Consider the following 223,679-nt stretch of genomic DNA (forward strand, 5'->3'; position numbering starts at 1 on the left):
TAAATGTCCCGGTGTCGTCAAACAATTTGGCAGTTGGCCACCAGCCAGCGATATGCTCGCCATTTGCGGTGAACACGCCATCAGGAGCGTCGATGAGTAAAGTCAGTGTATTGGTGGTGGATGACGCGCCGTTCATCCGCGATCTGGTCAAGAAAGGGCTGCGTAACGCGTTCCCTGGCGTCACCCTGGAAGATGCCGTCAATGGCCGTAAAGCCCAGGTGTTGCTCACCAAAGAGGCCTTCGACCTGGTCCTGTGCGATTGGGAAATGCCTGAGATGTCCGGGCTGGAGTTGCTGACCTGGTGCCGTCAGCAGGAAAGCCTGAAAAACATGCCGTTCATCATGGTCACCAGCCGTGGTGACAAGGAAAACGTGATCCAGGCGATCCACGCCGGTGTTTCCGACTTCATCGGCAAGCCGTTCACCAACGAACAGTTGCTGACCAAGGTCAAGAAAGCGCTGCACAAAGTCGGCAAGCTGGAGGCCCTGATGACCGGCGCCCCGGCGCGCGCCAACGCAGCCTTCGCCAATGACTCGCTGAGCGCCCTGACCGGTAATCGCCCTGAAACGGTCAGCGCGACGCCGACTGCTGCGGCTGCGGCTGCGCCTGCACAGCCCTTGATCAAGCCCATGGCCAAGCCCGCTGCGGCTGCAGAGCCAACGGGTCGGGGTCAGGGGCAGTTGCGTCTTTCCAGCGGCACTCAGCAGTGCGTGATCAAGGCGCTGAGCCTCAAGGAGGCGTCGCTGGTGGTGCGTCGCAGTGAAACCCTGCCGCAGATCCTCGACAGCGCCGTGCTCGACCTGGAGCAAGGCGAGAACGCCGAAGTGGCGCGTCTGAACGGTTACCTGCACGCCATTGCCGCATTCGAGCAGAAACCGGACAGCGACTGGCTGCAACTGACCTTCCGTTTCGTCGACCAGGACACCCAGAAGCTCGACTACCTGTCGCGTCTGATCGCACGTGGCACGGCGCAGAAGCACTTCGTGCCCGGAGCCTGATTCTGCTAACGCTGCAGAACCTGTAGGAGCAGTCGGAGGTTACGACGGCCGCGAATGCGATTTATCTGACACATCGCAATTCGCCACCGTCGTAACCTCCGGCAGCTCCTACAGTGGTTTGCGCGACCTGACAGCGATCCGACCCATCTTTATACTGTACGATTATCGCGAATCAACGCGCTTCCTCAGGCATTTGTTTCCAAGATATTCCTTTGTCAGCCCGACGAACTGCACTCCCTGCAAGCATAGAATTTGCAATTGTTCTCGCACCTGACCCTGACGCGATTTCCTTGACGCTTCGTCTATTACCGATTGATACGGATGAGTCCTTTTCTATCGGTTTCGCTGTTAGGCTGGCCCCCATTGTCCCCCAAGCCAGGCCTATCCAGATGTTAGAGCGCTTGCTGACGGTGTGTGTATTGCTTCTGGCTGCGCAATCGGCCGCAGCCGTCACCATCTACAGATTCACCGACGCCAACGGAGTGGTTTCGTTTACCGATCAACCCGTTCCTGGCGCGCAGGTGATGAAACTGCGAGAGCGCATGGTTGAGCGCATCGACAGTCAGGTGCGCCTGAACGTCAAGAAAGCCAAAGGCACCGACAGCCTGTACGTGCGCAACGACCTATATGCGCCGGTCGAGATCGAGCTGCGATTGTCTGGCGTGAAAAACGTGGTCGGCGTCGCTGATCAGGTCATCCGCCGCACCATTCCTGCCCGCAGCAACGAACGATTGCTCGCCCTGAGCCCGCAAATCCCCAGCAAGGCCATGTCCTACAAACCGAGCCTGCGCTCGATTGTCGGCGATCCCCAGCGCAGCGTTTCAGCCGGCGGGCTGGCCTACCGTTATCCGCTGCCGTGGGTGGGCGGTCCTTTCCGCATCAGTCAGGGGCCTAATGGTTCGTACAGCCACGTAGGCGCCAAGAGCCGTTACGCCATCGACATTGCCATGCCCGAAGGCACGCAGATCATTGCAGCCCGCAGCGGCACGGTAATCAAGACCGAGAACGGTCAATCCGGACGTGGCGCGAACCCGTCGGGCAACTTCGTGCGCATCCTTCATGACGACGGCACCATGGGTGTTTACCTGCACCTGATGCAGGGATCGGTCAGCGTGAAGGAAGGTGAGCGAGTGGCGGTGGGCACGCCGCTTGGGCGCTCAGGCAATACGGGCAACAGCACAGGCCCGCACCTGCACTTCGTGGTGCAACGCAACGTGGGGCTGGCGCTGGAGTCGATTCCGTACGAGTTCGCACGGCCGGTGCAGAACCTGCCGAATTTCGCCATCGGCGGGAACTGACCGGTTCCGTAGGCTGACTCGGTCCATTGTAGGAGCGCGCTTGCCCGCGATAGGTTGTTTCAGGCGATAAACAGGCCTGAGCTAGACCGCAATCGCGGGCAAGCGCGCTCCTACAGGGACTTAGGTCCATTCAGAAGCACATCAATCCAGCTTCAACACCTTCGCCAGCACGATCTTCGGGCCTTTCATCTTTTTGATGATGATGCGCAGGCCTTCGACTTCCATCACTTCCTCTTCCTCAGGCACACGCTTGAGGCTGTCGTAGATCAGGCCCGCGAGGGTTTCCGCCTCGACGTGATCCAGATCGATGCCCAGCAGGCGTTCGATCTTGAACAGTGGCGTATCACCGCGCACCAGCAACTTGCCCGGCTGATAGGCGAGGATGCCGCGTTCTGCCTTGCGGTGTTCGTCCTGAATGTCACCGACCAGGACTTCCAGCACGTCTTCCATGGTCAGGTAACCGATGATCTTGCCATCGGCCTCTTCAACCACGGCGAAGTGTGCGCCGCCCTGACGGAACTGCTCCAGCAGGCGCGACAACGGCATGTGCTTGGACACGCGCTCCAGTGGGCGCGTCAGCTCATCGAGGTTGAACGATTCGGGAATGTGATCCAGCGCCGCCAGCTCCAGCAGCAGGTCCTTGATGTGCAGCAGGCCGACGAACTCGTTGCGCTGTGCGTCATACACCGGATAGCGGCTGAATTTGTGACGGCGGAACAGTGCGAGGATCTCTTTGAGCGGAGCGTTGCAGTCCAGCGTGACCAGGTCTTCCCTGGAGTTCGCCCAGTCGACCACTTCCAGCTCGCCCATTTCCACGGCCGAGGCCAGCACGCGCATGCCCTGGTCGCTCGGGTCCTGACCTCGGCTGGAGTGCAGAATCAGCTTGAGTTCGTCGCGGCTGTAGTGATGTTCGTGATGCGGGCCGGGTTCGCCCTGGCCTGCAATACGCAGAATGCCGTTGGCGCTGGCGTTGAGCAGGTAGATGGCCGGGTACATGGCCCAGTAAAACAGATACAGCGGAACGGCCGTCCACAACGACAGCAGTTCAGGCTTGCGGATGGCCCAGGATTTCGGAGCCAGCTCGCCGACCACGATGTGTAAATAGGAAATCACGAAGAAGGCGGAGAAAAACGAAACGCCCTTGATCACTTCGGGCGAACCAACGCCCATGGCTTCCAGCAGTGGCGCCAACAGGTGCGCGAAAGCGGGTTCACCGACCCAGCCCAAGCCCAGCGAGGCGAGCGTGATGCCCAGCTGACAGGCTGAAAGATAAGCGTCGAGCTGGCTGTGAACAGTGCGAAGGATGCGGCCGCGCCAGCCGTTTTTCTCGGCGATGGATTCCACGCGCGTGGAGCGCAGTTTGACCATGGCGAACTCTGCTGCGACGAAAAAGCCGTTGAGCAGGACCAGAATCATTGCAAAGAGAATCATGCCGAAGTCGGCGAAAATTGACGCGAAGCTAATACCTGGGGAAGGGTCCATGATGGGGTTTTGCGGGTTCCGTTTTGAAAAGGGATGAAATAAGCCCTCACAAATGGAGGGCATAAGCGATGCAATTTAGCGGCTATCCGCCAGCAATACTAGGGCTTGGTCATCTGGATGGGGGCAAAGTTGCAGATGAATACGCTGCCCTTGCCCGGCACGCTGTTGATCTCCAACGCGCCGCGATGGCGAAGTAACACATGCTTGACGATCGCTAGCCCCAGGCCTGTGCCGCCGGTATTGGAAGCCCGGCTGGAATCCACTCGATAGAAACGCTCGGTCAGGCGCGGGATATGTTTGGGGTCGATGCCGATCCCGGAGTCCTGCACGCTCAGGTGCGCGCCTCGGCCATCGGCCCACCAGCGGATACGGATTTTGCCTTCGGCGGGCGTGTACTTTACGGCGTTGAAAATCAGGTTGGAGAATGCACTGCGCAGTTCCGCTTCACTCCCTTTCAGGCTCCACTCGCTTTCCACATCCAGGGTGATTTCCTGATTCTTGGCGCCAGACAGGGCCTGCGCATCGTTTTTGATGCTCTGCAGTAAGGCCGGTACGGCGACAGGCTGGTTGTCCGAGGGGTAATCCGTCGCCTCAAGCTTGGCGAGCAGCAGCAGGTCGTTGAGCAACGTCTGCATGCGGCCGCCTTGTTGCTGCATCTGTTGCAAAGCACGGACCCAGCGCGGGTTCACCTCCTCCACGTTATCCAGCAGCGTTTCCAGGTAACCGCAGATCACCGTTAATGGCGTGCGCAGTTCATGGGAGACGTTGGCCACGAAGTCCTTGCGCATTTGCTCCAGCAGATGAAGACGCGTCACGTCACGCACCAGCATCAGGTGTTCGTTGTTGCCGTAGCGAGTGATCAACATCTGAATGCGCAGGCGATCGTTGACCGGAGAAGGGATCTCCAGCGGTTCGGCGTAATTGGCGAGCTCGAAGTATTCCTTGAAGCGCGGATGGCGCACCAGATTGGTCACGGGCTGGCCGCTGTCCTGAGGTGTTTTCAGACCCAGCAGGGTTTCAGCAGCGCGGTTCCACCATTCCAGGTTGCCTTCGCTGTCGAGCATGATCACGGCGTCTTTCAGGGCCGCCGTGGACTCTTGAACCCGGTCGATAACGGCTTGCAGACGACCGCGCACACGCTGATCGCGGCGTTGCAGGTGATAGATGCTGTCGAAGACTTCGCCCCAGAGGCCGTAGCCATCGGGCGGCGGCTCATCGGGTTTGTGATGGCGTAGCCAGTCATGCAGCCTGAGCAGCTGTTTGAGGGTCCAGGCCAGGTACAGGCCCAAGCCGATTGCCAGGCACCCGCCATAACGGCCACTGATCAGCCCGGCCAGCAGCGAGGCCGTGACCAATAGCAGCAGATGGCGGATCAGGGTGCCATGCCAGTTTTGGTTCAATTAACGCGTCCTTGTCTTCAGCGATCGGAGTCGCTACCAAAAGCTGCTCAGCTTTTGGTGGAAAAACGGTAGCCAGTACCGCGGACGGTTTGTACCAGATTTTCGTAAGCATCGCCGAGGGCTTTACGCAGGCGGCGGATGTGAACGTCCACCGTGCGCTCTTCGACGTAAACGTTGCCGCCCCAGACCTGATCGAGCAGCTGGCCGCGGGTGTAGGCGCGCTCCTGGTGGGTCATGAAGAACTGCAGCAAGCGGTATTCAGTCGGGCCCATTTCGGCAGGCTTGCCGTCGATGGTGACGCGGTGGCTGATCGGGTCCAGCAGCAGACCGCCCACTTCGATGGGCGACTCACCGTCGTTAGGGCCTGCCCGGCGCAGCACGGCTTTGAGGCGCGCAACCAGTTCACGAGGAGAGAAGGGTTTGGTGATGTAATCGTCGGCGCCGACCTCAAGACCCTGGATCTTGTTGTCCTCTTCGCCTTTGGCGGTGAGCATGATGATCGGAATGTCGCCGGTCAGCTCATCACGCTTCAACCGACGCGCCAGCTCGATGCCGGATGTGCCGGGCAGCATCCAGTCGAGCAGGATCAAATCGGGTTTGCGATCGACGATGACCGCGTGGGCTTGCTGAGAGTTCTCTGCCTCCATGCAGTCATAGCCGGCCATTTCCAGTGCGACGGCGATCATCTCGCGAATCGGCGCTTCGTCGTCGACGATCAGAATGCTCCTGCCAACCATGCCTCGAACCTCATGTCATTTAACTGTCTTGGGGCGCATTAGATAACGGAATTATTGCAGTCGTGTGACAGGTTAGTTCGAACGAGGCGCATTGCCCGGTCTAGCGCTAAGCTTGTGGTCTTGTCCTACAACGTTTGTCCAACCAACGACTAACAAAAAGGGAAAATACCGATGGCTAAAATTTCTTCTGCTTTTATGGGCATTTTTGCTGCAGCTGCTCTGGCCTCGTCCGGGATGGCGTTTGCTCACCATCAGGCAGATACCAAAGATGGCGTCCTGGTCGATAAAAAGGGCATGACTCTTTACACGTTCGACAAAGACACCTCAGCGGGCAAATCTGTCTGCAACGATCAATGTGCAACCAACTGGCCGCCGCTGATGGCCGGTGCCAGCGATAAAGCCGAGGGCGACTGGACGATCATCAAGCGTGACGACGGTGCATCACAGTGGGTCTACAAAGGCAAGCCGTTGTATACCTTCAAGAACGACAAGGCCGCGGGTGACAAGACCGGCGACGGCAAGGGCGACGTCTGGCACGTCGCTAAACCCTGATTTGACGCCTCACGCTGCGTTGATCCGCCGGGGTCAGCGCAGCGCATAGTCCACGACGATTCCCACAAAGATCGCCAATCCCGTCCAGTGGTTATGCAAAAAAGCCTTGAAACAGGCTTGCGGCGCTTTATCGCGCGTCGACCAGAATTCCCAGGCAAAGCATCCGGCCGCGACCAGCAGGCCCAAGAAGAAATACAGCCCGAGTTCAAACCTCGAGCCAGCCAGCATCAGGCAGAACAGCGCCAGGCACTGCAGCGTCAGGATGATCACCCGATCGGCGTCACCAAACAGCACGGCCGTGGACTTCACCCCGATTTTCAGGTCGTCCTCGCGGTCGGTCATCGCGTAATACGTGTCGTAACCCACCGTCCACAACAGATTGGCGATGTACAGCAGCCACGCAGCGGCAGGCAGGTCGCCGGTCTCGGCCGTGAACGCCATCGGCATGCCCCATGAAAACGCCGCGCCCAGCACCACTTGCGGGTAATAGGTGTACCGCTTCATGAAGGGATAGGTGGCGGCCAGGGCGAGGCCGCCGAACGACAGCCAGATCGTTGTCGAGTTAGTCAGCAGTACCAGCAGAAAGCTCAATCCCACCAGCACGGCGAACAGTATCAGCGCTTCTTTGGAGCTGACCTTGCCGCTGACCAGAGGGCGTTGCTCGGTGCGTTTGACGTGGCCGTCCACCTTGCGGTCGGCGAAGTCATTGATCACGCAGCCAGCGGCGCGCATCAGGAACACGCCAACGACGAAGATCAGGACGTTGCCCAGCGACGGCGAACCCTTGCCTGCAATCCATAAGGCCCACAGCGTTGGCCACAGCAACAGGTAGATGCCGATCGGCTTGTCGATGCGGGTCAGTTGAATGAAGTCCCAGGTGCGCGGGTGCAGGCGGTTCAGGGACTTGAGCAGCGACAAGTACATCAGTGGCGCTCCTTGGCGGATTCAGAGGCGGCCTCGATGGCGCGCCAGACGGTCGGCAAAAATACCTCGGCGACGAGGATGCCCAAAGCCCCTCGCGTGAAGCAGGAACGACGACCCCAGAGTCCTGCGCGGTTGTCCGCGTCAGGCAGCCATCGCGCGGGGTATTGGCAAATCTGCAAAGGCCCGCGGGCGAACGCCCGGTCGCTGAACAGCAACTCGCCCAGCGAGCGAGTCCCCAGCTGATCCATGTGCAGGCCATCGTTTTCCAGCGCGGCACGTGCCGCCACGCTGCGGGCGAATACCCACTTCTCGCCATGCCCAAGCAGGTACACCTCACGCACCCAGCCTTCGCTGCCATCCGGCAGGTGCAGCGCCGCACATTCATCTGTGCGCAACGGTTGCCAGCCTTCGAACAACGGCGTGACGCTGAAGCCATCGTGGGACAGTCGGGTCAGGCGGCGGGTCAGAGAATCTTCGTGGAACAGCCACTCAAGGACGACGGGTGCGGGCATGTCGATCAGTTGATCGCGCAACAGCCATTCAGGCGTTGGGCATGGAGGATTTCGCTGGATCACAGTAAGCAATTATTGGCAGCAATCGAGGCGGCGAGCTTAGCATGATTGAGAAGGCTGGCCGACGACCGGCTCGGGGTCTGCGCGTCGATGAAACTTGCGTGAACGCGCGGTGATCAGTAAAACGCCCAGACCTATTCGAAAAAGCGCGCGACAATCGCCGAGCGTGTGGGCACGTATAGCCTGAGAACCGAGAGAACCAACCCATGAAAAAGTGGCAATGCATTGTCTGTGGCCTGATTTACAACGAAGCCGATGGTTGGCCGGATGACGGCATTGCACCGGGCACCCGCTGGGAAGATGTCCCGGAAGACTGGCTCTGCCCAGATTGCGGCGTCGGCAAAATGGATTTCGAGATGATTGAAATCGGCTGATCCGCCATGCCCCTTATCTGATTCAGGAGAGACGAATGAACGCACCTGTGGTGATCGTCGGTACCGGCCTTGCGGGTTACAACCTCGCTCGGGAATTTCGCAAGCTCGATGGCGAAACGCCGCTGCTGCTGATCACGGCCGACGACGGTCGTTCTTACTCCAAACCCATGCTTTCCACCGGCTTTGGCAAGAACAAGGAAGCCGACGGCCTGAGCATGGCCGAGCCCGGCGCCATGGCCGAACAGCTCAACGCCGAAGTACGCACCCACACCCGCATCAGTGGCATCGACCCTGGTCACAAGCGGCTGTGGATAGGCGAAGAGTCGGTGCACTACCGTGACCTGATCCTGGCCTGGGGCGCAGAGACCGTGCGTGTCCCGGTGGAAGGCGATGCCGGGGATGCGATTTTTCCCATCAACGATCTTGAGGACTACGCGCGCTTCCGTGCCGCAGCGGCAGGTAAACGGCGTGTGCTGATTCTTGGCGCTGGCCTGATCGGTTGTGAGTTCGCCAATGACCTCATGGTGGGCGGCTACGAGGTCGATCTGGTGGCGCCTTGCGAGCAGGTCATGCCGACCTTGTTGCACCCGGCGGCAGCGGCGGCTGTTCAGGCCGGGCTGGAGAGTCTGGGCGCGCGTTTCCACTTGGGGCCTGTGCTGACCCGGCTGTCGCGGACGGACGATGGCCTGGAAGCGCACCTGTCCGATGGCGCCGTTCTGCCGTGTGATCTGGTGGTGTCGGCCATTGGTTTGCGGCCACGGGTCGATCTGGCGGCGGCCGCCGGCCTTGAGGTTGGCCGAGGGGTGGTCGTTGACCGCTACCTCAAGACCTCTCACGCCAACATCTATGCACTGGGTGATTGCGCCGAAGTGGACGGGTTGAATCTGCTCTACGTGATGCCGTTGATGAGCTGCGCGCGTGCGCTGGCGCAAACACTGGCCGGCACACCCACGCCGGTCAAATACGGCCCCATGCCGGTGACGGTGAAAACGCCAGTTTGCCCACTCGTGGTGTCGCCGCCGCCCAAGGGCCGGGAAGGCGTCTGGACCGTTGAAGGGCAGGGCGCGGACATCAAGGCGCTCTGTCACGATGCGGACGGAAACCTGCTGGGTTACGCGCTGACAGGTGCCGCCGTCATGGACAAACTGGCCTTGAACAAGGTGTTGCCACCCTTACTGGCGTAATTAGCTGTCGTTCTGTCGGATAAGGCACGTTTTAGTTGATACAAACGTGGCTCACGTACTGGCGCGGGAATCGGCAGCATGCCATCCTCATTCCGGTCTGCCGCAACGTAGAGCCGTTGCGGCACCTGCTCGCTGCCCTGGAAGGGCGGCACGGGACATAAAAACAAAAAACCGTAAAAGAGGCTTCATATGCGTAAACCAGAACTCGCAGCCGCTATTGCCGAAAAGGCAGATCTCACCAAAGAACAAGCCAATCGCGTCCTCAATGCCGTCTTGGATGAAATCACCAACGCCTTGCACAAAAAGGACAGCGTGACCCTGGTGGGTTTCGGCACTTTCCTGCAACGCCATCGCGGCGCGCGCACAGGCAAGAATCCACAGACTGGCGAGCCGGTCAAAATCAAGGCCAGCAACACCGTTGCATTCAAGCCGGGCAAGTTCCTGAAAGACAGCGTTAACCCTGTCGCGACGCCTGCGAAGAAGAAATAAATAGCTGGACGTCTTGCGGAAGGCGAACAGCGTGGAAATGGGCATACCAAGCAGTTGGATGCCCATTTTTTATGGGCGGTTGTTTTGCCCGGCGAGCTGTCTGTGTCGCCACTTTGCGACCGTCGGGTTCTGTTCCGTCATCCGCCGTTCAAGCTCGCTACACTGCCGTTGGTTGCTTATCCGCACCTGATCGCATGAGGCGTCGCACATGAAGTTTCGTTTTCTCCTCTGGATGCTGGGTCTGCTCATGACCCGCGCCAGCCGCAACAACCCTGCATTTCAGCAACAGCTCGCCGGTAAGGACCTGACCTTTCAGCTGCAAACCTGCGACGGGAAAGTGGCCCGGCACTTCGTGGTGAAGGATCAACGCGTCAGCAGCCGCCGTGGCGCTGTCGCCACGCCTGCGTTCGCGATCTCGTTCAAGGACGCGGCGTACGGCTTCGCCACGATGCAGGCGAAGAACAAGCAACTGGCGTTCATGCAGGGGATTCAGGACAAGAGCATTCAGGTCACCGGCAACACCGGACTGGTGATGTGGTTTCAGGGCCTGACGAAGTATTTGAAGCCGAGGAAGAAAAAGGTCTGAGGCTGGAAAAAATCAACTGTGGGTCATTCACCCTTTCAGTCACTGACTACAGCTTTCGCGAGCAAGCTCGCTTGTTAGGTGTGCATTTCTGCTATTTGAGGTGACACTGATGGTTTGGTTTGTCCTAACGTCCAAACTGTTCCGCCTTCGGCGGGTTACTTGAAAAGACACCAAGTAACCAAGTGTCCTGGCTCGTGGTTTGGCCTCGACTTCGTCGAGGTTCCTTCACTCCGGCGACGCTCCGTGGGCCCGCGCCGAACGGACATCCATGTCCTGACGGCGCTCTCGCGGCATCCATGCCGCTCGGCCCACTGCGCGCCACCTGCGTTCAGCCTGCACCCAAGTCGCGCTTTGTGGTGTCTGGGCTGCTGCGGTATGAAGATCAAAAGCCAAAGCGCGCTTTGCGCTGTTTGGGTAAAGCATTCCTGTCTGGCTGAACACAAAACCTGTGGGAGTTAGCTTGCTGACGAATGCGGTGTCTCATTCACCTTTGATGCAACTGGCTGACCGTGATCGCGAGCAAGCTGATTGTTCCCACGCTCCGCGTGGCAACACAGTCCATGACGCTCTGCGTCATCCGGGATGTGGCGCATGCTGTCAGGGTTTGCAACTCTCAAGAAACGTACTGACACAACCGGTTTGAGAACCATAGAATCTCCCACAGTTCGTTCCAACCGCCGGGTAATCACGGGCGGTTGGAACACGCGGTCAATCAGTGGAACTGCGAAGCCAGTTCGCGCAGCAGCACTTCGGCTTCCAGCACCTTGTGCACGACGTCTTGCGCTTTCTCGCGTGGCAGCTCCAGGCGCGCGAACAGCTCGTCGGGGATGCTTTCCATCGGACCGGAGCCGATCCCTTCCTTGCGCAGCAGACGCACCGCCAGGCACACCAGGTTGGCGTACTCGCAGTGTTCGCCGTTGTAATGCGGGTCGTGCTGGAAACGCAGCGCGGTGGACAGTTCTTCAGGCATGTCCCAGTTACGCATCAGCCAGGCACCGATCTGTTCGCGGGAAATACCCAGCAGGTGCTGCTCCACGAAGCTGTGGTGCAGGTGCGGGTTGACCTCGATTTGTCGGCAGATCAGTGAGAAATGCGGCGGAAAGACGTGCGCCAGCAACAGATAGCCAAAGTTATGCAGCAGACCGGCAAGGTACGTCAGACCGCTTTCTGGGCGCTTGGCGCGCGGCATGGCGCGGGTCAGGCCTTCGATGACGGCAGCGGTGTAGATCGACTGCTGCCAGTACGGCGTCGCGTGTTGCGGATGATCCTTGGGCAAGGCCAGTGTTTTGCCCAGTGCCAGACCCAGTGCCAGGTTGATCACCAGATCGAAGCCCAGCACACGCACGATGGCATCTTCCACCGAGCGGATCTTGCCGGCGGAACCGTAATACGGTGATGCCGCCCAGCTGACCACCTGCGCGGCCAGCGCCGGATCGGTTTCCACGACGCCGGTAATGTCGTCGATGGTCGCATCCGGGTCGACACGCAGTTTGATGATTTTTTGAGCGGTGTCAGCCAGTGGCGGAATTTCCACCGTCGCTTCCAGGCGTTGCTGGATACGGCGGGCGGTGAAGTTCTGGACGGCCTTGGTGATCTCCTCACGGTCGTCGTCAGGACGCGTCAGGTTCGGTTGCACCAGATTCACCGGCTCGCCGAACGTGGCGGCGCTGGCTTTGCTCAACAAGGATTTGAAATCTTCGCTGCTGATCTCGAGCAGCAGGCCCGGCTCGCCCGAGTCGATCAGTACGGTGGGCTCCTGAAGGATGCGCTCTTCGTACAGGCACGGCGAACTGGTCAATGCCGGGAGGGCGGGCAGGGCACGCAGGTTGTTCTTGCCGAGCATCTGATCCAGGTGTTCTTGCGACACGGCGGTCAGCTTGCGACCGGTCAATTCGGTAATCCGATTGAGGTCCAGCAGATGGCTCTGCGGAAAAAGGATCAGCAACGCGCCGACGGAATCGTGGACCAGAACGGCCTGGACTTTCTGTGCGGTGGGCAGCGTTTCGTCGTCCATGACTTCGCGGTAGTCGATGGCAGCTTTGCCAAGCAACTGCCGGATGACAGACGGGGCGTGTTGGGTTGCGTCGATGTGGGCAACTTCTGTCATGGCCTGTATCCAAATTCCTACAATTGCTGAAGTATAACCAGCTTAGTTGTTAGATAGGTGAGACACGTTCTTATTGTTGACTGCTTCACACTTGCCCGTATTGCTGCCCGTGGCGTAACCAGCGTTCCAGCAGCGGGCTGACGTGCTGCGGCCAGCGCTCAAGCAATGCCTGCGCGGCGTCCCGAACGGCCGGCAACAGGTCTGCGTCGCGCATCAAATCGGCGACCTTAAATTGCAGCAATCCTGTCTGTCGCGTTCCCAGCATTTCGCCCGGCCCGCGAAGCTCCAGGTCCTTTTCGGCGATGACGAAACCGTCGTTGGTTTCGCGCATGATCCCCAGCCGCTGTTTACCGATCTGTGACAACGGCGGATGGTACAGCAGCACGCAATGACTCGCTGCGCTACCGCGTCCTACCCGGCCGCGCAACTGATGAAGCTGAGCGAGGCCCAGTCGTTCAGGGTTCTCGATGATCATCAGGCTGGCGTTGGGGACGTCCACGCCCACCTCGATGACCGTCGTTGCCACTAACAGCTGCAGATTGCCCTGCTTGAACTCTGCCATGACCGCCGCCTTCTCCACCGGCTTCATCCGCCCATGAATCAGCCCGACCTTGAGTTCGCCCAAGGCGCTCGTCAGCTCTTCGAAGGTGGTTTCGGCGGCCTGACAGGTCAGCTCCTCGGATTCTTCGATCAGCGTGCAGACCCAATAGGCCTGACGGCCTTCGGCGCACGCGTTGCGGACCCGCTCCACGACCTCGATGCGGCGGCTGTCGGCGACCAGCACGGTGTTGACCGGCGTTCGGCCCGGCGGCAATTCGTCGAGGATTGAGGTGTCGAGGTCGGCATACGCGCTCATCGCCAGCGTACGCGGGATGGGGGTGGCGGTCATGATCAGCTGATGTGGACACATCAGGCCGCCGACGCCCTTTTTGCGCAACGCCAGGCGCTGCTGTACGCCAAAGCGATGCTGCTCATCGATGATCACCAGCGCAAGGTTCTTGAACTGCACTTCATCCTGAAACAGTGCGTGGGTGCCGACCACCATCGGGGCACCGTTGGCGATCTGTTCAAGCGATGCAGCGCGGGCCTTGCCCTTGAGCTTGCCGGCCAGCCAGGCGGTTTCTATGCCCAGTGGCTGCAGCCAGCGCGTAAAGTTGATGAAGTGCTGCTCGGCCAGAATCTCGGTCGGCGCCATCAGCGCGACCTGGTAACCCGATTCCAGCGCCTGCAACGCTGCCAGTGCAGCGACCACGGTCTTGCCCGCGCCCACGTCCCCTTGAATCAGCCTGAGCATGGGTTCTTGCTGGCTGAGGTCGTAGGCGATTTCCTTGCCGACGCGTTGCTGTGCGCCTGTTGGTGGAAACCCCAGGTTGGCAAGAAATTGCTTGGAAAGCCGCTTGGCCACAGGCAGCGCTGGCGCACGCTGGGAACGCAGGCTTTCACGCAGGCGTTGCTGCGACAACTGGTGAGTCAGGAGCTCTTCAAAGGCCAGCCTGTGTTGCGCCCAGTGATGACCCAGCGCGAGCTCTTCGACATCGGCGTCGGCGGGCGGGTTATGCAGGTAATGGATCGCGTCAGCCAGTGGCGCCAGTTGATAGTCGCGTGCGAGCTCTTCCGGCAGCCAGTCTGGCAAGCTTCTTGGCCCCAGCATCCCCAGGCTTTGCTGACACAACTGGCGCAAGCGCTGCTGGGTCAGGCCTTCGGTGGTGGGGTAAATCGGCGTGAGGGTCTGCTCGACCGCCACGTGTTCTTCGTCGGTGATCGCACGGTATTCGGGATGGTAGATCTCCAGTCCCGAGGCGCCGGGACGGGCTTCGCCATAGCAGCGCACATGCGTGCCGCGCTTCAGGCCATCTTTTTGTGCATTGCTGAAGTGGTAGAAGCGCAGGCTCAGCACACCGGTGCCATCACCCAGACGGACCAGCAGGCTGCGACGCTTGCCCATCACCACATCGGCGCCGCTGACGACGCCTTCGATCACCGCATCCTGCCCCGGGCGTAACGCGCCAATGGGCACGACGCGGGTGCGATCCTGATAGCGCAGAGGCAGATGGAACAGGACGTCCTGAATGTTCTCGAGGCCGACCTTCGCCAGTTTTTCAGCCATGGCCTCGCCGACGCCCTTGAGCGCCGTTACCGAGACGTGTGACAGCTCAGTCATACCGCCACTTAGCTCGCTTGTGCTTGGGCTTTAGGGCGAGCGACGGAGCACAGGCGGATAGAGTCGGCGAGGATCTCAATCGCCTTTGGACGCGGGAAGCTCGCACGCCAGGCAATGGCAACCGTGCGGAACGGCACAGGAGGCGACAGCGGACGCACTTCAATCACGCCTGGTGCGTAGTGATGGCTGTCGACTGCGGACATTGGCAGGATCGAGACGCCCAGACCCGAGGCCACCATGTGCCGGATGGTTTCCAGCGAGCTGGATTCGACCGTCGTGTGCTTGGCGCTGTCGCCCCCTTTGACCAGCGTCGGGCACGCTTCGAGCACCTGGTCGCGGAAGCAGTGGCCTTCGCCCAGCAGCAACAGACTCTTGTCGTTCAGTGCCGATGCGTCGATGGTGGATTTCTGAGTCCACGGATGGTCAGCCGGCATGAGCACGTAGAACGGCTCGTCGTACAGCGACATCGTCAGTACGTCGGCTTCGTTGAACGGCAGGGCGATGATGATTGCGTCGAGCTCACCGTTGCGCAGCTTGTCGCGCAGCACATGGGTGAAGTTCTCTTCGATGTACAACGGCATTTGCGGGGCGACCCGGTGCAGTTGCGGAATCAGATGAGGAAACAGATAAGGGCCGACGGTGTAGATCGCACCGACTTTCAGCGGCGCCGTCAGTTGGTTCTTGCCCGTCTGGGCGAGTTCACGAATGCCTTGAGCTTGCTCGAGCACTTTTTGCGCCTGAGCCACGATGCCCTCGCCAACCGGCGTAAGACGTACCGCACTCTTGCTGCGCTCGAAAATCAGCACACCGAGTTCATCTTCCAGCTTCTTTACGCCCACCGACAGCGTCGGCTGGCTGACGTGGCAGCGTTCAGCCGCGTGGCCGAAATGCTGCTCTTGAGCGAGGGTAACGATATAGCGCAATTCTGTGAGGGTCATAGCGTGCGTCCATGAAGTTGCGGCCCCAGCATAGCGGGTGCAATCGATAGACGCACGTTATCAGACCCTTAGTTGTCGCAAAATCAACGTTTCAACGTTTATCCAGCGAATAAACGAAGGGCGCGACCACTTCCAGGGTGCCATTGTTGAGCAATTCCGCCGGTGGCTTGGGCAACGGCTGGGCACGACGAATCATCTCCAGCGTGGCGCGGTCGAGCGCTGCGCTACCGGAACCTCCTGCGATTTCGTACGACAGCACCCGGCCTTCGCCATCCACCACGAAGCGCAGACGGTTGATGCCTTGCATGCCGCGCCGACGGGCATCGTCCGGATAACGCTTGTACTTGCTCAGGTGACGCAGCAGATCACCCTGCCAGGTTGGCAGTGCGGTGCTCGGCGGTGTGGGCGGAGCGGGTTCAGGCGCAGCCGATTTTTCCGGTTTCGCGTTGGAAGGTGGCGTATCGACCGGTTTCTCGTCGGCAGGCTTCTCCTCCTTCGGCGGCTCGACCTTCTTCACAGGTTTGGGCGGCTGTGGTTTGGGCTTCGGCTTGACCGGTTTTGGAACCGCGATTTCCGGCTTGGGCGCTTCGGCAATGGGCGGGATCGGCAGTTCTTCTTCCGGCGCAGGCGGCTGCGGCGGTTGCACCACTTTGGGCGGTGGCGGCGGAGCAGGCTCAGGTACGGGCGCCAGCTCGACCATCATGGCTGCCGGGGGCAGTTCGATGGCCTGCGAGGCGGGCCAGCGCAGTGCGACGATGATCGCCACCGCGTGAACCGCCAGCACCAACAACAGACTACCGCTATAGCGCGTCAGTTTTTGGCGCGTATTGATCATTTCTTACCAACCGTCTCAAGACCCACCAGACCGACTTTCAGGTAACCGGCGCCGCGCAGGGCGTTCATGACGTCCATGAGGTCCCCGTAGTCCACGCCTTTGTCGGCCTGGAAGAAAATCGTGGTGTCTTTCTTGCCTTTGGTCCTGGCGTCCAGAACCGGACCGATCTGCTCGCGCGCGACCTTCTCGTCGCCCAGGTACAGACTCTGGTCAGCTTTGACGCTGAGGAAAATCGGCTTCTCCGGTCTGGGCGCGGGCTTCGCTGTCGAGGCGGGCAGGTCGACCTTGATGTCGACGGTTGCAAGGGGTGCTGCCACCATGAAAATGATCAGCAGCACCAACATGACGTCGATGAACGGCGTCACGTTGATTTCGTGGTTCTCGGCGAGATCGTCGCCACCTTCGTTAAGGTGCAGGCCCATGGTTTACCCCATTTTTACCCTGTGCGGCTGTTGAACACGCTCAGCGACTGGCTGGTGATCCAGGTCGCGGCTGACGAGCAACAGAACTTGAGCAGAGGCATCGGACACCTGCGCCTTGTAACCGGCAATGGAGCGAGCGAACACGTTATAGATGACCACCGCAGGAATCGCGGCGACGAGGCCCAGCGCGGTGGCCAGCAGCGCTTCGGCGATGCCGGGTGCGACGACTGCCAGGTTGGTGGTCTGGGTCTTGGCGATGCCGATGAAGCTGTTCATGATGCCCCATACGGTACCGAACAGGCCGACGAAGGGTGCGGTCGAGCCGATGGTGGCGAGTACGCCGGTGCCCATGCTCATGTTGCGGCCGCAGGCTGCTACCAGGCGCTCAAGGCGGAACGCAACGCGCTCCTTGATGCCTTCACGTTCGCGGCTGTTGACCGAGAGGTGCATCTCTTCCAGCGCATCGTGAACCAGCAGATGGGCCAGCGTGCCTTCCTTTTTGGCTCCGGCGCTGGCCTCATCGAGCGTACGCGCGCGCTTGAGGGCGGCGATTTCGCCACGCAGACGACGCTTGGCGCCGAGCAGTTCAAGACCTTTGGCAATCCAGATGGTCCAGGTGATGATCGAGGCGATGGCAAGACCGATCATCACCGCTTTAACGATAATGTCTGCATTCTTGTACATGCCCCAAGGCGACAGGTCGTGGGACATGCCCAGGCTGTTGTCTTCTGCGACGGGTTCGATCGAATCTGCTGGAGCGGCAGGATCCTGAACGGCAGAGGCTGCCGCGGTGTCAACCGGAGCGGCGGCTGGCGCTGCCGCCTGAACCGCAGGAGTTTGCTGGGCAGGAGCGCTGGAATCGGCAAGCGCAACAGGCGTCAGCATCAGGCTGAATAGAACGGCGGCAATGGCGCGCCCTGCACGGTGCAGACCTGAAGAGGTGATTGACGAAGCGGCGGATTGAATAGGTGTCATGCTGGCCCGACCTGATATGAAAATAGGTGTTCGTTCTGGATGCGTCGCGCTGGCCCGAGGCGAGCGGAGGAGAACAAAGGGCCGACATTATTGCAAGTAATTCTTGTTAACAAAAGTAATAGAGTCTCTTTTTTTAACGCGAACGCGTCCCGATGGTCGCTTTTCAGGCCGGTTTTATTGGTCGAAACCTACTTTTGATGTGGAGATTGGTCATGGCGGCACCGTCCGTTCTGATTGCTGGATGTGGTGACATTGGTGGACGCCTGGCGTCGCAGCTACTGCCTCAAGGTTGGACGGTGTACGGCCTGCGCAGGAACGTGGCGAAGCTGCCGCACGGCGTGCGCGGTGTGGGCGGAGACCTTTTTGACGCGCGGATCCCGGTCCAATGGCCCGAGAGCCGAATCGATTATCTGGTCTACTGTGCGACCCCGACGGCGCGGGACGAAGCAGGTTACCGCGCAGCGTACGTACAAGGGTTGCGCCATGTGCTGGGCTGGACGGAGCGCAGCGGGCAGAAGCCGAAAAGGATTCTGTTCGTGTCGAGCAGCAGTGTTTATGGGCAACAAGGGGGCGAGTGGGTCGATGAGACATCGCCCGCCGAGGCCGACGGGTTCTCGGGTCGCGTGATGCGAGAGGCTGAGCAGGTGGCCCTGAACAGCGGCATTCCGGGGAGCATCGTCAGATTGACCGGCATCTATGGGCCGGGTCGTAGCGATTTGATGAACCGGGTCCGTCAGGGTTACAGCGTGGCGGTTGATCCACCGCTGTACGGCAACCGGATACATGCGGATGACGCTGCGGGGTTGCTCGCCTTCCTGTTGCAGGCCGATGCGAATGGCGAAGCGCTTGAGGATTGCTACCTAGGCGTTGACGACGCGCCGGTGCCCTTGGCTGAAGTGGTGGACTGGATGCGTACTCGCCTCAACGTGACGCAATGGTCCGATGAGAACAACGTGAGACGCGCAGGCAGCAAGCGTTGCAGCAACGCGCGAGCCAAAGCACTGGGCTGGGTGCCGCGTTATGCGAGTTACAAGGAAGGGTATGAGGGGATGTTGGCACAGGATAATTGAGCGCGGCCGCGACCTGCTTTTGATTCTGGCCGAAGGCCGTGGGAGTTCAGCTTGCTGACGAATTCAGCGTATCAGTCGATGACATGTTGTCTGGCCTGACGCCTTCGTGAGCAAGCTCACTCCCACAGGTGATCTTGGGGCTAGTTTTTCTCCAGCACCCAATGCCGCTCGCCCGGACTCAAATCCGGCATTTCAGTGGCCTGGGCATTGTTCACGGCCTGGAAGATTTCCAGCTGCTTGCCCTGGCGCACGAACACCCACGGGTTGCCGCGCTCATTTTTCTCCAGCCACATGCTGTCGTACTCGCCGCTCATGGCGGCGCAATCGCCTGCCAGACAGAGCGCGTAGCGGTCATTTCCCGGCAAACCGGTCACGCTGCCGTCGGGTTGAAACTCAACGACACTGCCTTGCCCGTCGCCATTGACGATCGTCCATTTGCCACCCAGGTACGCGGTGTAAAGCGCACGCTCAAAGCTGCTTCCGGGCGGTGCGCCAGCAGGAGCGGCTTGCTTGGGCATGCGGAAATGCTGTTCGGGGCCTGAGTCGCTGGCGCTCTGAACCAGCTCGTCGCTTTTGAGCTTGAGGTCGTCAGAGGTGCTGCCATAGACATTCACCTTCCACGATCCGTCGGGATCTTTGGCGATCTTGCCTTCGGTGAGTTCGAATCCGTTGTAGGACGTAGCCTGCCCCGCCGCTGTATTGATATTCCATTCCAGCGTTGGCCCGTACGCCAGCAGCGACTGGCGCAAGTTGCCGCCTTCTGCCGCAGCGTCGATGGCGGCCTGGTTGATCCAGGTGCCGTCCGGGGTTTTGTTCGAATGGCTGGCGCAGCCGCTCAGCAGCGCGGCCAGCAGCGAGAGGGCGAACGCGACGCGCATATGCATGCGGAGTCCTTCCTTTGCTCTGAGGGTAGCGGAGCGTGAATACGCTCCGCGGGGGATTTACTCGACGACCAGCACGGCGTCCATTTCAACCATCGCGCCTTTTGGCAGGGCAGCCACGCCGATAGCGGCGCGTGCAGGATAAGGCTGTTCGAAATACTTGCCCATGATCTCGTTGACCTTGGCGAAGTGGCTCAAATCCGTCAGGAATATGTTCAGCTTGACGATGTCCTTGAACGAACCGCCTGCGGCTTCAGCCACGGCTTTCAGGTTTTCGAAGACCTGAACGGTCTGGGCTTCGAAGCCTTCGACCAGTTCCATGGTTTTCGGGTCCAGAGGAATCTGACCCGACATGTAGACGGTATTGCCAGCTTTGATCGCCTGAGAATACGTGCCGATGGCGGCAGGGGCTTTGTCGCTGGAGATAACGGTCTTGCTCATGAAGAACTCCTGTTGGCGGTTTGGCTACGCACGCATGCGGGTGATGCGAATCACACCGGTCAAGGCGCGCAGTTTCTTGATCACACGGGCCAGGTGCACGCGGTCGTGTACGCTGACCACCAGTTGGACCACGCTGATACGACCATCGCGTTCGTCCATGCTGATTTTCTCGATGTTGCCGTCGGCCGCATTGACGCTGCTGGCCAGCAAGGCAATAAGCCCGCGCTGGTGCTCCAGCTCGACCCGCAGCTCGACATTGAATTCGCCGGTGACGTCTTTGGCCCAGGAAAGCTGGATGCACTTTTCCGGGTTATGGCGGATTTCGCTGATATTGCGGCAGTTATCCAGGTGCACGACCATGCCTTTGCCCGCAGACAAGTGGCCGACGATTGGGTCGCCCGGAATCGGCGTACAGCATTTGGCGTAGCTGAGCACGAGGCCTTCGGTGCCACGAATCGCCAGCGGGCCTTCAGCGCTCGGCAATTGTTCACCTTCGCTGGCGAGCAGGCGTCTGGCGACGACATACGCCATGCGGTTGCCCAGGCCGATGTCTTCGAGGAGGTCTTCGACGACCTCGACCCGGTACTCGGCCAGGATCAACTGCACGCGTTCGTTTGGAATCTTGTCCAGCGTACTGTCGAAGCCGTTGAGCACTTTGTTCAGCAGGCGCTCGCCGAGGCTGATGGACTCCGAACGGCGTTGCAGCTTCAGCGCATGGCGAATGTGCGTGCGCGCCTTGCCGGTCACGACGAAGTTCAGCCATGCCGGGTTCGGGCGTGCGCCCGGTGCGCTGACGATTTCAACCGTCGAGCCGCTTTGCAGGGGTTCGGACAGCGGCGCCAGTCGGCGATTGATCCGGCAGGCAATGCAGCTATTGCCGACATCGGTGTGAACGGCGTACGCGAAGTCGACGGCCGTGGAGCCTTTGGGCAGCTCCATGATCCGGCCTTTGGGCGTGAACACGTAGACCTCGTCCGGGAACAGGTCGATTTTTACGCTTTCGATGAATTCCAGCGAGTTGCCGGCACGTTGCTGCATTTCCAGCACGCCCTTGACCCACTGGCGGGCGCGAGCATGCGTGCTTTTAGGCTGCTCGTCGCCGGAAGACTTGTACAGCCAGTGCGCGGCGATGCCGTTGTTGGCCATCTCTTCCATCTCGCGCGTGCGGATCTGGATTTCGATGGGCACGCCATGCATGCCGAACAGCGTGGTGTGCAACGACTGATAGCCGTTGGCCTTTGGAATCGCGATGTAATCCTTGAAGCGTCCAGGCAGCGGTTTGTACAAATTATGTACAGCGCCGAGAACGCGATAGCAGGTGTCCACCTTGTCGACGATGATCCGGAACGCATACACGTCCATGATCTCGTTGAAGGCGCGACGCTTGCCGCGCATCTTCTTGTAGATGCCGTACAAGTGCTTCTGACGTCCGCTGACTTCGCCTTCAATGCCGTCGACCGCCAGGCAGTGGCTCAGCGACTCTTCGATCTTGTTGACCAGTTCCTTGCGATTGCCACGGGCGCGCTTGACGGCCTGACCGATGCGCGAGGAGCGCATCGGGTACATGGCCTTGAAGCCCAGGTCTTCGAATTCGATACGCACGCTGTGCATGCCAAGGCGATTGGCGATGGGGGCGTAGATTTCGAGGGTTTCCTTGGCAATGCGTCGGCGTTTTTCGCCTGACAGCACTTCCAGTGTCCGCATGTTGTGCAAGCGGTCAGCGAGTTTGACCAGGATCACGCGGATGTCGCGTGCCATGGCCATGGCCATTTTCTGGAAGTTCTCGGCCTGGGCTTCAGCCTTGGTCTCGAAGTTCATCTGGGTCAGTTTGCTGACCCCGTCGACCAGTTCGGCCACGGTCTCGCCAAACTGCGCACAAAGCGCTTCCTTGGCGATGCCGGTGTCTTCGATCACGTCATGCAGCATCGCGGCCATCAAGCTCTGATGGTCCATGTGCATGTCAGCAAGGATATTGGCCACCGCCAGCGGATGCGTGACGTAGGCTTCGCCGCTGCGACGGCGTTGGCCGTCGTGGGCTTGTTCGGCGTAGAAATACGCTCGGCGAACCAGATTGACCTGGTCGGCGCCGAGGTAGGTCGAGAGGCGATCGGCGAGGGCGTCTATGCTCGGCATGATGCAACTCCTTGCCGAGAATGGTGACCCTGCGCCTTGCTACGTCGACCGGGCATAGGCTTAGACGGCCTCGTTGGACTCGTCCTCGAACGCTGCGAACAGTGGTTCATCTTCAACGATTTCAGCTTCTGCAATGACAGCGTAATCCATCAGGCCAGCCGCGATTTCGCGCAAGGCAACAACGGTAGGCTTGTCGTTTTCCCAGGCCAGCTTTGGCTCTTTGCCGCCGGTCGCCAGTTGACGCGAGCGTTTGGTGGCGAGCATGACCAGCTCAAAGCGGTTATCTACATGTTCCAGGCAGTCTTCAACGGTCACGCGGGCCATGGGTATTCCTCGTAGCAAATGCGGTATGCGCGGTGCCCGGATGGGCGAGCGGACTCGGTAGTTTACAAGCGGACAGCTCAAAGCTTCAAGCGGCAAGCCCCAAGCGGTCGGTTTTTGGCGTTGTTTCGATGCGCTTTGCACCGCCCGTGTAGTAGCGCTTGCCCGCGATGGCGGTGTGCCTGGCAATGAATGTGTTGAATTCATCGACGCCATCGTGGGCAAGCGCGCTCCTGCAAATACTCAAGCCAGGAGCTGGGTCAGCAACTCGGTGTGACGCTGTTGCTGGTGCTCCTGGCTCAGCAGGTTGGCGCGGAAGATAGCTTTGAGGTCTTCCAGGGCCGTCGCGAAATCGTCGTTGATGATGACGTAGTCGTACTCAATGTAGTGGCTCATTTCACTGACCGCTTCGCGCATCCGGCCCTCGATGATCTCGTCGCTGTCTTGCCCTCGGTTGGTCAGGCGTTGACGCAATGCCTGCTGGGTCGGCGGCAGAATAAAGATCGAGCGCGCGTGGGGCATCAGCTTGCGCACTTGCTCGGCGCCCTGCCAGTCGATTTCAAGAATCAGGTCGTGACCTTCGTCCAGCGTCTGCTGCAGGCGGCTTTGCGAAGTGCCGTACAGGTTGCCGAACACTTCGGCCTGCTCGAGGAAATCGCCGTGTTCGATCATGCGCACGAACTCCGTGCGATCAACGAAGTGATAGTTCACGCCGTCCACTTCGCCGGGGCGCATGGCGCGGGTGGTGTGGGAAACGGAAACGCGAATCTGTGGCTGAGCATCGATCAGGGCTTTGACCAGGCTGGTCTTGCCCGCGCCCGAAGGGGCGGAAATGATGTACAGAGTGCCGGTGCTGTGGGTCATGTCTAGATTGGCCTTACTCAATGTTCTGCACTTGTTCGCGCATCTGCTCGATCAACACCTTGAGGTTGACCGCGGCTTGAGTGCTGCGAGGGTCGAAGGCTTTGGAGCCCAGTGTATTGGCTTCGCGGTTGAGCTCCTGCATCAGGAAGTCCAGCCGGCGTCCGGCTTGTCCGCCAGTTTTGAGCACGCGGCGAACTTCGGTGACGTGAGTGCTCAGGCGGTCGAGTTCTTCCGCGACATCGCTCTTCTGCGCCAGAAGGACCATTTCCTGTTCCAGGCGCTGTGGGTCGAGCTCTGCCTTCATGTCGGCAAAGCGATCAAGCACTTTCTGGCGCTGGGTCGCGAGCATCTGCGGCACCAGGGTGCGCAGGGTAGCCACTTCGGTCTTGATCGACACAAGCCGTTCGTCGAGAAGTTTGGCCAGGTCTGCGCCTTCGCGCGCGCGACCGGCTTTCAATTCATCCAGCGCCTCGTTGAACAAGGCCAGCGCATCATTGTTCAGCGCCTGCGGATCGCTCGCATCGGCGACCAGCACGCCGGGCCACGCCAGGACTTCCAGTGGGTTGAGGGCGGCAGGCTGCTTGATCAGGCTTGCGACAACTTCAGCGGCCGCGACCAGCTGGCTGGCGCGCTCACGGTCGACCTGCAGCGGTTTGCCGGCCGTTTCCTCGGTGAAGCGCAGCGTGCATTCGACCTTCCCGCGCGACAGGCCCTGACGCAGCGCTTCGCGTACAGCACCTTCCAGGTCCCGGAAGGACTCGGGCAATCGCAGATGGGGTTCGAGATAACGGTGATTGACCGAGCGCAATTCCCAGCTCAGCGTGCCTTGAGTGCCGGCTCTTTCAGCGCGGGCGAAAGCCGTCATGCTGTGCACCATGGGAAATACCTCTATAAAGTCAGGAGTTAGCCTGGAAGCGACGATGTTCTGTCCAGATGAATGTGATGAAGAAGCGACAGGCTATAAAGGCGCAAGATTGTAGCTCAGTGCGAGGTGTGCGCCCAACGGTGAGGATGTCGCAGGACGTGTGCGATGTCGCCGTTTCGCTGCCTGGTAGCGCTTTTTCATACCTTCGTGCGTGAGCCAATGGTCATTGATGCCTCATTAGATGTCCCCAGCGCGGGTCAGCGCCTCTATAATGCTCGTCAGTTTTCCGTCTCAGTACAGGTATCCCAGATGAAACGTCCAAGTGGTCGCGCTGCCGATCAGCTTCGCTCGATCCGCATCACCCGCAGCTACACCAAGCACGCCGAAGGGTCTGTACTGGTCGAGTTCGGTGACACCAAGGTGATCTGCACCGTCAGCGTCGAAAACGGCGTGCCGCGTTTTCTCAAAGGTCAGGGCCAAGGCTGGCTGACGGCCGAATACGGCATGCTGCCGCGTGCGACCGGTGAGCGTAACCAGCGCGAAGCCAGCCGTGGCAAACAAGGCGGCCGTACCCTTGAGATTCAGCGTTTGATCGGTCGTTCCCTGCGCGCTGCGCTGGATATGTCCAAGCTGGGCGACGTGACGCTGTATGTCGACTGCGACGTGATCCAGGCCGACGGCGGTACTCGCACCGCCTCGATTACCGGCTCGATGGTTGCGCTGATCGATGCGCTGAAAACCATCAAGAAACGTGGTGGCCTCAAGGGTGGCGATCCGTTGAAGCAGATGATCGCAGCTGTTTCGGTCGGCATGTATCAGGGTGAGCCGGTGCTGGATCTGGATTATCTGGAAGACTCGGCTGCCGAGACTGACCTCAATGTGGTCATGACCAACGCAGGCGGTTTCATTGAAGTTCAGGGCACCGCCGAAGGCGCTCCCTTCCAGCCTGCCGAGCTGAACGCGATGCTGGCGTTGGCACAGAAAGGCATGAACGAGATCTTTGAACTGCAGCAGGCGGCCCTGGCCGACTGATTGCCGTTGATGTGATTCGCGTCACCACCGTCAGAACAGGGAAAGCATGATGATCGACAGTCAGCCGCCGTTGCCAGTGCCGAGCAAGGAAGTCCGCCAATGGGCCATGATGTGCCATTTTGCGGCGTTCTTCGGCCTGATCTTTCCGTTCGGTAATTTGCTGGGGCCATTGATTGTCTGGCAACTGAAGAAAGAGGCCGATCCGTTCATCGATGCTCAGGGCAAGGAAGCCCTCAACTTTCAGATCACCGTGGCCATCGCTGCGATGATCTGCTTCCTGTTGATGATCGTCGTCATTGGTTTTCCGCTGCTGATGCTCGTAGGCGTTGGCGCTTTGGTGCTGACGATCATCGCCGGGGTCAAGGTTAACGACGGGATCGCCTATCGTTATCCGTTTACCTGGCGGTTGATCAAGTAAGCGGGGCGGTGGTCTGCTGCACCTGTAGGAGCGTGGCTTGTCCCGCGATCGGCCGGGAACCGGACGTCAAAACTGAATTCGGAATATCCCTGATACGACGGCTTCGATGGATTCGCTGCCGCTTCGCGCCAGATCGCGGGACAAGCCACGCTCCTACAAGGTCAGGCTGAGCTGCCTGAATACTGGACAAACAAAAGCCGACTTCACGTCGGCTTTTTTTGAGCAACTGAACGTCAGATCGTCAACGTCCAGTCGTAGTCCACAATCAGCGGCGCGTGCTGCGAGAAGCGCGGCTGGCGTGGCAGGCGAGCGCTGCGTACGAAACGGCGCAGACCCGGGGTCAGCAATTGATAGTCGAACCGCCAGCCCAGATTCAGCATCTCGGCCTGTTCGTTATCCGGCCACCAGCTGTACTGGTCGCCTTCGCGGCTGACTTCGCGCAGGGCATCGACATAACCCATGTTGCCGACAATCTCGTCCATCCAGGCGCGCTCTGGCGCCAGGAAGCCCGGAGATTGCTGGCTGTCGCGCCAGTTTTTGATGTCCAGCTTCTGCTGCGCAACGTAGAGCGAGCCACAATAAATGTACTCGCGACGTTTGCGGCGTTGCTTGTCCAGGTACTTGCCGAAGTCGTCCATGAGCTTGAACTTCTGGTTCAAGTCCTCATCGCCGTTCATGCCGGACGGGAGCAGCAAGGTTGCAATACTGACTTTGTCGAAATCCGCCTGCAGGTATCGCCCGTAACGGTCGGCCGTTTCAAAGCCCAGACCGTTGATTACCGCCTTTGGCTGCAGCCGCGAGTAAAGCGCCACACCACCTTGGGCAGGAACTTCGGCATCGCAGGCATACAGGAAGTAGCCGTCCAGTTGGTAGGCTGGATCGTCCAGTTCAAAGGCGGAGGCGCGGGTATCCTGAAGACAGATGACGTCGGCATTCTGGGCTTGCAGCCAACTGAGCAAACCACGCTCGACTGCAGCCTGAATACCATTAACGTTCACACTGATGATCCGCATAAATGGCCCCAAAAATCACGTGCGTGTATGATACCCGAGCTCTACCTAATTAGCTAAATCCGTGGTATTCGGGGCTTTTTTCATGCAGGCGTATCAGCGCGATTTCATTCGTTTTGCCATCGATCGCGGGGTTTTGCGCTTCGGTGAGTTCACTTTGAAGTCGGGACGCACCAGTCCTTACTTCTTCAATGCCGGTCTTTTCAACAGCGGTTCGGCGCTTGCTCAACTGGGCAAGTTCTATGCGGCCGCCGTCGTGGAAAGCGGTATTTCCTTCGATGTCCTGTTCGGGCCCGCGTACAAGGGTATTCCCCTGGCGGCCGCGACAGCCGTGGCGTTGGCCGATCATCACAACCTTGACCTGCCGTGGTGTTTCAACCGCAAAGAGGCCAAGGCGCATGGTGAGGGCGGCAGTCTGGTGGGGGCTCCACTGACCGGTGACGTCCTGATCATCGACGACGTGATCACGGCCGGTACCGCGATTCGCGAAGTCATGCAGATCATCCAGGCCCAAGGCGCTAACGCGGCTGGCGTGCTGATCGCATTGAATCGTCAGGAGCGTGGAAACGGTGAGCTTTCTGCGATCCAGGAGGTCGAGCGTGACTTCGGCATCCCGGTGGTCAGCATCGTTTCGTTGAACCAGGTTCTCGAATTCCTGGCTGACGATCCTCAGCTCAAGCAGCATCTACCCGCCGTCGAAGCGTATCGGGCTCAGTACGGAATCTGAGTCATCAGAGGATCTCGTTTTTATGCTCAAGCTGGGCGCAGTAGGTTTTTGTTGGGTTCTGGGTGTGGGCTGCGTTGCAAGCGTTCAGGCCGAAGACAATCCGGGCATCCTGCTCTATCGCTATGTCGACAGCCGTGGGGTGACGGTGCTGGATCGTCAGGGCGTACCCGCTGAGTATTCCGGTAAGGGCTATGAAGTCCTGAATCAGCGCGGTCGTGTGATTCAGGTCGTGCCGCCTGCGCCTTCGGCCGATCAGGCGCGAGAGGCTCAAGCCGCCGCGCAGGCGGCCAAGGTTCAGGCTGACGCCGATGCGCAGTTGCTGCACTTGTACAGCAGCCTCAGCGACGTGGACCGTGCGCGAACGCGAAAACTCGCGGAGCTTGATGGCCTGATAGCAGCGGCACAGGGCAACATTCAGGGCCTGGCGACCCAGCAGACAGCCCTGCAAAGTCAGGCTGCCGATCAGGAGCGGGCAGGGCGGCAGGTCCCGCAAAGTCTTATCGACCAGATGACCGATGTGCGGGATCAGCAACAGAACCTCAAAGTCGACATCCTGCGGTATCAGGCTGCGCGTCAGCAGGCTGATACCGAGTTTGCACAGGATCGCGCGCGTTTGAAGCAACTGCTTGCGCAGTGAAACGCTGACACAAGAAACTCGACATAAAAAAGACCCCGCCGGTTTGCGCCGGCGGGGTCTTTTTTTGCGCGTTGCCCGTGATCAGTGACGCTTGCGGTTGCTGATCAGCGTGCCCACGCCGGTGTCGGTGAAGATTTCCAGCAGGACCGCGTTCGGTACGCGACCGTCGATGATGTGCGAGGTGGTGACACCGCCCTGGACCGCTTCCAGCGCGCAACGGATCTTCGGCAGCATGCCGCCGTAGATGGTACCGTCGGCGATCAAGCCATTGACCTGCTCGGTGGTCAGGCCGGTCAGGACCTTGCCTTCCTTGTCCATCAGGCCGGCGATGTTGGTCAGCAGCATCAGTTTCTCGGCCTTCAGCGCCTCGGCGACTTTGCCTGCAACCAGATCGGCGTTGATGTTGTACGACTCGCCGTCAGCGCCGACGCCAATCGGTGCGATGACCGGAATGAAGTCGCCTTTGACCAGCATATTCAGCAGGTCGGTGTTGATGCCCACGACTTCCCCGACATGACCGATGTCGATGATTTCCGGCTTGGTCATCTCCGGGGTCTGACGGGTCACGTTCATCTTCTTCGCGCGAATCAGCTGCGCGTCTTTACCGGTCAGGCCGATGGCGCTGCCGCCATGGCGGTTGATCAGGTTGACGATGTCCTTGTTGACCTGGCCGCCCAGCACCATTTCCACGACGTCCATGGTCTGGGCATCGGTGACGCGCATCCCGTCGATGAAGTGGCTTTCGATGGACAGGCGCTTGAGCAGATCGCCGATTTGCGGACCGCCGCCGTGAACCACGACCGGGTTGATGCCCACTGCCTTCATCAACACGATGTCGCGCGCGAAGCCGGTTTTCAGCTCTTCGCTCTCCATGGCGTTACCGCCGTACTTGATCACCAGCGTCTTGCCAACGAAGCGTCGGATATAGGGCAAGGCTTCGGAAAGGACCTTGGCGGCATTGGCTGCGGCGTCACGTTCGAGGGTCATTTGGGCTCCACTCAAAAAGTTAGATCAAAAGGGAAGTTCTAAATCCGGTGCTACGTTTTTCAGCTGAGCATGGAACACATCCTTGATCCGCTGCAGCTCGGCCTCAGTTTCGGCTTCGAAGCGCAATACCAGCACGGGCGTGGTATTGGAAGCGCGGACCAGACCCCAACCCTTCGGGTAGTCGACTCGCACGCCGTCGATGCTCGTCAGGTTGGCGTTGCCCCACTGTGCATCCCGCTCCAGCGCTTCGATGATGCTGAACTTGCTGGTCTCGGTGACCTTGATATTGATCTCCGGTGTCGACAGGTCGTTCGGGAACGTCTGAAACAGCTCTTCGGCGCTCAGCGTCTCCTGGCTGAGGATCTCCAGCAGCCGCGCAGCACTGTAAATGCCGTCGTCGAAACCGAACCAGCGTTCCTTGAAGAAGATATGGCCGCTCATCTCGCCTGCCAGCAGCGCGCCGCTCTCTTTCATCTTCTTCTTGATCAGCGAGTGACCAGTCTTCCACATGACCGGGCGACCGCCATATTCCTGGATCAACGGTATTAGGCGACGGGTGCATTTCACGTCGAAGATGATGTCAGCCCCCGGATTGCGTTTGACGACATCGCGGGCGAACAGCATCAGCAAACGATCGGGGTATATGACGCTGCCTGTGTTGGTAACGACACCTACGCGATCGCCGTCGCCGTCAAAGGCCAGACCCAGATCGGCTCCGGTTTCCCTGACCTTGGCAATCAGGTCTTGAAGGTTTTCCAGTTTGCCCGGGTCGGGGTGGTGATTCGGGAAGTTGCCGTCGACGTCGCAAAACAGAGGAATGACTTCACAGTTCAGGGCCTCCAGCAGTTGAGGGGCGATCACGCCGGCAGCGCCATTGCCGCAATCGACCACAACCTTCAGGCGGCGTGCCAGAACCACGTCATTGGTAATCTGCCCGGCATAGAGGTCGAGGATGTCGACCTTGCTTACGCTGCCTTTGCCTGCGGGCAACTGGTTGCGCTTGATGCGGTCGTGCAGCGCCTGGATCTGCTCGTTCGCCAGCGTGTCGCCGGCGATCATGATCTTGAAGCCGTTGTAGTCCTTCGGGTTGTGGCTGCCGGTCAGCATCACGCCCGTGCGGCCCTGGAGGACATTGGCGGCGTAATACAGCGCCGGAGTGGGAACCAGACCAATATCGCTGACATGACAGCCGCTGTCGTAAAGGCCTTTGATCAGCGCGGCAACCAGTTGCGGGCCGGACAGACGCCCGTCACGGCCAACGGAAACATTCGGCTCGCCCTGTGCCAGGCTCTGCGCACCGATGGCGCGGCCCAGCCAGTACGCGGTTTCGCTGGTCAGTGTCTCACCGACGATGCCACGGATGTCGTAGGCGCGGAAAATGGAGTCCGGGAATTCGGGGGCGATGGATACGGTACTGCTCATTACGTGTGATTGCTCCGACTTCAGGAAATCCTGTGATTCATCGAGCAGGTCGATGTCAAGAATGTCGGTGTCTTGAAACAGCGGATCGGTCAGCTCGGTGTCATTGACATCGGATGACGCAAATACGGCTTTGCTGCTCGTTGAACCGTGGGTGGCGGCGGGCGAGGCATTGCTGCTGGCTTCCACCGGAGAGGCCGGTTGATTGCGCAGCGAAAACTTCGCCATGCTCTGCGCGAGCCCGTTGAGGGCCGGCATGCTCAAGCCGAAGGCTTTGACGGCTTTGCCCCCGGAGAGTTCTTGCAGCAGTTGTTCCAGTTGTCGGGCGTCGGCGAGGACGCGACGCTTCAGGGCGCTTTCGTTCAGATACAGCCCCAGCAGCACGCTGCCGATGGCAACCAGCGCCGCGAGCAGCAGCATCAGCGATGGCGGCGACGCATTCAGCGCGGGGCCGGGGGTGAACGTAAGCTTCCAGTTGGAATAGCTGGTCGGGAAGTCCATGGCGCGACCGCCATCGGCCTGGCCGCGGGTCAGAAAGTTTTGTGCCGTTGCGTCGCCGAACTGCTGGCTGAGCACAATCTGCCCCACATCGCTGGGGGCCTCGGGCAGTGCATTGGTCAGACGCTGCATTTTGAACGCCAGCAACAGCGTTCCGGTGATCGGCGCGTCTGGGGCGGTACGTAGCGGAGCGACACTGTAAATCACCCAGCTGTCGCCGACTTTACGGGCTTCGGGGGCAGGTGTTTCGCCTTTGCCAGCTTTGGCGAGCATGTCCAGCGTCGCGAAGCTGATGGGCAATGCGCCCTGATTGTCCACGTTGTTGAAGCCGAGCGGTGTGAAGCGGGCGCCGATCACGCCGTCTCGGTAGCCCAACTGACGTTGAACTGCTTCGATCTGCTGCGGATTGTTGCTTTGCAGGGCTTGGGTCAGCGTGGCGTCCATGGCGGCAGCCTGCGTGTCGGCAGTGATCTGACGTAACGCTTTGCCAGCGGCTCCGGCTTGCGCAGTGCCCCAGGCTTGGGCGAGGAGATCTTTTTCCTGCGGCTGACCGAGCAAGCCCAGCCAGACCAGGATGCCCGCCGCTATCAAGCCGATGAGCGAAGGGAGAAGGCCCGGACTTGCCAGGCTCAGGTTCGAATCCTTGACCGTTGCGTCAGTCGTTTCTGTGCGAGACGTCGCCTTGGCTGTGCGCTTGATGCCTTTCAAACTTGACTCTCCCTGCTCGTACTTCCTGAGGCGATTTTTGAGTTATTGCATCGTGCCAGACCGATTCAGGCCTTGAACGACAGGGCTGCCAAGGCGACTTGCGCAGGATCAGTGGGTGCCGGAATGACCGAAACCGCCTGCGCCACGCTGGCTTTCATCGAACTCCTGAACCACTTCGAAGTGCGCCTGAACGACCGGGACCAACACCAACTGAGCAATGCGCTCACCGACCGCGATCTTGAACGCAGTCTGGCCACGGTTCCAGCAGGAAACCATCAACTCGCCCTGGTAGTCGGAGTCGATCAGGCCCACCAGGTTGCCGAGCACGATGCCATGTTTATGACCCAGGCCTGAGCGCGGCAGAATCAGCGCCGCCAGGCTTGGGTCTGCGATATATATCGACAGGCCGGTGGGAATCAAAAGGGTCTGACCGGGTTCGAGTACCGTTTCCTCTTTGAGCATGGCGCGCAGGTCCAGCCCGGCAGAGCCAGTGGTGGCGTAGGCCGGAAGCGGGAATTCGTCGCCGATGCGAGGGTCGAGGATCTTGGCTTGTAGAGCATGCATACGTGATTAAACCTGGTTCATACGGTCGGCAATAAAAGTCATCAGCTGGCGGGCGATCTTGGCCTTGCTGGTCTGGGCAAAAAGCGTCTCTTGCAACGCTCGGTCGATCACGCTGCACGCATTCTCTTCGCTGTTGAAGCCGATGCTGGGATTGGCGACGTCGTTGGCGATGATCAGGTCAAGGTTCTTGTCCTTGAGCTTGCGGGCGGCGTAGTCGAGAAGGTGCTCGGTTTCAGCGGCGAAACCGACGCTGAACGGGCGATCCTGACGCTGGGCGATGGTCGCGAGAATGTCCGGGTTGCGAACCATCTGCAGCAGCAGACCATCACCGTTCGTAGGGTCTTTCTTCAATTTTTGAGGGGCTACGACTTCTGGGCGGTAGTCGGCGACCGCAGCAGAAGCGATGAACAGGTCGCAGGGCATGGCGGCCTCGCACGCGGCGAGCATGTCGCGTGCGCTCACCACGTCGATGCGCGATACCCGGTCCGGGGTCGTCAGGTTGACGGGCCCTGTGATCAGCGTGACGCGTGCACCGGCTTCGGCCGCAGCTTCGGCCAGCGCAAAGCCCATTTTTCCGGAGCTGTGGTTGGTGATGTAGCGCACCGGGTCGATGTTTTCTTGGGTCGGTCCGGCTGTGATGAGCACATGCTTGCCGGTCAATGTGAGGCGCTGGAAGCAGTCGGCCGCCGATTGGGCCAGATCGTTGGGTTCGAGCATGCGCCCGAAACCCACGTCGCCACAGGCCTGACTGCCGCTGGCCGGCCCGAACATACGGAAGTCTCGTGCTTCGAGCGTCTGCAGATTGGCTTGCACCGACGGGTCGCGCCACATGGCCTGGTTCATGGCCGGGGCGACCGCGACGATGGCGTCGGTCGCCAGCACGACCGTGGTCAGCAGATCGTTGGCGATGCCCTGAGCCAGGCGTGCGATCAGGTCGGCGGTGCCGGGAGCGATGAGCACCATGTCAGCCCACTTGGCCAGCTCGATATGGCCCATCGCAGCTTCGGCCGCGGGGTCGAGCAGGTCCATGTGGACCGGATGCCCGGACAGCGCCTGCATGGTCAGCGGTGTAATGAACTCGGCCCCGCCCTTGGTCATGACCACGCGCACTTCGGCCCCGTGGTCGCGCAACCGGCGAACCAGTTCAGCGCTCTTGTAAGCCGCGATGCCGCCGCCGACGCCGAGAACGATGCGTTTCCGATACAGCCGCTGCATAGGCCTGCCTTTTGGTCGAGTTAACACGCGGCAATCAAACGCCTCCCCAGGCTGGACTGTCGCGCAAAAAAGATGGGCTAAGATAGCACAGCGACCGCACGGGAACAGCGGCGCCCATGTCCATGGAGGTGCTATGAGTATTCGAGATTGGCCTGCGGCCGAGCGACCGCGGGAGAAGCTGCTGGAGCGAGGGGCATCGAGTCTCTCCGATGCTGAATTACTCGCCATTTTTTTACGCACGGGCGTTTCCGGCAAAAGCGCCGTGGACCTCGCCCGACATCTTTTGGGGCAATTTGGCAGCCTGCGTGCGCTGCTCGAAGCCAATCTCACTTCGTTCAGTAACGAGCTGGGCCTCGGGCCGGCAAAGTTCGCGCAATTGCAGGCGGTCATGGAAATGGCCCGGCGGCACATGGGGGAGAATCTCAAGCGGGGTTCAGCACTGAAAAGTCCGGCCCAGGTGCGCAGCTACCTGAAAGCGATACTCCGGCACGAGCCGCATGAGGTGTTTGGTTGCCTGTTTCTGGACAGCAAGAATCGTGTTCAGGCCTTCGAGGCGCTGTTTCACGGCTCGATCAATGTCGCCCATGTGCACCCTCGGCAGGTGGTCAAGCGAGCCTTGGCGCATAACGCCGCCGGGGTGATCCTTTGCCACAATCACCCTTCCGGCATCTGCGATGCCAGCCCGCAGGACATTGAGCTCACTCGGCGGCTCAGGGAGGCGCTGGCGATGATCGACGTGGTGGTGCTCGATCACGTGATCATCGGAGATGGAGACCCGCTGTCGATGGTGGAAAGCGGGTTGATGTAGTGTTCGCCAAACTTGCAGGAGCCGCTGAATCCTGTTCGGCCCCAGCCTGTATGAGTTAGCTTGCTTGCGAATGCAGTGTGTCAGCCACCTTCAACAGTGACTGACACACCGCGTTCGCTGCCGTCGTACCTCCGACTTCTCCTACAGGGTCCGCGATCGGACTTTGGTTTTTGCGGCGGATGGGCAATTACTTCACGGTCACCTTCGAAAAGTCCTGGCGTCCGAAGGGGCTGACGTCATAACCCAGCACGTTCTTGCGGGTCAGGGCGAAAGCAGTCGGGTGTGCCAGCGGCAGCCATAGCGCCTGCCTCTGGATCTGCTCCTGCGCCTGGTGATACAGCTTGCTGCGCTGCGCCTGATCGGTCACGGCCTTGCCGCTGCTGATCAACTTGTCCAGACCCTCATCGCAGTAGCGCGCGAAGTTGGTGCCGGATTTGACCGCTGCGCAGGAGAACTGTGGCGTGAGGAAGTTATCCGGGTCGCCGTTGTCGCCGGCCCAACCCATGAACAGCAAGTCGTGCTCACCGGTTTTGGCGCGACGAATCAGTTCGCCCCATTCGATCACCTTGATTTCAGCCTTTATGCCGACAGCCGCCAGATCGTTCTGCAGCAGCTGCGCGCCTGCGCTCGGGTTCGGGTTCAACAGGCTGCCGGAAGGGCGGGTCCAGATCGTGGTTTTGAAGCCGTCTTTCAGTCCAGCCTTCGCCAGCAGTTCCTTCGCTTTGGCCACATCATATTTGTAACCGGGTAGATCGCTGGCGTAACCCCAGGTGTTAGGCGGGTACGGGCCATTGGCTGCACGCGCCGAGCCTTCGAATACGGCTTTCAGGTAGGTGTCCTTGTCGAACGCCAGGTTAATCGCCTGACGCACTTCGGGCTTGTCGAGTGGCGGATGCTGGCTGTTGATGGCCAGGAATGCCGTCATGAATGCGTCAGTCTTTTCGACTTTCAGGTTCGGATCCTTCCCTGCCTCGGTGACATCCAGCGGTTTGGGTGACAGGGCAACCTGACACTCGTTCTGCTTGATCCGCTGCAGTCGAACATTGGCGTCCGGGGTGATGGCATACACCAGCGTGTCCACCGCAGGTTTGCCTGCGAAATAGTCCGGGTTGGCTTCGTAACGCACCACGGAATCTTTCTGGAAACGCTTGAAGACGAATGGCCCGGTGCCGATCGGCTGGCTGTTGAGCTTCTCCGGCGTACCGGCTTTCATCAGCTGCGCGGTGTATTCCGCCGAATAAATAGACGCAAAACCCATGCTCAGCGTGGCGAGGAAGGTCGCATCAGGATGGTCGAGGGTAATGCGTACCGTATTCGTATCGGGCGCTTCCACTTTTTTGATCAGCGACGGCCACTGCATCGATTGCGCATGAGGGAAGCCCTGTACCGCCACTTTGTTCCATGGATTGGCCGGGTCAAGCATGCGCTGAAAGCTGAACACCACGTCTTCGGCGTTCATGTCGCGGGTCGGGGTGAAGTAATCGGTGTGATGAAACTTCACGCCGGGGCGCAATTTGAAGTCATACGTCAGACCGTCCGGCCATACGCTCCAGCTTTCTGCCAGACTGGCGACCAGCTTGCCGGTCTGGGCGTCATAATCCACCAGGCGGTTCATCAGAACATCGGCCGAGGCGTTGGTGGTGGTCAGCGAGTTGTATTGCACCACGTCAAAGCCTTCGGGGCTGGCTTCGGTGCAAACGCTCAGGCTGGTGGCGGCTTGAGCCATTACTGGCGCTGCCAGTGACGCGAACAAAAAGGGTAAAACAGCTAGGCGCATGGCGATTTTCCTTTCAGAGATAGCCCATCTGCCGGCGCAGTCTGGTGAGGGACTTACCCTAGACTATGGATTGGCGCAGAACAATCGCTGTGGCGCGACGAGTGGTATATTTCCCGTCGCGCCCTTTGCTGCTGGCGTTGCCGGGCACAATGTCCTGAGTTTCTTTCAGGTAATTCGTCGTTTCTGTTGTTGCTCCCAAGGGTTTCTGGTATAAAGCAGCGCTCTTTTCTAGGGGCCCGCTGCCTTCACCGCAGGTGTGGCCGGTAAGACCCCTGAAGAAACGCGGCGCCTGGCGCCAAATGACTGAGAGATTAAGCGGCCAACCCATGCCGGGTTGGGCATGTGGTTTTAGAGGGCTGAGGCATGTCGAGAGTCTGTCAAGTTACCGGTAAGGGTCCGGTAACCGGGAATAACATTTCCCACGCGAACAACAAAACCCGTCGTCGTTTCCTGCCAAACCTGCAGCATCACCGCTTCTGGGTTGAAGAAGAGAAACGCTTTGTACGTCTGCGCGTATCTGCCAAAGGCATGCGCATCATCGACAAGCGTGGTATCACGGTTGTTCTGGCCGAAATCCGCCGCGCTGGCGCTAAGGTTTAAGGGAGAGAATCATGCGTGAATTGATCCGTTTGGTGTCGACCGCTAACACCGGCCACTTCTACACCACCGACAAGAACAAGCGCACTACCCCGGACAAAATCGAAATTAAAAAATTCGATCCGGTTGCTCGCAAGCACGTGATCTACAAAGAAGCCAAAATCAAGTAATTGATTTTTGCCTCTTACAAAAAGCCCGCAGCGATGCGGGCTTTTTTGTGCGCGAAGGTTTTTCAGTCCCTGTAGGAGTGTGCATCAAGTGCCAGGGCTGCTTATCCTTCAAGCCTTCTGCTCGAACACCACGTAAATCTTGCGGCACGCCTCCAGTACTTCCCAGGTGCCTTTGAAACCTGCCGGTATCACGAAGCGATCCCCGGCGCGCAGTGTCTTGGCGTTGCCTTCCTCGTCTCGCAATACCGAGACGCCCTGCACAATCTCGCAGTACTCGTGTTCGGTGTAATTGACCTTCCACTGTCCGACTTCGCCTTCCCAAACGCCCGCGCTCATCTGGCCGCAGGGGCTGTTGTAGTGGTTGTAGACGGTTTGCTCCGGGTCGCCTTTGAGAATCTTCTCGGGCGCGGGCTTGAAGCGTTCTGCAGGGGTGGTGGCTTCGCTGAAGTCGACGACGGTTTCGATACTCATGTCCCTGGCTCCTGAATGGCATTGGAAGAATGATTGTTTGATGAAGGCATTCGGCGATAGTGCCGGGCGCCTGATGGCGCGCTGTTGAATAAAATGCACGATTTCGTGTCGTTTTGCCTCTTTTTGTCCAATATATTGGAAATTCCTTGAGCGCTGGTTTAGGGTGACGTTTGCCTTTGGCCGATCCGACAGCATGTCAGGCGATGTCCTACAGCACGGTTCATGAGCGCGAGGGCGCGCACAATTCATAAGAGGAGGATGTTTCATGACCACCCTGACTCATGCTGACTGGGAAAAACGCGCCCAGGATCTGAAGATCGAAGGCCGCGCCTTCATCAATGGCGAGTACACCGCCGCCGCTTTTGGCGCTACGTTTGACTGCATCAGCCCGGTCGATGGTCGATTCCTCGCCCACGTTGCCAGCTGCGATGCCGCCGACGCCCAGCGCGCCGTTGAAAACGCCCGCGCTACCTTCAACTCTGGCGCGTGGTCGCGTCTGGCCCCGGTCAAGCGCAAGGCAGCCATGATTCGCTTTGCTGCGCTGATCAAAGAAAACATCGAAGAACTGGCGCTGCTTGAAACCCTGGACATGGGCAAGCCGATCAGTGACTCCTATGGCATCGACATTCCAGGCTCCGCGCAAGCGTTGAGCTGGAGCGGTGAGGCCATCGACAAGCTGTACGACGAAGTGGCCGCGACGCCACACGACCAGTTGGGTCTGGTGACCCGTGAGCCGATCGGTGTTGTGGCGGCGATCGTGCCGTGGAACTTCCCGTTGCTGATGGCGTGCTGGAAGTTGGGTCCTGCACTGTCGAGTGGTAACTCGGTCATTCTCAAGCCGTCGGAAAAGTCGCCGCTGACCGCCATCCGTGTCGCACAGTTGGCTGTTCAGGCGGGTATCCCGGCCGGTGTGCTCAACGTTCTGCCCGGCTACGGCCACACCGTCGGCAAGGCGCTGGCGCTGCACATGGATGTCGACACGGCGGTATTTACCGGTTCGACCAAGATCGCCAAGCAGTTGCTGGTCTACTCGGGCGAATCGAACATGAAGCGCGTCTGGCTGGAAGCGGGCGGCAAGAGCCCGAATATCGTCTTCGCCGATGCGCCGGACCTGCAAGCTGCTGCTGAGTCGGCTGCCAGCGCCATTGCCTTCAACCAAGGCGAAGTGTGCACCGCGGGCTCGCGCCTGCTGGTCGAGCGTTCGATCAAGGATAAATTCCTGCCCATGGTGATCGAGGCGCTGAAAGCCTGGAAGCCGGGCAATCCGCTGGACCCTGCGACCAACGTTGGTGCGCTGGTGGACACTCAGCAGATGAACACGGTTCTGTCGTACATCGAAGCGGGCCACACCGACGGCGCCAAGCTGGTTGCCGGCGGCAAGCGCATCCTGCAAGAGACGGGCGGCACCTACGTCGAGCCGACGATTTTCGACGGTGTGACCAATGCCATGAAGATCGCTCAGGAAGAAATCTTCGGCCCGGTGCTGTCGGTGCTGACCTTCGATACAGCTGAAGAGGCAATCCAGATCGCCAATGACACGCCGTATGGTCTGGCTGCCGCCGTATGGACCGCCGACCTGTCCAAGGCGCACCTCACCGCACGTGCGTTGCGCGCGGGTAGTGTCTGGGTCAACCAGTACGACGGTGGCGACATGACCGCGCCGTTCGGTGGCTTTAAGCAATCGGGTAATGGTCGCGACAAGTCGCTGCACGCGTTCGACAAATACACCGAGCTGAAAGCGACCTGGATCAAGTTGTAAGAGCCAGCCTTTACACACTCTGTGGGAGCGAATTTATTCGCGATTGGCCGGTACATTCGATAAATCTGTATCGGACTTACACTGCCGCGTCGCGAATGAATTCGCTCCCACAGGGAATGCCGTCGCTTCAAACGTTACAGCTGAACAACTTTCCCACACAGCCGGGTTTCCCTCAAAGAACCCGGCTGTTCTGTCTCATCCCTTAGAGCCACAGGAGCGTGGTGATGCGTTGGGGTACTTATTTCGCGGTGCTGTCGTCCGTGCTGAGCGTCGGCCTGGCGTTGGGCGTGAGCATGCCGTTGGTGTCGTTGCGACTTGAAGCGTGGGGCTACGGCGCGTTTGCCATCGGCGTCATGGCCGCGATGCCGGCCATTGGTGTGTTGCTGGGCGCGAGCCTTGCCAGCCGTCTGGCTTCGATTCTGGGCACCGCGAACCTGATGCGTCTCTGCCTGTGGGGCGGTTCGATTTCCGTGGGTTTGCTGGCGTTACTGCCCAATTACTGGATCTGGCTGGCGCTGCGGCTGATGCTCGGCGTGATCCTGACCATGGTGTTCATTCTTGGCGAGAGCTGGATCAACCAACTGGTGACCGAGAATCTGCGGGGCAAGCTGGTCGCGCTGTATGGCAGCTGTTACGCGCTCAGTCAGTTGGGCGGACCGCTGTTGCTCGGCGTCATCGGCGCCGGGCACGACTACGGCTTTTGGGTCGGCGCAGCCTTGCTCGCGACATCACCGCTGCTGCTGTTGGGACGCTCCGGTGCGCCAAGCGCCGAAGCGAGCCATGTCAGCCTCGGAGATCTCGCCGAGTTCTGTCGGCAGTTGCCTGCAATCGCATGGGCAATTGCGTTGTTTGCCGGTTTCGAGGCGATGATTCTGACGCTGCTGCCGGTGTATTGCCTGCAACAGGGGTTCACCCCAGAGATCGCGCTGGCGATGGTCAGTACCGTGGTCGTCGGCGATGCGCTGCTGCAACTGCCGATCGGCGCATTGGCGGACAAGATTTCCCGGCGCCGACTGTTTTCAGGCTGCGCGGTGGCCTTGATGGCATCAAGCCTGGCGATTCCGCTGCTGGTCGATACGGTAGCCATCTGGCCGTTGTGGGTCGCGTTCGGTGCCAGCGCGGGCGGGTTGTTCACGCTGTCGCTGATTCTCATCGGCGAGCGCTATCGCGACGATGCGTTGGTGCGCGCCAACGCCCATGTCGCGCAGCTGTGGGGTATCGGTTGCTTGTTGGGGCCATTGGCTGCGGGTGCCGGCAGCCAATGGATCAGTGGGCAGGCGCTGCCGCTGTTGATGGCAGCAGGCGCGTTGGGCCTGGTAATTCTGTCCCAGCGCCCGCGAGCGTTCGGCGTGGTCCAGCCGGTGGCCGCCTAGAGCATCTTCTCTAGGCCGACGGCGCTGCTGAACCAGGCGTTCAGTCGGCGCCACCAGTCGCCGGGTTCTTTGTACAGTGTGTGGATCTTGCCGTTGTCTTCGGTTACCCAGACCACGCGATCATTTTCAAGCTTGGCTTGATAGCTGATTGCGGGCGCCATGCCCTGCAGCGCCAGTTCGCGCAGGTATTCCGTGAGTTCGGGGCTGTCGACGAGCACGCCGACTTCGGTGTTCCACAGCACCGAGCGCGGGTCGAAATTGAAGGAGCCGACGAACATCTTCTGTCGGTCAAAAATCATTGCCTTACTGTGCAGGCTTGATTCAGAGCCACCCCTCAGGGATTTCGTGCGCAGAAATCTGGGGCCACTGCCCCCGCGATTGCTGGGGTCTCCCGGTTGGCGTCGCAGCTCGAACAGCTTCACGCCGTGCGCCAGCAACGCTTTGCGGTACGGCGCATAGCCGCCATGTACGGCCGGCACGTCCGTGGCTTCCAGCGAGTTGGTCAGCAGGCTCACCGAAACGCCTTTGTCCGACAGCCCGGTGAGGTACACCAGTCCTTCCTGCCCCGGCACGAAATACGCCGAAATCATCATCAATTCCTGATGCACGTTTAGCAGATCGGGGCTCAGTTGCGTGGTCAGCAGCAAATGCGGGTCGGGCTCGCCCCGTGACAGCACTTTGGTCGGCGCGTCCCACAGGGCTTGGTTATGCGCCCAGATCAGCTCGTTGAGCCAGGTTTTCATTCGCGGGTGAGTCTTGTAAGCCATCAGCCGTTCGTACAGGGCTTTTTTCTCGACATGCGCCTGGTCCAGCGATGCCGCCAGACGCGTGCGCGCGTCGGCCAGATCTTTGGTGTCGGGAGGCCAGTAGAGGAAGTCGTCAATCGGCTTGCTCAAGGTGCTGTTCCAGTACTGGTCGAAGCTATGACTGAGCTGCTCGGCCACCGGGCCAACACTGAGCATGTCGATATCGGTGAAGTTCAGGTTCGGTTCGGCGTCGAAGTATTCGTCACCGAGGTTGCGCCCGCCGACGATGGCCACGGCGCTGTCGGCCAACCACAGCTTGTTGTGCATGCGTCGATGCTGCTGTGACAGATTGAACAGCCGCCCCATGTTGCGCGTCGCGCCGGTGCTGCGGCCCAGATTGAGCGGGTTGAATAGACGAATCTGAATGTTGGGATGCGCGGCGAGGGTGGCGATGACTTCATCCAGGCCGTCGCTGGTGGTGTCGTCCAGCAGGATCCGGACGCGTACGCCGCGATCTGCCGCCCGCAACAATTCATCGATCAAGGCTCGGGTACTGAGCCCGTCGTGGACGATGTAGTACTGCAGGTCCAGGCTGGTTTTGGCATTGCGGATCAGCTCGGCCCGCGCCATGAACGCTTCGGTGCTGTTGGGCAGCAGACGAAAGCCGGAGCGGCCTTCATACGGCGCGGCCTGAGCCATGATCGAACGTCCAAAGGCGGACGCCGACGCGGGCAGGGCCTGACTGGGACCGTCATCCGCCACCGGCGAGTGCGCGCATCCGCTTATGCCGAGGGCACAGGCCAAAAGGAGGGACAACGCCCATGTTTTCGTCAACGCAATCATCCAGAAGTCACATCATGGCGATATGACCGCGTTTTCGGCAAAAGGTTAAGTCGCCGCGTCGGTTTGGGTCATCAGTCGCGCCGCCGTTGCGCCGACCTTACGCACGGCGTCCTCGATTTTCGGCGTCGGTTTGGCCGCGAAGTTCATGCGCAGGCAATTTCTGTACTTGCCCGAGGCCGAAAAAATATTGCCGACGGCGATCTGTACGCCTTGCCCTTCCAGCGCGCGATTCAGGCGAAGTGAGTCAAAGTCCTCGGGCAGCTCGACCCACAGCATGAAGCCGCCTTGCGGGCGGCTGACCCGAGTGCCCTCCGGGAAATAACGCGTCACCCAGTCGGTCATCAAGTCTCGGCTGCGCTGATACTGGCCGCGCATCCGGCGCATGTGCGGCTCGTAATGCCCGGCCTGAAGAAATTCGGCAATCGCCAACTGAGGCTGGGTCGCGGTGGAGCCGGTGCTGATGTATTTCATGTGCAGCACACGGTCGAGGTAGCGGCCCGGTGCAACCCAGCCGACCCGCAGGCCGGGCGCCAGGGTTTTCGAGAAAGAGCTGCAAAGCAGGACGCGTCCATCCACGTCGAAGGATTTGATCGTGCGCGGGCGAGGATAGGTGTAGGCGAGGTCGCCATACACGTCATCTTCGATGATTGCCACGTCAAAGCGCTGGGCGAGGGTCAGCAAGGCGCGCTTGCGGTCCTCTGGCATGATGTAACCCAGCGGGTTATTGCAGTTGGGCGTCAACTGTATGGCCTTGATCGGCCATTGTTCGAGGGCCAGTTCGAGTGCGTCCAGGCTGATGCCGGTGATGGGATCGGTCGGTATTTCCAGCGCCTTCATGCCAAGGCCTTTCAGCGCCTGCATGGCGCCGTGAAAGCTGGGTGAATCCACGGCCACGATGTCGCCGGGTTCGCAAATTGAGCGAATGCTGACCGCCAGCGCCTCCTGAGCGCCCGTGGTGATCACCAGATCATCCGGGGCGATGCGGGTGCCCGAGTCCAGCAACAGGCGGGCGACCTGGTCACGTAGGCATTGAGTGCCATGAATATTGTCGTAATACAGCCCCGGCATGTCCTGACGGCGGCTGATCTTGCCCAGCGCCTGGGTCAGCGGGCGCAGGGTCGGGCTGCTGATGTCCGGCATGCCACGCGCCAGCTGCACGACGTCCGGGCTGGGAATGGCTCTGGCGAGTTCCAGCACTTGGTCCCATTGCGAGATATCGACCGGACGCTGTGCAGGGCGTCCTACGACTGGCAGTGCAGGTGTCTTGCGCCCTGCGGGAACGAAGTAGCCCGACTTGGGGCGAGGCGACGCCAGACCGTTATCTTCGAGCAACCGATAGGCCTGCTGCACGGTGCTGAGGCTGACGCCGTGCTCAAGGCTCAGAGCACGTACAGAGGGCAGGCGATCACCGGGGCGGTAAAAGCCGTTTTCGATGCGTGTGCCAAGCAATTCGGCAAGATTGACGTAAAGGGTCATGGCGTACTCCCACACAGTGTCGCTTCGGTTGACCGATACAGATTGGGCAAAAATACAGCATTCAGGCGATGAAGTATTGAATCTGTATGCAAAAAATTCGAATTCTTTGGATCTGTAATGGTTTTCCATACAGACGCATCATGGAATCACTTGAAACCCATGGTGAGGTGTCTGGAAATGAGCGGAATGAGCGATGTCCGGCTGACGCTGTATGCACAGGAGTTGGTGAAGGAACAGGAGGTCCAGGTGCGCGTGAATGCGCCGAAGGGCCTGGGTGTGTGGGGCTTGTTTCAACACCGGCGAGCCACGCGGCGTGCACTCTTGAACCTGACTGACGATCAACTGCGGGACATTGGCCTGAGTTACGAACAGGCACGGCGCGAAGGGCTCAAGCCGTTCTGGAGAGAGTGATGTGGGTCAACGCAAGCTTGCTTTTGGAAGGCTCAAGGCAAACCGACGTCTTCAAGCACAATGAGTTCTTTGTAGGTGACGTCGGAGGTTACGCCGGCAGCGAATGCGGTTTATCAGGTAAATGTGTATGGCCTGACAGGACCCATTCGCCAGCAATCCGGCTCCTACAGGGCCGCGCCATTTGATCCGGACCAGCTCTTGAGGCGATGCCAAAGCATCCCCAGCGCCAGCAAAGGCGAGCGCAGATGTTTGCCGCCCGGGAAGGTCATGTGTGGAACCTTGGCGAACACCTCGAAGCCGCTGCTGAGCTGACCGCTGATGGCTTCACCCAGTAACTTGCCCGCCAGATGCGTGGCATTGAGCCCATGACCCGCATACGCCTGCGCATAGAACACATTCGGATGCTCCTTCAGACGCCCGATCTGCGGCAGCCGGTTGGCGCCGATGCCGATCATCCCGCCCCACTGGAAATCAATCTTCACGTCCTTGAGCTGGGGAAAGACCTTGAGCATTTTCGGCTGCATGTACGCGCCGATGTCTTGCGGGTCGCGCCCGGAATAATGGCAGGCGCCGCCGAACAGCAGGCGCTTGTCGGCCGAGAGCCGGAAGTAGTCCACAGCCACTCGCTGGTCACACATGGCGGTATTGCGCGGGAGCAGCTGATGCGCCAGATCGTCGCCCAGAGGCTCGGTGGCGATGATGTAACTGCCTGCAGGCAGGACCTTGCCGCTCAGAGTCGGGTCCAGGTCGTTCAAATACGCGTTGCAGCCCAGCACCAGCGTGTCGGCGCGGACCAGGCCCTGCGCGGTATGCACTTTGACCTGCGCCCCGTATTCGAGCCGGATCACAGGCGAGTGTTCGAACAGCTGCACCCCCAGCGATTTTGCGACGGCGGCCTCACCCAGTGCCAGGTTCAGCGGATGCAAGTGGCCCGATCCCATGTCCAGCATGCCGCCCGCGTAATTGCCTGAGTCGATGAAGCTGCGCAGGTTCTCGGGCGGTATCAGCTGCAATTCATGGCGATAGCCCAGCCCGCGCAGTTCCTCTGCATCCTCGGCGAAACCGGCGAACTCCTTGGGCTTGTTGGCCAAATCGCAGTAGCCCCACGTAAGATCGCAGTCGATCTGATACTTCTCCACGCGCTGCCGGACGATCTCGACGGCTTCCAGCCCCATCAGCTTGAGCTGACGCACGCCGCTGTCGCCGATCACATCGCGAAAGCGCTCGACGTGATGACCTACGCCGCGAATCAATTGCCCGCCGTTGCGCCCGCTGGCGCCCCATCCGATCTTGCGCGCTTCCAGCAACGCGACACTCAGTCCACGCTCGGCCAGTTCGATCGCCGTGTTCAGGCCCGAAAATCCGCCACCGACGATGCAGACGTCCACCTTTACATCGCCGGCTAGGGCAGCGTGATCGAATGGCTGATGGCTGCTCGCCGCGTAATAGGAGGCGGCGTGTGCAGACGCCTTGGGCTGTTTGACGCGGGCGTCCATGTGGTCTTCCAGAAGGGTGTTTGGAAAATTTTACGGAGGGTAGCCCGCGGGTTGAGGCTCGGGCAAGGTGGGCGGGCGGCTGTCACCTGTCCAAGCGTTGGGGCACAATGACGACTTTCACAGGGAAAACTCACGCGATGAGCTGCAACAGCCAGAAAATCCGCGATTTGCGGCGGCAGATCCCGTCCTTCGAGTGCGTGCCTGGCTGCCACGATTGTTGTGGACCGGTGACGACGTCGTCCGAGGAGATGGCGCGCTTGCCCCGCAAGACGGCCGCTGAGCAGGAGGCCGCGCTCAGTGAGTTGAACTGTGTGCATTTAGGGCCCAACGGCTGCACGGTGTATGACGAGCGCCCGCTGATCTGCCGGTTGTTCGGCACCACCAAAACCCTGCCATGCCCCAACGGTCGCCGCCCTGCGGAGCTGATTCATCCGCGGGTTGAGAACCAGGTGCACGAGTACATTGCTTCGACGCGGCAGGTGTTGGTTTGATTGACCACCCGTCCCTGTAGGAGCGTGGCTTGTCCCGCGATCGGACGGGAACCGACCGCAAATCCGGAGAATGCGGTGCATCAGATAAGGCTCCGTCGCACGATTTTGCTGTCGCTTCGCGGCAGATCGCGGGACAAGCCACGCTCCTACAGTTTGACGATGCGTTTCATCACTCCGGAATCGGCAGGTTCAAACTCTCCTTCACCTCTTCCATCACGATATAGCTCTTGGACTCGCGCACATGTGGCAGTTTGAGCAGGATGTCGCCCAACAGCTTGCGGTAGGAAGCCATCTCCGAGATGCGCGCTTTTACCAGGTAGTCGAAGTCGCCCGAGACGAGGTGGCACTCCAGCACATGGGGCAGTTTGAGGACCGCTCGGCGGAATTCCTCAAATGTGTCGCCCGATTTGTAATCCAGACTGATCTCGACGAACACCAGCAGGCTAGCCTTCAGGTTCTGCGGATTGAGCCGGGCGTTGTAGCCCATGATGATGCCTTCGCGCTCAAGGCGACGAACCCGTTCTGTACAGGGCGTGGTAGAGAGGCCCACGCGTTCGCCCAGTTCGGTGAAGGAAATTCTGCCGTCGCCCTGCAGGATGCGCAGGATGTTGCGATCGATCTTGTCCAGTTCACGTTTTGACTGGTGTTGGGTGCGCATGGCTAAACCCCCCTCTGCTTAAGCTCAGGTTGTCGAGAATTAACGCCGAATATAGGCGCTTATATAGTGAAAAGCACTGCTCGATGCTTTTTATACTGCCAACATCCTTGCTTAAAACTTCAAAACGTCAGCGGATATCCGCGATGAGGAAATCAACATGCGCGTTCTGGTCCTTGGAAGTGGCGTAATCGGTGTCACCAGTGCTTATTACCTGGCCCGTGCGGGCTTCGAGGTGACGGTGGTAGACCGTCAGCCTGCCGCTGCCATGGAAACCAGTTTCGCTAACGCCGGGCAAGTGTCGCCGGGTTACGCATCGCCGTGGGCCGCACCGGGCGTACCGCTCAAGGCCATCAAATGGTTGTTGCAGCGTCACGCGCCGCTGGCGATCAAGGCGACCGCCGACATTGATCAGTACCTGTGGATGGCGCAAATGCTGCGCAACTGCACGCAAAACCGTTATGCGGTGAACAAGGAGCGCATGGTGCGTCTGTCCGAGTACAGCCGCGACTGCCTTGACGAACTGCGCGCAGAAACCGGCATTGCCTATGAAGGCCGCAGCCTGGGCACCACGCAACTGTTCCGTACACAAGAGCAACTGGACAACGCCGCCAAGGACATCGCCGTTCTTGAACAGGCCGGCGTGCCTTACGAAGTCTTGGACCGCGAAGGCATTGCGCGCGTCGAACCTGCGCTGGCCAGCGTCAGCAACATCCTCAGCGGCGCCCTGCGTTTGCCAAACGATCAGACGGGCGATTGCCAGCTATTTACCACGCGTCTGGCCGAGATGTGTGTGAAGTTAGGCGTTGAATTCCGATTCGGCCAGTCGATCGAGTCAATTGACTTCGCAGGCGACCGGATCAACGGCGTGCGCGTCAACGGCAAACTCGAAACGGCTGATCGCTACGTGCTGGCGTTGGGCAGCTATTCGCCGCAATTGCTCAAGCCGCTGGGTATCAAGGCGCCGGTTTACCCGCTCAAGGGTTACTCGCTGACCGTGCCGATCACCAACCCTGCCATGGCACCCACATCGACCATTCTCGACGAGACCTACAAGGTTGCGATCACCCGTTTTGACAACCGCATTCGAGTGGGCGGGATGGCGGAGATTGCTGGTTTTGACCTGTCGCTCAATCCTCGTCGGCGGGAAACGCTGGAGATGATCGTCAACGATCTCTATCCTCAGGGCGGCGATCTGGCCGAGGCCAGTTTCTGGACCGGCCTGCGTCCAACCACCCCGGATGGCACGCCAATCGTTGGTGCTACGCCGTATCGCAACCTGTTCCTCAATACCGGCCACGGAACGCTTGGCTGGACCATGGCCTGCGGGTCGGGTCGTTTGCTGGCCGATCTCATCGCCCGCAAAAAACCACAGATCAGCGCCGAAGGCCTCGATATTTCCCGCTACGGAAGCTCCAAGGAGATCGCAAAACATGTCAATCCAGCGCCAGCTCACCAATGAGCGCATGAGCCAGATCGTCGTCCACAACGGCACCGTTTACCTTGCCGGGCAAGTGGGTGACGACATGGCGGCGGGTATCGAACAGCAAACCCGCGAGACGCTCAATACCATCGAGCGCCTGCTGGACCTGGCCGGCACCGACAAGAGCCGCATTCTGTCGGTCACGATTTACCTTAAAGACATCGACGCCCATTTCGCCGGAATGAACAGCGTGTGGGACAAATGGCTGCCAAAAGGCGTCGCCCCGGCCCGCGCCACCGTTGAAGCCAAGCTGTGCGAACCGGAAATTCTGGTTGAGTTGTCGGTCACGGCTGCGTTGCCTTAAATAACGCTCCATCCCGGTCCCTGTGGGAGCAAGCTCAATCGCGAAGGCGTCGTGTCAGACGACTCATATGTTGTTTGATCCGACGCCTTCGTGAGCAAGCTCACTCCCACAGGTTTTCGATTTCATCCGATCAGAACTTTCCCGCCATGCGTCCAGCCCGCGCCCTCATCGATCTCTCCGCCCTGCGCCACAACTATCAACTGGCCCGTGAAACCACAGGCGCGAAGGCGCTTGCCGTGATCAAGGCCGATGCCTATGGGCACGGTGCCGTGCGCGTTGCGCAAGCGCTGGAAGCTCAGGCCGATGGTTTTGCCGTCGCCTGCATCGAAGAAGCCCTGGAGTTGCGCCAAGCCGGTATTAGCGCGCCGATTCTGTTGCTGGAAGGGTTTTTCGAGGCCGACGAACTGCCGCTGATCGTCGAGCACGATTTCTGGTGTGTGGTGCATTCGCTGTGGCAACTCGACGCCATCGAGCAGACCGCCGTCGGCAAGCCGCTGAACATCTGGCTGAAGATGGACTCAGGCATGCACCGCGTGGGTGTTCACCCGGCTGACTATGAGTCCGCTTACAAACGCCTGCTGGCCAGCGGAAAAGTCGCCAAGGTCGTGTTGATGACCCACTTTGCACGGGCCGACGAGCTGGGCAGTGCTCGCACTGACGAGCAAGTGGCGATCTTTCAGTCGGCTCGCGAAGGGCTGTCTGCCGAGGTCAGCTTGCGCAACTCACCCGGCGTGATGGGCTGGCCAAACGTACCGAGCGACTGGGTGCGCCCCGGCATCATGTTGTATGGCGCGACACCCTTTGATCAGCCGCAGTCGGTAGCCGATCGCCTGCAGCCCGTGATGACGCTGGAATCCAAAGTGATCTGCGTGCGTGAACTGCCCGCGGGTGAGCCGGTGGGTTACGGCGGTGCCTTCGTCACCGAGCGCAACATGCGCATCGGCGTGGTGGCGATGGGGTACGCCGACGGTTACCCGCGTCAGGCGCCGACCGGTACGCCGGTGATGATCGACGGGCATCGCAGTCAGCTATTGGGGCGCGTGTCCATGGACATGCTGTGTGTCGACCTGACCCATGTACCGGGCGCAGGTCTGGGCAGCCGCGTCGAACTCTGGGGCAAAAACGTGCTGGCCAGCGACGTCGCCACCCACGCCGGTACCATTCCTTATCAGATCTTCTGCAACCTCAAGCGCGTGCCAAGGCTCTATTCCGGGGACTGAATGCGCTCGTCGCGTTGTTCGTCCGATCTCGTTGCGGTCCGTGGCGGCCGCCGGTCCCTTTGCTAATCTGGTCAAGTGTTGTAAATACTGAACGCGGTCGCCATCATGGCGGCCACTTGACCGTATTTGATTATCAGGAGGACTCCAGCATTGGACGTCGGTGAACGACTGCAATCCATTCGTAAACTCAAAGGTCTGTCCCAGCGCGAACTCGCCAAGCGAGCGGGCGTGACCAACAGCACCATTTCCATGATCGAGAAAAACAGCGTCAGCCCCTCGATCAGTTCCCTGCGCAAGGTGCTGGGCGGCATACCGATGTCCATGGTGGAGTTCTTTTCGGAAGAGCTTGAGCCAGAAAACCCGACTCAGGTCGTCTACAAAGCCAGCGAGCTGATCGATATCTCGGACGGCGCCGTCACCATGAAACTGGTCGGCAAGTCTCATCCAGACAGGGCGATCGCGTTCCTGACCGAGGTGTATCCGCCAGGCGCCGACACCGGCGAGGAGATGCTCGTTCACGAGGGTGAAGAGACCGGCATTCTGGTCGAGGGACGACTGGAGCTGGTCGTTGGCCTCGATACTTATGTGCTTGAGGCGGGCGACAGCTACTATTTCGAAAGCACCCGACCTCATCGCTTCCGTAATCCGTTCGACGTTCCGGCGCGACTCATCAGCGCTGCCACGCCCGCGAATTTCTGATCCGCGAAAGCCCTCCCGACCTGAGCCATCAGGCGGATCACAGGACGAGCCCGAAGCAACAGGTCGACGCACGAATAACCCTGCGGTGTTCAGGGATGTAACGACCAACGGGCTACCCGCTATACTTTCGCCGTCTGCGGCTTACCGTGACCGCAGGGGCGTTATAGCCACCATGAGGGTGAAAGCGTGAACCTTACTAATAAGATCCTGGCTGCTGTTGCACTCCTCGCGTTTTGGGCTTTTGCGGCCCAGGCCTCCACCAGCGATGACCTCTCAAAACGACTCGAACCCGTCGGACAAGTCTGCATCCAGGGCAAGGAATGTCCCGGCATGGACGTGGCCGCCACGGCCGGAGGCGCGGGTGGCGCAAAATCCCCTGACGACGTAATCGGTAAACATTGCAACGCCTGCCATGGGACCGGGCTGCTGGGCTCCCCGAAAATCGGTGACAGCGCCGATTGGGGCAAGCGCGCCAAAGAGCAGGGCGGTCTTGACGGTCTGCTGGCCAAGGCGATCAGCGGCATCAATTCCATGCCGCCAAAAGGCACCTGCGCCGATTGCTCGGATGAAGAGCTCAAAGGCGCGATCAAGAAGATGTCCGGGCTGCAGTAGGCCTGAAAGGATCTTATGTTTCGCAAAACAACGCTGGTGTGGCTGCTGCCTTGTCTGATGCTTGCCGACGTTGCGCAAGCGACCATGCGCTGCGGAACGTCGTTGATCAACCTTGGCGATACAGCCACGGTTGTTCGTGAAAAGTGCGGAGCGCCTGACCGCAGCGAGGATCAGGAGCCGGCTTCGCGAATCAACAGCGTTCCTCGTCTAAACGCCGTGAAGGTCAGTTTCTGGGTGTATGGGCCTCGCAATGGCGCCTTCCAGCACCTCAAGTTCATAGAGGACAAGCTGGTGGCGATCGATACCCGACGCGATTAATGCTGTCGACGCCTGATGCAGCAAATACCGTCCATTTCCGGTCCAACCTCCATCGAATAACAACCCAGGAGAGGCCGGATGCCGCATTCCTGCTCGATCGAGCAAGCTGTCGATCATGTACTGGCCGAGCTGCCTGCCCACATTCGCATGGGCATGCCGTTGGGGCTGGGCAAGCCCAACCGGTTCGTCAACGCGCTGTATGCCCGCATCAAATCGCTTCCTGATCGGCAACTGACGATCTATACCGCGCTGTGCCTGGGTCGGCCTGCGGCGGGTGATGGCTTGCAGGGGCGCTTTCTCGAGCCCTTTCTTGAGCGTGTGTTCGGCGACTACCCCGAGCTGGATTTTCTGGCTGACCTGCACAAGGACAATCTGCCGCCGAATGTGCAGGTCGAGCAGTTCTTCATGCAGCCTGGCAGCCTGCTGAACAGTACTCAGGCTCAGCAGGACTACGTCAGCAGCAATTACAGCCACGCGGCGCGTGACATCAACGCCAGCGGCGTGAATCTGATCGCGCAACTGGTGGCGCATGATCCTCAGCAAAACGAACGCCTGAGCCTGAGCTGCAACCCCGACATCACCCTCGACCTCTTGCCCATGGTGGAAAAACGCCGGTCTCAGGGTGAAAACATCCTGGTGCTGGGGCATGTTCACGCCGACCTCCCGTACATGCCGGGCGATGCCGAGGTGAGCATCGACACCTTCGATCTGCTGATCGAACACGAAGAACGCAGCACGCTGTTTTCCACCCCGAACATGCCAGTTGGCTTTCAGGATCACTTCATTGGTTTGTATGCCAGTACGCTGGTTCGTGATGGCGGCACGTTGCAGATCGGCATCGGCTCGATGGGCGATGCGCTGACTGCCGCCTTACTGGCACGACAGGCCGATAACGAAGCCTATCGCGCCTGCCTCGCGGAACTGGAGGGCATCTCTACCTGGAAGCCGCTGATCGAAGCAGAAGGCGGCACGATGCCCTTTGCCGCTGGGCTGTATGGTTGCAGCGAAATGCTGGTTAACGGGCTGTTGGTGCTGCTGGATGCCGGCATCATCCGGCGCAAGGTGTACCCCGACGCCGCGTTGCAAAAGCTGGCCGATGCCGGATTGCTGGATGAGTCCATTCACCGCAACGGCGTTCTGATCCATGGTGGCTTCTTTCTGGGCCCGCGTAGCTTCTATGAGCGCCTGCGGGAGTTGACGCCCACGCAGAAGGCCCACATCAACATGACCGCCATCAGTTACATCAACGAGCTGTATGGCGACGAAACGCTAAAGCGGCTCCAGCGGCGGGACGCGCGGTTCATCAACAGCGCATTTACCGTCACGCTGCTCGGCGCAGCCGTTTCCGACCAATTGGCCGATGGCCGTGTGGTCAGCGGTGTCGGCGGGCAATACAACTTCGTCGCTCAAGCCCATGCGCTGGAAGGCGCGCGCTCAATTCTGATTCTGCGCAGCTGGCGGGAATCGGGTGGGGACGTCAGCTCCAATATCGTCTGGGAATACGGACACACGACGATTCCCCGGCATCTGCGGGACATTGTCATCACCGAGTACGGCATCGCCGATCTGCGCGGCAAGTCCGATGCCGCCGTGATCGAAGCCTTGCTCAATATCACTGACTCACGCTTTCAGTCGGGGTTGATCGAGCAGGCGCAAAAGGCGGGCAAGCTGCCCAAGGGCTTCCGTCTCGACCCGCTGTTCAGTCAGAACACCCCGGAACGGTTGAAAGCGATTCGCGACCGCTTCCCGTCGCTGTTTGTCGAATACCCGTTGGGCACCGATTTCACGCCGCCTGAACGCGATCTGCTGCGCGCACTGAACTGGCTCAAGAGCAAGTTCAAGCTCACCGAGCTCCTCGACCTCGGCAAGGCGACGCTGGAAGCCCCGGAACCGAGTGCCTTCCCCGAACACCTGCAGCGAATGGGGCTTGATCAGCCGCAGGGAATACGCGAGGAGCTGTATCAGCGACTGTTACTGGCGGGGTTGCAGGCAACGAATCAGGGTGTTTAGCGCTGCGGATAAAACCTGTGGGAGTGATCAAGCTCACTCCCACAGAGAATGTATGGATTCAGGAACAGGTTTTGATCACCAGCAACACCGCCGCGATCATCCCGGTGACGGCAAACAGCTGCTGCAACCTTGGCCCGGCCAGAAACCGCGCGGCTTGTCGCCCGATGATCAGGCCGACAACCGCGCCTGCCGCAAACGGCATCCCCACGGCCCAATGCATCACACCGCTGACGCTGGCGGTGATCACGCTGGCAGTCGACACCAGCGCAATGACTGCCAGCGACGTGGCGACGATGCTCTTCATGTCCAGGTCGGTGTAACGCGTCAGCGCCGGAATGATCACGAAACCGCCGCCGACCCCGAGCAGTCCCGACAGCACACCCGACATGACGCCCGTGATCGCCAGTGAACGCGCGCAAGGCAGTGTCCAGCGCAGGCGACCTTCCAGTGGATTGAGAACGCAGGGCAGGAAGGCGGCGCGTGCTGCGGGCTGACCATGGTGCAGCTCGTGAGCGGCCTTGCGATAAATCCGCCCGCAGGCATAGACCAGCACTCCGGCGAACCCCAGCGCCAACGGTGCGTTGGGCAGTTGATGAGCGAGCCATAAGCCCAGCGGCGCGAAGCAGATGCCTATCACTGCGATGAACAAGGCTGCGCGATAACGCACGATGCCCTGACGCAAGCCCAGCAACGCGCCGACGGCAGCGGCAAGCCCCACCGCCAGCAAGCCGACAGGTGCGGCTTCGACCATCGACAAACCCAGCCCGAACACCAACAGCGGCACCGCGAGAATGCCGCCGCCTGCTCCAGTGAGTGCCAATACCGCGCCAATGATTGTGCCGAGGCCGGCTCCGATCAGTTCGTGTTCAGGCATTGTGCGTGGTGTCCACCGTCGGTGCCGGTCGCGCCATCCATTCGCGTCCCTTGAGCATCGCGTGCCAGTAAATCTGCGGCAGTGCAGCGGCTTTCAACCACCAGGCCAGTCGCGTAGGGCGTCGCCCGTCGAGCAGCCAGGTCGGGAAACTCGGGGCGACCTTGCCGCCGTAGGTGAATTCGGCGAGGACGATCTTGCCCCGTTCCACGGTCAGCGGGCAGGAGCCATAACCGTGGTAATGAGCCAAATGCGCCCGCCGGTTCAGTGCCACCAACACGTTGTTGGCGACCACGGGCGCCTGTTTTCTCGCCGCCGCTGCGGTCTTGGCGTTGCTGGTGTTGGTCACGTCACCCAAGCCGTGGACATTGGCGAACTGTCGGTGGCGCAAGGTCGCCGGATCGACGTCAACCCAGCCGGCCGCATCGGCCAGCGGGCTCTGCCGAATGAAATCGGGTGCGATCTGCGGCGGCACCACGTGAAGCATGTCGAAGGCCTGTTCGGTGGTTTCGCTGGCACCATCGGCCAGCGTCCGGACGAACGTGGCGCGTTGCCGTGGGCCATCGACCGCGACCAGTCTGGAACCGAACTTCAGGTCGATGCTGTACTTTTGCACGTACTCCATCAGTGCAGGCACGTATTCGGCGACCCCGAACAGCACGCCGCCTGCGTTGTGAAACTCCGTGTTGATGTGCGGAAGGCGCGCCGACCTGGCCCAGTGATCACAGGACAGGTACATCGCCTTCTGCGGTGCCCCGGCGCATTTGATGGGCATCGGCGGCTGCGTGAACAATGCGCGGCCCTGTTTGAGCTGCTGAGCCAGTTGCCAGGTATACGGCGCCAGATCGTAACGGTAGTTGGACGTCACGCCGTTGCGGCCAAGGGTTTCGCGAAGGCCGTCGATGGCGTCCCAGTCCAGTTTCAGCCCTGGGCAGACCACCAGTTGCTCGTAGCCGACGACTCGACCGTCGTCGAGGGTGACGCAATGGTCGGTCGGGTCGAAGCGTTCAACGGCGGCCTTGATCCAGCGTGCCTTGGCAGGAATCACCGTGGCCATGCTGCGCGCCGTGGATTCGGGCTTGAAGACGCCCGCGCCGACCATGGTCCAGCCAGGCTGGTAGTAATGCGTGTCGGCGGGGTCGATCAGCGCGATGTCCAGCGACGCATCGCGGGCCAGGAGGCTGGAAGCGGTGGCTATACCCGCCGCCCCCGCGCCGATGATCAGGATTTGATGATGGGTTTTGTTGCCAGGCATGGGATTGTTTCCAAAAAATCTGAAGGCGGGCGCCGATCGCAATCAGCGCCGGCGTCGGGCGTCACAGGGCGTTGATCGGGATCTTCAGGTACCGCACACCGTTGTCTTCCGGTTCTGGAAGGTGTCCGCCGCGCATGTTGATCTGCACCGAAGGTAGGATCAGCACAGGCATGTCCAGCGTTGCATCGCGCTTTTCGCGCATCTCGACGAACGCGTCTTCGTCGATGCCTTCGCGAATGTGGATGTTGTGGGCACGCTGTTCGGCCACGGTGGTCATGTACATCAGCTCACGGCCGTTGGGCAGGTAGTCGTGGCACATGAACAGACGGGTTTGCGGCGGCAGGCTGAGAATCCGGCCAATCGAACGGTACAGCGTGCGCGCGTCGGCGCCCGGGAAGTCGCAGCGCGCCGTGCCGTAATCGGGCATGAACAGGGTGTCGCCGACGAAACCCACGGTCTGGCCATCGGCTTCGATGAGGTAGGTCATGCAAGCGGGTGTATGGCCGGGTGTGTGCATCGCGCGGGCATGCAGGGAACCGATCTGAAAGTGTGTGTCATCTTCCAGCAACCGGTCGAACTGGCTGCCATCGCGTGCGAACTCCCCTTTGGTGTTGAACAACGTGCCGAACACCTTCTGTACGCGGGTGATGTGGCTACCGATGGCAACCGTGCCGCCGAGTTGCTCTTTCAAGTACGCCGCGGCCGAGACATGGTCGGCATGCACATGGGTTTCCAGAATCCATTCGACCGAGACGCCCAGCTCGCGAATCCGGGCGACCAGCTTGTCCGCTGACTCGGTGTGCGTTCTTCCCGATTTGGGGTCGTAGTCCAGCACGCTGTCGATCAACGCGGCTTTGAGGGTCGAGCGGTCGATGACCAGATAACTGATGGTCCAGGTCTGCGGGTCGAAAAACGCCTCCACGCACAATGTTTCGCCGATGTTCATGGGTTCTCTCCAGAAGATGCCTGATGCCAGACCTGTTGGCAGTCGCTGCCTGGAGAGATCAATATCCATGCCAGCGTGTTTTTAAAGCTCGATCTGGGCCAGAGGCCGGTTTATAGAGGGTTGAGCAGCCGATGCTGCGAGAAACGCAAACCTTTTCTGCCAGAACTGGCAGTCAGATGGCAGTGAGTGGCAGTGAGTGGCAGTCGATGGCAGTGAAGAGACCAAAGGAGTAACCTCCCGCCACGCGCAGGAGATTCACATGGCAAACGCTTCGAACGCTCTTTCCAGCCCTCAGATGCAGGCGCTGGTGTCCTACCTTGAGCACGACACCCATCCCACCATCGTGTTGGACATTGACTACAACATAGTCGCCGCCAACACGGCTTACCAACGGCAATTTGGTGTGGAGGGGCGGGCGCATGTGGGTGCCAAGTGCTATCGCGTGTCCCATCAGTTCGCCGTGCCCTGCGATCAGGCCGGCGAGCACTGTCCAATGCGCAAAGCGTCGGAAACCAAGGTGCCGGAACGCGTGTTGCACATTCATCACACGCCCCGTGGTCCTGAGCATGTAGACGTGGAGCTGCGTCCGATTCTGGATGCCCAAGGCGAGGTGTTTGCGTATGTCGAGCGGCTGAACAGCGTGGCCGTGGCGTCCGTTCAGCCGCAGCAAAGCGGCTTGGTCGGGCGCTCGGCTGCCTTCAATGAAGCGCTGACAGCGTTGCAGCGTGCTGCGCCTTCGCAGATTCCCGTGCTACTGCAAGGCGAGTCCGGGACCGGCAAGGAGCTGTTCGCCCGCGCTTTGCACGCCGCAAGCCCCAGAGCCAGTGGGCCGTTAGTGGTGGTCGATTGCACCGGGCTCACCGAAACGTTGCTGGAAAGCGAACTGTTCGGCTATGAAAAAGGCGCGTTTACCGGCGCGCTGCAACGCAAGATCGGCCTGGCGGAAAGCGCCCATGGCGGGACGTTATTTCTTGATGAGATCGGGGAAGTGCCATTGGCGATGCAGGTGAAACTGCTGCGTCTGATCGAGTCGGGGAGCTTCCGTCCTGTTGGCAGCCTGCGCACGGTTCATTCGGATTTCCGTCTGGTGGCTGCCACGCATAAGCCGCTCAAGGAGATGGTCGCTGCGGGGAGTTTCCGTCAGGACCTGTTCTATCGCATCAGCGCGTTCCCGATTCGTCTGCCTTCCTTGCGCGAGCGCAGTGAAGACTTGCCGCTGCTGATCGAAAGCCTGTTACGCCGGCTGGCGCCGGGCGCTGCGCCGAGGGTCGATGACGACGCGATGAAGCTGCTGAGGCTCTATCCGTTCCCCGGCAACATTCGCGAGTTGCGCAACATCATGGAGCGGGCGCGGTTGTTCACGGACGACGGCGTGATTCGGGCGCAGGACCTGCCCGCGGAAGTGCGCGCCCAACAGTCTTCGCCAGCAGCCATTCGTACTGCGGGGCGCAATGATCTGGAGTCGCTGGCGCATGCGCTGCAAGCCTTCGACGGCTCGCGCAGTGAACTGGCGAAGCATCTGGGGTTGAGCGAGCGGACGCTTTATCGGCGGCTGAAAGCGTTGGGAATTAATGGATAGGCCTGTGTGATGCCTGCTATCTGCCTGGAACCTGTGGGAGCGAGCAAGCTCACTCCCACAGGTTCAATCCATGGCGTGGTTCAGACGAACGTCACCACGCCGCCATTCAGCGATTTGACGCGGGCCAGCGATTCAACGCGATAACCTTGAGCGTCCAGCTCTGCACGGCCGCCCTGGAACGACTTCTCGATCACGATACCCAGCCCGGCCACGGTCGCGCCGGCTTGCTTGATGATCGAAATCAGCGCCTGGGAGGCCTTACCGTTGGCCAGGAAGTCGTCAATGATCAGCACGCGATCGCTGCTGGTCAGGTGGCGGGTGCTGATGGCGATGGTGCTTTCGGTCTGCTTGGTGAAGGAATACACAGACGCCGAGAACAGGTTTTCAGTCAGGGTCAGCGACTGATGCTTGCGCGCGAAGATCACCGGGATGCCCAGCTTCAGGCCAGTCATCACCGCAGGCGCGATGCCCGAGGCCTCGATCGTGACGATCTTGGTGATCCCCGAGTTGGCGAACAACGTGGCGAATTCGTCACCGATCTGCTGCATCAGGACCGGGTCGATCTGATGGTTCAGAAACGCGTCGACCTTCAATACCTGGTCGGAAAGTACGATGCCTTCCTCGCGAATTTTCTTGTGCAGTGCTTCCACGTCGGTGTTCCTCAGGGCGCAAAACGCGCAAAATTGATGTTTATCTTTTCAGCATGGCGCGAATGTCCGCCAGTGCCGTATTGCCGCGAACGGCCTTCACTTCGGTTGGTGTGTCGTCGTTGCCTTCCCAGGCCAGATCGTCCGGTGGCAGCTCATCGAGGAAACGGCTGGGCAGGCAGTCGATGATTTCGCCGTATTGCTTACGCTTGGCCGCAAACGTGAACGCCAGCGTCTGACGGGCGCGGGTAATGCCTACGTAGGCCAGACGACGTTCTTCCTCGATGGTGTCGGCTTCGATACTCGAGCGGTGCGGGAGGATTTCCTCTTCCATGCCCATGATGAACACGTAAGGAAACTCCAGGCCCTTGGAGGCGTGCAGGGTCATCATCTGCACACCCTCGGCGCCGTCTTCCTCTTCCTGCTGGCGCTCGAGCATGTCACGCAGCACCAGCTTGCCGATGGCCTCCTCGATGGTCATGCCGCCTTCTTCGTCCTTCTCCAGCGTGTTTTTCAGCGCCTCGATCAGGAACCACACGTTGCCCATGCGGTAATCGGCGGCTTTGTCGCTGGAACTGTTCTGACGAATCCAGTTCTCGTAGTCGATGTCCATGACCATGCTGCGCAGGGCCGCGATCGGGTCCTGCGTCGCGCACTGCTGCCGCACGCCGTCCATCCAGTGCTTGAAGCGCTTGAGGCGGTCGGTGAACCGACTGTCCAGATGCTCGCCCAGGCCGATTTCGTCGGTGGCCGCGTACATCGACACCTTGCGCTCGGTGGCGTAGTTACCGAGTTTTTCCAGCGTAGTCGAGCCGATCTCCCGACGCGGCACGTTGATCACCCGCAGAAAGGCGTTGTCGTCATCCGGGTTCACCAGCAGGCGGAAGTAGGCCATCAGGTCTTTCACTTCCTGGCGGCCAAAGAAGCTGTTGCCGCCGGACAACCGATAGGGAATCTGGTGATGCTGAAGCTTCAGCTCGATGAGCTTGGCCTGGTAGTTACCGCGGTAAAGGATCGCGAAGTCGCTGTACGGGCGGTCGGTGCGCAGGTGCAGGCTCAAAATTTCCACGGCCACGCGCTCGGCCTCGGCGTCCTCGTTCTTGCAGCGAATGACCCGGATTTCATCGCCGTGGCCCATCTCGCTCCACAGCTGTTTTTCGAACGCGTGCGGGTTGTTGGCGATCAGCACGTTGGCGCAGCGCAGGATCCGGCTGGTGGAGCGATAGTTCTGCTCCAGCATCACCACTTTCAGCGAGGGATAGTCATCCTTGAGCAGCATCAGGTTTTCCGGCCGCGCACCCCGCCAGGCGTAGATCGACTGGTCGTCGTCGCCCACCACGGTGAACTGACAGCGGGTGCCGATGAGCATTTTCACCAGCAGGTACTGACTGGCGTTGGTGTCCTGGTATTCGTCCACCAGCAGGTAGCGGACTTTGTGCTGCCACTTTTCCAGAATGTCGGCGTGCTCTTCGAACAGCTTCACCGGCAGCAGGATCAGATCGTCAAAGTCCACCGCGTTGTACGCCTTGAGCGTGCGCTGGTAGTGGGTGTAGACGATGGCGGCGGTTTGCTCCTTGGGGTTTCGAGCATTTTCCAAAGCCTGAGCGGGCAGGATCAGGTCGTTCTTCCAGGCGCCGATCATGTTCTTGATCTCGTCGACGCCGTCGTCGCCCGAGTATTCCTTCTGCATGATGTCGGTCATCAGGGCCTTGACGTCGGTCTCGTCGAAAATCGAGAAACCCGGTTTGTAGCCCAGCCGTGCATGCTCCTTGCGAATGATGTTCAGCCCAAGGTTGTGAAACGTCGAGACCGTCAGGCCGCGCCCTTCGCCGCTGCGCAGCAGGGTACCGACCCGTTCCTTCATCTCCCGCGCCGCCTTGTTGGTAAAGGTCATGGCGACGATGTACTGGGCGCGAATGCCACAGTTCTGGATGAGGTGGGCAATCTTGCGTGTGATCACGCTGGTCTTGCCGGAGCCAGCACCGGCGAGCACCAAAAGAGGGCCGCCGACGTAGTTCACGGCTTCTTGTTGCCGGGGATTGAGTCGGGACATGAGGAAATAGAGGGATCGTTTGAAAAATGGGCGGGCATTTTAACAGGGTCGACGGATTGTGGAGCGACCGTCCGACACTGTGATGCGCCACGCTATCTATATTTCCCCGTTTTGTTACATTTGCGCATCGCGCGGATGAGTGTCGCGTTTGATGGCCCTCATTTGAGTGGGCATCAATGTCTTTGGATTGGTTGGGGAACTAGCTTGGCTACGCCTGTCGAACCCTTGCGTTTGCTGCTTCTGGCGGACACGCCGGAATGGTCAGCGTTATTACGCGAGTGCCTGGCGCCCCTCGGGGATACCGTGTTTCTCGACTGCGCGTCGAGCTGGGACGCTATTGGCGATGCCGCCGATCCCTCCCACGCGTTCATTCTCTTCACCACGCCCGCGCTGCAACCGACGGCGGGGCAATGCAGCTGGCCAACGGTGCTGTTGTTCGACGCCGAGCCTGACGTAGAGCCGGTGGGCGTGGCTGACTGGCTGGTGCGCGAATTCCTGACCCCTCAAAGCGTGCGCCGTTGCCTGCGTCACGTGCGCGAACGCGGTCTGCTGGAAAACACCCTGCAACGCCTCGCCGAACAGGACCCGCTGACCGGCATTGCCAACCGCCAGGGTTTTCAGACCTTGCTCGCGGCTCGCCTGGTCGAGTTCGACGGGCGCGGGCTGGCGCTGGGGCATCTGGACCTGGACAACTTTCGCCGCGCCAATGACGCACTCGGCCATCAAGCGGGTGACCGGCTGATCCTTCAGGTTGTGGCGCGGTTGAAAAGTCAGCTCGAGGCCTGCGATCAACTCGCGCGCCTGGGCAGCGATGAGTTCGCCCTGCTGATCGACACTCGCCGCGCGCCGGAACGAGCGGAGTGGATGGCCGAGCGCATCACCGAGGCCTTGTCCGAGCCGTATTGGGTCGACGGCGAAAGCCTGCTGATCGGGTGCAGCCTGGGCATCGCCCACGCCCGGGCCGACGCGGGCGCCGATCCCTTGATGTGGCATGCCCACATCGCCATGCAGCAGGCCAAAAGCACGCAGGGCTGCACCTTTCATGTGTTCAACGAGCGCATCAACCGCAACGCCCGCAGCCTCGCGGACCTGGAAAGCGAACTGCGTCGGGCCTTGCGACGCGACGAGCTGGAGCTGCATTACCAGCCGAGACTGTGCCTGAACAGCGGGAAAATTCTGGGGCTGGAGGCGCTGGTGCGTTGGCGTCACACCGAACGCGGATTGCTGCCGCCCAGCGAGTTTGTGCCGTTGGCCGAGCAAAGCGGACTGATCGTGCCGCTGGGTTACTGGGTGATTTCCCGGGCGCTGCGGGATATGCAGACGCTGCGCGAAAAAGGCCTGCCGCCGCTGCACATGGCGATCAACCTGTCGTTCCGCCAGTTTCAGGACAATCAGCTACTGACGACCCTGAGCCGTTTGATCGAAGATCGCGGCGTGGACGCGCAGTGGCTGGAATTCGAACTCACCGAAACCGCGGTCATGCGCCGCAGTGACCTGGTCAAACAGACCATGGACGCATTGGGCCGACTGGGTGTGCGGTTCTCCCTGGATGACTTCGGTACCGGGTTCTCGTCGTTCGTGCACCTGAATAGCCTGCCAATCACCTTGCTCAAGATCGACAAGAGCTTTGTCGGTGAGATGGAGCAGCGCGAAGAGAACCGCAAGCTGGTCCACGCCATGATCAACCTGGCGCACAACCTGAGCCTGGAAGTCGTCGCCGAAGGCGTCGAGACCCCGGAACAACTGGCGTTGCTGCGCAGTTTCAATTGCGATCAGGCGCAGGGCTATCTGATCAGCCACCCGCTGGCGTTGCCGGAGCTGCTGAATTATCTGATGTTCGATGAAGGCAAAGGGCGGCTGACACAGAGCGTCTGAACCGCGCGTTTTCATGTAGGAGCGCGGCTTGCCCCGCGATCTGGCGCGAAGCGGCAGTCATTTCAGGCACCTTGGTGTGTCAGGGAGAGCGCATCAGCCGGGTTTGCTGCCGGTTCCCGGCAGATCGCGGGACAAGCCTCGCTCCTACCATTGCTCTGTATCAGCCCATCACCACGACGCCCGTCGCCTCTTTACGCAACAGCTTCGTGGTCTTGCGCTCGAAGGCGTAGGTCAGGGCAACCGCCGAGCACAGCAGGCCCAGCGCCAGGCCCCACCACACGCCCACCGCACCTTGATGCGCGAGGAAACCGAAACCCCAGGCCAGCGGTGCGCCCACCACCCAATAACTCGCCAGACCGATCAGGAAGGTGGTCTTCGCGTCCTTGAACCCCCGAATCGCACCCATCGCAATAGTCTGCGTGCCGTCGAGAATTTCGAACCAGGCGGCAATCGCCAGCAGCTTCACCGCCAACTCCACCACGCCCTGGTATTTCGGATCGTTGACGTCCACGAACAGGCCGATGACGGCGTGCGGCGCGACCCAGAACAGGATGCCGAACGACAGCATCAGCAGGCCGCCGAAGCCAATGCCCATACGTCCCGCCGTACGTGCCAGCAACAAGTTGCCCGCGCCGTAATGCAAGCCAATCCGCATCGTCACCGCGTAGGAAATACCCACCGGGATCATGAAAGCCATCGAGACCGATTGCAGCGCGATCTGGTGCGCCGCCATTTCCGTGCTGCCCATCGCGCCCATGCAAAAGGCGGCGAAGGTGAACAGGCCGACTTCCACCGCATATGTCCCGCCGATGGGCAGACCCAGACGCCACAGCTCTTTGAGGCAACTGCGCGACAGGTTCATCAGGTCTTTATGAATCGGATACGCCGCGTACGCCTTGTGATAACGAATGTGCAGCCACAGGGCCAGCGCCATGCTGTTGGTCACGACGGCGGTCACCAGCCCGATCCCCATCAGGCCCCAGTGCGGCAGGCCGAACAGGCCGTGAATGAAGGCGTAGTTGAGCCCGAAATTCATCGCGACGCCAACCAGGCTGATGATCATCACCGGCGTTGCACGGCCCAATGCGCTGGTGAAGCCGCGCAGCGCCATGAAGCTCAGCAGGCCGGGCAGGGCAAGCGGCAAGGTGATCAGAAACTGGCTGGCCATGTGAACGTTGGCTTCGTCCTGGCCGAAATTCAGCAGGATCGGCTCAAGGTTCCACAGAATAAGGGCTGCGATCAGCGCCATCCCCCACGCCAGCCAAAGCCCGGCCTGGGTCAGACGGGTCGCACCTGCGTTGTCGTTCGCCCCTTTGCGAATGGCGACCAGGGTGCCAACCGCCGCCATGACGCCGACGCAGAAAAACGAAACGAAGTTGTAACTCGCAGCACCCAACCCGCCACCGGCAAGAGACTCGGGGCCAAGCTTGCCCATCATCACAGTGTCGGTGAAGACCATCAGCATGTGCGCCATCTGGGATGCGATCAGCGGCCCGGCCAGGCGCAGGATGATCCACAGTTCTTTGAAAGCGTGCTGTTGCATGGGCGGGCGCTCGGAAGGAGAGGCATTGATGAGCGGCTTATTGTGGTGATTCAGGCACCAATGCACAAAGGGATAAATACGATCATTGGCATGAGTAAAACTCATCCTGGGCTGTTTCCGGTAAAGTGCTTTGGTTCGTCTTCACGCGCTGAGGAAAGTGTCCAATGCCTCGTAGTCTCCCGCCCTTGTATGCGCTGCGTGCATTCGAAGCCGCCGCGCGGCACGCCTCTTTCACCCGCGCCGCTGAGGAGCTTTCGATCACCCAGAGCGCGGTCAGTCGGCACATCCGAACGCTGGAAGAACATTTCGCCTGTCGCCTGTTTCGCCGAAACGGTCGCAATCTGCAGCTGACCGAGGCCGCCCGTGAGTTGTTGCCCGGCGTACGTGAAGGCTTCTCGGCGCTGGAGCGGGCCTGCAGCGCATTGATGGCCGAGGAGGGAATCCTGCGCATGAAGGCGCCGTCGACGCTGACCATGCGCTGGCTGTTGGCGCGGCTCAGCCGGTTTCGTCATTTGCAGGTCGGCAACGAGGTGCAACTGACCAGCGCCTGGATGGACATCGATAACGTCGACTTCACCCAAGAACCGTTCGACTGCGCGGTGCTGCTGAGTCGCGGGCATTTTCCGCCGGACTGGGAGGCGACTTACCTGTTCCCGGAGCTGCTGATTCCCGTGGGATCGCCCAGCCTGCTCGATGATTCGCCCTGGGATGTCGAGCGACTGGCCAGCGCAGAGCTGCTGCATCCCACGCCGGACCGGCGCGACTGGCGCAACTGGCTGGAGCGCATGGGGTTGTCGGATCAAATCTCGCTCAAGGGCGGGCAAGTGTTCGACACTCTGGAGCTGGGGATGATTGCGGCGGCGCGCGGCTACGGGGTGTCCATGGGCGATCTGCTGATGGTGGCCGAAGACGTGATTCAAGGGCGCCTGAGCCTGCCCTGGCGTACGGCGGTGGTCAGCGGCGAAAACTATTACCTGGTCTGGCCGAAAACCCGGCCGGGCGGCGAGCGCTTGCGCCGGCTCAGCGACTTTCTGCAGGCCGAGGTGCAGGCGATGGCGTTGCCGGAAGTGACCATTCTGGAGTGACGGTTTCGCTGCGCTCGCTCGTTTTCGCTGCTGGGCTACCGTCTGGAACGGCAGCCCACCCGATAAAGTGAAACAGATCGTAACCAAGTCTTTCGTCCTAAGACCGGGTGTAGGACTCAAGTATTTCTCATGTCAGCCGAATGTGTAATTGCAAACCGGTTTGTTCCAATCGGTTCATCGATACCCTCTATTGGATTAAGTCCGAATGGTTTTCCTGAGATCAGGACGATCCAGTCGTTCGGCAAGGAGTTTTCATGTCTCAGCCTCGTGCCCGTATTGCCTCGCAACTCGGCATTGCCCTGGCCGTCATCCTAGCCGTTGTCATCAGCGGCAGTACCCTGTTCGCCCTGCGCTCACTGGATTCGGCGAACCTGGCCATCCGTGAGGAGCACATGGGCAGTGAAGCGCGGTTGCTGGCTGACCAGTTGAACACCTTCCACAGCACCTTGCGCGACAGCACTCAACGGTTGAGCGGACTGTTCGAGAAGCGCTTCAGTGGCCTCACGCTCCAGGCGGATCAGCAGATCGCTGTCGCAGGCCTGCAGACCCCTGCGTTGCTCCTCAATGGCAATCCCCTGAACAATGACTTCGCCGAAGTGGACGATTTCAAGAAGATGACCGCAGGCGTGGCGACCGTGTTCGTGCGCAGCGGCGACGACTTCATCCGGATCAGTACATCACTGAGCAAGCAGGACGGTTCGCGCGCCATCGGCACGTCGCTGGACCACAAGCATCCGGCCTACGAGCGACTGCTGGCCGGGCAGGAGTATGTCGGTCGCGCCTTGCTGTTCGATCGTTTGTACATGACCCAATACAGTCCGGTCCGTGACAGCAGTGGTAAGGTCATCGCGGTGCTGTTCGTAGGTTTTGATTACACCGATGCGCAAAAGGCTCAGTTTGACAACCTCAAGAGTTTCCGGATCGGTAAAACCGGTTCGCTGGCGCTTCTCGACGAGCAGAACAAATGGCTGGTCCCGCCTGCTGGCGTGAAGGATCTGGATCAGGCAAGCAAGACCTTGACCGACTTCGTTAAAACGCCCGGCAAAGGCCTGTTCTGGCAGGACGCAGGCAACGATTTCTACACCGTTGCGGAGCCGTTCTCGGGCGGCCCGTGGTCGATTCTGGCGATCATGCCCAAGGACGAAATCAGCGCTGTGACCTGGAGTGTCGGCACGCAGTTGGCGATCGGCAGCCTGCTGGCGATGTTGATTGCTGTGGGCGCCGCGATCTGGCTGCTGCGCAGCAAGCTTCAACCGCTGTCGGATCTGGTGACTCAGGCTGAGGCCTTGGGAGCTGGCGACCTGAGCGCTCGCCTGAATGTCACCCGTCACGACGAGATCGGCCAGTTGGCGGCCAGCTTCAACAAGATGGGGCAAGCGCTGGAAACCATGGTCTCGCATATTCGTACCGCAGCGCAGGAGGTCAGCGGCCGGGCGCATGCGTTGTCCGGTCTGTCCGGTGGCGCTTACGAGGGCATGGAGCTACAGTCGGGCGAAATCACCAGCATGGCCGGTGCCGTCGAAGAATTCAGCGCAACAGCACTGACCATCGCCGACAACATGGGCAGCACCGAACGGATGGCCCAAGGCAATGCCCAGCAAACGCGGATCGGTCGCGCGTCCATGGAAGAAGCGTCGGCCTCGCTGGAGCAAATTGCAGGTTCGCTGGGCAGTACGGCTGCCGTGATCGACACCCTTGGCCAGCGCTCGCAGGAGATTGGCGGCATCGTCAGCGTGATCACCTCCATCGCCGAACAAACCAATCTATTGGCCCTCAATGCCGCCATCGAGGCTGCGCGCGCGGGCGAGCAAGGTCGCGGTTTTGCCGTGGTCGCCGATGAGGTTCGCAATCTCGCCTCGCGCACCCGCCAGGCCACCGACGAAATCTCCGGCATGATCGCCAGCATCCAGCAGGAAACCAGTAACGCAATCAACACGATGGAACAGGGCAATGCGCTGATGCAGGAAGGCCTGACGCGTAACGCCAAGGTGGCGGCAGCGCTGGCGCAGATCGACGAACAAAGTCGCTCGGCGGGCGAGCAGTTCGCGTCCATCACCACCGCGACCCAAGAGCAAAGCAGCACTGCGACCATGCTCAGTGCCAACCTGCAAAGCATTGCACTGGCGAACAGCGAACAGCGTGAAGTGGTGTCGAATCTGGCAGTCACCGCGCAAGAACTGAACGCGCTGGCCGCGGATCTGCGTAAGGAAGTGGATCGGTTTCGGTGAGCTATTGACCGTTCGCTAGACCGCTGACTCGGGGTCGGCCAAGCATCTGTGGGAGCGAGCTTGCTCGCGAATGTGGTGGCCTGCAGCATCTGGGGGAATGAGACACTGCATTCGCTGCCCTCGTAACCTCGGACGTCTCCCACAGGTTTCGCGTCGAAGCACTAACGTGTGCTCAGACTTCAGAACTGTGGGAGCGAGCTTGCTCGCGAATGCTGAGTTTGGTTCGCTGAAGGTGTTGCGAATGTACCGGCGTCTTCGTGAGCAAGCTCACTCCCATAGAACAGACGCTCGCTTCGTCCTTCACGCTTCATCTGTATGAGCTGTGTGAAGGGTGTGCCACTCACCCGGTCGACGGCCGATACTGCAACGCTTCGGCGATATGGCTCTTGGCGATCGCATCGACGTTCTCCAGGTCCGCAAGCGTTCGTGCGACTTTCAGCAAACGGTGTGCGGCACGCAAAGACAAATTCAAGCGCTCACAGGCGGTTTCAAGCCAGGCCTCGTCTTCGGCGAGCAGCGCGCAGTGTTCTCGCAAAGCGGGCAAGTCGAGAAACGCATTGGCGCAAGCCTGACGCTTGTGCTGGCGTTCACGGGCTTCGGACACCCGCTGGGCGGCACTGGCGCTGCTTTCGCCGCCTTGCGCGGTCGCGGCCAGAGAAGTGGTTTCGCGGGCGACGGTCAGGTGCAGGTCGATTCGGTCCAGCAGCGGGCCGGAGAGTTTGTTGCGGTAGCGCTGAATCTGATCGGTCGAGCAGCGACAACGCCCGGTGGGTTCTCCGTGATAACCGCACGGGCACGGATTCATCGCCGCCACCAGTTGGAACCGGGCCGGGAAACGAACGCGATCCCGGGCCCGTGAAATGACGATGTGGCCCGATTCCAGCGGCTCTCGTAAAACCTCCAGCACACGTCGGTCGAATTCGGGCAGTTCGTCCAGAAACAGCACGCCGTGATGGGCGAGGGTGATTTCTCCGGGTTGCGGGCGGCTGCCCCCGCCCACCAGCGCAGGCCCCGACGCCGAGTGATGCGGTTGACGGAAGGGCCTTTGCGGCCAACTGGTCAAGGGCGCATGGCTGGCGACCGACTGAATCGCCGCGACTTCCAGCGCCTCGAACTCATCCAGCGGTGGCAGTAGACCGGGAAGACGGCTGGCGAGCAGGGTTTTGCCAGTGCCGGGCGGCCCGCTGAACAGAAGGTTGTGAGCACCGGCCGCAGCGACCAACAGCGCGCGCTTGGCGGCAGTCTGGCCTTGGACCTCGCTGAGATCGGGGTAAGGCTGCGTTTGCAGAATCAGTCCGTTGGACTTATACGGCGCGATGACGGTGTGGCCGTTCAAATGAGCCACCAGTTCGAGCAGATGACTCACTGCGATCACCTTCAGCCCGGAGGCCAGACACGCTTCCTCGGCGTTCACCGCCGGTACGATCAACGTGTGCCCAGCGGCGCGCGCGGCCAGCGCTGCGGGCAGCACGCCCTGCACAGGCCGTATCGCACCGGACAGCGCAAGTTCGCCCAGGCACTCCACGCCATCGAGCGCCAGCGTCGGGACTTGCGCGCTGGCAGCCAGCAAACCCAGCGCGATGGCCAAATCGAAACGGCCACCGTCCTTGGGCAAGTCAGCAGGCGCGAGATTCAAAGTGATACGCCGCGCAGGAAACTCCAGCCGACAGTTCAGAATCGCACTGCGCACCCGGTCCTTGCTTTCTTTCACAGCGCCTTCGGGTAATCCCACCAGCGTCAATGAGGGCAAGCCGTTGGCCAGATGGGTTTCCACGGTGACGGCAGGGGCTTCGACGCCGACTTGTGCGCGGCTGAGGACAATGGCGAGGGACATGATCTTTCCTTGATGAGGCACCGCGTCCTGCGGCGTGCTCAAGGATAGTCAGCGAAGAGGTGGAGAGGGTTTCGCAAGTTCTACCGGGTGTGTCTAGGCAGCATTTCAGTCCGAGTTCTGGCTAAACCTGCAACTGACCTACGACCTGCGCAAAACGGAAATCGAAAGTGGGTCGGCCATAAAGGCGCAAGTCCAGCGTCTCTCGCACTGCGCTTGAGCACATTCCACATGCCCGGCCTGCGCCAGGCATGTCGTCGTCTCACTCTTTTGGCTGCGCCGCCAGTCGCGCTTCCATCTCGGCCATTTTCGCTTCCAGTGCCTCAAGACGGGCACGGGTGCGGGCCAGGACGAGCATCTGGCTGTCGAACTCTTCCCGACTGACCAGATCCAGTTTGCTGAAGCCGCTTTGCAGCAGCGCTTTGAACTGGGTTTCGAATTCGTTGCGTGGCAGCGGGGTCTCGCCGTTGAACAACCGCGAGGCATGGCCACTCAGGGCGTCTAGAAAAGCTTTGGGCGCAAGCATGATCAACTTCCGGAATCAGATGGGCGGCAGTGTAGCACGCAGCGTCTATAGTCTTTTCACGGGCGCAGGGTTGCACGGTTTTCGCGCATGACGGCGTGCACTCGCGCACTGTTGTTGTGCGGCCGGGTTGGATGATGGCGATCTGGGTACTCGGAACAGGCATCAAGGTGCTGTAATTCTTGGGATTGAACGAGATGGCAAGCTTTCTGCTTAGTGGCATATGACCCATGCACTGATGCAGTCGCTGTGACGAATGCAGTGCGGCAGGCGGAGCGGGGAAGTGTTTCGTCAGAAGCGGTTTTCTGGCGTTGGTCTGGTCTGTTTCGGGCCATCGACGCGTTACAAAGCCAGACACTGCGCTTAGACTTGAGTCGGGTTTGTTTTCCTGGGGCAAGTCCACCAATTCGGGAGAAAGTTTCATGAAGCTAGTCACTGCCATCATCAAGCCGTTCAAGCTGGACGACGTACGCGAGTCGTTGTCCGAAATCGGCGTGCAGGGCATCACGGTAACTGAAGTCAAAGGCTTCGGACGTCAGAAAGGCCACACCGAGCTGTATCGCGGTGCGGAATACGTAGTCGACTTCCTTCCCAAGGTGAAGATCGATGTTGCGATCGACGACAAGGATCTGGACCGCGTTATCGAAGCGATAACCAAAGCGGCCAACACCGGCAAGATCGGTGACGGAAAGATCTTCGTGGTCAATCTGGAACAGGCTATTCGCATCCGTACCGGCGAAACCGATACCGACGCAATCTAAGCCGCCAAACCCAACGCCCCAGGAGAAAACAATATGACTCTGCGTCAATTCGCAGGGCTAGGAGCCCTGTTGTCCCTCGTAACCCCTGGCTTGGCCATGGCGGCAGACGAAGTGGCAGCCCCCGTACTGAACTCAGGCGATACCGCCTGGATGCTGACTTCGACAGCCCTGGTGCTGTTCATGACCGTTCCCGGTCTTGCGCTGTTCTACGGCGGCATGGTCCGCTCAAAAAACGTTCTTTCCGTCATGATGCAGTGCTTCGCCATCACCGGTCTGATCAGCATTCTGTGGTGCATCTACGGCTACAGCATGGCGTTCGACACCACGGGTATGGAAGCCAACGTCGTTAACTTCAACTCCTTCGTCGGCGGCCTGTCGAAGGCGTTCCTGGCAGGCATCACGCCTTCCAGCATTACAGGTGCCACAGCGCTGTTCCCGGAAGCTGTGTTCGTCACCTTCCAGATGACGTTTGCCATCATTACTCCAGCCCTGATCGTCGGTGCCTTCGCAGAACGCATGAAGTTCTCCGCGATGCTGATCTTCATGGCCATCTGGTTCACCCTGGTCTACGCGCCGATCGCGCACATGGTCTGGAGTGGTGTCGGTGGTCTGCTGTGGGACTGGGGCGTTCTCGACTTCGCAGGCGGCACCGTCGTTCACATCAACGCCGGTGTGGCTGGCCTGGTAGCGTGCCTGGTACTGGGCAAGCGTAAAGGTTTCCCGACCACCCCGATGGCTCCGCACAACCTGGGTTACACCCTGGTCGGCGCAGCGATGCTGTGGGTAGGCTGGTTCGGCTTCAACGCCGGTTCCGCTGCTGCGGCGAACGGCACTGCCGGTATGGCGATGCTGGTCACTCAGATTGCAACCGCTGCTGCTGCGCTGGGCTGGATGTTCGCCGAGTGGCTGACTCACGGTAAGCCAAGCGCGCTGGGTATCGCTTCGGGCGTGGTTGCCGGTCTGGTTGCCATCACCCCAGCGGCCGGTACTGTCGGCCCAATGGGCGGCCTGATCATCGGTCTGGCAGCGGGCGTGGTCTGCTTCTTCTGCGCCACCAGCCTGAAACGCAAACTGGGCTACGACGACTCCCTGGATGCCTTCGGCGTTCACGGTATCGGCGGTATCCTCGGCGCGATCCTGACCGGTGTCTTCGCGGCACCGTCGCTGGGCGGCTTCGGCACTGTGACCGACATCGCAGCTCAAGTCTGGATTCAGTGCAAAGGCGTAGGCTTCACGATCATCTACACCGCGATCGTGACCTTCATCATCCTCAAGGTGCTGGACGCGGTCATGGGCCTGCGTGTCACCGAGGAAGAAGAAGCGGTGGGCCTGGACCTTGCGCAACACAACGAGCGTGGCTACAACTTGTAATCACGGCTTAAAAAAATGCCCGGGTTACCGGGCATTTTTTTGTCTGGCGTTTGTCGATAGGCAAGACCGCCAGCGATTGACGTTCGAACGGCATGCAGGCCCTGTCTCAGGGCATCTCCGGGCGTTATTGCAACGGGATACCCGCTTGGGTTTTCGGCTTACAGAAAACGTCACTCATTGCGCGCTTTGTTTTTTTTTTTACCGCGTTAGAATGCGCGCCGAAGGGCGGAGAACTGTATGTGGCAACAGACCAGAATCACGCTGCGTGCAAGACCTCGCGGATTTCATCTGGTGACCGACGAGATCGTCGCAGGGCTTCCCGAACTGCGTGATTGCCGAGTCGGTCTGTTGCATTTGTGGCTGCAGCATACCTCGGCCTCGTTGACCATCAACGAGAATGCCGACCCGGCTGTGCGTCGTGACTTCGAGCGTTTTTTCAACCGATTGGTGCCGCAAGGGCGTGACGGTTATGAACATGACGACGAGGGTCCCGACGACCTGCCTGCGCACTTCAAAGCCAGTTTGCTAGGCTGCCAGCTTGTTCTTCCGGTCACTGACGGGAGGTTGGCGATGGGAATCTGGCAAGGTGTTTATTTAGGCGAGCACCGTGATGCAGGCGGTGCACGTAAAGTCCTCGCCACCCTGCAGGGTGAGGGGCACGACCGCTGATTGTCGGCGGTAGTTGAATTTTTTCCGGCTGTCTTAGAAATTAGGCGCAGCTGGGCTATAACTAATCTGCTTTCGCAAGTCATGAGGTAGAACATGAGCGACGACGACATCGATAACGAAGGTCTGGAAGACGATCTGGAAGGTGAGGACGACGGTGAGGAGCTTGCGGCTGCTCCCGATGACGAGGTTTCGGACGTCGAGGACAGCCCTGAAGCATTGGTCACCCCCACCAAAGGCAAGGCCAAGGCTGCGGTCTCGATCGATGAGCTGCCGAGCGTAGAGGCCAAGAACAAAGAGCGTGACGCTCTGGCTCGCGCGATGGAAGAGTTCCTCGCACGTGGCGGCAAAGTGCAGGAAGTGGAGGCCAATGTGGTCGCCGATCCGCCCAAGAAGCCTGACAACAAGTACGGTAGCCGCCCTATTTAAGGGTGTCTGATACCTGCTGGAAAAGCCCGCTGTCGCTGCGGGCTTTTTTTTGGGTTTGGTTTTTGGGGTTTGGCTTTTGCTTTTTTGGTGCTTGGCCTGGAATTCTTACTCTGATGCCAAGCAACCCTCAACCCCACCCCGCCAACACCCCCGGCAACTCCGTCAAACGCCTGATCTCCGCATCCGGCAGTCTATCCGCCTCCCACGGCTTGCCCGTCGGGTTGTACCAGATCGCCCGCAAGCCGGCCTGCTGAGCCCCTGCGATGTCATCGCCGGGATGATCGCCCACGTGCACGGCGTGACGTGCATCGGCGTTGCCGCGCTTGAGCGCTTCCAGGAAAGGCGCCGGGTCGGGCTTGCCGATGCCCAGGTCTTCTGCACACAGCGCAAACGAAAAATAGTCGGCCAGCCCCAGGCGGCGCACGTCGGCATTGCCGTTGGTGACCACGCCCAGGGTGTACTGCTTGGTGAGCAGTTCCAGCGTCGGTACGACCTCCGGAAAGATGTCCAGCTGGTGCCGTCCTTGCAGGAAGACCTCAAAGCTGCGGTCCGCCAGATCCTGTGCCTCAGGATGACCATAACCCGCATCCTCAAGTGCCAGAAACAGCACGCGACGGCGCAACGCGCTGATGCGGTGCTTGAAGCTCGGGTCGGCTTCGACCAGCCGCGAGCGAATCTCCCACAAATGTTCCACTGGCACGGGGCCCAGTTTCGGTGCGTGTTCTGCCAGCCATTCGCGCAACATGGCTTCTGCGCTGACGATGGCCGGTGCGGTGTCCCACAACGTATCGTCCAGATCGAAGGTGATCAGCTTGATGCTCATGATTCTGAAGAATCCTTGCGTTTGGCCCGTGGGTGGGCGCTGTCATACACCGTTGCCAGGTGTTGGAAATCCAGGTGGGTGTAGATCTGAGTTGTAGTGATGTCGGCGTGCCCCAGCAATTCCTGCACGGCGCGCAGGTCCTGGGAGGATTCGAGCAAGTGGCTGGCGAAGGAGTGCCGGAGCATGTGCGGGTGCAGGTTCTGTCCCAGCTCGCGCTCACCCGCAGCTTTGACCCGTAGCTGGATCGACCTCGGGCCCAGACGCCTACCTTGCTGGCTGATGAACACCGCGTCGTCCTGAGGGTTGGCCAGCGCGCGCTGTTTCAGCCATTCCTCCAGTGCCTCACGGGCTTTTCGGCCGACAGGAAGGACGCGGGTCTTGCTGCCTTTACCCAGCACCTGAACAAGGCCGTCCGCCAGGTCCAGCTGCTCGCAATTCAGGCCTGTCAGCTCCGACAAGCGCAGGCCGGACGAGTAAAACAGTTCGAGAATCGCGTGATCGCGGCGGGCGAGGAATTCGTCTTCCACGCCGCCTTCCAGTAATTGCAGCGTGCGGTCGGCATCCAGCGTCTTGGGCAGACGGCGTTCGCCTTTGGGCGGCGCCAGACCGTTGGCCGGGTCGTGATCGCAGATACCTTCGCGGTTCAGGTAATGATAAAAGCCTCGCACTGCCGAGAGCAGCCGGGCGATGCTGCGCGATGACTGACCTTGCTGGTGCAAGCGGGCGACGAGGCCACGCATGGACTGGATGTCCAGGGCGTTCCAGCTGCCGATGTTCTGCTTCTCGCAGAATCCCAGCACTCTGCTCAAATCTCGGCGATACGCATCCAGCGTGTGGGGCGACACCTGACGCTCACTGCGCAGGTGTGAGCAGTAAGCGTCCAGTTGCCGTTCCATGACTAGCGCACCGAACGCAGGGCGTTGGTGAAGCGCGGCAGCAGGCGGCTCAATACATCGGCGATGTAGGTGAGAAACAGCGTGCCCACCGAACTTTTGTAGTGCTGCGGGTCGCGGCTGCCGATGGCAAGGACGCCGTGCAGGCCTTGATGATTGAGCGCGACGATGGCGGTAGAGCCGACTTCTTTACTCTGGTCAGCACCGAACAGGAACTCCAGCTCGTGCTCACGCAGGGCGCCGCACACTGTCTTGCCGCCGGAAATCAATCCACCGATGGCTTTCTGCGCCTCGGCACTGGTGACCCAGCGACCCACGGTCATCGGGTTGTCGCTGAACAGGATCAGGCTCACAAACGGCACCTGAAACTCCTGACGCAGGCTGTCTTCCACCGCAATGACGATGTCTTCAAGGCTGACGGCATCCATCAGCGCGAGGATCAGGCGACGGGTTTTTTCGAAGAGACGGTCGTTGTCGCGTGCGACGTCCATCAGTTGGGAAAGCCGATGGCGCATTTCGATATTGCGTTCGCGCAGTATCTTCAGCTGGCGCTCAACCAGCGAGACGGTGTCGCCTCGCTGATGAGGAATGCGCATCGCGGTGAGCAGGTCGTCATGCTCGGCGAAGAAGTCCGGGTGTTGCTGTAGCCAGGCGGCGACTGCCTCGGCTTCAAGGGCGGGCACTGCGTTATCGGCAGGCGATTCGCTGGGCGTGTCGGTTGAAGTCTGAGGCTGGTCGGTCATTGGATACTCTCACTCATAGACGTACTTGGCCTTCGTAGACCCTGACGGCCGGGCCGGTCATCAGCACAGGATGTCCCGGGCCGGCCCACTCGATGGACAGGCGTCCACCGGGCAGATCGATCAACAGCGGCGACTCCATCCAGCCTTGGCTGATGGCGGCCACGGCCGCTGCACAGGCGCCGGTCCCACACGCCTGGGTTTCGCCCGCTCCGCGTTCCCACACCCGCAATTGTGCGCGCTGACGGTCGACGACGTGGAGGAAACCGACGTTCACACGGGCCGGAAAGCGTGGGTGATTCTCGATTTTCGGGCCCAGCGTATGAACCGGCGCGTTGTTGATGTCGTAGACGCGCAGCACCGCATGGGGATTGCCCATGGAGACGGCTGCCAGTTCGACCGTTTCAGTGTCCACTTCAAGCGTGTAGCTGATCGCCTGTTGCGGCGCATCGAAAGGAATATCAGCAGGCACCAGACGCGGCGCGCCCATGTTGACGCTGATCTGGCCGTCGTTACGGACGTCCAGTTCGATGATGCCGCCCTTGGTTTCGACGCGGATCTGCTTTTTGGCCGTCAGGCGCTTGTCCAGCACGAAGCGGGCGAAGCAGCGCGCGCCGTTGCCGCACTGTTCGACTTCAGAACCGTCAGAATTGAAAATCCGGTAACGAAAATCCACATCCGGATTGCTCGGCGCTTCAACCAGCAGCAACTGATCGAAACCGATACCGGTGTGTCGATCGCCCCATTGCTTGGCGTGCTTGGGCAGGATGTGCGCGTGCTGGCTCACGAGGTCCAGCACCATGAAATCGTTGCCCAGGCCATGCATCTTGGTAAAACGCAGCAGCATGGGATTACTCCGGCAGCAGGCTTTCGCCGGCAAACAGCTCAGTCACGGTTTCACGACGACGCACTTCGAACGCCTGATCCCCATCGACCAACACCTCGGCCGTACGGCCGCGGGTGTTGTAGTTGGAGCTCATTACGAAGCCGTAGGCGCCAGCGGAGTGAACCGCCAGCAGATCGCCTTCGGCCAGCGCCAGTTCGCGTTCCTTGGCCAAGAAGTCGCCGGTTTCGCAGATGGGACCCACGATGTCATACACGCGCGCCGCGCCGTCACGTGGCTGAACCGCCGTGACGTCCATCCAGGCCTGGTACAGCGCCGGGCGGATAAGGTCGTTCATGGCCGCGTCAACGATGGCGAAGTCTTTGTGCTCGGTGTGCTTGAGGTATTCGATACGGGTCAGCAGCACGCCGGCGTTTGCCACGATGAAACGGCCTGGTTCGAACATCAATGCCAGGTCGCGACCCTCAAGGCGTTCGCGCACGGCTTTGATGTAGTCGCCGGCCAAAGGCGGCTCTTCATCGCGATAACGCACGCCCAGACCGCCACCCAGATCCAGGTGACGCAGCTGAATGCCGCAGTCGCCAAGACGGTCGACCAGGTCCAGCAGGCGATCCAGCGCATCGACGAAAGGCGACAGCGTGGTCAGCTGCGAGCCGATATGGCAATCGACGCCGATGACTTCAAGGTTCGGCAGCTGCGCGGCGCGGATGTACACGTCTTCGGCGTCAGCGATGGCGATGCCGAACTTGTTTTCTTTTAGGCCGGTGGAAATGTACGGGTGAGTGCCCGCGTCAACGTCCGGGTTTACGCGCAGGGAAACCGGGGCGCGTACGCCCATTTCGGCGGCCACGACCTGCAGGCGTTCCAGTTCATCGGTGGATTCGACGTTGAAGCAATGAACGCCCACTTCAAGCGCACGACGCATGTCGTCACGGGTCTTGCCGACGCCGGAGAACACGATCTTGTCGGCCTGACCGCCTGCGGCCAGCACACGCTCCAGTTCGCCACGGGAAACGATGTCGAAACCGGCGCCCAGACGCGCCAGGACATTGAGGACGCCCAGGTTGGAGTTGGCTTTGACCGCGAAGCAGACCAGGTGCGGCGTGCCACTCAGAGCGTCGGCATAGGCGCGGTATTGCGCTTCGATGTGCGCGCGGGAGTAGACATACGTCGGCGTGCCGAAGCGCTCGGCGATGGCAGACAATGCAACTCCCTCCGCGAACAGCTCACCGTCGCGGTAGTTGAAGGCGTCCATGGTCAGTCCCTAGTAGGTCGAGTGCTTGTGCGAGTGCGATTGGTTCTGAGCGCCCGGTGCGTTGGACTGTTCATCATCAGGCAGGTACAGCGGACCTTTTTGACCGCAGGCAGAGACCAGGCACGCTACAGCGAGGAGCGCGGCCAGGGAGGAAATCAGGCGCTTCATGGCGAAATCCTTTGTATAAGCATTAATTGCGCCCGAGTATACCGACCAGCCTACAGATTGCCTATGCGCTGGAGTTCCCGTCCGGCGGGGCTTTGACGCATTTGCTGATAACAACGTAAACGCCGTGCGGTTTTTTGGCGCAGCGAATGGCAATTGGGCGGGTATGCTTTGCAATTGCCGAAGAGCGACCGTATCTTGCGTCGCTGCGCCATCCGTAGACACTTTCGAGGTTCCTGCAATGAGTTTGACCGAAGCCCGCTTTCACGACCTGGTGGATGCCACCCAAGAAAAGCTCGAGGACATTTTCGACGAGAGCGGTCTGGATCTGGACCTTGAGAGTTCGGCCGGTGTGCTCACGGTGAAATTTGAAAACGGCACTCAATTCATCTTCAGTCGCCAGGAGCCGCTGCGTCAGTTGTGGCTGGCGGCGGTCGACGGTGGTTTCCACTTCGACTACGACGAAGAAGAGAAACGCTGGGTGTGCGACAAAAGCGAAGAGCTGCTGGGCGAAATGCTCCAGCGTCTGGCGCTGAAGCAGGCCAATGTCGAGATCGAGTTCGACGCTATTGACGGTCACAGCGACGGCAATCGCTAATGACTGCAAGTGCCGCCCCCGTCAGACCGCCGAAGCCGCTGTTCAGTAACGTCAGCCCGGCTGTTCCATCGCCTTGCATCAGCGTATGCCGGCTGGATGAAGGCAAAGTGTGTACAGGGTGTTTCCGGCATGTCGAAGACATCCGCGAATGGCGCGCGGCGACGGATGAGCGCAGACGAGAGATTGTGCGACAGGCATCAGAGCGGCGTGCGCAGCTTTGACTAATGGATCGCTCCTGGCTTCTGTGGGAGCGAATTCATTCGCGATGCGGCGTTACAGCCGATAAAAATCTTTCGCCTGCACGCTCTTTCGCGAATGAATTCGCTCCCACAGGACTTCGTCCACTCGGCACGATTTGGGCGTTCCTCAAGCCCCATCCATCGCTTCATTCAGCGACTTCTCAAGCTCGGCCTTGTAACGCAGGAACAAGATGGTCTGTCCTCGCGTATCCCCCAGTATTCCCGAGAGATCCAGATCAGTGATGTAGCAGCGGTAGCGTTGAGGCTCGCTGCGCTGATCGAGAATCTGGCGGGCGACGACGCTGTACAGTTGTTCGCCGAATTCCAGCTCGGAAAACTCCATCCCGTCGCAGTACAGCGTCACGCTGACCTGGCCCGGAGAGGCTTCCTCGACGATGGCCTGAACGTCGTAAAACGGTTTGTTGGTGGGCATGACCGGCGCCAGTCGTTGCTCGATGCGCCGGGCCCGCCCGGCGCCGTCCGGGGTGATTCGGTAGTACAACGTCTCCAGCGACGAAGGCTCCAGCGGGTTATCCAGCGGCAAGAGCGCGCCACGTCGATACATCAATGACTGCAGGAAGCGCTGCAACGGCATCATCAGGCTGGATTCGTCGTGATACGGCAAACGCTGATGCCAGAGCGCGTTATGTTCATCGAGTACGTACAGATCGGCCTGCGGCTCGTTGATCCGGTAGAACACCTGAATGCATTCAGGCTGGCCGTGAGGAATGATCAGCGACAGGTCGTTGTCATCGAGCGCTTGCGGGTCGAGGTGGATCGGGCTGTAGGTCGGTAATTCTTCGCCCAGGTATTCGTAAAGCGCCGTCAGGGTGTCGATCGCAACGTGGCTGACTTGCCCCGGCTTCATTTCCAGCACGTGATAGTGGTGCTGGACCTGAATCAGATAACGATGATTCAGGTTTCGAGCCAGCAGCAATTGCGCCGTATTGACCAGCTCCTCGACCCTTTGCGCAATCGCAGGCGCCCGGTTGTGGCAGAAGCAGCGCACGCGGATGACCGGCTGAGGTGATCTTTCAGGCAAGTTGTTGAGCAACTCGGTGAGACAGTCGAGCAGCGCATGCGGGCCGTCAAAGCGACTGACCAGCACCTCGTTCCAGCTGTTGAGCGTGATCTGGTCGAAGGTCAGCACCAGGTTTTCCCGAACCCCGGCATAGCTCAACGAGTCAGTGCGCTCGGTGGTCATCAGGATGTTCAGGTCTTTGTGGTGCTTGAGCGGGTCAACGCCTACGTTGACCAGCAGCAGGATTTCGCTGGGCACGCTCGGCTTGAGCAGCACGTCTTCGTGAACCATGCCCAGCGGCGTCGGAATGCTGTGTTGCAAGGCACCCTGAAGATTGAACAGCTCGAACTCGGTCAGATCGCTCGCGCCTGGGTGCAGTGCGAGTCGGGTGCTGCTGTCGATCACGTTATTGCGATGGCACCAGGCCAGAAGCTCCAGCAGTTCGCGGCTGCGCTTGATCGGCGCGAAGGTTTCCCACTCATGGGCGCCAAGGTTGCCGTTGTACAAACCCCACTGGTATTTGCCTGGCTCACGCTTGTTCGGCGATTGCACCAGCGTCAGTGTGTCCTCGGCCAAGTCCGGAGAAATGCCCGGATTGACGAATTCGACTTTGCCCGCCTTGCGCTCGAACGCGGCATACAGTCGACGGCCGAGCACATTCAGGTCGCGCTTGTTGATGGAACTGATCGCGTTTTGCGTGCGAGCGAATTGCGTCAGGAAGCGATAGCTGTAATTGAGCTCGCTGACCAATGCACGGCGCTCGCTGGACACCTGCCGCACCTTCCACTGGCTGCGACTGTCGAGCAGGGCAAGCTGACGCTCGTCCCATTTCCATTCTTTAGCCAGACGCTCCAGCAACAGGCGCTGCCAGCTCGTGGTTCGCTGGCGCGGCAAGCCGGTGAGCTTCTTGTTGACCTTGAGGTAAAGGCTGCGTCTGACCAGTTCCAGTCGTTCCGGCTCGCCCCGGTCGCGTAGGTATTCCTCGATCCGGCGGTACACCATCATGTAAGGATCGAGTTCGTCCAGGTCGACGTTGTTGGCGAACACCTGCTGTTTGAAGCGCATGCTCAAGCACTGTACCTGAGGGTGTTCGCTGGCGTAGACCTCGGTCAGCAACAGCTTGAGCACGGACTTGTAGGGTGACTCTATGCCCTTGAACAGCTGCCAGAGCCCAGCCCCGATGAACTCGCCGGGCGGAATGCGCGACATGTTGCCCAGATCGAGCACTTCGTCTTCTCGAATGAAGCGCTTGGACAGAAGCGTATGGGTGTACTCGGCGTAACGCGTCTCTTCGTAGACGGGCACCAGCCACCAGATGGGGGTGCGGCCCGCCAGCCAGATCGCCGTGCGATAGAACTCGTCGAGTAGCAGGTAGTGCTGCGTCGTCCCGCAATCTTCGCCGCTCAACTGTGCATCGCGCTCGCCCAGTACAAACCGCTCAGGGTCGATCAGGAAAAAGTGCGCCTCGGCGCCCATCGTCGCCGCCCAGGTTTCCAGCGCCTGGCATTTTTTGCGCAGTTCGGTGACTTCTTCGGGCGACAGGTTGGTGTCGTGGCAGACCCAGACGTCCATGTCGCTCTGATCGGCCTGCGCCAGCGTTCCCAGGCTGCCCATCAGGAAGATGCCGTGGATGGGTTGTGGAGGATTGCCGCGACGTGGTTTGTACGAGAACGAGCGCGTCAGGCGCTGCGCTTCGGCCAGCGCCTGCGCGTCGGGCTCGTAGTGGGATACGCCAGCAGGCGTCGCCCCCGAGACATAGCCGGGCAGCAGGGGATGGTTGACGTGAAAAAACAGCGGCAACAGGGCCAGCACGGACTGTTGGCGAGTGGACAAACCTTCGTTGGCGCGCGCGAGCCGCCCTTCATTGAGGGTCAGGAAGCGGTTGCGCAACTGGCTGAGGACCTTGCGGTCGATGCCCTCATCCAGATCGGGGCGAATTTCGAAACTACGCGTCATCGCGACTCAAAGCCGGCGAGCGGCACTGCTGGGGTGGCGAACAAGACGACAGGAAAGAAAGGTCAGCATCAGATGGCTGCTTATAACGCGATAGCTCGTTTTTTCTGGCGCCAGAATTTTATCGGCGCAGCATCTTATAAATGAAGGGCTCGCGAAACCTTTATTTCATGCGTCCTGGCAAAGGTTTCGCGACGCGACGATTTCAGGCCGCTTCCTGGGCGGTGTTCAGAATGATCAGCAGCGATTGAGCATGCTCGGCGGCATCCAGTCCCAGACTGGTCAGGTAGCCTCCGTCGACCTGAGTCGTCAGGCCTTTTTCGAAGAGTCGTTTGGCAGCGGCAACAGCGGTGGGAGCAGCCACATGGTGGACTTTAAGGCCCTCCTGGGTATTGCGCAGATTGAACAGTGACAGGATTTCCAGTTCGGCAACCAATTCAGGGGTAAACGACATAGGTGCTCCAGACTTTTCTAATTGAAAACACGGCGAACGAATCGCAGACGTGACAGCCCCGTAGGTCAAGCGGCAGCGAGGCACCTGGAGTGTAGTTAGCGTCTGGAGATTTTGCAGAAAGTATCTGGCCGGTCGTCAGGTGGTGCGTGACGATCCCGCTTCTGCGACCTGGCAGGCATCCGTCGGCTTCAGGCCTGGCTCTGGACCTGTGGGAGCGAACTTGTTCGCGATTAGTGGGTACAGTCGACGTGTCTCGGTCGCCTGGACGATTTTTCGCCAATGAATTCGCTCCCACAGCGGTGCCGCATAGCTCCAGTTAAGAAGCGCTTTACTCGTCTTCCAGCTTCACTCCCGGCGGCAGTTCCGGCAGCGCGCGCAGGGCTTTCTCGTACCACTCGGTGTTGAACGGGCGGTCGTCTTCGAGAATACCGTCGATCTCCACCGCCAGTACGTGCGCCATCATTTCCAGAATGTCTTCACGCTCGTAACCGACCAGGGTCAGCTTGTTGAATGTGGCTTTGGCAGCAGGCGGGTTGTCACTTTCGATCTGGTTCTCGATGGCCTGGATCAGGGTCGATTCAGCGAACTCTTCTTCGTCGTTGTCGATGCGGTCGCTCATGGCGGACTCCTCAGGAAAGGCCCGCAGTTTAACTGCAATCGGGCCCCGTGTGATCCGGTGCCTGCATGACGCACGTCAACGCACGTGCGCAGCGTGGTTGATAGGGTGTGTCCCGCTCTGGATCGGCCCTTACAGGCCGATGTGAGTGGCAATGATCGCTTAAGGGGCCAAGGAGGCCTGTGAATGTTCAAGCTTTACGGATTCGCCGCGAGTAACTATTTCAATATGGTCAAACTGGCTTTGCTGGAGAAGCAGATCCCGTTTGAAGTCGTTTCGATGCATGGCTGCCAGAACCCGGAAACCCTCGCTGTCAGCGCGCGAGGCAAAGTCCCGGTGCTGGAGACCGCAGACGGGTTCATCAGCGAAACCGACGTGATTCTGCGTTATCTCGAAGACACCCATCCGCAGACGCCGCTTTTACCCGCCCACCCATTCGCCCGGGCGCAGGTGTGGACCATGGCCAAGGAGATCGAGCTGTATATCGAGCTGCCAGCGCGCTTGTGTTACGTCGAAGTGTTGTTTGGCGGTCGAGCGACGCCCGAGGCGCTGAAAGCCAAAGCCCGGCGGGATCTGATCAAGGGATTTGCCGCATTGGGGCGTCGCGGTCAGTTTGCGCCCTATGTGGCGGGCACCGAGTTTACGTTGGCGGACATTTACTTCATGTACAGCGTGGACCTGGCGCAGCAGGTGGCGGAGCAGTTGTTCGGCTTGAATCTGCTGGACGAAGTCGCGGGGGCGAGGGGTTTGCTGGAAAGGCTTAATGACCGGCGTTGTGCACAACGTGTCGCGGCAGATCGAGACGCTGATTTCCCGATTTTTCTGGAGCGTGTGCGCCCCGTCGCTGTGCCTTGAGGGTAAAAGGGGCGATGACCGCAGCCATCGCCCTTTCTGTCGACCTAACGGCTAGCCAGCAATTGCTTGCCGCGTGCCACCGCAGCCTTGACCTGAGCCGGCGCGGTACCGCCGATGTGATCGCGGGCGTTGACCGAGCCTTCCAGTGTCAGCACTGCAAACACGTCCTGGTCGATCTGGTCACTGAACTGGCGCAGCTCATCCAGTGTCATTTCCGCCAGATCTTTACCGGTTTGCACGCCGTATTTCACGGCATGCCCCACGATCTCGTGGCAATCACGGAACGGCAGGCCACGGCGAACCAGGTAGTCGGCCAGATCGGTCGCGGTCGAGAAGCCGCGCAGCGCAGCTTCACGCATGATCGCGTGCTTGGGCTTGATGGCCGGAATCATGTCGGCAAAGGCGCGCAACGAGTCACGCAGCGTGTCGGCGGCGTCGAACAGCGGCTCTTTGTCTTCCTGATTGTCCTTGTTGTAGGCCAGCGGCTGGCCCTTCATCAAGGTCAGCAGGCCCATCAGGGCGCCGAACACGCGGCCACTCTTGCCACGCACCAGCTCGGGCACGTCCGGGTTTTTCTTTTGCGGCATGATCGAGCTGCCGGTGCAGAAGCGGTCCGGCAGATCAATGAACTGGAATTGCGCGCTGGTCCACAGCACCAGCTCTTCGGAGAAACGCGACAAGTGCATCATCGCAACGCTCGCGGCTGCGCAGAATTCGATGGCGAAGTCGCGATCCGACACGCTGTCCAGCGAGTTGCCGCCGACGGCTTCGAAGCCCAGCAACTGGCAGGTCAGCTCGCGGTCGATCGGGTAGGTCGTGCCCGCCAGCGCCGCGCTGCCCAATGGCATGCGATTGGTGCGTTTGCGGCAGTCGACCAGACGCTCGAAATCGCGGCTGAGCATTTCGAACCAGGCCAGCATGTGATGCCCGAAGGTCACCGGTTGCGCGGTCTGCAGATGGGTGAAGCCCGGCATGATCGTGTCGGCTTCGCGCTCTGCCAGGCCCAGCAGGCCTTCTTGCAAACGGGTGATCTCGGCCAGGATCAGATCGATCTCGTCACGCAGCCACAACCGAATGTCGGTCGCGACCTGGTCGTTGCGGCTGCGACCGGTGTGCAGCTTCTTGCCGGTGATACCGATGCGGTCGGTCAGACGCGCTTCGATGTTCATGTGCACGTCTTCCAGATCCACGCGCCAGTCGAAGGTGCCGGCCTCGATTTCGCCCTGAATGGTCTTCAGGCCATCGATGATGGTGTCGCGCTCGGCATCGGTCAGCACGCCGACCTTGGCCAGCATCGTGGCGTGGGCGACGGAGCCCATGATGTCGTGGCGATAAAGGCGCTGATCGAAGGTGACGGAGGCGGTGAAGCGTGCGACGAAGGCGTCGACGGGTTCACTGAAGCGGCCGCCCCAGGACTGATTGGTCTTGTCGGTGCTCATGGATTCGCTCGCTGCTCTGCTGATGACTGTACTGATGACGGTTTGAATGAAGAAGTGGTGCGGCCCATTTTAAAATGGCGCGGGCGATGATAACAGTATTGCCGGTTTTTTATTCCCGACAGCTTGCCGGACGGGGTATGAGCGCAGAGACTGGAACCATGCAAAACGAGCGCAATAATCCGGGCCAGAGCGCTTCGCCCGGCAAAGAGTTCTTCCTTCCGGAACTGTGCCTCCCACAGGCGCTGCTGGTTCTGGTCGTGCTCGCGGAGCTGCTGGTTTTAGTGCTTGTGCTCGTAGAGCCCATGCACCCTGGTTTTGATTGGGTCAGGCTCGCGCTGATCTCGCTGTTCGTTCAGTGGATTGTGTTGCTTTCGGCCGCGCTGCTGTGCGGTTTGCGCCCCTGGCTGGCACGCCTGAATGCAGGGTTGGCAGGCACCCTGGGTTGTCTGCTGGTGGTCGCCGTGACGTTGGCGTGCACGGCGGTCACGGATTATTGCCAGTTGGTGGGCACGACATCCGACGGGGACGTTGAACGTTATCTGCGCTATTCGATGATTGCGCTGATCATGTCGGCGCTGATGTTGCGCTACTTTTATTTGCAGAGTCAGTGGCGCAAACAGCAGCAGGCAGAGCTGCGGGCCAGAATCGAATCCTTGCAGGCAAGGATCCGTCCGCACTTTCTGTTCAACACGCTCAACAGCATTGCCAGCCTGGTCACCAGCGATCCGGGCAAGGCCGAGCAGGCGGTGCTGGACCTGTCGGACCTGTTTCGCGCCAGTCTGGGCAAGCCCGGAAGCCTGACGACGTGGCGCGAAGAGCTGGCGTTGGCCAAACGTTATCTATCGATTGAGCAATATCGACTTGGCGAGCGTCTACAGTTGGACTGGGACGTCAGTGCAATTCCCGACGACTTGCCGATTCCCCAGCTAACCTTGCAGCCATTACTTGAGAACGCGTTGATCTATGGGATTGCGCCCCGCGTGGAAGGCGGGGTGGTCAGGGTCGAGGCGGACTATGAACGGGGAGTATTCATATTGCGTGTCAGTAATCCCTATGAAGAAGTCGCCCATCGGCAGGCTTCAAGCGGCACTCAACAGGCCTTGGCAAATATCGGCGCCCGCATTACGGCACTTTTTGGCCCTCTCGCGAGTCTGAGCGTGGAGCGCCGTGACGGTCGTCACTTCACCTGTCTACGCTATCCTTGTGCGAGACTCACGCAGGAAGCCAGAGCAATATGAATGTCCTGATCGTTGATGACGAACCCCTAGCCCGCGATCGCCTGAGCCGTCTGGTCGGTGATCTTGAGGGTTATCGGGTCCTTGAACCCAGCGCCACCAATGGCGAAGAAGCCTTGACGCTGATCGATAGTCTGAAACCCGATGTGGTGTTACTCGACATCCGCATGCCGGGTCTTGATGGGCTGCAGGTTGCAGCCAAATTATGCGAACGCGATACGCCACCTGCGGTGGTGTTCTGCACCGCTCACGATGAGTTTGCCCTGGAGGCTTTTCAGGTCAGTGCCGTGGGCTACCTGGTCAAACCGGTGCGTCCGGAGAACCTGCTTGAAGCCTTACGCAAGGCTGAACGGCCGAACCGCGTGCAGTTGGCGGCCATGACACGGCCCGCTGCCGAAAGTGGCAATGGTCCACGCAGCCATATCAGTGCGCGTACGCGCAAAGGTATCGAGCTGATTCCGCTGGATCATGTGATCTATTTCATCGCCGACCACAAGTACGTGACCCTGCGCCACGAGGACGGCGAAGTGCTGCTCGATGAGCCACTCAAGGCGCTGGAAGACGAGTTCGGCGATCGCTTCGTGCGTATCCACCGGAACGCGCTGGTGGCGCGTGATCGCATCGAGCGCTTGCAGCGTACGCCTTTGGGGCACTTTCAGTTGTTCCTCAAAGGGCTAAACGGCGATGCGCTGATCGTCAGCCGCAGGCACGTGGCCGGCGTGCGCAAGATGATGCAGCAGCTGTAAGCGCGGCGCGCGAATGTGCTGGCTGTAAACATGATCTGTGGGAGCGAATTCATTCGCGATGCGGCGGTACAGCCCAAATATCTCTATCGACCGCCCTATCTTTCGCGAATAAATTGGCTCTCACAGGTGTGTCAGGCAACGAGCAGTCCGGAGGCGACACGCCGTCGCATGGTATCCGTGGGTCGATTGAAGCGATGATGCGCGCAGATTGAAGACAGTCGTTCGGCCGGATTGGGCCGAGCTGTTATTATCCGCCGCATTCACTCAGTACGGATTGATCCATGTCCTCTCGCGAAATCCGCATCGCTACGCGCAAAAGCGCACTGGCCCTCTGGCAGGCCGAGTACGTCAAGGCTCGTCTGCAAGACGCTCATCCAGGCCTGCTCGTGACCCTGGTTCCAATGGTCAGTCGCGGTGACAAGCTGCTGGACTCGCCGTTGTCGAAAATCGGCGGCAAGGGCCTGTTCGTCAAAGAGCTGGAAACCGCGCTGCTGGAAGACGAGGCGGACATCGCCGTGCATTCGATGAAAGACGTGCCGATGGATTTCCCCCAGGGCCTCGGGCTCTTCTGTATCTGCGAGCGGGAAGACCCGCGCGACGCGTTCGTCTCCAACACATTCGCCAGCCTCGACGAACTGCCTGCCGGTAGCATCGTCGGCACATCGAGTCTGCGTCGTCAGACTCAGCTGCTGGCGCGCCGGCCGGATCTGAAAATCAACTTTCTCCGGGGCAACGTCAACACGCGTCTGGCCAAGCTGGACGCGGGTGAATATGACGCCATCATCCTGGCCGCTGCTGGCCTGATCCGTCTGGGATTCGAGGACCGCATCACGTCCGCCATCAGCATCGAACACAGCTTGCCTGCGGGTGGGCAAGGTGCTGTCGGCATCGAGTGCCGCAGTGTCGACACCGACCTGCATGCGCTGCTGGCCCCGCTTCATCATTCCGATACCGCCATGCGTGTGACGGCCGAACGCGCGCTCAACAAACACCTTAACGGTGGCTGCCAGGTGCCGATTGCCTGTTATGCGGTGTTGGAAAACGATGAGCTGTGGTTGCGTGGCCTGGTGGGCGATCCTGCGGGCAGTCTGCTCCTTCGTGCCGAGGCTCGGGCACCGCAGGCCGACGCACAGGCGTTGGGCGTTCAGGTTGCCGAGGCGCTGCTCGAACAGGGCGCCGCGAAGATTCTCAAGGCGGTGTACGGCGAGGCGGGCGAGGAGTGAGGGGTTGGCGTTTGCTGCTGACGCGCCCGGCTGAAGAGTCGCAAGCGCTCGCGCAGGTGCTGGCAGATGAAGGTGTGTTCAGCACCAGCCTGCCGCTGCTGGAGATCGAGCCGCTGCCGGTCTCTGAAGAAAATCGGTCGATCATTTACAACCTCGCGGCCTATTGCGCCGTTATTGTCGTCAGCAAGCCCGCTGCACGGTTGGGCCTGGAAATGGTCGACGAGGTCTGGCCGCAACCGCCGATGCAGGACTGGTTTACCGTCGGGGCAGCCACTGCGCAGATTCTCGATGACTATGGCCTGCGTGTATTTTTCCCCGAGCAGGGCGACGACAGTGAAGCATTGCTCGACCTTGCGCAGCTTCAGAAAGCCATTTCCGGTTACGACCCTAAAGTGCTGATCATGCGCGGCGAAGACGGTCGCGAATTGTTGGCTGAGCGCTTGCGCGAACGGGGTGTTACTGTCGATTATCTGCCGTTGTACCGCCGTCATCGGCCGATTTATCCCGCTTTCGCCCTGCCGCAGCGGGTCGAGGCGGAACGCTTGAACGGGCTGGTGGTCAGCAGTGGACAGGGTTTTCAACATCTGCGCGAACTGGCGGGCGATGCCTGGCCTGATCTTGCGCGGTTGCCTTTATTCGTACCGAGCCCTCGGGTCGCTGAACTGGCGCGCAACGCCGGGGCTTTGACTGTAGTGGACTGCCGTGGCGCCAGTGCTTCGGCCTTGCTGGCAGCGTTGCGGGAACACCCCGAGCCTGCTTCCCAGGCGTAATGATCGTCGGGTCGGATTACGCGATTACGCCCAAATGCAAAGGATGGATACGTGAGCGAAACAGTCTTGCCAAAAGATGACGTTGAACCGGTACTGGCGAAACCTCAGCCCCTGCCGGATCCAGCGCAAAAAGAACCTTCCAGCCGTCGCGGCGGTAATGGTCTGGCCATCCTGGCACTGTTGCTGGGCGCTGCCGGCGTAGCGGTCGGTGGCTGGAGCGTGTGGCAGTTGCGGGCGATCCAGTCTGGCCATCAGCAACAGTCCGGCCAGCTGGAAGACGTCGCTTCCCAGACCCGGAGCCTGCAACAGAGCGAGCAGCAACTGGCGGCTCGGCTGGCGCAACTGCCCCCCGCTCAAGAGCTGGAAGATCGCCGTCGACTGGTCACTCAGCTGCAAGGTGATCAGCAGCGTTTGAGTCAGCGTGTGGAAACCGTTCTGGGTGCCAGCCGTAAGGACTGGCGCCTGGCCGAGGCTGAGCACCTGCTGCGTCTGGCGAGCCTGCGATTGTCCGCGCTGCAAGACATTAACAGCGCGCAGGCGCTGGTTCAGGGCGCCGACGAGATCCTCCGCGAGCAGGACGATCCGGGTGCATTCGCCGCACGCGAGCAGTTGGCCAAGAGTCTGGCGGCGCTGCAAAGCGTTGACCAACCTGACCGGACCGGGCTGTTCCTGCAGCTGGCCGCCCTGCGCGATCAGGCCGCTCAGCTGAATGCGCTGGCGCCGGAATACAAGGACAAGGGTGAATCCCTGTTCGGCCTGACCGACGGCACTGGGGACAGTTACTGGGCGACCTGGTGGGACAAGATTTCCCAATACATCCGTATCGATTTCCATGCTGACAAGAACATTCGGCCGCTGTTGGCCGGGCAGAGTCTGACTCAGGTGCGGCTGGCGCTGAGCCTGGCGCTTGAACAGGCACAATGGGCTGCGCTCAACGGCGAGTCCGAGGTTTATGCCAAGGCGGTGACCGAGGCGCGAAGCGTGCTGGATGCCAATTTCAACAAGGACAATCCGCAGAGCAAAATGCTGGGTGAGCGTCTGGACGAACTGGCGAAGAAGCCCGTGTCGGTGGTGACCCCGGACCTGGCGCCAAGTCTGAGCGCGGTGCAGGCTTATCTCGAGCAACGACACACGCCGGTGGGCGGGGCGCTGGACAAACAGGCTGACGGGGCGCAGCCCGGGAGTCAGCCATGAAGCGCGCCTATGTGATTGTCTTCTTCGTGATCGTCGTCGCGGCGCTCGTGGGCCTCGCCATTTCACGGCATGCCGGATACGTGCTGATCGCCTATGACGGCTTCCGTTACGAATCCAGTCTCTGGGCCGCGTTAGCGCTGCTGGTCGCGCTCGTAGTGTTGGTCTGGCTCGTTCGCGGTCTGGTGAGGCTGCTGACGACGTCAGGCGGTGTGGTGAATCCGTGGTCGCGTCGCAACCGCAGTCGTCGCGTTCAGGTGGCGATCGAACAGGGTCAGATGGACCTTGCAGAAGGCCGCTGGGCGAGTGCTCAACGTCATCTGCATCGCGCTGCCGAAGCGGAGCCTCAACCGCTGCTCTATTACCTCGGCGCCGCACGTGCGGCCAATGAGCAGGGTCGTTACGAAGAAAGCGATAATTTGCTGGAGCGCGCGCTTGAACGACAGCCTCATGCAGAGCTGGCCATCGCGCTGAACCACGCGCAGTTGCAACTTGACCGTGGCGACAGCGAGGGTGCGTTGACGACCTTGCAGGCCATGCAGGAGCGTCATCCGCACAACCCTCAGGTGCTGCGTCAGTTGCAGCGCCTCTACCGTCAGCGTGGCGAATGGTCCGAGCTGATTCGCCTGATGCCCGAGCTGCGCAAGGACAAGGTCCTGCCCGCCCAGGAACTGGCGGAACTCGAAAAGCGGGCGTGGGGGGAGAACCTGTCACTCGCGGCCTATCGAGGCGTGGAGGGCGAGAGCGCCCCGGCGGGCTTGCCTGCGCTTGAAAAAGCCTGGCAGCAGCTGACATCGGCGCAGCGTCAAGAACCCGCGTTGATCCTGGCGTATGCCGAGCAGTTGCGTCGGCACGGCGCCGATGTCCAGGCGGAAGAGGTCCTTCGCACGGCAATGAAGCGTGAGTACAACGCGCATCTGGCGCGTCTGTACGGTCTGGTGCGGGGCAGCGATTCCGGTAAACAGCTGCAGACCGCTGAAGGCTGGCTGAAAAATCACCCTGACGATCCGGGCTTGCTGTTGACCCTCGGCCGTCTCTGCCTGCAGAGCAGTTTGTGGGGCAAGGCCCGTGATTATCTGGAAGCGAGTCTGCGTTTGCAGCGCAACCCGGAAGCGTGCGCCGAGCTGGCGCGTTTGCTGGGGCAGCTGGGTGAAACCGACCGCAGCAACCAGCTTTTTCAGGAAGGATTGGGCTTGCTCGATGAGCGTTTATTGGCTCGCCCGCTTCCGGCGTTGGCGCGTGCATGACCTCTGGCGTGCGCGACACACAAAAGGCCCTTACAGGGCCTTTTTGTTAACGTTTCCCCATGACCTGTGGGATCCTTCTCGCACTCTCTGAGGGTTTTATTCCTGTCCTGCGCCTATAGGTATATTTTCCTATGGCTGTGGTCGGTAAATCCCTACACAAACTAAGAAATATCCTCCCCCGGTTGCCTTGAAAGCGGGTCTCGCTTTCCTCTACCGTACCGCCTTCGTCTTTTGTTACGGATTTTCCATGCATCTGGCCCGCACGCGCTCCTTGTTTTTTCTGGCGTTTTTCGCCTGCGTATCGATTGTGGGAGCTGCCATGTATCTAGAGCGCGTGGTCGTCTTTGCGCCATGCCCGTTATGCCTGGTGCAGCGCGTTCTTTTCGGGTTGTTTGCCGCTGTCTCCCTGGTGGCTGCGACGCACTCTCCACAGCGCAGGGGCTGGCGTCTCTATTCCGCCGCGCTGGTGGTGGTCTCGCTGGCTGGCGTGGCAACAGCGGCGCGGCAGGTATGGTTACAGGCGTCGCCGCCTGAAGACATCGCCTCGTGTCTGGGGAATCTGCAGACCATGCTCGACACCATGCCCTTCCTGACCGTCATTGGTGAGATTCTGGCTGGCCACGCTGACTGCTCCGAAATCACCTGGTCACTCTTCGGCATCAGCATTCCAGAGTGGAGTCTGCTGGCGTTCACTGGCCTGAGCCTGTTCGCGTTGTACTACCTGATCATCGAATTTCGTCGATCCGGATCAATGGATATCGGGGCGCTGGATTAAACGCTTGTATGAACTTTATCTCCTGCGTACCTTGAAGGCCTGGTCGAGCGGGCATAATCTGGGCCGCACGCATCATCGGAATAATGCTGCTGTCGACGTTTTTCAGAGCCGGTTTTCATAAGCATCGGGCCGGATCGTGAAGCGTTTCAAGGCAGCATGCCCCTGAAGGGAAGAGAGAACATCATGCTGGAAAGTTGTCAGAACGCTCAGGAACGCTGGGGTGGGGTTCACAAGCTGATTGATCGTTGGCTGCTGGAGCGCAACGAGCTGATCAAGGCTTACGATGATCTGGGCGCGGCGCCGGACGCCTTGTCCGCAACCCGCAAGCCGTTGCAGGAATTCTGCGGCACCTTGGTCGACTACGTGTCGGCAGGTCATTTCGAAATCTACGAGCAGCTTACCGGCGAGGCGAAAGCCTTCAACGACCAGCGCGGTCTTGAACTTGCCGACACGATCTATCCGCGTATCGATGTCATCACTGAAAAGCTGTTGGCGTTCAACGATCTCTGCGATGAAGGAAAATGTGTCGCCGAGAAATTCAAGGAGCTGGGCGGATTGCTGCACGAGCGCTTCGAACTCGAAGACTGCCTGATCGAAGTGCTGCACAACGCGCACAAGGAACAGGATGCAGTTCAGGCCTGACCTGTTGGGCGATGCAAAAAAGGGTGCCTTGGGCACCCTTTTTTATTGCCTGTAAAACGAGTTTGCTACTGCGATACGGCAATCAGCTCGATCTCGAACACCAGTGGCGTGTACGGGTCGATCAGGTCGCCCGCGCCTTCGGCGCCATACGCCTGGGCCGACGGAATGACCAGTCTCCATTTCGCGCCGACGGGCATGTCGACCAGCGCGGTGGTCCAGCCTGCGATCACGCTGTCCAGACGAAACCACTGAGGCTGCTGGCTCTGATCGAAGATCGTGCCGTCAGGCAGACGTCCGACGTATTTCACCTGGACGCGACCGTTGATGTCTGGCTTGGGGCCGGTGCCTGGGGTCAGCTCGGTCATCAGGATGCCGTCGGCGAGTTGGCGCACACCGGGTTTGGCTTTTTCAGCGTCCATGAAGCGGCGCTCTTCCTTCAGCGCGGCTTCGGTCTGCGGTTCGGACTGACCGGAGTTTTCGGCCTGGGCCAGGGCGGCGTCATGATCACTGAGGATCTGCTCCATGCGCTCCTGCTTTATCGCCAGCGGCTTGTTTTGATAAGCCTGCTGCAAGCCTTCGATCAATGCCGGCAATTGCAGGTCCGGAGCCTCCTGGCGCAAGCGCTCGCCCAGGCTTGCCCCCAGGCTGTACGACAGGTCATGTGCGTTGTCGGAAGGTGGAGCGTCGGCCGCGTGAGCAAGGGGTACCAAGAGGAACAACGACATTAACAAGTAGCGCGACATGAATGCTCTCCGGCCTGGGAAGTGAGCGATTATGCCAGCGCCGAGTGCTTAATGTGATGATGATGTGAAGGGATTTTTCCCCCGTTGCAACAGAGCGTAATTTGCAGTGTCAAGATGCGCTAGCGGCGGTGCGGGCAGAGGTCTAGTATGAGCCGCATTCAAATCAGCCAGGAGGTAAGTCATGTCGGCCACCAAGAAGCCAGTAAACACTCCGTTGCATTTGCTCCAACAACTCTCGAGCAGCTTGCTCGAACATCTTGAAGATGCCTGCTCTCAAGCGCTGGCCGATGCCGAAAAGCTGCTCGCCAAGCTTGAAAAACAACGCGGTAGAGCTCAGGAAAAACTGCACAAGTCCCGCACCAAGCTCCAGGACGCCGCCACTGCCGGTAAAGCCAAGGCACAAGCCAAAGCCAAAAGCAGCGTGGGCGAACTCGAAACGCTGCTCGATGCGCTGAAAGATCGTCAGACCGAAACCCGCACTTACATCCTCAACCTTAAGCGCGATGCTCAGGAAAGCCTGAAGCTGGCGCAAGGTGTGGGTCGTGTGAAAGAAGCCGTGGGTAAGGCGCTGAGCGATCGCGCAGCCAAAGCCAAGGCGACGACAAAACCTGTTGCCAAAGCGGTTGCTGCCAAGACCCCTGCGAAAGCACCTGTCAAAGCCGCTGCCAAGCCAGCGGCTAAAGCACCTGCTAAAACCGCAGCAGCAAAACCTGCAGCCAAGCCAGCGGCCAAAGCACCGGTTAAAGCCACAGCTGCCAAGACCGCAGCCGCCAAACCCGCTGCCGCCAAGGCACCTGTCGCTGCTAAAACAGCCGCTAAACCTGCTGCCAAAGCTGCGAGCAAACCTGCCGCCAAGCCTGCCGCCAAGGCACCGGTTGCTGCCAAGGCTCCAGCGAAAACTGCCGCTGCAAAACCCGCAGCTGCCAAGCCTGCCGCCAAACCAGCCGCTAAAGCACCCGCGGCCAAACCCGCGGCAAGCGCTGCTGCCAAATCTGCTCCTGCCAAGGCCCCGGCGAAACCTGCTGCCGCCAAACCGGCTGCCAAAGCAGCAACCGCTGCAGCGAAACCTGCGGCCAAGCCCGCTGCAGCGAAGCCTGCGACTGCCAAGCCTGCCGCTGCAAAGCCAGCCGCCAAGCCTGCGACAAAACCTGCAGCCAAGCCGGCCACTCCGGCAGCTGCTACTGCTGCCAAGCCAGCGACGCCTGCTCCGGCAGCCTCGACTTCGACCACCACTCCCGTTGCGCCGGTTACGCCAGCCGCCGCTCCAGTGACCGGCTCGACCTCGAACAGCGCTACCTAAGCAAGGTCTTCCCCGGCGCGCCGCACGATGTGCAGCGCGTCGGGGGCTTTGTTGGCGGCATCGCCTGCGAGCGCTTCCAGCCACGCGCCAGGCGTGTGCGCAGCTTGCTCAGGCCAGTCCTGAGTCAAGCGTTGCAACCTCACCAGCAGCTCACGCTCTGCATCCAGTTCCAGCCCCTTCAGCCGGTCACGCAAGGCACCAAGTTCGACGTCGGTCGTCGTTGCAGCTTTCCATTGTGTGCGCAACGCTCTCAACGGCCCGACCACCTGATCGTGCCACGGGGTCGCCAATTGTCTGATTTCCTCCGCCCTTTGCGGGTTTAATGGAACGCCCAACTGATCCAGCCAGACCCCGCACAGCAGCGCGCAGACATTGCCGCCGTGGGCTTGCAGGGTGAGGCACGCCTGCTCAACCCCCGGGCGCGCGTAAAAATCTAGCGTGAAACTCCATAGGTCCGAAGGCATCGTCATCTACCTGTTTTGGGCGAAGCTGGTAGACTCCGCCGCCATTATGATCAGACTTCAAAGCCTTACCTTACAGCGTGGTCCGCAACGTCTGCTAGAAGACGCCGAGCTGACTCTGCACGCCGGCCAGAAAGCCGGCCTCATCGGCGCGAATGGCGCCGGCAAATCCAGCCTGTTCGCGTTGCTGCGGGGTGAACTGTCCCCCGACAACGGCGATTGCTCGCTGCCTGCCGACTGGCGTATCGCGCACATGCGTCAGGAGGTCGACACGCTCGATCGCCTGGCCGTGGATTACGTCCTTGACGGCGACCTGCGTCTGCGCCAGGTGCAGCGTGATCTGGGCGCTGCCGAAGCCGCTCACGACGGGGCCGCTCAGGCGCGTCTGCACTCGGAGCTCGACAGCGCCGATGGCTACACGGCGGATGCTCGGGCACGCAAGCTACTGGCGGGTCTGGGGTTCACCAATGAGCAAATGGACCGGCAGGTCGGCGACTTCTCCGGTGGCTGGCGTATGCGTCTGAACCTGGCGCAGGCCCTGATGTGCCCATCGGACCTGTTGCTGCTCGACGAACCGACCAACCACCTGGACCTCGACGCCATTCTTTGGCTTGAAGACCATTTGAAGAGCTATCCGGGCACGTTGCTGCTGATCTCCCACGACCGGGATTTTCTCGACGCGGTGGTCGATCATGTCGCCCACGTCGAGCAGAAAAAGATCACGCTTTATCGCGGCGGCTACAGCGCCTTCGAGCGCGCTCGTGCCGAACGCCTCGCCCAGCAACAGCAGGCGTACGAGAAGCAGCAGGCACAGCGCGCGCACATGGAGAAATTCATCACGCGCTTCAAGGCTCAGGCCACCAAGGCCAAGCAGGCGCAGAGCCGGATCAAGGCCCTTGAGCGCATGGAAGAACTGTCGGCGGCGCACGTCGATTCGCCGTTTGATTTCACCTTCCGCGAATCCAGCAAGATCTCCAGCCCTTTGCTGGATCTGTCTGAAGCCAGCCTGGGCTACGGCGACAAGACGGTTTTGCAGAAGGTCAAACTTCAGCTCACCCCCGGTGCGCGGATCGGCTTGCTCGGCCCCAACGGCGCCGGTAAGTCCACGCTGATCAAAAACCTGGCGGGCGAACTCGAGCCGTTGAGCGGGCGCATGGTGCGTGGCGAAAACACCGTCGTCGGTTACTTTGCTCAGCACCAGCTGGATTCGCTCGATGCCAAGGCCAGCCCGCTGCTGCATTTGCAGCGGATCGCCCCCACGGAGCGTGAGCAGACCCTGCGCGACTTCCTCGGCGGCTTTGACTTCCGCGGCGCTCGACTGGACGAGCCGGTGCTGAATTTCTCGGGCGGCGAGAAAGCCCGTCTGGCGCTGGCGTTGATTGCATGGGAAAGGCCAAACCTGTTGCTGCTCGACGAACCGACCAACCACCTGGACCTGGAAATGCGTCTGGCGTTGACCATGGCGCTGCAAGAGTTCAGCGGCGCGGTATTGGTGGTCTCTCACGATCGTCATCTGCTCAAGAGCACCACCGACAACTTCATGCTGGTCGCCGATGGCGTCGTGCAGGAGTTCGATGGCGACCTGGATGACTACGCGCGCTGGCTGGTGGATTACCGCCTGCGTAATGCGCCGGTCAGCAACACGCCGGTGAATGCCGACAAGACCGACAAAAAAGCCCAGCGTCAGCAGGCCGCTGCGTTGCGCCAGCAATTGGCCCCGCACAAGCGCGAAGCCGAGAAGCTGGAAAAAGAACTCGGCACCTTGCACGAGAAACTGGCGAAGATCGAATCAGCGCTGGGCGACAGCGCGATTTACGAGGCGGCCAACAAGGACAAGCTTCGTGACCTGCTGGCGGATCAGGCCAAGCTGAAAACCCGCGAGTCCGAGCTTGAAGAGGCGTGGATGGAGGCGCTCGAACTTCTGGAGTCGATGCAGGCCGAGCTGGAAGCGCTTTCCTGACCTGACGTTGGCGTTTGCTGACGATGGGCGCGCTTTCTAACCTCTGCGGGCCGGACCAGCGTTTGCTCTGGACCCGCACAGCTATCTGCCAACTCGCCACAACAGTTAGAAATCATTGGTCTTTGGGTCGCAGAAACACTAGGTTAGAACGAGTTTTTGCTCTTGCTTGAGGTGCGTGATGTCGCTCGAAACGTGGCTGGCGTTTTTCGCCGCTTGTTGGGTTATCAGTCTTTCTCCGGGCGCAGGCGCCATTGCGTCGATGTCCAGTGGTCTGCAGTATGGGTTCTGGCGCGGTTACTGGAACGCCCTCGGTCTGCAATTGGCGCTGATCGTTCAGATCGCGATCATCGCCGCAGGCCTGGGTGCCGTGCTCGCCACGTCGGCGCTGGCGTTCACGCTGATCAAATGGTTCGGCGTTGCCTACCTGGTGTATCTGGGTGTGAAGCAATGGCGGGCTTTGCCAAGCGATCTCTCTGACGACGCGAGCATTCGCCCGATCGGCAAACCAATGGCGCTGGTCGCGCGGGGTTTTCTGGTCAACATCAGCAACCCCAAGGCGCTGGTGTTCATGCTGGCGATCCTGCCGCAGTTCATCGATACCCATCTGCCACTGGTGCCGCAGTATCTGACCATTGCTGCGACCATGGTCAGCGTCGACCTGATCGTGATGGCGGGGTATACCGGACTGGCGTCCAAAGTGCTGCGTTTGCTCAAGACGCCGAAGCAGCAGCGACGCATGAATCGCACGTTTGCCGGGCTATTCGTCAGTGCGGCGGCGTTTCTGGCGACTTTGCATCGCGCGTGATCAAGGCGTGGCGCAGAAACCTGTGGGAGCGAATTGATTCGCGAGAGGCCATTAGATCCGACGCATGTGTGCCGACTGATAAATAGCTTCGCGAATGAATTCGCTCTCACAGTGGTCCTTTTACATAGGGGTTCAACGCAAAATCTTCGGCGCCTCGTCACGTGGCAGGCTGTTGCGTGGTGCAGGCTGTTCCTGCGAATACTCCACCTCACCGCGCAACTGCTCCCTCAACTGACGCGCGACGTCCATCCCGATCGATTTCGACACTTCACGCACCACGCGGCCGCGATTGGGCGAGACGCGGACATCGTTGCCGTTGACCAGCCTGGTGTCCTGACCTTCCCCTATGGCGGTGAAGGCCGAGGTGATTTCGTAGGTCCGCGTATTAATCAAACTGAAATCCCCCACCAGCGTCAGGCCCAATACGGCGGAGTGACTGTTGGTGTTGGCGATCTCGTTGACGTCCTGGCGGAAGTCGATATCTGACACCGTGCCGAACAGCACGTAATCGGCACCCTTGAAGTGGCCGTTCTTGATCCGCTTGATGACGTCGTACACGTCCTCTTTGGCGTTGGCCGTGTAAGGCGTGCCTTGCACCAGTTGAAACATCCCGGACTTGAGAATCTCGCCCTTGATGTCGCCGCTGAATTTACGCAGCTCGCTCTGCTCGATGTAGCTCGTGCGCGCTTCGTATTCGTTGTAACTGGCCGATCCGCTGGCGCTGTAGGCGTTGGCCTGAAAGCTGGTCTGCGCCGACACCGTGTGGATGTACTCCTCCACTCGCTGTTCGTACGCCATGTCCGATACCGCGACCTTGGGGGCGGCCTGGACGCCGAAAGCAGTGAGCAGGCCAAGAATGCCGATCCATGCACGCATTGGTTAGCGCTCCGTGGTCTTGCGGATTTCTTTTTCGTCCATCCATTCGGCGATGCCGCTTTCCACGTCGATCAGCTGCAGGCTGAACTTGTAGAAAACGTCCTTATAGTCGCTGCTGCGCTTGACGATCGAGCTGATCGAGCCTTCAAGGCGGTATTTGGCGGCAACCATGTTGCCGGTTTTACTGACGGTGGATGGCTTGTACAGGCCGCTCTGATTTTGCAGCTTGAGCTGGTCGACCTGGCTCTGCATGTCGGTGTTGTCGCTGGCGAAACGGGCCGTGCCGGACTTCATCAGCTGGGTCTTGATCGAGGTGGTGATCTCGCGTGTGTCGATGTACTCGCTGGTCTTGTTCTTGACGTCGTAGACCTGAACCACAGGACGGCCTTGCAGCGTGCCGGACTGGGCAAGCGAGCGGGTCATGCTTTCGGCGATCATCTGCAGGTCGGTAGAGCCGAACTCGTTGGTCACGGTTTCAACGGCCTTGGTGTCGCCGTAACTGATGTTCTTGCTGCCCAGCGTGGGCGAGTTGTTGGCGCAGCCGGTGACCAGCAGGGCGACGGCAGCGATGAGCGAAAGACGAAAGGTGGACAGCATGTCTGGGATCTCGTTGGCTGAGCGAATCTTGGGTGATTAAGGGGTTTTGACTTCGAAGCGGAAGTCAGAGGCCTTCGGCACCGGGGCGATGGCGGGCAGGAAGCTGCTCTGCGAGCCATACAGCGTCAGGCTTTTCCAGGTTTCCGGCTCGGCGACGGGGAACCCGTCGCTGCCGAGCCAGGCGAAGCGGTAATACAATGTCTTGTTGTAACTGCTGGTGTTGCGCAGCGAAACGTTGACGGTCATGAAGCCGTTTTCGCGGGCGACGCGCATCGGCCCGATATCAATGTTTTTCAGATCACCCATGGCAACCACCTTGCTGGCGGCACTGCCGGGCGCTGGAGGGGGTGGTGTTGCACAGCCGGCGAGCAACACCAGTGCGATCAAGCCAAAAATCGTGTGACGCATGAACTGTCTCCGTTCAGGGTTTGTTGACGGCCACGGCCTGGGGCAGGCTCGAAGTCATCACGTGAGCCGCGAGGCCGCTGGTGTACACCTGATTGCCGATGGCGCGCAGCGTGATCACTTGGTAAGGGCGGTCGATCTTGAGCTGCACACGCGTGCCGCCGACCGAGGACGGCAGAACCACCTGATGCTCGCCTGGCTTGAGACGCATACGGGCGACGAGGGTGTTGTCCGGCAGCGTGCGCCAGGTGCGCGTGTCTGCGCCTTCGGTGACCGCCGACGCAAGGCCGACAGCCAGGCCCGCCAGCGGGTTCGTTTCGTTGAGTTTCTTCTGCGTCACGCCCCGGGTGATCGCCCGCACCGTGGTGCGCACGATGATGCCGGGCATGTCATCACGCAGTGCGCGACGGGACATTGCGGTGGTGCTGTTAAGAGCGGTGAGATTGACCGGTTGCCCATCGACACCGATCTGATTGAAAAACGGTGTCGATGTGTCGGCTTTGACGACCGGGAACGACAGAGGGGTGATCACCAGATTGTTGCTGATCGGTAATGGCAGCGGGATGCGAACCGAGTCACGTGCCGGCGCGAAGCCGGTCTGCACGACGATCAGGACCTCACTGCCCTCGGTCGCGGTGTTCTTGCTGCCAGCGGCATCCAGGTTCAGCAGTGCCTGATCCAGAAAGGGCGTGTTCGGGCGCAGTTCGGCAGCCTGACGGTAGCCTGGAGCCGCGAGGTCTTTTTCGCCCAGCGCTTCATAGACGAAGCCGGACAGGTAGTGGCTGAATGCGCTTTGATAGCTGTTCTTCAGGCCTACCACTTCGGGTGCATCAAGGGACTCGACGGGATAACCCCTCAGGTCCTTGTACTGAGTCGTCACGCCCTGGCTTTTGGCCTCGTCTTCACTCTTGAGGTATTGCTTGTCGCGCAGCTCGGCAATGACGGCTTCGCGCTCATGGGTCTTCTTGATCTCGGTGCGAGCACCGTCGAAATCGTTCTGCGCCAGCAGGTTCAGCGCCATCTGCGTGGTCAGCATGACTTTCTCGTAGTCATAGCCTTCGTAGCGACGCACTTTGTCGTTGACGAGGAAGCTTCCAAACTGGGCGAGGTATTTGCCGCTGTCGAGTTTTACCGAGTCTTCCCAGGCCAGGACGGTCTGGTCGGCGTGGCGCCAGGCGGTCTGGCTGCCGGGAATGTCGCCCCGGGAGCGCAACAGTTCACCTTTCTCAAAGTAATAGAGCAGGTCTTTGTCGTCGCCAGAGTTGTTCTTCTCCAGGATCATCAGCGCCCCGTCCACGTTGCCGGCGCTCAGCTGCTGGTTGGTCTGCTGCAGTTCGGTGTCGTAATTACGGAAAGCGGCACAACCAGTCAGTTGCACGGTCGCGATCAGTGCGAGTGCAATCAATGCGCGGGAAGACATCCAGATCAATCCTTGAATGAACCAGGCTGGCTTGAGAGCGCCCGGTCATGCGAATCCGTGAGTGTGAGGCGCGGTGCCTCGGCGTGATGCGATCAGCAAGAACGTGAGGCTTGCGGGATGGCGGCGGGGATTATAAAGAGAGCAACGCTCAAAACAATGGCTTTTTGATATCTCACAACAGTTTCAGAAGCTTCTGACACGTGCGTCTCACTTTTGCGCGGTACCGAATGCCCCTCCAGCCCCTGATCGCCGTTCGTGAGATAAGCGACGATAAAGTTGCCTTTCAGTGAGACGAGACTTGAGTGCGCGACGTTGTACATGAACAATGACAACCCTTCGCATTTGAATCTGAGATGTACTCATGTTTTCCCCCTCCCGCTTCATGGCCCGGCTGGTTCTGACCGTGCTGAGCCTGCTCGGCACTCACGCCTGGGCAGACACTGTGGACGGTGCTGCCCAGGCATTGCACCTGCTGGACTACGTCAGTGCGGACTATCCGCCCACCGTCTCCGACGGCAAGGTCGTGGATGATGCCGAGTACAAGGAGCAGGTCGAGTTTCTCGGCGCGCTGGAAGGGCTGATCATTGCGCTGCCGGCGCGGGCCGAACGCGCAGCGCTGGAGCAGGGCGTCAAAGCGTTGCAAATCGCAGTCGAGCAAAAGCAGGACGGTGCGCAGGTTGCGCGTCAGGCCCGGCAACTGGGCGCGAAGCTGGCCGTTGCTTATGAGGTGAGTCAGGCGCCGGTGATTACGCCGGATGCCGCACGAGGCGCGCCGCTGTACGCGCAGCATTGCTCGGTCTGTCATGGCGACGCGGGGGCGGGCGACGGCCCCGCGGGAATCGGCCTGACGCCGCCTCCTGCCAACCTGCGTGATGCGGCGCGGCTGGACCGGCTGAGCCTCTATGACATCTACAACACGCTCGGATTGGGTATCGAAGGCACGGATATGCCTTCGTTCGCCGATCAGCTCGATGATCGCCAGCGTTGGGACGTGGCGACTTACATCGCAAGCTTCAGCGCCGATGCCGCCGCTGCCGTTCAGGGCCAGACATTCAATCTCGCCGATCTGGCTCGGCAAACGCCGGCTGAAATCAGTGCCGCTGAAGGCCCGCAAGCTGCAGCGGCATTCCGGGCTCAACGCGCTCAGCCGCCGCAGGTTCAGCGGGGTCCTGCGCAGTTGCTCGATTACACCAGCATGACGCTGGACAAGAGCCTGGCGGCTTATCAGTCCGGCGACCGCGAACAGGCTTACGACTTGTCCGTGGCGGCCTACCTGGAAGGCTTCGAGCTGGTGGAAAGTTCACTGGATAACGTCGACGCCAATGTGCGCAAGGACACCGAGAAGGCGTTGATGGCCTATCGGCAATCGTTGCAGGACGGCTTGCCCGTTGCCCAGGCTGCACAAAAGCTTGAGGCGGCGAAGCTCAAGCTCAAGGCCTCGGCGAGTCTCTTGGGCAACGATGGCCTGAGCACTTCGTTGAGCTTCATTTCCGGCCTGTTGATCCTGTTGCGAGAAGGTCTGGAAGCGATTCTGGTGCTGGCGGCGATCCTGGCGTTCCTGCGCAATACCGGGCAGCAATCGGCTGTGCGCAGCGTCAACGTGGGTTGGGGCCTGGCGTTGCTGGCAGGGCTGGGGACTTGGGCGTTGGCTGCGTATGTGATCGATGTCAGCGGCTCCCAGCGCGAATTGCTGGAGGGGGCGACCGCATTGTTCGCCAGCGTCATGGTGTTGTGGCTCGGCGTGTGGATGCATGACCGCCGTCACGCCGCCGCTTGGCAGGATTACATCAAGACCAGCCTGGTTGGCGGTGGCGGGCGCTTCGGCTTCGCGGTGCTGGCGTTTTTCTCGGTCTACCGCGAGCTGTTCGAAGTGATCCTGTTCTACGAAACCTTGTGGTTGCAAGCAGGTCCCGCCGGGCATAACGCTGTATTGGCTGGCGGCGCGACGGCGCTCGTGCTGCTGATCGGGTTGGCGTGGGTGATTCTTCGTGGCTCGGCCAAGTTGCCGCTGGCCATGTTCTTCGGTATCAATGCGGCGCTGTTGTGTGCCTTGTCGGTGGTGTTCGCCGGTCATGGCGTCAAGGCGCTGCAAGAGGCCGGAATTTTCGGGACCCGTCCGGTGCCGTTCTTCGAGTTCGATTGGCTGGGCATCCATGCCGATGCCTACTCATTGGCGGCACAGACTGTGGCGTTGGTCGCGATTGCGGTGCTGTATGGCAGAAGCCGATGGGCGGAGAGGCGTCGGACCGAAACCGCCTGAATAATCTGTAGGAGTGAGCGTGCTCGCGATCACGATGGGCCGTTCACATCGATGTCGCCTGATGCACCGCGATCGCGAGCACGCTCACTCCTGCAGGGTCTGTGTTCAATCTGAGATAAAACCTATGCGTGTCTGGATCGACGCCGATGCTTGCCCCAAAGCGGCAAGAGATCAGGTGGTCAAGTTCGCCCTCAAGCGTCAGTTCGAGGTCGTGCTGGTGGCGGGTCAAGCCGTACCCCGGCCTTCGTATGCGCTGGTCAAGCTGATCGTGGTGCCCAGCGGTCCCGACGCTGCCGACGACTACCTGGTGGAGCACGCCGTTCCGGGGGAGTTGGTGATCTGCAGCGACGTTCCGCTCGCGGATCGTCTGGTGAAGAAGGGCGTTGCCGCGCTGGACCCGCGAGGCAAGGAGTTCGATGCCCAGAACATGGGTGAGCGGCTGGCGGTTCGCAACCTGTTCACCGACCTGCGCGAACAAGGACAGGCGGGAGGCGGGCAGGGCACCTATGGCGATCGTGAAAAGCAGGCCTTCGCCAACTCGCTGGACCGGATCTTGACCCGGTTGGTGCGAGGCTGACTGACCGTCAGGTCGAAGCCCGTTCCTCGTTCTCCTGCACCAACTCCAGCACCCGATCCACGAGCTTGTTGATGCCCGCCGCTGCTTCGCCGATCGATTTGGCGACCATGTAACCCGGCGTGCTGACCAGTTTGCGGTCCTTGTCTTCGACGATGTCGGCGACGTCGCATTGTTCATGGTTACCGCCCATTTTGGTGATCTTGGCGGCGGTGTCAGGATCGTTGCCGATGGTACAGGTGACGCCCGGGCCGTAGATCTTCGCGGCAAGCGCCGGCGAGACGCAGATCAGGCCAATGGGTTTGCCCGCTTCGGCAAACGCTTCAGCCATGGCGAGCACCTCAGCCTGAACCTTGCAGCTGGAGCCTTCGGCGGCGAAGTTGGAGAGGTTCTTCGCGGCGCCGAAGCCGCCGGGGATGATCAGTGCGTCGAATTCGCTGATGTCGGCTTCGCGGATGTCTTCGATGTCCCCACGAGCGATGCGTGCCGATTCCACCAGCACGTTGCGGGTTTCGGGCATTTCTTCGCCGGTCAGGTGGTTGATGACGTGATGTTGCGCAATGTTCGGCGCAAAGCACTTTACCTCGGCGCCACGCTGGTTCAGGCGCAGCAGGGTGAGCACGCTCTCATGGATTTCTGCGCCGTCCTGGACGCCGCAACCTGAAAGAATGACGGCCACTTTCTTGCTCATGCATGTGCTCCCTCTCGTGGGCGATCCAGAACGTTGCGGGCCGCCGGTGCTGTCGTTTTCCATGGCGTCCGGCAACTCGCTCGCCGGGCCAGCGATGTCGTCAAATGTCTACTAATTTGTCATTCGTTGCCATAGGGTTTTCCCGTGGCCGCGCCTAATCTTCGAGGTTTCGTCGCTGGGTGGCGTTGATGAATTTCATTCTGTACGCAGTGCCGTTTTTCTTTGTGCTGATCGCTGTCGAACTTCTCGCCGATCACTGGCGCAAGGTCAATAACTACCGGGTCGCGGACGCGATCAACAGCCTGAGCACCGGCGTGTTGTCGACCACCACAGGCTTGTTGACCAAGGGCGTGGGGCTGGTGACGTATGCCTTCGCGCTGGATCATCTCACGCTGTGGCGGCTGTCTGCCGAAAGCGTCTGGGTCTGGGTGTTCGCCTTCATTCTCTACGACCTCTGCTACTACTGGCTGCACCGTCTGGGCCATGAGCGCAACATCCTCTGGGCGGCGCATTCGGTGCATCACCAGAGCGAGGACTACAACCTTTCGACCGCCTTGCGCCAGACCAGCACCGGGTTTCTTCTGAGCTGGATCTTCTACCTTCCGCTGGCCGTCATCGGCGTGCCGCTGGTGGTGTTCGTCGCGGTTGCTTCGCTCAATCTGCTGTATCAGTTCTGGGTCCACACGCGGCACATTCCCAAGCTCGGTTGGTTCGAATGGATCTTCGTCACGCCGTCCAATCACCGTGCCCATCATGCACAGAACCTTATCTACATGGATCGCAACTACGGCGGGGTGTTCATTGTTTGGGACCGACTGTTTGGCACATTTCAGGAGGAGCTGGACGAAGAGCCGCCGATTTTCGGTGTGACGACGCCGTTGAGAAGCTGGAGCCCGCTGTGGGCCAACGTGCAGTTCTATGCCCAGCTGGCGGCGGATGCACGGCGTACGACGTCCTGGCGCGACAAGCTGAGGATCTGGTTCATGCCCACCGGATGGCGACCCGCCGATGTCGCGGCCCGATACCCCATGACCAAGCCGGATTTGAGTCAGTTCCGCAAATTCGATGTGCCACTGAGCCTGGCGCAGCAGCTGTACGTCGGCATTCAGTTCGCGCTGTACACCCTGCTCGGCAGCTATCTGCTGTCCAACGGCGACGTGTTGCCGTGGCCGGCACTGATCGTGGGTTGGGCGTGGGTCGCATGGGGATTGTTCGTGTTTGGCGCGGCGCTGGAGAACAGGCCGGCGACGTTGAAGCTTGAGGGGTTGAGGCTGGCGGCGAACCTGCCGTTGATGGCGTTGGCACCCTTGGTGGGTCTGTGGCCGGTCACTTCATTGGGATGGTCAGTCTTGCTGACTTACACCGCGTTGAGCGCAATCGCAGTGTATTGCGCTCGGGGGCGTTTCACTCGTCTGGCCGGTTCTTGACGTCGACCGTGGCCGGTACGGCGGCCAGTTTGGCTTCACGGGCAATGCGCGCGCTCTTGATGCGACGGCGTATCCACAACAGACCGCCGATCAGCAGCAGAGCGCCGAGAACCCACAGCTCGTATTTCTTGACGTTACCCAGTAGGCCTTCCAGCACGGCACCAAATTTATAGGCAGCCGCGCCCAGCGCTGCCGCCCATACTGCCGCCCCGATACCGTTAAGCAACAAATAGCGACCTGGCGGATAGCCGGACAAGCCAATCGCCACCGGCATGACCGTGCGCAGGCCATACACAAAACGGAAGCTCAGCACCCAGATGTCCGGGTGTTTGCGGATATGCTCCAGCGCGCGGTCGCCAAGCATCTGCCAGCGCGGTTTCCGGGCCAGAAGTTTGCGACCGTGCTTGCGCCCCATGAAATACCAGAGCTGATCGCCTGCGTAGCTGCCGAAGAAGGCAACCACCACGACCAGATTGATGTCCATGTACCCACGAAACGCAAGAAATCCGGCAAGAACAAGAATGGTCTCGCCTTCGAAAAAGGTGCCGAGGAAAAGGGCGAAGTAGCCAAATTCTTGTAAAAAATGCTGGAGCATCATTTGGGTGCTGGCGAAATGAACGCGCAGCCTAACTCGCCGAAGGCATTCAGGAAAGTGTGCAAATGTGTCACGGCGTTAAACTTTCTTACAGGTCATGCGGATTCGTCGTCTAGAAAGCGGGTTTGCGTCCTGCGGTATTTGTCGAAATTGATACTGTCACGTAAGCGTCATAATGGAGGCTTATAAATGTCACGCTTGCCCGATTGCATGGGCTCGGGAGCATTTCGTGCGCGTTGCCCTCACTCCTCGATCTCGACCATTCCTCTTATCTGTTCGCGCTGATGCGTCCTGCCCAGCGGTCGGGAATGACCTGCCGTCGGCAGACGTTTCACACTTTCTTTCGCCGCCTTCTATGTCTGCAATCACGCGGATGCCGACTGACGTCATCACCGGACGCTGCGATTTGGGCTTGCAGGACGCCGAGAAATGCGTAGCGTGGGGAGTTAACGCGCGTCAAGCGTCGCCCTGCGGGTCTGTCAGATCATTCTCTTGCCCGGGACAGGGCCATCGTCACCGCAAACCCGTCGAGGGCGTGACTGGCTCAGGACGCTGGACGTCACCACTGTTGTGGCGCAGACGGCATGTCGACCTCACTCGCCGTTCGCGCGGCCCAACTGTTACAAGGGCGTTTGCCTTACAGGATTATTCATGAGCACCGAAGGAACTACCGAAGCCGCCGTTGAAATTGAACCCCAGGTCCTGACTCAGGAAGTCACCTCGATGGTCGAGCCGACCATCGAGGTGGTGCCAGCGCTGGAGCCCGCGCCGCCGGTCATGCCCGCCCTGGTGATTCCCAACCTGGATGACAGCAGTCTCTACATCCACCGCGAGTTGTCGCAGTTGCAGTTCAACATTCGCGTACTGGAACAGGCACTGGACGAGTCCTATCCACTGCTTGAGCGGCTCAAGTTCCTGCTGATTTTCTCCAGCAACCTGGATGAATTCTTCGAAATTCGTGTCGCAGGCCTGAAGAAGCAAATCACCTTTGCCCGCGAACAGGCGGGTGCCGACGGCCTCCAGCCGCACCAGGCGCTGGCGCGCATCAGCGAGCTGGTGCACGGCCACGTTGACCGGCAGTACGCCATCCTCAACGACATCCTGTTGCCCGAGCTTGAGAAGCATCAGGTGCGCTTCATCCGTCGTCGTAACTGGACCGCTAAGCTGAAAACCTGGGTTCGTCGCTATTTCCGCGATGAAATCGCACCGATCATCACACCGATCGGCCTGGATCCTACGCACCCGTTCCCGCTCTTGGTGAACAAGTCGCTGAACTTCATTGTCGAGCTGGAAGGTGTCGATGCCTTCGGTCGTGACTCGGGTCTGGCGATCATTCCTGCGCCGCGTCTGCTGCCGCGCATCATCAGGGTGCCGGAAGACGTCGGCGGACCGGGCGACAACTACGTGTTCCTGTCGTCGATGATTCACGCCCACGCCGATGACCTGTTCCAGGGCATGAAGGTCAAGGGCTGCTATCAGTTCCGTCTGACCCGTAACGCTGACCTGGCGCTGGATTCCGAAGACGTCGAAGACCTGGCGCGCGCGCTACGTGGCGAATTATTCTCCCGTCGCTATGGTGACGCGGTGCGCCTTGAGGTCGCCGACACGTGCCCGAAACAGCTGTCTGACTACCTGCTCAAGCAGTTCAACCTGAGCGAGACCGAGCTCTACCAGGTCAACGGTCCGGTGAACCTGACGCGCCTATTCAGCATCACTGGCCTGGACAGTCATCCAGAGCTGCAATATGCGCCGTTCACGCCGGCCATTCCGAAGCTGCTGCAGAACAGCGAAAACATCTTCAACGTGATCAGCAAGCAGGACATTCTGCTGCTGCACCCTTTCGAGTCGTTCACGCCGGTCGTGGATTTGCTGCGTCAGGCAGCGAAAGACCCTCACGTGCTGGCCGTGCGTCAGACGCTGTATCGCAGCGGTGCCAACTCGGAAATCGTCGATGCGTTGGTGGACGCCGCGCGTAATGGCAAGGAAGTGACCGCCGTCATCGAACTGCGTGCACGGTTCGATGAAGAGTCCAACCTTCAACTCGCCAGCCGGCTGCAAGCGGCGGGCGCGGTGGTGATCTACGGCGTTGTCGGCTTCAAGACGCACGCCAAGATGATGCTGATCCTGCGCCGCGAGGCGGGCGAGATCGTTCGTTATGCGCATCTGGGCACGGGCAACTACCATGCCGGTAACGCGCGCCTGTACACCGACTACAGCCTGCTGACCTCCGACGATGCCTTGTGCGAAGACGTCGGCAAACTGTTCAGTCAACTGATCGGCATGGGCAAGACGCTGCGCATGAAAAAGCTGCTGCACGCGCCATTCACCCTCAAGAAAGGCATGCTCGACATGATTGCCCGCGAAACCCAGTTCGCGGCCGAGGGCAAGCCTGCGCACATCATCGCCAAGTTCAACTCCTTGACCGATCCGAAGATCATCCGCGCGTTGTACAAGGCCAGTCAGACGGGCGTGAAGATTGACCTGGTAGTGCGCGGCATGTGCTGCCTGCGTCCGGGCGTGCCGGGTGTGTCGCACAATATTCAGGTGCGTTCGATCATCGGGCGGTTCCTGGAGCACACGCGCGTCTTCTACTTCCTCAATGGCGGCGACGAGCAGATGTTCCTGTCCAGTGCCGACTGGATGGAGCGCAACCTCGACAAGCGTGTCGAGACCTGCTTCCCGGTGGAGGGCAAGAAGCTGATTCTGCGCGTGAAGAAGGAATTGGAAGGGTATCTGACGGACAACACCCACAGCTGGCTGTTGCAGCCGGACGGGCGCTACATCCGCAGCACGCCGACCGGCAACCAGAACGCCCGCAACGTGCAGGCGTCGCTTCTGGAAAAGCTGAGCAACCCGGTCCTCAGCGTACGCTGAGGACGATGCCGACTCGGGTCAGCCACTCGGCTTCCAGGCCGAAGTCGGCCTGAGTCAGCTGGTTGTTTTCCAGCCAGCCATCCGGGAACAGGATGTCGAGGTTATTTCCGTCGGCGGTCAACACCGGCTGCGGCATCTCTTGGGTGCCGCGAATGTGGTGAAACAGGATCGCAAAGCGCAGCAGCACGCACAGACGAATCAGCTTGACGCCTTCATCGCCAAACTCGGCGAACTTGTCCTTGGGAATGTTGCGACGATGGCCGCGCACCAGCAGCGCGAGCATTTGTTGGTCTTCGCGTGAGAAACCGGCCAGATCGGAGTGCTCGATCAGATACGCACCGTGCTTGTGGTAGTGATAGTGGGCGATGTCCAGACCCACTTCATGCACCTTGGCCGCCCAGCTCAGCAACTCGCGGTACAGGTCGTCTTCCAGATCCCATGCCTTTGCCACCTGCTCCAGCGCAGACAGCGCTTTGCGCTCAACGCGCGCAGCCTGTTCCAGATCGACGTGATAACGGTCCATCAGTGAGCTCAGGGTGCGTTCACGCACGTCTTCGTGGTGATGGCGACCGAGCAGGTCATACAGCACGCCTTCACGCAACGCGCCTTCGCAGTGGTCCATCCGCTGCAGTTCAAGGGCGTCGAAGATCGCTTCGAGAATGGCAAGACCCGCTGGAAAAATCGCGCGACGGTCGGGTTTCAGGCCTTCGAAGTCGATCTTGTCCACATCGCCGAGCTTCATCAGTTTGCGTTTGAGCCAGGCAAGGCCCTCCGCGTTGACTTCACCGTTGCCGTGGCCGCCTGCTTTCAACGCCAGGCCGATAGCGCGGATCGTACCGGACGAGCCGATGGCTTCATCCCACTTCAAGCGATGCAGGGCGTGCTCGATGCTCATGATCTCCAGCCGCGCTGCCGTGTACGCCTGGGCGTAGCGGGCCGGGGTGATCTTGCCGTCTTTGAAATAGCGCTGAGTGAAGCTGACGCAGCCCATCTGCAGGCTTTCACGCAGCAGCGGCTCGAAACGCTGGCCGATGATGAACTCGGTGCTGCCGCCGCCAATGTCGGCGACCAGGCGCTTGCCCGGAGTGTCCGCCAGCGTATGGGACACACCCAGATAGATCAGACGCGCTTCTTCACGACCGGAAATCACTTCAACCGGATGGCCAAGGATTTCTTCGGCGCGGTGAATGAATTCGTTGCGGTTGCGCGCTTCGCGCAGGGCGTTGGTGCCTACGATTCGTACGGCGCCGCTGGGCATACCGTTGATCAGTTGGGCAAAACGCTTCAGACAATCGAGCCCGCGCTGCATGGATTCTTCGCTGAGCTGGCGCTCATCGTCGATTCCGGCGGCCAGCTGCACTTTCTCGCCGAGCCGCTCAAGGATGCGGATTTCGCCCTGATTAGCTTTGGCAACAACCATATGAAAGCTGTTGGAGCCCAAGTCGATCGCGGCGATCAGCGAGAGATTTTTGGCGGTGGATGGCGGCATGGTGAAAAGTCTCGGTCGATAACCCCGACATCGTGCCACGATCCATCACTGCCGCCAAACGGGGAAACTGATATCCATGCCTGGCGCAGATTTCCTGTGGGAGCTGCAGGAGGTTACGACGGTGGCGAACGCGGATTGTCATGCACCGCAGATGCCGCCATGCGACCGAGTTCGCCAGCAAGCCTGCTCCTACACGTTGTGGTGTCTTTATGCCTGTTCGACGGACCCGATGAAGTTCGCCAGCTCAGGCGTTTTCGGGTTGGCCATCAATTCCCGCGGATCGCCCACCTCGTGCACTTTGCCCTGATGCATGAACACCAGCTTGTCGCCCACTTCCCGGGCAAAGCGCATTTCGTGGGTCACCATGATCAGCGTCATGCCGTCTTTGGCCAACTCGCGCACCACGCTCAGCACTTCGTTGACCAGCTCAGGGTCTAGCGCCGAGGTGATTTCGTCGCACAGCAGCACCTTTGGCGACATCGCCAGGGCACGAGCGATGGCGACGCGTTGCTGCTGGCCGCCCGACAGGCGATCCGGAAACGCATCGAATTTCTCACCCAGCCCCACACGGTTGAGCATCTCCTTGGCCAGCTTGGTCGCTTCTGCCTTGGAGGCCTTTTTGACCACCTGCGGCGCGAGCATGACGTTCTCGCCGACCGTCAGGTGCGGAAACAGGTTGAACTGCTGGAAGACCATGCCGACCTTCTGCCGAAGGCTGCGCAGATCCGCGCGTGCGGCGTCCAGGTATTCGCCATCGACTTCGATCACACCGTCGTTTATCGACTCGAGGCCGTTAAGCGTGCGCAGCAACGTGCTTTTGCCCGAACCGCTGCGACCGATGATCGCCACGACCTGACCTTCCTCGACGGTGAGGTCGATGCCTTTGAGCACGTGGTGGTCGCCGTAATATTTGTGCAGGGCGGAAATTCTAAGCAGAGGCATGAAGTCTCCTTTCCAGGTAGCGCGCGCTGAGCGACAACGGATAGCAAAGCAGGAAGTAGCCCAGGGCGACGAAGCCGTAGACCATGAAAGGCTGGAACGTAGCGTTGGCGAGCATGCCGCCGGTTTTGGTCAGCTCGGTAAAGCCGATGATCGAGGTCACGGCGGTGCCTTTGACCACTTGCACCGAGAAACCCACCGTTGGCGCCACTGCGATGCGCAACGCTTGCGGCAGGATCACATAGCGCAGTTGCTCGAATGGCGTGAGCGCCAGGCTGGCCGATGCTTCCCATTGACCATTGGAAATCGACTCGACGCAGCCCCGCCAGATTTCGGCCAGATACGCGCTGGTGAACAGCGTCAATGCCAGTGCTGCTGCGAGCCACGGCGAAATGTCCACGCCCATCAACGCCACACCGAAGAACACCATAAACAGCTGCATCAGCAGCGGCGTGCCCTGAAACAGCTCGATGTAACAGCGGGCGAGGGTGCGAAGCGCCGGGGTGTCCGAGATGCGCATCGTCATGACCAGCAAGCCGATCACTCCGCCGCCGATGAAGGCCACCAGCGACAGGGCCAGCGTCCATTGCAGGCCCGTGAGCAGGTTGCGCACGATGTCCCAGAGTGTGAAATCCATCAGCTGTTCCTCGCGATGTAGCGACGACCGATCCATGCCAGCAACTGACGAATCAGCAGGGCCATGCACAGGTAAATCAGCGTGGTGATGATGTACGTCTCGAATGCGCGGAAGTTGCGCGACTGAATGAAGTTCGCGGCGAAGCTCAGCTCCTCGGTGGCGATCTGCGAACAGACGGCAGAACCGAGCATGACGATGATGATCTGGCTGCTCAGTGCCGGCCACACTTTGCCCAGCGCGGGCACTAGCACCACGTAGCGAAAGGTCTCGAAACGCGTCATCGCCAGTGCGGCCGATGCCTCCAGTTGTCCGCGAGGTATCGCCTGGACGCCGGCCCGGATGATCTCCGTGGAGTAAGCGCCCAGGTTGATCACCATCGCCAGCACTGCGGCCTGCCACTCGGAAATCTGCACGCCCAATGAAGGCAACCCGAAAAAGATGAAGAAAAGCTGCACGAGAAACGGCGTGTTGCGTATCAGCTCGACGTAGACCCCGAAGATCGCCGAGAAGGGCTGGATCTTCCAGGCTCTGACAATCGCGCCCACGATGCCCACGCTGATGCCGAGCAAGGTGCCGATGGCCGTCAGCTCCAGCGTGAACAAGGCTCCGCGCAGCAGCAAGTCAGCGTTTTGCAGGACCGGAATGAAGTCGAACTGATAAGCCATCTAAAAGCCTCGGGTCAGCAATCGAAGATCAGAGATCGGCCGGCAGAGGCTGCTTCAGCCAGGTCTGCGAGTTCTTTTCCAGCGCGCCGTCTTTCTTCGCCGCTTCGAGGATTTCGTTGACCTTGGCCAGCAGCTCAGGCTGACCCTTGTTGACGCCGACATACACTGGGGAGTCCTTGAGCTTCACTTTCAGCGCAGGGATGCGCTTGGGGTTCTTCTCGCTGATTGCGACCATCACCACGTTGCCGCTGGCGATCAGGTCGGTCTGGTTGGCCAGATAGGCAGCGATGGTGGAATTGTTGTCTTCGAAGCGCTTGATGGTGGCTTCTTTAGGCGCCACGGCGGTCAGCTCGATGTCTTCGATCGCGCCACGGGTGACGCTGATGGTCTTGCCTTTGAGGTCGTCCACACCGGCGATGGCAGCGTCAGGTGGGCCGAACACAGCGAGGTAAAAGGGCGCGTAGGCGCGGGAGAAGTCGATGACCTTCTCACGGTCCGGGTTCTTGCCGAGGCTGGAAATCACCAGGTCGACCTTGCCGGTAGTCAGAAACGGGATGCGGTTGGTGCTGTTGACCGGCGTCAGCTCGAGTTTGACTTTCAACTGATCGGCGATCAGCTGCGCAGTGTCGATGTCCAGGCCCCGAGGTTTCATGTCCGGACCGACCGAGCCGAAGGGCGGGAAGTCTTGCGGTACGGCGACTTTCAGGACGCCGCGGGCGGTCACATCATCCAGGCCGTTGGCATGGGCTGGGGCCTGGCCGAGCATGAGGCTGGCAAACAGGGCGGCAAGCAGAGCGCTGTAACGCTTGGTCATGTGACATCTCCGAAATCAGGGCGAGTCGTGGGTGATGACGAATCTCCAGTGCACAGCCCATGCCAGCCACGAATTCGCGACCATGGAATGCGGGCTGCAAGCCTGTTGCGGTCTAACTGGTCTGAACAGTTGACGAGTCGCTCGCCCTGCTTTGGCGCGCCTCAAAGCCACAGCGCCCCTTGCTTGGGCGTCACTTGCTGAATGTTCTCGTTGGCGATACAAGATGGTTTTTCCACGGTTATTGCGTTTGAGTCGTCATGCACCCGAGCCCTATTGCAGTACCTGAAGCCGCCTTTCAAGCGATCCGCAAACTGATCGCCGAGCAGGGCTATGGCCCCGGCGACAGCTTGCCTTCGCAGCGGGATCTGGCGGTTCGCCTGGGTGTCAGTCGCGCGTCGTTGCGTGAGGCGCTTTCTTCGTTAAGCGCGCTGGGTGTGGTCAGCGTGCAGCCGGGAAAAGGCGTATTCGTTCAGGCGGTTTCTGAACCACAACAGAGCACGAGCGGTTTTTCCTGGCCTTATGCGGCCCATGCGTCGCCTTCTGAGACTTTTCAACTGCGCTACGCGCTGGAAGGCTTTGCGGCGGGGCTGGCGGCAGTGACGCTGACCGCCGATGAGCGTGATGTGCTGGAAGACAACGTCGAAGCCATGCGCCTGGAGTTGAAGGCCGGGGATTTCGACTGTGCGGCAAAACTGGATTTCGATTTCCACCGGCGCATTCTGGTCGCCAGTGGCAATCAGGCCATTCTCGGGATCATCACTGCCAGTGCCGACATTTTTCTGGAGAGCCAGAAACTGCCTTTCATTCGGGCGGGCAGGGCAATGGAAACGTGGCAGGAACACCGCAAGATCCTGCGCGCGTTAGCCCGCAACGCCTCGGGCCCGGCGCAAAAAGCCATGCAGGAGCACATCAGAGGCGCTGCGCTGCGCACCGGCATCGTATTCGTCGCGCCTTCGGCCTAGTGCACCCATCAGCCAAACCCGTCTTGTTATGCGAAGCGCATGACCCTATGGGAGCGAATTCATTCGCGATTGGCCGTTACATCTGGCGGATCTTCACTGGATTCACCATCGAATCGCGAATGAATTCGCTCCCACAGGGAATGTGCGCGACGGCAAGCCTGTCATGCGCTTGGGCAGCGTCAGTCACTTCAATAAAGCTAGTCATCAATGTTCATAGCAAGAGACAATCGCCCGCGCCTTCCTGTCACGGCGTGACACAGTTATGATGGGCCACGTTTTTTTGCCTATGACCTCGGAGACATCTCATGAGTAGCGACCTTATCAAACACGTCAGCGACGCGAGCTTCGAAGCCGATGTCCTGAAGGCTAGCGGTCCTGTGCTGGTTGATTACTGGGCTGAGTGGTGTGGCCCTTGCAAAATGATCGCTCCGGTTCTGGACGACATCGCCGGCACTTACGAAGGCAAGCTGACCATTGCCAAGCTGAACATCGACGAAAACCAGGAAACGCCAGCCAAGCACGGCGTTCGTGGTATCCCGACCCTGATGCTGTTCAAGGACGGTGAAGTGGCAGCGACCAAGGTCGGCGCACTTTCCAAGTCCCAGCTGCAAGCGTTCCTCGACGCCAACATCTGATGGCGGTAAAGCCCCGCAAATAGCGGGGCTTTTTTCTGGCGTTCCACTAGACGCTCGGAAAATCAGGTGGTACATTCGGCCCCGCAACGGCTTCTCCGTTGCCCCCTGCTAGCCGTCGCCGACGCTCTCCTTTCGATTTACACGCGATCCTGTCGCCTTCTCTGCGGCGCGGCCTCATTAAGCCAAAAGCTTAATTTCCCCTCCATACATGATTACGTCATTCCTATATGAACCTGACTGAACTCAAGCAAAAGCCTATTACCGATCTGCTCGAAATGGCCGAACAGATGGGCATAGAAAATATGGCCCGTTCGCGCAAGCAGGATGTGATCTTCTCCCTGCTGAAAAAGCACGCTAAAAGCGGCGAGGAAATCTCGGGTGATGGCGTGCTGGAGATCCTCCAGGATGGCTTCGGCTTCCTTCGCTCTGCAGACGCCTCCTACCTTGCCGGCCCAGACGACATCTACGTCTCGCCGAGCCAGATCCGCCGTTTCAACCTTCGCACGGGCGACACCATTGTTGGCAAGATCCGTCCACCGAAGGAAGGCGAGCGTTACTTCGCACTGCTCAAGGTCGACACGATCAACTTCGACCGTCCAGAAAACGCGAAGAACAAGATTCTGTTCGAAAACCTGACGCCGTTGTTCCCGACCGTGCGCATGAAGATGGAAGCCGGTAACGGTTCCACCGAAGACCTCACCGGTCGCGTCATCGACCTGTGTGCCCCGATCGGCAAAGGTCAACGTGGTCTGATCGTTGCGCCGCCGAAGGCGGGCAAGACCATCATGCTGCAGAACATCGCGTCGAACATCACCCGCAACAACCCTGAAGTTCACCTGATCGTTCTGCTGATCGATGAGCGTCCGGAAGAAGTGACCGAAATGCAGCGCACCGTGCGCGGCGAAGTGGTTGCTTCCACCTTCGACGAGCCACCTACCCGTCACGTGCAGGTCGCCGAAATGGTGATCGAGAAGGCTAAACGCCTGGTCGAGCACAAGAAGGACGTGGTCATTCTGCTCGACTCCATCACCCGTCTGGCTCGCGCCTACAACACCGTCATCCCGAGCTCCGGCAAGGTACTGACCGGTGGTGTCGATGCTCACGCTCTGGAAAAACCAAAGCGTTTCTTCGGTGCGGCTCGTAACATCGAAGAAGGCGGCTCGCTGACCATCATCGCCACCGCGCTGGTTGAAACCGGCTCGAAGATGGACGAAGTGATCTACGAAGAATTCAAAGGCACCGGCAACATGGAGCTGCCTCTGGATCGCAAGATCGCCGAGAAGCGCGTTTTCCCGGCCATCAACATCAACCGTTCCGGCACACGCCGCGAAGAGTTGCTGACCGCCGACGACGAGCTGCAGCGCATGTGGATTCTGCGCAAGCTGCTGCATCCTATGGATGAAGTCGCTGCCATCGAGTTCTTGATCGACAAGCTGAAACAGACCAAGACCAACGATGAGTTCTTCCTGTCGATGAAGCGCAAATAACGCGCTGAACGGCTGTAGAAAAATGGTGTCCCTTTGGGGCACCATTTTTTTTTGACTTTTTTTAGCGGTGAACCGGAGACAAGGAGCGTCATGCACACCTTTGGCAATCGTCGCGACATCGACGGGCTGCGGGCGCTGGCCGTCATCCCCGTGGTGCTCTACCACTTCGGCTTCGGCGCCTTCAGCGGCGGATTCGTCGGTGTCGACGTGTTTTTCGTCATCTCAGGCTTTCTGATCACCTCGATCATTTTTCGGGAGATCAGCGCCGGACGCTTCAGCTTTGTCGATTTCTGGGCGCGGCGTGCGCGGCGAATCATTCCTGCCCTGAGCGTCATGATGCTCGCCGCACTGGTAGTGGGCTGGATCATCATGCCCGCCAATGATTACTCGCAGCTTGGCCGAGCCGTGCGCTATCAGGCGATGTTCGCTTCCAACATCCTGTTCATGCGCCAGGACGGCTACTTCAACCCGGCTTCGGACTTCAAGCCGCTGCTGCACACCTGGTCGCTGTCGGTCGAAGAGCAGTACTACATTCTGTTTCCGCTGCTGATGGTGTTGTTGACCCGCTTCCTGCGGCACTGGCGCTGGATGTTGTTCGGGCTGCTGGTGGTGTCGTTTGCGGTGAACGTGTGGGCCATCAAACGTGAACCCGACGCAGCGTTCTTTCTGCTGCCCATGCGGGCGTGGGAGCTGCTGTGCGGCGCGATGCTGGCAGTAATTCCGGCAGCCGGACGCAAGTGGCCTGCGTGGGTGTATCAGCTGGTCAGCACGCTGGGCCTTTGTGCGGTGCTGTACTCCATTTTCGGTTTTGATAAATACACACGATTCCCAGGCTGGGCGGCACTGCTTCCTGTGCTGGGCGCCACGGCGATGATTTGGGCCAACGGTCAGGCTCCGACGTTTGTTGGACGCGTGTTGAGCGTGCGAGCGATGGTCGGCATTGGCCTGATTTCGTACTCGTGGTACCTCTGGCACTGGCCGGTTTTTGTCTACGCCAATGCCGTTTCCGTGGACGGCATGCAGGCATTCGAGGCCGCTGGCTGGGTCGTGTTCACGCTGGTTCTCGCGTGGATGAGCTGGCGTTTCGTCGAGCTGCCCTTCCGTGAAAAGCGTTTGCTGGCCGGGCGCAAGCCTGTACTGGTTGCCGGATTGGCTGCCTTACTCGTCATCGGCGTCGCCGGGCAACTCGTGCGTGAAGGCGATGGTGTGCCGGCACGCCTTTCTGGCCAGGCGATGCAATATGCAAAGGCCCGCGATTGGCAGCAAGGGCAGATGGAGTGCCTGCTGCAGCGTAAAAGTGAGGATCTGACGAAGGTGTGTCGTTTCGGCGGCGACGAGCACACGCCGCCCGTGCAACTGGTGTGGGGCGACAGTCATGCCGCAGCGTTGAAGCCTGCGATCGAGGCCGACGCCGAGCGTTACGGGATTCCCGTCTGGCTCGCCAGTCTCTCCGGTTGCCTGCCGATCCTGGGTCACGAAACCCGCCAGCAATGCCAGGATTTCAATCAGGCTACGCTGCAATCCATTCGCGAACACAAGATCCGCGACGTCGTCTTGGCCGCGCGCTGGAGCCTGTATCTGTATGGCGAGGAGGACGGTGACATGCAGCACGTTCTGTATCGCGACGACAGCCGCCCTGTCGCCGAGCAACAAGTGGCGAAGGATCTGACAGCCATGGTTCACAGCCTGCGGGCAACAGGGGCGCGGGTCTGGATTTTCAAGGAAGTGCCGCTGCAACGGCAGGGCACCGTGGCGCGTCTGGCGAGCCTGGCCATGATCGGGCGGTCGGCCGAGCGGCTGGGGCGACCGATTGCCGAGCATCTTGCCCGTCAGCAGTTCTTGAGTTCGCTGTTCAATCAGTTGAGCAATGAAGACCCGCAAGTGCGAGTCCTCGACCCGACAGCATTGATGTGCCCCGGTGGTATTTGCCGGGCGGAGTTCGACGGCTATTCGCAATACATGGATGAAAATCACCTGTCGGATAAAGGTGGCGAGCGCATGAAGCCATTGCTTGCACCGATCTTCCTCAGCGAAAACGCTGTTCAAGGCGGGTGATTACGCTTCAGGCTGCTGCCGTCGGCCGTCAGAGCAGGTAGGATGTGCATCTATTTGTTAAGTGGCCGGGTTAATGAAATTCAAGGATCTACGGGATTTCGTGCAGCAGCTTGAGCAGCGCGGAGAGTTGAAACGCATTCAGGTACCCATTTCTCCCGTGTTGGAGATGACCGAAGTCTGCGACCGGACCCTGCGCAACAAGGGACCGGCCTTGCTGTTCGAGAACCCGACCGGCTTCGATATTCCGGTGCTTGGCAACCTGTTTGGCACGCCTGAGCGCGTGGCGATGGGCATGGGCGCCGAATCGACCGAAGAGCTGCGTGAAATCGGCAAGCTGCTGGCGTTTCTCAAAGAGCCCGAGCCACCCAAGGGGCTGAAAGACGCCTGGTCCAAGCTGCCTATCTTCAGAAAAGTCATCGCCATGGCGCCGAAAGTCGTCAAGGACGCGCCTTGTCAGGAAATCGTGATCGAGGGCGACGATGTCGACCTCGGCATGCTGCCCGTGCAGACCTGCTGGCCGGGCGACGTCGGCCCGTTGATTACGTGGGGACTGACGATCACCAAAGGCCCGAATAAAGAGCGCCAGAACCTGGGCATCTATCGCCAGCAGGTGATCGGTCGCAACAAGGTCATCATGCGCTGGCTCAGCCATCGTGGCGGCGCGCTGGACTTCAAGGAATGGTGCAACAAGCATCCCGGTCAGCCATTTCCGGTGTCCGTGGCCTTGGGTGCAGACCCGGCGACCATCCTCGGTGCCGTGACTCCCGTGCCAGACAGCCTCTCCGAATATGCATTCGCCGGCCTGTTGCGTGGCAACCGGACCGAGCTGATCAAATGCCGTGGCAACGACCTGCAAGTGCCAGCGAGCGCGGAAATCGTGCTTGAAGGCGTTATTCATCCGGGTGAAATGGCCGATGAAGGTCCTTACGGGGACCACACCGGTTATTACAACGAAGTCGACAGCTTCCCGGTGTTCACCGTCGAGCGCATTACCCACCGCATCAAACCGATCTACCACAGCACTTACACCGGCCGTCCGCCGGATGAGCCGGCCATTCTCGGTGTGGCGTTGAACGAAGTGTTCGTGCCGATCCTCCAAAAGCAGTTCCCGGAAATCACGGACTTCTATCTGCCCCCTGAAGGTTGCTCGTACCGCATGGCGGTCGTGACCATGAAGAAGCAGTATCCCGGCCACGCCAAGCGCGTGATGTTGGGTGTGTGGTCGTTTTTGCGACAGTTCATGTACACCAAGTTCGTTATCGTCACTGATGACGACATCAATGCCCGTGACTGGAATGACGTCATCTGGGCAATCACCACGCGCATGGACCCCAAGCGCGATACGGTGATGATCGACAACACGCCGATCGATTACCTCGACTTCGCCTCGCCTGTCTCCGGGCTGGGGTCGAAAATGGGGCTCGATGCGACGCACAAATGGCCGGGCGAGACGACCCGTGAATGGGGTCGCGCCATCGTCAAGGACGAAGCCGTCACTCGCCGGATCGACGACATCTGGAATCAGCTGGGAATAGATTGATGCGCGTAACCTTGCAGCCATCGGGCGCCGTACTTGAGACATTGCCCGGCGAGCGGATCCTCGATGCCGCCCAGCGCCTGGGCTACGAATGCCCGCAGAGCTGTCGCAATGGCAACTGCCATATCTGCTCGGCGCTGCTGGTAGAAGGCAGCGTCTTGCAAAACGGTGAGTTGCAGGGCCACGGCGAAATCTACACCTGCCTGGCCGTGCCGCAGGAAGACTGCGTGGTGCTCTGGGACAGCGTGCTGCCACTGGGGGAATTGCCGGTGCGCACGTTCGCCTGTCAGGTGACTGAGTGCGTCGAAGTCGGCGGGGATGTATGGCGCGTGATGTTGCGCGCCCCTGCAGGCAAGCTACCGCGTTATCACGCCGGCCAGTATCTGATGATCGACCGGGACGACGGTGAGAAGTCCGCGTTCTCTATGGCTTCAGCGCCTGAAAGCGGCCGCGATCTGGAGTTTCATGTGCTGGCGCGCGAATCCAGCGCGCAGAACCTGATCAAGCAGCTGCAACGTGAGGGCATGGCGCGCATTGAATTGCCCTTTGGCGATACCCACCTGGGCGAACTGCCCGATGGTCCGTTGGTGTTGATCGCGGCAGGGACCGGCATGGGGCAGATGCACAGCCTGATCGAGCACTGCCGTTCCAAGGGGTTCCCGTACCCGGTTCATCTGTACTGGGGCGTGCGGCGGCCTGAAGATTTTTATGAGCTCAAGCATTGGGACGAGTGGAAGACGCTGCCGAATCTGCATCTGCACAAGGTCGTCAGTGATCTGTGTGGTTGGGAAGGGCGGTGTGGCATGTTGCACGAGGCGGTCTGCGAAGACTTCGCTGACCTGAAATCGATTCAGGTGTACGCCAGCGGCTCGCCCAACATGGTTTATTCCACGCTGGATGCCCTCGTGGTCGCCGGGATGGATGCGCATCAGATGCGCGCCGACGTGTTCGCCTACGCGCCGCGCTCATGACCGTCCGCCCGATGGCAGGAGCCGTGGAGAGCTAATTGCATCAGAATAGGTGCAGGGTCGGTTTTAAGGCGTCACGGCCTGCACATTGCTCGCAACGGTGTCTGACTGTTGATTCGCTGTTGCCTGAGCCGCTTTAGAAGTATTCAGCACTACATTGGCGTCACGTTGGCCAATGGGGGAGCCAGATGGGGAATCAAATCAATAGCTTGGTGGAAGCCGTACACGATGGCCTCGGGCTGTCTTACCCACCCGTTATCGACCTTGGGCCGAAGCTGACCCGCGACCAACTCCTCGCTTCCATGCATGCCACCCTGTCGCGACACGAAGGCGGTCCCGTCTGGTTGTTCGCCTACGGGTCACTGATATGGCGCCCCGAGTGCTCCGCCGTGGAGCGTCAGCGCGGTCGGGTTCACGGCTACCATCGCGGCCTCTATCTTTGGTCCCACGAGCATCGCGGCACCCCCGAGCAGCCGGGACTGGTCTTTGGTCTGGACCGTGGCGGCTCCTGCAGCGGTTTCGCTTATCGTCTGCCGGAAGAAAACATCGAAGAGTCATTGCTGGCGCTGTGGCAGCGGGAAATGCCTTTTCCGTCCTATCGCCCGCACTGGCTAAGCTGCCGACTCGAAGATGGCACCAAAGTGCAGGCCTTGGGTTTTGTGCTTGAACGCCACCTGCCGAGCTATGCCGGCAACCTGCCCGACAGCGTGCTGACCCAAGTCCTGGCCAGCGCCAGCGGTCGCTACGGCACCACGTGGGAATACGTCGAACAAACTATCCACGCCCTGCGTACCCACGCTATGCCGGACTTGAGCCTGGAAGAGCGGTTCAAGCGCTGCAAGCCGATCTTGCTGGCGGTTTAACCAAGGGGATCTGCTTCCGATCCTGGCTGCGCTCACAGGTTTCGCGTGATTCTCCACGGACCATGCATCGACGCGGTCCCTGTGGGAGACGTCCGAGGTTACGAGGGCAGCGAACGCGGTGGGTCATTCAGCACTGATGCTGCTGACCCACCGCCTTCGTCGGAATGCCGACCAGACCAAGCTCGCTCGCACAGGTTTCGCGTGATTCTCCACGGACCATGCATCGACGCGTTCCCTGTGGGAGACGTCCGAGGTTACGAGGGCAGCGAACGCGGTGGGTCATTCAGCACTGATGCTGCTGATCCAGCGCATTCGCCGGAATGCCGCCCAGACCAGGCTGGCTCGCACAGGTTTCGCGTGATTCTCCACGGACCATGCATCAACACGGTCCCTGTGGGAGACGTCCGAGGTTACGAGGGCAGCGAACGCGGTAGGTCATTCAGCACTGATGCTGCTGACCCACCGCCTTCGTCGGAATGCCGCCCAGACCAAGCTCGCTCGCACAGGTTTCGCGCGATTCTCCACGGACCATGCATCGACGCGTTCCCTGTGGGAGACGTCCGAGGTTACGAGGGCAGCGAACGCGGTGGGTCATTCAGCACTGATGCTGCCGATCCAGCGCATTCGTCGGAATGCCGCCCAGACCTAGCTCGCTCCCACCGGTTTGGCGTGATTTTCCAAGGCAGATGCATCGACGCGGTCCCTGTGGGAGACGTCCGAGGTTACGAGGGCAGCGAACGCGGTGGGTCATTCAGCACTGATGCTGCCGATCCAGCGCATTCGTCGGAATGCCGCCCAGACCAGTCTGGCTCCCACAGGTTCCGCGCGATTCTCCACGGACCATGCATCGACGCGGTCCCTGTAGGAGACGTCCGAGGTTACGAGGGCAGCGAACGCGGTGGGTCATTCAGCATTGATGCTGCTGATCCACCGCATTCGTCGGAATGCCGCCCAGACCAAGCTCGCTCGCACAGGTTTCGCGTGATTCTCCACGGACCATGCATCGACGCGGTCCCTGTGGGAGACGTCCGAGGTTACGAGGGCAGCGAACGCGGTGGGTCATTCAGCATTGATGCTGCTGATCCACCGCATTCGTCGGAATGCCGACCAGACCAAGCTCGCTCCCACAGGATTCGCGTGATGGCGCTTGTAAGCGCCATCACACAGAGCAGCCACAAATGTTTACGCCATCGCCTCACGCGACTGACTCGCCACCCGCGTATGCCGCAACGTAGGGATCAGGAAAGCGATCGCCAGCAGGCATGACGCCACGAGAATCACGAAACCGCCATCCCAGCCGAAATGGTCGACGGTGTAGCCCATCAGCGCACTGGCCGCGACCGAGCCGCCCAGATACCCGAACAAGCCTGTGAAACCCGCCGCTGTTCCGGCCGCTTTCTTCGGCGCCAACTCCAGAGCCTGCAAGCCGACCAGCATCACCGGGCCGTAGATCAGGAAGCCGATAGAGATCAGCGCGATCATGTCGACCGTCGGGTTGCCTGGCGGGTTGAGCCAGTAAACCAGCGTCGCGACCGTCACCAGCGCCATGAACACGATGCCTGTCAGGCCGCGATTGCCACGGAAGATTTTGTCCGACATCCAGCCGCACAGCAGCGTCCCCGGAATGCCCGCCCACTCATAGAAGAAATACGCCCACGAGGTCTTGTCCACGTCGAAGTGTTTGGCTTCTTTCAGGTAGGTCGGTGCCCAGTCCAGCACGCCATAGCGCAGCAGATAGACGAACACGTTCGCCAGCGCGATGTACCACAGCATTTTGTTGCGCAGCACGTATTTGACGAAGATTTCCTTGGCGCTGAATTCTTCTTCGTGGCTCGCGTCGTAGCCTTCCGGGTAGTCGTTCTTGTACTCCTCGACGGGTGGCAGGCCCACGGATTGAGGGGTGTCACGCATAGTGATGAACGCAAACAGCGCCACGAACAAGGCCACCGCGGCCGGCACATAGAATGCCGCGTGCCAGTCGTTGGTCCAGCCCAAACCCAGCAGGAACAGCGGGCCAATCAGGCCGCCGCCGACGTTGTGCGCCACGTTCCACACCGACACCACGCCGCCGCGCTCTTTCTGCGACCACCAATGCACCATGGTGCGTCCGCTCGGCGGCCAGCCCATGCCCTGCGCCCAGCCGTTGATAAACAGCAGAATGAACATGATGGTCACGCTCGACGTTGCCCAAGGCGCGAAACCGAACACAAACATCACCGCCGCCGACACCAGCAGGCCGAACGCGAGAAAATAACGCGGGTTCGAGCGATCCGAAACCAGCCCCATCAAGAACTTCGACAGTCCGTAAGCAATCGCGATAGCCGAGATCGCCACGCCCAATTCACCTCGGGTGTAACCCTCATCGATCAGGTACGGCATTGCCAGCGAGAAGTTCTTGCGCAGCAGGTAGTAGCCCGCGTAACCGAAGAAAATACCCGCGAAAATCTGCCAGCGGAGGCGGCGGTAGGTGCTGTCAACGCGCTCTGCAGGCAACGGGGCCTGATGCGCGGCAGGTCGGAAAAAGGAAAACATCGAGACACTCCAAGGGTTTTTATTTTCTTATGCGAAAGCGAATATTACATTTTCGTTACAGAAAATAGGAAGGCTTCTCATCGGGAAATCTCCCGAATTCAGGCGCATTGGCGTGTTGGATTACGAACATGGCGTAAATGTGTATGTCGATGTTTAGTCTTTAGGATCGGTCCTACTTGAGAACAGGATTCGATAACCTTACCCGCGCTGCCCTGCGCACCTACCATCGCGCCCTTCAGTCGTAGTGGCGTTTTGGGGCGAGGTGAATGTGAGTGGGTGGCGAAAGTATGTGGGCGTCCTCGGGCTTTGCCTGTTCACGCTAAGTGGCACTGCCGCAGGCAGAGAGATTCATCCGCTATTTGATCGGTACATCTCGCCGGCCTATCCGTCTGCGCTGCGCGGTGGGCGGATGTTTGCAAGCGTGCGGGTGAATTACGACATCCACAACGACGGGTCTGTCAGCGGAATCAGGGTCACCGAGCAAACCGATCAAAAGTCAGCCAACGCCGTGCTTTCGGCCGTCAGGCGCTGGCGGTTCAAACCCTGGGAAGTGACCGAGGGTATGCCGGCGACCATCGGCGAGTCCGTGCAATTCGTCTTCGATCAGGAGCGGCGTGAGCGTCGGTTAAGGATGGTGATTTCGTGGGCGCGGAGGGAAGTGCCGTGACACGGATGTTGAAATGGCTGGTGTTCGCCTCGTTGCTGAGTTCTGGTTCGCTGCTGGCTCAGCCAGTCGAGCTGAAATATGCGCACCAGCCCGCACCTGCCTACCCGCGCTCCTTGTATGAGCAAGGCGTGTCAGGGTTGGTGCTCTTCGAGTTTCGAGGGCATAGCGATGGTTCGATTACAGATGTGAACGTTATCGACAGCTCACATCACAGTTTCGCCAAATCCGTTCAGCGTGCGGTCCCGGGATGGCGGCTCAAACCGTGGGAGGTCGGCCCCGAAGCGCCTGAATCGATCAGCTTCAGGCAGGAGCTCTACTTCACGCACTCAAGTGAAAGGCAAGAGCCACACAGGTGGATACGCCGTCACGTTCGCGTGTTGTCCTGCAACACATTCAACAAAGCACTCAAGACCTTTCGCGCCAACTCGCCCGGCCATGATGTACGGGACATGCATCACATCACCTACACCTTCAGGGTGCTGGGGAGGTCGGCGACGAGGCTGAAAATGACAGACGACCAGAGAGCGGAGCTGGGTAATGATTTTGTTCGGGCAATTCCTGACGTCATCCAGCGATGTAAAGCTCAACCTGGGCTGCGCTACAAAGAAGCGCTGCCGGACAAAGTGCGTGAGTTGATTTGATGCTGTAGGGGCTTCGTTTATGAGGTTAACGAGCGAAACGCAGAGCAGGTCTGCGTTTCGCTTTGAGCGAGACTTCGTTAGTGCGTCATTTAGTGGGTAGCGTGAATACTGTTTTAGGCCAAAGGCGGCTTCGGCCCGCCTCAGACGTGGCAGGCAGTTACTCGATTTACCTCACCCTAACAACCACCTTCCCAACCGCCTTCCTTTGCCCCAACGAATCAATCGCTTCCCCCGCCTGCTCCAGCGGGTAAACCTTCGACACCAGAGGCTTCAACTTCCCTTCGCCGTACCAGGTGAACAGCTGTTGAAAGTTCGCTGCGTTGTCTTGTGGCTGGCGCTGTGCAAATGACCCCCAGAACACGCCGACGACTGAGGCGCCTTTTAGCAGTGCGAGGTTGACGGGCAGTTCGGGGATGCGCCCGCTGGCGAAGCCCACGACGAGGAGGCGGCCGTTCCAGGCGATGGCGCGAACGGCCTGGTCGAAGAGGTCACCGCCGACAGGGTCGTAGATGACGTCTACGCCGTTGCCGTTGGTGAGGCGCTTGAGTTCGTCCTTGAGGCTGGTTTCGCTGTAATTGATGAGTTCGTCGGCGCCGGCGTTTCTGGCGACTTCGAGTTTGTCGGCGCTGCTCGCGGCGGCGATGACCCGTGCGCCCATGGCTTTGCCGATTTCAACGGCGGCCAGGCCTACGCCGCCCGAGGCGCCGAGCACGAGCAGGGTTTCACCGGGTTGCAGGTGGGCGCGTTGTTTGAGGGCGTGCATGGAGGTGCCGTAGGTCATGCTGAAGGCCGCGGCAGTGGTGAAGTCCATGGCCTCGGGTATGGGCAGGACGTTGTAGCCCGCGACGGCGATTTGTTCGGCGAAGCTGCCCCAGCCGGTGAGGGCCATCACGCGGTCGCCGACCTTCAGGTGACTGACTTTTTCGCCTACGGCAGCCACGACGCCAGAGGCTTCTCCACCCGGCGAGAACGGGAAGGGTGGTTTGAACTGGTATTTGCCCTCGATGATCAGGGTGTCCGGGAAGTTGACCCCGGCGGCGTGCACGTCCAGCAGGATTTCGTTTTTCTTGGGTTCGGGGGCTGGAATGTCTTCCAGCACCAGATTTTCGGCGGGGCCGAAGGCTTTGCAGAGCACGGCTTTCATCGGGGACTATTCCTTTTCCAGTGATGGCCGATAAGTGTAGGTAGAGGGGGTGTGGGGTCAATGAGCATGCCCCGGCCTGATAGGCGTGCATAAGCTGAAGTAAGCTATGCCGCGAACCGGATTGAGGAGTGGAATGTGAAAGCGTGGATTCTGATGCTGTTGGCGTTATCGATGCCTGTCGTGGCCCTGGCCGAAGAGGGCGGTGGCGAGAAAGATGACCCGAACAAGGTCTCTTACGTGGCGCTGAACCCTCCGTTCGTGGGCAACTACGCGCTGGACGGCGGTCCGAAGCTGCACGTCTACAAAGCTGACGTGGCGCTGCGGGTCAAAGGTGCGGAGGCGCAGAAGCTGGTGAAGCAGAACGAGCCGCTGATCCGTAACCAGCTGGTCGCGCTGTTCACACAACAGACGATCGACAGCATGAGTAACGTCGACGCCAAGGAAAAGCTTCGTCAGGAAGCCTTGAAACAGACTCAGCAAGTGCTCAGCCAGGAGACCGGCCAGCCGGTGGTTGAGGACCTGCTGTTCAACAACTTTATCGCGCAGTAGGCATCAGTTTCGGCTCAATGCGCGTTTCTGTAGGAGTGAGCTTGCTCGCGATTGCAGTGCGTCAGCCGGAATGCGGGGGCTGATGTAAAGCAATCGCGGGCAAGCGCGCTCCTACAGGGGTTTGCACTGCCTGCTTCAGCGCAACGCCAGCACCGCCGCCCATTGTTCGGCGGTCACCGGCATGACTGACAACCGGCTACCTTTTTGCACCAAGGGCAGTTGCTCCAGTGCGGTTTGTTGTTTCAGGTAACCCAGGCTCAGCACCTTGGGAAAGGCTTCGACAAAGGCGACGTCGATGGCGCTCCAAGGGTTCTTTTCCCGGGTCGCTTTGGCGTCGAAGTAGTGGCTCTTGTTGTCCAGAGCGGTAGGGTCCGGGTAGGCGGCTTCAATGATTTTGCCGATGCCCGCGATGCCCGGCTCCGGGCAGCTGGAGTGATAGAAGAAGAATTCGTCGCCCACTGCCATCGCGCGCAGAAAATTGCGGGCCTGGTAATTGCGAACGCCGTCCCATCGGGCTTGGCCAAGTTTTTGCAAACCTGTAATCGAGAGCTCATCGGGCTCGGATTTCATCAGCCAATAGGCCATTTGTTGTGTCTCCCGAAGGGTAACTGGACAGGTTGTCCTACGTTTTCATGACAAACCGACAGTCGGCTGACGCCAGTATTTGCGTGTTGGATCACGTTATCGCAGAATGCCGGGATTTTAAGGGCTACACCGTTACGCGGCCTACAGAAAGACGCCGCGAACGTCAGTTTTTGATTCGCCAAAGGGGGGCAGTCAATGCAACGCAAGCCGGATTTACTATGGATTTTGGTCATTTTGTTCGGCTTGGGCATTGTCACCACCGGGTACGCGCAGGGTCTGTGGTCGGCCAAGGCCGATGCGCCGGTTGAGATCACTCAGCAGCAACAGCAGCAACCGACCCGCCGCTGATCCAGGCGCTTTATTGATCAGAGCTGTGGGAGCGAATTCATTCGCGATTGAAGCTGAAAGGCGATGCACAGGTGTCGTCTGAGCGTCCTCATCGCGAATGAATTCGCTTCCACAGGGTTCATGCTTGAGGCCTGTATTGTTTAGGCCTCTAGCATTTCAAGCCAGATACCAGCGCTTGTCCGACACCGTTCCCTGCAACGGCACATCCCAACTGGCCACCGCCAGCTTCCCAACTTTCTGACACTCATGGGCCAGACCGAGCAGAACCGGTTTCTGCCAGGCTTTTCGACGCGCCTGATACGCCAGGCTGCGGTCGTAGAATCCGCCGCCCATGCCCAGTCGACCGCCCTGATCATCGAAGCCCACCAGTGGCATCAGGATGAGGTCCAGCGCCCAGATCTTGCGCTGTTTTCTCGCGTCGATCCGTGGCTCGGGAATGCGGAACCGATTCGGTCGAAACCGTTCCCCCGGCTTTACCCGCTGAAACACCATTTTGGTTCGCGGCCAGGCACTCAGCACCGGCAGATACGTCTTTTTGCCCCGTCGCTGCGCTTCGCGAAGCAGCAGACGCGGATCGATTTCACCGTCCATCGGAAGGTAGAGCGAAACGTGCCTGGCACGACGAAAAAGCGGGTTTTGCGCCAACTGGCGGTACAAACCCTGTGCCGCCTGTCGCTGTTCTGCGCGGTTGAGCGCACGACGAGCCTTGCGCAAAAGACGACGCAGTTGTGGACGGGAAAGGGCAGAAGAATCGTTCAGGGAAGCGGCGCCAGAAGAATTCATGCAGGCGGGTCCGTGCGATTTTGAGAAGGGATCGAGAGATCAGGCTGATCGACGATCGCCGTCCCCATTTCCACCGCCAGGCAGGGCGCCCGGCAATGGCTTGAGAATGTGAGACTCCCCGACGAACCGCTGTCGGTGTAGCCCTTGAACCCGAAAGTTCAAGGTGGAGATTGCAGGAGGTTTTAAGGCTTTCCGTCGAGCGGACATGCACACCAACCCCAACGTGCAACCCCCGTGGTTGTGCGTATCGGCTCAGGGACATGACCGACTGGCAAGCACTCCAGGGAGCGGTCGCAAGTATACCGAATCATGTCGGAACAATCAGCCTTGTGCTTTTGGCTCATCCGTGGCAAGGACCAGGTCCACTCGGTCCAGAAGGTCGCGCACCTGCTCGCGGGTCGAGCCACTTGCCTGATTCGTTTCAGGTAGCTCCTGCTTATGCAGCAGGTCATGGGTAATGTTCAATGCGGCCATCACCGCGATACGGTCGGCGCCGATGACTTTGCCGCTGCTGCGAATCTCGCGCATCTTGCCGTCCAGGTAACGCGCTGCGCTGACCAGATTGGTGCGCTCCTCTTGAGGGCAGATGATCGAATACTCTTTGTCGAGGATTTGCACGGTGATGCTGTTGCCATTACTCATGAGTCTTGCTCCAGGGCCTTGAGGCGCGAAATCATGGACTCGACCTTTTGCCGGGCGATTTCGTTCTTTTCGATGAGGTGAGCGCGTTCCTCGCGCCAGGTTTTTTCCTGAGCTAATAAGAGTCCGTTTTGACTTTTTAGTTGCTCGACACGATTGATCAATAACTCCAGTCGAGCCATCAGCGCTTGCAGGTCGTTGTCTTCCATTGTTTTCCACTGATTACTTTCAGATGAGTGGTGCAGGAGCTGGCGTCTGGATTCGCCTTGAATATCGCCTGATAGCTTGGGCGCGTCTGCCGGTGCTAGGATACAAGGCCTTCATTCTAGACATTGCGCCGCTTGGCGCCTAGTTACCCATGCCCAATCAGAATTCCTCGTATAACGCCTTCACAGCCCTGCTCAAAAGCAGTGGTCACCATGTTCCCCCCGCAGAACTGCAGGGACTCTTGATCGGCCGCAGTTGCGCGGGCGCCGGTTTCGACGCCGATGACTGGATCGCCGATGCGAAGTTGCTGCTGGAAACCGATCCTGAAGACAAAGTCCGCCAGGCGTTGATTGGCTTGCAGGAGATGGTGAAACACGAACTGACCGGTGACGACATGGCAGTTGTCCTGCTGCTGCCCGGTGACGATGAACCCCTGACCGCCCGTACCGCTGCAATGGGGCAGTGGTGCCAGGGTTTCCTCAATGGCTTTGCCCGCGTGGGCAGTCAGCCGATGAGCGAGGACGCCCGGGACGTGTTGCAGGATCTGGCTGCCATCGCCCAGATTCAGGACACACTCGAAGAGTCCGAAGACGGCGAAAGCGACTACATGGAAGTCATGGAATACCTGCGCGTCGCGCCGCTGCTGCTGTTTACCGAGTTCAACAAAAAAGCGGAACCTGAAGCGAAACCTTCTTTGCACTGATTGCTCATCGTCGCCGACCCGGTCGTTGTCGCCCGCAGGGTCGATGACCGGTGCGCTCATCCGGAGGACCGCAGTTGCCCATGATCCATATCCCGAAAGCCGAATACGCCCGTCGCCGCAAAGCCTTGATGGAGCAGATGGAGCCTAACAGCATCGCCATCCTGCCGGCGGCGGCTGTGGCCATTCGAAATCGTGATGTCGAGCATGTGTACCGTCAGGACAGTGATTTCCAGTACCTCAGCGGCTTCCCCGAGCCTGAGGCCGTTATCGTGCTGATCCCCGGTCGTGAATACGGCGAGTACGTCTTGTTCTGCCGCGAGCGCAATCCTGAGCGCGAGCTGTGGGACGGGCTGCGTGCCGGTCAGGACGGGGCGATCAGCGATTTCGGCGCCGACGATGCCTTCCCCATTACCGACATCGACGACATCCTGCCCGGCCTGATTGAGGGCCGTGACCGTGTGTATTCGTCGATGGGCAGCAACCCCGAATTCGACCGTCATGTGATGGAGTGGATCAACGTCATCCGCTCCAAGGCACACCTGGGCGCTCAGCCCCCGAAAGAGTTCGTTGCGCTGGATCACCTGCTGCATGACATGCGCCTGTATAAATCGGCCGCCGAAGTGAAAGTCATGCGCGAGGCTGCGCACATTTCAGCGCGGGCCCATGTGCGTGCGATGCGGGCCAGTCGTGCCGGTTTGTATGAGTTCAGTCTGGAAGCCGAACTGGATTACGAGTTCCGCAAGGGCGGCGCGAAGATGCCAGCGTACGGCTCGATCGTCGCGTCGGGTCGCAATGCCTGCATCCTGCACTATCAGCAGAACGACGCGGCGCTCAAGGATGGCGACCTGGTGCTGATCGATGCCGGTTGCGAGATTGACTGCTACGCCAGCGACATCACCCGTACATTCCCGGTCAGTGGCAAATTTTCCGCCGAGCAGAAAGCGATCTACGAACTGGTGCTCAAGGCGCAGGAAGCGGCGTTCGCGGTCATCAAGCCAGGCAATCACTGGAACCAGGCGCACGAGGCGACGGTTCGGGTGATCACGACCGGGCTGATGGAACTGGGCCTGTTGCAGGGCGAGGTCGATGAACTGATCGCCGCTGAAGCGTACAAACCGTTTTACATGCACCGCGCCGGTCACTGGCTGGGTATGGATGTGCATGATGTCGGCGAGTACAAGGTGGGCGGCGAATGGCGCGTGCTGGAGGTTGGCATGGCGCTGACGGTCGAGCCCGGTATTTATATATCGCCGGACAATCAGAACGTCGCGAAAAAATGGCGCGGAATCGGCGTACGAATCGAGGACGATGTCGTGGTGACCAAAAAAGGCTGTGAAATCCTGACTGGCGGCGTGCCCAAGTCCGTCGCAGAAATCGAGGCCTTGATGGCCGCAGCCCGAGCCGAAGCGGCATGAGCCGGTTCAATCTGGCCATCGTCGGCGGCGGGCTGGTGGGCGCGAGCCTGGCGCTGGCATTGCAGGCGGGCGCCAAAGCGCGCGGTTGGAAGATCGTCTTGATCGAGCCGTTTGCACCGGGCGACACGTACCAGCCGAGCTACGACGCGCGCTCTTCAGCGCTGTCCTTCGGCGCGCGGCAGATCTACGAGCGGTTGGGGCTGTGGCAGCAGATCAGCCGCCGCGCCGAACCCATCCTGCAGATTCAGGTGTCCGACAAGGGACGCTTCGGCGCAGCGAGACTGTCCTCGATGCAGGAAGGCGTGCCGGCGCTGGGTTATGTCGTCGAGAACGCCTGGCTCGGCCAATGCCTGTGGCAGGGGCTGGATAAAGACGTGATCAGCTGGCGCGTGCCGGCTGAAGTCAAACACATGCAGGCGTTGCCCGACGGCTATCGCCTGACCTTGAACGATGAAACGCAAGTGGACTGCGATCTGGCGGTACTCGCCGATGGCGGTCGCTCCAGTCTGCGCGAACAGCTGGGTATTGGTGTGCGCACGACGCCTTACGACCAGAGCGCGCTGATCGCCAATATCACGCCGGGTGAAGCCCATTGCGGACAGGCGTTCGAGCGATTCACCGATGAAGGCCCAATGGCGCTGCTACCGCTGCCGGAAAATCGCTGCGCGTTGGTGTGGACCCGCAAGCCTGAAGAGATAACGCGCCTGATGGCGCTGGACGACCGCAGTTTCCTGGCCGAGCTTCAAGGCGTGTTCGGTTATCGCCTCGGCGCGTTGAAGCAGGTGGGTGTGCGTCATACCTATCCGCTGTCGCTCGTCGAAGCCGAGGAGCAAGTGCGCGCTCACCTGGTCGTCTTGGGCAACGCGGCACACAGCCTGCACCCGATTGCCGGGCAGGGTTTCAACCTGTCGCTGCGTGATGCAGCGTCACTGGCCGAAGCGTTGCTTGCCAGCGACGCCATGCCGGGGGATCTGGCGACGCTGCAGGCGTATCGGGATCGGCAGCGTCTGGATCAGAAACTCACGGTCGGCTTCTCCGATCAGGTCACCCGCCTGTTCGGCAGCCAGCAACCCGTGATCACGGCCGGCCGCAATATCGGCTTGCTGGGTCTGGACCTTTTGCCCTCGGCCAAGAGCTGGTTCGCCCGCCAGGCCATGGGGCTGGGAACGCGGGCCGATGTTTAACCCCTCTTTTCATTCGTGGCCGTTGCCACACGCGAGAACGATTTAAAGCATGGAAACGCGCGCAGATCTGCTGATTGTCGGGGCCGGAATGGTCGGTAGCGCGCTCGCGCTGGCGCTGCAAAACAGCGGGCTGGATATTCTGGTGGTGGACGGCAGCCCAATGAGCGTTAAGCCGTTCGATCAGACCGCACCCTTTGAGCCGCGGGTCAGCGCACTGTCTGCGGCCAGTCAGCGCATTCTCGAACGCCTGAATGTCTGGGACGGGATCGTTTCACGTCGCGTCAGCCCCTATGGCGAGATGCATGTGTGGGACGGCAGCGGGACCGGCAAGGTGCATTTCTCGGCGTCGAGTGTGCACGCCCAGGTGTTGGGCCATATCGTTGAAAACCGCGTGGTCCAGGACGCACTGATCGAGCGGTTGCATGATTGCGACATCGGGCTGCTGGCCAATGCGCGTCTGGAACAAATGCGTCGTTCGGGCGATGACTGGCTGCTGACGCTGGCCGACGGCCGCACTCTGCGCGCGCCGCTGGTGGTGGCAGCCGACGGTGCTAATTCCACCGTGCGGCGCATGACCGGCACTGCGACGCGGGAATGGGACTACATGCACCATGCCATCGTGACCAGCGTGCGCACGGCAGACTCCCACCGCAAAACGGCGTGGCAACGCTTTACCGATGACGGCCCATTGGCCTTTTTGCCGCTTGAGCGTGAAGGTGAGCATTGGTGTTCGATCGTCTGGTCCGTGACGCCGACGGAGTCCGAGCGCTTGATGAAGCTGGAAGACGACGCGTTCTGTCGCGAGCTGGAAAAGGCGTTTGAGGGCTGTCTCGGGCACGTCATTTCGGCTGATCCGCGCTTGTGCGTGCCGCTGCGTCAGCGTCATGCCAAACGTTACGTGGCTGAAGGTCTGGCGCTCATTGGCGATGCCGCGCACACCATCCACCCGCTGGCCGGGCAGGGCGTGAATCTTGGGTTCCTCGATGCGGCCGTGTTGGCCGAGGTGCTGCACAGTGCCGTCGAGCGAGGCGAGCGTCTGGCCGACCCGAAAGTGCTGAGCCGCTACGAGCGCCGGCGCATGCCGCATAACCTGGCGCTGATGGCGGCGATGGAAGGATTCGAGCGGCTGTTTCAGGCCGACCCGCTGCCGGTCCGCTGGCTGCGCAATACCGGCTTGAAGATGGTCGATCAGTCTGCCGAAGCCAAAGCGATGTTCGTGCGCCAGGCGCTGGGACTGAGCGGGGATTTGCCGGAATTGGCCCGGATCTAAGCGTCTGGCGTGACACCCTGTGGGAGCGAGCTTGCTCGCGAAGGCTGAGTTTCAACTGCCAAAGGTGTGGTGGATGTACTCAAGTCTTCGCGAGCAAGCTCGCTCCCACAGGGGGGGGCGCATGCCATACCATCTAGCGATAAAGGTGCCTCCGCAACATCTCGTAACGGCTCCGCTCAGACTTCGTGGATGCGATTCACTACCATTTCGCCTCATTTTTCAAACGAGGTCTCAGCATGCAGGCGAGCAAGCGTCTTCTGGCTGTCCTGGCATTGGCCGTGCTTGGCAGCACTGCCCAGGCGGCTGATGAAGTGGTGGTGTATTCCTCCCGTATCGACGAGCTGATCAAACCGGTTTTCGATGCCTACACCGCCAAGACCGGTGTAAAGGTGAAGTTCATCACCGACAAGGAAGCGCCGTTGATGCAGCGCATCAAGGCCGAAGGGCAGAACGCGACCGCCGACCTGCTGCTGACGGTGGACGCGGGCAACCTCTGGCAAGCCGAGCAGATGGGCATCCTGCAACCGTTTACGTCCCCGGTGATCGACGCGAATATCCCGCCGCAATACCGATCCTCTGCTCACGCCTGGACAGGCCTGAGCCTGCGCGCCCGGACCATTGCCTATTCGACCGACCGGGTCAAACCCGATGAGCTGACCACCTACGAAGCCTTGGCCGATAAGCAGTGGGAAGGGCGTCTGTGCCTGCGGACCGCGAAGAAGGTCTACAACCAGTCGCTCACCGCGACGCTGATCGAAACCCATGGTGCAGAGGCGTCGGAAAAGATCCTCAAGGGCTGGGTCAACAACCTGTCTACCGACGTGTTCTCCGATGATATCGCGGTGCTGGAGGCGATCAACGCCGGCCAGTGCGACGTCGGCATCGTCAATACCTATTACTACGGCCGGTTGCACCAGCAAAACCCGAATCTGGCCGTACGGCTTTTCTGGCCAAACCAGTCGGACCGTGGCGTTCACGTCAATCTGTCGGGCATCGGTTTGACCAAGTACGCGCCGCATCCCGAAGCCGCCAAAGCGCTGGTCGAATGGATGACCGGGCCTGAGGCGCAGACCATCTTTTCCGGCACCAATCAGGAATTCCCGGCCAACCCGAAGGTTGCACCTTCTACAGAAGTCGCGAGCTGGGGTCAGTTCAAGGCGGACACGATCCCGGTCGAGGTGGCCGGACGACGCCAGGCCGAAGCGATTCGCATGATGGATCGCGCTGGCTGGAACTGATTAACAGCGTCTCTCACTCCTACAGATTTGCACTCACGTGACACCGAGAATCCCCGTGGCCCATCCCGCCCAGCGTCGCTGGTACCCCCTGGTTTTCGCCATTGCCGCGCTGGTGTTGCTGCCGCTCAGCGTGCTGCTGTTCTCCTGGCAAACCATCGACCAAGAGATCTGGTCCCACCTGTGGGAAACCCAGATGCTCCGGCTGCTCGGCAACACGCTGACGCTGGTGATGGGCGTAGGGTTGGGCGTGACGCTGCTGGGCGTGAGCCTTGCCTGGCTGACTGCGCTCTGTGAGTTTCCGGGCCGGCGCTGGCTGGACTGGGCACTCATGTTGCCGTTCGCCATTCCGGCGTACGTGCTCGCATTCGTCTTCGTGGGGCTGCTCGATTTTGCAGGCCCCGTCCAGACGCTGATGCGTGAGTGGTTCGGTACGGGCCTTCGCTTCCCGCGAGTACGTTCCACGGGCGGCGTGATCATCGTGCTCGTGCTGGTGTTTTACCCCTACGTCTACCTGTTGGCCCGCACGGCGTTCCTTGCGCAGGGTAAAGGCCTGATGGAGGCGGCGCGGATTCTCGGGCAGTCGCCCTGGCAGGCGTTCTGGCGGGTGGCGTTGCCGATGGCCAGGCCGGCCATCGGCGCTGGCGTCGCGTTGGCGTTGATGGAGACGCTGGCCGATTTTGGGGCGGTGTCGGTGTTCAACTTCGACACCTTCACCACCGCGATCTACAAGACTTGGTACGGCTTCTTCAGCCTGTCGAGCGCCGCACAACTGGCGAGCCTGCTGCTGTTGGTGGTGATGCTGCTGCTCTACGGCGAGCGCCGCGCACGAGGCGCCAGCCGGGCGAGCAACGAGCGGCCTCGTGTAAAAGCGCTGTACCACTTGCACGGCTTTAAGGCTGCTGCGGCGACCACTTGGTGTGGGTTGGTCTTCGCCTGTGCGTTCGTGGTCCCGTTGATGCAACTGATCGTCTGGGTCTGGCAGCGGGGCCGTTTCGATCTGGACGAGCGCTACACCGGCCTGATCCTGCACACCCTGTACCTCGGTGGTATTGCGGCCTTCGTCACGGTCAGCGTGGCGATGATTCTGGTGTTCGCGCGTCGTTTGGCGCCGACCCGTGCGATCCGCTCAGGCGTGAGTCTGGCGAACATCGGCTACGCATTGCCGGGTTCGGTGCTCGCGGTATCGATCATGCTGGCCTTCAGTTATCTGGACCGAGAGCTAGTCGTGCCGTTGTCCAGTTGGCTCGGTGGCGCGGGCAAGCCGTTGCTACTCGGGAGTCTGGCGGCCTTGGTGATGGCGTACCTGGTGCGCTTCATCGCCGTGGCTTACGGTCCTCTGGAGAACAGCCTGTCGCGAATTCGCCCTTCGTTGCCCGAGGCGGCGCGCAGTCTCGGGGTCGGCGGACCGCGTTTGTTTTTCAAGATTTATCTGCCACTGCTCATTCCAGGCACGTTGAGCGCTGCTTTGCTGGTGTTCGTCGATGTGCTCAAGGAAATGCCCGCTACCCTGCTGATGCGCCCGTTTGGCTGGGACACGCTGGCGGTACGTATCTTCGAGATGACCAGTGAAGGCGAGTGGGCGCGTGCCGCGCTACCCGCACTGACGTTGGTCATGGTCGGTTTACTACCGGTAATTGGCCTAATCAGACGTTCGGCCAGACCGATCGGCTAGGTGCGGGGTCACAACCTTGCGGCTACAATGCGCCGCAATCGATACGGTCTGTCAGACAATTCCGCAAATTACCAAAGGTTCCAGACCCCGAGTCATGGGGGATTTGCCGTTATTTTGAGCGACCGTGTCTTCGCCAAGCCCGGAAGGAGACACCCATGGGACAGCGCACGCCCCTCTTTGACCTGCACCTCGCGCTTGGCGCGAAGCTGGTCGATTTTGGTGGTTGGGATATGCCGTTGCACTACGGTTCACAAGTCGAAGAACACCATCAGGTGCGCCGAGACTGTGGGATTTTCGATGTGTCGCACATGCACGTCCTTGATGTTTCAGGCAGCCAGGCCACGCCCTGGTTGCAACACCTGCTGGCCAATGACGTCGGCCGACTGCAACACACCGGGCGAGCGCTCTACAGCGCTATGCTCGACACCCAGGGCGGAATCGTCGACGACATGATCGTCTACCTGACCGAACAGGGTTACCGATTGGTGGTCAACGCGGCCACCGGCGCCAAGGATCTGGCCTGGATGAATGCCCATCTTTCCGGTTTCGACGTGCACCTGACTCACCGCTCCGAGCTGGCCATGCTGGCCATTCAGGGGCCGCATGCCCGGCAGAAGATTGCCGAGCTGGTAACTCAGGCCCGCGCTGAACTTATCCACACCCTGCGCCCGTTCGAAGGCCAGCAGGAAGGCGACTGGTTCATTGCCCGTACGGGCTACACCGGTGAGGACGGGCTGGAGATCATCCTGCCGGCCGAACAAGCCTGCAGTTTCTTCAACGACATGGTCGGTGCGGGCATTTCCCCAATCGGGCTGGGCGCGCGCGATACCTTGCGTCTGGAAGCCGGCATGAACCTGTACGGTCAGGAAATCGACGAGCAGGTGTCACCGCTGATCTCCAACATGGGCTGGACCGTGGCCTGGAAACCGGAAGACCGCGACTTCATCGGGCGCGCCGCCCTGGAAGCCGAACGCACCAAGGGGATTGCTTCCAAGCTTGTCGGGCTGGTGCTCGAAGAGCGGGGTGTTCTGCGCGCGCATCAGGTCGTCCGAATAGCGGAAGTTGGCGAAGGAGAGATCACCAGTGGTAGTTTCTCTCCTACGCTAAGCAAGTCGATTGCCTTGGCACGCGTTCCGATGGCGACTGCTGACCGTGCCGAGGTGGAAATCCGTGGCAAGTGGTACCCGGTTCGCGTGGTCCAGCCGACGTTCGTGCGCCACGGAAAGGCCCTGATTTAACAACTCCCTGGCGGGTTTCTCCGCTGACCTGATGATGTAGAGAGGATAAAAAATGAGCACTATTCCCGCCGAACTGCGTTTTGCCGAAAGCCATGAGTGGGCCAAGCAAGAGGGTGATCTGATCGTGGTCGGCATCTCCGATCATGCGCAGGAAGCGCTGGGCGATGTGGTGTTTGTCGAGCTACCGGAAATCGGCAAGGTGTTCGCTGCTGGCGATGCTGCCGGTGTCGTGGAGTCTGTAAAGGCCGCTTCCGACATTTATTCGCCGGTGGCTGGCGAAGTGGTTGAAGTCAACGAAAGCCTGGGCGACGGTCCGGAAGCGCTGAATGAAGCCCCTTACAGCTCGTGGATCTTCAAGGTCAAGCCAAGCAACGCCGACGCCGATTTGGCCAAGCTGCTGGATGCGGCCGCTTACAAGGCTGCGATCGGCGAGTAATCGCGTTGATCTAACACTGTAGGAGCGTGGCTTGTCCCGCGATCTGCCGGGCACCGGCAGCAAATTCGGTAAACGCGGTCTGCCTGACGCAGAGATTGCGTCTGATTTTGCTGCTGCTGCGCAGCAGATCGCGGGACAAGCCACGCTCCTACAACGATTGCATTGCTGACCACGCTCCTACAGCAACTGCATCGCACACGGCTAAAGACTTTCTCCACACAACCGCCAATCCCTTTCTAGACTCTAAAGCTCCGCCCATCGCGGCTTAGTCGTCCAGTAAAGAGAGAGGCCGTTATGTCCACGTCGCCATCCCTGAGCCAGTTGCACGACCCCAATGCCTTTCTGCGTCGCCACCTCGGCCCTGATGCTGCCGAGCAGCAGGCGATGCTCGAATCCCTCGGCCTGGCCAGCCGCGCCGAGCTGATCGAACAAACCGTCCCTCCCGCCATCCGGCTGAACCGAGCCCTGGACCTGCCCCCAGCACTGAGCGAAGAAGCCGCGTTGAGCAAGCTGAAGGGGTATGCCGGTCGCAATCAGGTGTGGACCAGTGTCATCGGCATGGGCTATCACGGCACGATCACGCCCAACGTTGTCCTGCGCAACGTGCTGGAAAATCCCGGCTGGTACACCGCCTACACGCCTTATCAACCCGAAATCGCCCAAGGTCGACTCGAAGCGCTGCTCAACTTTCAGCAGATGACCATCGACCTCACCGGCCTTGCCATGGCCAACGCCTCGCTGCTCGATGAGGCCACGGCGGCGGCCGAAGCCATGGCGCTGGCCAAGCGCATCGCCAAATCCAAAAGTAACGTCTTCTTCGTCGACGAAAACTGTCACCCGCAAACATTGTCGGTGGTGCGAACCCGCGCCGAGGGTTTTGGATTCGAGCTGATCGTGGGGCCTGTGGATAACCTCGCCAGCCATCAGGTGTTTGGGGCGCTGTTGCAATACCCCGACACCCATGGCGAGATTCGCGACCTGCGCCCGCTGATCGAGCATTTGCATGCACAACAGGCGCTGGCCTGTGTGGCGGCCGACTTGCTGAGCCTGCTCATGCTGACACCGCCGGGGGAAATGGGCGCCGATGTCGTGTTCGGCTCGTCTCAACGCTTCGGCGTACCCATGGGCTATGGCGGCCCGCACGCGGCTTATTTTGCGTGCCGTGAAGAGTTCAAGCGCGGTATCCCGGGCCGCATCATCGGCGTGTCCAAAGACGCACGCGGCAACGTCGCGTTGAGAATGGCGCTGCAAACCCGCGAACAACACATTCGTCGCGAGAAGGCCAATTCCAACATCTGCACCGCCCAGGTGCTGCTCGCCAATATCGCCAGTCTCTACGCGGTGTATCACGGGCCGGAAGGCCTCAAACGTATCGCCCAGCGCGTGCACCGGTTGACCACGATTCTGGCGACGGGCCTGGAGCGCAAAGGCATTCAGCGCGTCAATCGGCACTTTTTCGACACGCTGACGCTGGATGTCGGCGGCACGCAGACGGCGATTCTGGAAAGCGCCAGTGCTGCAAAGGTCAATCTGCGGATATTGGGCGACGGCAAGCTGGGGGTGAGCCTCGATGAAAGCTGCGATGAGCAGACCGTCGACACGCTGCTGGATATTTTCTGCGGTGCCGATCATGGCTTGAACGTCGCGGATCTTGATGCCGAAACGCTGGCATCGGGCATTCCTGAGGGCTTGGCGCGCAGCTCGCCTTATCTCACGCACCCGGTGTTCAACGCCCATCACAGCGAAACCGAGATGCTGCGTTATCTCAAGCAGCTGGAAAACAAGGATCTGGCGCTGAACCAGTCCATGATTCCGCTGGGCTCCTGCACCATGAAACTCAATGCCACCAGCGAGATGATCCCGATCACCTGGCCCGAGTTCGCCAACTTGCATCCCTTTGCGCCCGTCGAGCAGGCCAGGGGTTACAAGGCAATGATTGACGAGCTGGAGGCCTGGCTGTGCGCGATTACCGGGTTCGATGCGATTTGCATGCAGCCCAACTCCGGCGCTCAGGGCGAGTACGCAGGGTTGCTGGCGATCCACAAGTACCACGAGAGTCGCCAACAGGGGCAGCGAGATATCTGTTTGATTCCGTCATCGGCCCACGGCACCAACCCGGCCTCGGCGCAGATGGCCGGGATGCGTGTGGTGATCGTTGAGTGCGATGACGCGGGCAACGTCGACCTTGAGGATTTGAAAGCCAAGGCCCAGGCCGCTGGTGAGAACCTGTCATGTCTGATGGCGACCTATCCCTCGACCCATGGCGTGTACGAGGAAGGTATCCGGGACATCTGCGAAGTGATCCACGCGCACGGTGGTCAGGTGTACATGGATGGCGCCAACCTCAACGCGCAGGTCGGGCTGGCGCGTCCCGCCGACATCGGTGCAGACGTGTCCCACATGAACCTGCACAAGACGTTCTGTATTCCCCATGGCGGCGGCGGACCGGGCATGGGCCCAATTGGGGTGAGGGCGCACCTCGCGCCGTTTGTGGCCAATCATCCGGTGATCTCGCTGGAAGGTCCGAATGCCGAGAACACCGCTGTCAGCGCGGCCCCGTGGGGCAGTGCGAGCATCCTGCCGATCAGCTGGATGTACATCGCGATGATGGGGCCGCAACTGGCAGACGCCAGCGAGGTGGCGATTCTGTCGGCCAACTACCTGGCTCAGCAACTGACAGGCGCGTTTCCGGTGCTGTACACCGGACGCAACGACCGCGTCGCTCACGAGTGCATCATTGATCTGCGCCCGCTCAAGGCAGAAACCGGGATCAGCGAGGAGGACGTTGCGAAACGGTTGATGGATTACGGTTTCCACGCACCGACCATGTCATTCCCGGTACCCGGAACGTTGATGATCGAGCCTACCGAGAGCGAGCCCAAGGCGGAACTGGACCGCTTCATTGAAGCGATGCTGAGCATTCGAGGCGAGATCACTCAGGTTCATAACGGCACGTGGCCGGCAGAAGACAACCCGCTCAAGCGCGCGCCGCATACGTTGGCTGACATCACGGGTGTCTGGGACCGTCCCTACAGCATTGCCGAGGCCGTAACGCCGACGGCGCACACGCGTCAGCACAAATATTGGCCGACCGTGAACCGGGTCGACAACGTCTACGGCGATCGCAACCTGTTCTGCGCGTGCGTGCCGGTGGACGAGTACCGCTGACACAAAAATGCCGCTCCGAGGAGCGGCATTTTTTTGTGCAGCGTGATTACTGTTCGGCGACGAGGTTCTTGGCCAGAATCGCGTTGGCCAGGTCCATGTCCGAGGCGTTCAGGCCAGGGTTCTCCTTGCGGACCTGATCCATGGCTGCTTCCAGATAAGGGCCGCGAATCGCGCCGTTGCTGGCAACGAAGCTACCGGCATCATCCTGCGCTGCGACAATCAGCTTGTGGTGACGGAAGGTCAGGTAGGTAGAGCCTGTGGTTGCGCCGGACGAGATGATGTCTCGCAAGAAGCCGTCAGCCATTGCTGAACCGACCGGCAGGGAAAGCAGAGCTAACGTGGCTACAGCAAGTTTGAGACGCATGGCGGGTTACTCCGACTTTGGTTGTTCTGAAATGATTTGATACGCCCGCCCCCAATCTAGTTCCGTGAGAGGAGTGAAAACGGGCGGCTCCCGCCAGATCAGACGTTCCATGTTGACGAGCGCGAATCACGCCGCCTCAACTTTCAGGATCGCGCCCTCCTGAGCAATGACCCTTACCTGATTGCCCACCGGCGTATCGGGGCCGACCACCATCCAGACGCCATCGCCGACCTTGATCTTGCCGCGTCCTCCGACAATCGCGTCGTGCACCAGGAAGGTTCTGCCTATCAGCTCTGACCCGCGCATGTTCAGACCCGGTTGATCGGACTTGCGCAACACGCTGCGCTGGCGTCGCCACCAGTACAGAGCAGTCAGGACCGACAGCACCGCGAACAGCAGAAACTGCACCTCCCAGCTCATCGCCGGAATCACATACGTGAGGATGCCGACCCCTGCCGCTGCCACGCCAATCCACAGCAGATACCCGCCAGCCCCGAACACCTCCAGGATCAGCAGTACCGTGCCCAGCCCCAGCCAGTCCCAGAACGACAGGTTTTGCAGGTAATCCCACATGGCTCAGACCCGCTTGCCGGTGTCGGGCCGGTTCTTTTCGGGAGCCCCTTTGTCGAACGTGGCTTTGACGATCTCGCCAATGCCGCCAATGGCGCCGATCATCTGGCTCGCTTCCAGCGGCATGAGGATCACCTTGCTGTTGTTGGCCGAGGACAATTTGCCCAGCGCGTCGATGTACTTTTGCGCGACGAAGTAATTGATGGCCTGCACGTCACCTGCAGCAATCGCCTCGGACACGACTTGTGTGGCGCGCGCTTCCGCTTCGGCCTGACGTTCGCGGGCCTCGGACTCCAGAAAGGCGGCCTGACGCTCGCCTTCGGCTTCCAGGATCTGCGCCTGCTTTTTGCCTTCAGCGGTCAGAATCGCCGAAGCGCGCGAGCCTTCCGCCTCAAGGATCTGCGCACGTTTGATCCGCTCGGCTTTCATCTGCCCTGACATCGCCGCCATCAGGTCGGCCGGTGGACTGATGTCCTTGATTTCGATCCGGGTGATCTTGATGCCCCACGGCGCGGTCGCTTCATCGATGATGCGCAGCAGACGCTCGTTGATGCCGTCACGCTGGCTGAGCATGGCGTCCAGTTCCATGGAACCGAGTACGGTACGAATGTTGGTCTGCAGCAGATTGCGAATGGCGTGCTGCAGGTTGTTGACCTCGTACGCGGCCTGGGCGCAGTTCACGACTTGGTAGAAGCACACGGCGTCGATCTGTACGGTGGCGTTATCCGACGTGATGACTTCCTGCGGCGGAATGTCCAGAACGGTTTCCATCATGTTGATCTTGTGCCCGATGCGATCCATCACAGGCACGATGATGTTCAGGCCTGGCTTGAGGGTGTTGGTGTAGCGACCGAAGCGTTCGACGGTCCATTGATAACCCTGCGGCACGACTTTAAAACCCATGAACACGATGGCGATGGCCAGCGCGACGAACAGTAAAACCACACTACCGATTTGCATAACGTATCCCTGTTGGCTGCTGATGAATTAAAGATCCGGCAGAGAGTACGGTGATCGGAATCCGCTCTGCGACTTTTTCTGTATCAATTGAAGAATAGCTCGCGCATCAGATTGAAGATTGTGGTCTTCACGGCGGTGTCCAGCGAGGTCCAGACCAGACCGGTGACGGCACGAAAATCACCCAGGTTCAGCGGGCGCGAAACGACGTTGGGCGGCAGCGCGCGTCCTGCATGTTGAGGCAGCAGGCCGATGCCCAGACCCGCCGAAACCAGCGCAAGCATCGTCGTGAACTCACCGAGCTCGTCGGCAATGTCCAGTTTGCCACCGTGTTCGGAAATCGCGCGCAGGAGCCCGTCATGAAAGCCAGCAGCGTAACGCCGGGCGAGCACCAGCACGGGCTGTTGTGCCAGTTCCGTAACCTCGATGGTCGAATGCGCGGTGAGCGGGTGATCTGCCGGCAGCGCGACGATGATCGACTCGTGCAGCACGACCTGCGTTTGCACGCCGGAGTGCGGAGCGGGCAGGCGCATCAGGCCGAAGTCGAGTTGACCCTCCTTGAGGGCCTGCACCTGATCGGGCCCGGGCATGTCCTTGAGTTCCAGCCTGATGCCGGGGTAACGCTGATGGGCGTGTCGAATCAGCGTCGGCAGCAGCTCCGGCAACACCGAGGACACGAAGCCAAGACGGATTCGACCGGTTTCCCCGCGGCCCAGCCCCCGCGACACGTCGGCCGAACGTTGTGCCTGACGCAAGGTGGCACGGGCTTCTTCGAGAAACAGCCCGCCCACGTCGGTGAGCGTCACTGAGTGTCGGTTGCGATCGAGCAGACGAACACCCAGCCACTCCTCAAGTGCCTTGATCTGCATGCTCAGTGCGGGCTGCACAATGGCGAGCCGCTGTGCCGCACGACCGAAATGCAGCTCCTCGGCCACTGTGACAAAGGCTCGCAGGTGTTTGAGTTCCATGATCGGTTCCGCTGGTTATCAAAAAACATGATCAGTACATCACCAATCACCATTGGACGAGGGGCCTGGTGTGCGCTGAAGTGCAGCCATACAAGGATGATGAGCCCAGCAGGCCGTCATCACAATGCATGATCCGACGTCGGCCGCATAAGAGGAGAAAGACTAATGGCTGTTCTGGAAAGTTTTCGTCTCGACGAAAGAGTCGCGCTGGTCACAGGCTCCAGTGCCGGTATCGGGCTGGCGATTGCGCGAGGGTTGGCCGAGGCGGGCGCGACGGTTGTCCTTAATGGCCGAAACGCCGACACCCTGAACGCCGCAGCCGCCTCGTTGGCTGCGGACGGACATCACGTCCACACTCAATGCTTCGATGTCACGGACAGCGCAGCGGTCAGTGCTGCCGTTCAGGCAATCGAAAGCAGGGTCGGACCGCTGGATATTCTGGTCAACAATGCCGGTATCCAGCGACGCGGGCCATTGGCCGATTTCGCAGAAGCCGACTGGCACGAGTTGATGCGCACGAATCTGGACAGCGCTTTTTTCGTTGGCCAGGCAGTGGCGCGTTGCATGATTCCTCGTGGACGTGGGCGGATCATCAATATCTGTTCGGTGCAAAGTGAGTTGGGCCGGCCCGGCATTGCGCCGTACACCGCCAGCAAAGGCGCGCTGAAAATGCTGACCAAAGGCATGGCGATCGACTGGGGCCCGTATGGCCTTAACGTCAACGGTATCGGACCGGGTTACTTCAAGACCGAGCTGAACGCTGCGCTGGTGGCGAATCCTGAATTCAGCGACTGGCTGGTGCAGCGTACGCCGAGTCGTCGTTGGGGCGAGGTGTCTGAACTGAAAGGCGCGGCGGTGTTCCTCGCGTCCGACGCCGCCAGCTTCGTCAACGGCCATATCCTTTACGTCGATGGCGCCATCACAGCGTCGTTGTAATCCGGAGAATCTCATGCAAGCCATTGTCTGCCACGCCCCGAAAGACCTTCGTGTAGAAGCCGAGGAGCACGCTGCTGCGCTGACGTCCGGCCAGCTTCGCGTGCGCGTTGCCCGGGGCGGAATCTGCGGCTCGGATCTGCATTACTACCAGCACGGCGGTTTCGGTGCGGTGCGCCTGAAAGAGCCGATGGTGCTCGGCCATGAAATCTCGGCCGTTATCGAGGAAGTGGGCGATCCGCAAAGCGGGTTCAGTGTCGGCCAGCGCATTTCCGTCTCGCCTTCCCGGCCGTGTGGCGGCTGCACGTACTGCCACGAGGGCATGCCCAATCACTGCCTGAACATGCGATTCTACGGAAGTGCGATGCCATTTCCCCATATTCAGGGTGCGTTCCGGGAAACGCTGGTGATCGAGAGCAGCCAGGCGCATGTGCTGGCGCCGACGACAACCTTGGCTGAAGGGGCGCTCGCCGAGCCGTTGTCAGTGGGGCTGCACGCGATTCAGCGCGCGGGCGGTGTGTTCGGCAAGCGTGTCCTGGTGACCGGCTGCGGGCCGATTGGCAATTTGTTGATTGGCAGCCTGAAAGCAGCGGGGGCGTTGCAGATCGTTGCGGCGGACTTGAGTGACAGTGCGCTGGCGTGCGCCCGCCGGATGGGCGCCAGCGACACTCACAACCTCAAGCACGAGCCCGAAGCCCTGGCGCGTTATACCGCCAATAAAGGTCATTTCGATGTGATGTTCGAAGCCTCGGGCAGTGCCCAGGCGCTACGTGACGGTCTGACGTGCATGAGGCCGCGCGGCGTAGTGGTCACAGTCGGCTTGGGCGGTGATGTTTCGATCCCGCTGAATCTGGTGGTGGGCAAGGAAATCGACCTGCGCGGCACATTCCGCTTTCATCCCGAATTTGCACAAGCGGTGGACTTGCTCAATCGAAAAGTGATCGACGTAACGCCTGTCATCTCTCACACCATCCCGTTCCACGAAGCGGTGCAGGCCTTCGAGCTGGCGGGTGACAAGCAGCAGGCGATGAAAGTCGTGCTGGATTTCGGCGTGAAGGACTAAAGGGGGCGGCGCCCCCTCTATCCGTGTGGGAGGGTTTGGGAACCCTCTGTTCTTGTGGGAGACGTCGGAGGTTACGACGGCAGCGAAAGCGGTGGGTCAGTGACATCAACGTCGGCTGACACGCCGCATTCATCCGAACGCGGCATGCACCAAGCCGGACACACAGCTGATCGAGCGAGTGTGAGCTATCGCTGCTCGCTCTGCGGTGTCACGCGCAGCACTTCCTCGACTGTCGTCAACCCGGCCGCGACTTTCTGCGCGCCGGACAACCGCAAACTGCGCATCCCGTCCTTGAAGCCTTGTCGACGCAGTGCCGTGAGGTCCAGGTCCGCCGTGATCAGCGATTTCACGGCATCGGACATCAGCATGATCTCGTACACACCGGCGCGTCCGCGATAACCAGTGTCACGGCATTCCGCACACCCGACCGCGCGATGGGCGCCGCTCGGCACTGCGGCCTGCCATGGACGCGTCAGGGTTTGCCAATCCACCTCATCGATCTCCACCGGCGCCTTGCAGTGTGGACACAGTGTCCGCACCAGACGCTGTGCCATGACGCCAAGAATCGTCGCCTTCAGCAGGTAGTGCGGCACGCCGAGTTCCAGCAGACGACTGATCGCACTCGGCGCGTCGTTGGTGTGCAAGGTCGACAGCACCAAGTGACCGGTCAACGCGGCCTGGATCGCCATTTCTGCCGTTTCCAGGTCGCGAATCTCGCCGATCATGATGATGTCCGGGTCCTGCCGCATCAGGGCGCGCACACCGCTGGCAAAGGTCAGGTCGATATTGTGCTGCACCTGCATCTGGTTGAAGGACGGCTCGACCATCTCGATCGGGTCCTCGATGGTGCAGAGGTTGACCTCCGAGGTCGCCAGCTTCTTCAGCGTGGTGTACAGCGTGGTGGTCTTGCCGGAACCGGTCGGCCCGGTCACCAGGATGATGCCGTTGGGTTGATGCGTCATGCCTTCCCAGCGACGCAGATCGTCACCGGAGAAGCCCAACTGGTCGAAGTCTTTAAGCAGCACTTCAGGGTCGAAGATCCGCATCACCATCTTTTCGCCGAACGCTGTCGGCAACGTCGACAAACGCAACTCCACTTCGCCGCCATCCGGGGTCTTGGTCTTGACCCGCCCGTCCTGCGGCTTGCGCTTCTCAGCGACGTTCATTCGTCCCAGGCTCTTGAGGCGGCTGGTGACCGCCATCGTCACTTGAGGCGGAAATTGATAAACGGTGTGCAGCACCCCGTCGATGCGGAAGCGCACGGTGCCGGCCTCCCGCCGAGGCTCGATGTGAATGTCGCTGGCGCGCTGCTGATACGCATACTGGAACAACCAGTCGACGATGTTGACGATGTGCGCGTCGTTGGCATCGGGCTCCTGATCGCTGGCGCCGAGCTTGAGCAGTTGCTCGAAGTTGCCCAGGTTGCTCATTTTTTGATCGGTCGCGCTGGCGCCGCTGACCGACTTGGCCAGTCGGTAAAACTCCACCGCCAGCTTCTGCACATCGACCGGATTGGCAACCACGCGCTTGATCGGCATCTTCAGCACGTGCGTCAAGTCGGCTTCCCACGCGTTCACAAAAGGCTGGGCGCTGGCGATGGTCACGGCGTCCCGGTCCACGGCGACCGCAAGAATCTTGTGGCGTTGGGCAAAGGCATAGGACATCACTGGCGTGACGGCGGCCACGTTGATCTTCAACGGATCGATACGCATGTACGGCTGACCGGCCTGTTCGGCGAGCCACGCGGTGAGGGTTTCCAGATCGAGCTTTTTGCCGGGGCGTTTGAGATTGTCGAACTGCTGGGCGGAAATGAACTCAAGGGGGTGAATCTGCAGGTTTTGCGCGGTTCGGCGCAGGGTCAATGCGTATTCGGCATTGTCCTGATCGATGTATTCCTGCGTGACGAGATCACGCAGGACTTCATTCAGATCCAGCCAGCGGTCCTGGGATGATGAGGCGAGGACGGACATGCGGGCTCCTTCGGACGAGACGACTTACTTCGTGAGTAAGCAAGAGTAGTCCCAAGCGTGCCAGTTGTTGCGTCCTGCAGGTAGTGAAGCGTTGCCAATATTTTCGGCCACTCAACCGACAGCGAGTGAGACGGGCTCGGATAGGACGTGCAAATCGCCGATCGGTTCCAGATCCACTGAGCAAACATTGATCAAATTGCGCATTTTTTCACCAATGACCTGAGCGCGATGCCAGGTCATACCATCCACCTCGGCCTCGATCATCAACATGCCTTCCTGCTGTAACACTCTGACTTGCTGAGGAATCAGGTATTGCATGGCGAACAGGTTCAGCACGCGGCAAATCAGGTCAGGCTCGGCTTCGGCAAGGATCTGGAAGCGCGACCGGCAGTGCGCATTGCTGACAGACCAGGCGTCGGGACGAAGCGGGGCGGACGTTACTGATTCGAGATGAGGCATGCTGAACTCTCCTGTTTTCATCATCGGTCAGCGGGACCGAGGTGAGCTGTGTGAGTGAGAGAAAGTTTTACATGCCGAAAAAGAAATTTCTGACCCAAGATCGTCTGGTTTACGCTTGTTCAGACTTGTTAATGCGTAGCTTGGCGCTTGCGGAGATAACTTATGCAAATCGAGCTGGATGCCTATGATCGTAAGATACTGGCGCTTCTTCAGGAAGACGCCTCGCTGTCGAGCGCGCAGATCGCTGAAGAAGTCGGTCTGTCCCAATCGCCCTGCTGGCGAAGGATTCAGCGGTTGAAGGACGAAGGCGTGATTCGCCGGCAAGTGACCTTGCTGGATCGCAAGAAGATTGGCCTGAACACGCAGATCTTCGCTGAGGTGAAACTCAACGCCCATGGACGTTCCAACTTCACGGAGTTCACCGAAGCCATTCGCGGGTTTCCGGAGGTGCTGGAGTGTTATGTGCTGATGGGGTCGGTGGACTTTCTGCTGCGCATCGTGACGCCGGATATCGAAGCGTATGAGCGGTTTTTCTTCGAGAAGCTGTCGCTGGTGCCGGGGATTCAGGAAGTGAACTCGACCGTTGCGCTGTCGGAGATCAAATCGACGACGAGTTTGCCGATTGTGAAGTGATCGTTGCCCGGATCTTTTGCATGCGGCTGAAACAAGGCGTTATCCCTGTAGGAGCGCGCTTGCCCGCGATTGAGGGATGTCAGTCGCCATCTATGTGACCGATCCGCCGCCATCGCAAGCAAGCTCACTCCTATAGGGGTTTATGTCAGTCTACGATTCGGAATAACGGCAGATTCTGTGGGCGTGAGCTTGCTCACGAAGAGGCCGATCCAGACAAAGGAATGTGCTGTCTGGGCCGGCCCTTTCGCGAGCACGCTCGCTCCCACAGTGTGTGCTGCGTTGAGCTTAAAGCTTCAACAGCATCTTCCACGCCCGGCTTTGCAGCACGGTGATGGTTTGCTGCACGCGGGCTTCGAGGATTTCGTCGCTGATGTCCAGATGCGCCAGCTGCTCGAGCTTGTTCATTTCGCCGTACAAACGATCCAGTTCCGGCAGTTCCAGCGTGTGACGTGCGTGATGCAGCCAGACCTGGATTCGCTCGATGCGTGGCAGTTGCTCCGCCAGATCTTCGGGCTGTTGCTGGTAGCGCGCCAGGTTAAGCGCCGTTGCCTCGTCACCGAGGAAGCGCGGGACCCAGCTGCTGAGCATCGCGTTACCCTGACGATTGCCACGGTTGTTGCGCTCGGCGGTCCAGCTGCGCTCCATCAACCAGCGTGACGTGGTGAGCGAGAACAGGCCCCAGCGTGGGTCCTCGAGCTCTTCGATGAACTGTTCATGGGCCGCCGCGCGCACGTCAGCATCGTCCTGACCGGCTTGAACCAGCGTACGCCAGTCTTCCAGCAATGCGTCCAGCGCAGCACGCAGATCATGAGTGGTCGCACGCGGCGCCGCCTGACCCAGACTGCCGGTCAGTGCGCGCAACTCGGCGAGCACCTCGACCCATTCCTGCAACAGGCTCCAGTGACCATTGAAGCGGTACTGCTCGGCCAGGCGCTGGCTGCTGCCCAACAGGTACCAGGCCAGCGCGCTGTAGGCGTCGTCAACGCTGGTTTCGGCGTGCAGCTCAGGTAACGGCAACTTGACCGAGTAGCTGCCAGCGTCGAACAGGCGATAGCCACGCTCGGCCTTGCTGATATCACACGGCATCAACGCCAGTTTTTCGGCCAGTTCTGCAGCCAGTTCCAGCAACGCGGAAGGTTCGCCTTCGCGCAGCTCAAGCTCCAGCTCGCAGATTTCTTCCTTCTGCTTGCCGACGATGACGTTGCCCAAGTCCAGCGCCGCTTCGATCACGACCCTGGATTTACCGCGACCCCAGGCGATCTCGGCCTTTTCACGGACGAAATCGGTGGTGAACAGCGGTTTGATGGTTTTCTTGTCCAGATCCGCCAGTTGCTCGGGCCAGCAATCGCCATCGAGCTTCTTCAGGTCCAGCTTGGCCTTGGGCACATCCCAGTTGTATTCGTTACGCTCCGACAGACCGGCGACGCTCTGGCCGCGGGTCTTGAGGGTCTGGATGATCGCGTCGCCGTCACGGCGCAGACGCAGCGCAACCTTGGCGTGGGCAAGCTCGCGCTCGGGGGTGTCGAAGTACTGATTGAACAGCTCCAGACGCTCCCAGCCGCTTTTGTTGCGTTTTTTCAGCAACGGGTGCTCGCGCAGGGCAATGAGGGTTTCGCGGCTGACGCGGAGTTTGATTTCGGTTTCTTTCTGCATGGCCGGGAATCCAGGCGCTCTATCGCTGATAAACAGGGGTCGCAGCCGGAATCGACACAGCTGCGTGGGTCGTGCAGTGTACAGGACATCACCCGTGACAGTTTATTCCTGCTGTCCAATCACCCTATGATGACCGTCACGTCGCACTGCATTTCAGGAGTCGTCCATGCCGTTGCCGTCCATGAAAGAACAGTTTGCAGCCCTGATCGCCGCGCCTTCGGTGAGTTGTACGCAACCCTCGCTGGACCAGTCCAACCGCGCGGTCATCGATCTGCTCGCCGGTTGGCTCGGCGATCTGGGCTTTGCCTGCGACATCCAGCAAGTCAGTCCCGGCAAATTCAATCTGGTGGCGACCTATGGCACCGGCCCCGGCGGTCTGGTGCTGTCTGGCCACAGCGACACCGTTCCCTACGACGACGCCTTGTGGAAGACCGATCCGCTCAAGCTGACTGAAGTCGACGGCAGTTGGGTGGGGCTGGGCAGCTGCGACATGAAGGGTTTTTTCGCGCTGGCCATCGAGGCGCTGCAGCCCTTGCTGGACAAGCCGTTCAAGCAGCCGCTGATCATTCTGGCGACGTGCGATGAAGAAAGCTCGATGTCCGGCGCGAAGGCGTTGGCCGCTGCCGGCGGTGTGCTGGGGCGTGCTGCGGTCATCGGCGAGCCTACCGGCCTCAAGCCGATTCGTCTGCACAAAGGCGTGATGATGGAACGCATCGAGATTCTCGGGCGAAGCGGTCATTCGTCGGATCCGAGCTTGGGACACAGCGCGCTTGAGGCGATGTATGACGCGATCGGCGCGCTCAAGGGCCTGCGTCAGCAGTGGCAGGAGAAATACCGGAATCCGCAATTCAGCGTCCCGGCACCGACCATGAACTTCGGTTGCATTCATGGCGGCGATAACCCGAACCGGATCTGCGGGCAGTGTTCGCTGGAATTCGACCTGCGTCCGCTGCCAGGCATGGACCCGGAAATGCTCCGCGCGGCCATCCGGCAGAAGCTGCAGCCGCTCGCCGAACTGCACCAGGTGAAGATCGATTACGCGCCGCTGTTCTCGGAAGTCGCGCCATTCGAGCAAAGTGCCGATGCGGAACTGGTTCGCGTTGCCGAACGTCTGACAGGTCATACGGCCGAAGCAGTGGCATTTGGAACCGAAGCGCCTTATCTTCAGCGCCTCGGTTGCGAAACGATCGTGTTGGGCCCCGGCGACATCGCCTGTGCGCACCAGCCGGGCGAATATCTCGAAATGTCACGTTTGCAGCCTACAGTGCGTCTATTGCGTCAGTTGATCGAACATTACTGCCTGACTCCTGTGTGAGCAGGCCCTAGCCCAGAGGAGAGAACGCGTGTTGCGATGCCTGTTCCGACGATAAAGCTCATGCCGTTGTGAGTGCTTTCACCCTTCGTCCATCTTTTACAGGCTCTTTGGGATATGCCCGATTACGTCAATTGGCTCCGCCACGCGTCTCCCTACATCAATGCCCACCGGGATTGCACCTTCATCGTCATGCTTCCGGGCGACGGCGTTGAGCACCCGAATTTCGGCAACATCGTTCATGACCTGGTGTTGCTGCACAGCCTGGGCGTTCGCCTGGTGCTGGTTCACGGTTCCCGTCCGCAAATCGAAAGTCGCCTTGAGGCACGCGGCCTGACGCCGCATTTTCATCGCGACATGCGCGTGACTGACTTCGCGACCCTTGAGTGCGTGATCGACGCAGTGGGTGCGCTGCGCATCGCCATCGAAGCGCGTCTGTCGATGGACATGGCGGCGTCCCCGATGCAGGGTTCGCGGTTGCGTGTGACCGGCGGCAACTTTGTGACCGCGCGCCCGATTGGCGTGCTGGAGGGCGTGGACTATCAGCACACCGGCGAAGTCCGTCGGATCGACCGCAAAGGTATCAATCGCCTGCTCGACGAGCGTTCCATCGTTCTCCTGTCGCCGCTCGGTTATTCGCCAACGGGTGAAATCTTCAACCTCGCGTGCGAAGACGTCGCCACCCGCGCGGCCATCGACTTGGGCGCAGAGAAGCTGCTGCTGTTCGGCGCCGAGTCGGGCCTGCTCGACGAACAAGGCCGTCTGGTGCGTGAACTGCGTCCGCAGCAGGTTCCGGCGCACCTTCAGCGTCTGGGCAACAACTATCAGGCTGAACTGCTGGATGCCGCCGCACAGGCCTGCCGTGGCGGCGTGGCGCGCAGTCATATCGTGAGTTACGCCGAAGACGGCGCCTTGCTGTCGGAGTTGTTCACCCGCTCAGGCGGCGGCACGCTGGTCGCTCAGGAACAGTTCGAACTGGTTCGCGAGGCCTCGATTGGCGACGTCGGTGGTTTGATCGATCTGATCACGCCGCTGGAAGAGCAGGGCATTCTGGTGCGCCGTTCTCGTGAGGTGCTCGAGCGTGAGATCGAGCAGTTCAGCGTGGTTGAGCGCGAAGGGTTGATCATCGCGTGCGCTGCGCTGTATCCGATTGCTGATTCCGAAGCAGGTGAGCTGGCGTGTCTGGCGGTGAACCCTGAATACCGTCACGGTGGTCGCGGGGACGAGTTGCTGGAGCGCATCGAAGAACGGGCGCGGGCGCAGGGTTTGAAGACCCTGTTCGTGCTCACCACCCGTACCGCCCACTGGTTCCGCGAGCGTGGTTTCGAGCCGAGCAGCGTAGACCGCCTGCCCAGCGCCCGGGCGTCGCTGTACAACTACCAGCGTAATTCGAAGATCTTCGAGAAGGCTATCTGACGGCTTGTGCCGGGCCCAAGCTCGGCATCAGCAACACTGTGGGAGCTCGCTCCCACAGTGCTTATCGGCGTCGTGTCAGTTACTGATCGCCAGAATGCTCGCCTGATACGCGCCGACAAAAGTATCGAAATCCACAGGCTCTTCGCTTTGTTCCATTTCGGACTGCTGCGCCAGAGACTCGCGGGCTTTGGTTTCAAAGTCCGCCTGATCTTCGACGCTCAGTGGCCGGCTGCGGAAATACTCGGCGTGCGTGCGCGACTGACGCAGCGAAAACGCAGTGAAGCCTTCCTTATGCTCGGTCATGGCTGCCAGCACCTGCGCCGACGGCGTCAGGGAGGCGTCCGAAACTTTGGCGCGCTGCACGTCCAGTGACTTGGCGTGCTCGTCGATGCCCTGGCTCTGGTCCAGCAATCTGCTGATCGGCTCGATCTTGTCCAACAGCTCGTTGGCCCAGTCTTTTAGGTCGACGGTCGTGGTATTCCGGCTCAGTTGCAGGCCCGGACGACGGCCTTCTTTCACCACCGTCAGGAAGTTGCTGCTGGCATTGCCGCATTCGCAATCGGCCAGTTGGGGGCTTTCCTGCAGGGCGCAAAACAGGATGAAGGCGTCGATGAAGCGCGACTGCTGCAGATCGATGCCGACCGGCAGGAACGGGTTGATGTCCAGGCAGCGCACTTCAACGTACTGCACGCCACGGGCCATCAGGGCCTGAATCGGACGCTCACCGGAATAGGTGACGCGTTTCGGACGAATCGTCGAGTAGTACTCGTTCTCGATCTGCAGCACGTTGGTGTTGAGCTGAATCCACTCGCCATCCTTGTGCGTGCCGATTTCGACGTAAGGCGCGTAAGGCGTCGCCACGGCTTTGCGCAGGCTGTCGGTGTAGGTCAGCAAGTCGTTGTAGCACGGCGTCAGGTCGGCCTGGGCATTGCTCTGGTAACCCAGATCGCTCATGCGCAGACTGGTGGCGTACGGCAGATACAGCGTGTCGGCGTCGAACTGCTCCAGTTGGTGCGAGCGGCCGCGCAGGAAGCTGGCGTCCAGTGCCGGCGAGGCGCCGAACAGGTACATCAACAGCCAGCTGTAACGACGGAAATTACGGATCAGGCCGATGTAACTTTCGGACTGGAAATCACGGTCACTGCCTTCGAAGGCTTCGGTCTGCTTGAGCACCGGCCAGATGGCTTCGGGAAGCGAGAAATTGTAGTGAATTCCGGCAATGCATTGCATTGTCTTGCCATAGCGCAAGGCAAGGCCCTGGCGGTAGACATACTTGAGCTTGCCGATGTTCGAGGTGCCGTAATACGCGATCGGAATATCTTCTTCAGCCGGCAGTGGACACGGCATCGAAGGGCTCCAGATGTACTCGCCGCCCAGCTTGCTGTAGGCGAAACGATGGATCTTCTCCAGACTTTCCAGCGTATCGGCCGGGTTGGTCAGCGCTGGCGTGATGAACTCCAGCAGCGACTCGGAATAGTCGGTGGTGATCTGTTCGTTGGTCAGCGCGGAGCCCAGGGCTTCCGGATGCGGAGTCTGGGCCAGACGGCCCTCGCCAGTCACGCGCAGGCATTCACGCTCGATACCGTGCAGGCACTTCTCCAGAAGGGAGAGGTGAGAGTGCTCGCCAAGCAAAGCCAGGCGGCGGTTGAGAAGTTCGCTCAAGTTGGATTCCTTCACGCGTCAGTCGGCCCTATATGGGGGCGATATGGCGGTCTACAAGGGTGAAGAAAGGAACTGGCGTTTTCGCCTCGTTTTTGGCCCGAACGCCGATGCCCGTCGCTGATCATTCCTAAAAGGCGATCAGAAAATTTCGACACTGCTACAAAGTGTCGAAATTAACTCATATCGCTATCCGACAGCTAGACGATCGCGAACGTGCCCTGCGCTTTCGCGACGAGCTTGTCGTCCTGGCGCACTTCGGCTTCCACGACCAGCGTACGCCGGCCCGCGTGCAACACCGTGCCGATGCACGTGACTTCGCCATCCGGGACGCCGCGCACGTAGTTGATCTTGCACTCCACGGTCACGCTTTGCTTGTCGAAGCCGTGGGAGCTGGAACAGGCCAGCCCCATGGCGATGTCGACGAGACTGAACAACGCGCCACCGTGCATGACATTGCCGCGATTGCGCAGATGAGGCTCCAGGGCCAGTGTGACCTCGGCCACACCGTCGCCGAGCCTTACCAGCTTGCAGCCCAGGGTCTTGAAGTAAGCGCTTTCGGTCAGGCCTTCCGGAATGTCCATCAGCGTTTCTTCAGTTGCTTGGCGTTGGCGAACAGCGACGCCATGGCGTTGTTGGCCGGGGCGGCTGTTGCGGTTTCCTTGCGTGGCGCGCTGCTCTGCTGCTGACGCGGTGCCGCGCCTGGACGCGCTCCACGTGCACCGTCGATCTTCTCGCCGGGCGTATCGCTCATGCGCATCGACAGGCCAACGCGTTTGCGCGGGATATCGACTTCCATGACCTTGACCTTGACCACGTCACCAGCCTTCACCGCCTCACGCGGATCTTTGATGAATTTCTCCGAAAGTGCGGAGATATGCACCAAACCGTCCTGATGCACACCGATGTCCACGAACGCGCCAAAGTTGGTCACGTTGGTCACCACGCCTTCGAGGATCATCCCCAGTTGCAGGTCCTTCAGGTCTTCGACGCCGTCCTGGAATTCAGCTGTCTTGAATTCGGGGCGTGGGTCGCGGCCTGGCTTTTCCAGTTCCTGAAGAATGTCGGTCACGGTTGGCAGGCCGAAGGTTTCGTCGGTGAATTTCTTCGGGTCCAGGCGCTTGAGGAAGCTGGCATCGCCGATCAGCGAACGGATGTCGCGGTCGGTTTCAGCGGCGATGCGCTGCACCAGCGGATACGCCTCAGGGTGAACGGCGGACGAATCCAGCGGGTTGTCGCCGTTCATGACCCGCAGGAAGCCGGCAGCTTGTTCAAAGGTTTTCTCACCCAGACGCGCTACTTTCTTCAGCGCAGCGCGGGTCTTGAACGCGCCGTTCTCGTCACGGTGCGTGACAATGTTCTGTGCCAGCGTGGTGTTCAGACCGGAAATACGCGCGAGCAGCGCCACCGATGCCGTGTTTACGTCGACGCCCACGGCGTTCACGCAGTCTTCGACCACCGCGTCCAGGCCACGGGCCAGCTTGAGCTGAGACACGTCGTGCTGGTATTGGCCGACACCGATGGATTTCGGGTCGATCTTCACCAGTTCAGCCAATGGATCCTGCAGGCGGCGAGCGATAGACACGGCGCCACGGATCGACACGTCCAGGTCCGGGAATTCCTTGGCTGCGAGTTCCGACGCGGAGTACACCGACGCACCTGCTTCGGACACCATGACCTTGGTCATTTTCAGGCCCGGGTATTTTTTGATCAGGTCGGCGGCCAGCTTGTCGGTCTCGCGGCTGGCGGTACCGTTGCCGATTGCGATCAGGTCAACCGAGTGCTTGGCGCACAGGGCCGCGAGCACGGCAATGGTCTGATCCCACTGGTTTTTCGGTACGTGCGGGTAAACCGTGGCGTAATCCAGCAGCTTGCCGGTCGTATCGACCACCGCGACCTTACAGCCGGTGCGCAGACCGGGGTCCAGGCCCAAGGTGGCGCGTGGGCCAGCGGGTGCAGCGAGCAGCAGGTCATGCAGGTTGTGAGCGAACACGTTGATCGCTTCAGTTTCTGCGCCGTCCCGAAGTTCGCCCAGCAAGTCGGTTTCCAAGTGCGAGTAAAGCTTGACCTTCCAGGTCCAGCGCACGACTTCCGCCAGCCATTTGTCGGCCGGGCGATTCTGGTTCTGCAGACCAAAACGCTCGCTGATCATCATTTCGCACGGATGCAGCGTGCCAGGCAGTTCTTCACCGACTTTCAGTGCCGAGCTCAGAATGCCTTCGTTGCGGCCGCGGAAGATCGCCAGCGCGCGGTGCGACGGCATGCTTTTCAGCGGCTCGTCATGCTCGAAATAGTCGCGGAACTTGGCGCCTTCTTCTTCCTTGCCAGCCACGACGCGGGCACTGATCACGGCTTCCTGCTTGAGGAAGCTGCGCAGTTTTTCCAGCAGCGTGGCGTCTTCGGCGAAGCGTTCCATGAGGATGTACTTCGCGCCTTCGAGTACGGCCTTGACGTCGGCGAAGCCTTTTTCGGCATCGACGAAACGGGCAGCTTCGGTCTCGGGATTCCGGGTCGGGTCGTTGAACAGGCCGTCCGCCAGCTCGCCCAGACCCGCTTCCAGCGCGATCTGGCCCTTCGTGCGACGCTTCTGTTTATAAGGCAGGTACAAGTCTTCGAGGCGGGTCTTGGTGTCGGCGAGCTTGATGTCCCGCGCCAGTTCCGGGGTCAGCTTGCCTTGCTCTTCGATGCTGGCAAGGATGCTGATGCGACGCTCGTCGAGCTCGCGCAGATAGCGCAGGCGCTCTTCCAGATGACGCAGTTGCGTGTCATCGAGGCTGCCAGTCACTTCTTTACGGTAGCGAGCGATGAAGGGCACCGTTGAGCCTTCATCCAGTAGCGCGACGGCCGCTTCGACCTGTTGCGGGCGGACACCGAGTTCCTCGGCGATGCGGCTGTTGATACTGTCCATAAAACCACCTGGCAAATGTGTGTGCAAAAAATCAGCTGCTGGCGAACCGCCGCAAGCGCGTGTTGCCTGACCTTGAGGGCGGCGCATTATACCCAGTGAGCCCCGATTAGGGGATCGCCCTGTCAGTTGCCGGAAATCCTGCCGCCGGCGTGACGTCGTGCGGGGCGCAAACGGGCAGGGGAGAGCGCCAGTGGCGGCTCAGGAAAAATCTGCTAACAATGCACACGGTGCGCATCACAGCAGCTACGCCATAATGCGCGCCGAGATCAAAGGAGCTTCCAATGAGCAGCACTGCACAAACGGCTGAAGGCGAGAAAATCCTCATCGTTGACGATGACCCGGGTCTGAGCAGCCTGTTAGAACGCTTTTTCACCAGCAAAGGCTATCGTGCCCGTGCTGTGGCCAACGTTGAGCAAATGGACCGGCTGTTGGCTCGCGAAGTCTTCCACCTCGTGGTGCTGGATCTGATGCTGCCAGGCGAAGACGGCCTGTCCGCTTGCCGCAGACTGCGCGCCGCCAACAATCAGGTTCCGATCATCATGCTGACCGCCAAGGGCGATGAGCTGAGCCGTATCAAGGGCCTGGAGCTGGGTGCGGACGATTATCTCGCCAAACCTTTCAACCCCGACGAGCTGATGGCGCGTGTCAAAGCGGTGCTGCGTCGCCAGACAGTACCGGTTCCCGGTGCGCCCGCCAGTGAAGACGAAACCGTCACCTTTGGTGATTACGAACTGTCGCTGGCGACCCGTGAGCTCAAGCGCGGCGATGAAGTGCACATGCTCACCACAGGCGAGTTCGCGGTGCTGAAGGCACTGGTCATGCACGCCCGTGAGCCGCTGACGCGCGACAAGCTGATGAATCTGGCGCGCGGTCGTGAGTGGGACGCTCTGGAGCGCTCCATCGACGTCCAGATATCCCGTTTGCGTCGGCTGATCGAAGTGGATGCTGCCAAGCCGCGTTACATCCAGACAGTCTGGGGCGTGGGCTACGTGTTTGTTCCGGACGGCGCCAACAAGCAGTAACAGCAACAGACAGATTGCCTGTCAGGCGAACTGCACGCCTGCATAGCGAGCCAGTCACCTCGATGCTTTCGAAAGGAGCGAGGGGGTGACTGGTTTTTGCTGTCTCTTGTGATCCGCGAAATTTCGCGAGCCTGGCTCGCTCCTGCATAGTGTGTAGCTGCTGTTATGAAAACACCGCTCTGGTTCCCGCAAAGCTTTTTCTCCCGCACCTTGTGGCTGGTCCTCATCGTCGTGCTGTTTTCCAAAGCGTTGACCCTGGTTTATCTTTTGATGAACGAGGACGTGCTGGTTGACCGTCAGTACAGCCACGGCGTGGCCCTGACCTTGCGGGCGTACTGGGCGGCGGACGAAAGCGACCGGCAGACCATCGCCGATGCGGCCGGTCTGATTCGCGTCGTGGGCGGCGGTGTTCCGGAGGGTGAGCAGCACTGGCCTTATTCGGAGATCTATCAGCGGCAGATGCAGGACGAACTGGGCGCCGACACCGAAGTTCGCCTGCGCGTTCATGCACCACCTGCGTTGTGGGTGCGAGCGCCCAGCCTCGGCGATGGCTGGCTGAAAGTCCCGTTGTATCCCCATCCGTTGCGTGGTCAGAAAATCTGGAGCGTGCTGGGCTGGTTTCTGGCGATTGGCCTGTTATCCACTGCGTCAGCCTGGATTTTTGTCAGTCAGCTCAACCAGCCTCTCAAGCGTCTGGTCTTTGCCGCACGTCAGCTGGGGCAGGGGCGCAGCGTGCGATTGCCCGTCAGTGATACGCCCAGCGAAATGACCGAGGTCTATCGCGCGTTCAACCAGATGGCCGAAGACGTCGAGCAGGCAGGGCAGGAGCGGGAGTTGATGCTGGCGGGCGTCTCTCATGACCTGCGGACGCCGTTGACGCGTCTGCGGTTATCGCTGGAATTGATGCCCAAGGACAATGAATTCATGGACGGGATGGTGCGCGACATTGAGGATATGGACGCCATCCTCGATCAGTTCCTGGCCTTCATCCGTGATGGTCGCGACGAAGAGGTCGAGGAGGTCAACCTCGTCGATTTGGTTCACGAAGTCGTTGCACCTTATAACAGCCCGGTCGAGCAGGTGCGCTTGTGCCTGGAGTCGATCCCGCCGTTCCCGCTGCGCCGGGTTTCCATGAAGCGCCTGCTCAATAACCTCATCGGCAACGCGATGCACCATGCCGGTGATGGCGTCGAGGTCGCCGCTTATGTGTCTGGAGACAGCGGCGCGCCGTACGTCGTGTTGAGCGTACTGGACCGCGGCATGGGAATCGACCCGTCGGAGCTCGAAGGCATCTTCAACCCGTTCATCCGGGGTGACCGCGCCCGCAGCGGCAAGGGCACCGGACTTGGGCTGGCGATCGTCAAACGCATTGCCGCCATGCACGGCGGGAATGTGGAGTTGCGTAATCGATCGGGTGGCGGACTTGAGGCACGCGTACGCCTGCCGCTTGGTTTGATGTTGCCGCGGGATGCGGTGTAGTAGAGAAACGGCCGCATGAGGGAAGGCACGGAGAGATTCCGCCGCCTTCGCGAATAGTCTTTGTCCCCAGCGAGCTGTCCAGTGCTCTCAATTCATTGAGCCAGCAAGAAATTTAAACAGCTTTGCTAAAACGGAGCCGTTTTTGGCAACCTATTTCCCTGCGCTAACCATAGATGCACAGACTTACACGTTTGATCACCTTGATCCGTTCAGTTTTTCTTTCCACAGTCAGCTGGCGAAACGCGACCTGACCATCCATGTCACGTACTCCAATCACTGCTTCAGCAGGGGTTATGTCCCGGAATATCACCTTGTAGGTGAAGCGGTGATTGGGCACGGGGCAAGGGCCAGGTTCTTCTGCGCGACGCGCTACAGGTTGTCTTTAGAGTTACCTGCAGTGGTTGCGAGTCTCAATCAGCCGCACGTCAAGGTTTGGCAAACAGCTGCTCAGCGAAACTGGGTCTACTCGATACGGATCGAGAATCCGGAAGGTCCCTATCACGTATTTTTTGAAGTCAGGCGTGCTGCGAGTGATAGGCCGCAAGACCTGAATCTTGTCGTGGAGAGCGCTTATCACCAGACTGAAGCAGCGCCAAAGGTTTTTGGACGCATGGGGTTCATGTTGCTTTGCAGCAAAATTTATTTACGCCAACCGATCACGACCAAACGCTAGCGACATAAACGAAAAAAGACGCTCCAGGCGTCTTTTTCGTAATCGGTAAAGCAGATCCGGACACCACTTACGAACCGCCTTGCGCGGTTACGGCTTTCGCCGATGGGAAGCGCTCAATCTCATCCGGTCAGTCGCTTCGATGGCGTCCATGGTAATAGGCGTTGCCCATATCGTCAATCTGACGAATCAGCCCTTACCCTTCGTCCGTGTCATGTGCGGTCCACCGTTTTTCTCGATGTACTGAATGATCATCCCCGCCACGTCCTTGCCGGTGGTGGTTTCGATGCCTTCCAGGCCTGGCGAGGAGTTCACCTCCATCACCAGCGGGCCGTGGTTGGAGCGCAGGATGTCCACGCCCGCGACGCTCAGTCCCATGACCTTGGCGGCACGGATGGCGGTCATGCGTTCTTCCGGCGTGATCTTGATCAGGCTGGCTGTGCCGCCCCGGTGCAGGTTTGAGCGGAACTCGCCGGGTTTGGCCTGGCGCATCATCGACGCGATGACCTTGTCCCCTACCACGAAGCAGCGAATATCTGCGCCACCGGCTTCCTTGATGTACTCCTGAACCATGATGTCCTGCTTGAGGCCCATGAAGGCTTCGATCACGGATTCCGCTGCGGTTGCTGTTTCGCACAGCACCACGCCGATGCCCTGAGTGCCTTCCAGCACTTTGATCACCAGCGGCGCACCGTTGACCATCTGGATAAGGTCCGGGATGTCGTCGGGAGAATGCGCGAAACCGGTCACGGGCAAGCCGATACCGCGCCGAGACAGCAGCTGCAGCGAGCGCAGTTTGTCCCGTGAGCGGGCGATGGCGACGGATTCGTTCAGCGGAAACACGCCCATCATTTCGAACTGACGCAACACGGCGCAACCGTAGAAGGTCACGGAAGCACCGATCCGCGGGATGACCGCGTCAAAGCCTTCCAGGGGTTTTCCTCGGTAGTGAATCTGCGGCTTATGACTGGCAATGTTCATATAGGCGCGCAGGGTATCGATCACCACGACCTCGTGGCCACGCTGAATACCAGCTTCGACCAGGCGACGAGTTGAATACAGACGCGGGTTTCGCGAAAGCACAGCGATCTTCATGCAACACCTGTGGCAGAGGAATTAGAGGCCGGAAACACCGGCTTGTCCTGAACATAAGTAATGCCCGGATTGACCACCAACTGGCCGTCAATCAGGGCTTTGGAACCCAGTAACAATCGGTAGCGCATGGCCTTGCGGCACGCCAGCGTGAACTCCACCGGCCAGACGCGATCACCCAGCGCCAGCGTCGTGCGAATCACATAACGCACCTGTGCGTGACCGTTGGAGCTTTTGATGGTTTTCATCGCCACCAGTTGAGCCTCGCAACGTCGATGGCGCAGTTGCACCACCGTGCCCAGATGCGCGTTGAAGCGCACCCATTTCTCGCCGTCGCGTTCGAAGGGTTCGATTTCCGTGGCGTGCAGACTGGACGTGCTGGCCCCGGTGTCGATCTTCGCGCGCAGACCGGCAACCCCCAAGTTGGGCAGCGCCACCCATTCGCGAAGGCCGATGACAGTGAGATGGTCGAATGTTTTCAAAGCGATTCCGTACGTTGCGCGTTCTGCCTGACACCAGATTCAAGCTGGGCCAATGCCTTGGATGCAGCGCTGACAACCCGTGTCCTGCATCAGAAAATTCCGCAGTCGACGAAAAGGTCCCGTTAACAGGCGTACGCGACGCCTGACCGGTGACTCTAACGCTCAACTCGGTCCACATTGTGACAATCCCGGGAACGATAGCCTGATGAACACCAGAACGCATTCCCTCACTTGCAAGCGGGGGATTCTAACCAAGGCTTGAGATTACTGCGTGCTCGGCGTTGCGTAGTACAGTTCTGACTATCACCAGATCGAGGAATTCAGATGACACAAAAGTCGGATGAGGATGACAAGGTTCGCTTGGACAAATGGCTGTGGGCTGCGCGTTTTTTCAAAACGCGTGCGCTGGCCAAAGCTGCAATCGAAAGCGGCAAGGTGCATTGCCGGGGCGAACGGTGCAAACCGGGCAAGGAGCCCCGTGTTGGCGACGAGTTTCAGATCCGGGCGGGGTTCGATGAGCGCACCGTGGTGGTCAAGGCGTTGTCAATCGTGCGTCGTGGGGCTCCGGAAGCTCAACTGCTTTACAGCGAAACCCCGGAAAGCCTGGCCAAGCGCGAGCAGGCGGCCGAGATGCGCAAGGCGGGCAGCCTGGGCGTCACGACCGATGGCAAACCCACCAAGAAGCAGCGCCGCCAATTGTTCCAGTTTCATTCCGGGGATGATTGAGCCGGTGGCAAACTCATTTCTGGTGACTGAACGGACTGTGGGAGTGAATTCACTCCCACAGTACAAGCGCTGGCTGAGCGTTACGAGCTTAAACGCGAGCCCCAGGTTTCATGATGCTCAGGCAACGAATCAACGGTAGGCGGCCAAACAGATTGAAGATCGGTTCCGTCACGCGCAGCAGGAACCGGGTCGCGATCGCCGCAAAGGGCGTGTAGCAACTCCAGCCCAACGCCAGCAGTGCGATCATCACGCCGCCGATGTAGTCGTCCTGTCCCCAATGCGCGCCGGCCACTAAGCGCGGCATCATGAACAGCAAAGCGAGAGCCCAGATAATCACGCGTTGACCGATTGAGCAGCTATAGACAGTCATGAACATCGCCCAGATCAGCAACACCGAGGCATGGTCGCCCGGGAAGCTCTGGCTGGATCGGTCTTTGAGCTGCCATTTGTCTTCGAGGGTCGGGAACACTTCGCTGAGTTTGATGGCGTTAGGGATCACCACCGACGCGCTGTCATGCTGCAGCGAGGAGTGATCGATGATTTTGGAAAAGACCGTACGGATGATCAGCAGCAGGATCAGCGTCAGCACGAAGCCAATCAGGGCTGCACGGGTCTGAACGGTCTTGAACACCCAATCACCTTTGATCAGCAGCATCAGCAGGATCAGGCCGACCACGATATCGAAGGGGCGCATACTGGCAACTGTCCAGGTCCAGAGCCACACTTTGTTTTCCAGCAATGGCCGATTCAGCAGATGGAAAAACCATTCGTCGAATCGGGTGAAAAGGGCATGACCCGTAGGCCAGATCCACACCAGCAGCAGCGCCAGCGCCACGAGATTACACAGCAGGAATTTTTTGGCGTTCCACTTGGGTTGGAAGAGCGCGGGATAGTCCATAAAATGCCCCCATCGGCATGACAATGCACCAAGCGGTGCTAAACCGCGTTTTATAGGCGTTTGTCATCAACTTGTCATTACTTCAGATACCTATTTTCTATGCATGATTTCCCGGATATCGATTACACCCAGCGTTTCATCTTCGACGAGAGCGACGTTCGCGGTGAGCTCGTGGCACTGGAACGCAGCTACGCCGAAGTGCTCGCCAAGCACCCGTACCCGGAGCCGGTGGCAGAATTGCTGGGCGAGATGCTCGCTGCGGCAGCCTTGCTGGTCGGTACGCTGAAGTTTGACGGCCTGCTGGTCTTGCAGGCACGGTCCCTGGGCCCAGTTTCGCTGTTGATGGTGGAATGCTCCAGTGAACGTGAGATTCGTGGCATCGCCCGTTACAACGAAAGCCTGATCACTGCGGATGCCACGCTCCAGGAGCTGATGCCTGACGGCGACCTGACCATGACCATAGACCCGCGTCAGGGTAAACGCTATCAGGGGATCGTCGGCCTGGACGGCGTCGATCTGTCGGCTTGCCTGTCCAGCTACTTCGTGATGTCCGAGCAATTGCCTACACGGTTCTGGATTAAGGCCGACGGCAAGCGCGCGCGTGGCCTGCTGCTCCAACAGTTGCCACCCGCTCGCCTCACTGACCCGGAAGAGCGCGAAGCCAGCTGGCAACACGCCAATACGCTGGTCGACACCCTGACAGCCGAAGAGCTGTTGAGCCTGAACAACGAAACCGTGCTGCACCGTCTGTTCCACGAAGATGCCGTGCGCATGTTCGATATCCAGCCGCTGGTGTTCCGTTGCAGCTGCTCGCGCGAACGTTCGGCCAACGCTCTGGTCAGTCTTGGTCTGGAAGATGCACAGCAGTTGGTGATCGAGCACAACGGCACCGTTGAGATCGATTGCCAGTTCTGCAACCAGCGCTACCTTTTCGACGCAACCGATGTAGCGCAGCTGTTCGCAGGCGGTGGAGTCGATACGCCGTCGGACACCCGTCACTGATGTAGTTTTTATGTAGTGCCGGGACCGGGCTGAATGGTTTCCGCCCAGCGGGCCGCGTTCTTCATTATGTAGTTCTGACAGGAGGGCCCTACCTTTTTTGGGCTTTTCTGGCATAATCCGGCCCACTTTTCAGCTGTAGTAGTTTGGGTTTTTCTACTACAAAACGTTTGGAGCACTCGGCCAGCGGGCCGACGGGGAATCTCATGACGCAAGCCAATAACGCCGTTCACACCGATCTCAGTGTCGACGATCTGGTTAAAGAAGCCCTCAAACGCGAAGAAGGCGTCCTGTCCGATACTGGCGCACTCGTCGTGGAAACTGGCCATCGCACCGGTCGTTCGCCAGTTGATCGCTTCATCGTTGAAGAACCATCCACTCAGGACGCTATCGCCTGGGGCCCGATCAACCGCAAGTTTCCTGCCGACAAGTTCGATGCCCTGTGGGCGCGTGTCGAGGCATTCAACAACGCTCAGGAACACTTCGTCTCCCACGTTCACGTAGGCGCTGCCGAGGATCACTACCTCGCCGTCAAGATGACCACCCAGACCGCCTGGCAAAACCTGTTCGGTCGTTGCCTGTTCATTAACCCGGCCCAGTACAACCCTGCTGGTCGCCAGGAATGGCAGGTTCTGAACGTCGCCAACTTCGAATGCGTTCCAGAGCGTGACGGCACCAACTCCGACGGTTGCGTCATCCTCAACTTCGCACAGAAAAAAGTGCTGATCGCAGGCATGCGTTACGCCGGCGAGATGAAGAAAGCGATGTTCTCGGTGCAGAACTTCCTGCTCCCTGCCGCAGATGTGCTGCCAATGCACTGCGCTGCCAACATCGGTGAAGAGGGCGATGTGACCCTGTTCTTCGGTCTGTCCGGCACGGGTAAAACCACCCTGTCTGCAGACGAGAGCCGTTACCTGATCGGTGACGACGAGCACGGCTGGGGCGAAGGCGTTGTGTTCAACATCGAAGGCGGTTGCTATGCCAAGTGCATCGACCTCTCCGAGAAGAACGAGCCTGTCATCTGGAAAGCCATCAAGCACGGCGCCGTGCTGGAAAACGTCGTCCTGGACGCCAACGGCCACGCCGACTACGCAGACGGCAGCCTGACCCAGAACAGCCGCGCGGCCTACCCGCTGGAGCACGTTGAAAAACGCTCCGAGAAGAACCTGGGCGGCGAGCCAAACGCTGTGATCTTCCTGACCTGCGACCTGACCGGCGTTCTGCCGCCAGTGTCGATCCTCAGCGAAGAACAAGCGGCTTACCACTTCCTGTCGGGTTACACCGCGCTGGTCGGTTCGACCGAAATGGGCTCGGGCGCTGGCATCAAGTCGACCTTCTCCACCTGCTTCGGCGCGCCGTTCTTCCCGCGTCCGGCTGGCGAATACGCCGAGCTGCTGATCAAGCGTATCCGCGGCTTCGGCTCCAAGGTCTACCTGGTCAACACCGGCTGGACCGGCGGCGGCTACGGCGTCGGCAAGCGCTTCAACATCCCGACCACGCGTGGCGTTATTGCAGCCATCCAGAGCGGCGCGCTGATCGGTGCAGAAACCGAGCACCTGGACACCGTCAACCTGAACGTACCGAAGTCGGTTCCAGGCGTCGACACCGCACTGCTCAACCCGCGCAATACCTGGGCTGACAAAGCAGCGTACGACGAAGCCGCCAAAGCGCTGGCCAGTCTGTTCATCGAGAACTTCAAGAAGTTCGACGTGAGCGACGCGATCAAGGCAGCCGGTCCCAAGCTGTAAGCGTGGATTCTGCTGAATAAAAAACCGCCCCTCGGGGCGGTTTTTTTATGTTCGCGTTTCGATATGTGATGGCGTGATGCGGATGTGCGCTTCTGCCCAGCGGGCGTGGGCGCTTTCGGAGGTTATGAGAACTGCGATGCGGTGGGTCAGTGAGAGCGATGTTGCGTGAACGAGTGCATTCGCCAGCAAGCCGGTTCGCACAAATTGAGGTCTGCCACTAACCCCCACAACGCCGCAATCCCTGTAGGAGCAGTCCGAGGTTACGAGGGCCGCGAACGCGGTGTGTCATTCACCGATGAGGCCGCTGACCCCCGCATTCGCCAGCAAGCTCGCCCCCACAGGTCTGATGGCTGCCTCAAATCCCAGGAACGCCGAAGTCCCTGTGGGAAACGTCCGAAGTTACGAGCGTATGGGCCGCGCTTCGGACGATGCGGTGGGGCAATGTCACCCCGCTTTGTTCGTCACCGGAAAATCCTGGGTGATGTCGAAGCTGCCTTTGGCGACGACGCTCTTGGCGTTGCACAGTTTTGCATCGAAGCCAGGGTGGCGCTCGCCGTGCTCGGCGGCGTAGGCCGCGGCTTCTCTGGTGCACTCGTCGGTGGGCTGTTCCGGGGAAAGGGCGGCGTTGAACTGGAAGGTGCCAACGAGGCGGTAGCGATCCAGCAGCTTGTTGCTGGAGGTCAGTTTTTCGATTTTGCTGAAGTCGAGTTTGACGTTGCTGTTGGCGCCGCCTTTGTCGGTGTCGAAGTATTGGTAGTACGAGCCGGTATCATAAGAAGCGCTGTTTTCATCGTGGGCGACTTCCACGCGACCGCCCTGGAACATGATGGCCTGCTTTTCCTGATCGGGATTATCGAACGAGAAACCCAGGATCGGGCCTATGCTGACTTCGTTGCGATCGCCTTCGGCCTCCTGATCCGCGCTCAGGGTCAGCCAGTTCGCGCCAGGCAGCTTGCCGGGCAAGAAACCCACACCGACCGCATCGCCTTTGGCTTCGTAATGCAGGTTCAACGCCCCGCTGACATCCACCGTCATCGACTTCGACAAGCCCCGAGCGTCGGCCGAGGCGCTGCTAGTCTTGGGGGCTTCCTTGTCGCCGCAGCCAGCGAGTGCGGCAATGAATGCGGTCAGCAATAGCGGTAGGTAATGTTGGCGGGTCATGACGTTTTCCTGAAGTGATCGGCGTGAAGGCCTCTGCTTGGCGGAAGGTATGACCGCGGAATCAGCCAGTGGGTCAATGGTCGCGGAATAAACAATGAAAAAACCGCCCGATGACTGGGCGGTTTTCTCTGGAAACGGGGGCGCGGCGGACCATGTTCGATGGCTTGAACAGACCGACCTCAACGCATGACTCGTTAAACGTTTATGTACAGTCGTTAACGGTGAAACGTGTTACTTCAGAATAACGTTGTAGGCGTCGTTGCCTTTCGCAAGTGCGGCGGCCAATCCCTCTTTCGGATTAAGAGGCAGGCCGGTGACTTTTCCAAATGCAACGCTTTTACCGTTATGGATGACAGAGCGTTCATTGGCCGTGTGTTCCGTCAGCCCTGTATAAGATTGACTGCGCATTTTCACAAAGTCGCTGTCGTGCATGACGATGCTCTGGTGAAGATTGCTGACATCCACTGCTGACAGATTCATCGTCTTCGTCAGTTTTGTGCCCCATCGAGTGAGGCAAACTTCTGCATAGTGCCTGACCAGCTTGCCAGGCTCGTTCAGCGCACCAGGGCCCGACGCGCCGCTCAACGACGCATTGCCCACCAGCGTGGCGTGCCTTCCCGCCATGGGGAAGATACTCACTTGAGTGGAGGCGACCGTTTTCGGAATCACGCAGGCAAATCCCTTGGAGCGTTCATCGCGCGCATAAAAAGCGACGTACTGTTTCACATTGCTGCTTAACGAAATCTTTTCGAGCTGCGTGTTCAAAGGACCCGGAACAGGATCTACCACGAAAATGTTAACGGGAATCTTCCGGAGCACGGGATCGGCCAGCAATGCATTGGCCAGCATATGGCAGCTGACGCCGCCCCGGCTCCAGCCCACCAGGTTGATCTGAGTCGGGATGATCCCGCCTTTGCGGTGGGTCTTGATGATTTGTTCTTGCAATTGCTGCTGGCTGACTTTGCGGTTGCCAAAGTCATAGTGTCGCCACAGCCAGGAGTCGGTCTCTTCGACCTTATGAATCGGTAAACCCGCGTTTTTCAACCGAACATATTCCGCTTCAGTGAGCTTGGTCCGCTGCCAGTCAAATTTCCCTTTCACGATATTGACCGCATGTTGCACATTTTCATGCCAGCCTTTACCGAAGGCCGTTCCTGTCCAGCCGTAGCTCTTGGGCTCGGTGAACAGTTCGTCAGCCTGCAAGTTGCCGCTGCCGGGACCGTTCACCACGATCCAGTCGGCGAATTCCCGACTACCCATGTTATTGGCCAGTGTGGAAATCAGTTCGCCGTTCCAGTAGTTGTCGTGAATCGAGTCATATTTTGTGGAGCCTGTTCCACAAAAGAAAATAGTAAATACCGCCATGTTTCTAACCTCATGTGTGTTTAGGAATCATGAGGTTAGTTTAATTAACAGAGCGTTTGTGGCTGTACTGTGTTACCTGATGTTGAGCCGCGTTGATCTGTCCGCTTACCGTATTTTATTAGTTTGCCTGATATGTCCGCGCCGCCTCGCAATACTGTTCCTGCGCCAACTTGTTTTTCTCGTCCTTGTCCTTGGCAACGCGTTTGGTCCAGTCACTGCACATATCTTTTAAAAACGGCGTAGCGGCGCGGCGGCATTCGCGGTATTCAACGCTGTCGCTTTTGAAGTTCATGCACACGCTGCTGTTGTCGATGTGGTTGTTGTAAATGCGATAGCGCGCTTCATAGCGGTTGCGGCCGTCTATTTCGCGGATGAACACCCCCGCGACTTCGTAATGGCGGCCAGTATCGGCTTTCGGTTTGGCCGCGGAAGATTTGTACTGCGCCATGTAGCGGTCGGACACCATGCCTTGAGGGCGCGGAGCGTTATAGTCCGTCGGCTGTGCGTCGCCAAAGCGGCAGTTGATGACGTCGCGATCAATCACATTGCCGTCTTTCAGACAGTTATCCAGTGGTTGGGTGGTTGCGGGTTGCGCCGGTTCAAGTTTGGGCGCGACATAGACGACTTGCTCGGTTGTGCGTAACTCCGCTGTCGGTGTGACCGATGCCGGCGCTTCCTGGAGTTCGGCAGACGGCGTTGGCGCCATGACCACTTTCGGTGGTTTCTGCGTGTGAAACATCTGGATGACGAGATAGATAATCGCTCCCAGCAATGCCAGACAAATGAGAATGCTGCTGAGAGGCCAACTGGTCTTTGCGGGTGCGACTTTTCGTTTTGCTGGGTGGGATCCGAGCACGACATCGAACTGGTCGGGTGTCAGACGCTGTATGACGGTGAGCCCGTCGTCCTTTGGCGGTGGGGTGGGCTGCATTGCCTCTCCTTGGCATGTCGCGCGTTTCTGGCAGTTCTCTGGACCTGTGCGAACGGGCGACATAAAACGTAACGTGTGTGGCGGCGAGGTTAAACGCCGCGATGTTGTTTTGCTAGTACAACGTATCAATGCCGTATCGGGTCTGTATCCTGTTTGGCATTTCTGTAACGGTTTCGGTGTACAGCGCCCAAACCCACCGCGTTAAGGTGGCTTACCTTTGCGACGGTCCATGGAGTGGCAGCTATGCATCAAACCCTTGAGCAGGTTTTCGGTTATCGGCAGTTTCGTGCCGGACAAGAGGCCGCGATCAGTGCGGTGTTGGCGGGGCGTTCTGCGGCTGCGATCTTCCCCACGGGCTCGGGCAAGTCGCTGTGTTATCAGTTGCCTGCGTTGCTGCTGCCGCACCTGACCCTCGTGGTGTCGCCGCTGCTGGCGCTGATTCAGGATCAGTTGGCTTTCTTGCAGCGTCATGGCATTGCGGCCGCGAGTATCGATTCGGCGCAGAGTCGCGATGAGGTCGCAGACGTCATGTCGCGTGCACGATCAGGCGAGCTCAAAATCCTCATGATCTCGGTCGAGCGCCTGAAGAACGAGCGCTTCAGGCACTTCATCGCGCAAGTGCCGATCTCGTTGCTGGTGGTCGATGAGGCGCACTGCATTTCGGAGTGGGGCCATAACTTCCGGCCCGACTACCTCAAGCTTCCGGACTACCAGCGCGAGTTCAAGATCCCCCAGGCGTTGCTGCTGACCGCTACCGCCACGCCACACGTCATCGACGATATGCAAAGCAAATTCGCCATTGCCCCCGACGATGTGGTGACGACTGGCTTCTATCGAGCCAATCTGACCTTACGCGTCGAGCCGACGCCTGGCCGCGACAAGCGTCGTCGTCTGGTGCAATGGCTTGGCGAACGCGCCGGACAGCCGAGCATCGTCTACGTCACGCTGCAAAAGACAGCGGAATTCGTCGCCGCTCATCTGGCGCAAAATGGCATTCCGGCGCATGCCTATCACGCCGGACTGCCCCACGATAAGCGTGAGTCCATTCAACGGCAGTTCATGGACGGGCGGCTGAATTGCATCGTTGCCACCATCGCGTTCGGCATGGGCATCGACAAGAGCGATATTCGCAACGTCGTGCATTTCGACCTGCCCAAATCCATTGAGAACTACAGTCAGGAGATCGGTCGGGCGGGGCGCGATGGTGCCGTCTCGGAGTGCCTGGTGCTGGCCAACCGCGACAGCCTGAATGTCCTGGAGAACTTTGTGTACGGGGACACGCCTGAGCGCGAAGGTATTGCTCGGGTGCTGGACGACTTGCTCAATGCGCGTAACGACGGGCAGTGGGAGTTTTTGCTGTTGCCGCTCTCGGAGATGAGCAACATTCGCCAGTTGCCGCTCAAGACCCTTCTGGTGCAACTGGAGCTGCGAGGGATCATTGCGCCGCGTTATGCCTACTTCGCCGAATACCGGTTCAAGTACCTGATCGAACCGCACGAACTCGTGGCACGTTTCCAGGGTGAACGGCAGCAGTTCGTGCAAGCCTTGGTCGAAACCTCCAGTCGCGCACGCACGTGGGCCACCGTTAATTTCGACGCGATGTATCAGCAGTATCAAGCGGAGCGCTCACGGGTTGTCACGGCGCTGGATTTCTTTCAGGAGAAGGGCTGGATCGAGCTTGAAAGCAAGCAGATGACGGAGGTGTACAGCCTGTTGGTGAGTGACTTCGATGCAAAGGCGCTGAGCGAGGAGCTGCATGATTATTTCCTGCACCACGAAACGACCGAAGTCGCGCGCATCCACGCCATGCTGGATCTGTTTGCCAGTGAGCAGTGTTTGAGCCATCGTCTGGCGCAATATTTCGGCGACGCCCGGGCGCCCGAGCGCTGCGGGCATTGTTCGGTGTGTGCCGGTCAGGTGGCTCGCCTGCCCGAGCCTCCGGCCCTGCTGCCCCTGGAGCAGCAAAGCTTCGAAGCGCTATGTAGCGATTTCGTCGGGCGGCATCGCGAGGCGCGAGGTCATGATCCCAGCGCTGAATGCGTGACGCGGTTTCTCTGCGGCATCAGCGTGCCGCTGTTCACCAAGCTCAAGGCAAGAAGCATCGCCGGGTTTGCCGTGCTTGAGGACTACCCCTACGCCTCGGTGCGGGATTGGGTGCTCAGTCACTCATGACTGTTTGCCGTTTCCACCGAATTCATTGACAGCAGAGGAAAGACTGAATGTCTCAACCGACCCCGCAACGTGCCGACTATCGCCATTTCCAGCCCATCACCACCCGCTGGCATGACAACGACATTTACGGGCACGTGAATAACGTCACCTACTACAGCTTTTTCGACAGCGCGGTGAACGGTTATCTGATCGAGCGCGGCGGGCTGGATATACACGACGGGGAGGTGGTCGGGTTTGTGGTCAGTTCGTCCTGCGACTACTTTGCGTCGATCGCGTATCCGGACCTGATCGAGGTAGGTTTACGCGTGGGCAAGCTGGGCAACAGTTCGGTGCAATACGAGCTGGCTGTCTTCAAGGCAGGCGAGGATGAAGCGTGTGCGGCAGGGCGTTTCGTTCATGTATTCGTGGATCGAGCGTCGAATCAGCCGGTGGCGATTCCTGCCGGGTTGCGTGAGGCGATGGAGCAATTGGTCGTCTGAAACGACACCGGCCGCAGATAAGCGGCCGGTGTGAAGGTGTTACGTGCGTTGCGCTGACTGTCAGCGATGACGCCAGCCGCGATGACGGCCGTGATCGTGATGACGGGGGCCATGGCCATGGCGGTAGTCACGGCGGTCGCCACGGTAGCCACGACGGTAATCGTCGTCATGGCGGCTTTGCTCGCCCATGTAGTTGCCCAGTGCGCCGCCGGCTCCACCGCCCGCTGCTGCGCCGATCAGGCTGCCGGTGCTGCCACCGACGCTGCGGCCGATGACGTTACCGCCTGCTGCGCCAAGGCCACCGCCAATGGCCGCTTCGGTACGGTTGTGACGGTTTGCACCGACGGCACCGCCGGCTGCGCCACCAAGGCCCGCGCCAATTGCGGATCCGGTGCTGCCGCCAATCTGCTGGCCAACAACCGAACCCAGTACCCCACCCAATGCGCCGCCCACACCGGCCGTCACGTTGTCGCCAGCGGAGGCGAAACCAGTGGCCAGGGAGAGGGACAACAACAGAATCGAGGAATACTTCATGTATGGATGCTCGTAGGGATGACGACGCGATCCTGCAATCATGAAGAAAATGTCACAATCGAAATCCGACGAATAACACGACTTGTATACAAATCACTAAGTGATTGTTTTTAGGCGGGAACTTAAGCTGAAACATTGAGTCATAGACTACTTCACACAGGCCCGAATCATGCGATTCGGGCCTTTTTTGTGGGCGAATGAATGATCGGCTTGTAGGGCGTTTCACTCAATTGGCTGGGAATACGACGCTGTGAGTTTAGGAGTGAGCTTGCTCTGGGCCGCAGTCGGACGATTGCGATTTGTCTTTACCCGTCGCGGCGACTGACAAACAGCTTCGTCCGAGTGCGGCCCAGACCAGGCGCGCTCCTACAAGGGATTAGACAATTCGTGCCGTTTCGCTATGCCGCTCCAGCTTGATCGCCACGAATTTCGACGTCGGTGTGTGGCTGCCGTCGCCCACGCTTTCCAGTGGCACCAACGGGTTGACCTCCGGGTAGTAAGCCGCCGCCTGGCCGGCTGGAATGTCGAAAGGCAGCAACGTGAAGCCTTTAACCCGGCGCTCGATGTCGTCGCCCCAAATCGAAACGATGTCCGCTTTCTGGCCAGGGACGAAGCCCAGACGGATGATGTCGGCCTCGTTGAGGAACATCACGTCGCGCTGGCCTTTTACGCCGCGATAACGGTCGTCCAGCCCATAAATGGTGGTGTTGTACTGATCGTGGGACCGCATGGATTGCATGATCAAATCCGGCACGATGCCCGTCCCGCGGATGCTTTCGTGGACCAGATCGCTCGGCAGCACATTCGACTTGAAGTTGGCGCGCGCACTCGGCGTGTTCCACTTGCGCGAACCTGCGGAGTTCCCCAGATAGAAACCGCCCGGGTTCTTGATCTTCTCGTTGAAGTCCTTGAACGCCGGGATGGTGTCGGCGATCAGGTCGCGGATGCGGCTGTAATCTTCCACCAGCCACAGCCAGTCCACCGGCTGCTTGCCCAGTGTGGCGTTGGCGATACCGGCCAGGATCGCAGGCTCCGAGCGCATGTGGCGCGACAGCGGCTTGAGCTGGCCGTTGGACGCGTGAACCATGCTGAAGGAGTCTTCCACGGTCACTGCTTGCGGGCCGTCAGCCTGGATATCGATGTCGGTGCGACCGAAGCACGGCAGGATCAACGCTTCCTTGCCGTGGGTCAGATGGCTGCGGTTTAGCTTGGTGCTGATTTGCACGGTCAGGTCGCAGTTGCGCAGCGCTTCGAACGTGCGTGGGCTGTCCGGTGTGGCTTGCGCAAAGTTGCCGCCCAGGCCGATGAAGACTTTCGAACGACCTTCGAGCATCGCGTGAATCGCTTCGACCACGTTGTGGCCGTTGTCGCGTGGCACTTTGAACTGGAAACGTTTTTCCAGGGCATCGAGGAAGAACGCCGGTGGGCGCTCGTTGATGCCCATGGTGCGGTCGCCCTGCACGTTGCTGTGGCCACGCACCGGGCACAAACCGGCGCCCGGCCTGCCGATATTGCCGCGCAGCAGCATCAGGTTGGCGACTTCCTGAATGGTTGGCACCGAGTGACGATGTTGAGTGATGCCCATCGCCCAGCACATGATCACGTTCTTGCCTTTGGCGTACATGCGCGCAGAGCGCTCGATGTCCGCCAGCGGCAAGCCGGATTGCTCGACGATGAATTCCCAGGAGGTGTCATCGACAACAGCCAGGTAGTCCAGCACGCCGTCGGTGTGCTCGTTGAGGAAAGCGTGATCGAACACCGCGGGTGCATTATTGGCTTGAGCCTCTCGCTCCCATTGCAGCAGGAACTTGGCCATGCCGCGCAGCAGCGCCATGTCGCCGCCTAACGCAGGGCGGAAGTAGGCGGTGTTGGTCGGTTCGGAACCGTTACTGAGCATTTCCAGCGGATGCTGCGGGTGCTGGAAGCGTTCCAGCCCGCGCTCTTTGAGCGGGTTGACGCACACCACTTGGGCGCCGCGTTGAACGGCTTCACGCAGGGGTTCTAGCATGCGCGGGTGGTTGGTGCCCGGGTTCTGACCCAGCACGAAAATCGCGTCGGCATGTTCGAAGTCGTCGAAGGTCACGGTGCCTTTGCCGACGCCCACGCTTTGCGACAGGGCAACGCCGCTGGCTTCGTGGCACATGTTCGAGCAGTCGGGGAAATTGTTGGTGCCATAGGCGCGCACGAACAACTGGTACAGGTAGGCGGCTTCGTTGCTTGCCCGACCCGAGGTATAGAACTCGGCCATGTTCGGGCTTGGCAGGTTGTTGAGGTGTTTGGCGATCAGCGCGAACGCATCGTCCCACGCGATCGGCTTGTAGCGATCGGACTCGGCGTCGTACACCATCGGTTCAGTCAGACGGCCCTGGTATTCCAGCCAGTAGTCACTTTGTTCCAGCAGCGAGCTGACACTGTAGCGGGCAAAGAACGACGGATCGACGCGGCGCTTGGTGGCTTCCCAGTTGACCGCCTTGGCGCCGTTTTCGCAGAACTTGACCATGCCGCTTTCCGGCGAGTCCCCCCAGGCGCAACCGGGGCAGTCGAAGCCGCCGTTCTGGTTGGTCTTGAGCATCATGCGCAGGTTTTTCAGTGCGTTGTCACTGGTCAGCCAGGCTTGTGTAACGCTGATCAGCGCGCCCCATCCACCGGCCGGGCCCTTGTAGGGCTTGTAACGCGGAACAGGGGTCTTGTCGGCTTGTTTGTGCATGCTCACGCTTTTTTCTCCAAGGCAGGGCTGTAAACCCGCGGCGCACTGTGTTTTGGCAAATGAATGAGGTTGAGGTTGTGACGGCGGGCCCATTGCAGCGCCAGGCCTGTGGGCGAGGACAGGCTGACAAGGGTTTGAATACCGGCACGCAGGACTTTCTGAATCAGTTCCAGGCTGCAGCGGCTGGTCACGACCGCCAGACCTCCCGTGGTCGGGATGTTCTGGCGAATCAAGGCGCCGATCAGCTTGTCGAGGGCGTTGTGGCGACCGATGTCTTCGCGGCCCATCAACAACTCGCCCTGACTGTTCATGAACATCGCCGCGTGGACGGCACCGCAGTGTTCGCCCAGCGGTTGAAATTCGCTCATGCGCTCACGCAGACCTTTCAGCCATTCGGCGGGCGGCAATGGCGCACCGGGCAGGACATTCAGTTCGGGCAGGGCCTGTTCCACGGCTTCCACGCCACACAGCCCGCAGCCGCTGGCGCCTGCCAGTTGTCGACGCTGGGTCTTGAGGTTCCAGAAGGCGCGACTGGCGATTTCGACTTCTGCGGTTTGCGCCGAGCCGCAGCCGCCGAGCTTGATGTCGTAAATCTCGTCAGGGGATTCGATGATGCCGCTGCCGATGCTGAACCCGACGATGAAGTCTTCCAGATCGGTGGGCGTCACCAGCATCACGGCCTGGCTGATGCCGTTATAGGCAATGGCCAACGCCACCTCTTCGGCGAGCACGTTAGGTTCGCAGGTGTCGTGTTCCAGGTTCGAGTAGCTGTAGGACTGGCTTGCGGCAGGCGCGGGCAGTTGTTTTGCGGGCGCCGTGCTCTCCGTGTGCTTGGAATGCATCGGGAAGTACCGGCAGAGTATTCAGACCCTAAGCCTAGGCTTCTGGTCGGATAACGTCTAATTGCTAGTACTGATGCCGTGATAGATGACGTCGATCAAGAAGGCTCGATCATTTTCTGATACAGGCCAAAACACGCCTCGGCCAAGGCCGAACGCGGTGCGGCTCGGCGCATGATCAGCCCCAGCCGAGCCAGTGTCTGGGCGTGCTCGATGGGTTGCAGACGCAGATGCTCGGTCAGGGTCTCCAGCCCGCCGTCCAGCGGCATGATCGCGCAACAGAAGCCTCCGTGAACCGCTTGCAGCAGTTGATGCACGGCGTCGGTCTGGATCAGCGGCTGTGGCTGCAGGCTTCGGCTGTGGAAGTTGTGATCGATGGACTGGCGAAAGTGCATCCCGCTGGTGAGCATGCCCAATGGCAGTTCGATCAGGCTTTCCCAGCTCAGTGGTTCTTCGCCAAAACTGAAGTGACGCTGGTCGTACATCAGCCCCATGCGGGTTTCCGCCAGCTCGAGTGAATCAAAGCGATCCGTGTCGAGACGATCCAGGTACGAGACGCCGAGGTCCAGCCGATTACTCGCCAGTTGATCGAGGATCTGCTCGGAGCTCAGTGAGGACAACTCAAAGCGCATGTTCGGGTGAACGGCGTGCAGACGCTGCAGCAAGGGCAGCGGATCGAAGTTCGACAGCGGAACAACGCCCAGACGTAACGTACCGACCAGGTGACCGCGACAGGCGGCAGCTTCGGCTTGCAGGCCGTCATACGCCGCCAGTACCGTGCGTGCCCACGCCAGCACCCGCTCACCCGGCGCGGTAAAACCTTCGAACCGCTGGCCCCGATTGACCAAGGGCAAGTCCAGTTCTTCTTCCAGGCTGCGCAGACGCATAGACAGCGTGGGTTGAGTGATATGGCAACGCGCAGCCGCCTGCCCGAAATGGCGGGTTTCATCGAGGGCGATCAGGAATTTCAGCTGTTTGATGTCCATTGTCACTCCGCAAGGCACAGGGCTGGCCGGGCGATTCTAGCGCGACAGGATGTCGCACGGGACGTTGATTGCCGATGGGGTCATTGGTCGGATGGACGGAGCGGCGTGTACGACCCGTCTATGGTTGGAATTCGGACATCACAAAAACGCAGGGAGAACGGGTTATGAGCCTTTTAAGTTTCGTCAAAGAAGCAGGTGAGAAACTCATTGACCTTCTTACGCCGGGTAACGCGAATGCTGGCGAGCAGTTGAAGGAACACATCGCAAAAGTGGGGCTGGGCAATCCAAACGTCCAAGCGACGGTGGAGGGCGACAAGGTCACGCTGACAGGCGAGGTTGCCAGTCAGGAAGAGAAGGAAAAGATCATTCTCGCCGCAGGCAATATCCAGGGCGTTGGCAGTGTGGATGATCAAATCACTGTAACCGGACCTGCAATCGCGGCGGCCAGATTTGTAGTCGTCAAAAAGGGCGACACGCTGAGCGCGATTTCGGTAGCGGTGTATGGCCACGCGAACCAGTACAACAAAATCTTCGAAGCCAACAAGCCGATGTTGTCGCACCCGGACAAGATCTATCCAGGACAGACCTTGCGGATTCCGGAGTAACAGATTCGCCATAAAACCTGTGGGAGCGAGCTTGTTCGCGAAAGGGCCAGCACATCCGCAACATCGTTGGCGGGTGGCATGCGGCATTCGTGAGCAAGCTCACTCCCACAGAGCATCCAGGACCTACAGCCCTGCAATCAGCTCCCGATAATCCTCCAGCGCCGCAAACTCCTCCGTATCCTTCGGCCCCTTCTTGCTGTCCGGCTCACGGACCGCGAGCAAATGCTTGACCCCATAACGCCCCGCGCTGCGCAGGATCGGCAACGTGTCGTCGATGAACAGACTGCGCGCGGGATCGAAGCCGATGTCGGCGTGCAGCGCGTCCCAGAACTGCGGATGTTCCTTGGGGTAACCGTAATCGTGGGAGCTGATCAAACGCTCGAAATACGGCGCCAGTTCCAGCCGTTCCATCTTCAGTGACAGTGAGTCGCGGTGAGCATTGGTGATCATGATCACGCGCTTGCCGGCCTGCTTGATGGCGGCCAGAAACGTCTCGGCATCCGGACGCAGGGCAATCAAGTGCGCGATCTCGACCTTCAGGTCTTTCACCGAGAGGTTCAGCTCTGCGCTCCAGAAGTCCGTGCAGTACCAGTTCAGCGTGCCGGCGTTTTTCTCGAACAGCGGCATCAGTTCCATGTGGGCCATGGCGCGGCTGACACCGTGCAGTTCGGCATAGCGCTGGGGCAGGTGCTCCAGCCAGAAATGGTTGTCGAAGTGCAGGTCGAGCAGCGTTCCGTCCATATCCAGCAGAACGGTGTCGATATCGCGCCAGGGCAAAGAAGGCATACAGGTCTCTCGGCGATGAATAGTCACTGGGCTTTCCGACAAAGACATTCGGAAAAGCCACGGTATAGTACCCCGTCTACGCCAAGGAGCTCGTCATGCGCCAGAAACCCACCGTACTCGCCCGCGAAATTGTCGCGAGCAGCCGTCTGTTCCGCGTCGAAGAAGTGCAGTTGCGCTTTTCCAATGGCGTGGAGCGTGTATACGAGCGTCTGGTCGGACGCGGCAATGGTTATGGCGCGGTGATGATCGTAGCGATGCTCGATGCCGAGCACGCGGTGTTGGTCGAAGAGTATTGCGGCGGGACGGACGAGTACGAATTGTCACTGCCCAAAGGCCTGGTCGAGCCGGGTGAAGATGTGCTGGCAGCGGCCAACCGTGAACTCAAGGAGGAGGCCGGTTATGGCGCCCGCCAGCTTGAACACCTGACGGAGTTGTCACTGTCGCCCGGTTACATGAGCCAGAAGATCCAGGTGGTGTTGGCGACCGACCTCTATGAAGAGCGCCTGCCAGGCGATGAGCCTGAGCCGATGCGTGTGGACAAGATCAATCTGCGCGAGCTTTCCAGCCTCATTCAACACCCTCAATTCTCGGAAGGCCGCGCGTTGGCTGCGCTGTACCTCGCCCGTGACCTGCTGACCCAGCGCGGAGTGTTCCAGCCATGACCGACGTATTTGCCCACCTCCCGCACCCATTGCTCGCACCGGTGATCGACCTGTGTCGCCGCGCCGGGGAAGTCATCCTGCCGTTCTGGCGCTCGGGCGTGGAAGTCACCGCCAAGTCGGATGACTCGCCTGTCACGGCGGCTGACATTGCGGCTCATGAATTGTTGGTCGCAGGCTTGAAAGCGTTGGACCCAGGCATTCACATCCTGTCTGAAGAGGACGCCAATATCCCGCTGAGCGAGCGCAGCCAATGGCAGCGCTGGTGGCTGGTTGATCCTCTGGACGGCACCAAGGAGTTCATTTCCGGCAGCGAAGAGTTCACCGTCAACGTCGCGCTGATCGAGAACGGTCGTGTGGTGTTTGGCGTGGTGTCGATGCCGACCAACGACCGCTGTTACTTCGGCGGTGCGGGTCTGGGGGCGTGGCGCAGCGACGATGCCGCTCATGTCGAGCCGATCAGCGTGCGTGACAAGCCGGCGGCCGGGGAGTCGTTCACGGTCGTGGCCAGCCGTCGTCACTCAAGCCCTGAGCAGGAAAAGCTGCTCGCCGGTTTGTCTGCGGTGGTGGGCGACTTACAGCTGACCAATATCGGCAGCTCGTTGAAGTTTTGCCTGCTGGCCGAAGGCGCCGCTGATTGCTACCCGCGCCTGGCGCCTACCTCGCAATGGGACACGGCCGCCGCACAAGGCGTACTGGAAGGCGCGGGCGGGGTGGTGCTGAACCTGGCGGGCGAGACGTTCGATTATCCGGCGCGAGAATCGCTGCTTAACGGGTTCTTTCTGGCGCTGCCGGCTGAGGCGGCCTGGCGGGATGCGTTGATTGAGTTGGCGACGTCCGAGAACTGAACGCGAGCGGTATACCTTCAGATCGCAATCCTGGATCTGTAGCGACTCTGCTTCTGCCCGGAGGGCGTGGGAGCGTGGCTTGTCCCGCGATCTGCCGCGAAGCGGCAGTAAAATCGGCAGTCGCGATCATTCAGGAATACCGCAATTGCCGGATTGGCGACTGCTTCGCAGCCGATCGCGGGACAAGCCACGCTCCTACAGGGACAGGGACAGGGACAGGGACAGATATCAAATTCCGGTTTTAGCGGTGCAGCACGTATTGCCCCACGAATTCCACCGCTGAATCCTCGGATCCCTCGGCGACGATTCTCGTGTTCAACGCCAGCCGCGCCCGGCCACGGCGTTGGTACATCTTCATGAACTTGTCCCAGGTTGCGTCATCCGGCGCATCGCAAATGGCCACGCCGTCGCGTTTGACGGGCAGCGGATAGCTGATCTGGCCTTCGTGAATCACGATGTGCCCGTCCTCGATCCCTGCTTCCTTCAAGCGCAGATACAACCAGCCCCAACCCGCCAAGACCGCGCCGCAATACAAGCTGCCGCCAAACAGCGTGCTCTTGTGGTTGATGTTGGGCTCAAGCGGCAAATGCAGGCGCAACGAGTGGTTCTGCCAACTGATGACCTTGACGCCCATCTCGCGAGTCAGGGGAATGTCCTGATGCAGAACGTCTTCCAGCATTTGCGATGTTGAGTCATTCGTTGTCATCGGAACCACCGCCGCTGAAATTCAGGCCATGTTTGCGCAGCTTGTCGTGCAGGGTTTTGCGGGGCACGCCGAGCGCTTCAGCGAGGCTGCGTACCGAACTGTGAGGGCGGGTGAGTTCAGCGGCGATCAAGGCGCGTTCGAAGGCTTCGACCTGTTCGCTGAGGCCGCCGCTCGACGACGGCATGTTCGCGTGGGCGGCACCTTCCAGCTCCAGCTCGAGGCCCAGCGCGAAACGCTCGGCGGCGTTCTGAAGTTCGCGCACGTTGCCTGGCCATGCGTGACGCAGCAGCATGGCCCGATGTCCCGGTTGCAGCTCATGGCGAGGCAGGCCATGGCGCAGGCTCGCGGCGTCGGCGAAGTGCTGGAACAGCACCAGCGCATCCTCGCCACGCTCGCGCAGCGGGGGAATGCGCAGCGGCGCAACGTTCAACCGGTAATACAAGTCGGCGCGGAAACGGCCCTGATCGGCCGCGTGACGCAGATCCTCCTTGGTCGCCGCGATGACCCGGATATCCAGCGGAATCTGCTGGTTGCCGCCCAGTCGCTCGACCACGCGCTCCTGCAAAAGGCGCAGCAGTTTCACCTGCACGTCCATGCTCATGCTCTCGATCTCATCGAGAAACAGCGTGCCGCCGTTGGCGAATTCGAACTTGCCGATGCGCCGCTTCTGCGCGCCCGTGAACGCCCCGGGTTCGTGCCCGAACAGTTCGCTTTCCACCACCGACTCAGCCAGCGCGCCGGCATTGATGGCCACGAACGGCCCTGCACGCCGATTGGACAGATCATGCAGCGCGCGGGCGACGACCTCCTTGCCCGCGCCGGTTTCGCCCAGAATCAGCACATCGGCTTTGGTCGCCGCGAGTGCGCCGATCTGATCGCGCAGGCGCTGAATCGGCGCTGAGAGCCCGACCAGCCGTGTGCTCAATTGCTGACGATCACTGAGCTCCAGGCGCAGGCTTCGGTTGTCCAGCACCAGACGACGCAGCGCCAAGGCGCGTCGCACACTGTCGAGCAACGCATCGCTGGCGAACGGCTTTTCAAGGAAATCGTAAGCGCCCGCGCGCATGGCTTGCACCGCGAGCGGCACATCGCCGTGCCCGGTGATCAGCAGCACCGGCAACTCCGGGTCTTGAGCGTGCAACTGGTTCAGCAGTTCAAGCCCGTCGATGCCCGGCATGCGGATATCGCTGACGATCACGCCCGGCCAGTCACGCTCGATGCGTGCCTGCAGACCTTTGGCGTCGCTCAATGGAAGAATTTTCAGTCCGGCCAGATCCAGAGTCTGGCTCAGCGCCTGACGCAGATGCGGGTCGTCGTCGATCAGCACCACCTGAATCCGGCTGTCGATGGCGGTGTCCGTGGTCATGCAGATAGATCCTCTGGCGGTTGAAGACTGACCCCTGAAGCGCCGGTGCGCATACGCAGCGTTAACAGCGCACCGCCTTCGGGGTGATTGGCGAACAGCAATTCGCCACCCAGGGCGCGCATCAGGGTATCGCAGATCGCAAGGCCAAGGCCCAGCCCCTGAGTGCGGGTCTTGGTCGTGAAGAAGGGCTCGCGCGCATGCTCCAGCGCCTCACGGGAGAAGCCCGGTCCATTGTCGCGAATGTACAGATTCACGCCTTCGGCGTTGTGTTCGGCGCTGATCCACAGTTTGCGCGGCGGGCCTTTTTCGGTGAGTGCATCCAGAGCGTTCGCCAGCAAATTACCCAATACCTGGCGCAAACGCGTTTCGCCTGCCTGAACCCACAACGTGGCGTCCGGGAGGTCGCGAATCAGCTCGACTTCCATCGCCCTGCGACGCTTGGCGAGCAGGGCCAGGGCATCGTCCAGGGCCGGTTGCAGCGCAACGCTTTCCGGCGCATGGCGATCGCGCCGGGCGAATGCTCGCAGGTGCGCGATGATCGAGGCCATGCGCCCGGTCAGTTCGCTGATCAGCTTGAGATTGCCGCGTGCGTCATCGGTGCGCTGATGGTCCAGCAAGACTTCAGCGTTTTCGGCGTAGCTGCGGATGGCCGCGAGCGGCTGATTGAGTTCGTGGCTGATGCTGGCCGACATGGTGCCTAGCGCCGACAGTTTTCCGGCCTGAACCAGTTCGTCCTGCGCGCGGAACAGCTCCTGTTGCGCATGCTCGCGCTCCAGCACTTCCTGGCGCAGCCGTTGGTTCAAACCCTCCAGATCGGCTGTACGCTCGATGACCCGCATTTCCAGGTCCCGCCGTGCCTTGCCCTCGAAGTTGATACGGTCCAGGTAATGACGACGTCGCTGCATCATGATGCCCAGCAACAGCATGACCACGAGCAGTGTGGCGCCGCCAATGGCGACGACGGTGCGCACCGGGCGCGAAACCAGCACTTTGGGCGCCAGGATGCTCACGCTCCAGCCTGTTTCGTCGATGTGCTGGGTCTGGGTCAGCCAGCCATTGTCATCCAGCTGCAACGGCCGTGGATCACGGGTCGGGTAGGGCTGGATGGCGACGATCGCCTGTTTCTCTTCTTCGCTGAGCGGGCGCGTCGCGCGGAATCGCCAGTTCGGGTTGGAGGTCAGGATCACCACGCCATTGTGGTCGGTGACCAACAGCTGCTCCGGCGTCTTGCCCCACAGGGTTTCGGTCAGGTCCAGGTCGACCTTCACCACCAATACGCCAATAACCGTATTGCCCTCGCGCACGGCGGCGGCGAAGAAATAACCGCGTTTGGCTGAGGTCGTGCCCAGGCCGAAGAAGCGCCCGAGATTGCCTGCCATCGCGTTGCTGAAATAGGGGCGAAACGCAAAATTGCGCCCCACGAAACTGTCGCGTTTGTCCCAGTTCGATGCCGCGAGCGTGTCGCCGTTGGGCGCCATCAAGTAAATGACTTCGGCGCCGGTCTGTTGCGCAATATTCTTCAACAGTTGGTTGGCGTTGTTCTGGGCTGTGGAGTCCTGAGGGTTGGCCAGTGTCGCGCGAAGACCGGGCAGATCGCCGAGGATCTGCGGCAGCGTTTCGTAGCGATGCAATGTACCCAGCAGGTTGGCGACGTACAGGTCCAGCGTCTGGCGATTCTGGCTCAGCAGCTCATTGCGGTAGTAATGCTCTGCCAGGCGTTCGAGGGGCCACAGCAATGGCGCCAGGATCAGCGCTAGCAACGCGAGGCTGCGCCAGCGAGGGCGACGAGGGAGTGAAGAGGTGCTGGTCATGAAATCGCCCGGTGGGTCCGTTGCGATGCCTGCGTGAGGTCTGCGGATCAGGGTCGTCTTAGCCGGCCTCTTCGCGAGCAAGCTCGGTCCCACAGCGGCAGGTGTAACGCCTTGAAGGAGTGAGCTTGCTCGCGATAGCGTCGGTTCAGACGATGCAGTGATTCGGACGGGGCCGCTCAGCATCGAGTCGGCCCATTATGCCTACCGCTGCTGAGCTAAGCACTCCAGCATTGCATCATGCCAGTCTGGCTGACTTACGCCCCATTCACGCTGCAGACGGCTGCAGTCAAGGCGTGAGTTGAGCGGGCGTCTGGCCGGTGTCGGATAGGCGCTGGAAGGAATCGGCTCCAGGGTCGCGCACGGCTTGCCCGCCTTGATCAGTTCCTGACCAATCGCGTTTGCGAAACCGAACCAGGATGTCTCGCCACTGGCGGTCAGATGATAAACACCCCATTGCCCCGGCCTGCCGTCACGCCAGCGCTCGATCAATGCGCGTGTGCTGTGCGCGATGGTCCCTGCCCACGTCGGCGCGCCGATCTGATCGGCGACGACGGTCAGCTTCTCGCGCTCTTGCAGCAAACGTTGCATGGTCAGCAGGAAATTGCGACCCGTCAGCGAATACACCCAGCTCGTGCGCAGGATCAGTGCCTGGGCACCGCTCGCCGTGATCGCCTGTTCACCGGCCAGCTTGCTACTGCCATAGATGCCCAGAGGATTGGGCGCATCCGCCTCATTCCACAGACCGTCCTTGCTGCCGTCAAACACGTAGTCTGTGGAGTAATGAATCAACGGAATGCCCAGCATCGCGGATTCTTCGGCGAACACGCCGGGAGAAGTCGCGTTGATGGCGAAGGCCAGTTCTGGCTCGCTTTCAGCCTGATCGACGGCCGTGTGCGCGGCGGCATTGATGATCAAGTCCGGCTTGATGTGCCGCACGACGGGCCGGATCGACTCAGGCTGACTCAGGTCCAACTGTTCGCGGCCCAGCACGATCAGTTCGCCCAGACCTTTCAGGCTGTTTTGCAGCGCGTGAGAAACCTGGCCGTGCTGGCCACTGATCAAAATGCGCAGCGACCCGCTCATGGAAACAGATCCGCATCTTTGAGCCGCTTACCGACCTGGTCTTTGGCGGACAGCGTGGGTGCCTCGCTCAAGCGCCAGTTGATGGCCAGGTCCGGGTCGTCCCAGCGAATGCAGCGCTCGGCCGAAGGTGTGTAGTAGTCAGTGGTTTTGTACAGGAACTCGGCGTAGTCGCTGAGCACGACAAAACCGTGAGCGAAGCCCGGCGGGATCCACAGCTGTTTCGCGTTTTCCGCTGACAGCTCAAGGCCGAACCATTTGCCGAAATGCGGTGAGCTGCGGCGGATATCCACCGCGATGTCGAACACGCTGCCTGCGGTTACGCGCACCAGTTTGCCCTGGGCGTTTTCGATTTGATAATGCAGGCCCCGCAGCACGCCTTTTTGTGAGCGCGAGTGGTTGTCCTGCACGAACTGGGCGCTGATCCCGGTTTTTTCGGCGAAGGTCTTGGCGTTAAAACTCTCGTAGAAGAAGCCACGCTCATCACCGAATACTTTGGGCTCGATGATGAGGACTTCAGGCAACTCGCTTACGGTCACATTCACTGGCTTTCCCCTGCAATTTTGAACAGGTACTGACCGTAGCCGGTCTTGCCGAAATAGTCAGCACGGCTCAGCAGATGAGCCTTGTCGATCCAGCCGTTCTGGTAGGCGATTTCTTCGAGACACGCGACTTTCAGGCCTTGGCGATGTTCGATGGTCTGCACGTATTGCGAGGCGTCCAGCAGACTGTCGTGCGTGCCAGTGTCCAGCCAGGCGAAGCCACGTCCGAAACGCTCGACGCGCAGGTCGCCGCGCTTGAGATAGGCGTTGTTGACGTCGGTGATTTCAAGTTCGCCGCGGGGCGAGGGCTTGACGTCCTTGGCGATCTGGACGACTTCGTTGTCGTAGAAGTACAGGCCGGTCACTGCGTAGCTGGACTTCGGCGACTTGGGTTTCTCTTCGATGGACAGCGCGTGACCCTCTTCATCGAAATCGATCACACCAAAGCGCTCTGGGTCTTTGACCCAATAGCCAAATACCGTTGCACCTGCGTCATGGCTCGCGGCACGTTTGAGCTGATCGCTGAAGTGCTGACCGTGGAAGATGTTGTCACCCAGAATCAGGCACACGGAGTCATCGCCGATGAATTCCTCGCCAATCAGGAAAGCCTGCGCCAGGCCGTCGGGTTTTGGCTGTTCTGCGTAGTGGAAATGCACGCCGAACTGGCTGCCATCGCCGAGCAGGGCCCGGTATTGCGGCAGGTCCAGCGGAGTGGAAATGATCAGGATTTCTTTGATGCCCGCCAGCATCAGCACCGAGATCGGGTAGTAGATCATCGGTTTGTCATAGATCGGCAGCAGTTGCTTGGAGACGCCGAGGGTAATGGGGTGCAGGCGCGTGCCCGAACCGCCCGCCAGTACAATTCCTTTAGTCATGCGATCAGATCCTTCACGTTGGTGCCCAATCGTTCGCCCTGGTAGCTGCCGTCCTTCACGTGACGACACCACTCCAGATTGTCCAGATACCACTGCACGGTTTTGCGCAGCCCTGATTCAAATGTTTCTTCCGGCGTCCAGCCAAGCTCGCGCTCGATCTTGCTGGCGTCGATGGCGTAGCGCATGTCATGGCCGGGGCGGTCGGTCACGTAGGTGATCAGATCCGCATAGTGGGCCACGCCTTTGCGCTGCTCCGGCGCCAGCTCTTCGAGCAGCGCGCAGATGCCGCGCACCACGTCGATGTTCTTTTGCTCGTTGTGGCCACCGATGTTGTACGTCTCACCAACCTTGCCCTCGGTCACGACCTTGAGCAGCGCGCGGGCGTGGTCTTCCACGAACAACCAGTCACGTACTTGCAGGCCGTTGCCATAAACCGGCAGCGGTTTTCCGGCCAGTGCGTTGAGGATCACCAGCGGAATGAGTTTTTCCGGGAAGTGAAACGGCCCGTAGTTGTTCGAGCAGTTGGTCACCACGACCGGCAAGCCATAGGAGCGCTGCCAGGCGCGGACCAGATGATCGGACGCCGCCTTGCTGGCGGAATACGGTGAACTGGGGGCGTACGGCGTGGTTTCGGTGAACAGATCATCGACACCATGCAGGTCGCCGTACACTTCGTCGGTAGAGATGTGGTGGAAGCGGAACGCGGCACGTTCGGCGTCCGGCAAGGTTTGCCAGTAGCCGCGAGTCGCCTCCAGCAGGCTGTAGGTCCCGACGATGTTGGTCTGGATGAACTCACCCGGCCCGTCGATAGAGCGGTCGACGTGAGACTCGGCTGCCAGGTGCATGATCGCATCGGGCTTGAAGCGGGCGAGTACCTTGCTGACGGCGTCCTGGTCGACGATGTCCTGCTGCACGAATTCATAGCGGGTATTGGTGACGATACTCTGCAGCGATTCGAGGTTGCCTGCGTAAGTCAGTTTGTCGAAGTTCAGTACGTCGTGGTCGGTGTTGTTGATCAAATGGCGGATCAGCGCAGAACCGATAAAACCCGCGCCACCGGTGACAAGTATTCGCATAGCTAAACCTTCTTCCCTGGATGGACGTCAAGATAACGAGCATAGCTTGTGGGTGGGCGGTGACAGGCGCAAGGCACAAACCGCCCAGAGGCCATGAAATTAATTGATGGCCAGACCCCAAAAGCGTCATAAAACCGCCGCGACTGTTTCATTTGCTTAACGGCTACGCTATCTATCGATCACTGCTTGAATTTCTTGACTCCAGTGCTGCCGGGGTTGCTTATCCCGCCAGCAACTGGCGATATTGCGCGTCCATCCATGTCCTTGGGACCCTCCAACATGCCGCTCGCTACCTTGATTCGTCGATCCAGTCTGCCTTGCCCGGAAATCAGCATGAATGACGCGGCCGAGTTGCTGTCGACGCACTATGGTCTGGCGGGTCCTCTAAAGGAATTGGGCAGCCATCAGGATCGCAACTTCCTGCTCGACGGCGGCGACGGTCGGCGCTATGTGTTGAAGATCTGCCACGGTGACTATGCGACGTCGGAACTGGATGCCCAGCATGCGGCACTGCGGCATTTGGGCAGCCAGTCGAGCGTTCGGGTACCGGGCGTGATGAGCGCCCTCAACGGCAAGGATCTGTTGTCTCTGGATGTAGGCGGGCATGCCGTGCATGTGCGTTTGCTGGAGTTCATCGACGGTCAGTCGTTGGCCCACGTCGAGCACCTGAGTCGGCATGTGAGGGTCGGGCTGGCCGAGCTCTGCGCCCAGGTTGATGTGGCGTTGGCGAACTTCGAGCATCCGGGACTGGAGCGCATCCTGCAGTGGGATCCGCGTCACGCGAGCGCGCTGATCAAACATTTGCTGCCGGTGATCGACAGCGCCGAAAAGCGGGCCTGCATCGCCGAGGCTGCCGAGCAGGCCCACGCGCATCTGCTGCCGTTGATCGCCGCGCTGCCGGTGCAGGCGATTCACATGGACATCACCGAATACAACGTCGTCTGGGCACGCGACGATCATGCCATGTGGCAGTTGCAGGGTTTGATCGACTTTGGTGATCTGGTGCGTACCTGGCGCATCGCCGATCTGTCCGTGACCTGCGCCGCGTTGCTGCATCACGCCGAGGGCGATCCCCTGTACATCCTGCCTGCGATCCAGGCGTATCACGCGATCAATCCCCTGCAGCCGGAGGAGTTACAGGCACTCTGGCCGCTGATCGTCGCCCGCTCGGCCGTGCTGGTGCTCAGCAGCGAGCAGCAAGCCAGCATCGAGCCCGACAACGCCTATATCCAGGCCAACCTTGCGAGTGAATGGAACATCTTCGACGTGGCGACCTCGGTGCCGATCTCGCTGATGAGCGCAGCGATTCTGGACGCCGTCGGCTTGCTCGAAGCGCCAGATGGTGCGCAGACATACTCCCCCTTATTGCCGAGCCTGAACGGGCAAGCTTTTGTGACGGTCGATCTGGGTGTGCTCAGCGAGCATTTCGAGGCGGGGAACTGGGAACAGAGCGGGATTGACGAGCAATTGCTCAAAGAGACTGCGCACGCACATGGCCTGGCCGCGAGCCGTTATGGGGAATATCGGCTGTCGAGAACCCAGCCGGACAGCGCTCGCGAGCCGGACACCTGCGCGCTGCATGTCGAAGTGGTCATCCCTCATGGCACCGCTGTGCACGCTCCGTTTCACGGCACGTTGCGCCACACCGCTGACGGCGCGCTGATGCTGGTCGGCGCAGAGTCCAACCTGCGAGTGTGGGGCGTGCGCTCGGATTTTGACTCCGGCGTGGAATTCGGCGCCGGCGACGTGATCGGGCAGGGCGGCGGGTCGTTGATCGTGCAGCTGTGTTCAGAGCCGGACGTCAGCCCACCATTGTTCTGTACGCCTTCGCGCGCCGCAGCATGGCGCAGTCTGTGTCCATCGCCTCAAGGCTTGTTGGGCTTCGATTGCGATGCGCCGCCTCTGGAGGACGCTGCACACCTGCTTGCGCGTCGCGACGCCAGTTTTGCCCGCTCGCAGAAACACTATTACCAGGCGCCGCCGCAGATCGAGCGCGGCTGGCGCAACCATTTGATCGACATGCAGGGTCGTTCGTATCTGGACATGCTCAACAACGTGGCCGTGCTCGGTCATGGCCATCCGCGCATGGCGCAGGTGGCGGCCAAACAGTGGTCGCTGCTCAACACCAACTCGCGCTTCCATTACGCCGCGATTGCCGAGTTCTCCGAGCGTCTGCTCAAGCTGGCGCCGGAAGGCATGGATCGGGTGTTTCTGGTCAACAGCGGCACTGAAGCGAACGACCTGGCGATTCGTCTGGCGTGGGCCTACAGCGGCGGGCGAGATGTCCTCAGCGTGCTTGAGGCGTACCACGGCTGGTCGGTGGCCACTGACGCGATCTCGACGTCCATCGCTGACAACCCGCAAGCCCTCAGCACGCGTCCTGACTGGGTACACCCGGTCGTTGCGCCGAACACTTACCGTGGCGAAGCGCGTGGCGCGGACAGCACACCGTTTTACCTGAAGAGCGTTGATGCGCACCTGGCCCGACTGGCCGAGCAGGGACGTCAGGTGGCAGGTTTCATTTGCGAGCCGGTGTACGGCAACGCGGGCGGCATTTCACTGCCGCCGGGTTACCTGCAACAGGTGTATCAGAAGGTCCGCGCTCAGGGCGGCGTTTGCATCGCTGACGAAGTGCAGGTCGGGTACGGCCGCCTCGGTCATTACTTCTGGGGCTTTGAAGAGCAGGGCGTGGTGCCGGACATCATTACCATGGCCAAGGGCATGGGCAACGGTCACCCGTTGGGCGCTGTCATCACCCGCCGCGAGATTGCCGAAGCGCTGGAAGCCGAGGGGTATTTCTTCTCGTCCTCGGGCGGCAGCCCGGTCAGCTGCAGGATCGGCATGGCCGTGCTGGACGTCATGGAGGAAGAACGGCTCTGGGAAAACGCTCAGGTGGTTGGCGGTCACTTCAAGGAGCGACTGCTGGCGCTGATCGATAAACATCCGCTGGTCGGCGCGGTTCACGGCTCCGGGTTCTATTTGGGGCTTGAGCTGGTGCGTGATCGCGAGACGCTGGCGCCCGCCACCGAAGAAACCGCTTACCTGTGCGACCGCTTGCGGGAGTTGGGCATCTTCATGCAGCCGACCGGCGATTACCTGAACATCCTCAAGATCAAGCCGCCGATGGTCACCACTCGACGCAGTGTCGACTTCTTTGTCGACCATGTCTCGAAGGTGTTGAGCGAGCTGGAGGGTTAACTAACGCCGGCGCTCCTGATTTCTGTGGGAGCGAATTCATTCGCGAAAAATCTTCAGGCCATGGAGAGGTGGCGACCATCCTGGCCAATCGCGAATGAATTCGCTTCCACAGGGCAGCATTTTTTCGATTAATATCGATCTAAATTCTGTTTACTTTGCAATTTACTCATTGAATAGCTTCCATGGTCGATATTTATCGACTATAAAGACGTCCAGATTGTCATCGCTCGCCAGTTAGGGTGATCAGCCTTTCGCATCTGCCGCCGGAGGATTTCATGAGTCGCATCGTTACTGTCGCCGCTACCCAGATGGCCTGTTCGTGGGATCTGGAAGCCAACCTCGAAACGGCCGAGAGGCTGGTGCGTGAAGCCGCCGCCAAGGGCGCGCAGATCATCCTGATTCAGGAGCTCTTCGAGGCGCCGTACTTCTGTCAGAAGCCAAACCCTGACTACTTGCAGTTGGCAACGCCGACCGAAACCAATGTCGCGATCGCTCACTTCCAGAAAGTCGCCAGAGAGCTGCAAGTGGTCTTGCCGATCAGCTTTTATGAGCTGGCCGGCCGCGCGCGCTTCAACAGCATCGCGATCATCGATGCGGACGGCAGCAATCTGGGGATATACCGCAAAAGCCATATTCCGGACGGTCCCGGCTATCACGAGAAGTATTACTTCAATCCGGGTGATACCGGGTTCAAGGTCTGGAACACGCGTTACGCGAAAATCGGCGTGGGCATCTGCTGGGACCAATGGTTTCCGGAGTCTGCGCGCAGCATGGCGTTGCTCGGTGCCGAGATTCTGCTCTACCCGACCGCCATCGGCAGCGAGCCGCACGACAAGACCATCAGCTCGCGCGATCACTGGCAACGCGTGCAACAGGGCCATGCTGGCGCTAACCTGATGCCTTTGATCGCCAGCAACCGCATCGGGCGCGAAGAACAGGACGGCTACGACATCACGTTTTACGGTTCCTCTTTCATTGCCAATCAGTTCGGCGAAAAGGTCAAAGAACTCAATCAAACCGAAGAGGGCGTGCTGGTGCACAGCTTCGACCTCGACGAACTTGAACACATCCGCAGCGCCTGGGGCTCCTTCCGTGACCGTCGTCCCAACTTGTATGGCGCATTGAAAACCCTCGACGGTTCACTGGAGTCCTGATTGTCATGACCACGCTTAACAGCACACCGCGCGCCGATGGCTTCTACATGCCCGCCGAATGGGCGCCGCAAACCCAGACCTGGATGGTCTGGCCAGAGCGCCCTGATAACTGGCGTCTGGGCGGCAAGCCGGTACAGACCGCCCACGTTGCCGTCGCCAAAGCGATCGCCCGTTTCGAGCCGGTGACCGTTGCTGTCTCGGCCGCGCAGTACGACAACGCCCGCGCCCGGCTGGACGTGCCGAACATCCGTGTCGTCGAGATCAGCAACAATGACGCCTGGGTGCGCGACACCGGCCCGACCTTCGTCATCAACCATGAAGGCGAAGTGCGCGGCGTGGATTGGGGCTTCAATGCCTGGGGTGGCTTCGATGGCGGTTTGTATTCGCCGTGGAACCTGGACGAGGCCTTGGCCAGCAAGGTTCTGGAAATCGAACGTTGCCCGCGTTACGTCACCGAAGGCTTTGTGCTGGAAGGCGGCTCGATCCACGTTGACGGTGAAGGCACGCTGATCACCACCGAAGAATGCCTGCTCAATCGCAACCGCAACCCGCATCTGTCGCGGGAAGAAATCGAAGCCGTGCTGCGCGATCACTTGTCCGTCGAGAAGATCATCTGGTTGCCGGACGGTCTGTACAACGACGAAACCGACGGGCATGTGGATAACTTCTGCTGCTACGTGCGCCCCGGTGAAGTGCTGCTGGCCTGGACCGACGACCCGAAAGACCCCAACTTCCCGCGCTGCCAGGCGGCAATGGCCGTTCTGGAAAATGCCAAGGATGCCCAGGGTCGTCCGTTCATCGTTCACAAAATGCCGATTCCGGGCCCGCTGTTCGCCACGGAAGAAGAGTGCGCTGGCGTTGATCAGGTGCATGGCAGCCAGGAACGCAACCCTTCGGTGCGTCTTGCCGGTTCCTACGTGAACTTCCTGATCGTTAACGGCGGCATCATTGCCCCGAGTTTCAACGATCCGCTGGACGAAACCGCACGGGAAATCCTTCAGCGTCTGTTCCCGGAGCATGAGGTTGTCATGGTGCCAGGCCGCGAGCTGCTGCTGGGCGGCGGCAATATTCACTGCCTGACTCAACAACAACCGGCGCCATACCGTCGCTGAGTTGGTTCACTTCTTGCTGTCTTGAAAGCCCATCGGACGATGGGCTTTTTTGTGGGTAGCGTTTTCACGCTTACCCGGCGAAACGGCGCGCGGGTCGTGCTAAACGGTTACGCGTTTCGTCCGTCTGTAACAAAAGCTGTTTAGATTTCGCAGTCCAGGACACAAGAGGTTATCCCTATGAACGCAGGTCAGGAGTCACGCGTGACTCGAGGTTTGTCTGCGAGCAGTGAAGCACGGCAGATAATGGCGGACTGGTTACGGATAACCCAAGCTCCACGCCCACAGGAACAACGGCAGGCCCCGGACTATCGGGCGATGCTGACTCAGCGTTATCCACGCGGCTTGATCAACGATGCCGAGATGGAAGCGCTGTTGGGCATACTTCACAGCTGATGCGTTCGCCTCTCCCAGGTCTGGGGAGGCGCGCCGCACGTCGTTTTGGCTTTCGTCAAATTGACACTCCTGTAGGCCGGGGATAGCATTCGCGCCTCCACCGCCTGTGGCCAAGCGCCATGTACGTGCATCAGTAGTCCACTGCGATGATTTCGTGCGGGCTTCCGGGACTGTCATCAGTTTCGGAGGACGCGATTACCTGTCTGGGTATTTGCCACAGCGCGCGATTAATCTGCTCACAAGGACAACAAGATGAAACAGCGTATCGGCCTGCTCGCTCTGGGCATCATCGCCGCCACTCATGCCATGGCGGACGGCCAGGCAGACGCCAAGGGCTTCGTTGAAGACAGCAGCCTGAAGGTCAATCTGCGTAACGCCTATATCAATCGCGATTACAAGAACGGACCTGACGACCGCTCGGAATGGGGCCAGGCGTTCATGGCCAACTATTCGTCCGGTTTCACGCAAGGCACCGTTGGCGTCGGTGTCGATGCGTTCGGTCTTTACGCTGTTCGTCTGGACGGCGGCAAGGGCAAAAGTGGCGCGGGTGGTATCGACTTCTTCAAACAGGGCGACAGCGGCAACGCTGCTGACGATCTGCAGCGCTTCGGCGGCGCGGTCAAGTTCCGCGTCTCCAACACTGTCCTGAAATACGGCGACATGATGCCCGAGCTGCCGGTGCTGAGTTATGACAACTCGCGTCTGCTGCCAGAAACCTACACCGGCACCATGATCACCTCCGAAGAGATCAAGGACCTCAAGCTGGTCGCTGGCCGTTTCACTGCCCAGACCCGCAAGAGTGCCGAAGGCCGTGACAGCGGCGACCTGAAAAGCATCAACGTCTGGGGTGCTGCTTACAAGTTCACCGACGCCTTCAGCGGCGCGTACTACTCCTCTGACGACGAAGACGTGCTGAAGAAGCAGTACGTGAACCTGAACTACGTCTGGGCGCTGCCACAAGACCAGTCGCTGACGTTCGACTTCAACGGCTACAAGACCAAGCTGGACAAGGATTTTGCTGTCGACGACGCGCGTGACAACAAGATCTGGAGCCTGGCCGCCACCTGGGCCGTCGGCATCCATTCCTTCACCATCGCGCACCAGCGCAGCACCGGTGAAACCGGCTACGCCTATGGCGGCTACCGCAACAACGGCGGCACCGGTGATGGCGGCAACAGCATCTACCTGGCCAACTCCTACTGGTCCGACTTCAACGGCAAGGACGAGCGCTCCTGGCAGTTGGGCTACGGTGTCAACCTCGCCACCGTCGTCACCCCGGGCCTGAGCTACAAAGTGGCTTACGTGCGCGGCGACAACATCGACGACGGCACCGACCGTGGTCGTGGCGAAGAGCGCGAACTGTTCAGCCAGCTGAGCTACGTCGTACAAAGCGGCCCGGCGAAAGACCTGTCCTTGCGCCTGCGCAACTCGTGGCTGCGCGTGTCCAACGATGTTGATCAATACAACGTCGGCGGTAACGAAACCCGTATCTTCATCGACTACCCAATCAACGTTTTCTGATGTTGAACGGCCGTTGAGCTGACGCGGTAGAAAAACGCCCCGGTCGAGAGATCGGGGCGTTTTTGTTTCCCCGGCAGGTATTCCGTTAACATGGCCGCATTCACATCCCGACCGGTCACTTCCATGGCCCTTGCCGCTCCGCCTGACCTCTCCGATACCGCCGTTCCGGTGCAGCCATTGTCCCGCACGTACCCGCGTGGCTTGTACATCGAGCCGCACGAGCATGACTGGGGACAGGTGCTGTATGCGATGTCGGGCGTGATGTGGGTCGAGACGCCGAACGAGGCCTTGGTAGTCCCGCCGCAGCGTGCGGTCTGGTTGCCGCCGGGCGTTCCTCACGGCATTCGTGTGGTGTCGGATCTGGAAATGCGCAATATCTACCTGCGCCCGGCGCTCGCCGAGACGCTGGAGGGGACGGTTCAGGTCTTCGAAGTCGCCCGCCTGCTGCGCGAGCTCATCGTGAATCTGGTGGCCGAGCAGGACAAGGATTCTGACTACTACGGCGCGCTGGTCAGTCTGGCGTTGCTCGAACTCAAGAAGGCCAAGCGTTCGCTGCTGAAGGTGCCGATGCCCGATGACAGTGATCGTCGCCTGATGAACGTCTGTCAGGCGGTGATGATCGAGCCGTCCATTGACGTTCCGTTCGAGCAACATGCCGAAAATGCCGGGGCCAGCGTGCGCACGCTTTCCCGGCTGTTTCAGGGCGTGCTCGGCATGGGGTTCGCGGAATGGCGGCGACAGGTCCAATTGGCTACGGCGGTGGCTGAGATCATCCAGGGCGTGCCGGTCAGCACCATCGCCCGTTCGATGGGCTACTCGCCCAGCAGCTTCAGCGACATGTTCCGTCGCGAGCTGGGCATGGCGCCGTCGCAATACCCGCTTGGCGAGCAGGCGGGTTAATCACAACCGCCAGCCTGTCCGAAATTCAGAAGTACTTGGCCGGTAGCTTTTCCGGCCTCTCCTTACACTCTGGTCATCGCTTAACGCCGCCGTGCCGCAATCGTGCCGCACGCCGCAGATTTCCGGAGTTCATCATGAGCTACCTCATTTCACTTGCTATCGGCATTGCCGTCGGGCTGCTCTACGGGGCCCTCGACTTTCGCTCACCTGCACCGCCTTTAGTGGCATTGGTCGGCCTGCTCGGCATGCAGGCTGGCGAAAAGCTCTGGCCCATGGGGCGTCAGTTGTTCGCCAACCTGATCTCTTGATCCGAACGAATTTCCCCTCTATCACCTGGATTTCACGCTATGAAAGCACTGCAATTTTCCCGAACCGGCGACCTGGCTGCGCTGGAAGTCGTCGAACTGCCAACGCCCGTGCCCGCAGAAGGTGAGGTGTTGGTGCAGATCAAAGCGGCCGGCTTGAACCCCAGCGATGTCAAAAACGTGCTCGGGCGTTTCCCGTACACCACGGTGCCCCGCGTTCCGGGTCGCGATTTCGCCGGCGTAGTGGTCGAAGGCCCAGAGGAGCTGGTCGGCCAGGAGGTCTGGGGCACCGGTAATCAAATCGGTTTTTCGCGTAACGGCTCTCACGCCGGATACATCACGCTTTCAGCCAAGGGTGTTGCACTCAAGCCCAAGTCCTTGAGCTTCGTGCAGGCCGCCAGCCTGGGCGTGCCTTACACCACTGCATGGGATGCGCTGGAACGCAGCCAGGTTGATGGCAATACGCGCTTGCTGGTGATCGGGGCTAACGGCGCCGTTGGCAGTGCGGCGATTGCGCTGGCCAAGGTGCGCGGCGCACAGGTGCTGGCGGCAGTGCGTCGTCCTGAGCAGGTCGAGGCACTGCAGGCCCAGGGTTTCCAGGCGATCTTGCTGGGCAAGGCTGAAGAACTGACGGCGCAGGTCAACGCCGTATTTGCAGGCGGCGCGGACGTCATTTTCGACACCACCGGCTTCTGGTTGCCCGCTTCGGTCCAGGCCCTCGCGCCGTTCGGACGCATCGCAATCATCGCCGCCCCGGTCGACGGCCACGTGCAATTACCAGCGCTGGCGCTGTACCGCAAAGGTGGCTCGGTGGTGGGCATCAACTCCCTGCTCTACGGCGTCGAAGCCTGCGCGCGGATGCTGGAACAGTTCGGCAAGTTGTTCGACGACGGCACACTGCCATTGCCGACCGGCCTGATCGAGTCACCCATCGAAAACGGCCCGGCGCGTTACGCAGAAGTGAACCAGGGCGGCGCAGACAAAGTGATTTTGTTGCCCTAACAGCGGTGTGTCAGTCACCGTTGATGTTCGGAACGACACGGACCCTGTAGGAGCAATCGGAGGTTACGACGGTCGCGAACACGGTGCGTCATTCAGCATCAATACTGCTGACCCACCACATTCGCGAGCAAGCTCGCTCCCACAGTATCAGCGTCGTCCCCAAGTCTTCGGAACGCCGCAGACTCTGTAGGAGCAGTCCGAGGTTACGAGGGCCGCGAATGCGGTGTGTCATTCACCGTTGATGCTGCTGACCCACCGCCTTCGCGAGCAAGCTCGCTCCCACAGTATCAGCGTCGTCCCCAATTCATCGGAACGCCGCAGACCCTGTAGGAGCAATCGGAGGTTACGAGGGGCTGGGCCGCATTTCGGACGAACGCGGTGTGTCATTCAGCATCAATGCTGCTGACCCACCGCCTTCGCGAGCAAGCTCGCTCCCACAGTGTCAGCGTCGTCCCCAATTCTTCGGAACGCCGCAGACTCTGTAGGAGCAGTCCGAGGTTACGAGGGCCGCGAATGCGGTGTGTCATTCACTGTTGATGCTGCTGACCCACCGCCTTCGCGAGCAAGCTCGCTCCCACAGTATCAGCGTTGTCCCCAGGTCTTCGGAACGCCGCAGACTCTGTAGGAGCAGTCCGAGGTTACGAGGGCCGCGAATGCGGTGTGTCATTCACCGTTGATGCTGCTGACCCACCGCATTCGCGAGCAAGCTCGCTCCCACAGTATCAGCGTCGTCCCCACGTCTTCGGAACGTCGCAGACCCTGTAGGAGACGTCCGAGGTTACGAGGGCAGCGAACACGGTGTGTCATTCAGCATCAATGCTGCTGACCCACCGCATTCGCAATCAAACTCCCTCCCACGTTTGTGGGCCAGCTGCAAGCCCGTGTCACCAAACCGGCAAACCCTTCAAATACCCAGCCTCGATCTTGTCTGCAGTGCCATTTGCCTGGAGCGTGTCGATCGCCGTCCTCAGACGATCCACCATGTGCGGATCGCACGCTTTGGAGCACGCCAGGTAGAGGTCGGCCGTCATCAGCACACGACTCATCACCAGCGGCCTGTCGCTGATCTGCTTCCAGATGTAGCGGGTCTCCGGCACGCCGTTGAACCAGGCGTCGACACGGCCTTTGAGCAGCATCTGCGCCGGGTTCTCGCCAATTTTCAACGGGTAGATCTGGGACGCCGGAAACCCTTCTTCCCGCAGGCGCGTTTCTTGCGCAGTACCAATGCCGACGGCGATCAACTTGAAGGCTTTTCTGGCCTCATCGAAGCTTTCTACGCGTCGATCAAGGCTGAAAAACGTGCGGTCCATCGTCAGCAGCGGGGCGATCCAGGTGAAGTTGTTCTCCCGGCTCTGCGTGCGGCTCAGCGGTGCGATCAACATGTCCTTGCCGCTGGCAACATCACGCTGCGCCCGGGGCCAGGGTGGCGAAGCGAAGTTGGGAGCGTACCCGGCCATCGCCATCGCCTTGAGCGCGATGTCGCCCACGATGCCGTGCTCGTCGCCCTGGTTGGCCATGGTCAGCGGCGGTGCTTCGGGGAAGTAGAAGTCGACGGTTGTTGCCGCAAACGTCATCGACGACCACGCGAAAGACGCGGCAATCGCGCAACGGGTCAAACGAGAAATCCATTTCATGGCAGCAATGCTCAAGGTCAATACAGGGCCTGTCAGGGCAGGCCTCTTGGCTGGCTCGTGAATCAGTGTGGCAGCCGTTCGCTATTTTGCTGGAGAAGGTACAGCATCCTGCCTGCTTCCCTGAAATCCTGAATCAACAAAACACCTTCATCAGGTCTTATTGTGCTCGTTGGTGTAGCGCCCGCTCAGTTCCCAGCCGCATTCGAGCAGCATATCGATCCAGTCCTCGTAGGAGTCGTCGACATCGAGGAGATTCATGAACTGATCCTCGATATGGCAGCGAAACGTCTGCTCTTCCACGTTCCACTCGACGTCACGGATGCGCCAGGCACGCTGATCGGGAAGCTGGATGTTCAAACCATGAAAAGGGACGAACGGTAACTCGACCTCAAACAGAAGCTTCGACCATTCGGAGGAAATTTCAGGGGTCTGATGGGTCCAGACGTATTTGATCAATCGGACATTGTGCACGGTGGGGCCTTCTATCGCGTTTCGGTTGCGGGTCTCTGTCGCCTGAATGAGTAGGCGAGGGCCCGACGGACATCGCTATACGTTACTCGAAGGCGGCGGGATCGGGGAGGGGGCAAGTCGGTGCAATGTGTCTGGCGCCGCCTGTTGCGGCGCTTGATTGGCGCAACAACCCCGTAGAAACGCGACAGCGGCAGAAAATGGAGGGGGGTTGGACAGGCACCGTCCAGCGGAATTAACGCCAGTTCGTGAATGAGTCCCCATCCACCGGGACAACCGTGCTATCTAGATAGTCATCCTCACTTCATCAATGGCTTGGTCGAGCTTCTCCTTGAGGGGTTCGATCAGACACCTCATCTGGTCAGCGTCGACGCTTTCGGTGTGCGCCGCGTCCAGCAGCTTCATCATCAATGTCAGCGCCTCATTGACGTTGGCAATGCGCTGAAACGGCGAGTTCAGTTCATTTAACCGCGCGATTATCGCAGCAACATCACGCATCCATAACCGGACGGTCGCAACCGGCACCGTGGCTTCGCCCTGCGCGCTCGCGCCGAGGGAGGCTTCAAGGTGGTAGAGCTGCGCTTCCAGGTTCAAGGCGGGGAGCACTTGGAGTTCCATCGATCATCGTCACTCTGTGAAGACACGGTCAATGACGCTGCGGTTATCGCAACGGCGCCGTTTCTGGAGCATAGCCCAGTTATTTCACGACACCTAAGTATGTCTTAGTATACGGACCCCCCGTTTCTAAGAGTCTCTTAGCCTTTTGCGGCTAATGAATGAGCATTTTTAGTAAGCGATTAAGGGATGCAAGAACGGCAGCTGGCCTGTCTCAGGAGCAACTCGGCATCGAATCGGGGATTGATCCGGCTTCCGCCAGCGCTCGGATGAACCAGTACGAAAACAACCGACACCGCCCCAACCCCGTCACGATCATGCAGATCGCTGCGGTACTGAAGGTTCCTCCCGCCTACTTCTATAGTGTCGACGATGAAGAGGCGCAGCTTCTTCTATTGTTCTACAGGCTCGATCCCCCCGGCAAAAAGCAGATTCTGGCCCTGGCCATAGAGTTGCGCAGCATTGAGAGTGCCTTGAAGCACTGATCACGCATCCGTGTATTCTTGGCCTCGCCCAGTGGCCGAGATCATTCCATGCTGCACAAAAACCTCATCCGCCGTCTTGATCTGATCACCCTCAAGCTGTTCGTCGCGGTGTATGAAGAAGGCACCCTGACCCGCGCGGCCGCCCGTGAGGCCATCGCGACGTCGGCGGCGAGCAAGCGGTTGATGGAGCTTGAGGAAGTGCTGGGCATCAGCCTGTTCGTGCGCAACGCCAAAGGCATGGTGCTGACGGCTGCGGGTGAAACGTTGCTGCACCACGCTCGGCGCATGCTGTTCGACCTTGAAAAAATGGGTCTCGAACTCGACGAACACCTGCAAGGCATGCGCGGTTATGTGCGCATGCTCGCCAACCTCTCGGCGATCATTCAATTCCTGCCTGAAGACCTTCACGAATTCACCACAAGCCACGAGCGAGTGAAGGTCGACCTCGAGGAACGCCCCAGCGCGGGCGTGGTGCAAGGCCTGATCGATGGTGTCGCCGACATCGGCATCTGCTCGGAAGACACGGACGTCCAGGGTCTGTACAGCGTGCCTTATCGTCGCGATGAGCTGGTCGTGGTGATGCGTCCCGATCATCCACTGGCCGACCTGGATCAAGTAGCGTTCGAGGACACGCTGGGCAGCGACCATATCGGCCTGCACGCAGCCAGTTCCATCAACATGCGCACCCACACCGCCGCCCGATCCCACGGCATACCGTTGCGCGTGCGCATTCATGTACCGGGCTTCGATGCGATGTGCCGCATGATCCAGGCGAACATGGGCATTGGCGTGCTGCCACACAAAGCCTTTGAATTGCTGGGGGCGCCGTTGGGGCTCACGGCCGTTTCGTTGAGCGATTCATGGGCGCAGCGCACGCTGATTCTGGTCGTGCGCGATAAAACGGCGTTGTCGCCGGTCAGCCTGTTGCTCTTCGACCACCTGCGCAGACACCTTCAATAACAGCGTTCGCGTTTCGCGAACGCTACTTGCCAACATACGGTTGGATTTGCCGAACGCCGGTCCTCTAGTCTTGGGTACAAATTCCAAGAAACACGTGAGGTATCCGCTATGACAGGCCCCCTGAACGGTGTGCGCGTGATTGAAATCGGCACACTGATCGCAGCGCCCTTCGCCGCACGCCTGATGGGCGAGTTCGGCGCCGAGGTGATCAAGATCGAATCGATGGGGCAGGGAGATCCTCTTCGTAAATGGCGAAAGCTGCACGAAGGCACGTCGTTGTGGTGGTACCTGCAATCGCGCAACAAGAAATCCCTTTCGCTGAACCTCAAATCCCCTGAAGGCATCGAGATCGTCAAACGCCTGGCCGAAAGCGCCGACGTGTTGATCGAAAACCTGCGCCCCGGCGCGCTGGAAAAACTCGGTCTGGGCTGGGACGTTCTGCACGCCCTGAACCCCAAGCTCACGCTGGTGCGCATCTCCGGTTACGGGCAGTCCGGTCCTTATCGCGATCGTCCCGGGTTCGGCGCCATCGGCGAGGCCATGGGCGGCATTCGTTATACCACCGGCACGCCGGGTTCTCCGCCTGCACGCGTCGGCGTCAGCCTCGGTGATTCGCTGGCTTCGATGCATGCCGTGATGGGCGCGCTGATGTCCTTGCTGCGCGTGAAAACCGGCCAGGGCGACGGGCAGATCGTTGATGTGTCGTTGGTCGAGAGCGTCTTCAACCTCATGGAAAGCTTGGTGCCCGAGTACGACATGCTCGGCCATGTGCGTGAGCGCAGCGGCGGCGCCTTGCCCGGCATCGCGCCGTCCAATACCTACCCGACCGCCGATGGCGCGTACGTGGTCATCGCCGGCAACAGCGACCCGATTTTCAAGCGCCTGATGCAGACCATCGGCCGACCTGATCTGGGCGAAGCCCCCGAATTCGCGCAGAACGACGGCCGTGCTGCGCAGAGCGAAATGCTCGACGCCGCGATTAGTGCGTGGTCGTCCAGTCTGCCTATCAATGAGGTGTTACAGGCGCTGGAACAGGCTGAAGTGCCCGCGGGCCGCATCTACAACGTCGCCGATATCGTGGCGGACCCGCATTACCAGGCCCGCGAGATGATTCTCGACGCCCAATTGCCGGGCGGCACCCACGTCAAGATGCCCGGCATCGTGCCCAAGCTCTCCGAAACACCCGGCTCGGTGAACTGGCAAGGCCCGGCGCTGGGTCAGCACACCGACAGCGTCCTCGGCGATCTGGGCATGACCGCCGCCGATATCGCGCAACTCAAAACCGATGGGGTGGTGCAATGATTACTGATTTCTCCGAGCGCCTGATCGTTCAGGAAGTCTCGCCGCGCGACGGTCTGCAGATCGAACCGACCTGGGTCGATACGCCTGACAAGATTGCGCTGATCGACCAGCTTTCTCTCGCCGGTTTCAGCCGTATCGAAGCCGGCTCTTTTGTCTCCCCCAAGGCCATCCCCGCGCTGCGCGATGGCGATGACGTGTTCCGTGGCATTCAGCGGCATCCGGGCGTGATCTACGTCGCCCTGATCCCCAACCTGCGCGGCGCGCAGCGGGCGATAGACGCCGGGGCCGATGAGCTGAATCTGGTGATGTCCGCCAGCCAGACCCACAACCTGGCGAACATGCGCATGCGCTGCGAACAGTCGCTTAATGCGTTCGCCGATGTGGTGGCCTTCGCCGCTGGCAGCGCGGTGTCTCTCAACGGCTCCATCGCCACCACGTTCGGTTGCCCGTTCGAAGGCAAGATCGATGAAGACCGCGTGCTGCAGATCGTCGATGCGTATCTGGAACTGGGCATGCAGGGCATTTCCCTAGCCGACACCACCGGCATGGCCAACCCGCGCCAAGTGCATCGACTGGTGCAGCGCGTGCTGACCCGCATTCCCGCATCGGCCTTGACCCTGCATTTCCACAACACCCGTGGCCTGGGCCTGAGCAACGTGCTGGCGGCCTACGAAGCAGGCGCGCGGCGTTTCGATGCCTCGCTGGGTGGCCTCGGCGGATGCCCTTTTGCACCGGGTGCGTCGGGCAACATCTGCACCGAGGACCTCGTGAACATGTGCGAAGAAATGGGCATCGACACCGGCATCGACCTGCCGCACTTGCTCACCATGTCTCGCCGCTTGCCCGCGCTGCTCGGTCATGACATGCCGGGGCAAGTCGCCAAGGCCGGACGCAACTGCGACCTGCATCCCGCGCCGGAAAACCTGCCGACCTGAATCCCGAAACACCGCAAACCCTGTAGGAGCGAGCTTGCTCGCGAAGCGTTCTGTCAGCGGCGGATTCAACGACTGACACCACGCCATCGCAACCAGGCGACGACCCACAACCCCGCACGAACACGCCGCTCCCGGATGTTCGTCCAGACAACAAAAACAATAGGGCTCCCCTTGGGAAGTCCCACTGGAGTGACCGCAATGACAATCTCTGTTCTGAACCCGAACAGCAGCCTCGCCGAGGTTGTGAGCGCTGAAAAAGCGCTGATCCGCAAAGTCGCGTGGCGCCTGATGCCGCTGATCATGGTCTGCTACCTGTTCGCGTTCTTTGACCGCATCAACATCAGCTTCGCCAAATTCCAGCTGCAAACCGACCTGAGCCTGAGCGACACCGCGTACGGTCTGGGCGCGAGTCTGTTCGTGATCGGTTACGTGCTGTTCGAAGTGCCGAGCAACATCATGCTGTACAAGGTCGGCGCCCGCCGCTGGATCGCCCGCATCATGATTTCCTGGGGCATCGCCACCGCCCTCATGGTCTTCGTCAACGCCGAATGGCAGTTCTACGTACTGCGCTTCATCATCGGCGCCATGGAAGCCGGTTTCGCACCGGGCGTGCTGTTTTACCTGACACTCTGGTTCCCGCAGACCTACCGCGGCCGCATCACCTCCACCCTGTTCCTGGCCTCGGCGTTTGCCGGTCTGCTCGGCGCGCCGATCTCAGGTCTGGTGCTCGGCGGCATGGACGGCGTCATGCAAATGCGCGGCTGGCACTGGCTGTTCTTGCTCGGCGGCTTGCCGTGCATCGCACTGGGCTTCGCCGTCCTGAAACTGCTCAAAGACCGCGTCGCCGATGCCCACTGGCTGACCGATGACGAGAAGACCTACCTGTCCAGCCGCATCGCCCAGCATGAGCCAAACAAACACGGCGGCTCGCTGCTCACCGCCCTGAAAATGCCCGGCTTCCTGATGCTCGGCCTGATCTACTTCCTGATTCAGGTCGCGTCCTACGGCCTCAACTTTTGGGCCCCGCAACTGATCCGCAGCGCAGGCGTCGAAAGCCCGGTCATCATCGGCCTGCTCACCGCCATCCCGTACATCTGCGGCGCCATCAGCATGGTCGTCGTCGGTCGCCTCTCCGACGCCAGCGGCGAACGCCGCAAATTCGTGTGCGGCCTCGTCGTCCTGGGCGCCATCGGCTTCTTCAGCGCCGGCATCTTCGCCCAACACACCAGCATGCTCATCCTCTCCCTGGCCATGCTCGGCGGCGGCATCGTCGCCTCCATCCCCGCCTTCTGGACCCTGCCACCCAAACTCCTCGCCGGTGCTGGCGCAGGCGCCGCAGGCGGCATCGCCCTGATCAACACCCTCGGCCAGTTCGGCGGCATCGTCAGCCCCGTGATGGTCGGGCACATCAAAGACATCACCGGCAGCACCACACCCGCGCTGTACGTGATCGGCGTGACGAGCGTGATTGCAGCGGGGTTGTTGATGTGGGGCTTGCCGCAGAAGTTGCGGACGTTGGATAAGAGCGAGTAACAAATCGAACTGCTTGGCAGGTCTCCGAGTCCACCGAAACGATGTCGGTGACATGGAGACCCGTGCAGGCACGTCTGGGCGCGTGGTTTAGTTGGCTAAGCGCGTGCGGTAGGCGCGAGCTTCTTGCAGCTGTCCTTGCGGCTTGCGTATTGCTGGCACTTGCTGAAGATCTCTTTCACCTCCGTGTCGTCCTTCAACTGCTGGTGAGCCACCAGCTTCTCGGTGATGAACAGCTCTTCGGAGCCGAGATTGGTTTCTGCCAGGTTGATCAGGGCCAGCGCGGCTTTAGGATCGTTGTTCTTCAAGTGATAAGCGATCTTCAAGTCGTAAACAGGCTGGCCGGCAAGGCTCCAGTCCCTGATGGCCTCAAGGTCATTCAACGCTTCCTTACGCTCCCCTCTGGCCAAGTGCACGCTGAATGCAGAACGGCGAATACCCGGCTGGTCTTTCACGGGTGAGGACAGCGCGCGCTTGATGAAGATTTCAGCCTCAGCAGGCTGGTTCTGGGCCAGCGCCGCAGAGGCGGAATGGGCGTCTTTGTATCCTTGAAGTGCTGCGACCACCGGAGCGGCTGTGCGCATTTTTTGCCAACTGCTCGCGTTAACCCGCGCGCGCCGGTTCTGGCGATACTCGCGTTGAACGTACTGTCGAAGTTCTTCGTCACGGTCCAGCGCAGACATGTGCGAGCGATTGAAGTATTCAACGGTGGCCTTGAGGCTTGTCTCAACACCTTGCTTGAGGAATATGTCCACCTCTTTGGTCATGCCGTTGATGTCCATTTGCTTAGCCGACTGTTGGATCGCGTCCTTGCGCTCGTTGAGAAAGCTGGTCAGCAGTGGTTTCTGTTTGCCCTGAAAATCGTCCAGGCGCTGCAAGCTGTTGCTGGCCGCACGCGGCGCATAGCCTGCGCGGATCATGAGGTCGGTGCCTAGAAGGTCGGCCTGATCCTCCTGAGTTCGGCCCCACGCGGTGCTCCACACGTTGTCTGAAAATGCATTGAACATCGCCGTATAAAGCACGGTTTTGCCGATGGTTTGCTGCGTACCCAATGGGTCCTTGCTGATGAACTTCGTTTTTCCGGAGCTACGGTCGACGCCTGTGTCGGCCACGGTTTTACCGAAAATGACCATCGACGCAAGCGAGGTCATCATCTTTTTCTGTTGCTGGAACGCGGCCGTGCGGTCGTGGTGATGCAACAGCACATGGCTCATCTCATGGCCCAGCATGGCGGCAATTTCATCTTCGCTTTCCACGTTCTCCAGCATGCCCAGCGGCACCAGCACGTTGCCGTAAGGGTCAGCCGACGGCCCGAAGCTGTAGCTGTCGGTAATCTGCACCTTTAGCGTCGGCAGCTCTCCGGGCCAGCCTTTGGACAGCTTCACCACGATGCTTTGCAGGTAGGTTTGCAACATCGGGATATCCGCAATGTTTTCCTGCCGCGCTTCGTCGGCGGGGAGGGTGTGACCGTCGTAGCTCAGGCGCTGCAAACTCTGACGCTGCGGGTCGAGTTTGTAGTAGGAGCGCACGTCCGCATTCGCGATGTACTGGCCGGTAAATCGGGACTGGGTGGACGGCCCCACCAAGTTCATCAGCGCATCATCGGCGCCTTTGAACGTGGTGCAGCCCGTCAGCGTGGTGCCGGCCAGTACGGCCAGGGCCAGGAGAGATCCTTTCACGTGTTGCTCCTTATTTGTTGCAGCCTTCGCCGAAGCCCATCGTCGAATGGTTCTTTTCCGCGCCTTTCTCGCTGCCGTTGAGCTTTTCGCAGGGCATCGTCACGATCTTCAAGGGTGGCTTGATGCGCAGATCGACCGGGTCCAGCCAGACCTTCTGGCCGTTGAGATCCACTTGCACCAGCTCAGCACCTTCGTTGTATTGCAGCACCGGCAGGGGCCGGGTCGGGGCGTCTTTACGCGGTATTTCACGCAGAACCTTGCCCTGCTCGTCGAGCACAGAAACAGGATCCGCCAGAAAGGCTTCTACCGTATTGGCAGCCGCAACACAGACCTGGCTGGACAACAAACCGATAACAAACACAGTCCGCTTGAACATTTAAATTCCTTTTTTTAGGGTTGAAAGGCGCGAAGATTTTTGGCAACGAGCTGAAGGCATCGGCGACCAGAACGAGGGAGATCAGCAGCACACCGAGGACGTTGACCGGCGTGATATGAGTGGCATTGAGGACTTGGCTGAGCAGCCATAAAAATCCCAGGACAACGATCCAGGAAGCCAATGGCGACAACAGGCCGACACGGACGCGCGTCAGCCGGTCGCACGCCTCGAAATCCTCGGACGCACGCTGGTGCAGGCACCTGATGAGGGCAATAACCCCGACCAGAAAGATGCTCAGGACGTCCAGCCAATTGAAGTTGGTGCCCCTCACACTTTCAGGATCGCGGTCGTACTTCATGCCTTGGGTGATCAGGTTATCCAGCGCCATCGCATGCAGAAACACGCCCGGCACCAGCCCGTTGACCGGGGATTCGGTAAGGTCGCTGGCAGAGGTGATATTGGCACCCACCAACACGAGGCGATTGGCGATCAGCCTGCCGATCAACTCGCGGTCTTGCTCGTCCGTCACTTCAAGGTCAGTGGCCGTGAGGGTGAGCGCGTAGCGGCACACGGGCTTGTCGTCGCTGTCGTCCAGCTTCCAGAACACGGCATGCATCAGTTGCTTCCAGAACTCCTCGGCAAGGCCGCCGATGGCACGGCAGTCATCGGCTCTGGCCACACTGGACTGCTCGGGCGGCATGTTCAGCCCCCATTGCACCGCCATCGGCGGCGCAGTCACGGCACTTGCGGTGTCAGCCGGAATGTCGGCACACAACCGATCGCGGCAATACTCACGATAAAGGGCCAGCGCAGGCGTTTCGAGATTTCCCATCGACGTGCTGACAGCCAACGGATAACGCTCATCAAAACCGCTCCATTGCACCAACGCAGGGCTGCTGGCACTGCTCAGCGACTCCAGGGCATTAACGTGCCCCGCTTCCTTTTGAGCGACACCGCTATTGGCGAGGAAGAACGGGATACCTCTTCTCTGATAACGCTCGAAAACATTCGCCAGCAACTGACTGTCTTTCCCGGCCTGACCGTCCGCATGATCGTGGCTATACAACAGGTCAGCGAACACCGCCTTCGGCTTGAAACTCAGCAGATTCTTGAACAGCTTGCTCTGCTCGTCATACGGCATCGGCCAGAAAGTCCCGTTGCGCTGCAAATAGGCGTCATCGATCAGCACCACCGCAATCTGCTGCTGACCGAGATGCCCATAGCCACTGGCGAACATACGGTTCAGCCATCGCTCAGACGCCGCGTCGCTTGAACTGGATAACCCGAACGGGTCGAGCAGGGTGATCGCAACAAAGAAGACTCCCATCACGACCTGACGAAAGGACGGAACAGGCAAAAGATTGAGCGACATCCGTGTCTCACTTGAGTTCACATTTATCGACTTTTTAAGTGTTTCGTCTGAGGGGTGTCAAGGTTTTGATGCTGGCAATTTGACATTCTGCCATTTCGATAGCCTGTTTTTAAACGCTGGACGCAAGCGAGGGCCCTTAGTTTCGTGGCTTTTAGCCACTCTCCGATCGGGCTACGGGGATGATGAATCGAAAAATCCGAATTGAGAAAAGCCAGGCGGTTTGGTGGTGTCAGTGTGTGATGACTTCGATGCCGGTCGCGGAGATTGGCAAGTGCCCTAAGGGCGAGGCTGCATAATTAGTCGAAGTGAACAACGGCACGCATGGTTTCTGCGAACGCTCAAGGGTTCTGCCGCAAAAGTCTGAAAGATTGATGGAGGTGATCGATGCCTCAAAGCCGCCTGATGAACGACGGCTCAACTTTCCAGCTAAGGCGTAACGTCCGCGCCAGTCGACAAACCAGCAATCGACGCCTCCACCAAGGCTCTCGCCGCCTCGACCTGATGCAGCACCGCCCTGGCCAATGGCCGGAACTCTGCTGAGGTGTTATCAGCGGATTCATAAGCTGTCGCTGCGGCGCAGGACAGGTATTCAGACGCGAGGGCGAGCGCATCATCGACCCGGACTTCGGGCTGGACGCGGAAGAGGCTGAGATTGCCGAGATTGACGCTGAAGGGCGTGGCTTTGGTGACGGGGATTTCGGGTGGGTGTGGGGTGGATCTGATCATGGATTTCTTCCTGAAATTGAGCCGACACCCTCTGCTGTCAATCAGGATGGGTGGCAGCTGTACGCGGGTTGACAGACCAGTCCAGGAACCTGGCGCACACGAATGTGCCCCACATACAGCCGCCATAGCGCACCAGCCGATGCATGATCTGCTGGTGTTTTCAGGCGTTGCGTTTCCAAGAATTCGGTCTGTCAAAACCGGTCGCCGAATAGCGACGCGGAAGAGGGTATGCCGTGATCCAAGCAGTCGCAACGCGCCGGGGAGGATAGCGACTAAATTCAGAAGCGTCCTACAGGATCTGGTTTGTTTTGTGGGGGAATGTGTCTATTTGGGGATGTAGGTGCTGAATAAGTGAACGAGGCCCGGCGTGACCGGTTGTACGAAAAGATCTGCTAGCGTTTCGGAAATACCTTACCCGGCCCTCGGAGGTTTCAAACATTCAGTAACCGGCGCACCGCTACAGGCTTCTCACCTTAAGCGGCACATGTCCCAATCAAAAATGGTCCTGATCGGATTGGCTGACGTAAAGTGACGGACGGAGGTCGTAGCGATCGCTTGTCCTGAGGACCGATGAAGGTCTTGCCGATCTCTGTTTGGGAGTGAGGTTGCACAGATCGTCGCGATTAGGACGACAGAAAAAGCCCCGGCGTTCGGTGAGCCTTTCTAGTCACACATTTGTGCGGTTGTCGGATCAGTGTGGCGTTGAAGAAGCAAGTGTGACCGCCAGCAATGGCTTCGACCTTTACCATCACGGAACCATCGGGAAAGCTGGCGGTCCTTTTTAGCAGGAAATTTACTAAGTCTGATACCAAGGAGAGGTTGCATGGCATTTGATGCGTTCGTGAAAATTGAAGGTATTCCCGGCGAGGCGCTGGATGAAAAATACCGCGATTGGATAGAAATCACAGGTTACAGCTTTGGTACTCATCAAAGCACTTCGGCAACTGCAAGTTCTGCGGGCGGCGCCTCGTCTGGCAGAACTACCATGACTAACTTCACCTTTACGAAAACTTTGGATAAGTCCAGTTGTAAACTAATGGAAGCGAGCTGTGCTGGCGAGCATCTCAAGGAAGTAAGGCTTGTCCTTTGTCGTGCTGGTTCTGAAAAAATAAAATATTTCGAAGTTGTTCTAGAGGAAGTCATCATTGCAGACTATATGCAAAACGCCAGTTCAGGTGTTCCTCTAGAAATCGTTCAGTTAGACTATGGGCGTATCAAAACAATTTACACCCAGCAAAAGCGTAGTGATGGCGCTGCCGGTGGCAACATTGCTGGTGGATGGGATCGTATCGGCAACAAAAAATACTCCTGAGAGGCTAGCATGGGAGAGCCTTTATCATTTATAAATTCCAAAACGCAGTCATTTGAGTCGTTGAAGAGAAGCCTCAATTTAACGGGGGCTTTGAAAAGCAAGTTTGTTGCGCTTAATGGTCACATCGCCAATACAGTGGTCATGGGCGGTGAATTGGTAATTGTTGGTGATGCATCTACTTCGTCTAGTACCAGTGAAGAGGCGTACCTAATGAATCAAGCAAATCAAATACATATGGGTTTGCTTTCGAACAATGTGGACGCTGACGACTTTTTCTTAGAAAATTTTGAGTTCATCCAAGGCCTTCTCGCGCACGGGTCTCAAGGAGCAGGTGCTGTCAGCGATGCATGGAGTAAACACTTGGAGCGAATTAAGACATCGCTTCTTGATATTGAAAAGCTACACCAGAAGTATTTGAGATCTGGTTCAATAATAGATCGTGATAGGTTTTATCTGGAACGAGCGCTTCTGTTTGGTAAACTCGAGGGGCATTTAGATAGTCTGTCTTCTTACGGTTCAGGTTTGCGGACAGAGGGATCTGTCAAAAGGATGCTGAATATCTCTACAAAAAGCTATTTAAAAACGGGAGAGATCGCAGGGTACGCTGAAAAAGTGGATGGTGTAGCTAAGGCAGCCAAATTCATTAAAAAGGGAACTTATATCGGTACGGCCTTAGACGTCGCGTCAACTGCATTAAAAATTAAGAAGGCGTGCGCGGAGGGTCGAGAGGAGCAGTGTACGAGAGCTAAATATGTAGAAACCTCTTCTTTCGCTTTTGGGTTGGGTGGGGGAGTTGCAGGGGGAGCTCTGGGAGGCGCTGTCGGAACTTTCGGCTGTGTGGTTGTACTGGGGATGGTGAGCTCTGGTACTGGTGCACTGGCCTGCAGCGTATTGGGAGGAGCAGTAGGAGGCTGGGGCGGAGGAGAGCTTGGTGGTGAAGTTGGAGAAAATTTCGGCGATTATATTTATAGGAAAACATTGTGATGAGCCCTGATACTTTAAGCGTTATCAGTGGGGTCATCGGCATACCCATGATACTCATAGCAATATGGTTAATCTACGTTGCTCACGCTTACACAGAGAAGTCTGAGTTTATGATGCCCAAGAGTAGTTTTGTGAAAGCTAATATCGATACTTACTCTCAGGCAGGTTTGATTGGAAAAGTTATCCGTAACGGTTTTTTAACGATGGTCCTCATGATGCCTAATATTAGTCACAGGAGAGGTATCGTAAATCTCGATGAGGTCCGAGATTTCCCGGTGGGGCTAAAGCGAATCCTGTTCATGACGTGGGGGATGTGTGCTTTGTGTTTTGTGGCTCTAGTATTTGTTGGTGGTTATATAAAGTATTTAAAGTCGACGGGGTCTTGATTTGGTCCCCCGAGCACCTGCTGGAGAGAGACGAGGAATTCAGGTACCAGCGATTGCCGGAACAGGTTGATGCACCAAATGTTTCTTCTTATCGGTCTTGGTGAGCGGGGAGGTTCTGGGGTACCAAAAATCTACAGCGGGTGGCGCAGCCAGCATTGGCGACCTCAAGCCCTTTATGAAAAAGCCGAGCACGAGCAAACCCTTCTTGAGCTTCGTATGTTGGACTTGCTTCCTGAAGGGGTTGTAGAGCAGTTGCGCGAGCGATTTGGGGTTCGTTTCGAGGGCTTGGAGCATACCGCTAGGTTGATCTTGGCCACCGCCGCGATCAAGCGAGTGGCTTCCAGATGCCCTTCGTCAGCAATGCCCAAATGGAATGGTGAAAAGCAGGCAGATTCAGTTGGCATTTCCATCCAAGCCGACTCATGAAAAGCAGGCGTACAAAGCGCACATCGGTGGACAGGATGAGGAGTAGATAGCGGCTCGATCCTTCAAACAGCTTTCGCATTGGTGCATTGCCCTCGACCGCCTCTTGCGCCTTGGCCTGGGCCAATGCCTACCGCTGGCTCTAGCTTGCCGCCCAGCTCACGCGCCTTCCTCCCGAATCCATTGGTCCATCTTGAGGAAAGGTCAGAAGGTGTAAATCTAATTCAGGACGGGACAACGCAAACAAAAAAGGCCCACCTTTCGGTGAGCCTTTTTCGCTAGATCTATGGTGCCGGCACCAGGAGTCGAACCCGGGACCTACTGATTACAAGTCAGTTGCTCTACCAACTGAGCTATACCGGCGTTGTGGGCGCTGATTATAGGGATTTGGTTTGTCGAGTAAAGCCTTAATTTCACTTTTTTTGCGGTGCTTATGCCGGAACCCTAGGACCGTTATTCACAATGGGTCCATCGAATGGGCGACAGATAGCGGTTTTGTGGAATGGTTCTCATTGGTTCGCAAGCTACTGATTTGTCGTAAATTTTACACCTGTATAAAAAATGAACAATTTGTTAAACCGTTTGCGAGGCGCGTTTTCTGGGGGTTCAGCAGAATTCTGTCAACAGAGTTATCCACAGGGCAGTACGCTCGAAGTGGTTCACTTTCGTTCGGCGAGGATGAGCAGGTTGCGGGGTGTGATGTGGCTGTCGCAGAAGGTGCCGATGCGGACGTGGTAGTCGCGCTGTTGCAGGTAGAGGGCGCGGTCGAGGATGAGCCAGAGTTCGAGGGGGCGGCGGAAGAGGTTTCGCAGCAGTTCGAGGTTGCGGACTTCGGCTAATCGTTGCCATCCGCGGGCTTCGAGTTCGGACCAGTTCTGTGTGCCGGGGTCGGGCAGTTGTTTGAGTTCGGCGAGGTCGCGGCAGTAGTCGGCGAACGGTTTGTCGAGCCAGGCGCTGGGGAGCGATGGGGTGGGCAGGTAGTCGTCGATGCCGCGCAGTTGGCGTTGCAGCAGGTCGAAGGCGAGGCGGCGGGCCATGGAGGTGTCGCGTTGGCGACGGACGCGGGCGCCTGCGGTGACGGTTTCGCTCAGTGGGAGGCCGAGGTCGTCGAGGGACAGCTGAAGCGATGATGCCAAGCCTTCTGTCGATAGCGGCTGGTAGTGGTCGCTGGCGATGCGGTTGTAGCAGCACGGGGCGATGGCCATGGTTTGGCAACGGGCGTCGCTGGCCAATCGCATGAGGCGCACGTGGAGGTCGCCGCAAGCGTGCAGGGCGACCGGGGTGTGGGTGGCGTTTAATTGGGCCGCGGTATCGTCGGCCATGACGTCCTGCTGCAGGTGCTGGGCGGTGATGCCGAGTTTGTGGCTGAGTTGTTCGCCTGCTTCCACCAGTTTTGCGTCGTATTCAAGGCAGGTGAGGGCTTGGCCGTGGTGGGCGAGGCGGCGGCCGAGGTGGCCTTTGCCGGCGCACCAGTCGAGCCAGTGTGTGGGTGTGTCTTTGAAGCTGAGGCTGCTGGCGAAGGCTTCGATCTGTTGCCATTTGCGGCCGGGGACGTCGACGCTCATGCGTGATGACACGCTCTCCAGGTCGATGCGGGGCAGGGCGTCGATGTCGCTCAGGGTTTTGGATTGCTGGGCGATGGCTGCGAAGGGCTGGGGGGCGTCGAGTTGTTCGGGGTGGTTGTGGGCGGCTTCTGCTTGTTCGAGCGAGCGTTGGCGTAGCCAGGTGGATAGTTCTGGGTGTTGCGCTTCCCATGGCAGATGACGATGGGTGAAGGGTTTTGGGCGCCACAGGCCTTGGTGCTCGAGCAGGAAGGCGTCGAGGGCGTGGAAGCGGGTTTGTAGGTCGGCGGGGTGGAGTGGCATTGGCTGGGCGGCGTTTTTTGGATGTTGGGGAGAAAGCTTACGGGCTTTGGTGGCTGGACGTCAGTCTTCGTCCGGATGCGGCCCAGAGCAAGCTCGTTCCTACAGGGAGTTGGCTAGTTTCAGTTCTGCGGTGAGGGATTTCAGGCGCCGGCAAGCTATGCGGAGGGTCGAGATTTATTGGTTGTCTGGACTGCAGTCTTCGCGAGCGAGCTCGCTCCCACAGGGGCTGCGGTCGTGTCCAGTTTGCGGTGAGGGAGTTCTGGTGTCGGAAAGCTGTGCGCAGAGCCTACATTTATTGGTCGTCTGGACGTCAGTCTTCGCGAGCAAGCTCGCTCCCACAGGGGGCTGTGGTTGTGTTTAGTTTCGGCGGGTAGGGGGTTAGGTACCGGCAAGTTATGTGTCCAGCCGAGATTTATTGATCGTCTGGACGTCACTCTTCGCGAGCAAGCTCGTTCCCACACGTGGGTTGGCGTCAGGTCGGGCGGCAGTTAACGACCTTGGCTCGCATCCACCCGCAGGTATCGCTCCAGCAGTTTGAAGCCTTGCACCAGCACGAAGGACATCACGAGGTAGATCAGGCCCGCCAGGAAGAAGCTTTGTTCGGGCATGTAGGTGCGGGCGTTGATGGTGCGGGCCATGCCGGTGATGTCGAGCAATGTAACGGTGCTCGCCAGGGCGCTGGCCTTGAGCATCAGGATGACTTCGTTGCTGTAAGCGGGCAGGCCGATGCGGGCGGCGCGGGGCAGGATGATGTAGAGCAGCGCTTTGCCTTTGGACATGCCGAGCGCGCGGGCTGCTTCGATTTCGCCCGGTGGCACGGCCTGGATGGCGCCGCGCAGGATTTCGGCGATGTAGGCCGTGGTGTGCAGCGTCATGATCAGGGCGGTGCAGAAGAACGGCTCGCGCAGGTAAGGCCACAGCGGGCCTTGGGTGATGACGTCGAACTGCGCCAGGCCGTAATAGACCAAGAAGAGTTGCACTAGCAACGGCGTGCCGCGAAAGAAGAAGATGTAGGCGAAGGGCAGGACGCGTACGTAGACATTACGTGAGGCGCGCGCGATGCCCATCGGGATCGCCAGGATCAGGCCGGCAACGACGGCGATGGCGACCAGCTCCAGCGTCAGGGTGGCGCCTTGCAGCAGTTTGGGCATCCATTTGAGGGCGAATTCCCAGCTCATGATGCGCTCCTCACGAATCCGATCGAGGCCCGTTTCTCCAGCCACGCCAGCCCGATCATCGACACGGCCGTCATGCCCAGGTACAGGAAGGCCGCGACCATATAGAAGGTGAACGGTTGTTTGGTGGTGGTAATGGCGATCTGTGCGTGACGCATGACTTCTTCAAGGCCGATGACCGACACGAGGGCGGTGTCTTTCATCAGGATCATGAACAGGTTGCCGAGCCCCGGCAGCGCGATCCGCCACATCTGCGGCATGACCAGCTTGATGAAGATCCGCGAGCGCGACATGCCCAGCGCCAATCCCGCTTCGCGATGGCCTTTCGGGATCGACAGGATGGCGCCGCGAAGCACTTCGGTGGCGTACGCGCCGAAGCACAGGCCCAGCGCGATGACGCCCGCTGCGAACGCACTGAGCGACAGATTGGGAATGCCGAACAGATGGCCGATGGCGCGCATGCTGCTGATGGTGCCGAAATAGATCAGCAGCACCCACAGCAATTCGGGGATGCCACGCACCAAGGTCGAGTAAGTCACGCCAATCCACTGCAGGGCGCGGTTCGGCGAAGTCTTGGCGAGTGCGCCGAGCAGTCCGAGGACGAGGCCCAGGCAAAGGGCGGACAGCGCGAGTTGGATCGTCATCAGCACGCCAGCCGCGAGGGCCGGGCCGAATCCTTGTAGATCGAGGTTCATGGCTTTGCTTGGTCAGAGGACGGGCAGCGCCGCGCTACAGATAAGCGCGGCGGTGTCGGTCAGGCAGATCAGAGGATGCTGAACGGGAAGTACTTGTCGTTGATCTTCTTGTAGGTGCCGTCGGCGATGATTTCCTTCAGCGCTTCGTTCAGCTTCTCGCGCAGGGGATCGTCTTTGCGCACGGCGATGCCGATCTTGTCGTCACCCGGCAATGGCTCGCCTTTGAACTCGAAGCTCTGGCCTTCCTTGCTCTTCAGCCACTCGTAGCTGGCGTATTTGTCGCCCAGCAGCGCGTCTACACGGCCCGAAGCGAGATCGAGGAAAGCGTTTTCCTGCGAGTCATATAGCTTGACGGTCACAGCGTCGCCCCAGTTGTCTTCCAGCCAGGTGCCGGACAAGGTCGCGCGCTGTGCGCCGATGGTCTTGCCGTTCAACGCTTGCTTGATGGACTCGTTGTCCGCACCCAGGTTGGTCGCTTTTGGTGCGATGAACTGCAGCTTGTTCGAGTAGTACGGGTTGGTGAAGTCAACCGCCTGCTTGCGCTCTTCGGTGATCGACATTGAGGAGATCAGGAAGTCGAACTTCTGCGCGTTCAGGGCCGGGATGATGCCGTCCCAGTCGGAGGTCACGACTTCACAAGTGACTTTCATCTTCGCGCACAGGGCGTTGCCTATTTCGACGTCGAAGCCCACGACCTGGCCGCTGGCGTCCTTGTTATTGAACGGCGGGTAGGCGCCTTCGATGCCCATTTTCAGGGTGTCGGCAGCAAAAGCGCTGGTGACGACGGCCAGGGTAGCGGCAGCGGCCAACAGGAATGTTTTCAGGGTCTGCATCGATGTTGCTCCGTTAGCGATTGCTGGACATGAATTGTTTGCAGCGCGCCGATTGCGGGTCCTCGAAGACCTGCTGCGGCGATCCTTGTTCTTCTACCAGCCCTTGATGCAGGAAAACCACTTCACTGGATACCTGCCGGGCGAAATTCATTTCGTGGGTCACCATCAACATGGTCCGGCCTTCTTCGGCCAGGCCACGAATCACACCAAGCACTTCTTGCACCATCTCCGGGTCCAGCGCTGAAGTCGGTTCGTCGAACAGGATGACTTTAGGCTGCATGGCCAGCGTGCGTGCGATGGCGGCGCGTTGTTGCTGACCACCCGACAGTTGCGCCGGATAGACGTGGCGTTTGTCCGCAATCCCGACCTTGGCCAGCAGGGCTTCAGCCATTTCAGTGGCCTCGGCCTTGCTCTGACCGAGCACACGACGGGGCGCCTCGATGATGTTATCGAGCACGCTCATGTGAGGCCAAAGGTTGAAGTTCTGAAAGACGAAACCGATCTCGCTGCGCAGTCGATTGATCTGACGGTTGTCGGCGGCGATCAGTTCACCCTTGCGGGTGGCTTTAAGCCTGAGTTCTTCACCGGCCACCAGGATCTGACCCTGATGCGGGTTTTCCAGCAGGTTGATGCAGCGCAGCAGCGTGGATTTGCCGGAGCCGGATGAGCCCAGAATCGAAATCACGTCGCCATCGCGCGCGCTCAGCGAGATGCCCTTGAGCACCTCTAGCTGACCGTAGCGTTTATGCAGGTTGCGGATTTCCAGGGCGGGCGTGGCCTCGGCCATGTGGGCTCCTCATGTGTCGGTGTGTCTGCCACGCGCCGCCAATGAGCTGGCTTTGCGCAAAAAAGGCGCGATGGTGCCAGCTTTAAACGCCTTCGTGAAGGGTATTTCGGCCACGGTTGCGATCAAAGGTCACTTTCGTGCGCTTATTTGGTGCTAATCGGTCGCCTCTGTGTATTTTCGGTGCGTCTAAACGTCTCTATCCTGTTCCGCTCGGTAACAACTCCTACAAGAATGGCTAAATGCTATTCCACTCAGAGACTTACCGAATGCCTCTGCTACGGGCCTATCCACGCACGACGTCGTTTTTGAAATATTTTGGCGTACTTCTTGCGTAAAAAATAAATAACAGTGCTGTTGTGATCTTTTTACGAGCGATCACAAACAGTCCTGATCCGTATAAAAAATCCTCAAAGGTTGCTTTTATGAGCAGTACCGCAAACGCTTCAAATCTCGATCAAGGGCTCAAACCGCGGCATATCACCATGCTGTCGATTGCAGGTGTTATCGGCGCCGGCCTGTTCGTCGGTTCCGGTCACGCCATCGCCGAAGCCGGCCCGGCCGTGCTGCTGGCCTATGCCGCAGCGGGCACGCTGGTGGTTCTGGTGATGCGCATGCTGGCCGAGATGGCCGTTGCTTCGCCGGACACCGGATCCTTCTCGACCTATGCCGACCGCGCGATCGGTCACTGGGCGGGCTTCACCATCGGTTGGTTGTACTGGTGGTTCTGGGTGCTGGTGATTCCGCTGGAAGCCAACGCCGCCGCCACCATTCTTCATGCGTGGTTCCCGAACATTGCGATCTGGGCGTTCACCCTGGTCATCACCTTGTTGCTCACCGCGACCAACCTGTTCAGCGTGAAGAATTACGGCGAGTTCGAGTTCTGGTTTGCCCTGATCAAGGTGTTGGCGATCATCGGCTTCGTGGTGTTGGGCGTGGCGGCCGTGTTTGGTCTGCTGCCGAACAGCCAGGTCAGCGGCGTCAGCCATATGTATGACACGCACGGCTTCCTGCCGAACGGCATGGGCGCCGTGCTGGCTGCCATGTTGACCACCATGTTCTCGTTCATGGGTACCGAGATCGTCACCATCGCGGCGGCGGAATCGAAGAACCCGGGCCAGCAGATCACCAAGGCCACCAATTCGGTGATCTGGCGGATCTGCCTGTTCTACCTGCTGTCGATCTTCCTGGTGGTGGCGCTGGTGCCTTGGAACGACAGCCGTCTGGCTGAAGTCGGTTCGTACCAGACCGTGCTCGACATGATGGGTATTCCGAACGCCAAACTGATCGTGGATCTGGTCGTGCTGGTGGCTGTGACGAGCTGCCTGAACTCGGCGCTCTACACCGCTTCGCGCATGCTGTTCTCCCTCGGCAAACGCGGCGACGCACCTACCGTTTCCCAGCGCACCAGCAAAGCCGGTACGCCTTACTGGGCCGTATTGCTGTCGACCGGCGCCGCGTTTGCCGCCGTGTTCGCCAACTACGTCGCGCCGGCTGCCGTATTCGACTTCCTGCTGGCCAGCTCTGGCGCCATCGCATTGCTGGTGTACCTGGTGATCGCCGTTTCCCAACTGCGCATGCGCCGCAAGCGTGAGTCTGCGGGCGAGCCAATCGACTTCCGCATGTGGCTGTTCCCGGGTCTGACCTGGGCGGTGATCGTATTCATCGTCGCCGTGCTGACCATCATGCTGTTCCAGGAAGGCCACCGCATGGAAATCATCGCAACCGGCCTGCTCAGCATCCTCGTCGTCGCTGCGGGCTTGATCGTATCGAACCGTCGCAAAGCGGTAAAAGCGGGCAAGGTTGTGCTCAATTGATGGACGATTGAGCCGGCGTTGCTGGCGAGATAAAGGCGGCTGCCCTCAGTGATGAGGGTGGCCGTTTTTTTTGGGGGGCTACTTGATCATCCGCCCCAGCACCGACTTCCCCCTCACGTAGTGCATCACCACCGCGGCCAGATGCAGCGTCACCAGCCCTGCCAAAACCGCGCACAGGACGTGATGCAGTTCATGCAGTTGCAGCAGCGCGATATTCGAGTGAATGAGCTGTGGTAGCGTTATGAGCGCCAGAAGCGTGACCGGGTGGGTCATCATCAGAACGCCTGTGATGAGGACGCCCGAGACGGCTGCGTAAATGCCCATGTGGACGGTGTGGGCCAGCCTTTCTTGTGATTTGCGTGAGGCGCGCGGTTCGGCGCGGACAGCCAGCCACAGGCGCCAGGCAAAAAACGGGATGAACAGGCTGGTCAACTGCGGGTTGAACGACTCGACCCATTGCCGGAACGGATGATTTTGATCGAGCAGCACCACGCCGAAGCCGCTGAAGGTCGCCCACAGGATGACGGCGGCGGACAGCCAGTGCAGGACAATGCGGGGTCTGGAGTAAGCGTTCGCTTCGTCCGCCGAGGTTGCGGACGAAGGGGAGTCAAGATCTGTCAAAACGGAAGCCTTTATTGAGAAGGAGTTGCATTCTCGTAGTGGCGCAAAGCTACCGTCTTGATCGGCGTCATGCAAATTAAAACTGGCGTGTTACCGGCGACCGGCGTCCCGAGCGTTTTTGCGCTGAAGGATGTCCGACGCCAGGTTGTAAGCGTCCTGGAATTCGTCGCTGCCCAGCCACTCGACGGTCACTTCTTCCTCTTCGTCATGGAAGATGCCG

At 59.9% G+C, this 223,679-nt stretch carries 214 protein-coding genes, 1 tRNA gene, 1 other RNA gene and 2 pseudogenes (1 of these 218 only partly in view); 109 read left to right on the forward strand and 109 right to left on the reverse strand.

What is annotated here, in order from left to right; genetic code table 11:
• The first annotated feature begins 92 nt into the window (after positions 1-92).
• Together ABDX87_RS14290 and ABDX87_RS14295 are read left to right on the forward strand one after the other, a co-directional pair.
• Positions 93-998 (forward strand): response regulator, encoded by a 906-nt coding sequence (locus ABDX87_RS14290; RefSeq protein ID WP_346833405.1) that lies wholly within the window; start codon positions 93-95, stop codon positions 996-998.
• 389 nt (positions 999-1,387) lie between these two features.
• Positions 1,388-2,296: a M23 family metallopeptidase gene (locus ABDX87_RS14295; RefSeq protein WP_346833406.1), complete on the forward strand. Its 909-nt coding sequence runs from the start codon at positions 1,388-1,390 to the stop codon at positions 2,294-2,296.
• A 141-nt stretch (positions 2,297-2,437) separates the two neighbouring features.
• Here ABDX87_RS14295 and ABDX87_RS14300 read toward each other — a convergent pair whose 3' ends face one another.
• The 3 genes from ABDX87_RS14300 to phoB all read right to left on the reverse strand — a co-directional run bounded on the left by ABDX87_RS14300 (position 2,438) and on the right by phoB (position 5,915).
• Entirely contained in the window at positions 2,438-3,778 is a 1,341-nt protein-coding gene (locus ABDX87_RS14300; RefSeq protein ID WP_346833407.1) for a hemolysin family protein, read from the reverse strand.
• Between the two features lie 98 nt (positions 3,779-3,876).
• Entirely contained in the window at positions 3,877-5,178 is a 1,302-nt protein-coding gene (gene phoR / locus ABDX87_RS14305) for a phosphate regulon sensor histidine kinase PhoR (protein WP_346833408.1), read from the reverse strand.
• Positions 5,179-5,225: 47 nt separating this feature from the next.
• Positions 5,226-5,915 carry a phosphate regulon transcriptional regulator PhoB gene (phoB, locus tag ABDX87_RS14310; protein WP_062379821.1) on the reverse strand — a complete coding sequence of 230 codons (690 nt, stop codon included), beginning with the start codon at positions 5,913-5,915 and terminating at the stop codon, positions 5,226-5,228.
• 171 nt (positions 5,916-6,086) lie between these two features.
• On the opposite strand from phoB, the gene ABDX87_RS14315 reads away from it, so the two are divergent.
• The gene (locus tag ABDX87_RS14315) at positions 6,087-6,467 is read left to right on the forward strand and encodes a COG4315 family predicted lipoprotein (protein ID WP_346833409.1); all 381 of its coding nucleotides are present in this window, start codon (positions 6,087-6,089) and stop codon (positions 6,465-6,467) included.
• A gap of 33 nt (positions 6,468-6,500) precedes the next feature.
• Here ABDX87_RS14315 and ubiA read toward each other — a convergent pair whose 3' ends face one another.
• Entirely contained in the window at positions 6,501-7,391 is an 891-nt protein-coding gene (ubiA, locus tag ABDX87_RS14320) for a 4-hydroxybenzoate octaprenyltransferase (protein ID WP_346833410.1), read from the reverse strand.
• The gene (locus ABDX87_RS14325) at positions 7,391-7,966 is read right to left on the reverse strand and encodes a chorismate--pyruvate lyase family protein (RefSeq protein ID WP_431061237.1); all 576 of its coding nucleotides are present in this window, start codon (positions 7,964-7,966) and stop codon (positions 7,391-7,393) included. Before ABDX87_RS14325 ends, ubiA begins: the two co-directional genes overlap by 1 nt.
• Before the next feature lie 203 nt (positions 7,967-8,169).
• Between ABDX87_RS14325 and ABDX87_RS14330 the strand changes: the two genes are divergently transcribed.
• The 4 genes from ABDX87_RS14330 (at position 8,170) to ABDX87_RS14345 (ending at position 10,596) form a co-directional block, all read left to right on the forward strand.
• On the forward strand, positions 8,170-8,337 hold the full coding sequence (locus ABDX87_RS14330) for a rubredoxin (protein WP_062379816.1): 168 nt from the start codon (positions 8,170-8,172) through the stop codon (positions 8,335-8,337).
• Positions 8,338-8,372: 35 nt separating this feature from the next.
• On the forward strand, positions 8,373-9,521 hold the full coding sequence (locus ABDX87_RS14335; protein WP_346833411.1) for an NAD(P)/FAD-dependent oxidoreductase: 1,149 nt from the start codon (positions 8,373-8,375) through the stop codon (positions 9,519-9,521).
• A gap of 189 nt (positions 9,522-9,710) precedes the next feature.
• Positions 9,711-10,010 carry an HU family DNA-binding protein gene (locus tag ABDX87_RS14340; protein ID WP_092406784.1) on the forward strand — a complete coding sequence of 100 codons (300 nt, stop codon included), beginning with the start codon at positions 9,711-9,713 and terminating at the stop codon, positions 10,008-10,010.
• 208 nt (positions 10,011-10,218) lie between these two features.
• Positions 10,219-10,596 carry an SCP2 sterol-binding domain-containing protein gene (locus ABDX87_RS14345; protein ID WP_346833412.1) on the forward strand — a complete coding sequence of 126 codons (378 nt, stop codon included), beginning with the start codon at positions 10,219-10,221 and terminating at the stop codon, positions 10,594-10,596.
• 712 nt (positions 10,597-11,308) lie between these two features.
• Here the strand turns inward: ABDX87_RS14345 and ABDX87_RS14350 are convergent.
• The 6 genes from ABDX87_RS14350 to exbB all read right to left on the reverse strand — a co-directional run bounded on the left by ABDX87_RS14350 (position 11,309) and on the right by exbB (position 18,034).
• Positions 11,309-12,703: an aminoacyl-tRNA deacylase and HDOD domain-containing protein gene (locus ABDX87_RS14350; RefSeq protein ID WP_346833413.1), complete on the reverse strand. Its 1,395-nt coding sequence runs from the start codon at positions 12,701-12,703 to the stop codon at positions 11,309-11,311.
• Between the two features lie 85 nt (positions 12,704-12,788).
• A complete protein-coding gene (recG, locus tag ABDX87_RS14355) occupies positions 12,789-14,864 on the reverse strand; it encodes an ATP-dependent DNA helicase RecG (protein WP_346833414.1) in 2,076 nt (691 codons plus the stop codon).
• A gap of 8 nt (positions 14,865-14,872) precedes the next feature.
• Entirely contained in the window at positions 14,873-15,802 is a 930-nt protein-coding gene (locus ABDX87_RS14360) for a hydrogen peroxide-inducible genes activator (RefSeq protein WP_346833415.1), read from the reverse strand.
• A 91-nt stretch (positions 15,803-15,893) separates the two neighbouring features.
• Positions 15,894-16,637, reverse strand: coding sequence for an energy transducer TonB (locus ABDX87_RS14365; RefSeq protein WP_346833416.1), 744 nt, complete (start codon positions 16,635-16,637; stop codon positions 15,894-15,896).
• Positions 16,634-17,059, reverse strand: a complete 426-nt coding sequence (gene exbD / locus ABDX87_RS14370) for a TonB system transport protein ExbD (protein WP_074754723.1) — start codon at positions 17,057-17,059, stop codon at positions 16,634-16,636. The genes ABDX87_RS14365 and exbD overlap by 4 nt, the downstream gene beginning before the upstream one ends.
• A 3-nt stretch (positions 17,060-17,062) precedes the next feature.
• Positions 17,063-18,034 carry a tonB-system energizer ExbB gene (gene exbB / locus ABDX87_RS14375; RefSeq protein WP_346833417.1) on the reverse strand — a complete coding sequence of 324 codons (972 nt, stop codon included), beginning with the start codon at positions 18,032-18,034 and terminating at the stop codon, positions 17,063-17,065.
• Positions 18,035-18,246: 212 nt separating this feature from the next.
• Here exbB and ABDX87_RS14380 point away from each other — a divergent pair, with 212 nt between their 5' ends.
• A complete protein-coding gene (locus ABDX87_RS14380) occupies positions 18,247-19,104 on the forward strand; it encodes an SDR family oxidoreductase (protein WP_346833418.1) in 858 nt (285 codons plus the stop codon).
• A 140-nt stretch (positions 19,105-19,244) separates the two neighbouring features.
• Here the strand turns inward: ABDX87_RS14380 and ABDX87_RS14385 are convergent, their stop codons facing one another.
• From ABDX87_RS14385 to ABDX87_RS14410, 6 genes are all read right to left on the reverse strand, one after another.
• The gene (locus ABDX87_RS14385) at positions 19,245-19,982 is read right to left on the reverse strand and encodes a hypothetical protein (protein ID WP_346833518.1); all 738 of its coding nucleotides are present in this window, start codon (positions 19,980-19,982) and stop codon (positions 19,245-19,247) included.
• A 63-nt stretch (positions 19,983-20,045) separates the two neighbouring features.
• On the reverse strand, positions 20,046-20,426 hold the full coding sequence (locus tag ABDX87_RS14390) for a RidA family protein (RefSeq protein ID WP_062379797.1): 381 nt from the start codon (positions 20,424-20,426) through the stop codon (positions 20,046-20,048).
• 24 nt (positions 20,427-20,450) lie between these two features.
• Positions 20,451-22,559 carry a bifunctional GTP diphosphokinase/guanosine-3',5'-bis pyrophosphate 3'-pyrophosphohydrolase gene (spoT, locus tag ABDX87_RS14395; RefSeq protein WP_346833419.1) on the reverse strand — a complete coding sequence of 703 codons (2,109 nt, stop codon included), beginning with the start codon at positions 22,557-22,559 and terminating at the stop codon, positions 20,451-20,453.
• A gap of 60 nt (positions 22,560-22,619) precedes the next feature.
• Positions 22,620-22,883: a DNA-directed RNA polymerase subunit omega gene (rpoZ, locus tag ABDX87_RS14400; RefSeq protein WP_004887180.1), complete on the reverse strand. Its 264-nt coding sequence runs from the start codon at positions 22,881-22,883 to the stop codon at positions 22,620-22,622.
• Positions 22,884-23,123: 240 nt separating this feature from the next.
• Positions 23,124-23,744, reverse strand: coding sequence for a guanylate kinase (gene gmk / locus ABDX87_RS14405; protein ID WP_346833420.1), 621 nt, complete (start codon positions 23,742-23,744; stop codon positions 23,124-23,126).
• A gap of 13 nt (positions 23,745-23,757) precedes the next feature.
• A complete protein-coding gene (locus ABDX87_RS14410) occupies positions 23,758-24,621 on the reverse strand; it encodes a YicC/YloC family endoribonuclease (protein ID WP_346833421.1) in 864 nt (287 codons plus the stop codon).
• Positions 24,622-24,918: 297 nt separating this feature from the next.
• On the opposite strand from ABDX87_RS14410, the gene rph reads away from it, so the two are divergent.
• Both rph and ABDX87_RS14420 read left to right on the forward strand, forming a co-directional pair.
• On the forward strand, positions 24,919-25,641 hold the full coding sequence (rph, locus tag ABDX87_RS14415) for a ribonuclease PH (RefSeq protein WP_346833422.1): 723 nt from the start codon (positions 24,919-24,921) through the stop codon (positions 25,639-25,641).
• Between the two features lie 49 nt (positions 25,642-25,690).
• Entirely contained in the window at positions 25,691-26,059 is a 369-nt protein-coding gene (locus ABDX87_RS14420) for a DUF4870 domain-containing protein (protein ID WP_074754707.1), read from the forward strand.
• 233 nt (positions 26,060-26,292) lie between these two features.
• Here ABDX87_RS14420 and ABDX87_RS14425 read toward each other — a convergent pair whose 3' ends face one another.
• Positions 26,293-27,072, reverse strand: coding sequence for an exodeoxyribonuclease III (locus ABDX87_RS14425; protein WP_062379788.1), 780 nt, complete (start codon positions 27,070-27,072; stop codon positions 26,293-26,295).
• An 82-nt stretch (positions 27,073-27,154) separates the two neighbouring features.
• Here ABDX87_RS14425 and pyrE point away from each other — a divergent pair, with 82 nt between their 5' ends.
• Both pyrE and ABDX87_RS14435 read left to right on the forward strand, forming a co-directional pair.
• The gene (pyrE, locus tag ABDX87_RS14430; protein WP_062379786.1) at positions 27,155-27,796 is read left to right on the forward strand and encodes an orotate phosphoribosyltransferase; all 642 of its coding nucleotides are present in this window, start codon (positions 27,155-27,157) and stop codon (positions 27,794-27,796) included.
• Between the two features lie 22 nt (positions 27,797-27,818).
• Positions 27,819-28,433, forward strand: coding sequence for a DUF4124 domain-containing protein (locus ABDX87_RS14435; RefSeq protein ID WP_346833423.1), 615 nt, complete (start codon positions 27,819-27,821; stop codon positions 28,431-28,433).
• A gap of 81 nt (positions 28,434-28,514) precedes the next feature.
• Here ABDX87_RS14435 and argB read toward each other — a convergent pair whose 3' ends face one another.
• The 4 genes from argB to coaBC all read right to left on the reverse strand — a co-directional run bounded on the left by argB (position 28,515) and on the right by coaBC (position 33,824).
• Positions 28,515-29,420 carry an acetylglutamate kinase gene (gene argB, locus ABDX87_RS14440; RefSeq protein WP_062379782.1) on the reverse strand — a complete coding sequence of 302 codons (906 nt, stop codon included), beginning with the start codon at positions 29,418-29,420 and terminating at the stop codon, positions 28,515-28,517.
• A 24-nt stretch (positions 29,421-29,444) separates the two neighbouring features.
• Positions 29,445-32,045: a phosphomannomutase/phosphoglucomutase gene (locus ABDX87_RS29215; RefSeq protein ID WP_431061238.1), complete on the reverse strand. Its 2,601-nt coding sequence runs from the start codon at positions 32,043-32,045 to the stop codon at positions 29,445-29,447.
• Positions 32,046-32,153: 108 nt separating this feature from the next.
• Positions 32,154-32,609 (reverse strand): dUTP diphosphatase, encoded by a 456-nt coding sequence (gene dut / locus ABDX87_RS14450; RefSeq protein ID WP_062379779.1) that lies wholly within the window; start codon positions 32,607-32,609, stop codon positions 32,154-32,156.
• A gap of 6 nt (positions 32,610-32,615) precedes the next feature.
• Positions 32,616-33,824, reverse strand: a complete 1,209-nt coding sequence (gene coaBC / locus ABDX87_RS14455) for a bifunctional phosphopantothenoylcysteine decarboxylase/phosphopantothenate--cysteine ligase CoaBC (protein WP_074754697.1) — start codon at positions 33,822-33,824, stop codon at positions 32,616-32,618.
• 133 nt (positions 33,825-33,957) lie between these two features.
• Between coaBC and radC the strand changes: the two genes are divergently transcribed.
• Positions 33,958-34,632, forward strand: coding sequence for a RadC family protein (radC, locus tag ABDX87_RS14460; protein WP_346833424.1), 675 nt, complete (start codon positions 33,958-33,960; stop codon positions 34,630-34,632).
• Positions 34,633-34,819: 187 nt separating this feature from the next.
• On the opposite strand, the gene ABDX87_RS14465 is transcribed toward radC, so the two are convergent.
• Complete coding sequence (locus ABDX87_RS14465; RefSeq protein WP_346833425.1) at positions 34,820-36,409, reverse strand: ABC transporter substrate-binding protein; 1,590 nt, start codon at positions 36,407-36,409, stop codon at positions 34,820-34,822.
• A 363-nt stretch (positions 36,410-36,772) separates the two neighbouring features.
• Here ABDX87_RS14465 and rpmB point away from each other — a divergent pair, with 363 nt between their 5' ends.
• Both rpmB and rpmG read left to right on the forward strand, forming a co-directional pair.
• Positions 36,773-37,009, forward strand: coding sequence for a 50S ribosomal protein L28 (gene rpmB / locus ABDX87_RS14470; protein ID WP_037016669.1), 237 nt, complete (start codon positions 36,773-36,775; stop codon positions 37,007-37,009).
• Between the two features lie 11 nt (positions 37,010-37,020).
• Complete coding sequence (gene rpmG / locus ABDX87_RS14475; protein WP_062379766.1) at positions 37,021-37,176, forward strand: 50S ribosomal protein L33; 156 nt, start codon at positions 37,021-37,023, stop codon at positions 37,174-37,176.
• 108 nt (positions 37,177-37,284) lie between these two features.
• Here the strand turns inward: rpmG and ABDX87_RS14480 are convergent, their stop codons facing one another.
• A complete protein-coding gene (locus ABDX87_RS14480) occupies positions 37,285-37,647 on the reverse strand; it encodes a cupin domain-containing protein (RefSeq protein ID WP_346833426.1) in 363 nt (120 codons plus the stop codon).
• Between the two features lie 265 nt (positions 37,648-37,912).
• On the opposite strand from ABDX87_RS14480, the gene ABDX87_RS14485 reads away from it, so the two are divergent.
• Entirely contained in the window at positions 37,913-39,406 is a 1,494-nt protein-coding gene (locus ABDX87_RS14485) for an aldehyde dehydrogenase (protein ID WP_346833427.1), read from the forward strand.
• A gap of 224 nt (positions 39,407-39,630) precedes the next feature.
• Entirely contained in the window at positions 39,631-40,779 is a 1,149-nt protein-coding gene (locus ABDX87_RS14490) for an MFS transporter (protein WP_346833428.1), read from the forward strand.
• On the opposite strand, the gene ABDX87_RS14495 is transcribed toward ABDX87_RS14490, so the two are convergent.
• Positions 40,776-42,368 carry a phospholipase D family protein gene (locus ABDX87_RS14495; RefSeq protein ID WP_431061239.1) on the reverse strand — a complete coding sequence of 531 codons (1,593 nt, stop codon included), beginning with the start codon at positions 42,366-42,368 and terminating at the stop codon, positions 40,776-40,778. The genes ABDX87_RS14490 and ABDX87_RS14495 overlap by 4 nt on opposite strands.
• Positions 42,369-42,413: 45 nt before the next feature.
• On the reverse strand, positions 42,414-43,844 hold the full coding sequence (locus ABDX87_RS14500; protein WP_346833430.1) for a PLP-dependent aminotransferase family protein: 1,431 nt from the start codon (positions 43,842-43,844) through the stop codon (positions 42,414-42,416).
• A gap of 177 nt (positions 43,845-44,021) precedes the next feature.
• Between ABDX87_RS14500 and ABDX87_RS14505 the strand changes: the two genes are divergently transcribed.
• Positions 44,022-44,255 (forward strand): DUF1127 domain-containing protein, encoded by a 234-nt coding sequence (locus tag ABDX87_RS14505; protein ID WP_346833431.1) that lies wholly within the window; start codon positions 44,022-44,024, stop codon positions 44,253-44,255.
• 164 nt (positions 44,256-44,419) lie between these two features.
• Here ABDX87_RS14505 and ABDX87_RS14510 read toward each other — a convergent pair whose 3' ends face one another.
• A complete protein-coding gene (locus ABDX87_RS14510; RefSeq protein WP_346833432.1) occupies positions 44,420-45,751 on the reverse strand; it encodes an NAD(P)/FAD-dependent oxidoreductase in 1,332 nt (443 codons plus the stop codon).
• Positions 45,752-45,888: 137 nt separating this feature from the next.
• Between ABDX87_RS14510 and ABDX87_RS14515 the strand changes: the two genes are divergently transcribed.
• Entirely contained in the window at positions 45,889-46,242 is a 354-nt protein-coding gene (locus tag ABDX87_RS14515) for a YkgJ family cysteine cluster protein (RefSeq protein ID WP_346833433.1), read from the forward strand.
• 169 nt (positions 46,243-46,411) lie between these two features.
• On the opposite strand, the gene dadR is transcribed toward ABDX87_RS14515, so the two are convergent.
• Entirely contained in the window at positions 46,412-46,900 is a 489-nt protein-coding gene (gene dadR / locus ABDX87_RS14520) for a transcriptional regulator DadR (protein WP_062379752.1), read from the reverse strand.
• Positions 46,901-47,057: 157 nt separating this feature from the next.
• Between dadR and dadA the strand changes: the two genes are divergently transcribed.
• The 7 genes from dadA to ABDX87_RS14555 all read left to right on the forward strand — a co-directional run bounded on the left by dadA (position 47,058) and on the right by ABDX87_RS14555 (position 53,543).
• A complete protein-coding gene (gene dadA / locus ABDX87_RS14525; RefSeq protein WP_346833434.1) occupies positions 47,058-48,359 on the forward strand; it encodes a D-amino acid dehydrogenase in 1,302 nt (433 codons plus the stop codon).
• Positions 48,331-48,684 carry a RidA family protein gene (locus ABDX87_RS14530; RefSeq protein ID WP_346833435.1) on the forward strand — a complete coding sequence of 118 codons (354 nt, stop codon included), beginning with the start codon at positions 48,331-48,333 and terminating at the stop codon, positions 48,682-48,684. The genes dadA and ABDX87_RS14530 overlap by 29 nt, the downstream gene beginning before the upstream one ends.
• 146 nt (positions 48,685-48,830) lie before the next feature.
• Positions 48,831-49,904 carry an alanine racemase gene (alr, locus tag ABDX87_RS14535; protein ID WP_346833436.1) on the forward strand — a complete coding sequence of 358 codons (1,074 nt, stop codon included), beginning with the start codon at positions 48,831-48,833 and terminating at the stop codon, positions 49,902-49,904.
• A gap of 150 nt (positions 49,905-50,054) precedes the next feature.
• Positions 50,055-50,603, forward strand: a complete 549-nt coding sequence (locus tag ABDX87_RS14540) for a cupin domain-containing protein (protein ID WP_074754671.1) — start codon at positions 50,055-50,057, stop codon at positions 50,601-50,603.
• Between the two features lie 186 nt (positions 50,604-50,789).
• Positions 50,790-51,215 carry a c-type cytochrome gene (locus ABDX87_RS14545; protein WP_346833437.1) on the forward strand — a complete coding sequence of 142 codons (426 nt, stop codon included), beginning with the start codon at positions 50,790-50,792 and terminating at the stop codon, positions 51,213-51,215.
• Positions 51,216-51,230: 15 nt separating this feature from the next.
• Positions 51,231-51,533, forward strand: a complete 303-nt coding sequence (locus tag ABDX87_RS14550) for a DUF2845 domain-containing protein (protein WP_346833438.1) — start codon at positions 51,231-51,233, stop codon at positions 51,531-51,533.
• A gap of 78 nt (positions 51,534-51,611) precedes the next feature.
• Complete coding sequence (locus ABDX87_RS14555; protein ID WP_346833439.1) at positions 51,612-53,543, forward strand: acetyl-CoA hydrolase/transferase C-terminal domain-containing protein; 1,932 nt, start codon at positions 51,612-51,614, stop codon at positions 53,541-53,543.
• A 58-nt stretch (positions 53,544-53,601) separates the two neighbouring features.
• Here the strand turns inward: ABDX87_RS14555 and ABDX87_RS14560 are convergent, their stop codons facing one another.
• From ABDX87_RS14560 to ABDX87_RS14570, 3 genes are all read right to left on the reverse strand, one after another.
• The gene (locus ABDX87_RS14560) at positions 53,602-54,417 is read right to left on the reverse strand and encodes a sulfite exporter TauE/SafE family protein (protein WP_346833440.1); all 816 of its coding nucleotides are present in this window, start codon (positions 54,415-54,417) and stop codon (positions 53,602-53,604) included.
• Positions 54,410-55,669 (reverse strand): NAD(P)/FAD-dependent oxidoreductase, encoded by a 1,260-nt coding sequence (locus ABDX87_RS14565; protein ID WP_346833441.1) that lies wholly within the window; start codon positions 55,667-55,669, stop codon positions 54,410-54,412. Before ABDX87_RS14565 ends, ABDX87_RS14560 begins: the two co-directional genes overlap by 8 nt.
• Positions 55,670-55,730: 61 nt before the next feature.
• Positions 55,731-56,615 (reverse strand): MBL fold metallo-hydrolase, encoded by an 885-nt coding sequence (locus tag ABDX87_RS14570; protein ID WP_346833442.1) that lies wholly within the window; start codon positions 56,613-56,615, stop codon positions 55,731-55,733.
• A 259-nt stretch (positions 56,616-56,874) separates the two neighbouring features.
• Between ABDX87_RS14570 and ABDX87_RS14575 the strand changes: the two genes are divergently transcribed.
• A complete protein-coding gene (locus ABDX87_RS14575; RefSeq protein ID WP_346833443.1) occupies positions 56,875-58,194 on the forward strand; it encodes a sigma-54 interaction domain-containing protein in 1,320 nt (439 codons plus the stop codon).
• 80 nt (positions 58,195-58,274) lie between these two features.
• On the opposite strand, the gene ABDX87_RS14580 is transcribed toward ABDX87_RS14575, so the two are convergent.
• Positions 58,275-58,844, reverse strand: coding sequence for a xanthine phosphoribosyltransferase (locus tag ABDX87_RS14580; RefSeq protein WP_346833444.1), 570 nt, complete (start codon positions 58,842-58,844; stop codon positions 58,275-58,277).
• Between the two features lie 40 nt (positions 58,845-58,884).
• Positions 58,885-60,894, reverse strand: a complete 2,010-nt coding sequence (gene rep, locus ABDX87_RS14585) for a DNA helicase Rep (protein ID WP_092406738.1) — start codon at positions 60,892-60,894, stop codon at positions 58,885-58,887.
• Positions 60,895-61,098: 204 nt separating this feature from the next.
• Here rep and ABDX87_RS14590 point away from each other — a divergent pair, with 204 nt between their 5' ends.
• Positions 61,099-62,769: a putative bifunctional diguanylate cyclase/phosphodiesterase gene (locus ABDX87_RS14590; protein ID WP_346828523.1), complete on the forward strand. Its 1,671-nt coding sequence runs from the start codon at positions 61,099-61,101 to the stop codon at positions 62,767-62,769.
• A 160-nt stretch (positions 62,770-62,929) separates the two neighbouring features.
• Here the strand turns inward: ABDX87_RS14590 and ABDX87_RS14595 are convergent, their stop codons facing one another.
• On the reverse strand, positions 62,930-64,312 hold the full coding sequence (locus ABDX87_RS14595) for a NorM family multidrug efflux MATE transporter (RefSeq protein WP_346828524.1): 1,383 nt from the start codon (positions 64,310-64,312) through the stop codon (positions 62,930-62,932).
• A 164-nt stretch (positions 64,313-64,476) separates the two neighbouring features.
• Between ABDX87_RS14595 and ABDX87_RS14600 the strand changes: the two genes are divergently transcribed.
• The 3 genes and pseudogenes from ABDX87_RS14600 (at position 64,477) to ABDX87_RS29225 (ending at position 67,625) form a co-directional block, all read left to right on the forward strand.
• On the forward strand, positions 64,477-65,397 hold the full coding sequence (locus ABDX87_RS14600) for a LysR substrate-binding domain-containing protein (protein ID WP_346828525.1): 921 nt from the start codon (positions 64,477-64,479) through the stop codon (positions 65,395-65,397).
• Between the two features lie 392 nt (positions 65,398-65,789).
• Positions 65,790-66,722, forward strand: a pseudogene (locus ABDX87_RS29220) (Cache 3/Cache 2 fusion domain-containing protein); the annotation flags it as partial.
• A 180-nt stretch (positions 66,723-66,902) separates the two neighbouring features.
• Positions 66,903-67,625, forward strand: coding sequence for a methyl-accepting chemotaxis protein (locus tag ABDX87_RS29225; RefSeq protein WP_431061257.1), 723 nt, complete (start codon positions 66,903-66,905; stop codon positions 67,623-67,625).
• A 340-nt stretch (positions 67,626-67,965) separates the two neighbouring features.
• On the opposite strand, the gene ABDX87_RS14610 is transcribed toward ABDX87_RS29225, so the two are convergent.
• Positions 67,966-69,459, reverse strand: coding sequence for a YifB family Mg chelatase-like AAA ATPase (locus tag ABDX87_RS14610; RefSeq protein ID WP_346828527.1), 1,494 nt, complete (start codon positions 69,457-69,459; stop codon positions 67,966-67,968).
• A 112-nt stretch (positions 69,460-69,571) separates the two neighbouring features.
• On the opposite strand from ABDX87_RS14610, the pseudogene ABDX87_RS14615 reads away from it, so the two are divergent.
• Positions 69,572-69,676, forward strand: a pseudogene (locus tag ABDX87_RS14615) (addiction module antidote protein, HigA family); the annotation flags it as partial.
• 42 nt (positions 69,677-69,718) lie between these two features.
• Here the strand turns inward: ABDX87_RS14615 and ABDX87_RS14620 are convergent.
• Positions 69,719-69,982, reverse strand: a complete 264-nt coding sequence (locus ABDX87_RS14620) for an accessory factor UbiK family protein (protein ID WP_346828528.1) — start codon at positions 69,980-69,982, stop codon at positions 69,719-69,721.
• 419 nt (positions 69,983-70,401) lie between these two features.
• Between ABDX87_RS14620 and glnK the strand changes: the two genes are divergently transcribed.
• The 4 genes from glnK (at position 70,402) to sutA (ending at position 73,206) form a co-directional block, all read left to right on the forward strand.
• Positions 70,402-70,740: a P-II family nitrogen regulator gene (gene glnK, locus ABDX87_RS14625; protein ID WP_002555808.1), complete on the forward strand. Its 339-nt coding sequence runs from the start codon at positions 70,402-70,404 to the stop codon at positions 70,738-70,740.
• Between the two features lie 33 nt (positions 70,741-70,773).
• Complete coding sequence (locus ABDX87_RS14630) at positions 70,774-72,111, forward strand: ammonium transporter (RefSeq protein WP_062379716.1); 1,338 nt, start codon at positions 70,774-70,776, stop codon at positions 72,109-72,111.
• A 237-nt stretch (positions 72,112-72,348) separates the two neighbouring features.
• Positions 72,349-72,780, forward strand: a complete 432-nt coding sequence (locus ABDX87_RS14635; RefSeq protein ID WP_346828529.1) for a secondary thiamine-phosphate synthase enzyme YjbQ — start codon at positions 72,349-72,351, stop codon at positions 72,778-72,780.
• 93 nt (positions 72,781-72,873) lie between these two features.
• On the forward strand, positions 72,874-73,206 hold the full coding sequence (gene sutA, locus ABDX87_RS14640; protein ID WP_346828530.1) for a transcriptional regulator SutA: 333 nt from the start codon (positions 72,874-72,876) through the stop codon (positions 73,204-73,206).
• A 127-nt stretch (positions 73,207-73,333) separates the two neighbouring features.
• Here sutA and ABDX87_RS14645 read toward each other — a convergent pair whose 3' ends face one another.
• The 6 genes from ABDX87_RS14645 to lptM are packed head-to-tail and all read right to left on the reverse strand — an operon-like array spanning position 73,334 to position 77,929.
• Positions 73,334-74,029 (reverse strand): HAD family hydrolase, encoded by a 696-nt coding sequence (locus ABDX87_RS14645; protein WP_346828531.1) that lies wholly within the window; start codon positions 74,027-74,029, stop codon positions 73,334-73,336.
• On the reverse strand, positions 74,026-74,925 hold the full coding sequence (xerC, locus tag ABDX87_RS14650) for a tyrosine recombinase XerC (protein WP_346828532.1): 900 nt from the start codon (positions 74,923-74,925) through the stop codon (positions 74,026-74,028). The genes ABDX87_RS14645 and xerC overlap by 4 nt, the downstream gene beginning before the upstream one ends.
• A 2-nt stretch (positions 74,926-74,927) precedes the next feature.
• Positions 74,928-75,665 carry a DUF484 family protein gene (locus ABDX87_RS14655; protein ID WP_346828533.1) on the reverse strand — a complete coding sequence of 246 codons (738 nt, stop codon included), beginning with the start codon at positions 75,663-75,665 and terminating at the stop codon, positions 74,928-74,930.
• Positions 75,666-75,678: 13 nt separating this feature from the next.
• A complete protein-coding gene (gene dapF, locus ABDX87_RS14660) occupies positions 75,679-76,509 on the reverse strand; it encodes a diaminopimelate epimerase (RefSeq protein ID WP_346828534.1) in 831 nt (276 codons plus the stop codon).
• Between the two features lie 4 nt (positions 76,510-76,513).
• On the reverse strand, positions 76,514-77,761 hold the full coding sequence (lysA, locus tag ABDX87_RS14665; protein ID WP_346828535.1) for a diaminopimelate decarboxylase: 1,248 nt from the start codon (positions 77,759-77,761) through the stop codon (positions 76,514-76,516).
• Between the two features lie 9 nt (positions 77,762-77,770).
• The gene (lptM, locus tag ABDX87_RS14670; RefSeq protein WP_081564772.1) at positions 77,771-77,929 is read right to left on the reverse strand and encodes an LPS translocon maturation chaperone LptM; all 159 of its coding nucleotides are present in this window, start codon (positions 77,927-77,929) and stop codon (positions 77,771-77,773) included.
• Between the two features lie 238 nt (positions 77,930-78,167).
• Between lptM and cyaY the strand changes: the two genes are divergently transcribed.
• Positions 78,168-78,524, forward strand: coding sequence for an iron donor protein CyaY (gene cyaY, locus ABDX87_RS14675; protein WP_346828536.1), 357 nt, complete (start codon positions 78,168-78,170; stop codon positions 78,522-78,524).
• The gene (locus tag ABDX87_RS14680) at positions 78,524-78,745 is read left to right on the forward strand and encodes a DUF1289 domain-containing protein (protein WP_346828537.1); all 222 of its coding nucleotides are present in this window, start codon (positions 78,524-78,526) and stop codon (positions 78,743-78,745) included. Before cyaY ends, ABDX87_RS14680 begins: the two co-directional genes overlap by 1 nt.
• Positions 78,746-78,890: 145 nt before the next feature.
• On the opposite strand, the gene ABDX87_RS14685 is transcribed toward ABDX87_RS14680, so the two are convergent.
• The 3 genes from ABDX87_RS14685 to ABDX87_RS14695 form a co-directional block, all read right to left on the reverse strand.
• Positions 78,891-81,740 (reverse strand): class I adenylate cyclase, encoded by a 2,850-nt coding sequence (locus ABDX87_RS14685; protein ID WP_346828538.1) that lies wholly within the window; start codon positions 81,738-81,740, stop codon positions 78,891-78,893.
• Between the two features lie 202 nt (positions 81,741-81,942).
• Positions 81,943-82,191, reverse strand: a complete 249-nt coding sequence (locus ABDX87_RS14690; protein WP_346828539.1) for a TIGR02647 family protein — start codon at positions 82,189-82,191, stop codon at positions 81,943-81,945.
• Between the two features lie 328 nt (positions 82,192-82,519).
• Positions 82,520-82,810, reverse strand: a complete 291-nt coding sequence (locus ABDX87_RS14695; protein ID WP_346828540.1) for a hypothetical protein — start codon at positions 82,808-82,810, stop codon at positions 82,520-82,522.
• Between the two features lie 183 nt (positions 82,811-82,993).
• On the opposite strand from ABDX87_RS14695, the gene ABDX87_RS14700 reads away from it, so the two are divergent.
• The gene (locus ABDX87_RS14700; RefSeq protein WP_346828541.1) at positions 82,994-83,662 is read left to right on the forward strand and encodes a glutathione S-transferase family protein; all 669 of its coding nucleotides are present in this window, start codon (positions 82,994-82,996) and stop codon (positions 83,660-83,662) included.
• Positions 83,663-83,706: 44 nt separating this feature from the next.
• On the opposite strand, the gene argH is transcribed toward ABDX87_RS14700, so the two are convergent.
• The gene (gene argH, locus ABDX87_RS14705) at positions 83,707-85,101 is read right to left on the reverse strand and encodes an argininosuccinate lyase (protein WP_346828542.1); all 1,395 of its coding nucleotides are present in this window, start codon (positions 85,099-85,101) and stop codon (positions 83,707-83,709) included.
• A gap of 158 nt (positions 85,102-85,259) precedes the next feature.
• Here argH and ABDX87_RS14710 point away from each other — a divergent pair, with 158 nt between their 5' ends.
• The 8 genes from ABDX87_RS14710 (at position 85,260) to rsd (ending at position 92,930) form a co-directional block, all read left to right on the forward strand.
• Positions 85,260-86,339: a sensor histidine kinase gene (locus tag ABDX87_RS14710; RefSeq protein WP_346833520.1), complete on the forward strand. Its 1,080-nt coding sequence runs from the start codon at positions 85,260-85,262 to the stop codon at positions 86,337-86,339.
• Complete coding sequence (locus tag ABDX87_RS14715; RefSeq protein WP_074754601.1) at positions 86,336-87,082, forward strand: LytR/AlgR family response regulator transcription factor; 747 nt, start codon at positions 86,336-86,338, stop codon at positions 87,080-87,082. The genes ABDX87_RS14710 and ABDX87_RS14715 overlap by 4 nt, the downstream gene beginning before the upstream one ends.
• Before the next feature lie 281 nt (positions 87,083-87,363).
• On the forward strand, positions 87,364-88,305 hold the full coding sequence (gene hemC, locus ABDX87_RS14720; protein WP_346828543.1) for a hydroxymethylbilane synthase: 942 nt from the start codon (positions 87,364-87,366) through the stop codon (positions 88,303-88,305).
• Positions 88,302-89,075: a uroporphyrinogen-III synthase gene (locus ABDX87_RS14725; protein WP_346828544.1), complete on the forward strand. Its 774-nt coding sequence runs from the start codon at positions 88,302-88,304 to the stop codon at positions 89,073-89,075. Before hemC ends, ABDX87_RS14725 begins: the two co-directional genes overlap by 4 nt.
• Positions 89,076-89,126: 51 nt before the next feature.
• Complete coding sequence (locus tag ABDX87_RS14730) at positions 89,127-90,269, forward strand: uroporphyrinogen-III C-methyltransferase (RefSeq protein ID WP_346828545.1); 1,143 nt, start codon at positions 89,127-89,129, stop codon at positions 90,267-90,269.
• Positions 90,266-91,513, forward strand: a complete 1,248-nt coding sequence (locus tag ABDX87_RS14735; RefSeq protein ID WP_346828546.1) for a heme biosynthesis HemY N-terminal domain-containing protein — start codon at positions 90,266-90,268, stop codon at positions 91,511-91,513. The genes ABDX87_RS14730 and ABDX87_RS14735 overlap by 4 nt, the downstream gene beginning before the upstream one ends.
• A gap of 247 nt (positions 91,514-91,760) precedes the next feature.
• Positions 91,761-92,288: a disulfide bond formation protein B gene (locus ABDX87_RS14740; RefSeq protein ID WP_346828547.1), complete on the forward strand. Its 528-nt coding sequence runs from the start codon at positions 91,761-91,763 to the stop codon at positions 92,286-92,288.
• A 183-nt stretch (positions 92,289-92,471) separates the two neighbouring features.
• Positions 92,472-92,930 (forward strand): sigma D regulator, encoded by a 459-nt coding sequence (rsd, locus tag ABDX87_RS14745; protein ID WP_346828548.1) that lies wholly within the window; start codon positions 92,472-92,474, stop codon positions 92,928-92,930.
• A 65-nt stretch (positions 92,931-92,995) separates the two neighbouring features.
• On the opposite strand, the gene ABDX87_RS14750 is transcribed toward rsd, so the two are convergent.
• Positions 92,996-93,673, reverse strand: coding sequence for an FKBP-type peptidyl-prolyl cis-trans isomerase (locus ABDX87_RS14750; RefSeq protein ID WP_346828549.1), 678 nt, complete (start codon positions 93,671-93,673; stop codon positions 92,996-92,998).
• Between the two features lie 181 nt (positions 93,674-93,854).
• Between ABDX87_RS14750 and ABDX87_RS14755 the strand changes: the two genes are divergently transcribed.
• Entirely contained in the window at positions 93,855-94,973 is a 1,119-nt protein-coding gene (locus ABDX87_RS14755; RefSeq protein ID WP_346828550.1) for an AlgP family protein, read from the forward strand.
• On the opposite strand, the gene ABDX87_RS14760 is transcribed toward ABDX87_RS14755, so the two are convergent.
• Positions 94,970-95,437, reverse strand: coding sequence for a TIGR02444 family protein (locus ABDX87_RS14760; RefSeq protein WP_346828551.1), 468 nt, complete (start codon positions 95,435-95,437; stop codon positions 94,970-94,972). The two genes, ABDX87_RS14755 and ABDX87_RS14760, sit on opposite strands and share 4 nt — an antisense overlap.
• A gap of 46 nt (positions 95,438-95,483) precedes the next feature.
• Here ABDX87_RS14760 and ABDX87_RS14765 point away from each other — a divergent pair, with 46 nt between their 5' ends.
• The gene (locus ABDX87_RS14765; protein WP_346828552.1) at positions 95,484-97,394 is read left to right on the forward strand and encodes an ATP-binding cassette domain-containing protein; all 1,911 of its coding nucleotides are present in this window, start codon (positions 95,484-95,486) and stop codon (positions 97,392-97,394) included.
• A gap of 178 nt (positions 97,395-97,572) precedes the next feature.
• Positions 97,573-98,199, forward strand: a complete 627-nt coding sequence (locus tag ABDX87_RS14770) for a LysE family transporter (RefSeq protein ID WP_346828553.1) — start codon at positions 97,573-97,575, stop codon at positions 98,197-98,199.
• A 132-nt stretch (positions 98,200-98,331) separates the two neighbouring features.
• On the opposite strand, the gene ABDX87_RS14775 is transcribed toward ABDX87_RS14770, so the two are convergent.
• From ABDX87_RS14775 to ABDX87_RS14790, 4 genes are read right to left on the reverse strand one after another with little or no spacing between them, the layout of a single operon-like run.
• Complete coding sequence (locus ABDX87_RS14775) at positions 98,332-99,075, reverse strand: penicillin-binding protein activator LpoB (RefSeq protein ID WP_346828554.1); 744 nt, start codon at positions 99,073-99,075, stop codon at positions 98,332-98,334.
• A gap of 3 nt (positions 99,076-99,078) precedes the next feature.
• Positions 99,079-99,672, reverse strand: coding sequence for a penicillin-binding protein activator LpoB (gene lpoB / locus ABDX87_RS14780; RefSeq protein ID WP_346828555.1), 594 nt, complete (start codon positions 99,670-99,672; stop codon positions 99,079-99,081).
• A gap of 36 nt (positions 99,673-99,708) precedes the next feature.
• Positions 99,709-100,080 carry a YcfL family protein gene (locus tag ABDX87_RS14785; protein WP_346828556.1) on the reverse strand — a complete coding sequence of 124 codons (372 nt, stop codon included), beginning with the start codon at positions 100,078-100,080 and terminating at the stop codon, positions 99,709-99,711.
• A gap of 13 nt (positions 100,081-100,093) precedes the next feature.
• Complete coding sequence (locus ABDX87_RS14790; RefSeq protein WP_346828557.1) at positions 100,094-101,497, reverse strand: COG3014 family protein; 1,404 nt, start codon at positions 101,495-101,497, stop codon at positions 100,094-100,096.
• Between the two features lie 361 nt (positions 101,498-101,858).
• On the opposite strand from ABDX87_RS14790, the gene ABDX87_RS14795 reads away from it, so the two are divergent.
• Positions 101,859-103,757: a cytochrome c/FTR1 family iron permease gene (locus ABDX87_RS14795; protein ID WP_346828558.1), complete on the forward strand. Its 1,899-nt coding sequence runs from the start codon at positions 101,859-101,861 to the stop codon at positions 103,755-103,757.
• Positions 103,758-103,881: 124 nt separating this feature from the next.
• Positions 103,882-104,334 carry a YaiI/YqxD family protein gene (locus ABDX87_RS14800; protein ID WP_346828559.1) on the forward strand — a complete coding sequence of 151 codons (453 nt, stop codon included), beginning with the start codon at positions 103,882-103,884 and terminating at the stop codon, positions 104,332-104,334.
• 7 nt (positions 104,335-104,341) lie between these two features.
• On the opposite strand, the gene elbB is transcribed toward ABDX87_RS14800, so the two are convergent.
• Positions 104,342-105,022 carry an isoprenoid biosynthesis glyoxalase ElbB gene (gene elbB / locus ABDX87_RS14805; protein ID WP_346828560.1) on the reverse strand — a complete coding sequence of 227 codons (681 nt, stop codon included), beginning with the start codon at positions 105,020-105,022 and terminating at the stop codon, positions 104,342-104,344.
• Between the two features lie 188 nt (positions 105,023-105,210).
• On the opposite strand from elbB, the gene ABDX87_RS14810 reads away from it, so the two are divergent.
• Positions 105,211-106,449, forward strand: coding sequence for a sterol desaturase family protein (locus ABDX87_RS14810; protein ID WP_346828561.1), 1,239 nt, complete (start codon positions 105,211-105,213; stop codon positions 106,447-106,449).
• Here ABDX87_RS14810 and ABDX87_RS14815 read toward each other — a convergent pair.
• Positions 106,427-107,047 carry a DedA family protein gene (locus tag ABDX87_RS14815; RefSeq protein WP_346828562.1) on the reverse strand — a complete coding sequence of 207 codons (621 nt, stop codon included), beginning with the start codon at positions 107,045-107,047 and terminating at the stop codon, positions 106,427-106,429. The two genes, ABDX87_RS14810 and ABDX87_RS14815, sit on opposite strands and share 23 nt — an antisense overlap.
• A gap of 648 nt (positions 107,048-107,695) precedes the next feature.
• Between ABDX87_RS14815 and ppk1 the strand changes: the two genes are divergently transcribed.
• Positions 107,696-109,918: a polyphosphate kinase 1 gene (gene ppk1, locus ABDX87_RS14820; protein ID WP_346828563.1), complete on the forward strand. Its 2,223-nt coding sequence runs from the start codon at positions 107,696-107,698 to the stop codon at positions 109,916-109,918.
• Here the strand turns inward: ppk1 and ppx are convergent.
• The 5 genes from ppx to ABDX87_RS14845 all read right to left on the reverse strand — a co-directional run bounded on the left by ppx (position 109,905) and on the right by ABDX87_RS14845 (position 114,462).
• Positions 109,905-111,407, reverse strand: a complete 1,503-nt coding sequence (gene ppx, locus ABDX87_RS14825) for an exopolyphosphatase (RefSeq protein WP_346828564.1) — start codon at positions 111,405-111,407, stop codon at positions 109,905-109,907. The genes ppk1 and ppx overlap by 14 nt on opposite strands.
• 207 nt (positions 111,408-111,614) lie before the next feature.
• Entirely contained in the window at positions 111,615-112,349 is a 735-nt protein-coding gene (locus ABDX87_RS14830) for an amino acid ABC transporter ATP-binding protein (protein ID WP_346828565.1), read from the reverse strand.
• Positions 112,336-112,986 carry an amino acid ABC transporter permease gene (locus ABDX87_RS14835; RefSeq protein ID WP_346833521.1) on the reverse strand — a complete coding sequence of 217 codons (651 nt, stop codon included), beginning with the start codon at positions 112,984-112,986 and terminating at the stop codon, positions 112,336-112,338. The genes ABDX87_RS14830 and ABDX87_RS14835 overlap by 14 nt, the downstream gene beginning before the upstream one ends.
• Positions 112,983-113,648, reverse strand: coding sequence for an amino acid ABC transporter permease (locus ABDX87_RS14840; protein ID WP_346828566.1), 666 nt, complete (start codon positions 113,646-113,648; stop codon positions 112,983-112,985). The genes ABDX87_RS14835 and ABDX87_RS14840 overlap by 4 nt, the downstream gene beginning before the upstream one ends.
• A gap of 28 nt (positions 113,649-113,676) precedes the next feature.
• Complete coding sequence (locus ABDX87_RS14845) at positions 113,677-114,462, reverse strand: transporter substrate-binding domain-containing protein (protein ID WP_074754551.1); 786 nt, start codon at positions 114,460-114,462, stop codon at positions 113,677-113,679.
• A 257-nt stretch (positions 114,463-114,719) separates the two neighbouring features.
• On the opposite strand from ABDX87_RS14845, the gene ABDX87_RS14850 reads away from it, so the two are divergent.
• The 7 genes from ABDX87_RS14850 to ABDX87_RS14880 all read left to right on the forward strand — a co-directional run bounded on the left by ABDX87_RS14850 (position 114,720) and on the right by ABDX87_RS14880 (position 122,969).
• Positions 114,720-115,424, forward strand: a complete 705-nt coding sequence (locus tag ABDX87_RS14850) for a FadR/GntR family transcriptional regulator (RefSeq protein WP_346828567.1) — start codon at positions 114,720-114,722, stop codon at positions 115,422-115,424.
• A gap of 305 nt (positions 115,425-115,729) precedes the next feature.
• On the forward strand, positions 115,730-116,059 hold the full coding sequence (trxA, locus tag ABDX87_RS14855) for a thioredoxin TrxA (RefSeq protein ID WP_081564805.1): 330 nt from the start codon (positions 115,730-115,732) through the stop codon (positions 116,057-116,059).
• Between the two features lie 227 nt (positions 116,060-116,286).
• Positions 116,287-117,546: a transcription termination factor Rho gene (gene rho / locus ABDX87_RS14860; RefSeq protein ID WP_008372841.1), complete on the forward strand. Its 1,260-nt coding sequence runs from the start codon at positions 116,287-116,289 to the stop codon at positions 117,544-117,546.
• Between the two features lie 90 nt (positions 117,547-117,636).
• The gene (locus tag ABDX87_RS14865) at positions 117,637-119,601 is read left to right on the forward strand and encodes an acyltransferase family protein (protein WP_346828568.1); all 1,965 of its coding nucleotides are present in this window, start codon (positions 117,637-117,639) and stop codon (positions 119,599-119,601) included.
• 73 nt (positions 119,602-119,674) lie between these two features.
• Positions 119,675-121,141, forward strand: coding sequence for a 4-hydroxy-3-polyprenylbenzoate decarboxylase (gene ubiD, locus ABDX87_RS14870; protein ID WP_346828569.1), 1,467 nt, complete (start codon positions 119,675-119,677; stop codon positions 121,139-121,141).
• On the forward strand, positions 121,141-122,109 hold the full coding sequence (locus tag ABDX87_RS14875; protein ID WP_346828570.1) for a CDP-6-deoxy-delta-3,4-glucoseen reductase: 969 nt from the start codon (positions 121,141-121,143) through the stop codon (positions 122,107-122,109). Before ubiD ends, ABDX87_RS14875 begins: the two co-directional genes overlap by 1 nt.
• A 185-nt stretch (positions 122,110-122,294) precedes the next feature.
• Positions 122,295-122,969 (forward strand): gamma-glutamylcyclotransferase, encoded by a 675-nt coding sequence (locus ABDX87_RS14880; RefSeq protein WP_346828571.1) that lies wholly within the window; start codon positions 122,295-122,297, stop codon positions 122,967-122,969.
• A 1,182-nt stretch (positions 122,970-124,151) separates the two neighbouring features.
• On the opposite strand, the gene glpT is transcribed toward ABDX87_RS14880, so the two are convergent.
• Complete coding sequence (glpT, locus tag ABDX87_RS14885; protein WP_346828572.1) at positions 124,152-125,501, reverse strand: glycerol-3-phosphate transporter; 1,350 nt, start codon at positions 125,499-125,501, stop codon at positions 124,152-124,154.
• Between the two features lie 289 nt (positions 125,502-125,790).
• On the opposite strand from glpT, the gene ABDX87_RS14890 reads away from it, so the two are divergent.
• Both ABDX87_RS14890 and ABDX87_RS14895 read left to right on the forward strand, forming a co-directional pair.
• Positions 125,791-126,168, forward strand: coding sequence for a TonB family protein (locus ABDX87_RS14890; RefSeq protein ID WP_346828573.1), 378 nt, complete (start codon positions 125,791-125,793; stop codon positions 126,166-126,168).
• A gap of 5 nt (positions 126,169-126,173) precedes the next feature.
• Positions 126,174-126,809 carry an energy transducer TonB gene (locus tag ABDX87_RS14895; protein WP_346828574.1) on the forward strand — a complete coding sequence of 212 codons (636 nt, stop codon included), beginning with the start codon at positions 126,174-126,176 and terminating at the stop codon, positions 126,807-126,809.
• A gap of 166 nt (positions 126,810-126,975) precedes the next feature.
• Here the strand turns inward: ABDX87_RS14895 and ABDX87_RS14900 are convergent, their stop codons facing one another.
• Positions 126,976-127,953 (reverse strand): NADPH:quinone oxidoreductase family protein, encoded by a 978-nt coding sequence (locus tag ABDX87_RS14900; protein WP_346828575.1) that lies wholly within the window; start codon positions 127,951-127,953, stop codon positions 126,976-126,978.
• A gap of 135 nt (positions 127,954-128,088) precedes the next feature.
• On the opposite strand from ABDX87_RS14900, the gene ABDX87_RS14905 reads away from it, so the two are divergent.
• Positions 128,089-128,502: a flagellar basal body-associated protein FliL gene (locus ABDX87_RS14905; RefSeq protein ID WP_346828576.1), complete on the forward strand. Its 414-nt coding sequence runs from the start codon at positions 128,089-128,091 to the stop codon at positions 128,500-128,502.
• A 135-nt stretch (positions 128,503-128,637) separates the two neighbouring features.
• On the opposite strand, the gene ABDX87_RS14910 is transcribed toward ABDX87_RS14905, so the two are convergent.
• On the reverse strand, positions 128,638-129,087 hold the full coding sequence (locus tag ABDX87_RS14910) for an EVE domain-containing protein (RefSeq protein WP_346828577.1): 450 nt from the start codon (positions 129,085-129,087) through the stop codon (positions 128,638-128,640).
• Between the two features lie 195 nt (positions 129,088-129,282).
• On the opposite strand from ABDX87_RS14910, the gene ABDX87_RS14915 reads away from it, so the two are divergent.
• Complete coding sequence (locus ABDX87_RS14915) at positions 129,283-129,435, forward strand: hypothetical protein (protein ID WP_143024423.1); 153 nt, start codon at positions 129,283-129,285, stop codon at positions 129,433-129,435.
• Positions 129,436-129,591: 156 nt separating this feature from the next.
• Here ABDX87_RS14915 and ABDX87_RS14920 read toward each other — a convergent pair whose 3' ends face one another.
• The 4 genes from ABDX87_RS14920 to ABDX87_RS14935 all read right to left on the reverse strand — a co-directional run bounded on the left by ABDX87_RS14920 (position 129,592) and on the right by ABDX87_RS14935 (position 131,066).
• A complete protein-coding gene (locus ABDX87_RS14920) occupies positions 129,592-130,218 on the reverse strand; it encodes a 5-formyltetrahydrofolate cyclo-ligase (RefSeq protein ID WP_431061149.1) in 627 nt (208 codons plus the stop codon).
• A gap of 111 nt (positions 130,219-130,329) precedes the next feature.
• A non-coding RNA gene (gene ssrS, locus ABDX87_RS14925) (6S RNA) lies at positions 130,330-130,508 on the reverse strand.
• A 31-nt stretch (positions 130,509-130,539) separates the two neighbouring features.
• Positions 130,540-130,860 carry a cell division protein ZapA gene (locus ABDX87_RS14930; RefSeq protein ID WP_346828578.1) on the reverse strand — a complete coding sequence of 107 codons (321 nt, stop codon included), beginning with the start codon at positions 130,858-130,860 and terminating at the stop codon, positions 130,540-130,542.
• Entirely contained in the window at positions 130,857-131,066 is a 210-nt protein-coding gene (locus ABDX87_RS14935) for a TIGR02449 family protein (protein ID WP_062379587.1), read from the reverse strand. The genes ABDX87_RS14930 and ABDX87_RS14935 overlap by 4 nt, the downstream gene beginning before the upstream one ends.
• Before the next feature lie 149 nt (positions 131,067-131,215).
• On the opposite strand from ABDX87_RS14935, the gene ABDX87_RS14940 reads away from it, so the two are divergent.
• The 10 genes from ABDX87_RS14940 to gcvP all read left to right on the forward strand — a co-directional run bounded on the left by ABDX87_RS14940 (position 131,216) and on the right by gcvP (position 143,388).
• The gene (locus ABDX87_RS14940; protein WP_346828579.1) at positions 131,216-131,767 is read left to right on the forward strand and encodes a YecA family protein; all 552 of its coding nucleotides are present in this window, start codon (positions 131,216-131,218) and stop codon (positions 131,765-131,767) included.
• A gap of 80 nt (positions 131,768-131,847) precedes the next feature.
• Positions 131,848-133,182 carry a Xaa-Pro aminopeptidase gene (gene pepP, locus ABDX87_RS14945; RefSeq protein ID WP_346828580.1) on the forward strand — a complete coding sequence of 445 codons (1,335 nt, stop codon included), beginning with the start codon at positions 131,848-131,850 and terminating at the stop codon, positions 133,180-133,182.
• Positions 133,179-134,366 carry a 2-octaprenyl-6-methoxyphenyl hydroxylase gene (gene ubiH, locus ABDX87_RS14950; protein WP_346828581.1) on the forward strand — a complete coding sequence of 396 codons (1,188 nt, stop codon included), beginning with the start codon at positions 133,179-133,181 and terminating at the stop codon, positions 134,364-134,366. Before pepP ends, ubiH begins: the two co-directional genes overlap by 4 nt.
• A gap of 49 nt (positions 134,367-134,415) precedes the next feature.
• A complete protein-coding gene (locus ABDX87_RS14955; RefSeq protein WP_346828582.1) occupies positions 134,416-135,636 on the forward strand; it encodes a 2-octaprenyl-3-methyl-6-methoxy-1,4-benzoquinol hydroxylase in 1,221 nt (406 codons plus the stop codon).
• A gap of 236 nt (positions 135,637-135,872) precedes the next feature.
• The gene (locus ABDX87_RS14960; RefSeq protein ID WP_346828583.1) at positions 135,873-136,874 is read left to right on the forward strand and encodes an extracellular solute-binding protein; all 1,002 of its coding nucleotides are present in this window, start codon (positions 135,873-135,875) and stop codon (positions 136,872-136,874) included.
• Between the two features lie 55 nt (positions 136,875-136,929).
• A complete protein-coding gene (locus ABDX87_RS14965; RefSeq protein WP_346828584.1) occupies positions 136,930-138,546 on the forward strand; it encodes an ABC transporter permease in 1,617 nt (538 codons plus the stop codon).
• Between the two features lie 155 nt (positions 138,547-138,701).
• Positions 138,702-139,784, forward strand: coding sequence for a glycine cleavage system aminomethyltransferase GcvT (gcvT, locus tag ABDX87_RS14970; RefSeq protein ID WP_346828585.1), 1,083 nt, complete (start codon positions 138,702-138,704; stop codon positions 139,782-139,784).
• A gap of 52 nt (positions 139,785-139,836) precedes the next feature.
• Positions 139,837-140,220, forward strand: coding sequence for a glycine cleavage system protein GcvH (gene gcvH, locus ABDX87_RS14975; RefSeq protein ID WP_346828586.1), 384 nt, complete (start codon positions 139,837-139,839; stop codon positions 140,218-140,220).
• Positions 140,221-140,251: 31 nt separating this feature from the next.
• The gene (locus tag ABDX87_RS14980) at positions 140,252-140,389 is read left to right on the forward strand and encodes a hypothetical protein (protein ID WP_346828587.1); all 138 of its coding nucleotides are present in this window, start codon (positions 140,252-140,254) and stop codon (positions 140,387-140,389) included.
• A gap of 125 nt (positions 140,390-140,514) precedes the next feature.
• Positions 140,515-143,388 (forward strand): aminomethyl-transferring glycine dehydrogenase, encoded by a 2,874-nt coding sequence (gene gcvP, locus ABDX87_RS14985; protein WP_346828588.1) that lies wholly within the window; start codon positions 140,515-140,517, stop codon positions 143,386-143,388.
• 46 nt (positions 143,389-143,434) lie between these two features.
• Here the strand turns inward: gcvP and ABDX87_RS14990 are convergent, their stop codons facing one another.
• The 4 genes from ABDX87_RS14990 to ABDX87_RS15005 form a co-directional block, all read right to left on the reverse strand.
• On the reverse strand, positions 143,435-143,752 hold the full coding sequence (locus ABDX87_RS14990) for a DUF2388 domain-containing protein (protein ID WP_346828589.1): 318 nt from the start codon (positions 143,750-143,752) through the stop codon (positions 143,435-143,437).
• 126 nt (positions 143,753-143,878) lie between these two features.
• Entirely contained in the window at positions 143,879-144,325 is a 447-nt protein-coding gene (locus tag ABDX87_RS14995) for an NfeD family protein (RefSeq protein WP_346828590.1), read from the reverse strand.
• 3 nt (positions 144,326-144,328) lie between these two features.
• A complete protein-coding gene (locus tag ABDX87_RS15000; protein ID WP_346828591.1) occupies positions 144,329-145,282 on the reverse strand; it encodes an SPFH domain-containing protein in 954 nt (317 codons plus the stop codon).
• Positions 145,283-145,365: 83 nt separating this feature from the next.
• Positions 145,366-146,247, reverse strand: a complete 882-nt coding sequence (locus tag ABDX87_RS15005; RefSeq protein WP_346828592.1) for a LysR substrate-binding domain-containing protein — start codon at positions 146,245-146,247, stop codon at positions 145,366-145,368.
• Between the two features lie 165 nt (positions 146,248-146,412).
• Here ABDX87_RS15005 and ABDX87_RS15010 point away from each other — a divergent pair, with 165 nt between their 5' ends.
• Together ABDX87_RS15010 and ABDX87_RS15015 are read left to right on the forward strand one after the other, a co-directional pair.
• A complete protein-coding gene (locus ABDX87_RS15010; protein WP_346828593.1) occupies positions 146,413-147,183 on the forward strand; it encodes a glucose 1-dehydrogenase in 771 nt (256 codons plus the stop codon).
• A 13-nt stretch (positions 147,184-147,196) separates the two neighbouring features.
• Complete coding sequence (locus tag ABDX87_RS15015; RefSeq protein WP_346828594.1) at positions 147,197-148,243, forward strand: L-idonate 5-dehydrogenase; 1,047 nt, start codon at positions 147,197-147,199, stop codon at positions 148,241-148,243.
• A 185-nt stretch (positions 148,244-148,428) separates the two neighbouring features.
• Here ABDX87_RS15015 and ABDX87_RS15020 read toward each other — a convergent pair whose 3' ends face one another.
• Both ABDX87_RS15020 and ABDX87_RS15025 read right to left on the reverse strand, forming a co-directional pair.
• Positions 148,429-150,213 carry a GspE/PulE family protein gene (locus tag ABDX87_RS15020; RefSeq protein WP_346828595.1) on the reverse strand — a complete coding sequence of 595 codons (1,785 nt, stop codon included), beginning with the start codon at positions 150,211-150,213 and terminating at the stop codon, positions 148,429-148,431.
• A 111-nt stretch (positions 150,214-150,324) separates the two neighbouring features.
• Positions 150,325-150,672, reverse strand: a complete 348-nt coding sequence (locus ABDX87_RS15025) for a hypothetical protein (protein ID WP_346828596.1) — start codon at positions 150,670-150,672, stop codon at positions 150,325-150,327.
• A gap of 162 nt (positions 150,673-150,834) precedes the next feature.
• Between ABDX87_RS15025 and ABDX87_RS15030 the strand changes: the two genes are divergently transcribed.
• On the forward strand, positions 150,835-151,305 hold the full coding sequence (locus tag ABDX87_RS15030) for an Lrp/AsnC family transcriptional regulator (protein WP_074757906.1): 471 nt from the start codon (positions 150,835-150,837) through the stop codon (positions 151,303-151,305).
• Positions 151,306-151,590: 285 nt separating this feature from the next.
• Here ABDX87_RS15030 and ABDX87_RS15035 read toward each other — a convergent pair whose 3' ends face one another.
• Positions 151,591-152,958 (reverse strand): inorganic triphosphatase, encoded by a 1,368-nt coding sequence (locus ABDX87_RS15035; RefSeq protein ID WP_346828597.1) that lies wholly within the window; start codon positions 152,956-152,958, stop codon positions 151,591-151,593.
• Between the two features lie 166 nt (positions 152,959-153,124).
• Between ABDX87_RS15035 and argE the strand changes: the two genes are divergently transcribed.
• The gene (gene argE / locus ABDX87_RS15040; RefSeq protein ID WP_346828598.1) at positions 153,125-154,273 is read left to right on the forward strand and encodes an acetylornithine deacetylase; all 1,149 of its coding nucleotides are present in this window, start codon (positions 153,125-153,127) and stop codon (positions 154,271-154,273) included.
• Positions 154,274-154,387: 114 nt separating this feature from the next.
• On the forward strand, positions 154,388-155,686 hold the full coding sequence (argA, locus tag ABDX87_RS15045) for an amino-acid N-acetyltransferase (RefSeq protein WP_346828599.1): 1,299 nt from the start codon (positions 154,388-154,390) through the stop codon (positions 155,684-155,686).
• Positions 155,687-155,761: 75 nt separating this feature from the next.
• Here the strand turns inward: argA and gshA are convergent, their stop codons facing one another.
• The 3 genes from gshA to ABDX87_RS15060 all read right to left on the reverse strand — a co-directional run bounded on the left by gshA (position 155,762) and on the right by ABDX87_RS15060 (position 160,253).
• Complete coding sequence (gshA, locus tag ABDX87_RS15050; protein WP_346828600.1) at positions 155,762-157,348, reverse strand: glutamate--cysteine ligase; 1,587 nt, start codon at positions 157,346-157,348, stop codon at positions 155,762-155,764.
• 197 nt (positions 157,349-157,545) lie between these two features.
• Positions 157,546-157,929, reverse strand: a complete 384-nt coding sequence (locus ABDX87_RS15055; protein WP_346828601.1) for a PaaI family thioesterase — start codon at positions 157,927-157,929, stop codon at positions 157,546-157,548.
• A complete protein-coding gene (locus ABDX87_RS15060; RefSeq protein ID WP_346828602.1) occupies positions 157,929-160,253 on the reverse strand; it encodes a Tex family protein in 2,325 nt (774 codons plus the stop codon). Before ABDX87_RS15060 ends, ABDX87_RS15055 begins: the two co-directional genes overlap by 1 nt.
• 281 nt (positions 160,254-160,534) lie before the next feature.
• Between ABDX87_RS15060 and ompR the strand changes: the two genes are divergently transcribed.
• The 3 genes from ompR to ABDX87_RS15075 all read left to right on the forward strand — a co-directional run bounded on the left by ompR (position 160,535) and on the right by ABDX87_RS15075 (position 163,427).
• Complete coding sequence (gene ompR / locus ABDX87_RS15065) at positions 160,535-161,275, forward strand: osmolarity response regulator transcription factor OmpR (protein ID WP_346828603.1); 741 nt, start codon at positions 160,535-160,537, stop codon at positions 161,273-161,275.
• A 165-nt stretch (positions 161,276-161,440) separates the two neighbouring features.
• Positions 161,441-162,754: an ATP-binding protein gene (locus ABDX87_RS15070; protein ID WP_346828604.1), complete on the forward strand. Its 1,314-nt coding sequence runs from the start codon at positions 161,441-161,443 to the stop codon at positions 162,752-162,754.
• Between the two features lie 142 nt (positions 162,755-162,896).
• Positions 162,897-163,427: a hypothetical protein gene (locus ABDX87_RS15075; RefSeq protein WP_346828605.1), complete on the forward strand. Its 531-nt coding sequence runs from the start codon at positions 162,897-162,899 to the stop codon at positions 163,425-163,427.
• Positions 163,428-163,613: 186 nt separating this feature from the next.
• Here the strand turns inward: ABDX87_RS15075 and rimK are convergent, their stop codons facing one another.
• Complete coding sequence (rimK, locus tag ABDX87_RS15080; RefSeq protein ID WP_074757922.1) at positions 163,614-164,519, reverse strand: 30S ribosomal protein S6--L-glutamate ligase; 906 nt, start codon at positions 164,517-164,519, stop codon at positions 163,614-163,616.
• Positions 164,516-164,938: an ATP-dependent zinc protease family protein gene (locus tag ABDX87_RS15085; protein WP_431061258.1), complete on the reverse strand. Its 423-nt coding sequence runs from the start codon at positions 164,936-164,938 to the stop codon at positions 164,516-164,518. The genes rimK and ABDX87_RS15085 overlap by 4 nt, the downstream gene beginning before the upstream one ends.
• A gap of 384 nt (positions 164,939-165,322) precedes the next feature.
• Between ABDX87_RS15085 and ABDX87_RS15090 the strand changes: the two genes are divergently transcribed.
• A complete protein-coding gene (locus ABDX87_RS15090) occupies positions 165,323-165,724 on the forward strand; it encodes an RNA-binding S4 domain-containing protein (protein WP_074757926.1) in 402 nt (133 codons plus the stop codon).
• A gap of 88 nt (positions 165,725-165,812) precedes the next feature.
• Here ABDX87_RS15090 and ABDX87_RS15095 read toward each other — a convergent pair whose 3' ends face one another.
• Positions 165,813-166,622, reverse strand: a complete 810-nt coding sequence (locus ABDX87_RS15095) for a phosphatase PAP2 family protein (RefSeq protein ID WP_346828606.1) — start codon at positions 166,620-166,622, stop codon at positions 165,813-165,815.
• 99 nt (positions 166,623-166,721) lie between these two features.
• Between ABDX87_RS15095 and hslO the strand changes: the two genes are divergently transcribed.
• Positions 166,722-167,624 carry an Hsp33 family molecular chaperone HslO gene (gene hslO / locus ABDX87_RS15100; RefSeq protein ID WP_346828607.1) on the forward strand — a complete coding sequence of 301 codons (903 nt, stop codon included), beginning with the start codon at positions 166,722-166,724 and terminating at the stop codon, positions 167,622-167,624.
• Positions 167,625-167,827: 203 nt separating this feature from the next.
• The gene (locus ABDX87_RS15105; RefSeq protein WP_346828608.1) at positions 167,828-169,369 is read left to right on the forward strand and encodes a phosphoenolpyruvate carboxykinase; all 1,542 of its coding nucleotides are present in this window, start codon (positions 167,828-167,830) and stop codon (positions 169,367-169,369) included.
• Positions 169,370-169,813: 444 nt separating this feature from the next.
• Here ABDX87_RS15105 and ABDX87_RS15110 read toward each other — a convergent pair whose 3' ends face one another.
• From ABDX87_RS15110 to ABDX87_RS15120, 3 genes are all read right to left on the reverse strand, one after another.
• Entirely contained in the window at positions 169,814-170,530 is a 717-nt protein-coding gene (locus ABDX87_RS15110) for a hypothetical protein (protein ID WP_346828609.1), read from the reverse strand.
• 231 nt (positions 170,531-170,761) lie between these two features.
• Entirely contained in the window at positions 170,762-171,895 is a 1,134-nt protein-coding gene (locus ABDX87_RS15115; RefSeq protein WP_346828610.1) for a hypothetical protein, read from the reverse strand.
• Between the two features lie 118 nt (positions 171,896-172,013).
• The gene (locus ABDX87_RS15120; RefSeq protein ID WP_346828611.1) at positions 172,014-172,826 is read right to left on the reverse strand and encodes a hypothetical protein; all 813 of its coding nucleotides are present in this window, start codon (positions 172,824-172,826) and stop codon (positions 172,014-172,016) included.
• Between the two features lie 243 nt (positions 172,827-173,069).
• Between ABDX87_RS15120 and ABDX87_RS15125 the strand changes: the two genes are divergently transcribed.
• Both ABDX87_RS15125 and ABDX87_RS15130 read left to right on the forward strand, forming a co-directional pair.
• Positions 173,070-174,998 carry a RecQ family ATP-dependent DNA helicase gene (locus tag ABDX87_RS15125; protein ID WP_346828612.1) on the forward strand — a complete coding sequence of 643 codons (1,929 nt, stop codon included), beginning with the start codon at positions 173,070-173,072 and terminating at the stop codon, positions 174,996-174,998.
• A gap of 47 nt (positions 174,999-175,045) precedes the next feature.
• Positions 175,046-175,477: an acyl-CoA thioesterase gene (locus ABDX87_RS15130; RefSeq protein ID WP_346828613.1), complete on the forward strand. Its 432-nt coding sequence runs from the start codon at positions 175,046-175,048 to the stop codon at positions 175,475-175,477.
• A 60-nt stretch (positions 175,478-175,537) separates the two neighbouring features.
• On the opposite strand, the gene ABDX87_RS15135 is transcribed toward ABDX87_RS15130, so the two are convergent.
• The 4 genes from ABDX87_RS15135 to ABDX87_RS15150 form a co-directional block, all read right to left on the reverse strand.
• Positions 175,538-176,011, reverse strand: coding sequence for a glycine zipper domain-containing protein (locus ABDX87_RS15135; protein ID WP_346828614.1), 474 nt, complete (start codon positions 176,009-176,011; stop codon positions 175,538-175,540).
• Positions 176,012-176,387: 376 nt separating this feature from the next.
• Entirely contained in the window at positions 176,388-178,718 is a 2,331-nt protein-coding gene (locus ABDX87_RS15140) for an FdhF/YdeP family oxidoreductase (RefSeq protein ID WP_346833524.1), read from the reverse strand.
• Between the two features lie 2 nt (positions 178,719-178,720).
• Positions 178,721-179,560 carry a formate dehydrogenase accessory sulfurtransferase FdhD gene (gene fdhD / locus ABDX87_RS15145; protein ID WP_346828615.1) on the reverse strand — a complete coding sequence of 280 codons (840 nt, stop codon included), beginning with the start codon at positions 179,558-179,560 and terminating at the stop codon, positions 178,721-178,723.
• 95 nt (positions 179,561-179,655) lie between these two features.
• Positions 179,656-180,543: a LysR family transcriptional regulator gene (locus ABDX87_RS15150; RefSeq protein WP_346828616.1), complete on the reverse strand. Its 888-nt coding sequence runs from the start codon at positions 180,541-180,543 to the stop codon at positions 179,656-179,658.
• 164 nt (positions 180,544-180,707) lie between these two features.
• On the opposite strand from ABDX87_RS15150, the gene lysM reads away from it, so the two are divergent.
• Positions 180,708-181,148 carry a peptidoglycan-binding protein LysM gene (lysM, locus tag ABDX87_RS15155; protein WP_346828617.1) on the forward strand — a complete coding sequence of 147 codons (441 nt, stop codon included), beginning with the start codon at positions 180,708-180,710 and terminating at the stop codon, positions 181,146-181,148.
• A 123-nt stretch (positions 181,149-181,271) separates the two neighbouring features.
• Here the strand turns inward: lysM and yrfG are convergent, their stop codons facing one another.
• Complete coding sequence (yrfG, locus tag ABDX87_RS15160) at positions 181,272-181,934, reverse strand: GMP/IMP nucleotidase (protein WP_346828618.1); 663 nt, start codon at positions 181,932-181,934, stop codon at positions 181,272-181,274.
• A 95-nt stretch (positions 181,935-182,029) separates the two neighbouring features.
• Between yrfG and nudE the strand changes: the two genes are divergently transcribed.
• Positions 182,030-182,596 carry an ADP compounds hydrolase NudE gene (gene nudE / locus ABDX87_RS15165; RefSeq protein WP_346828619.1) on the forward strand — a complete coding sequence of 189 codons (567 nt, stop codon included), beginning with the start codon at positions 182,030-182,032 and terminating at the stop codon, positions 182,594-182,596.
• Positions 182,593-183,441 (forward strand): 3'(2'),5'-bisphosphate nucleotidase CysQ, encoded by an 849-nt coding sequence (gene cysQ / locus ABDX87_RS15170; RefSeq protein WP_346828620.1) that lies wholly within the window; start codon positions 182,593-182,595, stop codon positions 183,439-183,441. The genes nudE and cysQ overlap by 4 nt, the downstream gene beginning before the upstream one ends.
• A 241-nt stretch (positions 183,442-183,682) precedes the next feature.
• On the opposite strand, the gene ABDX87_RS15175 is transcribed toward cysQ, so the two are convergent.
• From ABDX87_RS15175 to rfbB, 7 genes are all read right to left on the reverse strand, one after another.
• On the reverse strand, positions 183,683-184,147 hold the full coding sequence (locus tag ABDX87_RS15175; protein WP_346828621.1) for a thioesterase domain-containing protein: 465 nt from the start codon (positions 184,145-184,147) through the stop codon (positions 183,683-183,685).
• Complete coding sequence (locus tag ABDX87_RS15180) at positions 184,134-185,513, reverse strand: sigma-54-dependent transcriptional regulator (protein WP_346828622.1); 1,380 nt, start codon at positions 185,511-185,513, stop codon at positions 184,134-184,136. Before ABDX87_RS15180 ends, ABDX87_RS15175 begins: the two co-directional genes overlap by 14 nt.
• The gene (locus tag ABDX87_RS15185; protein ID WP_346828623.1) at positions 185,510-187,324 is read right to left on the reverse strand and encodes a sensor histidine kinase; all 1,815 of its coding nucleotides are present in this window, start codon (positions 187,322-187,324) and stop codon (positions 185,510-185,512) included. The genes ABDX87_RS15180 and ABDX87_RS15185 overlap by 4 nt, the downstream gene beginning before the upstream one ends.
• Before the next feature lie 201 nt (positions 187,325-187,525).
• Positions 187,526-188,407, reverse strand: coding sequence for a dTDP-4-dehydrorhamnose reductase (gene rfbD, locus ABDX87_RS15190; RefSeq protein WP_346828624.1), 882 nt, complete (start codon positions 188,405-188,407; stop codon positions 187,526-187,528).
• Positions 188,404-188,949: a dTDP-4-dehydrorhamnose 3,5-epimerase gene (gene rfbC, locus ABDX87_RS15195; RefSeq protein WP_346828625.1), complete on the reverse strand. Its 546-nt coding sequence runs from the start codon at positions 188,947-188,949 to the stop codon at positions 188,404-188,406. The genes rfbD and rfbC overlap by 4 nt, the downstream gene beginning before the upstream one ends.
• Entirely contained in the window at positions 188,946-189,821 is an 876-nt protein-coding gene (rfbA, locus tag ABDX87_RS15200) for a glucose-1-phosphate thymidylyltransferase RfbA (protein WP_346828626.1), read from the reverse strand. Before rfbA ends, rfbC begins: the two co-directional genes overlap by 4 nt.
• Entirely contained in the window at positions 189,818-190,897 is a 1,080-nt protein-coding gene (rfbB, locus tag ABDX87_RS15205; RefSeq protein ID WP_346828627.1) for a dTDP-glucose 4,6-dehydratase, read from the reverse strand. The genes rfbA and rfbB overlap by 4 nt, the downstream gene beginning before the upstream one ends.
• Positions 190,898-191,176: 279 nt before the next feature.
• On the opposite strand from rfbB, the gene ABDX87_RS15210 reads away from it, so the two are divergent.
• The 8 genes from ABDX87_RS15210 (at position 191,177) to ABDX87_RS15245 (ending at position 200,482) form a co-directional block, all read left to right on the forward strand.
• Positions 191,177-194,095: an aminotransferase gene (locus ABDX87_RS15210; RefSeq protein WP_346828628.1), complete on the forward strand. Its 2,919-nt coding sequence runs from the start codon at positions 191,177-191,179 to the stop codon at positions 194,093-194,095.
• A gap of 275 nt (positions 194,096-194,370) precedes the next feature.
• A complete protein-coding gene (gene aguB / locus ABDX87_RS15215) occupies positions 194,371-195,249 on the forward strand; it encodes an N-carbamoylputrescine amidase (RefSeq protein ID WP_346828629.1) in 879 nt (292 codons plus the stop codon).
• 5 nt (positions 195,250-195,254) lie between these two features.
• The gene (gene aguA / locus ABDX87_RS15220) at positions 195,255-196,361 is read left to right on the forward strand and encodes an agmatine deiminase (protein ID WP_346828630.1); all 1,107 of its coding nucleotides are present in this window, start codon (positions 195,255-195,257) and stop codon (positions 196,359-196,361) included.
• Positions 196,362-196,562: 201 nt separating this feature from the next.
• A complete protein-coding gene (locus ABDX87_RS15225) occupies positions 196,563-196,754 on the forward strand; it encodes a hypothetical protein (RefSeq protein WP_431061150.1) in 192 nt (63 codons plus the stop codon).
• 252 nt (positions 196,755-197,006) lie between these two features.
• On the forward strand, positions 197,007-198,275 hold the full coding sequence (locus ABDX87_RS15230; protein ID WP_346828632.1) for an OprD family porin: 1,269 nt from the start codon (positions 197,007-197,009) through the stop codon (positions 198,273-198,275).
• Positions 198,276-198,398: 123 nt separating this feature from the next.
• On the forward strand, positions 198,399-199,175 hold the full coding sequence (locus ABDX87_RS15235; RefSeq protein WP_346833525.1) for an AraC family transcriptional regulator: 777 nt from the start codon (positions 198,399-198,401) through the stop codon (positions 199,173-199,175).
• Positions 199,176-199,309: 134 nt separating this feature from the next.
• Positions 199,310-199,483, forward strand: coding sequence for a DUF1427 family protein (locus ABDX87_RS15240; RefSeq protein WP_346828633.1), 174 nt, complete (start codon positions 199,310-199,312; stop codon positions 199,481-199,483).
• Between the two features lie 39 nt (positions 199,484-199,522).
• The gene (locus ABDX87_RS15245) at positions 199,523-200,482 is read left to right on the forward strand and encodes a quinone oxidoreductase family protein (protein WP_346828634.1); all 960 of its coding nucleotides are present in this window, start codon (positions 199,523-199,525) and stop codon (positions 200,480-200,482) included.
• Positions 200,483-201,366: 884 nt separating this feature from the next.
• Here ABDX87_RS15245 and ABDX87_RS15250 read toward each other — a convergent pair.
• The 3 genes from ABDX87_RS15250 to ABDX87_RS15260 all read right to left on the reverse strand — a co-directional run bounded on the left by ABDX87_RS15250 (position 201,367) and on the right by ABDX87_RS15260 (position 203,202).
• Positions 201,367-202,116 carry a substrate-binding periplasmic protein gene (locus ABDX87_RS15250; RefSeq protein WP_346828635.1) on the reverse strand — a complete coding sequence of 250 codons (750 nt, stop codon included), beginning with the start codon at positions 202,114-202,116 and terminating at the stop codon, positions 201,367-201,369.
• 150 nt (positions 202,117-202,266) lie between these two features.
• The gene (locus tag ABDX87_RS15255) at positions 202,267-202,587 is read right to left on the reverse strand and encodes a hypothetical protein (protein ID WP_062379479.1); all 321 of its coding nucleotides are present in this window, start codon (positions 202,585-202,587) and stop codon (positions 202,267-202,269) included.
• Between the two features lie 282 nt (positions 202,588-202,869).
• Positions 202,870-203,202 (reverse strand): DUF1484 family protein, encoded by a 333-nt coding sequence (locus ABDX87_RS15260; RefSeq protein WP_346828636.1) that lies wholly within the window; start codon positions 203,200-203,202, stop codon positions 202,870-202,872.
• A 158-nt stretch (positions 203,203-203,360) separates the two neighbouring features.
• On the opposite strand from ABDX87_RS15260, the gene ABDX87_RS15265 reads away from it, so the two are divergent.
• From ABDX87_RS15265 to ABDX87_RS15285, 5 genes are all read left to right on the forward strand, one after another.
• Positions 203,361-203,684 (forward strand): helix-turn-helix domain-containing protein, encoded by a 324-nt coding sequence (locus ABDX87_RS15265; RefSeq protein WP_346828637.1) that lies wholly within the window; start codon positions 203,361-203,363, stop codon positions 203,682-203,684.
• A gap of 48 nt (positions 203,685-203,732) precedes the next feature.
• Positions 203,733-204,644 carry a LysR family transcriptional regulator gene (locus tag ABDX87_RS15270; protein ID WP_346828638.1) on the forward strand — a complete coding sequence of 304 codons (912 nt, stop codon included), beginning with the start codon at positions 203,733-203,735 and terminating at the stop codon, positions 204,642-204,644.
• Positions 204,645-204,752: 108 nt separating this feature from the next.
• Complete coding sequence (locus ABDX87_RS15275) at positions 204,753-205,946, forward strand: CaiB/BaiF CoA transferase family protein (protein ID WP_346828639.1); 1,194 nt, start codon at positions 204,753-204,755, stop codon at positions 205,944-205,946.
• Positions 205,943-206,881, forward strand: coding sequence for a hydroxymethylglutaryl-CoA lyase (locus ABDX87_RS15280; RefSeq protein ID WP_346828640.1), 939 nt, complete (start codon positions 205,943-205,945; stop codon positions 206,879-206,881). Before ABDX87_RS15275 ends, ABDX87_RS15280 begins: the two co-directional genes overlap by 4 nt.
• 198 nt (positions 206,882-207,079) lie before the next feature.
• A complete protein-coding gene (locus ABDX87_RS15285) occupies positions 207,080-208,414 on the forward strand; it encodes an MFS transporter (protein WP_346828641.1) in 1,335 nt (444 codons plus the stop codon).
• Positions 208,415-208,509: 95 nt separating this feature from the next.
• On the opposite strand, the gene ABDX87_RS15290 is transcribed toward ABDX87_RS15285, so the two are convergent.
• From ABDX87_RS15290 to ABDX87_RS15305, 4 genes are all read right to left on the reverse strand, one after another.
• Positions 208,510-210,090, reverse strand: a complete 1,581-nt coding sequence (locus tag ABDX87_RS15290) for a M48 family metallopeptidase (RefSeq protein WP_346828642.1) — start codon at positions 210,088-210,090, stop codon at positions 208,510-208,512.
• Positions 210,091-210,100: 10 nt separating this feature from the next.
• On the reverse strand, positions 210,101-210,367 hold the full coding sequence (locus tag ABDX87_RS15295) for a hypothetical protein (RefSeq protein WP_346828643.1): 267 nt from the start codon (positions 210,365-210,367) through the stop codon (positions 210,101-210,103).
• Positions 210,336-211,838, reverse strand: coding sequence for a CHASE2 domain-containing protein (locus tag ABDX87_RS15300; RefSeq protein WP_346828644.1), 1,503 nt, complete (start codon positions 211,836-211,838; stop codon positions 210,336-210,338). The genes ABDX87_RS15295 and ABDX87_RS15300 overlap by 32 nt, the downstream gene beginning before the upstream one ends.
• 426 nt (positions 211,839-212,264) lie before the next feature.
• The gene (locus tag ABDX87_RS15305; protein ID WP_346828645.1) at positions 212,265-212,564 is read right to left on the reverse strand and encodes a DUF6124 family protein; all 300 of its coding nucleotides are present in this window, start codon (positions 212,562-212,564) and stop codon (positions 212,265-212,267) included.
• Positions 212,565-213,387: 823 nt separating this feature from the next.
• Here ABDX87_RS15305 and ABDX87_RS15310 point away from each other — a divergent pair.
• From ABDX87_RS15310 to ABDX87_RS15325, 4 genes are all read left to right on the forward strand, one after another.
• Positions 213,388-213,876: an Hcp family type VI secretion system effector gene (locus ABDX87_RS15310; protein WP_346828646.1), complete on the forward strand. Its 489-nt coding sequence runs from the start codon at positions 213,388-213,390 to the stop codon at positions 213,874-213,876.
• 9 nt (positions 213,877-213,885) lie between these two features.
• The gene (locus tag ABDX87_RS15315; RefSeq protein ID WP_346828647.1) at positions 213,886-214,860 is read left to right on the forward strand and encodes a hypothetical protein; all 975 of its coding nucleotides are present in this window, start codon (positions 213,886-213,888) and stop codon (positions 214,858-214,860) included.
• Complete coding sequence (locus tag ABDX87_RS15320) at positions 214,860-215,246, forward strand: hypothetical protein (protein WP_346828648.1); 387 nt, start codon at positions 214,860-214,862, stop codon at positions 215,244-215,246. Before ABDX87_RS15315 ends, ABDX87_RS15320 begins: the two co-directional genes overlap by 1 nt.
• 69 nt (positions 215,247-215,315) lie before the next feature.
• On the forward strand, positions 215,316-215,672 hold the full coding sequence (locus ABDX87_RS15325) for a hypothetical protein (protein ID WP_346828649.1): 357 nt from the start codon (positions 215,316-215,318) through the stop codon (positions 215,670-215,672).
• A 284-nt stretch (positions 215,673-215,956) separates the two neighbouring features.
• Here the strand turns inward: ABDX87_RS15325 and ABDX87_RS15330 are convergent.
• From ABDX87_RS15330 to ABDX87_RS15355, 6 genes are all read right to left on the reverse strand, one after another.
• A tRNA-Thr gene (locus tag ABDX87_RS15330) sits at positions 215,957-216,032 on the reverse strand.
• Between the two features lie 296 nt (positions 216,033-216,328).
• Complete coding sequence (locus tag ABDX87_RS15335; protein WP_346828650.1) at positions 216,329-217,534, reverse strand: methyltransferase; 1,206 nt, start codon at positions 217,532-217,534, stop codon at positions 216,329-216,331.
• 488 nt (positions 217,535-218,022) lie between these two features.
• Positions 218,023-218,712 carry an ABC transporter permease gene (locus tag ABDX87_RS15340; RefSeq protein WP_346828651.1) on the reverse strand — a complete coding sequence of 230 codons (690 nt, stop codon included), beginning with the start codon at positions 218,710-218,712 and terminating at the stop codon, positions 218,023-218,025.
• Positions 218,709-219,404: an ABC transporter permease gene (locus tag ABDX87_RS15345; protein ID WP_346828652.1), complete on the reverse strand. Its 696-nt coding sequence runs from the start codon at positions 219,402-219,404 to the stop codon at positions 218,709-218,711. Before ABDX87_RS15345 ends, ABDX87_RS15340 begins: the two co-directional genes overlap by 4 nt.
• A gap of 68 nt (positions 219,405-219,472) precedes the next feature.
• Positions 219,473-220,237, reverse strand: a complete 765-nt coding sequence (locus ABDX87_RS15350; RefSeq protein WP_346828653.1) for an ABC transporter substrate-binding protein — start codon at positions 220,235-220,237, stop codon at positions 219,473-219,475.
• 13 nt (positions 220,238-220,250) lie between these two features.
• Positions 220,251-221,024: an ABC transporter ATP-binding protein gene (locus ABDX87_RS15355; RefSeq protein WP_346828654.1), complete on the reverse strand. Its 774-nt coding sequence runs from the start codon at positions 221,022-221,024 to the stop codon at positions 220,251-220,253.
• Positions 221,025-221,446: 422 nt separating this feature from the next.
• On the opposite strand from ABDX87_RS15355, the gene gabP reads away from it, so the two are divergent.
• Complete coding sequence (gene gabP / locus ABDX87_RS15360) at positions 221,447-222,838, forward strand: GABA permease (protein ID WP_346828655.1); 1,392 nt, start codon at positions 221,447-221,449, stop codon at positions 222,836-222,838.
• Between the two features lie 78 nt (positions 222,839-222,916).
• Here gabP and ABDX87_RS15365 read toward each other — a convergent pair whose 3' ends face one another.
• Both ABDX87_RS15365 and ABDX87_RS15370 read right to left on the reverse strand, forming a co-directional pair.
• Entirely contained in the window at positions 222,917-223,459 is a 543-nt protein-coding gene (locus ABDX87_RS15365) for a cytochrome b (RefSeq protein ID WP_346828656.1), read from the reverse strand.
• A 90-nt stretch (positions 223,460-223,549) separates the two neighbouring features.
• A protein-coding gene (locus tag ABDX87_RS15370; RefSeq protein ID WP_346828657.1) for a hypothetical protein crosses the window boundary here: on the reverse strand, positions 223,550-223,679 show its 3' end. It continues 362 nt past the right edge of the window; the window shows 130 of its 492 coding nt (coding positions 363-492); the start codon falls outside the window, past its right edge; the stop codon is at positions 223,550-223,552.

The organism is Pseudomonas abietaniphila (genome assembly GCF_039697315.1).
Taxonomy (GTDB): domain Bacteria; phylum Pseudomonadota; class Gammaproteobacteria; order Pseudomonadales; family Pseudomonadaceae; genus Aquipseudomonas; species Aquipseudomonas abietaniphila_B.

What these genes read in the sequence shown, in the direction of transcription:
- ubiH (WP_346828581.1), top strand. Translation starts at nt 133,179, where the DNA reads ATGAGCCGGTTCAATCTGGCCATCGTCGGCGGCGGGCTGGTGGGCGCG.
- ABDX87_RS15000 (WP_346828591.1), bottom strand. Translation starts at nt 145,282, where the DNA reads ATGCAAATCGGTAGTGTGGTTTTACTGTTCGTCGCGCTGGCCATCGCC.
- sutA (WP_346828530.1), top strand. Translation starts at nt 72,874, where the DNA reads ATGAGCGACGACGACATCGATAACGAAGGTCTGGAAGACGATCTGGAA.
- ABDX87_RS14340 (WP_092406784.1), top strand. Translation starts at nt 9,711, where the DNA reads ATGCGTAAACCAGAACTCGCAGCCGCTATTGCCGAAAAGGCAGATCTC.
- ABDX87_RS14750 (WP_346828549.1), bottom strand. Translation starts at nt 93,673, where the DNA reads ATGTCGCGCTACTTGTTAATGTCGTTGTTCCTCTTGGTACCCCTTGCT.
- ABDX87_RS14555 (WP_346833439.1), top strand. Translation starts at nt 51,612, where the DNA reads ATGCCGCATTCCTGCTCGATCGAGCAAGCTGTCGATCATGTACTGGCC.
- ABDX87_RS14865 (WP_346828568.1), top strand. Translation starts at nt 117,637, where the DNA reads ATGCACACCTTTGGCAATCGTCGCGACATCGACGGGCTGCGGGCGCTG.
- ABDX87_RS15105 (WP_346828608.1), top strand. Translation starts at nt 167,828, where the DNA reads ATGACGCAAGCCAATAACGCCGTTCACACCGATCTCAGTGTCGACGAT.
- ABDX87_RS15120 (WP_346828611.1), bottom strand. Translation starts at nt 172,826, where the DNA reads ATGCAGCCCACCCCACCGCCAAAGGACGACGGGCTCACCGTCATACAG.
- ABDX87_RS14935 (WP_062379587.1), bottom strand. Translation starts at nt 131,066, where the DNA reads ATGGAAGACAACGACCTGCAAGCGCTGATGGCTCGACTGGAGTTATTG.
- ppx (WP_346828564.1), bottom strand. Translation starts at nt 111,407, where the DNA reads ATGCCGCCATCCACCGCCAAAAATCTCTCGCTGATCGCCGCGATCGAC.
- ABDX87_RS14930 (WP_346828578.1), bottom strand. Translation starts at nt 130,860, where the DNA reads ATGAGTAATGGCAACAGCATCACCGTGCAAATCCTCGACAAAGAGTAT.
- ABDX87_RS14685 (WP_346828538.1), bottom strand. Translation starts at nt 81,740, where the DNA reads ATGACGCGTAGTTTCGAAATTCGCCCCGATCTGGATGAGGGCATCGAC.
- ABDX87_RS14915 (WP_143024423.1), top strand. Translation starts at nt 129,283, where the DNA reads ATGCAACGCAAGCCGGATTTACTATGGATTTTGGTCATTTTGTTCGGC.
- ABDX87_RS14350 (WP_346833413.1), bottom strand. Translation starts at nt 12,703, where the DNA reads ATGACAGAAGTTGCCCACATCGACGCAACCCAACACGCCCCGTCTGTC.
- rimK (WP_074757922.1), bottom strand. Translation starts at nt 164,519, where the DNA reads ATGAAGATCGCTGTGCTTTCGCGAAACCCGCGTCTGTATTCAACTCGT.
- ABDX87_RS14530 (WP_346833435.1), top strand. Translation starts at nt 48,331, where the DNA reads ATGTCAATCCAGCGCCAGCTCACCAATGAGCGCATGAGCCAGATCGTC.
- ABDX87_RS14955 (WP_346828582.1), top strand. Translation starts at nt 134,416, where the DNA reads ATGGAAACGCGCGCAGATCTGCTGATTGTCGGGGCCGGAATGGTCGGT.
- dadA (WP_346833434.1), top strand. Translation starts at nt 47,058, where the DNA reads ATGCGCGTTCTGGTCCTTGGAAGTGGCGTAATCGGTGTCACCAGTGCT.
- ABDX87_RS15015 (WP_346828594.1), top strand. Translation starts at nt 147,197, where the DNA reads ATGCAAGCCATTGTCTGCCACGCCCCGAAAGACCTTCGTGTAGAAGCC.
- ABDX87_RS14290 (WP_346833405.1), top strand. Translation starts at nt 93, where the DNA reads ATGAGTAAAGTCAGTGTATTGGTGGTGGATGACGCGCCGTTCATCCGC.
- ABDX87_RS14390 (WP_062379797.1), bottom strand. Translation starts at nt 20,426, where the DNA reads ATGAGCAAGACCGTTATCTCCAGCGACAAAGCCCCTGCCGCCATCGGC.
- rsd (WP_346828548.1), top strand. Translation starts at nt 92,472, where the DNA reads ATGCTGGAAAGTTGTCAGAACGCTCAGGAACGCTGGGGTGGGGTTCAC.
- gcvT (WP_346828585.1), top strand. Translation starts at nt 138,702, where the DNA reads ATGGGACAGCGCACGCCCCTCTTTGACCTGCACCTCGCGCTTGGCGCG.
- ABDX87_RS15355 (WP_346828654.1), bottom strand. Translation starts at nt 221,024, where the DNA reads ATGGCCGAGGCCACGCCCGCCCTGGAAATCCGCAACCTGCATAAACGC.
- ABDX87_RS14380 (WP_346833418.1), top strand. Translation starts at nt 18,247, where the DNA reads ATGGCGGCACCGTCCGTTCTGATTGCTGGATGTGGTGACATTGGTGGA.
- ABDX87_RS14710 (WP_346833520.1), top strand. Translation starts at nt 85,260, where the DNA reads ATGCAAAACGAGCGCAATAATCCGGGCCAGAGCGCTTCGCCCGGCAAA.
- radC (WP_346833424.1), top strand. Translation starts at nt 33,958, where the DNA reads ATGAGTATTCGAGATTGGCCTGCGGCCGAGCGACCGCGGGAGAAGCTG.
- aguB (WP_346828629.1), top strand. Translation starts at nt 194,371, where the DNA reads ATGAGTCGCATCGTTACTGTCGCCGCTACCCAGATGGCCTGTTCGTGG.
- ABDX87_RS15340 (WP_346828651.1), bottom strand. Translation starts at nt 218,712, where the DNA reads ATGAGCTGGGAATTCGCCCTCAAATGGATGCCCAAACTGCTGCAAGGC.
- ABDX87_RS14295 (WP_346833406.1), top strand. Translation starts at nt 1,388, where the DNA reads ATGTTAGAGCGCTTGCTGACGGTGTGTGTATTGCTTCTGGCTGCGCAA.
- ABDX87_RS14680 (WP_346828537.1), top strand. Translation starts at nt 78,524, where the DNA reads ATGACTGCAAGTGCCGCCCCCGTCAGACCGCCGAAGCCGCTGTTCAGT.
- ABDX87_RS14655 (WP_346828533.1), bottom strand. Translation starts at nt 75,665, where the DNA reads ATGACCGACCAGCCTCAGACTTCAACCGACACGCCCAGCGAATCGCCT.
- rfbA (WP_346828626.1), bottom strand. Translation starts at nt 189,821, where the DNA reads ATGACTAAAGGAATTGTACTGGCGGGCGGTTCGGGCACGCGCCTGCAC.
- ABDX87_RS14850 (WP_346828567.1), top strand. Translation starts at nt 114,720, where the DNA reads ATGCACCCGAGCCCTATTGCAGTACCTGAAGCCGCCTTTCAAGCGATC.
- ABDX87_RS14485 (WP_346833427.1), top strand. Translation starts at nt 37,913, where the DNA reads ATGACCACCCTGACTCATGCTGACTGGGAAAAACGCGCCCAGGATCTG.
- gabP (WP_346828655.1), top strand. Translation starts at nt 221,447, where the DNA reads ATGAGCAGTACCGCAAACGCTTCAAATCTCGATCAAGGGCTCAAACCG.
- pyrE (WP_062379786.1), top strand. Translation starts at nt 27,155, where the DNA reads ATGCAGGCGTATCAGCGCGATTTCATTCGTTTTGCCATCGATCGCGGG.
- ABDX87_RS14315 (WP_346833409.1), top strand. Translation starts at nt 6,087, where the DNA reads ATGGCTAAAATTTCTTCTGCTTTTATGGGCATTTTTGCTGCAGCTGCT.
- ABDX87_RS15350 (WP_346828653.1), bottom strand. Translation starts at nt 220,237, where the DNA reads ATGCAGACCCTGAAAACATTCCTGTTGGCCGCTGCCGCTACCCTGGCC.
- ubiA (WP_346833410.1), bottom strand. Translation starts at nt 7,391, where the DNA reads ATGTACTTGTCGCTGCTCAAGTCCCTGAACCGCCTGCACCCGCGCACC.
- ABDX87_RS14910 (WP_346828577.1), bottom strand. Translation starts at nt 129,087, where the DNA reads ATGGCCTATTGGCTGATGAAATCCGAGCCCGATGAGCTCTCGATTACA.
- lpoB (WP_346828555.1), bottom strand. Translation starts at nt 99,672, where the DNA reads ATGCTGTCCACCTTTCGTCTTTCGCTCATCGCTGCCGTCGCCCTGCTG.
- ABDX87_RS29225 (WP_431061257.1), top strand. Translation starts at nt 66,903, where the DNA reads ATGGCCGGTGCCGTCGAAGAATTCAGCGCAACAGCACTGACCATCGCC.
- ABDX87_RS14385 (WP_346833518.1), bottom strand. Translation starts at nt 19,982, where the DNA reads ATGCGCGTCGCGTTCGCCCTCTCGCTGCTGGCCGCGCTGCTGAGCGGC.
- ABDX87_RS14610 (WP_346828527.1), bottom strand. Translation starts at nt 69,459, where the DNA reads ATGTCCCTCGCCATTGTCCTCAGCCGCGCACAAGTCGGCGTCGAAGCC.
- ABDX87_RS15095 (WP_346828606.1), bottom strand. Translation starts at nt 166,622, where the DNA reads ATGGACTATCCCGCGCTCTTCCAACCCAAGTGGAACGCCAAAAAATTC.
- exbB (WP_346833417.1), bottom strand. Translation starts at nt 18,034, where the DNA reads ATGACACCTATTCAATCCGCCGCTTCGTCAATCACCTCTTCAGGTCTG.
- ABDX87_RS15325 (WP_346828649.1), top strand. Translation starts at nt 215,316, where the DNA reads ATGCACCAAATGTTTCTTCTTATCGGTCTTGGTGAGCGGGGAGGTTCT.
- dapF (WP_346828534.1), bottom strand. Translation starts at nt 76,509, where the DNA reads ATGCTGCTGCGTTTTACCAAGATGCATGGCCTGGGCAACGATTTCATG.
- ABDX87_RS14760 (WP_346828551.1), bottom strand. Translation starts at nt 95,437, where the DNA reads ATGCCTTCGGACCTATGGAGTTTCACGCTAGATTTTTACGCGCGCCCG.
- fdhD (WP_346828615.1), bottom strand. Translation starts at nt 179,560, where the DNA reads ATGCATTCCAAGCACACGGAGAGCACGGCGCCCGCAAAACAACTGCCC.
- ABDX87_RS14895 (WP_346828574.1), top strand. Translation starts at nt 126,174, where the DNA reads ATGTTGAAATGGCTGGTGTTCGCCTCGTTGCTGAGTTCTGGTTCGCTG.
- ABDX87_RS14920 (WP_431061149.1), bottom strand. Translation starts at nt 130,218, where the DNA reads ATGAATTCTTCTGGCGCCGCTTCCCTGAACGATTCTTCTGCCCTTTCC.
- elbB (WP_346828560.1), bottom strand. Translation starts at nt 105,022, where the DNA reads ATGAGCAAGAAAGTGGCCGTCATTCTTTCAGGTTGCGGCGTCCAGGAC.
- ABDX87_RS15345 (WP_346828652.1), bottom strand. Translation starts at nt 219,404, where the DNA reads ATGAACCTCGATCTACAAGGATTCGGCCCGGCCCTCGCGGCTGGCGTG.
- ABDX87_RS14960 (WP_346828583.1), top strand. Translation starts at nt 135,873, where the DNA reads ATGCAGGCGAGCAAGCGTCTTCTGGCTGTCCTGGCATTGGCCGTGCTT.
- ABDX87_RS15070 (WP_346828604.1), top strand. Translation starts at nt 161,441, where the DNA reads ATGAAAACACCGCTCTGGTTCCCGCAAAGCTTTTTCTCCCGCACCTTG.
- ABDX87_RS14620 (WP_346828528.1), bottom strand. Translation starts at nt 69,982, where the DNA reads ATGCTTGCGCCCAAAGCTTTTCTAGACGCCCTGAGTGGCCATGCCTCG.
- ABDX87_RS14940 (WP_346828579.1), top strand. Translation starts at nt 131,216, where the DNA reads ATGCCCAATCAGAATTCCTCGTATAACGCCTTCACAGCCCTGCTCAAA.
- ABDX87_RS15055 (WP_346828601.1), bottom strand. Translation starts at nt 157,929, where the DNA reads ATGGACATTCCGGAAGGCCTGACCGAAAGCGCTTACTTCAAGACCCTG.
- argA (WP_346828599.1), top strand. Translation starts at nt 154,388, where the DNA reads ATGCCCGATTACGTCAATTGGCTCCGCCACGCGTCTCCCTACATCAAT.
- ABDX87_RS15020 (WP_346828595.1), bottom strand. Translation starts at nt 150,213, where the DNA reads ATGTCCGTCCTCGCCTCATCATCCCAGGACCGCTGGCTGGATCTGAAT.
- ABDX87_RS15090 (WP_074757926.1), top strand. Translation starts at nt 165,323, where the DNA reads ATGACACAAAAGTCGGATGAGGATGACAAGGTTCGCTTGGACAAATGG.
- glpT (WP_346828572.1), bottom strand. Translation starts at nt 125,501, where the DNA reads ATGTTTTCCTTTTTCCGACCTGCCGCGCATCAGGCCCCGTTGCCTGCA.
- ABDX87_RS14845 (WP_074754551.1), bottom strand. Translation starts at nt 114,462, where the DNA reads ATGACCAAGCGTTACAGCGCTCTGCTTGCCGCCCTGTTTGCCAGCCTC.
- hslO (WP_346828607.1), top strand. Translation starts at nt 166,722, where the DNA reads ATGCATGATTTCCCGGATATCGATTACACCCAGCGTTTCATCTTCGAC.
- ppk1 (WP_346828563.1), top strand. Translation starts at nt 107,696, where the DNA reads ATGAGCACCGAAGGAACTACCGAAGCCGCCGTTGAAATTGAACCCCAG.
- glnK (WP_002555808.1), top strand. Translation starts at nt 70,402, where the DNA reads ATGAAGCTAGTCACTGCCATCATCAAGCCGTTCAAGCTGGACGACGTA.
- ABDX87_RS14690 (WP_346828539.1), bottom strand. Translation starts at nt 82,191, where the DNA reads ATGTCGTTTACCCCTGAATTGGTTGCCGAACTGGAAATCCTGTCACTG.
- lysM (WP_346828617.1), top strand. Translation starts at nt 180,708, where the DNA reads ATGAGCCTTTTAAGTTTCGTCAAAGAAGCAGGTGAGAAACTCATTGAC.
- ompR (WP_346828603.1), top strand. Translation starts at nt 160,535, where the DNA reads ATGAGCAGCACTGCACAAACGGCTGAAGGCGAGAAAATCCTCATCGTT.
- ABDX87_RS14595 (WP_346828524.1), bottom strand. Translation starts at nt 64,312, where the DNA reads ATGCAACAGCACGCTTTCAAAGAACTGTGGATCATCCTGCGCCTGGCC.
- ABDX87_RS15110 (WP_346828609.1), bottom strand. Translation starts at nt 170,530, where the DNA reads ATGACCCGCCAACATTACCTACCGCTATTGCTGACCGCATTCATTGCC.
- ABDX87_RS15005 (WP_346828592.1), bottom strand. Translation starts at nt 146,247, where the DNA reads ATGGAACTCAAACACCTGCGAGCCTTTGTCACAGTGGCCGAGGAGCTG.
- ABDX87_RS14300 (WP_346833407.1), bottom strand. Translation starts at nt 3,778, where the DNA reads ATGGACCCTTCCCCAGGTATTAGCTTCGCGTCAATTTTCGCCGACTTC.
- ABDX87_RS14630 (WP_062379716.1), top strand. Translation starts at nt 70,774, where the DNA reads ATGACTCTGCGTCAATTCGCAGGGCTAGGAGCCCTGTTGTCCCTCGTA.
- ABDX87_RS14500 (WP_346833430.1), bottom strand. Translation starts at nt 43,844, where the DNA reads ATGACCCTTTACGTCAATCTTGCCGAATTGCTTGGCACACGCATCGAA.
- ABDX87_RS14800 (WP_346828559.1), top strand. Translation starts at nt 103,882, where the DNA reads ATGCGTGTCTGGATCGACGCCGATGCTTGCCCCAAAGCGGCAAGAGAT.
- ABDX87_RS14420 (WP_074754707.1), top strand. Translation starts at nt 25,691, where the DNA reads ATGATCGACAGTCAGCCGCCGTTGCCAGTGCCGAGCAAGGAAGTCCGC.
- gmk (WP_346833420.1), bottom strand. Translation starts at nt 23,744, where the DNA reads ATGACCCACAGCACCGGCACTCTGTACATCATTTCCGCCCCTTCGGGC.
- ABDX87_RS15300 (WP_346828644.1), bottom strand. Translation starts at nt 211,838, where the DNA reads ATGTCGCTCAATCTTTTGCCTGTTCCGTCCTTTCGTCAGGTCGTGATG.
- ABDX87_RS15240 (WP_346828633.1), top strand. Translation starts at nt 199,310, where the DNA reads ATGAGCTACCTCATTTCACTTGCTATCGGCATTGCCGTCGGGCTGCTC.
- ABDX87_RS14755 (WP_346828550.1), top strand. Translation starts at nt 93,855, where the DNA reads ATGTCGGCCACCAAGAAGCCAGTAAACACTCCGTTGCATTTGCTCCAA.
- ABDX87_RS15125 (WP_346828612.1), top strand. Translation starts at nt 173,070, where the DNA reads ATGCATCAAACCCTTGAGCAGGTTTTCGGTTATCGGCAGTTTCGTGCC.
- ABDX87_RS14330 (WP_062379816.1), top strand. Translation starts at nt 8,170, where the DNA reads ATGAAAAAGTGGCAATGCATTGTCTGTGGCCTGATTTACAACGAAGCC.
- rph (WP_346833422.1), top strand. Translation starts at nt 24,919, where the DNA reads ATGAAACGTCCAAGTGGTCGCGCTGCCGATCAGCTTCGCTCGATCCGC.
- rpoZ (WP_004887180.1), bottom strand. Translation starts at nt 22,883, where the DNA reads ATGGCCCGCGTGACCGTTGAAGACTGCCTGGAACATGTAGATAACCGC.
- exbD (WP_074754723.1), bottom strand. Translation starts at nt 17,059, where the DNA reads ATGGGCCTGCACCTTAACGAAGGTGGCGACGATCTCGCCGAGAACCAC.
- spoT (WP_346833419.1), bottom strand. Translation starts at nt 22,559, where the DNA reads ATGCCGAGCATAGACGCCCTCGCCGATCGCCTCTCGACCTACCTCGGC.
- ABDX87_RS15235 (WP_346833525.1), top strand. Translation starts at nt 198,399, where the DNA reads ATGGCCCTTGCCGCTCCGCCTGACCTCTCCGATACCGCCGTTCCGGTG.
- trxA (WP_081564805.1), top strand. Translation starts at nt 115,730, where the DNA reads ATGAGTAGCGACCTTATCAAACACGTCAGCGACGCGAGCTTCGAAGCC.
- yrfG (WP_346828618.1), bottom strand. Translation starts at nt 181,934, where the DNA reads ATGCCTTCTTTGCCCTGGCGCGATATCGACACCGTTCTGCTGGATATG.
- ABDX87_RS14465 (WP_346833425.1), bottom strand. Translation starts at nt 36,409, where the DNA reads ATGCGCCTAGCTGTTTTACCCTTTTTGTTCGCGTCACTGGCAGCGCCA.
- rpmG (WP_062379766.1), top strand. Translation starts at nt 37,021, where the DNA reads ATGCGTGAATTGATCCGTTTGGTGTCGACCGCTAACACCGGCCACTTC.
- ABDX87_RS15150 (WP_346828616.1), bottom strand. Translation starts at nt 180,543, where the DNA reads ATGGACATCAAACAGCTGAAATTCCTGATCGCCCTCGATGAAACCCGC.
- ABDX87_RS14510 (WP_346833432.1), bottom strand. Translation starts at nt 45,751, where the DNA reads ATGGACGCCCGCGTCAAACAGCCCAAGGCGTCTGCACACGCCGCCTCC.
- gcvP (WP_346828588.1), top strand. Translation starts at nt 140,515, where the DNA reads ATGTCCACGTCGCCATCCCTGAGCCAGTTGCACGACCCCAATGCCTTT.
- ABDX87_RS14810 (WP_346828561.1), top strand. Translation starts at nt 105,211, where the DNA reads ATGAATTTCATTCTGTACGCAGTGCCGTTTTTCTTTGTGCTGATCGCT.
- ABDX87_RS15260 (WP_346828636.1), bottom strand. Translation starts at nt 203,202, where the DNA reads ATGGAACTCCAAGTGCTCCCCGCCTTGAACCTGGAAGCGCAGCTCTAC.
- rho (WP_008372841.1), top strand. Translation starts at nt 116,287, where the DNA reads ATGAACCTGACTGAACTCAAGCAAAAGCCTATTACCGATCTGCTCGAA.
- ABDX87_RS15305 (WP_346828645.1), bottom strand. Translation starts at nt 212,564, where the DNA reads ATGATCAGATCCACCCCACACCCACCCGAAATCCCCGTCACCAAAGCC.
- ABDX87_RS14435 (WP_346833423.1), top strand. Translation starts at nt 27,819, where the DNA reads ATGCTCAAGCTGGGCGCAGTAGGTTTTTGTTGGGTTCTGGGTGTGGGC.
- ABDX87_RS14560 (WP_346833440.1), bottom strand. Translation starts at nt 54,417, where the DNA reads ATGCCTGAACACGAACTGATCGGAGCCGGCCTCGGCACAATCATTGGC.
- ABDX87_RS14840 (WP_346828566.1), bottom strand. Translation starts at nt 113,648, where the DNA reads ATGGCTTATCAGTTCGACTTCATTCCGGTCCTGCAAAACGCTGACTTG.
- ABDX87_RS15320 (WP_346828648.1), top strand. Translation starts at nt 214,860, where the DNA reads ATGAGCCCTGATACTTTAAGCGTTATCAGTGGGGTCATCGGCATACCC.
- ABDX87_RS14695 (WP_346828540.1), bottom strand. Translation starts at nt 82,810, where the DNA reads ATGAGCGACCGCATCGACAACGACGAAGAAGAGTTCGCTGAATCGACC.
- ABDX87_RS14990 (WP_346828589.1), bottom strand. Translation starts at nt 143,752, where the DNA reads ATGCGTCTCAAACTTGCTGTAGCCACGTTAGCTCTGCTTTCCCTGCCG.
- cyaY (WP_346828536.1), top strand. Translation starts at nt 78,168, where the DNA reads ATGAGTTTGACCGAAGCCCGCTTTCACGACCTGGTGGATGCCACCCAA.
- ABDX87_RS15210 (WP_346828628.1), top strand. Translation starts at nt 191,177, where the DNA reads ATGCCGCTCGCTACCTTGATTCGTCGATCCAGTCTGCCTTGCCCGGAA.
- ABDX87_RS15180 (WP_346828622.1), bottom strand. Translation starts at nt 185,513, where the DNA reads ATGACCACGGACACCGCCATCGACAGCCGGATTCAGGTGGTGCTGATC.
- ABDX87_RS14790 (WP_346828557.1), bottom strand. Translation starts at nt 101,497, where the DNA reads ATGTCTTCCCGCGCATTGATTGCACTCGCACTGATCGCGACCGTGCAA.
- pepP (WP_346828580.1), top strand. Translation starts at nt 131,848, where the DNA reads ATGATCCATATCCCGAAAGCCGAATACGCCCGTCGCCGCAAAGCCTTG.
- ABDX87_RS15245 (WP_346828634.1), top strand. Translation starts at nt 199,523, where the DNA reads ATGAAAGCACTGCAATTTTCCCGAACCGGCGACCTGGCTGCGCTGGAA.
- argB (WP_062379782.1), bottom strand. Translation starts at nt 29,420, where the DNA reads ATGACCCTCGAACGTGACGCCGCAGCCAATGCCGCCAAGGTCCTTTCC.
- ABDX87_RS14715 (WP_074754601.1), top strand. Translation starts at nt 86,336, where the DNA reads ATGAATGTCCTGATCGTTGATGACGAACCCCTAGCCCGCGATCGCCTG.
- ABDX87_RS15250 (WP_346828635.1), bottom strand. Translation starts at nt 202,116, where the DNA reads ATGAAATGGATTTCTCGTTTGACCCGTTGCGCGATTGCCGCGTCTTTC.
- ABDX87_RS15230 (WP_346828632.1), top strand. Translation starts at nt 197,007, where the DNA reads ATGAAACAGCGTATCGGCCTGCTCGCTCTGGGCATCATCGCCGCCACT.
- lptM (WP_081564772.1), bottom strand. Translation starts at nt 77,929, where the DNA reads ATGAAGCGCCTGATTTCCTCCCTGGCCGCGCTCCTCGCTGTAGCGTGC.
- ABDX87_RS15275 (WP_346828639.1), top strand. Translation starts at nt 204,753, where the DNA reads ATGACAGGCCCCCTGAACGGTGTGCGCGTGATTGAAATCGGCACACTG.
- ABDX87_RS14765 (WP_346828552.1), top strand. Translation starts at nt 95,484, where the DNA reads ATGATCAGACTTCAAAGCCTTACCTTACAGCGTGGTCCGCAACGTCTG.
- ABDX87_RS15135 (WP_346828614.1), bottom strand. Translation starts at nt 176,011, where the DNA reads ATGAAGTATTCCTCGATTCTGTTGTTGTCCCTCTCCCTGGCCACTGGT.
- ABDX87_RS15060 (WP_346828602.1), bottom strand. Translation starts at nt 160,253, where the DNA reads ATGGACAGTATCAACAGCCGCATCGCCGAGGAACTCGGTGTCCGCCCG.
- ABDX87_RS15270 (WP_346828638.1), top strand. Translation starts at nt 203,733, where the DNA reads ATGCTGCACAAAAACCTCATCCGCCGTCTTGATCTGATCACCCTCAAG.
- ABDX87_RS15185 (WP_346828623.1), bottom strand. Translation starts at nt 187,324, where the DNA reads ATGACCAGCACCTCTTCACTCCCTCGTCGCCCTCGCTGGCGCAGCCTC.
- nudE (WP_346828619.1), top strand. Translation starts at nt 182,030, where the DNA reads ATGCGCCAGAAACCCACCGTACTCGCCCGCGAAATTGTCGCGAGCAGC.
- dut (WP_062379779.1), bottom strand. Translation starts at nt 32,609, where the DNA reads ATGCATGCTCTACAAGCCAAGATCCTCGACCCTCGCATCGGCGACGAA.
- ubiD (WP_346828569.1), top strand. Translation starts at nt 119,675, where the DNA reads ATGAAATTCAAGGATCTACGGGATTTCGTGCAGCAGCTTGAGCAGCGC.
- hemC (WP_346828543.1), top strand. Translation starts at nt 87,364, where the DNA reads ATGTCCTCTCGCGAAATCCGCATCGCTACGCGCAAAAGCGCACTGGCC.
- ABDX87_RS14345 (WP_346833412.1), top strand. Translation starts at nt 10,219, where the DNA reads ATGAAGTTTCGTTTTCTCCTCTGGATGCTGGGTCTGCTCATGACCCGC.
- ABDX87_RS15010 (WP_346828593.1), top strand. Translation starts at nt 146,413, where the DNA reads ATGGCTGTTCTGGAAAGTTTTCGTCTCGACGAAAGAGTCGCGCTGGTC.
- ABDX87_RS14565 (WP_346833441.1), bottom strand. Translation starts at nt 55,669, where the DNA reads ATGCCTGGCAACAAAACCCATCATCAAATCCTGATCATCGGCGCGGGG.
- ABDX87_RS14795 (WP_346828558.1), top strand. Translation starts at nt 101,859, where the DNA reads ATGTTTTCCCCCTCCCGCTTCATGGCCCGGCTGGTTCTGACCGTGCTG.
- ABDX87_RS14995 (WP_346828590.1), bottom strand. Translation starts at nt 144,325, where the DNA reads ATGTGGGATTACCTGCAAAACCTGTCGTTCTGGGACTGGCTGGGGCTG.
- ABDX87_RS14700 (WP_346828541.1), top strand. Translation starts at nt 82,994, where the DNA reads ATGTTCAAGCTTTACGGATTCGCCGCGAGTAACTATTTCAATATGGTC.
- ABDX87_RS14495 (WP_431061239.1), bottom strand. Translation starts at nt 42,368, where the DNA reads ATGATTGCGTTGACGAAAACATGGGCGTTGTCCCTCCTTTTGGCCTGT.
- rfbD (WP_346828624.1), bottom strand. Translation starts at nt 188,407, where the DNA reads ATGAGCGGGTCGCTGCGCATTTTGATCAGTGGCCAGCACGGCCAGGTT.
- ABDX87_RS15265 (WP_346828637.1), top strand. Translation starts at nt 203,361, where the DNA reads ATGAGCATTTTTAGTAAGCGATTAAGGGATGCAAGAACGGCAGCTGGC.
- ABDX87_RS14425 (WP_062379788.1), bottom strand. Translation starts at nt 27,072, where the DNA reads ATGCGGATCATCAGTGTGAACGTTAATGGTATTCAGGCTGCAGTCGAG.
- coaBC (WP_074754697.1), bottom strand. Translation starts at nt 33,824, where the DNA reads ATGCAGCGGCTGTATCGGAAACGCATCGTTCTCGGCGTCGGCGGCGGC.
- ABDX87_RS14505 (WP_346833431.1), top strand. Translation starts at nt 44,022, where the DNA reads ATGAGCGGAATGAGCGATGTCCGGCTGACGCTGTATGCACAGGAGTTG.
- gcvH (WP_346828586.1), top strand. Translation starts at nt 139,837, where the DNA reads ATGAGCACTATTCCCGCCGAACTGCGTTTTGCCGAAAGCCATGAGTGG.
- ABDX87_RS14515 (WP_346833433.1), top strand. Translation starts at nt 45,889, where the DNA reads ATGAGCTGCAACAGCCAGAAAATCCGCGATTTGCGGCGGCAGATCCCG.
- rpmB (WP_037016669.1), top strand. Translation starts at nt 36,773, where the DNA reads ATGTCGAGAGTCTGTCAAGTTACCGGTAAGGGTCCGGTAACCGGGAAT.
- ABDX87_RS14575 (WP_346833443.1), top strand. Translation starts at nt 56,875, where the DNA reads ATGGCAAACGCTTCGAACGCTCTTTCCAGCCCTCAGATGCAGGCGCTG.
- ABDX87_RS14645 (WP_346828531.1), bottom strand. Translation starts at nt 74,029, where the DNA reads ATGAGCATCAAGCTGATCACCTTCGATCTGGACGATACGTTGTGGGAC.
- aguA (WP_346828630.1), top strand. Translation starts at nt 195,255, where the DNA reads ATGACCACGCTTAACAGCACACCGCGCGCCGATGGCTTCTACATGCCC.
- cysQ (WP_346828620.1), top strand. Translation starts at nt 182,593, where the DNA reads ATGACCGACGTATTTGCCCACCTCCCGCACCCATTGCTCGCACCGGTG.
- ABDX87_RS14770 (WP_346828553.1), top strand. Translation starts at nt 97,573, where the DNA reads ATGTCGCTCGAAACGTGGCTGGCGTTTTTCGCCGCTTGTTGGGTTATC.
- ABDX87_RS14735 (WP_346828546.1), top strand. Translation starts at nt 90,266, where the DNA reads ATGAAGCGCGCCTATGTGATTGTCTTCTTCGTGATCGTCGTCGCGGCG.
- ABDX87_RS14600 (WP_346828525.1), top strand. Translation starts at nt 64,477, where the DNA reads ATGCCTCGTAGTCTCCCGCCCTTGTATGCGCTGCGTGCATTCGAAGCC.
- ABDX87_RS14815 (WP_346828562.1), bottom strand. Translation starts at nt 107,047, where the DNA reads ATGATGCTCCAGCATTTTTTACAAGAATTTGGCTACTTCGCCCTTTTC.
- ABDX87_RS14480 (WP_346833426.1), bottom strand. Translation starts at nt 37,647, where the DNA reads ATGAGTATCGAAACCGTCGTCGACTTCAGCGAAGCCACCACCCCTGCA.
- ABDX87_RS15030 (WP_074757906.1), top strand. Translation starts at nt 150,835, where the DNA reads ATGCAAATCGAGCTGGATGCCTATGATCGTAAGATACTGGCGCTTCTT.
- alr (WP_346833436.1), top strand. Translation starts at nt 48,831, where the DNA reads ATGCGTCCAGCCCGCGCCCTCATCGATCTCTCCGCCCTGCGCCACAAC.
- ABDX87_RS15025 (WP_346828596.1), bottom strand. Translation starts at nt 150,672, where the DNA reads ATGCCTCATCTCGAATCAGTAACGTCCGCCCCGCTTCGTCCCGACGCC.
- ABDX87_RS14550 (WP_346833438.1), top strand. Translation starts at nt 51,231, where the DNA reads ATGTTTCGCAAAACAACGCTGGTGTGGCTGCTGCCTTGTCTGATGCTT.
- phoB (WP_062379821.1), bottom strand. Translation starts at nt 5,915, where the DNA reads ATGGTTGGCAGGAGCATTCTGATCGTCGACGACGAAGCGCCGATTCGC.
- dadR (WP_062379752.1), bottom strand. Translation starts at nt 46,900, where the DNA reads ATGCGCACCCAACACCAGTCAAAACGTGAACTGGACAAGATCGATCGC.
- ABDX87_RS15175 (WP_346828621.1), bottom strand. Translation starts at nt 184,147, where the DNA reads ATGACAACGAATGACTCAACATCGCAAATGCTGGAAGACGTTCTGCAT.
- ABDX87_RS14785 (WP_346828556.1), bottom strand. Translation starts at nt 100,080, where the DNA reads ATGCGTCACACGATTTTTGGCTTGATCGCACTGGTGTTGCTCGCCGGC.
- recG (WP_346833414.1), bottom strand. Translation starts at nt 14,864, where the DNA reads ATGACTGAGCTGTCACACGTCTCGGTAACGGCGCTCAAGGGCGTCGGC.
- ABDX87_RS15315 (WP_346828647.1), top strand. Translation starts at nt 213,886, where the DNA reads ATGGGAGAGCCTTTATCATTTATAAATTCCAAAACGCAGTCATTTGAG.
- ABDX87_RS15130 (WP_346828613.1), top strand. Translation starts at nt 175,046, where the DNA reads ATGTCTCAACCGACCCCGCAACGTGCCGACTATCGCCATTTCCAGCCC.
- ABDX87_RS14490 (WP_346833428.1), top strand. Translation starts at nt 39,631, where the DNA reads ATGCGTTGGGGTACTTATTTCGCGGTGCTGTCGTCCGTGCTGAGCGTC.
- ABDX87_RS14880 (WP_346828571.1), top strand. Translation starts at nt 122,295, where the DNA reads ATGGGGAATCAAATCAATAGCTTGGTGGAAGCCGTACACGATGGCCTC.
- rfbB (WP_346828627.1), bottom strand. Translation starts at nt 190,897, where the DNA reads ATGCGAATACTTGTCACCGGTGGCGCGGGTTTTATCGGTTCTGCGCTG.
- ABDX87_RS14570 (WP_346833442.1), bottom strand. Translation starts at nt 56,615, where the DNA reads ATGAACATCGGCGAAACATTGTGCGTGGAGGCGTTTTTCGACCCGCAG.
- argE (WP_346828598.1), top strand. Translation starts at nt 153,125, where the DNA reads ATGCCGTTGCCGTCCATGAAAGAACAGTTTGCAGCCCTGATCGCCGCG.
- ABDX87_RS15285 (WP_346828641.1), top strand. Translation starts at nt 207,080, where the DNA reads ATGACAATCTCTGTTCTGAACCCGAACAGCAGCCTCGCCGAGGTTGTG.
- ABDX87_RS14775 (WP_346828554.1), bottom strand. Translation starts at nt 99,075, where the DNA reads ATGCGTGCATGGATCGGCATTCTTGGCCTGCTCACTGCTTTCGGCGTC.
- ABDX87_RS14875 (WP_346828570.1), top strand. Translation starts at nt 121,141, where the DNA reads ATGCGCGTAACCTTGCAGCCATCGGGCGCCGTACTTGAGACATTGCCC.
- ABDX87_RS14740 (WP_346828547.1), top strand. Translation starts at nt 91,761, where the DNA reads ATGCATCTGGCCCGCACGCGCTCCTTGTTTTTTCTGGCGTTTTTCGCC.
- ABDX87_RS14900 (WP_346828575.1), bottom strand. Translation starts at nt 127,953, where the DNA reads ATGAAAGCCGTGCTCTGCAAAGCCTTCGGCCCCGCCGAAAATCTGGTG.
- ABDX87_RS15035 (WP_346828597.1), bottom strand. Translation starts at nt 152,958, where the DNA reads ATGCAGAAAGAAACCGAAATCAAACTCCGCGTCAGCCGCGAAACCCTC.
- ABDX87_RS15310 (WP_346828646.1), top strand. Translation starts at nt 213,388, where the DNA reads ATGGCATTTGATGCGTTCGTGAAAATTGAAGGTATTCCCGGCGAGGCG.
- ABDX87_RS15140 (WP_346833524.1), bottom strand. Translation starts at nt 178,718, where the DNA reads ATGCACAAACAAGCCGACAAGACCCCTGTTCCGCGTTACAAGCCCTAC.
- rep (WP_092406738.1), bottom strand. Translation starts at nt 60,894, where the DNA reads ATGTCCCGACTCAATCCCCGGCAACAAGAAGCCGTGAACTACGTCGGC.
- ABDX87_RS15280 (WP_346828640.1), top strand. Translation starts at nt 205,943, where the DNA reads ATGATTACTGATTTCTCCGAGCGCCTGATCGTTCAGGAAGTCTCGCCG.
- argH (WP_346828542.1), bottom strand. Translation starts at nt 85,101, where the DNA reads ATGAGCACCGACAAGACCAATCAGTCCTGGGGCGGCCGCTTCAGTGAA.
- ABDX87_RS14360 (WP_346833415.1), bottom strand. Translation starts at nt 15,802, where the DNA reads ATGACCCTCACAGAATTGCGCTATATCGTTACCCTCGCTCAAGAGCAG.
- ABDX87_RS14335 (WP_346833411.1), top strand. Translation starts at nt 8,373, where the DNA reads ATGAACGCACCTGTGGTGATCGTCGGTACCGGCCTTGCGGGTTACAAC.
- ABDX87_RS14830 (WP_346828565.1), bottom strand. Translation starts at nt 112,349, where the DNA reads ATGCCTCTGCTTAGAATTTCCGCCCTGCACAAATATTACGGCGACCAC.
- ABDX87_RS15335 (WP_346828650.1), bottom strand. Translation starts at nt 217,534, where the DNA reads ATGCCACTCCACCCCGCCGACCTACAAACCCGCTTCCACGCCCTCGAC.
- ABDX87_RS15115 (WP_346828610.1), bottom strand. Translation starts at nt 171,895, where the DNA reads ATGGCGGTATTTACTATTTTCTTTTGTGGAACAGGCTCCACAAAATAT.
- ABDX87_RS14635 (WP_346828529.1), top strand. Translation starts at nt 72,349, where the DNA reads ATGTGGCAACAGACCAGAATCACGCTGCGTGCAAGACCTCGCGGATTT.
- ABDX87_RS14410 (WP_346833421.1), bottom strand. Translation starts at nt 24,621, where the DNA reads ATGGTGCACAGCATGACGGCTTTCGCCCGCGCTGAAAGAGCCGGCACT.
- xerC (WP_346828532.1), bottom strand. Translation starts at nt 74,925, where the DNA reads ATGGAACGGCAACTGGACGCTTACTGCTCACACCTGCGCAGTGAGCGT.
- ABDX87_RS14365 (WP_346833416.1), bottom strand. Translation starts at nt 16,637, where the DNA reads ATGATCAATACGCGCCAAAAACTGACGCGCTATAGCGGTAGTCTGTTG.
- lysA (WP_346828535.1), bottom strand. Translation starts at nt 77,761, where the DNA reads ATGGACGCCTTCAACTACCGCGACGGTGAGCTGTTCGCGGAGGGAGTT.